A 193,085-nucleotide genomic window follows, 5' to 3' on the forward strand; every position below is an offset into this window, starting at 1 on the left:
CCACCATCTTTCGCATAGGCGGAGTTCATGATGGACAGGTCAGCAGGGAGTAATGGGGCGGCTGCCAGCATCAGGGCGCAGGTCATTACAGCAATGAGACTCTTATTTTTTAAAAGCATGATGGCTTCCATAGGGTTGATATCGCGATTGTTATGACGCTTTAAGCCCCAGACAGTTCAAGTCCTGCGACCGACGGATGTAACGCGTTCGGGATCGTCGCGGCACAGGTCTGCCACGCCCTGTTCAACCACGAGCCACCCTGCTTGCTCGCCGGGTCGAGCGGAACTTGAAGTGGATGACCACCGGCCGAGAGGGAAATGTCTCGATGCTCACGAATCGGCGCACGTCCCACATGAGCAGGCCTGCGTCGAGTTCGTCATCGCGAAGGCGACTGCCGCGAAGTGTGCGAGGCCGCCAGAGCTCACGCCGTGACGATTGTGTGCGGCATCAATGAATGCGACCGGCAAAAAGGAGGCGGCACGCTCTACAACAGCGTAGTCGTTATCGGGCCGAACGGCGAAATGCTCAACCGCCACCGCAAGCTGATGAAGCCAATCCCAAGCGCATGATGCATGGATGGATTACCCAAGTTGAAGGATGTCCCCAACGAATTAGGCGGATCGGGCATCAGCATGGATGAATAGCGCCGGTTGCCACCTGTTCGGCGGCAACTCGGCAATTTCATGGGCAGCCGTTTCAGAACAGCCTTCAAATGGGCATATGGATCATGCCCATTAATCAAAAGCACCGTTGAGCACTTCATAGATGAGCCCGGTTGCCAGCGCGACCAATATCAAGTCGGTGCCAACTTGCTGCCATTCATACCCATCATAATGAGGCAGCCTGCCGATCAACCGACCGTCCAGTTTTTTGGCAATCCCGGGGGGAAGCGGCTTGCCTCGCGCGAGGTTCTTTTGGATGCCGGGGGGCAATGCAGGGCCGGGGCTCCAGTAGTCCCGATACCCGCCAATAACCCCAAGAACGCTTGCGTGATTGATGCTTGGGCCATTCTCCCAATCGCCGCCCCCGGAGTTTTTACCTTTGCCTCCCTGGTTGCCATGAACCTGGCTGTTTTGCGGATGCCCCTTGCCGTTTCCCTGGCCCTTTCCATTACCAGGATCGGCCAATGCAGTCACTGAACCGGAAACCAGCGCAAGGCATGTAATAGCTGCAATCAACGAGCGAGATTTGAGCATGAGTCGTTCCTTCAATGGCGGGACATCTCTCTGCAATTTAGACGCTATCGACGATGTGGGTTCCATTTCTTCACATCGACACCCAAGCACTACTGCGCGTCACTTCAGCATTATTTGCCTCTATTTCTGACATTGTTTCCCGTGTTCACCGTCGAACACGGGAGGCGTGATGGCAAACAGCTACTCTCTTCACGGATTCTCATGTAGGCCCCGACGTGCCGGAATAACCTGGTTTTTCCGGCTCAATTACATCGAGTAAAAGTGAATGCCTTTGCCCCCTCGTTTTCTTGCCCACTACCGCAAGGCCGACCGAATCATGCTGGGTGCCAGCAATGGCTGTACTTAGCCAGGCTGCGTGTACGGGAGATAGCTGGCGGGGGAACGTGTAACAAATTAAGTCACGAACGTTTACCTACAGCGCAGATCCTTATACGATGAAGTCCGCATATACTGCTCTCCATCAGGCAGAGTAAACCATGGTTGTATTTGACAAATCGGGCTTAACAAATTGTGTTTTTATGGTCAAGCAAATCTTGTGCAGACACCTTAGCGAAAGCTGTAGGCATGTTCAATTATCCCTACAATAAAATGCAATATCATTGGGCGTCTGAACGATGAATAACACTAACTTTCTGGCTGACGACTCTAAAACTTTCAGCATAGTTATTGTCAATTACAAAACACCAGAAATCACCAAGATATGCTTGGACTTATTGCACCAGCATGTGGCCAGCCACAACATCCCAGTATGGGTAGTTGACAACTACTCCGCCGATGAAAGCACTGAGTATTTACGTACGCTTGACTGGATCAATTTAATCGAACGTTCTGTTTCCGAACCAGAACCCGGGCATGTCGCGCATGGCAAAGCACTTGACCTGGTTTTGGAGCGAGTTGAAACTGATTATTTATTTCTAATGCACACCGATACATTTGTTTTCGATAAAAATGTTTTTCCGATGATGCTGAATAAATGCTTAAAAAACCAAAAAGTCGTAGCCGTCGGCTGTGTTGAGCAATTAAACCGCGGCACCACGAGAACGCTTTGGCGCTTTAGCTCACGCCTGTTCAAACACCATTTCAGGCACCTGAAAATCTCCATGGGATTACGTTCCAAAGAACCAAAACCGTACAGAGAAGTCTACTTGAAAAGTTTCTGTACATTGTGGAACTGCAAACTTATCAAACAGCACAACATGCATTTTTCGATGGATGATCGCGTGCCAGGCTACACCCTCCAGGACCGCATGACAGAACTTGGCTATGTCGTTGAAATGTTATCCCCGCGAAAAATCTTCAGTTATCTGGATCACATCCAGGCCGGCACAGTCGCCGCGGCTGGCGGCTATGAAAAAACTCATAGACGAACCAAAATGTACAACGACATCCTTAAGCGCCTGAAAAAAGAAGACAGCAAAAGTTAAGCGATGAAGAGACACAACGAGCAGTGCGCTGGACGCTGTTTGAAGTCACTCAAACGTCTTTATATCAAGTTATTGGAGCGGTAATGGCACCCAACACTCAAGCACTACCCATGACCCTCTCCCCGGAGCTTGATTTCGACCAGAACGCCGCCAGCGCCTTGGGTTCGTCATTGGCCAGTGGCTATGTTCAGGCGACGCCATTTCCGCACATCGTCATCGATAATTTCCTGGATGAAGCGCTGATTGCAAGTATCTGCTCGCACTTCCCAACTGAACCCACCAACAACGAAATGCTGTATGAGCGCGGCTATAAAGGTCAACTAAAACGTCAAATCAGCCCCAACGAATGCACCCCCTATTTGAAGACTATCTTCAATGCCTTCAACTCAGCCCCCATGCTGCAGTTTCTTGAGAAGCTCACAGGTATTGAAGGCTTGATACCCGACCCCTACTTTACTGGTGGCGGCCTGCATGAAACGAAAAGTGGTGGCTTCCTGGGGGTACACTCGGACTTCAGACTCAACAAAAAGCTTAATGTTGAACGCCGACTGAATATCATCATTTATCTAAATGAAGACTGGCGAGAGGAATACGGCGGCAACCTTGAACTTTGGGATGTCGGGATGAAGACCTGCCTTAAAAAAGTCCTGCCCATTTACAATCGCTGTGTCATTTTCAACACAGACAAAGACAGCAATCATGGGCATCCAGAGCCTTTAACAACTCCAGAGCACATCACCCGTAGGTCCATTGCGCTTTACTACTACACCGCAGGAACCATGGTGATCGATCCTGCACAAAGAAATAAAACCCACTACAAACCAAGGCCCAAAGATCGTTTAAGCCTAAAGTACTACCTGGCTAAACTGATCAAGAAAAAAAACTAGACTACGAAAGCAGCCATTGCGCGCCATTCAGGGAAGATCATGGACATTCGATTGACGGAAGCCAAAGACTGGATGTTTTTGAAGCAAGTCCGTCTCGCTGCGCTGTTGGACACGCCGACAGCGTTTGGTGTGAGTTACCAAGAGGCCGCTCAATACAGTGACGAGCAGTGGAAAGAACGCGCCTCGTCAGCGGCCGGACCGGAATTCTGGCTGGCCATCAAGGACAGCAAACCGGTGGGAATGATCGGTGCCGGGGTCAGTCAAGCGAATCGCTACAACCTGATCGGAATGTGGGTAGAACCCGCTTCACGGGGTTCTGGCGTGGCAGCTCAGCTTGTAGAGGCGGTAAAATCTCGCGCGATCGGCAAAGGGCATGATCGCGTTTTTCTGGATGTCTCCCCGGACAATGCAAGAGCCTCCCACTTCTACCTAAAGCAGGGTTTCTCTTTCATCGACGAATGGGAACCTTTGGCCAGTCATCCGCATATCAGGGTTCAGACCATGCTGTGGACTGTACGGAACTGATTAATCAGACGTGGCTGACCTCTCAGCACGCCCATGTTTGCCCGAGCGTCTCCAGACCGGACTTTTGCAGATCCTGTGGGCTCATCACAATACGGAACTTGCAGGTGGCGTTGAAGTTGAGAAAAAAGGGCTCCGCCAATGCGGGGATGTCGGAGGGGTCTTGTACGTCGACCACAAAAATCCCACCACGCTTGCCATCTTGCTCGGTAAAGTACGCCGCCTCCGGTTTGATGCTGGCCAGGATGCGTTCAACAACCTCGCCCACCTTCCCGGCTTTGACAAGGGTATTGAAGGGTTCATTAGGGCACTCGACCATCAGTAACATCCTCATCATTCAATCCTCTGTTCAACGTGCAACGCTGCAGTGTCATAGAAGAATAGCCAAGGGTGAGCCAGCCCTCCTGCCGGGTTACGAGCGGTTATGAAACATAGCGATTTCGGGCTGCTAAAAGCGCTAAACCACGTATCATCCTGGCCGGATCGACTTCAGGCTTGTCGCACTGACAAGTGGGCCAAAGCGGTCAATTACGCTCCATTTCGTCTACCCTCACAAAGCGCCATGCAGCAACCAGCTTGCGCTTGGCGTATCGACATTTTTGCCTTAATGCACCGGAGAATTTTCATGCTCAACCGTACCCTGGCATTGGCTGTCGGCGTAACGCTGTCTTTTTGCACCCTGTTGGTGCAGGCCGCCGACACCCTGAAAGTCAGTGCTATTCCCGATGAAGCCCCGACCGAACTGCTGCGCAAGTTCAAGCCGCTGGGCGCCTACCTGGAACAACAATTGGGCATGAAGGTCGAGTTCGTTCCCGTGAGCGACTATCCGGCCGTGGTCGAGGCGCTGGCCACCGACCGAATCGATATGGCTTGGCTGGGCGGCTTCACGTTCGTGCAGGCGCGCCTGAAAACCGGCAATGCCATTCCGCTTGTACAGCGCGAACAGGACGCCCAGTTCACCAGCAAATTCATCACCGCCGACCCGGCCGTCAAGTCCCTCGCCGATCTCAAGGGCAAGACCTTCGCCTTCGGCTCGGTATCCTCCACGTCGGGCAGTCTCATGCCGCGCTATTTCATGCTGAAGGACGGCATCAAACCAGAAACCTACTTCAGTCGCGTGGGCTATTCCGGCGCGCATGACGCCACTGTCGCCTGGGTCCAGGCCGGCAAGGTCGACGCCGGGGTATTGAACGCCAGCGTGTGGGAAAAACTGGTCGCTGCCGGCAAGGTCGACACCACCAAGGTCAGAGTGTTTGAGACCACCCCGGCCTACTTCGACTACAACTGGACCGTGCGCGGGACCCTCGACCCGGCACTGGCAGCCAAGATCAAGGCAGCCTTCCTGGCGCTCGATCCGGCGAACCCGAAGGACAAGGAGATTCTGGATCTGCAGGCCGCCAGCCGATTCATCGAAACCAAACCCGAGAACTACAAGGGTATCGAGGAAGCCGCACGCGCTGCCGACCTGCTCAAATGACGTTGCATCTGACCCAGGTCAACCTTACCCACGCCAACGGCGTCCAGGCGTTGCGTGGGGTGGACTTGCACATCGGTGCCAGCGAACAGGTCGCCATCATCGGTCCGTCCGGCGCGGGCAAGTCGAGCCTGCTCAACCTGCTGGCCACCGCCCTGCGACCGGACAACGGTGAGCTGCAGGTGCTCGGCGAGCGCGCCTGGCAGCTGTCTGCCCGTCAGCGTCAGCGTCTTCGCGCGCGCATCGGCCTGATCCATCAAGCGCCCCCGCTGCCACCGCGCCAGCGCGTGGTCACTGCGGTTCTGGCTGGAAAGCTGGGTCAGTGGGGACTGGGCAAAAGCCTGCTGAACTTGCTGCGTCCGGTGGATGTTCCGGGCGCACGTGCGGCGTTGGCCAGGCTGGACCTCAGCGACAAGTTGTTCGCGCATTGTCAGCAACTGTCCGGTGGACAGCTACAGCGCGTGGGCATTGCCCGCGTGTTGTATCAAGCGCCTGAGGTGTTGCTGGCCGATGAGCCGGTATCGGCCATGGACCCCGTGTTGGCCCAGCACACGCTTTCAGTACTCTGTCGCCATGCCCGGCAACACAACGTCACCCTGGTCGCCAGCCTGCATGCAGTGGAGCTGGCCCTGGCGCACTTTTCGCGGATCATCGGCTTGCGTGATGGACAGATCCTGTTCGACCTTGCGGCCAGCGAAGTCGACCGCGAGTTGCTCGATAAGCTTTACGCCAACGAGCAGCTGCAATCCCCACCGATTACTCCGGCGCCCTTGAGTGTGCAGATCCCCCGATGCTGACCCGTGATACCCGAGATCCGGCCACCCGGCCCCGCCTGCTGCTCACCTTGCTGGCCCTTGCTTTGCTGTGGCCAGGCATCCACTTCAGCGAGCTGGACCTCAGTGTGCTGGTGGCGAGTGACAGCCAGAGCGAGATGGGCCGGTTTGTCTCAGCCTTCTGGCCACCGGCCCATGGCGAGGAATTCATTGAGCTGTTAGTGCAAGCCACCTTGCAGACCCTGGCCATCGCCACGGCCGGCATGGCCCTGGCGTTGCTGTTGGCCATCCCCGCCAGCCTGCTGGCCAGTCGGGCTCTGTCGTTGTCTGCTGCCTCCCGCGCCGGCCACCCGAGTTATTGGGGCCAACTGCTGCGGTGGCCGGTCCGCGGTTTACTGATCTTCCTGCGCAGCGTGCCGGAAATCGTCTGGGCGCTTTTGTTCGTGCGCGCCGTCGGCCTCGGCCCGACGGCCGGGGTGCTGGCCATTGCCATTACCTACAGCGGCATGTTGGGCAAGGTCTACGCGGAAATTTTCGAGTCGATCGACCAGCGTCCGGCTCACGCATTGCTGCAGGCTGGCAGCGGTCGGCTCGCCGCCTTTTTCTACGGGATCCTGCCCAATGTCGCTGCCGAGCTGCTGTCGTACACGGTGTACCGCTGGGAATGCGCAATCCGCGCCTCGGTGGTGATGGGCTTCGTCGGTGCCGGCGGTCTGGGCCAGCAAATGGATTTGTCGTTGCGCATGTTCGCCGGCGGTGAAGTAGCCAGTTTGTTACTGACGTTTCTCGTACTGGTACTGCTCGCCGATCAACTCAGCCGTCTGCTGCGCTGGAGGCTGGCATGAATCGCCTGATCAACCTGGTGCTGCTCCTGTGTATTGGCGCAGCGGTGGTCGCCTCATTCATCTATTTGGGCATCGACCTCGGCGAGCTCGGTGGCAGCAGTAACCTGAAGCAGATGGGCGCTTATGCGCAGCGTTTTCTCAGCCCGGACCTGAGCGCGAGCCATCTGCAAGCCATCGGCCACGGTGCCTTGGAAACCATCGCCATGTCCGCCCTTGGCACCCTGCTTGCGGCGGTATTCGGTCTGCTGTTGGCATTGCCCGCGGCCGGGCGCTTCGGCTGGCCTCTGCAAAGCGCGTCGCGCCTTGTGCTCAACGCCTTGCGTGCGGTTCCGGAACTGGTGTGGGCTGCGCTGATGGTCCTGGCCGCCGGGTTAGGCCCCAATGCCGGCACCCTGGCCCTGGCCTTGCACACCACCGGCGTACTCGGTCGGCTGTTCGCCGAAGCGCTGGAAAACACCCCACCCGAACCGGCCGAAGCCATCCGCCTACAGGGCGGCAATGCCGTATCGGCGTTCTGCTACGGATCACTGCCCAACCTGTTGCCACAACTATTGGCCTACATCCTGTACCGCTGGGAAAACAATATCCGCATGGCCAGTGTGCTCGGCTTCGTCGGCGCCGGTGGTTTGGGGCAAATGCTCTATGTCAGCCTCAGCCTGTTCCAGGAAGCTCAAGCCAGCACGGTCATTCTGGCGATGTTGTTGCTGGTATTAGCCGTCGACACCTTGAGCAGCTGGAGCCGTCAACGCTGGGTCAAGGCCTGACGGCTATGCCAACGATTGGTGACTGGTCACACAGTGGATACCGCCGCCACCGGCAGAGATCGCGTCGATGTTGAGCTGCACTACTTCACGGTCCGGGTAGAGTTCGGACAGCAAATCAAAGGCGTTGGAGTCTGCCGCCCTGTCACCAAACTCGGGCGCAATGACCGCCCCGTTGATCACGAAATAGTTGATGTAGCCAGCGGCAAAGTCCGGGTTGTTGCGGCTGAACTTGCTCTTTCGTGGGTTGAGCGGTGGCGACACGGAATGCACCTGCAGCTTGTGGCCATCGGCATCCGTGGCATTGTTGAGAATGTCCAAATGGGCACGCGTGACGCTGTAATCGTATGACTGGGGGTCGTTGTCGAGGTTGGCGATCACCACGCCTGGCTTGACGAAACGGGCGTAGAAATCGACGTGGGCATCTGTGATGTCCTTACCTTTGATCCCCGGCAGCCAGATGATCTTGCGCAAACCCAAGCGCGCTTTCAGCTCTTGCTCGATCTCGGCCTTGCTCCAATCGGGGTTGCGGTTGGCATTGATCCAGCTGCTTTCGGTCATGATCCCCGTGCCGTGACCATCCACTTCGATACCACCGCCCTCGCCCACCAACTCGCTGCGGATATGACGGGCTTCAACAGTGCTCGCAACCAAAGCGGCCAGTTGCGCATCCTCGCCGTGCTGCTGTTTGTTGCCCCAGCCGTTGAAGTTGAAATCCACGGCGCCGAGCCCGCCTTGCCCATCAATGACGAAGTTGGCGCCGGTATCGCGCATCCAGATGTCGTCGAGTTCGCTGGCGACGTAGGTGATGTTTTCCGTGCCGCAGTGTTCTTCGGCCAGCCCCCGTTCACGCTCACGACAGAACACGGTCACCGGTTCATATCGCGCGAGAGTGCGAGCGATCAGGCCAATGGCGGCTTGTACGTCGGGGGTGAAATCCTCCCAGATCGCTTCCTGTGCGCCAAAGGCGATGAAAGCCCGCTGATGCTTATCGCCCTCATCCGGCATACGCCAACTGCCGGGGGTAGCCGCTTGCACGCACAGCGGTGTCAGGCCAAGCCCGATAGACGCTGCCGCGCCCAAACCGGCGACGACCGATACCTGTTTGATGAACTCACGACGCGTCGACATCTGTTGATCCCTGGAATGTGTGCCTGAAGTCATTTTGCGGTGGCCGTCTTGAACTTGGTCCAGGTGCGCATGCGCGCCCGCATATCGGGCTGAGGAATGTCCTTGCCCGGAATCAACCGTGCGTAAGTGGCCTCATCGAGGTAAATATCCGGGTTGTTGCGCATGGTCTCATCGACGCTCGCACGTGCCTTGGCATTGGAGGTGGGGTAGCCGGTGAAGTTACTGATGGCGGCCATGTTGTCCGGGCGCATGACGAAGTTGATGAATGCATAGGCGTACTCCGGATGTCTGGCGTCGACCGGAATCGCCATGGTGTCCATCCACACCGTGGTGCCTTCACGGGGGATGCGGTACTGGAACATGGCGTGCTTGCCGGCGGAATCCGCCGTCCGTTGCGCCTGTGTCATGTCGCCGCTGTAACCGAGCGACAGGCACAGGTTGCCGTTCACCAGATCGGTGACCGGCTGCGACTGGAACTTGCGGATATACGGACGAAGTTTCAGCAGCAGATCACTCGCTGCGGCCAGGTCTTCGGGTTTGGCGCTGCGTGGCTCGCGGCCCAGGTAGTTGAGCACCACCGCCAGCACTTCGTCCGGCGAATCGATCATTGAAATGCCGCAGTCGGCAAATTTGCCAGCCAGTTCCGGTTTGAACAACATGTCGAGACTGTTGACCGGAGCATCCGGCACACGCTGTTTGACCTGCTCGGCATTGTAGGTCAGGCCGATGGTGCCCCAGGTGTAAGGGACGGTGGCCTGGCGCGAATACTCGTAGTGCGTTCGCAGCTTCTGCAAGCCGGGTTCGATGTCATCCAGGGCCGTGAGTTTTGAATGATCCAGCGGTTGCAGGCTGCCGGCGCGCATCAAGCGTTCGGCAACGGTGTCGCCCGGGAAGATCAGGTCATAACCGCTGCCCCCAGCGAGCATTTTGGCTTCCAGCGTTTCACTGCCATCCATGACGTCGTAGATCACTTTGATCCCGGTTTCGGCGGTGAATTTGGCCAGCGTGTCCTCGGCAAAATAGTCGGCCCAGTTGTACAGCCTGAGGGTTTTTTCTTCCGCATGCAGCGCCGGCAAGGCACAGCCCAGCGCCAGGCCCAAGGTGCCGCTCAACAGCTTTTTGATCGTGTGCATATCAAACCTCTTGAGTCTTCCAGCGTGCGTGGGTGTGGCGACCGTCCTGAGTCAACAGCGCGCCGTACATGTCCGGACGGCGATCGCGGTAAATGCCCCAGCTCAAGCGCTCTTCGCGCATGGCGGCGAGGTCCAGGCTTTGCACCAGCACGCCGGTGCTGTCGCGGTCGGCTTCGGCGAGCAACTTGCCCTTGTGATTGCAGATAAACGACGAGCCGTAGAAGCTCATCTGCAAGGTCGGATCGGTGGTCGCCGCCTCTCGGCCGACGCGATTGGCCGCCACCACCGGCAGCAGGTTGGCGGCGGCGTGGCCGCGCATGGTCATCTGCCAGTGATCACGGGAATCCAGCGTCGCGCAGCCAGGCTCAGAACCGATGGCGGTGGGAAACAGCAAGACTTCAGCGCCCATCAACGCCAGGCAGCGCGCGGTCTCGGGGAACCACTGATCCCAGCAGATCCCCACCCCCAGGCGCCCGAACGCCGTGTCCCAGACCCGAAAACCGGTATCGCCGGGGCTGAAGTATTCCTTCTCCTGATAGCCGATGGCGTTGGGAATGTGGGTCTTGCGATACACGCCCAGCAAGCGCCCGTCGGCATCGGCCACGCTCAATGAATTGAAGTAAGCATTACCGGCCTTCTCGAACCAGCTCAGCGGCAGCACGACCCCCAACTCTTTGGCCAATGCGGCAAAGCGCTTGAGCACAGGGCTGTATCGATATTCTTCAGCCAGCTCCAGGTGCTTGTGGCTTTGCTCGATGCAGAAATACGGCGTGGCAAACAGCTCCTGCAACAGGATGACCTGGGCGCCTTTGGCCGCGGCCTCGCGCACCAATTGCTCGGCCTGATCGAGGTTTTCTTTCAAGTCCCAGGTGCAAGGCATCTGGGTGGTGGCGATGGTCAGAAGCGTCATGGCATCAACCCTCCACCGGCCAGGCGGGCTGCTGCTGGGTGATGCAATGCACACCGCCACCGCCATGGGCCAGGTGATTGATCCGCACCGGCACCACTTCGCGCCCGGGGAACGCCTGAGCCAACACTTCGGCCGCAACGTTGTCGGCATCAATGCCGTAGGCCGGCATGATGATGGCGCCGTTGGCGATGTAGAAATTGGTGTAGGAGGCGCAGAACACTTCAGCTTCGGTGTCCACGGCATCGCTGGCTTCATACAAGTCGATCAGCTCGAACTTCCGACCTTGCGCATCGGTGGCCAGCTCCAGGGCACGACGGTTTTCCCGGGCCACTTCGGCATACACCGAGTGCTGGTCGTGGGTGGCGTCCACCAGCAACACGCCAGGGTGGGCGAATGCGCACACGCCATCGACATGGCCGTCAGTCATGTCGCCGGTCACGTAGTCCGGATCGCCGGGCAGCCAGATCGTTTTTTTCACACCCAGCAGACGCGTGAAGATTTCCTCCATCTCCGCCTTGTTCATGCCCGGGTTGCGATTGGGGTTGAGCAACACCGACTCGGTGGTGATCAACGTGCCCTCGCCGTCCACATGGATGGCCCCGCCTTCATTGCTCAGTGCGGTACCAAAACACGCCACACCCAAATGATTGAGTGCGCGACGAGCCAGGCTTTCGTCCAGATCATGAGCCGACTTGCCGCCCCACGCATTGAAGCGCCAGCTCACCCCGGCCAGGCCTTGTTGCGGATGGCAGACGAAGCTCGGACCGGAATCCCGGCACCAGCTGTCGTTCACCGCCAGCTCGATCAATTCGATGTTCGGCCCGCATAACGCTTTGGCACTGGCGACAGCAGAAGGGTCGACGACCAGTTTTACCGGTTCGAAACGGGCGATGGCGTTGGCGACGCGAGCGAAGTCCTCTTGCACTTGCGGCAATGTCACGCCCCAGCCGGACTCCCAGAGTGCCGTGTTGTGTGGCCAGACCATCCAGGTGGCGGCGTGCCTGACCCACTCGGCCGGCATCATCCAACCGCTGTTTCGAATTTCATTCTGCTGCATGACATGCTGCATGATAAAAAGCCCTTTTAGTTAAGCCATTGTGTTCAACAAAACTGCTTGGGTGTTCCTGGCATGCATGCTACGGCCGTAAAATCAGGCAAACAAACGATGGATTTAGCGGACAAATGATTAGAGGAACTTATCAATATGCTCAAACACTGGCCGCCACTCAGCACCCTTCGCGGCTTTGAAGCCGCTGCCCGGCTGGGCAGTTTCCACAAGGCGGCCGCCGAATTGCACCTCACCCAATCGGCGATCAGTCAGCAGATCCGCAGCCTTGAGGCGTACCTCGAACAACCCTTGTTCTTTCGCAATGGACGCAGCGTCAGCCTGACCGATGCCGGGCACGACCTGCTCAGCACCACCCAGGCGTTGCTGCAACAACTGGCCGTCGGCATTCGCCGCTTGGGGCAGTACCAGAAACCCAATCAACTGGTGCTCAACACCACCCCGGCGTTCGCCCGTCACTGGTTGCTGCCACGCTTGGGGGATTTTCGCCGCGAGCACCCGGACGTTGATCTGTGGATTTTCAGTACCGATGAAGTCCCGGACATGACCACCCAAACCATCGACCTCGCCGTGCGCGATGACATCAGTTCCCAGGCCGAGTGCAGCTTCAAGGTGCTGCACGCCGACCGCCTCTACCCGGCGTGTCACCCGAGCCTGTTGGCATTGCCACAGGAACAGCGCACCACCCTGCATGGCGAGCGGGAAATGGATTGGAGTCACTGGGCGGTGGAGGCTGGCATCGATGTCGGCCAGAAAGATCAGGGGCTGAATTTCTCCGAGCCCGGCCTGCTGCTGGACGCCGCGTGCGCGGGGCTCGGTATCGCCCTGGTCAGCCAGTTATTGAGTCGGCAGGCGCGTACCCAAGGATTGTTGCAACCCTTGGTGGAGCAAACCATTCGCGGCCCGAACTGGGCCATGCTGACCCATCGTGACAGTGAGAATAATGCGCTGGCACGAATCTTCAGCGAGTGGCTGCTGGGTAACCTGGACTGAGTGAAACCTCACGCTACGGTTCGCGCTGCGGGTACTTTCGCGTATTTCGAGAGACCGATCTTGATGCCAACCAGGATGGGCGCGGCGACTACAAAAAGCAGGGCAACAGCGATGAACGCGGTGTCGAAGGCAATCACAGTCGCCTGACCTGACACGACCCGGCCCAGGAGGCTCACCGCTGCCCGACCGGCGGCCGCTGCATCCATCCCTTTCACCGACAGCATGGCTGTCGTGGTCGTCAGCCGTTCGATGACCGCAGTTCCTCCCAGGGGAACGTTGGCGCCGAGGACCACGTCATTGGCGAAGACGTTATGGTCGATCAATGTCTGGAGTCCTGCGACGCCCATCAGACCACCCAACTGGCGCCCCGTATTGAACAGGCCAATACCGAAGGCAAGATTTCGGCTGTTGAGGTCACTGAAAGCGATCAGCGTGATCGATAGAAACAGGAAGCCAAGGCCCAGACCGCGCAGCAGGATGGCGGCCATCATGTCGTCCGTGCCGCTTTCGCTGGTCGAACCGGACAGCATCCACATCGCACCCATGATCATCAGGATTCCAAAGGGCACTGTGGCGACCGGCGGAACGCGGCGGACCTGCATGAGATAAGCCGATATGAGCAGCCCGCCGATAAAAAACCCGCCACTGGGCAACAGGAGCAGGCCAGCGTCGGTAGGCGTGAACGCGAGGACCGACAGGGCAAACGCCGGGATCAAAAATGCGCTGCCGAACAAGGCGGCGCCGGCAACAAAACTGACGATAAAGGCGAAGCAAAAATCGCTCGATTTGAACAGGGTGAAGTCGAACAGACCTTGGCCTTTGGCCAACACTTGATGGCCGAAAAAACCCAGTAGCGCAGCTGTGCCGATCACGCTCAGCCAGAGGATGCGTGGCTCTTCGAGCCAGTCCCATCGGCTGCCTTGGCTGAGAACGTAAGTGAAGCAGAACAGCGTGGCAGCGATCAGCGCGAAGCCGACCCAGTCAAATGGACGGTGCCGGACCTTGGCTGGCATCGGGCCGTCTGCGATCAGCAGAAATCCGCTCGCCGCCAAAGCCACCGGAACAACGCTGAAGAAAATCCACGTCCAGGACTGGCTATCGATCAACCACCCTTGAAGGGCCGGGGCGAGCGTCGCGGACGCGACAACGGCGCCCATGGCAAACAGAGCTTGAAGGATGGGTTGGCGAGATCGCGCAAAGGCGCGAAATATGATCGCCTGCCCCCCGACCAGCAGGGTGCCGCCAGCGAAGCCCTGAACAACTCGAAGCGCGATCAGCAGGTCCAGCCGTGCCGTGATGGCGGCAATGCCGCATGCCATGCCCATGGCCAGGGTTGAGCCGATGATCACATGACGTGGATTAAAACGCTTCAGCAGCCAAGGCGCGGTCATGAACCCGATCAGCTTGAGCGCGGTGTAGCCGATATCCAGCCAGGCGAATTCATCAGGCGTTGCATAGGTGTCGCCGATGATGTCGCTACGTCCGAGTGACAGAACGGTGCTGGCGATCGCCTCCGTCAGCGTGGCAAGCACGATGCCGATCATGAGCAATACACCGGTCATAACGCTGGTGTTGCACCGCGTAGCGCTGGCATCCGCGTTCATGATCCCTCCCCGTGCGCAACTTCGACGCGGGCGGACAGGCCCGGCACGATGCGGCCCGGCAACGGGTTGTGGACAAGCCGGATCTTCACCGGAACGCGCTGCACGACACGCACAAAGTTGCCGGTCGCGTTGTCGGTGGGGAGCAGACTGAACGCCGACCCGCTACCCGGTGCAAAGCTGTCGACCACGCCTTCCAGTGCCCCGCTGGGGTAGCCGTCGACCGTGATGCGCACGCGCTGACCGGGGCGGATTTGTTCGAGCTGGGTTTCCTTGAAATTCGCCACGACCCATACGTCGTTGACCGGCACGATATCGAGCAAGGCAACGCCTGCCGTAACGAAACGGCCGATGCGAACCTGACGGTTACCGACCACGCCATCAACCGGCGCGCGTACCACGGTGCTGTCAAGATCGATCTGGGCGAGATCGCGTGCGGCCTGCGCCTGCGTCACCGCAGCAACGGCAGCTTCGCGCTCCGCCACGAAGACGGCGATGCGTTGCTGTTGCGCCTCGACCGTTGCGGAAGCGCCGGATACCGTCGCCTCGGCCCTCAATCGCGCCGCATCGCTTTCATCGACGAGGGCTTGGCTGACCGCGTTGCTGAGAATCAGTTTGCGGCTGCGATCATTGGTTTTGTTCGCCAGATTCATCTCGGCCACGCCCGAGCGTTTCTGGGCTTCGGCCTGGCGAATCAGGGCACGCTGAAGCTGGGTTTCTGCATCGACATGGGTCAGGCGCGCCTGGGCAGCACTGACGTTGGCCACGGCTTGCGCCAGCCGTGCGCGATAGTCTCGATCATCGATACGGAACAGGACGTCACCGGCCCGGACGGTTTGGTTGTCCTCGACCTCGACCGCAGTGACATAACCGGCAACCTTTGCCGCGAGCGAGGTGACATCGCCGCGCACATAAGCGTTATCGGTGGAGGTCGCACCGCTCGAAAGCACTATGGCCCATCCGCCAGCCAGGACCACCACGGCACCGATGCACAGCAGGATGCCGATCTTCTTTCTCTTGCCTTGTCGTGCCACCACGACAGGGGGCTCGGCACTTGCGCCGGTGGCAATGGCGGCCTTGTCCTGAAGCGCGTTCATGTTGTCTTTTCCTGTTCAATGCCTGGGACTACCGCAGCCACGGGCGGCAGTGACCTGCCGCCCGGCTGTCGAGCTTTCATGAGTGTGATCGGCTCACTTTTTGATCGGTGTCACGAGCGTTGTTTCATCGCTGTCGAGGACAAACACGGCCAACAGGCGTGCGGGTTGGGTGTCGCTGGCGTTGGCGCTGACTTCGTGCACGGAGCCCGGCTCCTCTACGAAGTTTTCGCCGACCTTGTAGATCTTTTCCGGCTGGCCTTTGACTTTGATGCGAAACGAGCCCTCCAGGACCGTTGCATAGATGAAGGCCGTTTTCGGATGGGTGTGGGACGGCGACGCGGCGCCCGGCCCGTACTCGACGACGACGCCCTTCATGCTCTTGCCAGGGATGTTGGGAATGGGACGGTCAAACACGACCGTCACCTTGCCGGGGGGCGGCTCAGCGGCCGACACTGCGCTGATCGACAGCACTGCAAAGGCAGCGGCCAAGAGGTATCGGGCAAACATGACAAATCTCCTTCGTGGGTGTGTGATGTGACGACGAGCCCCGTTACCCGGCCGTCGACTGAGCGAGCCAGTCTTCGAAGCGGATCGCGCCAAGGCGCGCGTTCTTGCCGGCGGTCAGCGATTGATCGTCGAGCACATCGCCGAAGTAGCGCGCGTTCACGTCCGGCACGACCTTACGGTTGTCCTGGTTTACCCGCAGAAAGCGCCTGGCCAGATCGTCGAGGGGCATGGCTTCAGGACCTGCGACTTCGACCGTGCCATTGACCGGCGCTGCCAACGCGACATCGGTCAGCGCTGCCACCACGTCGACGGCCGCTATCGGCTGGATCAGCGCTGGCGAAACACGAATCTCCTCGCCAACGGCGAACGACTGGACAATGCCGCCAACAAATTCGAAGAACTGCGTGGCACGCAGGAGGGTGTAAGGAATGCCGGACGCCTTGATGAGGTTTTCCTGCGCGACCTTGGCCCGGAAATAGCCATTCTCGGGAAGCCGTTCGCTACCGACGATCGACAGGGCAACGTGATGACGAACACCGGCGGCAGCTTCCGCAGCCAGCAGGTTACGGCTCGACGTTTCGAAGAAATCGAGGACGGCCTGGTCTTCCCACGACGGCGCGTTCGCCACGTCGACGACCACCTCAGCGCCATCCATTGCTTGGGCCAGGCCCTCGCGGGTGATGCTGTTCACGCCCGTACTGGGGGAGGCGGCGAGCACGTCATGGCCGCGCTCGCGGAGGTTCTGCACAAGTTTCGATCCAATGAGGCCGGTGCCTCCGATGACGACGATCTTCATGGGGTCTCTCCCTACGCTTCTCGACAGCAACCATTGCTGTCGATGTAGAAAGAGAGTGCCTGCGCGCGTGAGGGAAGTCCTTGTGTCGGCCTTGAGTTTGTCTTCAGGCAAGCTTGGTTTTTCATCCAGGGAACAGGCAGACGACGGGCATCCCCTGCGGACGGTGCAGCGGATCAAACGCTGCCGTATTATCGACACCTCGTACTAATCGCCAGCTCGGACACGGAGTCGAGGGCGCTCGACCAGGGGATATCCGCCTTGCCATTCGTGTTTGAAGACTACGTGCTCGATCAGGAGCGCCGGGAACTGACCTTGCGCGGTCAAGTCGTGGCCGTCGGGCCACAGGCCTTCGATCTATTGCTGCAGCTCGTCAACAACCGCGATCGCGTCGTCAGCAAGGACGACCTGCTCAAGGCAGTGTGGAACGGTCGGATCGTCTCGGAATCGACGATCACCAGCCACATCAATGCGGTACGCAAGGCCATCGGCGATAGCGGCGAGGAACAGCGACTGGTGCGCACAGTCGCTCGCAAGGGCTACCGCTTTGTAGGCGAGATCAAGGTCGACGAGATCGACGGAGCACAACAGCCTGACGGGCCTGGCACCAGCGAAGTTGCGCCCGTGGACCCGAAGCAAACACCGCCCTCCTCGCTTGTCCTCCCGGACAAACCCTCCATTACCGTCCTGCCCTTCCACAACCTGAGCGGCGACCCGGAGCAGGAGTATTTCGCCGACGGCATGGTCGAGGACATCATCGCCGCCCTGTCGCGAATCCGCTGGCTGTTCGTCATCGCCCGCAATTCGAGTTTCACCTACAAGGGCCGTGCGGTGGACGTCAAAGGCGTCGGCCAGGAACTCGGCGTGCGCTACGTGCTGGAAGGCAGCGTGCGCAAGTCCGGAAACAAGGTACGCATCACCGGGCAGCTCATCGACGCAACAAACGGGACGCACATCTGGGCGGAGCGCTTTGAAGGCCAGCTCGACGACATCTTTGAACTGCAGGATCAAATCGCCGAAAGCGTCGTCGGCGCCATCTCGCCGCAGCTGGAACGGGCGGAAATCGAACGCGCCAAGCGCAAGCCGACGGAAAGCCTGGACGCCTACGATTATTACCTGCGCGGCATGGCGAAACTGCACAGCGGCACCCGGGAAGCCGTCGATATAGCACTGCCGTTGTTCTACAAGGCCATCGAGCTCGACCCGGAATTTGCATCGGCCTATGGCATGGCGGCCTGGTGTCACTTCTGGCGCAAGTTGAATGGCTGGATGAGTGATCGGACTCGAGAGATCGCCGAAGGCATACGGCTTGCGCGGCTGGCGGTGTCGCTCGGCCGGGATGATGCGGTGGCGCTGACGCGAGGCGGACATGCGCTGGCCCATCTTGCCGGCGATGTCGATGGCGGCATTGCCCTGCTCGACAGGGCACGCCTGCTCAATCCCAACCTCGCCCCCGCCTGGTACCTGGGCGGTGTCCTGCGTGCACTGCGCGGTGAAACAGACGAAGCGATCGAGCATTTGAGCCATGCCGTTCGCTTGAGTCCGCTGGATCCGGAAATGTTCAGGATGCAGGTGGGAATGGCGCTCGCGTACTTCTTCGCCGGGCGCTTTGACGTCGCTTCGGCCTGGGCGGAGAAAGCGCTGGGGAACCTGCCCACCCTCCTGCCCTCGGTTGCCCTGATGGCGGCCAGTCATGCGTTCACCGGGCATATGGACAAAGCGAAGCAGGCGATACAGCGCCTGCACGAGCTGGAACCCTCGTTGCACGTCTCCAACCTGAAGGACTGGCTGCCCATCCAACGGCCCGAGGATCTCGCGCGGCTCGCGGAGGGACTGCGGCTGGCCGGCTTGCCCGAGTGACCGCGTCCGATTGCAGCGTTAAGATCCGACGGTTTGGTTCACATTTCTGAGGATGACCACGGTATGTCCAGGCTCGACACCTCCCTGCAAGACACCGCCGCACCTGAAGGCGTTTGTTACGGCTGCGGCAGCAGTAATCCGCACGGGCTTCACATCAAGAGCGTCTGGCATGAAGACGGCGTGCATGTCATGGCCGAACACGTGCCCGATGCCAAGTATTGCGGCTGGCCGGATCTGGTTTACGGCGGGCTGATAGCGATGCTGGTTGACTGCCATTCAAACTGGACGGCGATGGCTTATCACTACCGCACGGAACACCGCGAAGTCGGAAGCCTCCCCCACATCAATTGCGTCACCGGCAACCTCGGCATCAAGTTCATCAAACCGACCCCGATGGGTGTCCCGCTGACCCTGCGCGCGAAAGTCGAAGGTGAGGTCGGACGCAAAACTCGCGTCATCTGTGAGGTCTATGCGGGGGATGTGCTGACGGCTATTGGAGACTCCGTTTTTGTTCGTGTGGATACTGAGCAACTGGCTGCGGTTGCTCATAGCCGGTAGGTTGCTTCCGTCCAGACACCGCCCATCGGCGGTTGCACGTTCATAGAAATCTCTTCAGATCGCGACGTAATGGACCTGACGGTATCGGGGATTCAGCCGATATCGACGTTCAAGGCGATGTCCCAAGTGCCGGCGCCGTTTTTCGCCAGGCCGATCATCATCAGGCCGAGCGCCTCGAGCGTCTGGGCCATGTGCAGGCCGCCGACATCCAACGGGCGCAGCCCGAGACTCTCGATGAACGTCGAGACGCGCGCCTTGGCCTCTGGATCGTCGGCGGCGATGAACGCGTCGAGGCGCCCACCCTTAGCAAGGACGTGGCCGAAGAGGGTGTTGAATGCTTTCACGATATGCGCGCTGGCGGGGGCGATCTTGGCGATCTCCTGCGCACCAGAACTGCCGGCGGGAGAGACGAGGCCCGTGAGGTCCGGGGAGGCCGTGTTGGTGATGTCGATGATCACCTTGCCGTCGAGCGCGTCCCCGTAATCGGCCACCACCGACGCCGCACCGGTGTACGGCACGGCGAGGATGACGATGTCGCCGGCCGGAGTGGCCCCGTACGTCCCGGTGGTCGCTCCGGCTGCGAGCTTGTCGGCCAGTGCCTGCGCCTTGGCGGGGTCGCGGCTGACCACCTCAACGGTGTATCCAGCTTTGGCAGTACGACCGGCGATCGCCGCGGCCATGCCTCCTGAACCGATGATGCTGATAGTGCTCATGTGCAGTTTCCTCGTGAATTGGAGTATTGCTCGTTGTCTCAACGGCATCCCACGATTGATATCCCGTGTGCGCCGAGCTGCGTGCGTCATTCCTCATGCCCCCCCCGGGTCGACAGAATCGTTACCCGAACGGATCACGCATCGCGACATGCTGTCCGCCGGGCCCGTTGCGCCCGGCGCCCTCCTCAACTCAGGCGGCCGGGAAGTAGTGGCCGTTGTCCAGGTCCTCGAACAGGCCGGGCTGAACAGGCTCCCAACCGAGGGTCTGGCGGGTGATCAGGTTGGACGCCGGGAGGTCCAGCGTGACCAGATTCGCGAGGAACCCAAAGTATCCCGGCAGCATCAGGACGTCCGCGGGAATACTTACGGCCGGCACGCCCAGACGGCTGCCAATGGCTTCGGCGATCTCACGGAACCGGATGCCCTCACTCTCGACCCCGTGCCAATATTTGCCAGCCTCACCCTTCTCCAGCGCCAGGCGGAACAAGATGGCGAGGTCACGGGCGTGCACGGCCGGCCACAGGTTCGCGCCTGCTCCCGGGTAACCGATCACGCCCTTTTCCTTCGCCAGCCCGATCAACAATGGAAGGAAGGCGACGTCGGTCGTGCTGTGCGCGATCGTAGGAATCCGCACGATCGATGACCGCACGCCGCGTTCTGCGAGGCCGATCACGGTGGTTTCGACGACGTTGCGAACCCGCAAGGTCCCCTTGTACGCATCGCCGCCGGGAAGTGACGGGTCTTCCTCGGTGGCTGGTCGGCCCAGGTTTTCCCAACCCGGCGCGCCGATGCTCCCCGACACGACCAGCGGCTTGCCGCTTCCAGCCAGCGCTTCGCCGTACGCAAGCATGATCTGGAGTTCCGCAGCGGCCACGGCGTCGATCCCGCCAGTGGGAAGCAGGTCTTGCCGGTGCGCAACGTGGATAACGCCGTCTGACTCCGACGCTGCCGCCTTAAGCCCCTCGAGGTCGGAAATATCCCCGCGACGCACCTTGGCGCCGAGTGCGGTCAGCGCAGCCGCGGACTTGTCGGACCGGGCCAGGCCGGTGACCTCGTGGCCGGCGGCGATGAGCTCGGGGATGATGTACGAACCGATATGGCCGGTTCCGCCAGTGACTAAAACGTGCATGTTATGACTCCATAGGCGTGATGTGATGCGAGAAATGGTGATACGGGAACGCTCAGCCGAGATGGCTGACGCCGATCGAGAAGTTGGTGTGCTTGACGAAGTGTGCAATGAGGCCCAGCGAAAGCAGACAGGCATGATCCAGCGTTCGCGCCTTGAGCAGCGGCCCGGTGTCCATCGGGCACAGTCCGAGGCGATCCGGCGAACTCATTCAACGTACGATCCATGCTGGTCGCTTTACTTGCAAAAAGCAAGTGATCAACTGAGTTTTACTTGCGACATGCAAGCGATGCTAAGATCTCGCCATGAAAACACCATCTAAAGAAGACGTTCGGTCCCATTGCGCGGTGAACTACGGCGTGGAGATTTTCGGCGACCGATGGTCGCTCTTGATCATTCGCGACATCGTTTTTGTGGGTAAGAAGACGTATGGCCAGTTCCTGAAATCGGAAGAGGGAATCGCGACCAATGTTCTTGCTTCCCGACTGGCCTTTCTTGAGGCGCAAGGGATTCTCTCGAAAGCGCCCAGCCCCGATGACAGGCGCAAGGACTTTTACACGTTGACCGAGAAGGGCCTGGACCTCATTCCGATTGTGATCAGCATTGTGCTCTGGAGCGCAAAGCATGATTCGAAGTCGTACGTGCGGCGCCGCGAGGAGTTTGTTGCTCGATTAAGTCAAAACCCCATGCAGGTGAGTGAAGAAGTGAAGGCGCTGGTCCGCAATGGCGGGTGCATCTTTCCTGAGAGCGGGGGATGAACAAGGCGACAAACGCGCCCTGTCACGGCGCACAAATCAGATGCACACACCACCGCCTGCAGGACGCTTGAGAGAGGACAAGCCTCTGCATCAGCGCAGCCAAGGCAACGTCGAGTGGCGCCAGGCCCAAGATCAATGCATCAACCTTTTTGTGGGCCGTCTCGGTACTTAGCGCCTGGCGTTCGCGACCATCCTTGAGGCCCGCGCCAGTGCTTGCGTGTCCATCAGTCGAACTTGACCAAGTCCTTGAAGATCAGTTGACCCCAACTATTTCCACGCGCCTGCACAAGCAGTCCACCTTCCGAAAGCCCGCCCAGTTTGATCGGCGAAAAACCGAGATTTTCTGCAAGCGCACCCATCTCCGTTGCGGCGCCGTCATCGTCGCTCGCCAGGAACACGACTCTCCTGCCACCCTGTACAGCCGGATCCTGGCCAAGGACGGCGGCGCCCAAATGGTTGAAGCCTTTGACCAGTCGTGCACCAGTAAAGGCCTGCGCGACGACCCTGGAAGAAGGCTCTCCTCCCAGTTCCTCAGGGGACACGCCGTAGGCATTGGTCACGTCGATGATGGTCTTTCCCTTCCAGGTCGGCAGCACCTTCGCGACATCAAGGTGCGACTCGAAACGGACAGCCAGAAAGACGATGTCCGCCTTGACCGCGTCCGCCAGTTTCTTGGGAATAATCTGGGGGCCGATGGCGGCCGCGGCGGATGCAAAGCTTTGCGGGTCGCGCGTGGTTGCGACGGATACTTCGATGCCATTGCGGGCAAACGCCTTGGCCAGGGCCTGGCCGATATTGCCGAAGCCGATAATTGCGTAGCTCATATATTCTCCTGAGGTTTACCGAGTTCTACGGCGCTCCGAATAATCCAATGGAGCGCCTGGGCGCAGGGCGTCAGAGTTGCGCAAGACCGCCGTCAACGGCGACTTCGCTGGCGGTCATGAAGCTACTGTCCGGCGACGCGAGAAAGGCGGCCACGGCCCCGATCTCCGCCGGATCAGCCATGCGCTGAAGCGGGGTCATCGCGGCGTAGGCCTTCTGGCCCTCCTCGCCCAGCGCTTCCTTCGCGAGTTCGGTCGCCGTCGCCCCGGGCGACAGCACGTTTACCCGGATGCCCGTGCCTTTCAGGTCCTCCGCCCAGGTCCGCGCAAGGTTGCGCACTGCCGCCTTACTCGCGCTGTAGGCGCTCATTCCCGGGGCGCCCGTGGTGCCGGCGCTCGACCCGGTCAGGATGATCGAACCGCCCTGCCCCATCAGCGGCAGCGCCTTCTGGACTGTGAAGATCGTCCCCTTCACGTTGGTGTCGAAGGTTTCGTCAATGTGCTCGGCGGTGAGCTTGCCGAGCGCAAGCTGACTTCCCGCCCCGGCATTGGCGAAGACGATGTCGAGGGTTCCGCGCTCGGCCTTCACCGCCGCGTAAAGTCGGTCGAGGTCTGCCAGATCGGAGACAGAGCCCTTCACCGCGCGGGCATTGGGCCCGAGTTCGGCTACAGCGGCATCGAGCGCTTCCTGCCGGCGACCGAAGATGAAGACGAAGGCGCCCTCCTCGATGAAGCGTTTTGCGGCGGCGCGGCCGATGCCGGTAGCGCCACCGGTAATGACAGCGGTCTTTCCATTCAGTCGGGTCATGTCGTGCATCCTTCGTTGGAGTTGTACCCAAGCAGGGAATTGCTTGCTTGAGACGAGGATGCATCGCTGATAACCTAAGGACAAGTATGCACCTTTTGGTAAGTATCAAAAAATGACGACGACTTCTGAAATCTGTGACACCGGTTGCGGGCTCAACGCCACGCTGCGCATCATCTCGGGCAAGTGGAAACCGCTGGTCTTGTTTTTCCTGCGCGGCAGCCCGAAGCGCTACGGCGAACTCAAGCGTTTGATCCCGGGCGTCAGCGACAAAGTGCTGATCCAGCAATTGAAGGATCTGGAAGCCGATCACGTGCTGACGCGGACCGACTACAAGGAAGTGCCACCTCGCGTGGACTACGCGCTGACCCCGCTCGGTCGCAGCCTGGCTGAAGCGATTGTGCCGCTGTGCACCTGGGGAACCGAGAACGCGGCGGAAATGGCAAGCATCTTCGCCAAGCGGGACGCTTTGCCCTAGCAGAATGCTGAAGAATCGCTGAGTTGGACGACTGCGCATTCGTGGGTGGGCGGCAGGTCGAATTCCTCCGGGTCAGACCTTCAGGATGCGCGGTTTGGGCGCTCTGGCCATGTTTGGGTTGAAGCGATAGCCGAAGGTTTGCTTCTGGCCGTTTTCTGCCCTTCGCAACAGACTGCAATCGGCCAGAAGCAGTCACTCGAACGAGGTTTTTACCCGACCGGTAGGAGGCATTAAAGACAGCTATGATACTTTCCAAAGGCGACTTCATAAAACTAACCCACGTCGATTCTACGAAGGCTGTGTATGTTGATTGGATAAATGCTCGTGATGCGGCGCCTGGGGATATCGCAGTCGTCAAAGAAACTTTTAGTACGGAGTCCGGACTCATCATCCGTCTATTGTGCGAGCCCCGGTCGGGCTTTCAAGAATGGTGCACCACATTTTATGAAGCCGATTTGACCTACGAACTGTTGCTCGTAAAACCAATTCACGATGACTGAGCTTGAAAGTCCGCTTCGGGTTATGGATTCCTGCCTCTCGCGAAAGGCAGGAGTCTGCCAGGAGCGGACGTACGCGACACGAGCTTGGTTGCCCCTTAATCTTTCTTGTGAGAGGTTGAGGGACGCTGATTCATCAAGGAAGATCATGGACATTCGATCGACAGAAACAGAGGATTGGATGCTACTAAAGCAAGTCCGACTCGCCGCGCTTTTGGACACGCCAACGGCATTTGGTGTCAGTTATCAAACTGCTGCCGCATACACTGATGAACAGTGGAAAGTTAGAGCCTCATCAACCGGAACAGTATTTTGGCTGGCACTCGACAAAGGTAGACCTGTCGGAATGATCGGTGCCGCAGTCAATAGTGCACATCGCTTTAACTTGATAGGAATGTGGGTTGATCCTGCTGCCCGGGGCTCAGGAGTAGCAACTCAGTTGGTAGAAGTTGTGAAAGCTCGCGCTACCGCGGAAGGCTTTGATCGCGTTTTTCTCGACGTATCGCCCGACAATGCGAGAGCCTCGAACTTCTATCTCAAGCAAGGTTTTATTTTCATGGATGAATGGGAGCCGTTAGAAAGTCATCCGTATATTACGGTTCAGACGATGCTCTGGATCGGAAGCTGATTCACGAGTTCGCTCTTAGCCGGATGTCCCTTAGAGGTCGGCTCCTGCCCGTCACAACGGAAAGAAACCGGCCAATTTCTATCGACGCTGACCGGCTGCTTTGGGTCGTTTTCTGCCCTTCGCAACAGACTGAAATCGGCCAAAAGCGGACATGGAGCGCCAACGAAAGCTCAGTATCACTATCCGTTGTATAGGCACTTTCCTGAAGAATAGGAAAGCGGGCCTCCTGCAAATTCGCAAAGGTGACCCAGCTCCACGATCGCACCAGGCTAAGTCCCGCCATACGAGACACTGGACTGATATTTATGACTCATCTGACTAAAATGGCCTTCACCTCCAGCAGATGTTTGCGTAACCGGTCTGCATAATCCTCGGCGACAGCAGCCTGAACGCTAGCGCGATTGGCCAGTGCATGACGCCACTCTGCAATGCGAACAAGTCCATCGAACAATGGATGACCTGGTTCGAACCCTAGTATGTCGAAGTAGCGGAAAACTGGAGCAACGGCTATATCCACCATGCTGAGCTTCGCACCAGCGAAGTAATTACCGTCCGATTTTTCAAGTTCGAATCGCTCTAGTTTGCCTCTCAACGCTGCTGATTTGCTAAGCGCTGTCTGCTGATCCGCTGCATTCGAATATCCCCACGCATCCGCGAGCATGGCAGTGGCGAATTCGATCCAGGCACGGTGTTGAGCACGGGTGATTGCATATTCCGGGTGCAAAGCAGGCTCCGGATACACCTGTTCGATGTATTCACAGATAGCCACGCTCTCGAAAAGTACGGTCGCTTCCTCATCGCCTTTTTGCACCATTAGAAGCGGGACTTTGCCCGTTGGCGACATGACCCGAAACCAGTTGGGCCTGTCCTTCAAATCCACATCAATGCGCTGAAATGGAACCTGCTTTTCGAGGAGTAAAATTGCCACTCGCTGAACAAACGGACAAAGCCCGTGGCTAACAAGCGTGAGCCGTGATTGCGACATTTGAATACCCACTGTTATTTCGACAACTCCCGCTTCCGGGTAGGAAGCGGGATGTACAGACTCGAAGGCGTGCCTATCTCGTTAAAGCGAGCGACCACCATCAACAATAATTTCTGTTCCCAACGTCCAACGAGACTCGTCCGACGCGAGGTACAGCACCGCCTTAGCTACTTCTTCAGGCGTGCCAAAACGGCCAAATGGGATAGTCGCAGCAATATCTTTGTTGACCTGCTCGCGGTAGGCATCGGGAATACCCGCCTTGTCGTACAGCGGCGTGTCGATCGGCCCAGGGCTGACCGCATTTACTCGAACACCACGCGGTAGAAGCTCGCTAGAGAGCGTTTTCGACATGTTCAGAAAGGCAGCCTTTGTTGCGGCATAAATGGATGAACGCGCGGCGCCCAGGTGCGCACTGATCGAGGTGTTAAGAACCACCGATGCAGGGTTGGAGAAGACCGGCAGCAGTGCTTGCAGGAGGAAGTAAGGGCCTTTGACATTGATGTCAAAGGAGCGGTCAAACATCTCCTCGTTCCAGTCTTCGATTGGCTTCCAGACGGATACGCCAGCATTGAGGAAGGCAACGTCGAGCTGCCCGTAATGGGACTGAACAGCCTGCGCCAGCTCCTTCTGGGCTGCGACACTAGCTGAGTCGGCTCGCAGCACCAGGACTTCGCTACCTAAAATAGCTTGAGCATTTGCCATGGACTCAGGATTAACACCTGTGACGATCACGCGTGCGCCTTCGGCGAGAAATTGCTTGGCGGTTTCCAGACCGATGCCGCTTGTACCGCCAGTGATGAGGGTACGCTTGCCTTGTAAACGAGACATGTAAATTTTCTCTCTTTTGGGGCGGCCAGCCGGACGACTGACCTTCTGAGAGCAACTATGTATTCATGCCAGCACGCTGATAAGATGGGCAAATAGAATAGATCTCATGCAAAATCTGCATGAAAAGGGGCGTGATGGACCGGTTGTTACTGATGAGCTGTTTTGTACGCGCTGTCGAGACAGGTAGTTTTTCTGCTGCGGGACGTGATCTAGGACTAGGGCAACCGAGCGTCAGTCGTTACGTCGCTGCTCTTGAAGACCATTTGCAAACCAGGCTGCTTCACCGATCCACACGAAAGCTGATGCTCACGCCCGAGGGTGAACGGTACTACGCAGATGCGCGGCGTATTCTGGACTCAGTGGAACAGTCAGAGTCCTCACTGAGAGGGAACGTAGCGCCGTCTGGGTTACTGCGCGTCGCTTGCCCGACCGCATTGGCTCACACCTTCATCGTACCGCACGTCGCGAGCTTTCTAGGGCGCTATCCCGAACTGTCGCTCGATCTTCAAATCAATGATCGCTACGTCAATTTAGTCGACGAGGGGGCAGAACTCGCGATTCGTATTGGGCACCTGGAGGACAGTGCAATGCGAGCCCGGCCACTAGCGTGGTTCGAGCGTGTGTGCGTTGCCAGCCGTGCGTACCTAGAGAAACGTGGCTCTCCCTCTTCGCCTGATGACCTGAAGGAACACGACTGCCTCATTTATACCCTCCTATCCACTGGAACCAACTGGCGGTTTAAGGATACTGATGTCCCGATCTCCGGACGACTGCGTGTCAACTCGCCTGAGGCGATACGTGAGTACGTCAATGCAGGATTGGGAATCGCGCAAGGGCCTCAATGGCTTTATGAGGAAGGGCTGAGAAGTGGCAATCTTCAATTGCTGCTTAACGAATACGTGGCGCCACCCGTCCCGATCCAAATCGTATACTTAGCGAATCGGCTGCTGCCCCAGCGAGCCATCGTTTTCATGGATTTTATGGCGGATGTTTTTGCTGCATTCCATGAGCGCCCTGAATAGCCTCCTGGCCCACGGCCAGGGGCGAGCGGAGAACCATCAGCATGGCGGCCCCTTGGGCGAAAATCGCTGCACACTCACCATTCTTGCTCGTCAACGGGGCTTTAAGTAGTCACACCGGACTGCGGTCTTTACAAATGAACGACCAACCTGAACTTTCCCTTCGTTAATCTCCGCGCCAGATGGCACTTTTAAACACCGCTATATTGATACACCGTCGCACTCCAATACTGGCTGCCGTTACGTTTTTGGCGAACCCATCCATCGGCCATCAGTTGTTTGGCGATCATTCGATTCATAAAGCCATGACCGAGCAGCAGAACCGGTCCTTCGTTGGCAAGGGACTGAAGTCGTCGAGCTGCCGTGCTGGCGCGCATCCTCGCAGTTCCGGCGGATTCGACGTTACGTGAGTAACCGCACAACCATAAGACTCGAAGGATAAATGCCCAGGTAAACGACGATAGCCGTGGCAGTTTCCAGCGACCATAAGGCAGTTGCGCTTCACAGAAAAGCGCGTCGACAAGGGCGGGCTTCAGGCCAAGAGCCTGGACGGAGGTCAGCGCACGAGGCGCGCTGCTTGAGACAATCACCTTGGCGGTTGCGGCGAGCTGCATGCTGGCATCCGGCACGGGTTGGTTGGTAATTTCGGACCGGTTGTATTGCTCGATCCAGTCTTTCATATCGAGCGCTGACATTTTGGCGGTTGCGACCAGTTTTGGCTGGCCGTGACGCATCAGGATTATTTCCCTACTCACTGTATGTTTACGTCCTTGTTCGTGTGTGCGGTCAATGTGGAAGGAGTGCGGTTCCGGGAACTTAAGGTGTGACTCTCAAACCAATCGTGATCGCGGTACCACGCCACCGTGTCGGTGATTGTCAGCTCTAGTGGCCGGAAACTCAGGCCAAGCTCCTGTTCACTCTTGCTGTGGTTGAAACAGGTGCGGTCCTTCTCTCGTACCAACAGGCGCAACGTGGCCATGCTCAGCAGAATGGGCTTGCTGGTAATACGCGCATACATCTCCTGCACAGCCGCCAACGTGTATAGAAAAGGGAGCGGTAGTTGTCGAACGGGGGTCTTGACGCCCGCTATACGTCCAAGCATAGGCACCAGCTCACGCATTGTCATATGCCGGCCCGCCGCGAGATAGCGCTCACCTCGCCGCCCATGTTTGGCTGCGGCAATCTGCGCCAATGCCACATCGCGGGCATCGACAACGGAGAAACTACCGGGGATCAGTCCGGGCAGTTTGCCGAGCACAACATCGTTAACCAACTGTCCCGAGGAGGTAGGGCCCAAGTCGGCTGGGCCCCACATCCAGCCAGGCAGGACCATGCAGGCATGCATCTCGGGATGGACCTCCAGGAACGACAAGACGGCACGGTCGGCGAGAATCTTGCTACGGTAGTAGTCATCCGCATCGGCATCGGCCCGCAGACATGTCTCGTCGATGGACGTGCCAGGTGCGCCGTCGAGTACGGCAATGGAAGACGTATGGATGAACCGTCGTATACCGGCGCGGTAGGCCTGGTTTAGCAGGCGCCGCGTACCAGACACATTAATCTTTTCGAGTTCCTTCCAGTGGCTGCCGCCCTTGTAGTTGTCGCGAAAGAACGCCGCGGTGTGAAACACCGTATCGCAGCCTTGCAGCGACGCTGCGAATGCGTCGACATCGGCCATGTCCCCAACGACCAGTTCCACACCCGGCAAATTGTTGAACTGCTGTTCACCTTTGGCTCTTGAACGGACCAGGGCTTTGACCGCGTAGCCACGAGCGACCAATTCACGCACCAGGTTGTTGCCCAACAAGCCGGTTGCGCCAGTAACGAATGCGCTGTGCATGGCTCAACCCTCCGCTGGATAGGCTAACGGCATCAGCACCGCACTGTCGAAGAAGGCCTCTTCACGGATGGCCAGCCCGTCTCTGAAGGTGAAGTGTGCGGCGTAGTACGCGGTAATATGGCGTCCATGAGGTGGAATCACCCGGCCTGGCAGCACCAAGGGTGCGGCGAATGTGCCGGTCAGGAAGGCAGTCAGCGCCAAACGATCGTTACCGACGGCGAATGGGCTGAAAATCACGTGGGCATCGGGGAGCGCTTCGAGCAATGCGATCTCTCGTTTGCGCATGGCTTCACGACCGGTTTGTATCCCCATGCTGTCGAGGTAGGTGAAGTCTTCGCAAACCAGCGCAAGCATCGCCTCCACATCACGGCGATTGAAGGCACTGGCGGCGCGTTCCGCATAGTCGTTGGGGCCAATAGTCATACAGTCCATTCCATTCGTCTTCGAGGGCTTGTAGATATACCTTTGAGGTCTCTCCCGAAAAACAGCGACTACTGCATAATGGATTTGCACATATGCAGACCAGGGAGGATATGACGCATGGCGTTGCAAGCAAATTGGGACGATCTTCGTCTGTTGTTGGCAGTCTCGCGGCGTGGCAGCTTTCTTCAAGCTGGCCAGATGCTGGGTATTGCGGCGTCTACTGTGTCCCGCCGGTTGACCCAACTTGAGAGCGCCCTGGGCGAGCTACTCGTCGAGCGGGGCGTTGAAGGATGCTGGTTGACCTCGCGCGGCCAATCCCTCGTGGAAGTTGCCCTAGCGGCGGAGGCGGGCTTGAGGCGTCAAACCGTTACTGACATGTCCGGGCTACACACGGAGTTATTTGGCAGTGTCCTAGTCAGTGCAGGAGAGGGATTTTCGTCTTGCGTGCTGGAGGCTGCGAGTCGCTTCACCTCTCTTCACCCGCGTTGCTCGGTGGAGTTGATGGCAACAGCCGACTTTCACAAGATTGTCCGCGGTGTGGCAGACATTGCTGTACGCACAGCTCATCTAGGCGAACCGTCGCTGATTTATCGACCAATAGGCAGGCTCGCTTACGGTGTCTTCGCCGATGCAGGTTATCTGAAACGGTATCCAGGGGTGACTCCGGCCACTGCGGTTAATATTGCCTTGCTTCCTCCGCTGGACATGTTGCCGCAAATGCGTGCGGCAAAGGCCGCGGGTCTGGAACGCGCGCAGATCAGCGTGAATTCGTTCGCGGTTCAACTCGAATCGGTGAGGCGAGGAATGGGTGTGGCAGTACTGCCCCGTATTCTGGCGAAGGACCTGATCGAGCTGTTCCCGGATCTCCAACTTCCAGATATGGAAGTCTATCTGGTGACCCGGCCTCAGGCATTGAAACAGGCTCACATTAAATGTTTTTTTGCCATCCTGGAGCAGGTGCTGCTCGAAGCCCTTTCCATAGAAAATGTGGAAGGTTGCCTCTTGGGGGGGCGACCTGAAATGGGTGCATGGGGGCGCTAGACAAAAACAGAAATCGGGATGAGGGTGTGAGTTTTTTATGAGCGCGAACCACGTCGTAGCGAGATGTGACCAGGCACGGACACCCACAGTGTTCGTGCCGTTGGCCAATGCGGGGTTATGACGCCTTAAGCAACGCTGCGTATTCAACAGCATTGGTTTCGTGCGAACGTGGCGCTACCCCAGTGAGAGTATGTGCGTCGTCGGTTGCGGCAGCTGTCCAGTTTGATCGACAGCTCTACTACCCTGACAACCATGCCAGATCGCCTCACTCACCTGCTGGGTTCCTGGCTGCTGGAGGACATAGGAAGTTAGTAACCTAACGTCGGGCTTAGTTAAACGTGGTGAATGTAGTGTTGGGGAGCGGCTGACCGCTTCTGGCCGAGGCTGTGTAAAAACGTTTTTCAGCGCGACAGGTACTCAAAACCGGACTGGAAATCGCGCTTCTACGCAAACCCCTGGAGAGCCTCGACAGTTCAAGAGGTCCAGCATACCCCCGCTGTTCTGGCTGAGCGCTAGAACCGACGACAAGAGGATCATTGCCGGCGTCGATAGTCACCATCACCTCAATGAAGTTCTCATAAAAAATCCGCGGCGTAACATCAGCTCCAGACCCAACAACTACACCCCGGAGCACACCATCATGAAACGCCAAATCTTCCTCAGCATCGCTTTCTCGGTTTTTGCAGTTAACGCTTTCGCCGCTACCTCTGTTCACCCGGTTGTCGCTGAAGGCGGCTCGGATCGTCTGATTGAAAGTCGTGTGGCAGAAGGTGGTTCCGACCGTCTGATCGAAAACCGCGCGGCATAAATGGATAGCTTTACCGAAGCACTCAACGAAGAGCCCGGCCTGACAAGCCGGGCTTTTTCGTGCACAAAATAAATCGATCCCTGCTTAATGCCTCCGCCGCACCTGTGATACATAACACCTGATTGTGAGTCCCGTTCCCAATGAGGTTTGCCGATGCCCCGTTCCCCACATTTACCGCAACTGCTGATCTGCGCCGTCCTCGGTTTATTCGCCAGCAGCGCACAGGCCAGTGCGCCCTCCCCGGCGCCCGATAGCTTGCAACCGCTGCTGGTGACGTTGAACGAGCGCCTGAGCATTGCTGATCTTGTGGCGCTGACCAAGTGGGACAGTGGCAAACCGATCCAGGACAGTGCCCGGGAAGCGCAGGTCATCGCCAACGCCAGGAAGCTGGCCGTCGAGCACAAACTGAACCCGGACGAAGTAGCCGAATTGATCGCCGCACAGATTGAAGCCAACAAGCTGGTGCAGTACGGGCTGGTGGCCCAATGGCGAGCGGCTGGCAAGGCGCCTGACACGCCGCGGCCGGACCTCGCCAATCAAATCCGGCCACAGCTCGATGAGCTGCAAAACCGCCTGTTGCAGCAATACGCCGCCTTCGCGCCCTATCGCAAAGACCCGCAATGCGCGGACTGGCTAGCCAAAGAACGATCCCGCCTGGTCAAGGACGGTCTGCATGGTCAGGCACTGATACGCGCCACCGGGGAGCTGTGTGTCGCTGGTCAGTGACTGAGCAGCTTTAAAGCGGTCTCTAAAAAGAAGCCCAGCCTGATCAGCCGGGCTTCTTCTTTTTTGTGAGCTACTTTTAGTGCATCCGCAGGGTCGCAAGTCGGCCTTGGCGGCACTCTTGAATGTCTCACGGCCAACCATCGGAGCTGAAATGTCTGAACTGAAACTGCACCCCAAAGCCGCAGAATCCCTGAACCAGTGGCACGACATGATCAGCAAGGGTGATTTGAGTGCCTTGCCCGGCTTGCTGGACCCACAGGCGATATTCCGCTCCCCGATGGCTCACACGCCTTACCCGGGTGCAGCCGTGGTGTCGATGATCCTCAACACGGTCATCGAGGTATTTGAGGATTTTGTCTACCACCGGGAACTGTCGACCGCAGACGGCTTGAGCGTCGTCCTGGAGTTCAGCGCCAACGTCAGCGGGAAAGCGTTAAAGGGCATCGACATGATCCGGTTCAACGAACAAGGAAAAATCGTTGAGTTTGAGGTGATGGTCCGTCCCTTGAGTGGCCTGCAAGCCTTGGGCGAGCAAATGGGGCAACGCCTTGGCGCTTACCTGGCGGCCAGCAAAGCCTGAAGACGTTGCATCGCCTTGGACGATGCCTCTGTTCCCCGCTTGGTGTTAAATAGAGCGCGAAAAGCAGCGCAACGAGAACACCGATGAACACCCATTTTGAGATTAGTGATGTCCCTGAGCCCAACATTCATCGCGTCGCCCATCAGCAGACGGTGGTAACAGCATGATCGAGGTCACCGAAGTTTCCATTGCCGAACTGCGGGCTGCGCTCGAATCGGGCCAAACCACTGCGGTTGAGCTGGTGCAGGCCTATCTCGCCAGGATCGATGCCTACGACGGACCCGACACGCCCACCGCCCTCAACGCGGTAGTGGTTCGAAACCCCGAGGCGCTGAACGAGGCGCAGGCGTCCGATGCCCGTCGGGCCAAGGGCGAGACGCTGGGTCCGCTCGATGGCATTCCCTATACGGCCAAGGACAGTTACCTGGTGAAGGGGCTCACCGCCGCCTCCGGCAGTCCCGCCTTCGCCAACCTGATTGCCTATCGCGATGCGTTCACGATCGAACGGCTTCGCGCTGCCGGCGCGATTTGCCTGGGCAAAACCAACATGCCGCCGATGGCAAACGGCGGCATGCAGCGCGGGGTCTATGGCCGTGCGGAAAGCCCGTACAACGCTGACTATCTCACCGCCCCCTTTGCCTCGGGCTCATCGAACGGTGCCGGTACGGCAACGGCCGCCAGCTTCGCGGCATTCGGTCTCGCGGAAGAAACCTGGTCGAGTGGACGCGGTCCTGCCTCGAACAATGGTCTGTGTGCCTATACGCCTTCACGCGGGGTCATTTCGGTGCGCGGCAACTGGCCCTTGACGCCGACGATGGACGTTGTGGTGCCGTTTGCCAGAACCATGGCCGACCTGCTCGAGGTCCTTGACGTGGTGGTGGCGGATGATCCCGACACCCGTGGCGATCTGTGGCGGATGCAACCTTGGGTGCCGATTCCAAGTGTCGCCTCGGTGCGCCCCGCTTCCTATGCCGAGTTGGCCGTGAAGTCCGATGCACTGGCAGGAAAGCGCTTCGGCGTGCCGCGCATGTACATCAACGCGGATCCCGAAGCGGGTACCAGCGATGCGCCTGGCATCGGTGGTCCGACGGGGCAGCGAATCATCACCCGCCCATCCGTGATCGGGCTCTGGGAAGAGGCTCGCAAAGCACTCGAAGCCGCTGGCGCCGAAGTCATCGAGGTCGATTTCCCGCTGGTCTCCAATTGCGAAGGTGATCGCCCGGGTGCGCCGACCGTATTTACGCGGGGCCTGGTGTCCAAGGCGTTCCTGCATCATGAATTGTGGGATCTGTCGGCGTGGGCGTTCGATGATTTTCTGAGGGCCAATGGCGATCCCAAGTTGAACCGCCTGGCCGATGTCGACGGTCCACTGATTTTCCCCCACGACCCAGGCACGCTCCCCAACCGGGAGGACGAGCTTGCCGCAGGCATGGACGAGTACGTGAAGATGGCCGAACGCGGCATTACCCCGTGGGATCAGATCACCACCCTGCCCGACGGACTGCGCGGACTTGAACAGACGCGTCGGATCGATCTTGAGATTTGGATGGATCGGTTGAGGCTCGATGCGGTGCTGTTTCCGACGGTGGCCGACGTGGGGCCGGCGAATGCCGATGTCGATCCGAAGTCTGCGGATATCGCGTGGAGCAATGGCATCTGGGTCGCCAACGGCAACCTCGCCATCCGGCACCTGGGCGTCCCCACAGTCACAGTGCCGATGGGGGTCATGCCAGACATCGGCATGCCCGTCGGGCTGACATTTGCCGGTCGTGCCTATGACGATTCGACGCTGCTGCGCCTGGCTTCGGCGTTCGAGTCGATCGGCACGAAACGATTGATCCCGCCTCGCACCCCTCCCTTGCCGGTTGGTAAACAATAGAACGGCCGGGATTGGCGTGTTACACGCGCCAATCCCGTCCACTGGTTGACCGTCGTCCCCCGGGATTCAGCGCCGCTGAAACGTCTGAAGGTACGCCAACAGGTTTTCGATCTTTTCCGGGTCGCTGAGGCCCCAGAAAATCATGCGGGTGCCGGGCACCACTTTTTTTGGCGCTTCGAGGTACGCGGTCAGCGTTTCGCGGGTCCAGACAATGCCGGCTGATTTCATCGCATCAGAGTATTGGTAATCCGTGGTGCTGCCCGAAGGGCGTCCAAAAATGCCATTGAGTTGCGGCCCAAAAGAGCCGCGCGCCGACTCCCCGACCTGATGGCAGCCACCGCATATCCGCTTGAACAATGTTGCACCCGCCTCAGCATCGCCGGCCGCGTGTGCGTGTGCGCTGAACACCCCTGCATTGAGCATCAGGGCGAAGGTGAGTACGGCGGTTTTCTGCATGTCCTGCTCCCAATCATCTGTGGCTTGGCGCCAGCGAATCAACTCGCACCCGCTTGAAACTTCTTCCTGTAAGCCGCCGGCAGCAAACCCACTCGCTGGCGGAACAGTCTACGGAACGAATTGCCGTCTTCGTAGCCCACGGCGTAAGTGATGCTGTCGAGTGTCATGCGGGTGGACTCAAGCAGCTGCTTGGCCTTCTCCAGACGCAGGGTTTGCAGGTAGGTAATGGGCGTGTAACCGGTGGCCTCCTTGAAACGCCTTTTGAAGTTCCTGACGCCGAACCCGAATCGCTGGGCGACGTCATCAATCAACAGCGGCTGTTCGAAGTGTTCCTCCAGCCAGTGTTGAACCCGCAGGATGTCGCCATCCCCATGGTTCTTCGGCAATGACCACATCACGTACACCGATTGCTCGCTGCGCACAGCGTCGACCAACAAGTATTTGCCGCACTTTTGCGCCAGTTCCAGTGAAGCGAACCGGCGCACGAGGTGCAGTAAAAGATCCATGGAGGCGCTCGCGCCCCCGCAAGTGATCACGCGATTGTCCTCGCAGAGGATCTGCGTCTCCTCCAGACAGACCTCGGCATACCGACGACGAAACAGGTCTGCAAAGGCCCAGTGCGTGGTGGCACGAATGCCCTCCAGCAAGCCCGTTTCGGCCAGCAGGAATGCCGCCGTGCACATCGACGCCACCACGGCACCCTGCGCATGCTGTTGACGCAGCCATGGTCCATACGCTGAAAAGGCCGGCAAGGCGTCCTTCAGGGTGAAGAGGAATCCGGGGATCAGCACCAGATCGGTTCGCGGGATCTCGGCGGTGGACAGGTCCACGCGCAACGCCTGCCCTCCCCACGCAGCGACATCGTCGCCATCAAGCGAGGCGATGACCACTTCAAAAGGCGCGCCGGCCGTGTCGGCGAACAGGTTGGCGGCGCTGAGTACTTCCAGGGCCATCGTGGCGCTGGCGGCGGAACATTGATCCGCCAGTAAAAGCGTGACGTGCATAAATGATCCTATTGCGCTTTTCGCATGAAAAAAGTCATTTGCGCACCTACCTTACCCGATCCTTCCGCCCTAAAGTGCACCGGTCATTCAATCATCGGCGTACTTATGAATCTCTGGTTCCGACTTTTCCTCATGCTGTTTCGTCGTCCGTGGCGCAAGCCGGTTGACGCCTTGGCCACCACCGTCGTCCACATGCGCGTCTGGCCACTTGATCTCGACCTCAACCGGCACGTTACCAATGGCCGCTATTTCACCCTGGCCGATATAGGACGCATGGACTACGTGTTGCGCAGCGGTGCATTCCGGGTGGCGTTGCGCAATAAGGCCGTGCCGATCGTTGGGGACACCTGGGGCAAGTTTCGTCGTGAGCTGAAACTGTTCGAAGCATTCGAGATTCACACCAGGATGCTCGGCTGGGACAACAAGTGGAGCTTTATGGAGCACCGCTTCGTGAGCAAGGGACGCGTGGTCGGCGTCGTGGTGATGCGGGGTCTGTTCCGCTCTGCCAAAGGCACGGTTGCACCCGGCGAGTACGCCCGGGAGCTGGGATTGGCAGAACAGTCGCCGCCAATGCCGACGTGGCTGACAGACTGGTCGCAAAGCTGCAACGACATGAGCCGTGAGCTTCGAGAGGAAGAAGGCCAGCCTGCCCGGCGCCCGCAGACCGTCGCGTAATGCTGTTCACTTAAGACATTCTTCAGTCGAGCTAGAACCTGTGGTGAGGGGATTTATCGGAATGCCGCACCACCCCGTTCGGCTGCGAAGCAGTCGTAATCCAGACAACTTAGTCTGTCTGAAAAGACGCTGGGGCCGCTTCGCAGCCCAACGGGGCGGTGCGACGTTTCGCTAAATCCCCTCGCCACAAATGTGGACGCCGCGCTTAAGTGAACAGTATTACGGACAGTCGCGAAGGCGCGCTCGACCATTGGCAACGTTACGGCACCGCCCCGGTCAGTTTGCTCAGCACCTGGGAGCTGGCGCAGATCGAGCGTTTGCTGACGGAACTCAAAACCGCGGTTTGACCGCCTTCCACTCCGGCTTGTAACGCTGCATCTGTTTCACGTCATCGCGCTGACGAATGCCGCACGTCAGGTACTGGTCGTGCAGCTTGCCCAGTTGATCGTGATCCAGCTCCAGGCCCAACCCGGGCGCGCGGGTGATCTTCACGCAGCCATCGATGATGGGGATTTTGCCGCCCTTGATCACTTCTTCATCCGGTTCCTGCCAAGGATAATGCGTGTCGCAGGCGTAATCCAGATTGGGCACCGCGGCGGCGACATGCGCCATCGCCATCAGGCTGATGCCCAAGTGCGAGTTGGAATGCATCGATACGCCAAGGCCAAAGGTGTCGCACATTTTCGCCAGCGCCTGGGTGTCGCGCAGACCGCCCCAGTAGTGGTGGTCGGCGAGGACGATCTGCACGCTGTTCAACGCGACACTGCGGCGGAACTCATCGAAGTCGGTAACCACCATGTTGGTCGCCAGCGGCAGGCCGGTGCGCTTGTGCAGTTCGGACATGCCGTCGAGGCCCGGCGTCGGGTCTTCGTAATATTGCAGGTCATCGCCCAGCAGTTCGGCCATGCGAATCGAAGTTTCCAGCGACCAGTTGCCGTTCGGGTCGATGCGTAACGGGTAACCGGGGAACGCCTTTTTCAGCGCCTTGATGCACGACACTTCGTGCTCCGGTGGCAGCGTGCCGGCCTTGAGCTTGATGCTCTTGAAACCGTTGGCCTCAATCATGCGCCGCGCCTGGGCGACGATCTGTTCTTCGTTCAGGGCTTCGCCCCAACTGTCGGGTTTGTAGGGTGAGTCGACGTGCTGGGCGTACTTGAAGAACAGGTAGGCGCTGAACGGAATCTCGTCGCGAATCGCACCGCCCAGCAAGTCCACCAACGGCACGTTCAACGAGTGCGCCTGCAAATCCAGGAACGCCACTTCGAACGCCGAATACGCGTTGCTCACCGCTTTGCTGGCATGGGAGCCCGGCGCCAGTTCCGCACCGGCAATACTCGCCGGTTTGTTCGCCGCCACGGTGGCCTGCACGATGCGACGCAGTTGATTGAGGTTGAACGGATCGAGGCCGATCAGTTGATCTTGCAGTTGCTGCTGGATCAACAGCGCCGGGGCGTCACCGTAGCTTTCACCCAGGCCAATGTAGCCGTTGTCGCTTTCAATCTCGATGATCGAGCGCAGCGCAAAAGGTTCGTGGATACCACTGGCATTCAGCAGCGGCGGATCACGGAAGGCGATGGGGGTGACGGTGACTCGTTTGATTTTCAAGAGGCTGCTCCCTTTGAACCTGAACTCAAGGCTTGATGACTGATGGATTTTTCAGGCGTCGCGACGTCGCCGCGCGGTGCCGTGCGGGCGAAAAAGATCACCACGGCCGCGACCAGTGACGTGGCCGCCAAACCGTAGAGGCCGCCTTCGATGGAGCCGGTTTTTTGCTCCAGGAAACCGAACGCTGTCGGGGCAACGAAACCGCCGAGGTTGCCAATGGAATTGATCAGGGCGATCACGGCAGCGGCGATGCGAGCATCCAGATAGCCTTGCGGAATCGGCCAGAACAATGCCGAGGCGGCCTTGAAACCAATGGCGGCAAAACAGATGGCGACGAAGGCAAAGATTGGCCCGCCGGTGGTGGACATGAACATGCCGAACGCGGCGATCACGAGGGTCAAGGCCACCCAGGCTTGCTGGTGTTTCCATTTGCTGGCCATGGCGGCGAAGCCATACATCGCGATGATCGAAATGATCCACGGAATCGAGTTGAACAGGCCCACCTGAAAGTCGCCGAGGTTGCCCATTTTCTTGATCATGCTCGGCAGCCAGAACGTGGCGCCGTAGATGGTCAGGGCGATGGAAAAGTAGATGAAGCAGAACAGCGCGATTTGCTTGTCGGCCAGCAGCTTGAACATCGACGGCTTGACGCTCTGTGTGGCTTCGCGGGCCTGTTGTTCTAGGGCGATGGCGTCAACCAGTGCGTCCTTTTCTTCGGCGCTCAGCCATTTCGCCTCGCGCGGATGGGATTGCAGCCAGAACCAGACAAATCCGCAAAGCACGATCGAGGCAAAGCCTTCAATCAGGAACATCCACTGCCAGCCATGCAGGCTGAAACCGCTGACGTTCAACAGCGCGCCGGAGACGGGACCGGAGATCACCGAAGCAATGGCCGAACCGCTGAGGAATATCGCCATGGCCTTGCCGCGCTCGGTCGACGGCAGCCATTGGGTGAAGTAGTAAATGATGCCGGGGAAGAAGCCTGCTTCGGCGGCACCGAGGACAAAACGCAGGACATAGAAGCTGGTTTCACCGCGCACAAACGCCATCGCCATTGCCGCCGCGCCCCAGGTGAACATGATGCGTGTCAGCCAGGCGCGAGCGCCGTAGCGTTGCAGCAGCATGTTGGAGGGGACTTCGAAGATCGCGTAACCGATAAAGAACAACCCTGCACCCAGGCCGTAGGCGGCTGCGCCGATGCCGAGGTCGGTTTCCATGTGGCTGCGCACGAAGCCGATGTTGACCCGGTCGATGTAGTTGACGATGAACATCACCACGAACAGCGGCAGCACATGATGCTTCACCTTGGCCGCAGCGCGGGCGAGTACATTCGGGTCCGGCGGACTCTGGACGGTATTCAAGGGGCAACTCCCAATCATTGTTTTTTTAGGGACAGGCCGATGATGGACGCAGGTATTGATCCCGTCTAATCTAACTTGGCATTCGATTGATACCTGGATTAGATCAATGTTCGAACTGACTCAACTGCGCTGTTTCACTACGGTGGCGACTGAACTTAATTTCCGCCGTGCCGCCGAACGGTTGAACATGACCCAACCGCCCCTCAGTCGACAGATTCAACTGCTGGAACATCACCTGGGTGTCGAACTGCTCACCCGCACCACCCGCAGCGTCGCCCTGACCGCCGCCGGCCGCGCCTTCTTCATCGAAGCGCAGAACCTGCTGGAGCGCGCCCAGCAAGCCGCCGTCACCGCCCGCCGTTTTGCCGAGGGCGACATCGGCTCGGTCAACATCAGCTTCGTCGGCAGCGCGGTGTATGAATTCCTGCCCAAGGTCATCGCCGAGGCGAGGCTCAAACAGCCGCATGTGAAAATCGACCTGATGGAGATGAACACCTACCAGCAGCATGAAGCACTGCGTGCGCGGCGTATCGATTTGGGCATCGTTCGCGCGCCGTTGCTGGAGCCGGGATACGCCACCGAATGCCTGGTGCGTGAACCGTTTGTATTGGCGGTGCCGAGCAGTCATCGGCTGGCGAGCGCCGAAACCGTGTCGGTCAAAGACCTCGATGCGCAGCCTTTCCTGATGTACTCCCACGCCGCCTACCCGCCGTTCAACGAACTGCTGACCGGCATGCTCCGCTCTGCCCGCGTCGCCCCGGAATACGTGCAATGGCTCGGCTCATCGTTGACCATCCTGGCCCTGGTCAACGCCGGCATGGGCCTGGCCCTGGTGCCTCGTTGCGCCACCAGCGTGGTGTTCAAGAACGTGGTATTTCGCGATATCGATTTGAGCGAAGGTGTGCAGAGCGAGCTGCATTTGATCTGGCGCGAGAACAATGACAACCCGGCATTTGCGATGTTGCTGGAGGGCATTCGAAGGGCTGTGCGAGAGGGATGGGGCGTTTGAGTTTGTCCGGTCGGATCTGCCCATCAAGTGAAGTGGTCGGGAAGGAACCGGGTGGCGCAAAACGCCAGCGTGACGCAAGGCCACTGACCGCGCGACTTACGCAATTCTTGTAGCAGCAGGCTTCGCCAGCTGCTACAGATTTGAGCGTCGCGATTATCCAAACTCCAGCAACGAAAAAGCCCGGCTAAACCGTAATGCTGTTCACTTAAGCCCCAGCCCAACATTTGTGGCGAGGGGATTTAGCGAAACGTCGCACCGCCCCGTTCGGCTGCGAAGCAGTCGTAAATCCGCGAGACTCAGTCTGCTTGAATGGACGCTGGGGGCCGCTTCGCGACCCAACGGGGATAAATCCCCTCGCCACAGGTTTCTCCGATTCAAGACTCTCTTAAGTGAACAGCATGCGGCCAAACCGGGCTTTTTCGCGTCAACAGGCAGAGCTCTGCGCTTACTGAACGTTCTTCAGCTTGACCACATCACCAGAGATTTTAGTGGTGTAACCGGTCAGGACCCAGGCCCAGAACCAGTTTTCCTGCACCTGGGTGTTGATCATCGCGTCACCGCCCTTGGCTTTGATCGCCGCGTTCTGAGCGCGAACAAAACGGTTGTTCTGCTGGATCGGGATCACGCCGAACAGCAGCAGGCCAGTGGCGCTCGCTTCGCTGTGGCCCAGGACGGTGTATTGGCTGCTTTCATAATGCTGGGTGTTCATCGGCGTGCCGGTGCAACCCGCCAAAACCAGACCGAACAGGGCAACGGCGACAACTTTACTGAGGTACTTCGCTGAAAAACTCCACGAGATGTTGCCCGGGATCCATCTCTCGGGCGGCGCACACTTTAACGGATATGATGGCTAATTGGTATCGCATCCGAGCACGGGCAACTATCGGCCAAAAGCAGCTTCAGACGACGAACCCGGCCGTTGCACAGTGGTCAAACCAACTGACGGCATCGCTGCGGATCAAAGGCCTTGGGCCTGGTTCATTCAAAAGCGAAGCTTTGTAATTCACACACATCAGGGTGCGCCGGATAACGTTCAGTAGGTTCGGATCCTGTCTGGTGCAGGCGCTGACTGCTGCTCCCATCCCCTGCTCCCTTACCGGAGTACGAAAATGACTCAGTCAATGCGCTTCTTCCTCTCAATCTTCCTCGCGACAGCATCGTTAGCATCAGCGAGCCTCCTCAACTATGCAGGTGCGGCAACCGCCGAGGACCTGAATGCCGACTCCAAGCAAGCGTTGCAAACGCTTTACAAGGCCTCACCCGTTGCCAAAGACATTTCGCAGAAAGCCAAAGCAGTGCTGGTCTTCCCGAAAATCATCAAGGCCGGCCTGGTGTTTGGTGGCAGCTATGGCGAAGGCGTGCTGATGAAGGGTTCGCAAGTAGAGAATTATTACAACTCCGTAACCGGGTCCTGGGGACTGCAGGCAGGCGCCCAGTCGTATGGCTATGCGGTGTTCCTGATGACCGACAAAGCCGTGGACTATCTACGTAAAACCAAGGGTTGGGAAGTCGGCGTAGGGCCCACCGTTGTATTGGTTGATGAAGGGGTGGCGAAGAATCTGTCCAGCACGACAGTGAAGCACGATGCCTACGCGTTCATTTTCGACCAGCAGGGGTTAATGGCCGGGATCAGCATTGAAGGAACCAAGATTTCCCTGATCAAGCGCTGAAAGCCTGCCCTTCAAGGGGGTGAGGTGAATCTTCTAACCAGATTAAAGGTGCAGTACCTTGTGTTTGTAACACCCACGTTTCGCAATCCATTCAGGTTGAGAGGTGGAACTCATGAACAACATCATCTACATCGTCGGGGCAGTTGTGATTGTCTTGGTGATCCTGTCGTTTCTCGGGCTTACATAGAATCGATGACCGTCTCGTATTGGCAAGGCTGTGCCCCGCATCGCGAGGCACAGCCTGCTCTCGCTTGACCTGTTTGGCCTTTGGAAACTCAACCGTTTGCGCCGTGATCCACAGGGCGACTTGGCGGACACAGGTCCAGAGGGCAGGATCGTATTCAGGGCAAAGGCTTATTAAGCCGCCCATCAAGGGCAAAAGGTTCTTGCAGCACCAACTCGTACAACCCACTAGCCAATTGCGGGTTCATCAACAAATTCCAGCTATGCCGCGAGACACTAGAAGGGACCAGCACAAAAGGATGCTGACTCAACAGCTCGGCGCCGAACTGTTGCTGGCTGCGACTTGGAGTACCCGGTACCAGCCAATTAGGGTTGGCAATGCTATCGGGCTGCACCACATAAATCCTGGACGGGTCCAACACCCGGGCCTGCGTAAGACAATGGGGCTTGCAATCCAGCGCATCGAAATCTTTATGCACCGCCACCTCAAGGATGGCCGTAGAGGCGTCCAGCGCTGCATAAACCGTGGCCATACCTTTAGGGTTCCAGCGCCCACCCACCTTTTCAGCCCCCACGCCCAAATGCCAGGTGGGAGCATACTCAGCAGGATCAAGGCGCCAGAAATGAATCTCACTGCTCAAAGGGTCTTTGGCCATCAATAGACCCCATACTCAATACGCGTCAGAAAGTCAGTCACCAACTCATACCCGACCGAATTTGAAATCAGGTCGATCGGTATCTCACCATCCAGGCCCCGTGCAGGTTTGACTATCCACTGCTCGGCGAGCTCACGCGAACCCAGCACATCCGTTGCCTTTTCCAACACCTCGGCATAGTTGAGTGCTCGCGTGCTTTGCTCAGCGGTCAAAGCCTCATTGGGCGTTTTCAATCGCCGCGCCAGCGTACGATCAGACGCGCCAACGATTTTCGACAACACGCCGCATTGCTTATACACCGTGCTGTTTTCGATCATATCCAGCACCGACTGCAGCGGAAAACCGTGTTTAACGGCCCTGTAAATCTCCATACGATCATCGCTGGTTTTTCCAGAAAGCAAGACCGCAACCATCGGTGGCACGCGACTCGAACCCGGCGTTGTCACCATCGCCGTATGCTCGCCATGACTTAAGACGGTGACTGCAGCCTTAGGGGCGCGTGGCTTGACCTTGCCTTTTTGGCTGGCATCTTTAACAACCTCATCGACTGCAACATCTTTCTTCTTGGCGCTCATGGCAGCCTCCGCCGCTCTGTCATCTGGCATCAACTATAGTGCCAAATGGCAGAAAGACCTAATCCAACAACGCTTGCCTAAAACACACCGCTGTAGGAGCAAAGCTTGCTCGCGATGAACGATTACGCCGTATCCCGGGCCTGACACAAAACCCAATCACCGGCTAGCAGCGGCAACAAACACCGCGAACCTGTGGCGAGGGAGCTTGCTCCCGCTGGGCCGCGCAGCGGCCCCCAAAAGGGAACGACTGCCCAACCCAACGTCAGTTACCCACTCACCACAGCGATCTGCAGTTACGCAGGCGGTTCAATTTTATCCAGCAATCGGTTTGCCGTGATTTCAGCCACCATGACGCTGTTGGAAATGCCCAACAGGGAATAGCGCGAGCAACCCTCCAGGAGGTCCACCAACTCGTGGACCATCACATCGATCGAGGCCAGGGTTTCGACCAGAAAAACCGCCAGGGTTTCGGTCGTGGCCTCTGGGTCGACGGAAAACAGGGTGCTGCAGGTTCGCGGGGTGGCTTTGATGTCGGCAATCGACGGGAAGTGGAAGTTGAGGGCGCGCTCGGCGGCTTCGTTGAGTTTTTTTGAATCGGATTCGTACGGGGAGACCGGATCGGTGTCCGGTGGGTTGGGTGTGACCTTGAACATAGTGAAACTCCTAGAGAAATGGAGCTGCCACCATTCGCTGCGAAACGAAAAAAAGGTGGCAACTGTACGCGGGTTCGCAGACCAGGACTCTAGGAACCCGGCAGACCCTAAGGTCTCCCACGCACAGCCGCCATGACACGAATGACAGACCTGATGAAGCGTCTGCTCACGGACGGTAGACGTTGTGCGTCTAGAGTTTGCCCGGGCTGCGAAACCCGATCACTGATGGGCAGTGACACGAATCAAGTTACCGAGCGGCCCCGAGGCGCACAAGCCGGCGGATTCTGGCGCAGCCGTAGGCAACGGCGCAAGGTCTTGTGGCTTTCAGGAAGTAACCTTGATCGCACTTAAACACGCATCCTGTGGCGATGTTTAAAACATCTGACACACGCTTGAAGTCAGGCCCCGCGATAAAAAATCAACCCTGTAAGTAAGGCTCTGCAGCGTCCTGCCGATAACGACAAAGCGTCGCGCTCGATTGCCGGCGTTTTATGGACCGCAAAGCATTAGCAGGGACTTTACATGCGTCACCTCAGACACCTTACTTCGCCTCTGAATCAGCAAAAGATTGCCGACGTCACGTTCCATTTCGATCCGTCTGATCAGAACGAACTGGTGACGGTGCTTCAGCGTTTTTTTGCCGCACCGGATCAACATGCCTTGCTGGATATTCCCGAGGAAACCCGCAGCGTGTTCCTGCTCGAAGGTGAGCGCAAATGGGTGTTGAAACACAATCGCCTGACCCACTGGAAAAAGCAGCTGCAGAACTTCCTGGGCCTCAAGCGTGTGTTCGGGTTGCATGACCTGACCAACGAGTTCATCAACCTGTCGGTTGTGTCCGCCAAGTCAGAATCGTCGCCCAGAGTGGCTGCATTCGGCCACGTCGGCCGTTTTCCGTTTCTCAAGGAAGAGTATTTGCTGGTCAGTTTTTTCGACAATCATTGCAGCGTCGATGAACGGATGATCGCCCAACCCGAGCAGGCGCAAACGCTGCTGTCGGACATTTTCCAACTGTTCGGGCAGACGCTGGTCGAGGGGTTTGTGCACATGGACCCGCACCCCAAAAACATCCTGATCGGCCCCGATGGCAGGCTGCGCCTGATCGATTTCGAATGCTGCGCGCATACGGTGCTGGATCACGACTTCAGCCTGGGTTTTCTGCTGGGTTACTTCTATCGCTTCTGGTTCAACACGTTCATATCGGTGGAAGACTACAACGCCTGCTGTGAACGCTACTTGAAGCATCAGCACCCAGCGTTGAACCGTGAAGTTTTCCAGGCGGTGTATGAACGTTTTCGCGACCGTGATGTTTCCCGGAGCACCCGTTACCGCATCCTCACGAGCCCCAAGGCCCACGCTGCATTCCTGCGCGAGTTGAGGTAACCGGCAGCGGTTGGCTCAGCCTTGTTTCAAATCGAGGCAGTAGGTGTAGTAACCCGTATCGCGCACATAGCCCAGGGATTCATACAACCGTTGCGCGCCGACATTGTCCGTGGCTGTTTCCAGCACCATGCCTTTGGCGCCGGTCAACAATGCAAAGGCTCGCGCCGTGTTCATCAGCAACGTGCCTACGCCCTGCCCTCGGGCGGCAGGTGCTGTGAAGAGGTCGCCGAGCAGCCAGGTGCGGTGCGCGTCGATGGAGGAGAACGTCGGGAACAACTGGACGAAACCCAGCGCTTCGCCGCTGGGAGCCTGGGCGAAGAAAATCGCGGATTCATCCCGGGCAATGCGCTCGGCGATGAAGTCGCGAGACTGCGGCAGGTTCGACGGCTGGCCGTAGAAGCCTCGATAGGCATCGAACAGGCTGGCGATTTTATCGAGGTGGGATGCGTCGGCGCGCAGGGCCTGGATGTCCATGTTGATCGTTTCCTTGCGGATTGACTTGATGAGCGGGAAAAGGGAAATGTAGATCAAAAGATCGCAGCCTGCGGCAGCTGCCGCAGGCTGCGATCTTTTGGCCTTAAGGCTTTTCAGTTCTGCGCAGGGGCCACCGCTGGCATTGATGTCCTGGCCAGCCCGTAATAAACAATCCCCGGCACCACCAGACCGACGATCCAGGAAATATCGACACCGCCGAGCTGCGCGACCATCGGCCCGGAGTAGAAGTGCGTATCGACGAAGGGCAACTGGATCAATACACCGATGACATACACGCTGATCCCCCGCATGTTCCAGCGACCATAACGGCCCGCCGGGTCGGACAACGCCGGGATGTCATAGCGCTCTTTGTTGATGAAGTAGTAATCCACCAGATTGATCGCGCTCCACGGTGTGAAGAAGGTCAGCAAAAACAGGATGAAGTACTTGAAGGTGTTGAGAAACGAGTACTGCCCCAGCAGCGCGAGCGTGGTGGACGCCGCGACAATCAGCAGCACAAACACCATCCGCTGTCGGGCGGAGATCTCCAGACGACTGCGAAAACCACTGATGATGGTGGCCACGCACATGAAGCTGCCATAAGCGTTGAGCGTGGACACCGTGACCTTGCCGAACACCACGCTCAGGTAAAGCAGGGACGCCATCACACCGGTACTGCCCAACCCGACGATGGTCGCCACCTCGTGACCACGGAAATTCGCACCGGCCAACGCCGCGGCGAACACCCCCAGCACCATGGACGCCTGGGCGCCCAGCACCGTGCCAAGCCCGACGGCAGCAAACGTCTTCCACGACGAGGTTTTGCTCGGCAGGTAGCGTGAGTAGTCAGCCACATAAGGGCCAAAAGCGATCTGCCAGGACGCGGACAACGACACCGCCAGCAGGAAAGTACTCCAGCCGAAGTGACGGTTTTCCAGCAACAGGCCGATATCGTTGAGGGTCATCAACCGGGTAAACAAATAGACGAAGGCAATGATGCCCAACACGCTGGCCACCCGGCCGACCAGGTGAATGACCCGGTAACCGAAGATCGTCAGAAACGCGATGCACGAGGCGAAAATCAGGATGCCGGCGCTGTCGCTGACATGGATCAACTGGGCAATCGCCTGCCCCGAAAGTACCGCGCCGGTGGCGCTGAAACCGAGGTACATCAGGCACACCAGCACAATCGGAATGGCCGCCCCATAGACCCCGAACTGCACGCGACTGGAGATCATCTGCGGCAATCCAAGCTTCGGCCCTTGCGCCGCGTGCAGCGCCACCACGGCACCGCCGAGCACCTGGCCGATCAGCAAGCCGATGAGCGACCAGAACACATCGCCGCCCAGCACCACGGCCAGGGCGCCGGTGACGATCGCGGTGATTTGCAGGTTGGCGCCGAGCCACAGGGTGAACTGGCTGTAGAGGCTGCCATGACGCTCAGCCTCGGGAATGTAATCGATCGAACGTGTCTCGATCAGGGGACTTCGCTGCTGACTATCGCTGGCCTTGGTCATTACGCTGTTTTCCTTTGAGGCGCTTGTTTTCAGGGGGTGGACTCGAACGTTTAGAACGCCTTGCTGGCGCTCGCAACCACCGTGGCGGAGCACAAATCACCATAGCCGTACCAGCTCGTGCATTCGCTTTTCGACAGGTTGGTATCAATGTAGCTAAGGCCCCAGGTCACACCCACGAAGTCACGGGTCAACTTGGCTTCCCACTCGGTGTAGGCATCGCGGCTTTCGCCGCTGGCGGACCAGAAAGCCGGGTCTTTGACATCGTTGCGACCTACGCGCAGGTCCAGGCCGATGTCGGCCGGCAATGCGATTTTGTAGCTGAGGTAGGTGTAAAGGGTGTCCTGGTCCTCGCCAAAAAAGTTAGGCGTATCGTTTGAGTAGTTGGCGCCGAGCTTCACGCCATATACGTCAAGGATGGCGTAGACCTCGCTCATGTTGAATTGGCCTTCCTTTGGATAGTCGTACTTGATGTACCCCAGGTCGAGGCTGATGGCCTCGGTCGCCTGCCAGTAGTAGCCCGCGTAATACTCGAGTTCCTGCCGGGTCTTGAACTCGCCGCCGAAATCGACGTTCGAGGTCCAGGCGCCCACGTACAGGCCGCTGCTGTGCACCAGCGTGGCGCCGGCCTGAGCCGCCGGGTCACCCAGGGTTTGCGAAATGCCACGGGAGCGGTAATCGCTGAAGACTCCCAGGGTCATGTCCAGATTGAAGTCATCGTTGAGTGTCAGTGCCTGGCTGGTCAGGGGTGCCAATACAAGTGTGGCAAGGGTCAAAACTGAGCGTGCGTTCATACAAGTCTCTTATTGTTATGGAGGTGCGGGTTATTTCAGGCATGGCGATGCCGAGCCCCTCGTCATGCGAGGAGCCAGGCGTCTGTTGCGGGGTGCGGGTGAGCGGAGGGTCAGGACGCGGGCGCGTACACCTCTTTGCCGGCAAAGAAGGTCTTCAGGACCTTGGTGTCGAACAGTTCGTCGTCGCTGACTTTGAAGACATCACGGTCGAGGATGATCAGGTCGGCCTGTTTGCCGGGGGTCAGCGAACCAATCTGCTGCTCCAGGCGCAGGGCCTTGGCGGCATTGAGCGTGTAGGCGTAGAACATGGTCTGGCGATCGATGCTTTCCTTGGCATTCAACACGCCCAGCGGCCCTTTGCGCGTGCTGGCCTGAGCGATGGCGTTCCATGGATTGGGGCTGGACACCGGCCAGTCACTGCCACCGGCGATGACCGCACCGGCGTTATGCAGGGACTTGGCGGGATACTGATAACCGTAAGCAAACGCGCTGATATAGGGTTTGACGAGCTCGACGGTGTAACTCTCGCCGGTGGCCCACAGCAATTGCATGGAGGCGATCACGCCAAGTTGCTTGAAGCGCGCAAACTCTTTGGGGTTGACCAGTTGCAGGTGGCTGATGCTATGGGCCACCGGTGTCGGGTTGAGTTTGCGCGCGTAGGCAAAACCATTGAGCGATTCACGCACCGCACGGTCGCCGACCGCATGCATGTGCACAATCCAGTCGCGCTTCTCCGCTGCCACCACCAACTCACCGAAGTGCGCAGGGTCGATCAGCAGTTGACCGTTTTTATGGCTGTTCTTGAAGGGAACGATGACCGCGGCGGTCTGCCCCGGAAACTCCAGAACGCCGTCGGCGAATACCTTGATCCCAGGGAAACTCAGGTTAGGCACACCCTCGAATTTCTTCATCACCTTGGCCAGCACTTCCAGGTCGGCCGGCCGACTTTTCGGGTTGGTCAACAGCAGCGCGGCGACGTGGGCATTGAGCTCGCCCTTCTCTGCCAGTTCGCGGTAAAGCGGCAACACGCCGTAACTCTGCTCGGTTGCCTTGAAATCGAACAGCGAATCGCCGCTGCCGGCATTCGCCGCCGCGTCCATCCAGGCAGTGACGCCGTATTGATTGTTGACCTTCACCGCCTCGCGGGCAGCTTTCAACATGATCTCGTCGCTGGGCGCGGGGATCTGGCTGCGTATCAGGTCCCAGCGCGACTCGGCAAAATAGCCGTTGGGAGTGAAGTCCGCGTCATGACCCACATAGCTGCGATCCTGTTCCGAGAGGCCTTTTACCAGCGCCGCGTCGATCTTCAGGCGCTTGAGCATGGTGTTGTTGGCCCAGCCGGTGTGCCCGTCGATCCCGCTGAGGACCACCGGTTGATCCGCCCAGCGTCCCTGATTGAAGCGCTGGCCCAGCTCCCGGCTCTTGTCCCAATACGCCGAACTGACCCCGGCGATGCTGATCACGTCACCGGCACGGGCGATGCCCGCCTGATCCTGTTCGATGATCCACTGTTCAAGCTCCGGCAGCGGTTTGACTTCATCCAGCAGGTTGGCGCCCATGCTGTCCAAGGCTGCAACCACCGGGTGGCTGTGGGTATCAATCATTCCCGGCATCAGCACCTTGCCCGCCAGATCGATCCGTTGCGTGTGGGTGTCGGCCAGGGCGTTGATTTGGGCATTACTGCCCACTTTGAGGATCTTGCCGTCTTGCACGGCCACTGCCTGGACCAGTCCCTGACCGGGCTCGGCGGTGAAGACCTTGCCGTTGAACAACACAAGGTCAGCGGCGGCCATGGCCTGCACCGAAGAAAAAGCCAGGGCTGCGGCCAACAGGTTTGGAATAAATCGCTGCATCGGAACACTCTCTTTTTTTATTGGGCTGGGCGGGAGGCTGATGCCTGGGACAATGCCTTCGGATCAAGGCCAACGAATGGCGCCTTGGCCCACACGACCCGGCCGCCCACGATCGTCAGCAGCACGTTATTGCGGGCCAACGCCTCCTCGGGCACCTGCATGAAGTTCTTGTCCAGAACGATCAGGTCCGCAAACTTGCCCACCTCGACCGAACCGACGACAGCGTCCAGCTTCAGTTGCTCGGCAGCGTTGATGGTGATGGTGCGCAGCACTTCAGTGCGCGACAGCGCCGGGTCGGCATTCAGCCTGCCCGCATACTTGGGGCCGTAGCTGTGCGGGTTCAGCGGATCGCCTGAGCGGGTGACACCGATCTTCAGCGCCAGGAACTCGTCGAGCGGGTCGACCGGCCAGTCGCTGCCATACGCCACGCGGCCGCCGGCACGGGCGATGCTGCCGGAGGGCTCCATGCGGGCAAATCGCGCTGCCCCTAAATGCTCGTTGGTACCGTCGACCGTGGACGGTGCCTGCTGGGCCCACTGGAAGGACATGTTGGCGGTCACGTCGAGCGCCTTGAAGCGCGCATAGTCGGCAGGGTCCACCGACTCGTTGTGAGTAATGGCTGGGCGGAAACCATTGCCGGGTAGTTGCTGGCGCACATATTCGATGCCGTTCAGTGAGTCACGCACCGCGCGGTCTCCGGTGGCGTGAAGGTGCGGATCGAGGCCGGCCTGAACGGCCTTCAGCAGCAGCGGATTGAGCACTTGCGGCGGGAAGTAAAGCTCGCCGGTGTTCTTGCCGGGTGTCCACTTCGGCGCTGTATCGGTGCCGGCATTGCGCAGGTACGGCGTCAACATGGCACCGGTGTCCGCCGGCGCGTTGATGATGCCGTCCATGAACAGTTTGACGTGGCGCATGCTCACGCCCGGCGCCGGTTTCGCTTCGCCCTGGTCGTAGGTGGTGGCCAGTGCCTTGGCCTCGGCGATGGTTTTGTCCGGGTCGGCAGCGGCGGCGGCCGGGTCGAGTTTGATCGCCAACAACGCCCGGGCCGTCAGCTCACCCGACTGTTGCAGGGTGGTAAACGCTTTGCCGTTTTCCGGCCCCGACAAGGCATCGAAGAAACTGGTGATGCCTTGCTGGCGCATGGCGTCGAGCGCTGCGCGGGTCTGATTGAGTTTCTCAGCATCGGTGGCGGGCGGCACCACAGCGGCCATGGCCTCGGCGGCTCCGTCTTCGCAGATGCCGTTCGGGTTGCCGGCGCTGTCGCGCATGTACTTGCCATCACCGGGATTGGCCGTGTGCTTGTTGATGCCGGCGACCGCCAGGCCGCGGGAGTTGGTCAGCACCGTATGGAAGTCGGTGGAGCGGACTCGAATTGGGCGATTGGTCTTGAGCGCGTCCAGTGTCGACTTGTCGGCGTCGCCGTCCAGTCCGGTCATGCCAATGCGGTCCCAGCTGCCCACTTCGAGCCAGACATCGGGGCCTTTGCCCTTGTCGGCATCCAGGCACGCCTGGATGGTTTCCTGGAAAACCTTGCGGGTCATCGTCTGGTATTTCAGGTCGCACAAGGTCATGGCGCGGCCGCCATCCCCCGGATGCATGTGCGCATCAATGAAGCCCGGCATCAGCATGCGCCCCGCCAGATCGATCAGCTGTGTCTGCGTGCCAATGTACGAGGCAACCCCGGCATCGCTGCCGACATAAACAATCTTCCCGCCCGTGACGGCGATCGCCTGCTGCACGGAATTCTTGCCGTCGACGGTGTAGACATAGCCGTTGCGCATGACCATGTCGGCGCCTGTCGAAGCGTGTGTCTGACACCCCACCAGCGCCACACTGGAAAATGCCGTTGTCGCGGCAACGGCGATAAATAGCCTGGAAAATTTCAACTGCCTCACCTCTATTTTTATAGTTTTGGAAGTGGCCCGAACGGACGGTCGCAAGCCCCTGATATGCAGGGCATACCCTATAGAGCGCGGCGGTCGGATGGACCTCCACAAATGAGGAGGGGTAAGGCAAATACCGGTCAGCGAAGCAGCAACACAGGCCTTGTGGCAGCGGCCCTGTGGCGAGGGGATTTATCCCCGTTCGGCTGCGAAGCAGTCGTGAATTCAGACGACGCGGTGCATCAAATAGACCGTGCGTTCAGGTTTTACGACTGCTTCGCAGCCGAACGGGGCGGTGCGACGTTTCGCTAAATCCCCTCGCCACAGGGCCGCGGCTACAAGGACTGTTATAGCTGAAGGGGCAGCTGCTTAATTACGACGTGCAGTTTGCGCAAGCGAGGTCGATGAGCGCAGGACAGAACCCAGCTCCACTTTGCTCTTCACGCCGAGCTGCAAGTAGCAGTTGCGCAGATAGGTGCGCACTGTGGCCGGACTCAGTGCAAGGATTTTGGCAATTTCCTTATAGGAGTGGCCGGCAGCGAACAGCATCGCCGCCGTGCGCTCGCGTGGCGCCAACACCACTCCGCGCGCCTGCATTTCGAGTGACAGAATGACGTGCTCGGCGTTGGGGCTAAGTGTCATCGCAGTACGACCCAGGCGAATCACGCAGGGCGCCTTTTGCAGTTGTGCGATGACATCAACGGGAAGCATTGAACCGCTCCACCCAGGCAATTCGCGCTGAATCGCGGCGCACAGACTTGCGCCCACATACAACAGACTGCCGTCCATCCGGGCGACCCCGAAGTCACTCGCCCCGTTGCCCGTGTCGCAGCGGATCATGTCCTGCACCTGAAAGCGCCACAACTGCAACAGATGGTCGCAGAACGCCGAAAACAATCCGTCCTCGCTGTCATTGAAAGCCTGTGCGTGAAGGCCACGGTAGAGACAAACGAAGAACACTAAGCCGCTTTCAGGGAGTTCGAACGTGATGCACATCAGGTAGTAGAGATCGTGCCGCCGTGCGAAGTCGTTCACCTCCTCGCAGGGATCGGTGAACCCACTGTCACGCACCACTTCCCCGGGTTGACTCAAGGTCTCCTGGGAAAATCGGTCGCTGACCGCCACTTTGTGCCATTCGACGGCAAACGACTCAGGCAGATTGATCCGCCCGTGCATCCAGCTTTGAGGAGTACTGGCGTCTGACGTCGACATCTCGCCCCACCATGCCGAAGCGAAGGGCACCAGTTGGCGGAAGGCCTGCAAGCCGTCGGCGATGAATTGGGAGGCGCCGCGATCTCGAGCAAGCCGCCCCAGGTGCAACACGCAACGATTGAACGCCTTTAGCGTTGCCAGCGACGTGTTGGCGCCGACCTCATCACCCTCCTCCATTGTTTTTATCCTGTTTACTACATGGCGTATTTTTTCGACGATGCCATAGGCGCGGTTATGGCGTCCAGCGAGTGAACGGATCACCCCTCACTGTCGTACGGTTTACTCCGGCTGTCAGCAAGATGACTCAAAAACGCTAATTGCGCTAAACCGACCCTAGGGCCGGCACAACACCATCTAATCTGAATAGAGTACGACCACAAACAAGCCTCTAGCCTCTTGATACAGGGGAGTTGGGATGACCGGAAAAACAGCACACCGATGCTCGTCATGGATCCTGCCCTCCCTGCTCGCCATCAACCTGGCGCTGACAGCGGGATGTTCAGGCAAAGCGACGACGGCTCGCTATTCGGTCTCAAGCCTGGGCGACAGCTGCTATGCAAAAGCACTTCCCACCGTCGGCGAGGGCGGCCTGGCCTGGGGCTCCACCTTGAACATGGCTCGCAAAAAATCCGTGGATAATTGCATACGCTACGCCGGGCGATCCGGTGGCACGCCGGATACCTGCAAAGTGGTGTTGGCGGAATGCAAAAATTAATAGAGCCGCAGAACCTGTGGGAGTCTGCTCGCGATAGCGGTCTTACATTCAACACATACATTGTCTGCCAGTCCGCCATCGTCGGATCGCCGCCCGGAGACAAGCTCGCTCCCACAAGGACAGGTCGTCTTCCTGACGTCGATCTGATTGGGTTTGCTCAATACATATGGATAGCCGTATATTCGGACAACCACATGTATTGAAGACGCTTCCATGCTGAACCCTGCCGCCGTATTCAAATGCCTGTCCGACGAAACTCGCACGCGGGCCACCTTGCTGATCACCCGTGAGGGAGAGTTATGCGTCTGCGAACTGGTCTGCGCCCTGAACGACAGTCAGCCGAAAATCTCCCGCCACCTCGCGCAGCTCCGGGCATGTGGCCTGCTGCTGGACCGCCGTCAGGGTCAGTGGGTGTATTACCGGCTCAACCCCGAACTGCCCAAGTGGGTTCGCACCATTCTTGAGACAACCCTGGAAGCCAACGCCGACTGGCTTGAGGAAAACAGCGCCCGACTCGAAGCGATGGGCGACCGCCCCCTCAACACTGCCGCCTGCTGCTGATCCACCACTTTATCTACCCTGGCCTTGCGCCTGCCCGCCTGAAAAGAGGAGTCGCCATGCGCGTTCTGTTCATGTGTACCGCCAATAGCTGTCGCAGCATTCTGTCCGAAGCGATGTTCAATCATCTCGCCCCGCAAGGCTTCCAGGCGATCAGCGCCGGCAGCTTCCCCAAAGGACAGGTGCTGCCGCGCAGCCTGACCACGTTGCAAGAGGCCGGGATTGCGATCGACGGGTTAAGCAGCAAAGGTAACGACGCCTTCGAGGCCAACCCGCCGGACATTGTCATCACCGTCTGCGACAAGGCCGCCGGTGAGGCGTGCCCGGTCTATTTCGGGCCGGCGTTGAAAGCCCATTGGGGATTGGAGGATCCATCAGAGGTGAAGGGGGACGAAACGGTCGCCGCCGCTGCATTCCACTCGACGCTTGCGCGCATCGAAACACGCTGCCGGGCGTTCCTCGCCCTGCCCTTCGCCCAACTTGATCGCGATGCACTGAAGCGCGAACTCGACCGCATCAGCACACTGTAACGGGAGCCCTCATGACCCACTCACTGCCTAATCTCGACGCCTCATTGATTCAGCCCATTGCCGGTGACGACGACCAACACAAACCACGAATCCTGTTGCTGTACGGGTCGACCCGCGCACGGTCATTCAGTCGGCTGCTGGTCGAAGAAGCCGCCCGTCTGCTCGAACACTTCGGTGCACAGACGCGGATCTTCAATCCATCGGGACTACCGCTACCGGATGACGCCCCCAGCGATCACCCGAAAGTTCAGGAATTGCTTGAGCTGATGCAATGGTCTGAAGGACAGGTCTGGTGTTCACCCGAGCGCCACGGCGCCATGTCTGCCGTATTCAAGGCCCAGATTGACTGGGTGCCGCTGGCCCTGGGCGCCGTTCGCCCGACCCAAGGGAAAACCCTCGCCGTCATGCAGGTCAGCGGCGGTTCCCAATCCTTTAACGTGGTGAATCAGCTTCGCGTGCTGGGACGCTGGATGCGGATGTTCACGATCCCTAATCAATCTTCCGTGCCGAAGGCTTTTCTGGAGTTTGACGAAGGCAACCGCATGAAACCGTCCGCGCTGTATGACCGGGTGGTAGACGTCATGGAAGAACTGGTGAAGTTCACGTTGTTGCTGCGCGAACGCCCGGATCTGGTTGACCGCTATTCCGAACGCAAGGAGTCGGCGGAAGTACTGACTCAGCGTGTTAATCAACGCTCGATTTGAATTCTGCGTCGTCCGAAGCCTCTACTACAGCCTGGGCTTTCTGACGCTGGCTGCCCGATATGAGCGGAGTAAAAGGCTGGTAAGGATTTTTCGATCCACCCGCACGTGTCCTATCCTTTTATCCAACCCACAACGCCGGTCACCGACATGCCCACCCCCGAATCCACCCTCCTCGACAGCTGGCACCACAACGCCCAGTCCTGGATCGACGCCATCCGCACCGGCGCCATCGAAAGCCGCCTCAAGGTCACCGACCAGGCCATCCTGCTGGCGGTGTTGGGCCGTCAGCCCGAGCACGTGCTCGACCTGGGCTGCGGCGAGGGCTGGCTGTTGCGCGCGCTGGCTGAACGGGGCATCAAAGCGGTCGGTGTGGATGGCGATGCGACGCTGGTCGAGGCGGCGCGGGCGGCGGGCTCTTCGCCGGTGCATGTGGCGAGCTATGAAGCATTGGTGGAAGCGAAGGTGGAGATCGGCCGCGACTACGACCTGATCTGCGCCAACTTCGCCCTGCTGCACCAGGACATCATCCCTCTGCTCACGGCCATGAACGCCCTGCTCGCCCCTGGCGGCGCGCTGGTGATCCAGACGCTGCATCCATGGACCGCAGCGGCGGGCGACTATCAGGATGGCTGGCGGGAAGAGACCTTTGCCGGGTTCAAGGGCCAGTGGCAAACCATGCCGTGGTACTTTCGCACCTTGTCCAGTTGGCTCAATGCGCTGGACATGGCCGGTTTTCAGCTGGCCGCCCTGCAGGAGCCGCAGCACCCGCAAAGTCCTGTGCCGCAGTCATTGCTGCTGGTGGCCGAGCAGCGGGGGTAAGTGCAATCGATCTCTTCAGTAATTCCCTTCCCGCCCCCACCGCCTGACCTCAGCCTGTATGGCATAGGCCGGCGCCTCCACAGCATTGAAATCCTGTGTATAGCGCTGGGCAAATACTTCTACCCCCCATTCCTGATACTGCTGCACATGCTTTAGTTCGTGAGCCCAAAGCGCAATGTCCTGCTCTGCAGTTTGAGCGTCCCGGAAGAGGATGATGTCGATCAGCGTCACGGCACCGACATCGGGGTTTTGCAGCATGGCCGTGGCGGCGTTGAATTGGCCGTTGTCGCTCACTTTGTAGCGCGCAGCATCGAGGACGCTGGGGTCGTACCAGCGCAGCAGTCGCTCCCGGATGTGCGGCGGAATGGGTTGGATGCCGGTGCCGGCTGCGTCAGCGCGGGCTTGGGTCAGCCACATCGCCAGGGCCGGGGCAGCGATCTGGTAGAGGTCATCAGGCACCCGGCCTGGCAGGCAGATGCAGCCGTCCAGGCACACTTGTGTCTCGCCGGCCGGGCAGGCGTTGGTCTGGGCTGGCACTTCAAGCGTCAGGCAAAGAACAAACAGCGCCACCAGGCGCGTGATGATGAACGGCATTGGGCGCTCCAGGGACGGACGCAGCGCGAACAGTGGGTCCCGATTGATCGACGATCCGCATGGCTTTAGCGTAGTCCCAAACCAAGCGCCCCCAAAATGCACGATTCAAGACCATCGTGGCACGCCCGTGCTCGTGCGCCAGTCAGAATCCAGCTGACGGACAATCGCTTCGACGTCTTCGAGGTATGGAGAAGCGATACAACGCTTATCACGCTCATCGGTATTACTCATTTCATCCCCCTTTTTGCCGGACTTGAATTTCTAGCGCCAATCCAGATAACGAAACAGTTCCTCCTCCTGATCAAAGTGCAGTCGCACGAGGGTATCCAGACGAATCAGCTGATGCTGAATCTCATCAGCAGATGCCGTTGCGGGGTCGGAACTGAAGTCGCTACTCATGCGCGCCAGTAAATGGATAAGACGAAAAATCTCCCGGTGAGCATGGCTCATAGCCGACATCGGGTCCTCGCCCGGCATGCTTCGCGTCAGCAGCGGGTACAGTGTGTTTTCATCTTCGTGTTCATGCTGCGCCAGTGATGTTTGCAGCTTGTCGACCAGTTCCTGCAAGTCGGTCTGTGCTTGCGCAAGTGGGCGCTGGGCAAAGTCGCTGGCCAGTTGGTGCAGATCGCTCAATACGGTGGAGAGTTGCTGGTGTTCGTCCTGCAGGCGATCGATATGCTCTGCGGCAAGCTTTCGTTTTTTCTGCCCCCACAACGGCCCCAGAGCCCGCAACGCGTTAAGGATAATCACCACGTCGATGCCCTCCTGCACCACGGCGCCAATCAGCGGCGGCAAGTAACCGATGGCCGCCACCGCCATGGCCAGCAACGACATCCCCATGCCGACCAACACACCCTGGCGAGCGATGTAGTGGGTGCGTCGGGCAATGTCCAGCGCCTCGACCAGACGGTCCAGACGATCCACCAACAGCACAACTCCAGCGGCTTGTGCAGAAGCAGTGGCACCGCTGGCCCCCATGGCCACGCCGACATTCGCCGCCGCCAGCGCGGGGGCGTCGTTAATGCCATCGCCGACCATCAATGTGCTCGTGCGCAGGCAACCTTGCTGTACAGCACGCACTTTATCCTCAGGGGTCAACCCGGCACGCAGCTCGTCAATCCCGGCAGACAGCGCAATCATCTCGGCGGTTTCCAGGCGATCGCCTGTGAGCATGACGATCTTTTCGATGCCCCTATTGCGCAGTCGACGCAGAGTCTGTGGAGTTTCGCGCCGAACCTTGTCCGAGAAAACCAGCAGGCCCGCGAGTTTGCCATCCACGTCAATGAAGCTTCCACTGCACGCCAGGTAATCCATGTGGCGCAGCATGGCGGCGGCCCAGTCAGTTTCAGGGGTGTCTTTGTGAGCAAAAGACAACGTGCCGAAACGCACCTGCACGCCATCGACCTGCCCACAAAGTCCAGAGCCTGGGTTTTCTTCTACGTCCTGTGGGACGCTGAGAGGCAATTGACGCTGATGCGCCGCTTCAACAATTGCCTGGGAGACAGGATGCGTCGAGGCCTGCGCGAGTGAAGCCGCCAGGCCAAGCAAATATTGCGGATCGGCCAGCCCATTCACCTCAACCGACTGCAGACGGGCGTGGCCGCTGGTCAGCGTGCCGGTCTTGTCGAGGAACACCTGCTTGACTCCGGCCAACGCTTCCAGGGTCACGCCGTCCTTGATCAGGATCCCGCGCCGCGCGGCTCTCGAAATACCCGACATGAAGGAGATCGGTACCGCCAGAATCAAAGGACAAGGTGTGGCCACCACCAGAACCGCCAGCGCTCGCAAAGGATCACCACTCAAATGCCAAGCGAATCCGGCAAGCAACAACGTCAATGGGATGAAGAACAATGCATAGCGGTCGGCCAGGCGCACGAAAGGTGCGCGCGAACGACGTGCCTCCTCGGCCAGCCGCACGATGCCGGCATAGGTACTCTGCGCGGCCGTTCGCGTAGCGATTAGCAGGATGGGCGCACCGACATTGGAAACGCCGCTGGGCAGTTGCTCGCCCTCTCGACGGGTGACGGGCAACGACTCACCGCTGAGCGCCGATTCGTCGAGAATGGCCGCAGGACTCAGCAGGCGACCATCGACCGGTATCACCTCTCCCAACCGCACCAGCAATGTTTGATTTAGCTGGACCTGCTCAATGGGGATCTGGCGCAAGCCGCCCTCCTCCTGCAGCCAGGCAAAACGTGGCGCCCGGTCGATGAGCGCACGAAGCTCGCGGTCGGCGCGTTGCTTGGTGAAAAACTCCAGGGTGCGTCCGGTCGCCAGCATCAAGGCAATCACCGCCGCCACCAGTGTCTGCTCAAAGACCAGGGCGGCAGTGATCGACAGCAGCGCGATCAGGTCGACACCGGCCTCGCGCCGGGCCAGGCGCCTGACGATTTCAACGAGCAGTACTGCGGACATCACCAGACTTCCCGCGGCCCAGCACCTCGAGGCCCAATCAGGTGCTTGCGCAACATACGCAATGCCGCCGGCCAGCAGCGTCAGTGCGGTGAGCAGCAACAGAACGGGGTCCAGCCACTTACTGAGCATCGAAGTGAGTTCCTTAAAAAAGCGATTTGCAGGCCTCGCCGTACAAACATCTGTCGCTCATCGAAGTAGAGCTTAGGACTCGAATGTCTTTTGTGTCCGCCGGGGGCCGCAATTGAGGCGTTGGACACAACGCAGGTCATGGCTGTGCCCGGACAAACCCGGTGTTTGCCTTCTTTCTGATCTAAATCAATCAGGCGTTGGACGGACATGTAGAAATTAGAGTCAGCATTCGCACCATCGCCTTCGATGAGTGCAGAAACTTTCGTTTCGTGGAGGCTCCCATGGCTACGCACCTGCAAGGCACCCAGCCGGTCATCCCGCCGACTGCCCACCCACTTGCAGGCAGTTTGCGAAAGGTGGAACCCAAACGCTTGTCCTTGAGCCTGCTGATTGCCCTGGTGGTCGGTTCGATGATTGGCAGCGGCATTTTCAGCCTGCCGCAAAACATGGCGGCCAGCGCGGGTGCCGGGGCGATCCTGATTGGTTGGCTGATCACCGGCGTCGGCATGCTGTCGCTGGCACTGGTCTATCAGACCTTGTCCAACCGCCAACCAGCACTGGATAACGGGGTGTTTGCCTATGCACGCGCCTTGGGTGGCGAATTCCTCGGGTTCAATTCAGCCTGGGGCTACTGGATCAGCGCCTGGATCGGCAACGTCAGCTACCTGGTGATTTTGTTCGCGGCCCTGAGTTATTTCTTCCCGCTGTTCGGTGAAGGCAATAACAAAGCAGCGATTGCCGGCGCGTCCGTGGTGTTGTGGTCGTTGCACTGGATGATCCTCAGAGGGATGCGCACCGCGGCCCGGGCCAACGCGTTGACCACGGTAGCCAAGATCGTACCGTTGCTGCTGTTTATCGGTCTGGTGATCGCGGCCTTCCAGCGTGAAACCTTCACTGTCGATTTCTGGGGCTCGCCCGCGCTGGGCAGCACCCTCGATCAAGTCAAAAGCACCATGCTGGTCACCGTTTGGGTGTTCATCGGGATCGAAGGCGCCAACGTGTTCTCCGCCCGCGCCGCAGAACGCGCCAATGTCGGCCGCGCCACGGTCATCGGCTTTGTCATCACCCTGTTGCTGTTGATTGCAGTGTCGTTGCTCTCGCTGGGCATTCTCAGACAACCTGAACTGGCCGCCCTGAAAAACCCTTCGATGGCCGGCGTGCTTCAGGCTGCCGCCGGGCCGTGGGGCGCGGTGCTGATCAGCATCGGCTTGATCATTTCGGTGGGTGGCGCCCTGCTCGCCTGGACGCTGCTGGCGGCGGAATCGGTGTTCACACCGGCCAAGGAAAAGGTCATGCCGGGATCGCTTGCTGTGGAAAACACCCAAGGTGTACCGGCCAATGCGCTGTGGATCACCAACGGCTGCATTCAACTGTTCCTGTTACTGACGTTGTATTCGAGCGCCAGTTACCTCGCGCTGATTTCCCTGGCCACCTCAATGATTCTGCTGCCGTACCTGTTCAGCGGTCTGTATGCGCTGAAACTGACCTGGCAGGGCCAGACCTATGCCGGCCACCGCGCCCTGCAACTACGCGATATGGCCATCGCCTCGGTCGCCACGCTGTATTGCCTGTGGCTGCTGTATGCCGCCGGGCCTAAATACATGTTGCTCAGCGCTTTGCTCTACGCCCCCGGTTCATTGATTTACCTGGTCACTATGAAGACTCGTCAGGGGCAACCGCTCAGCGGCCCCGAGACGGGACTGTTGATCATCATCTGGGTGGCGGCGGCCTTCGCCGGCTGGATGTTGTGGTCCGGGACACTGTCCTTGTAGGGGCCAGTGTGGCGTGTTTGTTCTGTCGTGGTGGGCCGCCAAACGGGTGTTTGCGATCCATCTCTATTACCCAAGAGGAGGAATCAAAATGAGCAACAGCGAAAAAAAAGTGCCGGTTCATAGCGACGACAAAGCCAGTCAGCATCCAGTGGTAACAGACCTCTGGCGCCCCTTGGAAAAACTTCGGCAACAGGTCGATCACCTGTTCGAAGACTTCAATCGCGGCTCTGGGCTGTCGCCATTCGGTCGCGGGCTGTTCGATGTCGAGCCGCTCTGGCGTCGGGAACTGATCGCTCACAGCCTGCCTGCCGTGGACATCACCGAGAAAGACAAAAGCTTCGAAATCACTGCCGAACTGCCCGGTATGGATCAGAAAAACATTGAGATCAAACTGTCCAACGGCAGCCTGATCATCAAAGGCGAAAAGAAAGAGGACAAGGAAGAAAAAAGGAAGGGTTATCACCTCAGCGAGCGTCACTACGGTTCCTTCGAGCGGGTGTTCAACCTGCCCAAAGGGGTCGATGCCGATAAGATCGACGCGAGTTTCAGCAAAGGCGTGCTGAGCATCTCGCTGCCGAAAAAGCCCGAAGCCATGAAAGCGGATAAGGTCGTGCCGATCAAAGGCGAGTGAACCCCAGACCGCCCTGCCCCTTGCCGGGAAACCGGCGGGGGCTTTTTTTTCATTGAATCAGCCGATCTTGCGACCTTGTCATTGGTTTCAGTTCAAGCTCATTACAGTCACCTCGGAGACCACTATTTTTTGGCCCCGAGTGTCGCCATGTAATGAGCGACAGATTCGGCATCCGCATCAGACAGTGCGTGAGCAATCTGCTTCGTCAGGTCACCCCGGGGACGCTGGTTGGCTTGTTGAAAAACCTTGATCTGGCGAATCATATAATCGGCATGTTGACCCGCCAGGCGGGGAATCTCGCCACTGCCCTGACCGTCAGCACCATGGCACGAACTGCACTGCGCGATGCCCGCACCAGGCGAGCCCTGGCGAAAGATCAATTCACCGCGGGCATCAGGCGTGTCGGCATCCGCCTTCATGGGGCTCTGACTTGAAAAATAGTCGGCCAGCTCGGCAATCTGGGTCTCTGTCAGATGGGTAAAACCCCACATGTACTGAGTCCCGGCTTTATCGTTGCGTGCATGGCTCTTGAAGTCAGCCAGCTGCAACTTCAGGTACTCTTTTTGCTGCCCGGCCAACTTGGGAAACGTTGGCGAGATGGATTCCCCTGTCAGCCCATGGCATTGGGCGCAAACCTGGTCCGCCATGGCGATACCGGACATGGGCGACGTTGTTTGCGATGTCTCTTCGCTCGTACGGGTACAGCCCATGAGCGCTGCTACGCAGAGGGCAAGAGTAAGATGTGATCGGTTGAAAGAACTCTTCATGCCAAATGCTTCCATGATCTACGCCCCTGTGTTCAGCGGATCAATACGCGTCCTTCACTTACCGTTCAATGCCCTGCCCTGATGACCGCCCTAGGCTGGAGCCTAGCTAGACGCAGACCATTTACAAGGTCAAAGGAAAATGAGCCTTCCAAGCCTGCATTCGGAATAACGCCCATCGCGTCAGGTCATATTCAGCAGCCAACGAATACTGGATCCCGGTACCTACGCTTAAGGCATCGCGCTCTTTATTGACGAATCTCAATTGTTCGTCTGGTTCAAGGTGTAGGAATAATCAAACAGGTGACGAAGCAACACAAAGGCTTGCGCTTAAACACAATGTGTCGAGCCCCTGCCGATTGATTTCGGGCGGTTGAGCGCAAGCGCAATACCGCTGGCGGTAACCCACCCTTATGGGGATGACGGTCATGAACACACCCTCCCAAGACATGCTGGATAAACTGTATGGCTCACCTCGGCACATTGACCAGGCCGCCATCGCACCTCTTCTGCGCCAATACGCTGAGCCTCTGCCGGCGCTGGATTCATCCGCGTTTGGTGAAATGTTCGATCGCTACGCGGATGCGCGCGTGGTGATGATCGGTGAGGCCAGTCATGGCACCAGTGATTTTTATCGAACCCGGGCGGCGATTACCCAAAGGCTGATCGAGCGGCACGGGTTCAATATCGTGGCGGTTGAAGCAGACTGGCCGGACGCCGGCCACGTCGACCAGTACGTCCGGGGGTTGGCGCATTCCGCGTGGAAGCGCCACATTTTCAGCCGGTTCCCGACCTGGATGTGGCGCAACAGCGAGGTAAAGGCTTTCACCCACTGGCTGCATCAGTACAATCACCAGCACGCCGCTGACCGTCGCGTTGAGTTTCGCGGCCTGGATGTCTATAGCTTGCGCAACTCCATTCATGAAGTGCTGGCCTATTTGGACCGGGTCGACCCGCCTCTGGCCCATGAAGCCCGGCGGCGCTATGGCTGCTTGACCCCGTGGCAGGATGATCCCGCGCTGTATGGCCACTTCGTCGAACGTGGCGGTGTGATGCCCTGTGAACAAGCGGTGATCGAACAGCTCAACGCCATGCTGGCCGAACAACTGGCGGGGCTCATCCAGAACGACGAGGCGTTCTTCAATGCGGCGCAAAACGCCCGCGTGGTGCAGGCGGCGGAGCAGTATTACCGGGCGATTTATCGAGGGTCCACCGCCTCGTGGAACCTGCGTGACCGGCACATGTTCGACACACTACGGGCCCTCCTTGAGCACCGGGGCCCGCAAGCCAAAGCTGTGGTCTGGGCGCACAATTCTCATATCGGCAACGCGGCCGCCACGGAAATGGGCTGGAAGGGCCAATTCAACATCGGTCAGCTGTGCCGCAGCGCCTATGGACGCGATGTCGTTCTGATCGGTATGAGCACCGACCGTGGCCAGGTGGCTGCGGCCGATGACTGGGACGGTGACATGCTGATCAAGGACATCCGGCCCTCTCGCCCGGACAGTTGGGAGCATCAGTTCCTCAAGGCGGGTGTGCCGGCGTCATTGACCGACTGGCGAGACCCAACGCGCAAAGAGTTGCGCCGGGTGTTGTCCAAACCGTTGCTGGAACGGGCCATCGGGGTGATTTACCGCCCCAAAACCGAGCGTGGCAGTCACTACTTCGAAGCGATGCTGGCCGAACAGTTCGATGCCATGATCTGGATTGAACAGACCCAACCCGTAACAGCACTGGCGCTGCCGAAAAGCCAGAAACTCGAACCGGAAGACGAAACCTATCCGTTTGGCGTGTGAGGCCGATCAAGCGTTTTCAGTCGGGGCCGTGCAGATGCTTCTCGAACCAGTCGCCAGCGAGTCTGGCGACTTCCTCAAGGGCCCCCGGTTCTTCAAAAAGATGGGTAGCGCCCGCCACGATCTCCAGATGCTGCTCACACCGCAAGGCATGACAGCTTTGGTCATTCAGTTCGAGTACCACCGGGTCCTGGGCGCCAACGATCTGCAGAGTGGGCGCCCTCACCTGCGACAATGCCGCACCCGCCAGGTCGGTACGCCCTCCTCGGCTAACCACCGCATGCACCACCTCCGGGCGCACGGCCGCCGCCAACAACGCCGCCGCCGCACCGGTGCTGGCGCCGAACAGACCGATTCGTAGCGAGTGCAATTCCACGTCGCGACCGACCCAGTCGATGACCTCCACCAGTCGCCTGGCGAGCAAGGCGATATCGAAACGTAGCTCCCGGGTGAGGTTGTCCAGGCGTTGCTCTGGCTCCGTGAGCAGGTCGAACAGCAGCGACGCCAGCCCCCTGCTGGCCAGCGACTCTGCAACATACTGATTGCGCGGGCTTGTATGACCACTGCCGCTGCCATGCACGAAGACCACCAGAGCGCTGGCGTTGGTCGGCAGACGCAAATCGGCTGATAACTCAACGTCCCTCAGGTCCAGCTGTCGATATTGCGACTCAGTCATCGACGTTCCCCTGAGTCGAGGCGCTGGTGGCAGACTCTCGCTGCCAGGCCCGCATTAACAAATCTATGACCTCTTCGTCTGAAGTCTGGGGAAATCTCAAGTACCAATAACCGATCGACATCATCCACTCGGGAATCAGCGGGCAGATCACCTCGTTGACTTCACTGCGCAGTGCCTCCACCGTTTCCAGCGGCGCAACCGGCACGGCGACGACGATGCGAGACGGTGCTTGTATTCGCACGGCGTGGATTGCCGCCATCATCGAGGCCCCGGTTGCCAGGCCATCGTCGATCAGGATCACCACCTGATCCTTCAGTCGCACGGGGGGGCGGGTTCCGCGGTACACCTGCTCACGACGCAACAGCTCCTGTGTTTCGCGCGCGAGCACGGCATCGAACGCGGCCGGGGTAATGGGGTGCGCCCGCAAGGCGTCTTCATTAATGATTTGTATACCGCCACTGGCAATGGCGCCCATGGCGAACTCCGGCTGGGACGGAACGCCCAGCTTTCGGACCAGCATCAGGTCCAGGCGCACGTCCAGGGCCTTGGCCACTTCATAGGCGACCGGAACGCCGCCACGGGGCAAGGCGAGGACGATGACATCGGGTCGATGGGCGTATTTGAGCAACGGTTCCACCAGACGTCGACCGGCTTCTGCCCGGTCCTCCAATGTGGTTTGCAATGAGGGGCTTTGACTCATGAAAAACCTCCTCAGGCAATGACGCCTGTCGTTTCGTTACAACATGGCCTTGTCCGTTCTAGACCGCCAGAACACTACAAGGCACCTGGTACAGAATATGTTCGGTCGTACTGCCCAGCAGCTTCTCCAGGCCGTGGTACTGGACTCTGCCCATCACGATCACATCCACCTGCTGCTCGTTGGCAAAATCGCTCAACGCCGAGACCGGGTGTCCGAGAACGAAATGCCGGCGGTCAGAGGGTACGCCGTACAGACCGGCCAGTTTGATGAACGATTGTTCCTCGGTTGTGCGCAACTCTTTGGTGATGTCTGAAAGCGCGAGACCACCCATGTCCGCCAGATACACCCCCGAAAGATCGCAGGCATACAGCAGGTGCAACTCGGCATCACACTGCAACGCCAGGTTGGTGGCTTGTTGAATGATCCGCTCATTCAGTTCGCTGTTTGCAGGCTCGGTGTCCGAAACGTCAACCGCCGCCACGACCTTGCGTGGCAAGGCATGACCGCCGCCCACCAGATAGACCGGTATCGGGCAGTGGCGCAGCAAGTGCCAGTCCAGCGGGGTGAAAAACGCGCGCTTGAGCGCTGATTCTTGCTGGATTTCCTTAATCAACAGGTCGGGCTGCAGTTCCTTGACGTGATCCAGGATGTCTTGCTCCATGTCATCAGCCCAAGCCACCTCGGTGGTCACCTCGATCCCTCTGCCACGCAGAAGTTTGGACTGGTCCTCCAGCCAATCGCGATGGTCCTGCAGGTAACGCGCCCGAGCCTTTTCCCGGTCGCCTTCTTCGAGCAGCGACAACAGTTTCAACGCAGGAATCAACGTCGCAATATGCAAACGTGCACCGCTGGCCTTGGCGAGCGCTGCTGCATGGTCGATTGCCGGAGAATGGCGCAGGGCCAGGTGGATGATGAGTAACAACTGTTGATACTGGCTCATGGTCTGACTCCAGGCAGAGGGCTTCAACGCCTGCCGTTGGCCTCGTAGGGCTCAGCCGGTGCGTCCACGCCGGACCAAGCACCAGCGTTGATTCAGGTTGCTCCTCTGGAAAGTGCCTGACGTTGATAAATATCAACTACCGGCGTGAGCCCCCGTAAGAGGAGCAGCCTTTCATTCCACCGTACTTGATCACTATCAATCGGAGCGCGCCTTCCCTTCTTCACACTGCCGAAAAGTCCGCAGATGGCGTGGAGGCGAGAGTGAACAACCTGCACGGCGAAAACCCGCAGCTCAGTCACCTGGCGTTGATCGAGACGTCCTCGTATACGTGAGCGTTACCCCTTTCACAGCCATCACTCAGGGAACGGTGGCTGGCCAGGTGATTCCTTTTCCGGAATATCAGTCATGGTCGCCTCGGTCAGCAGCAAGATACTGGCGACTGAAACAGCATTTTCGAGGGCAATACGCACCACCTTGGTCGGATCAATGATGCCGGCTTCATACATGTCGACATAGCAATTGGCGGACGCATCGAAGCCAATGTTCCCAGGTTCCGCAAGCATCCGTGCAACCACGACGCCGGCATCCACTGCCGAATTTTCAGCGATGAGTCTGGCCGGCGCTTCCAGCGCCCGGCGAAGAATCTGCAAGCCGGTCCTGGCATCACCCTCATAGCGGGCCTCTTCGGCCGCGATAATCGGGACGGCCTTGAGCAGCGCAAGACCACCCCCCGGAACAATGCCTTCGGCGATCGCCGCCCGGGTCGCTGAGATAGCATCATCCAGTGCATCCTTGCGTGCCTTCATTTCGGCTTCGGAAGGCGCTCCGACCCGGATCACCGCGACACCACCAGACAGCCTGGCCAGTCGTTCCTGAAGCTTTTCACGGTCGTAGTCGCTGGTGGTGCTGTCTATTTGCGCACGGATCTGCTGCAAACGCGCCTCAATGGCCTCGTGTGTACCGGCGCCCCCGATCAGCGCTGTGCTGTCTTTTTGCACCACGACTCGATGTGCACGTCCCAACTGGTTCAGTTCCACCTGTTCGAGGGTGACGCCCAGTTCGTTGGAAACCACCGTTGCCCCGGTCAGAACGGCCATGTCCTGAAGCATTTCCTTGCGCCGATCCCCAAAGCCTGGCGCCTTGATTGCCACCGCTCGCAGAACACCTCTTATCTGGTTGACGACCAGTGTGGTCAACGCCTCACCTTCGATGTCGTCTGCGATCAACACCAGCGGTTGCCCGCTTTTGGCAACGAGTTCGAGCAAGGGCAGTAAGTCTTTGAGTGCACCGATCTTATGGTCACAGAGCAACAAGTAGGCGTCATCGAGTTCGACCTGCATCTTCTCGGCATCGGTGACGAAATAGGGTGAGACATAACCCCGGTCAAACCGCATGCCTTCCATGACTTCGACCACTGTTTCGGTGGTCTTGGACTCCTCGACACTGACGACGCCTTCAACGCCGACCTTTTCCAGGGCGTCTGCCACCAGCTGACCGATGACGGCATCGTTATGCGCCGACAGCGTGGCGACCTGGGCCTTTTCCTTGGGCGTGCTGACCGGGCGCGACTGGGCGGCGAGGGATTCCACGACCAACAACAGCCCACGATCCAGGCCGCGCTTGAGGTCGATCGCACTGGCACCCGCAACGACGTTGCGGATGCCATCGGCCAGGATTGCATGGGCCAGCACCGTTGACGTACTGGTCCCGTCCCCTACCGCATCGCCTGTGCGCTCGGCCGCCTGACGCAGCATTTGCGCACCCAGGTTTTCCTCGGGGTCGAGCAGGTCAATGCGTTTGGCGATCGTGACACCATCATTGCAAACCGTCGGATTGCTCCACTTATTCTGGATCAATACCGATTTTGATTTCGGCCCCAGCGTCACGCGCACGGCATCCGCCAACTGTGTGGCGCCACTCAGGATTTTCTCGCGAGCTGCAGCACGAAACACGATTTTAGTGTGAGCCATCAGGGTGCTCTCCTGGCCAGTTTTACAACAAGTACGTTTTCTCAGCTTCTATGAACTGGCCCGTGCGACGTTGACTTTTATCAACAAACTCACAACGCCACCGCGCCCCAAATCGCCCAAAGAATGCGCGCACCCTCGGGATGACCGACTGTCAGTTCACGTCCCGGAATTGACAACGATCAATTCGCGCAGCAAGAAACCGAGTCCAAATGACGGTGTGTGTTCAGCAGGCTGAAAGGAGAAGGGATCTGTTTTTCGGTCACGGTTTCACGGTTATAGGTGAGTTTTTTTCCCATTTGATGCGCGAGGAAAAAAGCCATGGACAAGTTTCAGCAAAGTCAAAAAAGCAAGCTGTTCAAAACATCCACTCATGATCCGTATTGCTTGCAGCGGGTTGCGGGTTGAGGGTTGAGGGTTGAGGGTTGAGGGTTGAGGGTTGAGGGTTCAGCCATCTGCCCGCAGTGTGACGCGGTCTATCAAGCCGGGAACCGGGCTTGGAAACACCCTGAAAAACGACTGGACACGTGACGAATAGAACCGGGCGCGGTTGTCTCAATATGGAAAGTTGAGGGGGACCAGGACACCCAGCTCACCTTCTTGTGCTTCCAGAAGGAGTACGACCATGGTCATCAATGAATCAGCCATGCCGCATTCAGCCAACCTTGAATCGAGCAGCCGCAGCAGGGCGTTGTTTTTTGAAGCCGACCGTTTGAACGATCAAGCCTACGCACTGTTGAACGAGCCCGTTTCGACGCAAACCATCCATAAGTTTTCTGACGCGAAAAAACGGGCGGATGAAAAATACCGACAAGCCTGGCAGGAATGGTTGCATACCAGGGACAAGAACAACCGATGACAGCGCGTGAATGCTTGTGCCACGCCCTCCCCATCATCCAGAGACAGGCGTGACGGATCTGCGATGGCGCTTCGAACGCTGACGACGGTAGAAAATACGCTACACACATTCAGCTGACACCATGTACACCAGGCTGATCGTCAACACCGGCAAAGTGGCGGCCATCGGCTCATTGGCCGACATTGAAGGCCTCGTCAACGGCACCGCTGGCACTCAGGTCAGTACAGCCGAGGAAGGTATCCGTTTTCACTCACCTCAAGACGGCTTCCATCCCCGCTCGCCAGGACCGGTTTACTGGGTCAGCTCAACACTGTCGCGATACTCCGGCACCGAGACCGACCACCCCAGCTCCAGGCTGATACGTCGACGCAGCACATCCGAGGCATTGGGTTCGCCGTGCACCACGTAAGTGTGTTTCGGCGGCCGCTTGAACCCGCGCAACCACTGCATGATTTCATCGGCGTCGGCGTGCGCGGACAGGGTTTCCATCGGCACCACCTCGGCCCTGATCGGCACATCCTTGCCGTGAATGCGCACCGAAGGCGCACCTGCGACAATTTGCGCGCCACGGGTACCGCCGGCCTGGAAACCAGGTACGAGTAACGTATTGATCGGGTTGGGGGCCAGCGCCTTGAGGTGGTGGATTACCCGCCCCCCCGTGGCCATGCCGCTGGCAGCGATAATCACCGCCGGGGTGCGCTGCTGATCCAGCTTGATCGAATCTGCGGTGGTGCGCACGAACTGCGCGACGTGACACATGCCTTCGCATTCTTCGGGGGACAAACGGTGCTCGCTGCGAAAACGCTGGTACAAACTCGTGACGTCGGTGGCCATCGGGCTGTTGAGATAGATCGGCACATCGGGAATCGCGTGTCGTTGTTTCAGCCGATACAGGTGGTACATCAACAGTTGGGCGCGCCCTACTGCGAACGACGGAACCAAGGTGATGCCATGACGCAGCGTGGTGCGGGTGATGACTTCAGCCAATTGCGCCTCCGGCGACTCGACTGGATGCTTGCGATCACCATAGGTCGATTCCACGAGCAGATAATCAGCCTGCTCGACGATTTCTGGAGCGAACATCAATGGATCATCCGGCCGCCCCAGATCCCCTGAACAGACCAGCGTGATGCCATCGGCGATCACCTCCACCGTCGCTGCACCCAAAATATGCCCGGCACAACGAAGCTGGATGGTCATGCCTGGGACAATTTCGACCTTGTGGTGCAACTCCACGGGCCGTAACAGTTTCAGTGCCCGCTCGGCATCTTGCTCGGTATAAAGCGGCAACGCCGGGTTGTGTCGGGAGAAACCATGCCGATTGGCGAACTCGGCGGCCTCTTCCTGCAAGCGGCCGCTGTCCAATAGCAGGATCCTCGCCAGTTCACAGGTGGCGGGCGTGGCATACACCGGCCCACGGTAACCGCTGCGCACCAAGACGGGCAGGTAGCCGCTGTGATCCAGATGGGCATGGGTCAGGACGATAGCGTCGAGGTTCTCAACCGGAAGCTGGAACGGGTCCCAGTTATGCAACCGCAGTTGTTTATAGCCCTGGAACAGGCCGCAATCGATCAGTACGTGTTGGTCGCGGTGTTCCAGCAGGTATTTGCTGCCGGTGACCGTGCCTGCTGCACCGAGAAATGTCATTCGCATGGCCGCCTCCTTGAACATTCATGGGAGCGCTATTGATCGCTCCTTTTGGCGCAAGAGCCGTTGATTTTTATCAACGACGGGTGCGACCGGGTCGTCGTTTCAGTCAACCCAAGGCAATGGCTTGACGATCGTCAAGCTGCACGGGGCCCTGTTCAGTACGCTCTCGGCAGTACTGCCGATCAACCTGTCGATCCCGTGGTGATAGACCGTACCCAGCACCACCATGTCGAATGCATTCTGTTGGGCGAAAAGTCCGATCACCTTGTGGGGAATGCCGGTCAGTAGATGCTGGCATTTTTTTTTAATGCCATAGCGTTCGACAAGTACCTCAAAAGCTTCCTCCTGGGCATCGTTGACCGCGTCTCTCAAACTGTTATCCAGACTCGGTGTCGGCACACTCCTCGTCGCGTCGCCCATCACCGACCAGTTGTTGACATTCAACACGTGCAAGGCGGCGTCACAGGAGGCCGCCAACGTTGAGGCGAGGTCGAGAATCCGGTCATTGAGCCCTTGGGTCAGCTCCTCCAGATGGGACAGATCGATGGTCGCGAGAATCTTCAACGGTTTGGGATTTTTAGCTTCAGTAACCAGATGCAAGGGGGCCGGACAGTTGCGCAGCAACAGCCAGTCCAGAGGACGATGGAATGCGCGATCGAGTGCCGGTACGTGCTGGGTGTCCTTGATCACCAGATCCGCATGGAAGTCATTGACGTACTCAAGGATATTCGCCGGGGTGGACTTGGCCCAGACAACCTCGGTGGTGACCGGCAACCCGATGCATCGTTGAAACCGGGCTTGTTGCTCCAGCCAGTGTCGATGCACCTGCAAGTAGCCCTCCCGTGCCTGGGCCATCGCATCGTGATCAAACAGCCCGGCCACCGCCAGCGCCTGCACATAGTCGAACGCGACGATGTGCAACAAGGCTCCGGTGGCACAGGCCAGTGCATGCGCCCGGTCAAACGCCGGGGTGCGGGTCATTTCGGTGGGGGCAATCAATAGGATACGTTTAAGTTTCAACATCATAGACCTCGTCCTTGGAACGCGTTACCTGGCGGACTGCAAACCCGACTTCCTGTCAGGAATTCGTACAATCGCTCATTACTTGCGAGTCGCCTTATTGGTCATCCGACTGGCACGCACCTTCTCTTCATCGGCCGTGCGTAGCGCCTGACTGGCCGTTGCCTGCGCCTGTTCCGCCTTCATATAGGCCTCATCGGCCCTGAGCCTCGCCGTTGCGGCATTGTTTTCGGCGGCCTCCAATCGGGCGTCGAATTCCTGAGTGCGCTGATGACTGCAACCGGCAGTCGCGGCCAACAGAACGCTCAGCAATACAAAGGGCAAGCGCTTATTCATGACTTTTTCCTCTTGGTCTATCTCAACTGGAAAAGCTTCAGATCGTTGCCCCAAGTATCTGACTCCATCACCTGCACACTCTGATTTTTGTCAACTAATGGCCCGCTGGCGATTAATGAAGAACTCACTGAAGCCTTGTTGATTTAACTCAATGTCTTGGCGCCGTTCGGGCGTAAAAAAAACCAACCGGGCGCGTGCGACCCATCAATTGCGCATCAAACAGAGGACACCGTCATGAGCGACTTGAGTCTGCGTAAGACCATTTTGGAAGAGCTTGAATTCAAGCCTGAAATCGACGCTGCCCACATTGGCGTTGCCGTGGACAATGGCGTTGTCACCCTCTCCGGTCACGTCAACAGCTATGCACAGAAAGTCAGTGCAGAGCGCGCGGTAAAAGGCATCAAAGGGGTGCGCGCTGTGGCCGAAGAAATCCAGGTCAGGCTGGAGAAAGGGGCCGGCACAGCGGACGACACCATCGCGAGCCGCGCCTTGAACATCATCAAATGGAGTGCCGACGTTCCCGACGGTGAGATAAAAGTTATCGTGCAGAACGGGCGGATCACCCTTGAAGGCGAAGTGGACTGGCAGTACCAGAAAGAAGCCGCCGAGCGCGCTGTGCGCAAGTTGTCCGGCGTGGTCTGTGTGGACAATCGACTCACCCTCGTCCCCCGAGTGGATGTGGTCGATATCCAGCATCGCATTGAAGAAGCCCTCAAGCGCAACGCCGAAGTCGACGCCAAGGAGATTCACGTCAGGGTCGATGGGGATGTGGTGAGGCTGGAAGGCAAAGTTCATTTGTGGCGCGAGCGCCGAATAGCGGAACGGGCGGCCTGGTCGGTGCCCGGGGTGAGGGAGGTGGAGGATCGTTTGCTGCTTGCTTGAGCCGATCACCCGGGAACCTGCGATCTGCCTGTTCGACCCATGCCTCCTTTCTGAGCGAAGGTCATGAAAAAAAATCACCAATGGAACCTGTCTTACTTCGCGATCGCGTTTGTCGTGCTCACCCTCGTTCAATTTCTGTTTATTGATCGTCGTGTCGTGCAGAGCATTCCATACAGTCAGTTTCTGCAATTGCTGAACGAGCAAAAGGTCAGCGATTTACGGGTCGAGAAGGATCAGATCAGCGGCAAACTGCAGGAACCCATTGACGGGCACAACCTGTTCTCCACCGTGCGGGTCGATCCGGCGCTGGCGACGGATCTCGCGCAATCGGGTGTCGGCTTTACCGGGGTTAACGAAAACACCTTTTTGAATGGACTGCTGGGCTGGCTGCTGCCGTTTTTCCTGATCATGGTGATCTGGCATTTTCTGTTTCGCGCCATGGCGGAAAAACAAGGCATAGGCGGGTTGATGAACATCGGCAAGTCTCGGGCCAAGGTGTTCGTCCAGCGCGATACCGGGGTGACCTTCGCCGATGTCGCGGGTATCGATGAAGCCAAGGCCGAATTGGTAGAAATCGTCTCTTTTCTCAAGGACAAGGCCAAATACGCACGCTTGGGGGCGCACATTCCCAAGGGTACGTTGTTGGTCGGTCCGCCGGGAACCGGCAAAACCCTGGTGGCCAAAGCCATCGCGGGTGAAGCCGGTGTGCCGTTTTTCTCGATCTCTGGATCAGAATTTGTCGAAATGTTCGTTGGCGTGGGTGCCGCCCGTGTGCACGACTTGTTCGAGCAAGCGCGGCAGGCGGCGCCCTGCATCATCTTCATCGACGAACTGGATGCGCTGGGCAAAATGCGAGGCGTTGGCGCATTTGGCGGCAATGACGAAAAGGAGCAAACCCTCAACCAGTTACTGGCAGAACTGGACGGATTCGATCCCCGTGAGGGCGTTGTATTACTGGCCGCGACCAATCGGCCAGAGATCCTGGACCCGGCGCTGCTGCGAGCCGGCCGGATCGACCGCCAGGTGCTGATTGATCGCCCGGACCGTAAAGGCCGGCAAGCGATCCTCAAGGTCCATCTTCAAAAAATCACTGTGGAGCCGCGGCTGGATGGCGAGCGTATTGCCGACATCACCACGGGCTTCACGGGCGCTGATCTGGCAAACCTGGTCAACGAAGCGGCAATCGTGGCCACTCGTCGTGGCGCCGAAGCGGTCAGCCTGAATGACTTCACGGCGGCAGTGGAACGTATCGTCGCGGGGGTTGAACGCAAGAGCAGCGTGCTACATCCCGACGAGCGCCAGGTGGTGGCGTATCACGAAATGGGGCATGCCCTGGCCGCCAGTAGCCTGCCCGCCATGGACCCCGTCCATAAAGTCTCAATTGTGCCCCGCTCCATTGGCTCTCTGGGCTATACGCTGCAGCGACCGACCGAAGATCACTTCCTCATCAGTTGCCAAATGCTCAAGGACCGGATCGTGGTCCTGATGGCCGGACGCGCCGCCGAATACCTTGCTTATGGCCAGATTTCTACCGGGGCTGCCGATGACCTGGCCCGCGCCACTGATATCGCCCGACAATTGATCACCCGGTTTGGCATGAGTACCGAACTCGGACAGTCGGTGCTGGAGCGGCAAAGCGCGACCTATCTGGGCGATCGTATGCAGGGCGTTGGCGAGAAAGACTATTCGGAACAAACGGCCAGGGAAGTTGACCTGGGTATTCGTGCCCTGCTCGATGAAGCCTTTGGGCGGGCAAAAGCCCTGCTCGCCAGTCGCCGGGGAGATCTGGACGCTGGTGCACACCTGTTGGTGGAGAAAGAAACCCTGACGCCGGAAGAGTTTTCACCGCTCATGCCGATCAAACCCGCCCCGCTATCCACCCCACTGACCGTGACGCCACCCTGAGGAGCGTGTCTTGTTGTCACCCCTTAGTGCGGAACACCGCGCATCCGCTACCGCCGGAGGTTCGCCATGCTGGCAGTCACCTTGATCAACACACTGGTGGTCATCATCGCCGTGGTGATCCACTACGAATGCCTGTTACGTCTGAACGATTGGCTGCCGCGGCTCAAGCTTTGGAGCCGTTTCAGGATTGTCGTCGGGGTATTCGGCGCCCTGCTGGCCCACGCGTTAGAAGTCTGGTGCTTCGCGCTGGTCTATTACCTGATGGTGCGCTCCGGCGAATGGGGCGGCCTGACCGGCAACTTCGATGGTTCGCTGCTGGACTGCGTGTACTTTTCCTTCACGACCTACACGACAATCGGTTTCGGCGATATTTCACCCGTCGGCAATCTCAAGTACCTGACCGGCCTGGAAGCGCTGACGGGTCTGGTGCTCATAACCTGGACGGCCTCGTTTCTATTTCTCGAAATGCAGAAATACTGGAAGAGCAAATAGCACGCGCAGGCATCGGACGCTCTCTGCCAGATCCGCCTGGCGGTCTGGCATAAACGGCCTGAGTCTCTTCAGACTCAGACCGCCAGGACGCTGCAAGGCACCTGATACAAAATATGCTCGGTTGTGCTGCCCAGAAGCTTGTCCACTCCATGGGACTGGACTTTGCCCATCACAATCACATCCACTTGATGATCGTGGGCGAACTCGCTCAGCGCCGTGACGGGGTTTCCTAAAATGAAATGTCGATGATCAGAGGCCACACCATACCGGCCGGCCAACTTGAGGAAAGACTTCTCCAGGTCTCGGCGCAGCGCTTTGGTGAGGTCAGCCAGCGTCAGCCCTCCCATGTCCGCCAGAAAGGCGGCGGAAATGTCGCAGGCGTACAGCAAATGCAACTCGGCATTACATTGCATGGCCAAAGCGGTAGCTTGCTGGATAATCCGCTCGTTCAACTCGTTGTCTGGCGCTTCGGTGTCCGACACTTCGACCGCCGCCACAATTTTACGCGGCAACACGAAGCCGCTTCCGCTCACCAGATAAACCGGTACCGGACAGTGGCGCAACAAATGCCAATCCAGAGGCGTGAAAAAGGCGCGCTTGAGCGCTGATTCATGCTGAACTTCCTTGATCAACAGATCGGGTTGCATTTCCAAGACGTGATCAAGAATGTCCTGCCGCAGGTCATCAGCCCAATCCACCTCTGCGGTCACGTCCAGCCCCCTGCCACGTAGATTAGTTGTCTGAGCGCTCAGCCAATCGCGATGGTCCTGCAGGTAACGCTCCCGAGCCTTTTCCCGTTCGCCCTGTTCGAGCAGCGACAACATTTTCAACGAAGGAATCCAGGCAGCAATGTGCAAACTCGCGCCGCTGGCCTTGGCCAGAGCGGCAGCATGGTTGATTGCCTGGGAATGGCGCAGGGCCGGGTTGATAATCAGTAACAACCGCTGATACTGGCTCATGATCTGTCTCCAGTCAGGTGGGTATTCGGCGCCGCGCGGCCCTGTCGGACCTCAGCGACCCGCCACTGGCGTCCATTGCCAGTTCAGTACTTCGGGCATGTCCTGCCCGTGCTCAATGAGGTAAAGCTTGTGTTTCTCCATGGTCGACCAATAGCGCGCCCTAGCGGTTTGCAATTGATCGTGCAACCGGGGCACGCGCTCGATGACGTCCAGCGCCAATTGATAGCGATCCAGGTTGTTGATCACCGCCATGTCGAACGGTGTTGTGGTCGCGCCCTCCTCCTTGAAGCCACGGACGTGGAAATTCTCGTGATTGTTGCGTTTGTACAACAGTCGGTGGATCAGCGCAGGGTAGCCATGGAAGGCGAAGATCACCGGTTTGTCGACGGTAAACAATTCATCGAACGCACTGTCCGGTAAGCCATGGGGATGCTGGTAAGAGGGCTGCAGCACCATCAAGTCCATGACATTGACCACCCTCACCCGCAGATCCGGCACGTACTCACGCAACAGGGTCACGGCGGCCAGGGTTTCCAGGGTCGGGACGTCACCGGCGCAGGCCATGACCACGTCCGGGTCTTGATCATCCTGGCACGCCCAGTCCCATCGACCGATGCCCGTCTGGCAATGACCGATGGCGGCATCGATATCCAGCCACTGCCATTCCGGTTGCTTGCCGGCGACGATGACATTGATGTAGTTGCGGCTGCGCAAGCAGTGATCGGCGACCGATAGCAGGCAATTGGCATCGGGCGGCAGGTAGATCCGCACCACGTCCGACTTTTTATTCGCCACCAGATCGATGAACCCCGGGTCCTGGTGGGAGAAACCGTTATGGTCCTGGCGCCAGACATGGGACGTCAGCAAATAATTGAGCGAAGCAACGGGTTTTCGCCACGGCACCTCGGCAGCGGTTTTCAGCCATTTGGCATGCTGATTGACCATCGAATCGACGATATGAATGAACGCCTCGTAACAGGACAGCAAACCATGGCGGCCTGTCAGCAAATAGCCTTCGAGCCAACCCTCGCACACCTGTTCACTGAGGATTTCCATCACTCGGCCATCGGCTGCCAGGTTGAGATCATCGGGCTCCAGCGGTTCCATCCATGCCTTGGCACTGACCTCATAGACTGCATCCAGTCGGTTTGAAGCGGTTTCATCCGGGCCGAACAGACGAAAGTTGCTGGCACCCAGACTGTTTTTCATCACGTCGCGCAAAAACGTACCCAACACCCGTGTGGCCTCGGCGCGCAGGCTGCCAGGCACCTCGAGTTTCACCGCATAGTCGGTGAATCGCGGCAGGCCCAGCGGCTGCAATAACAACCCTCCGTTAGCATGGGGATTGGCGCTCATGCGCCGGTGCCCGGTGGGGGCCAACGCGGCGATCTCTGGCAGCAAGGCGCCATTGGCATCAAACAGTTCGTCGGGACGATAGCTTTTGAGCCATTCCTCCAATTGCCGCAGATGAATCGGCTGCTGGAAATCGGCCAGCGGCACTTGATGCGCGCGCCAGGTGCCTTCGACGCGATGACCATCGACGAATTTCGGGCCGGTCCAGCCTTTGGGCGTGCGCAATATCAGCATTGGCCAAAGCGGCCGTTCTGGCGCTCCGGACTGCCGAGACTGGCGCGCTTCGCGCTGAATCTCGCGGATTTTCAGCACCATCGTATCCAGAGTCCGGGCCAGGGCCTGGTGCACCTGCGCCGGATCATCGCCTTCAACAAAATACGGATCGTAACCATAGCCATACATCAGCGCTGACAGTTCATCCTCACTGATTCTGGACAGCACCGTGGGGTTGGCGATTTTGTAGCCGTTGAGGTGCAGGATCGGCAATACCGCCCCGTCACGCGCCGGGTTGAGGAATTTGTTGGAATGCCAACTGGCGGCCAGCGTCCCCGTTTCGGCCTCACCGTCACCGATCACACAGGCGACGATCAGGTCAGGATTATCAAACGCGGCCCCGTAGGCATGGGCCAGGCAATAGCCCAGTTCGCCGCCTTCATGGATCGAGCCCGGAATCTGCGCCGACACATGGCTGGAGATCCCGTAAGGCCAGGAAAACTGCCGAAACAGGCGAACCAGACCGTTGGTATTGCACTCCACCGATGGACAAAATTCGGTATAGGTGCCTTCCAGGTAGGTCTGCGCGACAACCGCTGGCCCACCATGACCGGGGCCGGCGACGAAGAGCATGTTCAAGTCGTACTGGTTGATCAGTCGATTGAGGTGCGTGTAGATCAGGTTAAGCCCCGGCGTCGTGCCCCAATGACCCAGCAACCGCGGTTTGATGTGCGCCAGGGTTAGCGGTTGCTTCAGCAGCGGGTTGTCCTTGAGGTAAATCTGCCCGACGGCCAGATAATTGGAGGCCCGCCAATAGGCATCCAGCCCTTCCAGTTGCTCATCACTCAGAAAATCGCTCATGAAGTTCTCCCCAACGGTCCGACCTACCGATAGTCATTCGTGGATTCTGGGAGTCTGAAACGCTCAAGACTTGATTTACATCAAGTCTCACCGCCGGCGATCAAGTTGAATGGCGTGGGACGCTATGAACATCGACCCACAGGATGCGGGTTTTCCCCGTTCGTCGATTACCCCGGCAAACGCCCGAATGAGGTGCGCGCCCCAAAGCCCCCCATCTATGCTTAGAACATCCCTAGATGGCGTCCCCTCTCATGCCTGAAACTCGCCCACTTCAAGTTCATTACCTCAAGGCCGCGTGCTCCAACTGCAGCGTGTTGGAGTTGTGCCTGCCGATTGGCTTGAGCGGCGCGGAAGTCGAGCGACTGGATACGCTGATCGTGCAGCGCTTCAAGGTTAAAAAGGGGGCCGCGTTGTACCGCACAGGTGATCCATTGCGCTCGCTGTACGCCGTGCGTATCGGCTCGTTCAAAACCAGTGTGCTCTCGGTGGATGGTCGTGAACAGGTCACGGGTTTTCACATACCCGGCGAGATGCTCGGTCTGGACGCCATCAGCGCCGATGAGCATGCCTGCAATGCGTTTGCCCTTGAGGACAGCGAAGTCTGCCCCATCCACTTTGCGCAACTGGAGAAACTCGCGCAAAGCCTGCCGTCGCTGCAACACAACCTTAACAGGCTCCTGAGCCGTGAAATCGTGCGTGATCACAGCATGTTGATGCTCATGGGCAATATGAACTCGGATGAGCGGCTGGCGGCTTTTCTGCTGAACCTGTCGCAACGTTTCAGTATCCGTGGCTATTCCTCCAAGGAATTCGTGCTGAAAATGCGTCGTGAAGAAATCGGCTCCTACCTGGGGCTGCGACTGGAAACCATCTGCCGTGGTATTGCGCACCTGCGGGATCAGGGACTGGTAGAAATATCGGGCCGAGACGTCAAAATCCAGAACATGGAAGGGCTCAAGCAGCTGGTCGCGGGCTGTCATCGCGCCCCACGCTGACACCCGCACGTCTGGAGAATCCTCATGCGTGCCATGGTTCTGCATATTCCCGGCCAGCCGTTGCAACGGGAAGAGCGCCCCATCCCGACACCCGGCCCATACCAACTGCTAATCAAAGTCCTGGCTTGCGGCGTGTGCCGCACCGACCTGCACCTGGTGGACGGTGAGTTACCACAAGCGGTACTGCCGCGGGTGCCGGGACATGAAATCATCGGTGAAGTCACCGCAGTGGGCGCCGAAGTTACACCCGGCTGGATCGGCCAGCGGGTGGGCGTTCCCTGGCTTGGCTGGACCTGCGGCCAGTGCGTGTTCTGCCGCTCGGGCCGGGAGAATCTGTGTGATCAAGCGCAGTTCACCGGTTGTCATCTGGACGGTGGTTACGCCGAATACACCGTTGCCGACAGGCGTTTCTGTTTCCCTATTCCCGAGGTGCTCTCGGACATTCAAGCGGCACCGCTGCTGTGTGCCGGGCTGATCGGCTTTCGGGCCCTGCAAATGGCCAAAGACGCACGCCACCTGGGCCTTTATGGTTTCGGGGCAGCGGCACATTTGGCCATTCAGGTGGCGCGGGGCCGGGGGCAGCAGGTGTATGCCTTCACCCGACCGGATGACAACGAAGGCCAGGCCTATGCCCGCTCACTGGGCGCCGAATGGGCCGGCCCTTCGGATCAGCCTCCGCCACACCTGCTCGATGCCAGCCTGATTTTCGCCCCCGTAGGCGCGCTGGTGCCGGCGGCGCTGGCCGTCACAGTCAAGGGCGGCTGTGTGATTTGCGCCGGTATTCATATGAGCGATATCCCCGCTTTTCCTTACCGCCTGCTGTGGGGCGAGCGCAGCGTCCGTTCGGTGGCCAACCTGACCCGCGAAGACGGCACGAGGTTTTTTGAAGAGTTGCAGCGCACTCCCGTGCACTGCGACATCACCCGTTTTGCTCTGGACGACGCCAATCAGGCACTGGCGTACTTGAGGGCAGGTCGGTTCAATGGCGCGATCGTGCTCACTCCCTGATGCGCGACCTGACCGCCAGAATACTGCCCGGCACCGAATACAGCGCCCGTTCGGTATTGCTGCCGATCAAGCGGTCGATCCCCACCCGGTGCACCGTGCCCATCACCACCACATCGGCCAGGTATTGCTCGACAAACTCACTGATCACCGGCACCGGCAGGCCCATGACGAAATGCCGACGCTCCGGTGGAACGCCGTAACGATCGGCCAGGGTGACGAAGGCCAGATGCAGGGATTCACGCAGCTCCTCAACGTAGTCCACGCTCCAGCCACCGCCGACCAGCGGCGCATCGCCATTGAAGGCTGGCGACAAGTCATAGGCGTAAAGCAGGTGCAGCGGCGCGTCGCATTGCAAGGCCAGTGCGTTGGCGGTCTGAATGATCGTGTCGTTCAGGCCACTGATCTGGGTTGAGGGGTCGAACGGGTCCACCGCGGCGACGACCCGGTGCGGCAAACCGTAACGGGCCTGATTGACCAGGTGCACGGGGATCGGGCATTCGCGCAGCAAGTGGCAATCGAGCGGAGTGATGAACACCCGCTTGAGCGCTGGCTCCAGGGTGACATCCTTGATCAGCAGGTCGGGCTTGAGGTCTTCGACCGCGTTCAATATATCCAGCAGCGGATGGGTCGTGAACACGACTTTGACCGTCACCTCCAGCCCCAGGCCACTGAGTCGCTCGAGCTCTTCGGCCTCCCAGCGGCGATAGCGGCGCAGATAGCGCTCATACCCTGCGTCGTCGATTTTCTCTTCCCACACATGCACGATCGGCGCGGGTTCGACAAAAGCACGCACCTCCAGCACGGCGCCACTCGCCTTGGCCAGCGCGACGGCACGCAGCATGGCTGGGGACTGATGCAGGGTTTGGTCGGCGATCAGCAACAAACGTTGATATTGACCCATCACACACCTCAGCTCGACACCGGTCATTAAGCGCCGGAGGTTCCAAGATGCGCTCGTTGCCCCCTCCCCCAGGTTGATTTACATCAAACACGCGTAAATGAATGCCACGTTACGTCTCTCTGATCCAGATCAGATTCTGACGCCGGCGGCAGCGTAGAAAGGAACGAACCGCGGAATTTGTCACCGCGCGCCAATCTTTCAAACCGGATGGAGGACCACCCCATGCTCACTGTCAAAGACCACAATGATCGGGCCGCTGCCGCCTACGCCGCGGTGACCGGACAATACTGGATTGAAGCGCTCAAGGATGGTCGTCACGTGCTGATCCGGCCGCTGGCGGAAAAAGACCGCGAGCGTGAATACGCTTTTATCAAACGGCTGTCACCCGAGTCCCGGCACATGCGTTTTCTTGCGCAAATCAACGAGCCCGGCGCCGCCATGCTCAATCAGTTGATGGACACCGACAACAAACAGCGCATGGCCTACATCGCGCTGGTCCACGAAAACGGCCAGTTGATCGAGATCGGCGTCAGCCGCTACGCCGCCACAGCCGAGCATGAATGTGAATGCGCCGTAACGGTCGCCGATGAATGGAAGCACCTGGGGCTTGGCACGTTACTGATGGAGCATCTGATCAAGTCCGCCCGCAAGAACGGTTTTCGTCAGATGTATTCGGTGGACGCCTCCAGCAACGCGCAGATGCGCGACCTGGCCAAGGCCTTGGGTTTCGAGAGGCATAATGATCCTGATGACAGCCGTCAGGTCATTCATCGTCTTTACCTGTAAAAAAATCGCCCCGCGATGTTCCGGCCAACGGTTCATTGCGGGGCGATTCAAGCGCTCAGGATTGCAGCATCTTGCCCGGTTTTATCGCCAGCACACTGCATGGCGCCCGATGCAGGAGTTGTTCGGCGGTGGTCCCCAGTAGCTTGTTCAACCCCTTGTGCTGCACCGTTCCCATTACGATGACATCGGTGCGGTGGTCGGTGGCGAAATCACAAATACTCGACACTGGTGCGCCCTCAATGAAGTGCCGACATTCCGGTGGCACGCCGTGACGCTCTGCCAGGGCCGCAAATGCCTCGGCCTGAGCCACGCCCAACGCTTCATAAACCCCGACGGCCAGCGGCAGCGCACCGAATCCCATGTCCTGCGCATACACGGCCGTCCAGTCAAAGGCATGCAGCAGTTCCAGCCGGGCATCGCACTGTTCAGCCAGCTTGGTCGCAGCGTCGATAATCTGGTCGTTGAACACATGGTCCTGGTCTTCGCTGCGCAACACATCGACGATGGCCAGCACGTTGCGGGGGCGTGGGTTGAGGGCATTGGTCACCAGATGCACCGGCACCGGACAATCGCGCAGCAACTGCCAGTCCAGCGGCGTAAAAAACACCCGTTTCAATGCCGATTCTTCCTGGGCATCCTTGACGATCAGCGCCAGCGGCATCTCGTTGACGAAGTGCAGGATTTCCTCATAAGGATGTTGTACCCACACCACCTCACTGGTGACCTCGACCCCGTGTTTGTTCATCAGGCCGGCTTGCTCCGCGAGCCATTGCCGATGGGTTTGCAAATACCCGTCCCGGGCCAGGCTGATTTGTTCAGGGGCGAACAGGCCAGCCACCGCCAGGGCCTGCAAATAATCGAACGCCACAATATGCAACGGCAGTTGCATGGCGAGCGCCAACGCGGCGGCCCGGTCGAACGCGGGCGTGCGAGTCATGGCTGAGGGGGCTATTAACAGTAAACGCTGAATCTGCGACATGGGGCACCTCGGCACGCGGCCATCTGGATGAAGTGAACAGGCATCCAGATTGAGCGTTCCTGTCTGGGACGACTTGATCTTTATCAGGAACTAACCGCATGTCGGACGGTTTTTTCCGTTCCCCGCCTGTTTGACAAAAATCAATCCTGCCTCCCCGGCCAGCGGCAGGATGAGCCTAAGGTTTCACTGCCCAAACGCACCGTTGCCATTGAGCGCAAGCGTTTCTGGATTACCCACGGGAGATTTGTCATGTCTGAGCAATTACGTTTGATGCTGGTCGTCTCGCCCTTGATGGAAAACAGCCCCGCGTTCGACCGGGCCGCAGCGTTGGCCAAGGCTTCGGGTGCGGCACTGCATATTGTGGCGTTCGACTACCTGGAAGGGCTGGCAACGGCCGGCATGGTCAACGAACAAGCGCTGGAGCAGATGCGACTCGGGTATGTCGAGCGCCATCGCCAATGGCTGGAAGAGCAGGCCCGTCCCTTACGCAAAATCGGAGTGCACGTCACCACTGAAGTGATCTGGGTGGAAAGACCCTTGCAGGAAATCCTCATTCACCTCAAAGAACAGCCGATGACCGCACTGATCAAGGCACTCGAATACGAATCGCTGCTATCACGCCTGATGTTCACGCCCCTCGATATCCATTTACTGCGCGAATGCCCCGTGCCTTTGCATTTTGTCAGTCACGTGCGGCACCCCCTGCCACGCAAGATTGTCGCCGCAGTTGACCCTTTCCATCGCGATAACCAATACGAAGGTTTCAACGACCGGATTCTGCGCGAGGCCGCAAAACTGGCGAGCGCCTGTAACGCGACGCTGGATGTGATCTATGCCCATGACCTGTCTTCCATCAGCACCGACGAATTCGGCTTCGACAACGCCTCTGCATTCTTTTCCTCAGGTACCGCCAAGACGCTGTTCGATGCACAAAGCGATGCCTTCCGCGAGCTGGCCGAGCGCAATGGTATTCCTCCGGAGAACCAGCACATGATCATGGGCAATCCGGCCAAGGTTCTCTCCAGTTACGCGGATGCCTATGACATCGACGTCATCGTCATGGGCCGGGTCGGCCATCGGGGCATTGGTCGATTGGTCGGCAGTACGGTGGAACACCTGCTGTACAAAATGCCGTGCAGCGTATGGGTGATTTCACCGGAAGAATTGGCTGAGTGAAAGAAGCCCACGAATCAGAAAGAACGAGATGCGGGGCCGCAAACGGATGGTTGAGCATCCCTTAGGGACGCTCAACCAATGGATGGGTGCGAGGTATTTTCTGACGCGAAAGCTGGCCGGGTTAAGTTCAACCGAAGGCGTAATGCTGTTCACTTAAGCGCGCTCTTGGATCGTGCGTACCTCTGTGGCGAGCGAGCTTGCTCGCGCTGGGCTGCGTAGCGGCCCCAAAAATCTGACAATCATTGCCGATTTTTGTGAGTGCTACGCACTCAAGCGCGAGCAAGCTCGCTCGCCACAGGTTTCTCCGATTCCAGACTCTCTTAAGTGAACAGCATTGAACCGAAGGCGGGGCTTTTGATCGGGCTGGCGCCACTTCATATCGGTTACATCGCGGTATGGAAAATCTGCTCGATCTCGTCCTGATTGGCAGGACGCGGATTGGTAAAGCCGCAGGCATCCTTCATGGCATTGGTTGCCAGGATCGGGATGTCGTCGGCCTTGGCACCCAGTTCGGCGAGGCCGCTCGGAATACCGACATCCGAAGACAGTTTACGGATGGCGGTGATGGCCGCGGCGGCGCCTTTTTCCGCATCCAGATGCTGGGTGTCGACACCCATTGCATTGGCGATGTCTTTAAACCGGGCCGGGCATACGCTGGCGTTGAAGCTGGCGACATGGGGCAGCAGGATCGCATTACAGACGCCGTGAGGCAGGTCGTAGAAACCACCCAGTTGGTGCGCCATGGCGTGGACATAACCCAGCGAAGCATTGTTGAAGGCCATGCCGGCAAGAAATTGCGCGTAGGCCATGTTTTCCCGGGCGGTCATGTCGTCACCCTGGGCAACGGCAGTGCGCAGGTTGGCCGAGATCAATTCCACGGCCTTGAGTGCGCAGGCATCAGTGATCGGCGTTGCCGCAGTCGACACGTAAGCTTCGATAGCGTGGGTCAGCGCGTCCATGCCGGTGGCGGCGGTCAGGCCTTTGGGCATGCCTGCCATCAGCGAAGGATCGTTGACCGACAACAGTGGGGTGACGTTACGGTCGACGATGGCCATTTTCACGTGCCGGACTTCGTCGGTAATGATGCAGAAACGGGTCATTTCACTCGCCGTGCCAGCGGTGGTATTGATCGCGATCAACGGCATCTGTGGCTTGGCGGATTGATCCACGCCTTCGTAATCACTGATGTGCCCGCCGTTGGTGGCGCACAGGGCAATGCCCTTGGCGCAGTCATGGGGTGAACCGCCGCCCAGGGAAATAATGAAATCACAGTCGCTGCGCCCCAGCAGCTCAAGACCTTTCTCGACATTGCTGACCGTCGGATTCGGCTTGGCGCCATCAAACAAGGTGGAGTTGATGTCCTGCTGGGCCAGAAGGCTGGCGACCTTGGCGGCCACGCCGGCTTTGGCCAGGCCTGCATCAGTGACGATCAAGGCTTTACGAAAACCATATTTGCGGATGGCGAGCATCGCTTCGTCGAGACTGCCAATGCCCATCATGTTCACGGATGGAATGAAGAAAGTGCTGCTCATGATAAATCCTCTTTTACTCTGGAAACCCGGAAATCAGGTGAGGTCTTCTACTCATATCGCAGGCTGTGAGGCGGGTCTGATTGTCGTCATTGACGAGCTCAGCGGGAGACGTGCTGCATCAAGTGTTCAGGCGAACAGTGTTTTAAGATGCAGAGGTGGATGGGCCATCGCAGCCGGTATCTTTTGATCATGGGATTGAGCCTAAACCTGTGACGCCAGACTGGAATGGTCCTTTAGCTTTCATTGGCACCTCCTTTAGTACTGGGAGGTCATGCGCACCGCCAAGTCCGGTGCGAGATCTGTGGGAGCCGGGCTTGCCCCAATGTCAGTCAGTTAAGGATGTTCAGGTGAACTTCACACCTGTGGCGAGGAAGCTTGCTCCCGCTGGGGCGCGCAGCGGCGTTTCTTGGCTTTGCGAGATTGGGTAGATGACTTGGTCGGATGCATGCGGATCAATCGACAGGCTGAAATCGGCCAAGAGCAGACTGTGGACAGGTAGCCGCTGATGTCTCTACGCTGGTCGATCCAGTGACAGCACAGCGGTAAAAAGGAGTAGGCATGTTGGAAGTTGTCATTGATCGAGATAGCGTGCATGCAGGAGACGATATGCACAGTCATGAAACGTCAATTAACGTCGAAGCCACCGCAACGCTAAGTGTGTTGTTAGATAAGGTGCAAACCTTGGGCTACTTGCCAGGCATCAGGGGTGGCGAGGCTACCTGGATAATTTGTACGTCTGAAAACCCAATAGGCGTTTTAGCTCAGCAATGGTCAGAGCCAAAACTGACGGTGCCCGCCGACAGTATGGTAAGTGAATATTTCGCAGGCATCGAACCTCGCCTTTTGTTCAGATATTGGTGCCAGAAAAATCCAGATCAGGTTTTCGACCATATCAAGGTCGGTAATGAGCCACCTCCAGTTTATTAGTGGTCAATGGCAACCCTAGCTGTAGTCCTGGACTCGAGGTCCGCTTGGGGTCGTTTTCAGTCGGTCACGACAGGCAGAAAACGGCCAAGAGCCGCCAGTCGACTTCCCTTAAATAAGCGCTAAGCAAGGTAAATTTCGCGATGAAAAGCTGGATAGCTAATACGAAAATTAATGCCCTGTTAGGGGCTAGCTCTCAAAAAATTGATGGCGTGAAGGTTAGGCGGACCCTTATAGAGTACTGCGACAGGTATCAAAAGATTTATCCTTTTGCAATTCTGGAAGAGCCACTTGAACTCCTGAAAAACAATGTAAATTCAGATGATAAATATAGGGAAATGCGAGCACTGCTTAGGGTTGCGACTGAAGAATACTGCATTAGTTTAAACGAGATAGCCGATGCTCTTCTTGACCTGATAGACACTCGTGTCCTTACTACGGACCAAGCAAAAAAAATTATCAATCACGTTTTCGAAGCATTTTCCTGCAATGAAAGCCCCGAAGATTTCATTCCAAGAGAGGATGCCTATTTGTGCAAAAATCTGTTTGCGATTACCTCCAACTAGCAAATGGTTGAAACCGCTCGCCTTGCTCGCTAGGACGGGCCCGATTGGGGTGACTAGTTACTCGCCTCGGGACATTTTTGGGCCTTTGATGACCGGCCGCTTCTGGCCGTAAACACCCTTTCGCGAAGGGCTGCTATGGGTCGATTTCGGCAAGAATCATATGCGCTTCAGGACAGCTTACAGTCACTTGCACTCATCACGACTGATGTAACCGGCATCATGTCTCGGCCTACATAGTTATAGCGGTAGGTTCCGCCAAGTCTCATAACGCGCAAAATCTGCGGTTGGGTACAAATTGCGGCCAGTGTCGACCTGAAATACTGGTAGGTTTTAAGCGTGTTGAATTCAGCCGCATCCGCTTTTACCAATCGCACCCAATAGGTGAACTGTCTCCCGGAGCCGGAAACGTCGTACAGTTCCATCCCATCATTCAGCTTTTCCGGGAGCTTGGCCTTCATCGGTCCAATAGCCTTGTAAAAGATCTGCGCAAACAGATCATCCAGCGTCATGCCCGAGGCCGCTAACTCGTCCAGCAGGGGCTGAGTACTAGCATCCGCGGCAGCGCCTTCTGGCATTTTTGTCTTAACAGACTCGACTTTCGGCACCACAGCGGCACATCCCGTAACCATCAATGACATGGCAACTGCCACGATGCGAATTATCCTGGGCAATTTTTTCACAATCCTTGAAATTCAAAGTGCATGATCTTATCGCAAACGGCCATTAGCCATCACGCTGAGCGAGTATGAAAGCGGGATGGGCTTTCTGTTTTTGCGTCAGCTCAGCCTTGGGCGACCGGCAGAAATGGGTCGATTTCGGTCGGTCGTGACAGACAGAAAACGGCCAAAAGCTGAAGTAGCCTGTTTGGGGGGCAGACATTCAAGATCTAGCCTAACCCGGCGCTACGCGGCTTTTTAGTCCGGCGCCCATATCGATCAATACGTTAAGACCCGGGCTTTAGATGCGTCTAAGTGTCAGCGAAACATCTTCCCTCGTTTCCGCGACCCCAAATACTCCAACGGTAGCGTGGCGTCTTAAGCGCAAGAGCCAGCGATCCGTCGCGATGGAATTTGTGCGACTTCGCACATTACTCGGTTTTCTGATCTGGCTCAAAGTATCTACCGTCCCTGGGCGTAGTGTTTGCAATAACGTTTCGTAAACACGCCGGAAATGGGGTGCTCATCCTTCACGTTTTTCAGTGTGTTTTTGAGATGTTTTTGCCTTTTTCATACTCAAAGGGTGTCCGATGAAAACCTCATATTTCGTAGCAACGACAATCCTCGCCGCAGGCTTGTCTGCCGTTGCATCTCCTGCCAACTCGCAGACACTCGAAAAAGTTGCCGATAATAACAAAATCACCGTGTCTTACCGGGAGGCATCGGTACCTTTCAGCTACTTGATCAGTCCTACCGAAGCCGTGGGTTTCTCAGTCGATTTAACCGATGCCATCGTTGATGATGTGCGCAGGAAGCTCGACAAACCGAACTTAGAAGTGGCTTACATTCCTGTGTCTTCGCAAACCCGCATTCCGTTGCTTGTCAACGGCACATACGATCTGGAGTGCGGTTCGACCACCAACAACGCTGCGCGTGGCAAGGACGTGGCTTTTGCAATTAGCCATTTCTACACCGGCACGCGCCTGTTGACCAAGAAGACCTCAGGCATAAAGAACTACGCCGATCTCGCAAAAAAGACTGTCGCCAGCACGGTCGGCAGCACGAACGAGAAGGTCCTCCGCCAATACAGTACCGACAACAATTTAGATGTACAGGTCGTCTTGGGTAAAGACTATGACGACTCCTTGGCGCTGGTTGAAAATGATCGTGCCGTAGCGTTTGCCATGGACGATATCCTGCTTTATGGCCTCATGGCGAACTCCAAAAATCCCGGTTCGCTCGAAGTCGTGGGTGATGCGCTGCAAGTCGAACCCTATGGCTGCATGCTTCGCAAAGATGATCCCGAGTTCAAGCAATTGGTCGATGGCACCATAACCCGTCTCATGGAGTCGGGCGAATTCGCAAGGCTATACACCAAGTGGTTTGAATCACCGATTCCTCCAAAAGGAATGAATCTGAATATGCCGATGAGCGAGCAGCTCAAAGCCAATCTCAAGGCGCGCAGTGACAAACCAGTGCTGTAAAGCTTAACGAGTAACTGAGCAAATGACATATAGAAGAAAAAGAACTCCGCCAGGAGGTATGGATCACGATTGATTACTCCGCCGGAGTACGTACATGGATTGCCTGATATGTGGAAACAAGCTTGCTCGTATTGCGTCTTCTGGCGTCTGGACGGAGTTTCATTGTCCTGAGTGTGGTTCCGGTCGCGTAACCATGGAGCTTCTTAGCTTAATGATGCTGATGCGAGCTCGGTTTGATGTGTCGCTGAGCCGAAAATGGCTTGCAGAACAACGGAAGTTCGACCCGCTCCCTATTATGCAAACCTCAGATCTCCCATTTTTGACAATCCACTGACTTACTGACTCATTCACTGAGTGCTGTTGGCCGTATTCCGCTTGTGACCAAGGCCGCTGTCGGCCATGAGCGGACATTGACCTGGGACTGCTACCGGCCAGAGCAGTCATTCGTGTTGGCGTTCAATAACGATGCTTTTATCTATGACGCCGCAAAACCGAATAGATTTATCCAGCTGGCGAGACGCTCATTTTCACTATGAGTGCCAAACGAATGCAGATGAGCTACTACAATCCTTAGAACTCCGGGGCCTGACAGAAAGCGAACGAATGTGGATGAAACACAAACTCTACCTCGTCTGGCTGATTCGGTTCGCATCCGCTTCGCTCATCATCGTAACCTGCGGTGCAGGCGCAGAAGATCTCGAACCAAGGTCCTACGCCAATACGCCGGTCGGTATCAATTTCCTGCTCATGGGCTATAGCGATCTGCATGGCAACGTAACGGCCAACCCCTCAATCCCGCTTCAGGACGCCAAGCTCAACATCAAGACGGTCGTGTTTGCCTTTGCCAGGTCCCTGGACGTCTGGGGCCGCTCCGGGAAGTTCGATATTGTCGTGCCTGAGGCAAAATTGACCGGCTCCGCCCTGTTCAACGGTGAACTCAAGGAGCGTAATGTGACCGGGTTGATCGATCCGAGATTCCGCTTCTCGGTCAACCTGTATGGCGCCCCGGCGCTGTCCCTGGCTGAATTCCCCGGCTATCAACAGGATGTGATTATCGGCACCAGCCTGGCGATCACGCCCCCCCTCGGGCAGTACGACGAGAACAAGCTGGTAAATCTGGGTAACAATCGCTGGTCATTCAAACCCGAGCTCGGGATTTCCAAGCGCCTGGGGCCAGTGACCCTGGAGTTATCCGGCGCGGGCACCTTTTACACCGACAATAATGAGTTCCTCGGCAACCACACACTCTCCCAGAACCCGATTTACCAGGTACAGGGGCATCTAATCTATGCCTTTAACAATGGAGTTTGGGTTGCGCTGGATACGACCTACTTCACTGGCGGAAGTAGTTCAGTCGATGGAGTCGGTAATCACGACTACCAGGAAAACACACGTTACGGATGCACTCTGACGCTGCCATTGGACCGAAACCATTCACTAAAGCTGAGTGCGAGTAATGGCGGACATACCCGCACGGGCAGCGAATACGACTCCATTGGAATAGTCTGGCAGTATCGCTTCGGCGGCGGGTTGTGAAACTTGGGACTTGCTTTAAATACCCTTCATTGATCCGAGCTTTCCCAACGTCATAAGTCGTTGACGGCAGGGGTAGCCACCCAGCCGGCCTCCAAGCCTCCGGGCAGCATTTGCCCAACTTCTTCTCCAACCTCCGAGTCAATCAGCTTGTTTAGCTTGGCGTTCATGGTCATGAGGAGGTCGGCGTTATTTGTCGGATCCAGCGCGAGGATTAGCTCGGTAGCATTACCGAATGTGGCATTGAGTAGCCCACCCACGCTCTCGCCCAGATGTGCGGCCAATTGCTCGGTGGCGCATCCAAGCCAGCCTGCCAGCGGCAAGATGGCGAGCGCACGTCAAGTAACCGACCTGATGATGCCAGCCACTCGACAGAAGTCGAAAATCAATCCCGAGCAATCTTGTCATTTGCCAAGGCTTAGGGCAGGGTCGATACCACTGAGTCTCTGTCAAAGGAGTCACCCCATGTCAAAGCTATATCCCAGTATCGATCCCGAGGGGCTGGTCGAGTACTCAGTGGTCTACACCGACCGCTCGCTCAACCACATGTCGCAGTCATTTCAAGACGTGATGAAGAACATTTCCAGGACTCTGAAACAGGTCTACAACGCCCAGGCTGTTGCGGTGGTCCCGGGCAGCGGCACATTCGGCATGGAAGCGGTGGCGCGACAGTTTGCCACCGACCAGCAATGCCTTGTGATTCGCAACGGCTGGTTCAGTTATCGCTGGAGCCAGATCCTTGAGATGGGCAACATCCCGGCGGCCACCACGGTGCTGAAAGCCCGACCGGTCGACACGGGTCGCCAGACTGCCTACGCCCCACCCCCTCTGGACGAAGTGCTGGCAGCCATTGCGGCGCAGAAGCCGCAGATTGTCTTCGCTCCCCACGTTGAAACCTCATCAGGGATTATCCTGCCCGACGAGTACCTGCGGGCCGTCGGCGACGCCGTGCATGCGGTAGGTGGCCTGTTCGTGCTGGACTGCATCGCCTCAGGCACGCTTTGGGTTGATATGCACAAATGCGCAGTCGACTTGCTGATCAGCGCACCGCAGAAAGGCTGGAGCGCCTCCCCTTGCTGCGCCCTGGTGATGCTCAGTTCTTTGGCCCTCGAGCGCATCGAACACACGCATAGCAGCAGTTTCGCCTGCGACCTGAAAAAGTGGCTTCAGATCATGCAGGCTTACGAACAGGGCGGACATGCCTACCATGCGACCATGCCCAGCGATTCCCTCGCGCGATTCAACGAAGTGATGAAAGAGACGCAAGCCTACGGTTTCGACAAGGTCCGCGACGAACAACAGGCTCTGGGCGATCGGGTGCGCGCAATGTTGACCGGCAAAGGCATCAAAAGCGTGGCCGCAGCCGGCTTTCAGGCCCCTGGTGTGGTGGTGAGCTACACCGATGATGCCGACATCAAAAGCGGTAAGAAATTTGCCAACCACGGCCTACAGATCGCCGCCGGAGTGCCGTTACAATGCGACGAGCCGGCCGACTTCCAGACCTTCCGCATCGGTCTGTTCGGGCTCGAAAAGCTGCACAATATCGAGCGCACGGTCAGCACCCTCGAACAGGCACTGGACGAGGTGATGGTTAACTAAGCCCTCATCTTGCCCGCAGCACGTGCGCCCTTCAGCGCTATCAGAAAAGGTTTCCAACGAAGCCTTTCACGGGGCGGATGATTGGCGGCTGTATGACTTGGATCGACCCAAAGCTGACGATGGCGACAGGCAGAAATCGGCCACGCCCCTGCCTCCCTCAACGTGGAGCACAAACCCTGAACACCATTGCGACTTAACCGGCCAAAAGGACACTCAGAAACTCAACCGTGCACCAGGTAGGCTCCTGACGGAACCCGATATCGCAGCTTCTTGCATTTGCCGGGTTTGGGCTGATGCCCGGGCGGGCGATCAGGAAACCAGATACGGCATTTACCCGGAGGCGGCCAATGGCCGCGGGGAATCTCAACCTCATCGTACGCAGGCCGCTCTGGCTCGACGAAAGCCACTGGCAATTCTCCTTCGGGCCCTGGCCCGCCAGCCGTCGGTGAATCCGATACCCTTTCCGCCTGTGCGCTAGCGAAGTTGCCAGCGTCGGCTTGTTCAGCAGCGGCCATTTCTGCCTCGCGGCGCTTTTGGACCTCCTCTTTGAGCCCCTCCTGGACTGCGACCAGGTCCTCTTTGGCGTTGGGTGAAGTACTTGAAGCCTTGGCCTGCTGCGCCGCCTGGATCAATTGGAAGTTGCGGTTGCGTAACTCGACGTTGCGACCAACCCGCATGTTCGAGCGCGCCGCCAACGTTTCAGCCTGCTCGTACTGCCCCTGCTGAAGACGCAATACACCAAGGTAATGCAGCGTCGCGGGATTGTTCGGCTGGATATGCAGGGCACGTTCCAGCGTGGCAGCGGCTTGGTCCAACTGGCCATTTTCATACTGCCCAGAGGCGGTTTCGATTAGCGTGGTTGATGCGCTGTTACTTTGCGAGGGCGCCTTTCGCTCGGCAGCAACCGAGCAAAGCGACACGACGGCGCAGAACGCCAGGATAAGACCCGGCAGAAAACTCTTGGTTGGCATCAAGGGGCGGACTCGGCGGATCGAGGACGGCACTGCCGCAAAGCAGGCCACCAGCGCTGCTCGGCGTCGCCGATACAGGGCCCCTGTTGACCTGGCCATTACCCCGAAGTTCCCGCTGCATCGGGCACATCGGCACCGGACCTTCTCATGCGGATTGTCTACGCCAGGTGCCGGGTGATGTGCCGAACTGGCGTTTAAATGCGCGGCTGAACGCTGCTTCGGATTCGTAGCCCACTGCAAAGCCGATTTGCGCCACATTCCCGCGACCTTCGCGCAGGTGTTGAGCCGCCACGTGCATACGCCAAAGCGTCAGGTATTGCATCGGTGGCTGTCCGACCAATGCCGTGAATCGCTCCGCGAATACCGAGCGCGACATGCCCACTTCAAGCGCCAGGGCTTCTGCCGTCCAGCCCTCGGTTGGACGAGCATGGAGCAGCGCCAATGCGCGCCCGATATGCGGATCTCGCAAACCCGCCAGCCACCCGCGCCGTTCAGCGGGGAGGTTCGCGACATACTGGCTGACGGCTTCGACGAACAGCAGTTCGGATAGCTTGGCGATGACCGTTGCCGAGCCGACGCGCCCCGCCGCGATCTCACTGACAGCGAAACGGAATGAGCTTTCAATCCAGGCCCCCGAAGCCGTCGTGCGGACATCTAGCTTCAATAAGGATGGCAGCGACGAAAGCAACGGACTGAACGGTGTTTCAGAGCCGAGGAATCCGCACAATAACTGTGTGATCTCGCCGCCCCCGCCGTACTTGATTCGTGAAATGCCGCCGACTTCCGGCGGCTGAATAACTTCGCGCGCCGACATGGGCGCAATGCTCAGATCACTGCCAAAAGTATGAACGTCATTGCGAGGCAGCAGAATGAGTTCGCCTGCCCGCACGTCGAGGGTGGCGCCATCGTCGATTCGCAACTGCATGTGCCCCGCCGCGACAAAATGCGACGCAATGACATGTCGAGGTGCCGCCAGGAACGGTTTGCAATCGTCTGCAGAGATTCTTCCGCTGATGCACCAGGGCGCAGTGAGCTCCGCCTCGAGGAAGACCCCTCCAGACAGCCGAATCACACGCAAGACATCAGAAAGCGCATCCAACAATTGCCAGCCCTCCTTTCCGGAGTCCGGAGCATGTAATCAGGCGCACTGGTCATTCGCCGCCTGAACTGCGAGGCCTAGATTAGCACCAACGTAGACTCAGTGATCGAGACGCTCCCCAGACACTTCACCAATGGTCATTGCCCCCGCGTTAACCGTAATTGGCCCATTCCAACTCGACCACGCAAGCCGGAGATCAATATGAACACCGCAGCTACCCTACCCCGCTCAGATTCAGGCAACGCCGACCGTTATGCTCAAATCGTCAGATCATCGAAGAAAGCGGAATGGCAGATCGATCGTGATTTGCTACAGGACCGTAGCTTCGACTTCTCGCGAAAATTCTTGCCCGACGGACTATCGCGGATCGACCGCCTGACCTTTCTCACCGCGGACGAGGCGCGCCTGCTCAGCCAGATTCAGGGCCGAACCTATGCGTATATCTTTGGCCTGGTCGAGCGTTTTATCAGTGCCAAAATGCTCGATCAAGGCCGGGCCCATGTGTTTGACGATCAGCTCGCACTCGAAGCGCTGGTGCGCTTTTCCAACGACGAGATCAAGCATCAGGAACTGTTCCGGCGCATTGAGACGATGATTAGTACGCACTTGCCGGCGGGATATCGTCAGGTTGCCGATCCAAACGATGTGGCGCGCGCGGTACTGGCGGCCAGCACCTGGTCGGTGCTGGCGCTGACCTGTCATATCGAGCTGTTTGTTCAGACGCACTACGTGCAAAGCATCGCCCCGCGCGAGGAGTTGTGCCCACTCTTCAAGGATGTCTTCAAATTTCACTGGAAGGATGAAAGCCGGCACGTCGTACTCGATGAACTGGAGTGGGAGGCGGAGCACGCGAAACTGTCCCCGGCCGACCGCGACCAGGCAGTGACCGATCTGATTGCGCTGGTGGCCGCCGTCGACGCCATCCTGCAGGCACAATCGGCATCCGATGCCGACTACTTCATTCGAATTGCTTCGCGATCGTTCAGTGTCGATGAGACAGCGCAAATCAACACCTGCGTGCTGAGCGCCTACCGCTGGCAATACATCATCTCGGGTGTGCAGCACCCACACTTTGGCCAGCTGCTTGCGCGCATGACAACACCTGCACAGATGTCCAGGATTCAGACCGCACTGGCACCCATCATGAGCAATTGATCGACAGGGGGCGACCGACCGCGCGTCGGTCGCACGACGCTGGGATGACGTACTGAAAATGATTGATTGAGGATGGCAGCCATGACGATTCCGATGTGGATGCTGCTTGGATTTGCAACCTGGACTTTACTGTTGTTGATGGCAACCGTCGGGGTGTATCGCTGGGTCAGAATCTTGTTCTCGAGTGTTCCGATTGCTTCCTTCCGAAGCGATCAGCTCGAAGGCGAGGATTGGTATCGCCGCGGGACAAGAGCACACGCGAACTGTGTGGAGAATCTGCCTGTCTTTGGCGTCATCGTGTTGGTGATTTCAGCCCTGGGTGTCGACGGCCTTGCGGTGAACTACTTGTCCATAATCGTTCTGATCGCTCGTGTGTGCCAGTCGCTGGTTCACGTATCCCATGTGCAAACCGATACGTTCGTGGCGGTTCGATTTACCTTCTTTTGCGTGCAGTTGGTCTGTTTTCTCGCACTCATTGTGATAGCCGCTTGTTACGGCACCTGAATACTCAAATAGAGGGATGAATTCAGGCCTGTCCTGCCAATCAACATTTCGTTCGGACGCGCCCCTGGCAAGTCAGAGGTTAGATTCGATCCAGACTATCTTCGGCGCGACCGGTTGAAAACGGCTGTCGATTCACGCCCCGCCGGCAACAAGTCTCACTCTGTGGCAGTCAGACGGTCCAAGTTTTTGACCGCTTGATGAGCGAACATCAATTGGCATCAGAGACTGTCCGGATTCGTTGTCCAACAGCACAGAACGTGTCTCTTGCGGCTTGAACAGGAAGCGTTCGCCCCACTGTCTCATACTGACCACAACCGGAAAGATCTCCCGTCCTTTGTCCGTTAGGACGTACTCCTTGTAGGCGCTTCCATCCGACGCCGGTCGAACGTCGAATACACCGACTTCAACCAACGTTTTTAGTCGCGATGCCAGAATATTTTTGGCCACGCCCAAGCTCTTTTGAAACTCGCTGAATCGGCGAATGTCGTCAAATGCGTCGCGGATAATCATGAGCGACCAGCGATCCCCAATTGCCTCCAGTGTTCTTGCTACCGGGCATTCGCTGCTTTGCGGTGAAGCGCCTTTGACCATCGTATTTACCTTTTGAATAAGGGTGCCAAGTCTGTCGATAAATCTGGATCAATGTGGTTGCAAATTGAAACCTGGCTCAGCAATAATTAAAACCAGTTCTCAATTGAAACCAGTTTAACGCCATGGAGGCGTGCATGACAGCAGATGCAGACTCAACCACCGAACGTTTCTCCAGGCGGCCTTCGGGATTGCCGCATACGGATATCGGAGAAAGCAGCAGGATCGACCGGTCTCCGGGGCTTTCTTCCTCGCTCACGTTATTGTTTTCCGTCACCTGCGCACTTGCAGTAGCCAACGTTTATTTTGCCCAACCCTTGCTCGCCTCAATGGCTGAGAGCCTGGGCGTCACCTCAGGATTGATCGGGGTCGTGGTGACGGCCACTCAGGTTGGATACGCGCTGGGGTTGCTGTTCATCGTACCGCTGGGCGATATGGTCAACCGTAAACGGCTGATTTTGACTCAAGTGACGCTGTCTGCAATTGCGCTGGCGGCAGTCGGCGCATCACAGCAATGGCTGGCCCTGCTGGGAGCCATGAGCATGATGGGCTTACTGGCAGTGGTCGTTCAGGTGCTTGTGGCATATGCCGCCGTGTTGGCAACGCCATCACAACGTGGACAGGCAGTGGGAACCGTAACCAGCGGAGTTGTCCTGGGCATTCTTCTGGCGCGGTTTACCTCTGGGCTGATCGCAGATCTAGCGGGCTGGCGCGCCGTTTATTTCGTTTCATCAGGATTGATGCTGACCATCGCGGCGGTGCTCTGGAAAGTGCTTCCTGCCGCAGTGTCGCCACGCAATCAACACGCCTACCAAGCTCTCATCCGGTCGTTCTTCAAGCTGTTCATGACCGAACCGGTTTTGCGTATCAGGGGCCTGTTGGCCTTACTGATCTTTGCCGCTTTTTCCGTGCTATGGACATCCATGGTGCTGCCGTTGAGCGCTCCGCCGCTGTCGCTTTCACACACTGCCATCGGCATGTTCGGCTTGGCTGGCGTCGCCGGTGCCCTTGCTGCCAGAAGAGCCGGTCGCTGGGCCGATCAAGGTTTGGGACAAAGAGTCACCGGCATTTCGCTGGGGCTCCTGACGCTTTCCTGGTTGCCCATCACTTTTGCCGAGACGTCCCTGATAGCACTGCTCTGCGGAGTGGTCTTGCTCGACTTCGCGGTGCAAGCAGTACACGTCACCAACCAGAGTCTCATTTTTGCTGCTCGACCCGACGCCCAAAGTCGCATGGTCGGCGCATACATGTGCTTCTACTCGGTCGGTAGCGCGCTGGGGGCGGCAGCCGCGACCCAGGTTTATGCGCTCTGGGGCTGGATGGCAGTAAGCCTGCTGGGCGCCTTGATCAGCGCTACAGCTTTGGCGCTGTGGGTTCTTACAAGACATTTCTCAACGACCATTCAAGGACGATCAGTATGAAAGCCGGGCACCTGCTACTCGCAATCTTGATTACTGCCATATGGGGCGTGAATTTCTCGGTTATCAAACTGGGCCTCACCACCGTTGACCCGCTCATTCTTGCTGGCATTCGCTTCACGCTTTGCGCACTTCCAGCGATCTTTTTCATTCCGAAACCTGATGTGCAGTGGCGCTACATCATTGGTTACGGTCTGGTCTTCGGTATCGGACTTTGGGGCATCGTTAACCTTGGCATCAAGTCTGGTCTTTCAGCAGGCATCGCTTCGCTGGTGCTTCAGTTCAGCGCGTTTTTCACCATCCTGCTGGGCTCATGGATATTCAAGGAAGCGATTTCCCGCTACCAACTTGCAGGCATAGGTATCGCCTCCTGTGGCTTGTTGAGCATCATCTCGATTGTTGATGGGACAGTAACGACGGCCGGGCTGATCCTGGTGCTGCTGGGAGCGGTCGCCTGGAGTGTGGCCAACGTGATCAACAAAAAGGCCAAGACCACCCAGGTCTTCGCTTTCATGGTGTGGTCCAGCGCGTTTTCGCCCATCCCTCTTTTCGCGCTTGATTACGCTGTTAACGGCTCGGCGGGTTACAGCGCATTGGTGAATCAACTCGACTACCGCGCCGTCCTATCGATCCTGTTCCAGGTATACCCCAATACACTGTTCGGCTACTGGGTGTGGAATTCACTTCTGAAACGATATCCAGTGTCTACCGTCGCGCCATTGTCGTTATTGGTGCCGGTATTCGGCCTGCTCGGTTCAGTCATGATTTTTAATGAGCCCCTGTCACTTAACAAAATCGTTGCAGTCGTTTTCATCGTGTCGGGTCTTGGCGTCGGCTTATACGGACAGCGCGTCCTCAGTGCGTTGCTCAAGCGATCTGGCCGATGCCCATCGTGATGTAACAGCACGGGCTGGAGACCTTCTGAACACTGCAGAAGGGACATCGAGATAGCAAACCTCAAAGGGGGCCGAACACTGAGGCCATTGGCTATTTAAGCAGCGGCTCCCTAGAACTTTTCCCTATTAATCTGTCTATGTGGATAGGCACATTCGTTCGGTAAGCGCGAACCCGCAAGTTTCCCGCAGCCAGATGGCCACACGTCCAATTGTCAATCAGAGGTTGCCTTCTCTCATGAAATTCCATGACCCACGGATGGTGCTCTTCGCCCTGTTCGCGTTCGCGGCAGTTGGCTCGGCATCAGCAACACAGATGAAGACCTCAACCCCTGTTTTCCCTACTGAAGTCGCAGCCGTTCAGGCTCCTGTCCAGGCCGCCGGCAACCCTTGGCCGACCTTGGCCAGTATGACCGGCAAGCAGCCAGGGCCGTTGCTTGCCCATGACGACCGATACTGGCATGACGGCCGCTGGCACAATCGCCGAGACGATTGGCGCCGAGACGACTGGCGCAGAGATAATTGGCGTAGAGAGCAAGCCCGCCGAGAAGCTGAACGTCGCGATTGGGAGCGCCACCAGGATCGGGCCATGCGGCACCGCTACGAGGACGATCACCGCTACTATCGTCGCTAGTGCGAAGCCACGGGAATCCAGACTCGCTCATCCCGCCGCCCTGCCATACTGTTCAACATGACTCGTGCAACCTTCCGCTTCTACGAGGAGCTCAACGATTTCCTGCCGGCCGAACGGCGGCGGCAGTCCTTCACCTGCGAGTGCGCGCGAGGGGCGACGGTCAAGCACATGATCGAGGCGCTCGGGATCCCGCACACGGAGGTCGAGCTGGTGCTGCTCAACGGCGAGTCGGTGGGCCTTGAGCGGATGATCTTCGACGGTGACCGGCTGGCGGTGTATCCCAAGTTCGAAGCGCTGGACATCAGCCCGCTGCTCAAGGTTCGTGCGCAACCTTTACGGGTGCTGCGCTTCGTCGCTGATGCGCACCTGGGCGGGCTGGCCAGCCTGCTGCGCATGAGCGGCTTCGACACCCTCTACGACAATGGCTTCGAGGATGGCGAGATCGCCGAGATCGCTGCGCAGCAAGGACGCATCGTGCTGACCCGCGACCGCGAACTGCTCAAGCGGCGGATCATCAGCCACGGCTGTTACGTGCATGCCCTGAAACCGTCGCTGCAGCTGCGCGAATTGTACGAACGCCTCGACCTGGCGCGTAGCGCGCGGCCATTCAGCCTGTGCCTTCATTGCAACCTGCCGCTGCACGAGATCAGCCCGGAACTGGCCCGGTTGCAGGTGCCGCCACGCGTGGGCGCCCTCTATTCGCACTTCCTGCGCTGCGACGCCTGCCAACGGATTTACTGGGAGGGTTCGCACTGGCGCGGCATGTGTGCCCTGCTGGCACCTCTGCTGAACCGATAGCCGAGCGCATCGGATCGGACCGGCTGCGGGAAAAGCGCCTCACAAACCCTGGACCTGGCTCAAGCCAGCAGATCGGTGATCCACCGGGCCTGCCGGGCGATCTCTTGCACTTTCTCCTCGGGCACGGCCTGCCGCGCATGGGCGAAGTGGGTCAGGGTCTTCTGCTTCTCGCGCAGGATGCGCTGCCACTTGATCAGGAACGCCGGGCTGCGTGCCTGCATCTGCAGCGGGCCGAAGTAAAGTTCCTCGGCGGTGTACATCACCGGCCCGGCACGCTCGGCGACGATGATTTCGTAGTCGAAGCGATTTTCCCGCAGCAGTTCCTCGCAGAGGATGCGGTAGCCATTCTCCATCAGCCATTGGCGCAGTGGCTGCTCGCCGCCGTTGGGCTGCAGAATCAGGCGTTCCTGGCCGCTCAGGCGCGCCTTGCCGCTGTCGAGGATGTCGCGGATCGTCTCGCCGCCCATGCCGCAGATACTGATCGCGGTGATCCCGTCTCCCGGCTCGATCGCCGCCAGGCCACTGGCCAGGCGCACGCTGATCCGCTGGTCCAGGCCGTTTTCGCGCACGGTGCGTTCGGCCGAGTGGAACGGCGTCAAGGCCACCTCGCCGGCCACCGCCGCCGCGATGGCGCCACGGCGCATCAACGCCACCGGCAGGTAGCCGTGATCCGAGCCGATATCGGCCAGGCGCGCATCTGCGGGCACATGCGCCGCCACGCGCTCCAGGCGCTGGGACAATGTCTGTTCGTTCAACTGCAGTTCCTTTTCACCACGAACGTCCGGCACCGTTGGCCAGATCGGGACGCGATTCTGTCGAGCAACGCCGTGCATTTCAAATTTATATGACCAGGGCCATGACTCGCATCAGCCAGCACAAAAAAAGCCCCGCCACCGAAAGCGGTGCGGGGCAAAAAATTGGTTGGTTGCGGCCAACCAAAGGAGCTCGATGAAAAGCGTCTACGGGCGGAGTCAGATGCAATCCTGTGCGGCGCGCTCAAAACTCGAAGGCAGGAAGTTCGAGGCCAGCAAATGCCGCTCGTAGATGAACACCTTGCCGCCGCTCCCGGCCTTGTAGGCTTCCAGCACGTTGTCCGCCGAGACTTTGCTCGGCACCACGATCCGGTAGCTGCGCTGGGTCTGCGAGACAGTCGGGTTCAACGCTTTGCCCTGCAACTTCGGTACGACGCAGTCGGCGAATTGCGCAGGGGTCTTGTTGGTCTGCAAGGTCAGGGTCGGATCGTTCGGCGCGGAGGCACAACCGGCGAGCAACAAAGAGGCAAACGCTATGGCGGGCGCGAATAAAGGACGCATCGGTCTCATCCCGAGAGTAAAGTTCGATGGAGGCGATTTTCCGCCGATTGCCGACAAAGAAGAACTTGCGTTTCGTAATGGTCACTATTACTTCTAGCGATAGTTGCGCGCCGTGTAGACGGATTCACACTCAATCACGACTGGAAATAATTAATGAGGATCTCTACTTGAGAACTTTTGACCTGATCCGCGACGCCGTTTTGCCCGACTTCCGTGAGCGGGTGGCCGAGTACCTGATCCAGTACGAAACCGTACTGTTGTGCGAAAACGCACCCGACCCGGAGCTTGCGCGGGCCACTGCCAATCAGTTGCGGGGGTATCTGCGAGGATTGAACACCACACGGGTGTTGGGCATGGCGGATTGGGAGGAGCTGGATCGGCGAGTGGTTAATACGTGGCTTTAGCGCCCGACCAGCGAAGTTTCCAACAACGCCTCCAAACCCATCGGCTTGGCAAAATAATAACCCTGGGCCTGCCCTGCACCCATCTCGCGCAGCAAGACCAGTGTCGCTTCATCCTCGACCCCTTCGGCCACCACACTGAGGTCCAGCGATTCGGCCATCCGCACAATCGCCCGGACAATGGCGCGACTGCGTGGACTGGTGGTCAGTTCGAGGATGAACGACTTGTCGATCTTCAAGCCGCTGAAGCGGTATTGATGCACATAGCTCAGGGATGAAAATCCTGCACCGAAGTCATCGAGCACCACCGACATGCCGTTATCGGCCAATTGCTGCATGGTCAGTCGGGCAATGGCTGGCTCAGCCACCAGCGCACCTTCGGTCAACTCCAGGCAGATCCGTGATGGCGCGACCCGGTGCCGGGCCAACAGTGCGAGCACATCGTCGGCGAAGTCCGGACGCGCCATGCTGTAACTGGAGCAATTGACGTGCACCGCAGGCCAATTGGCGTGTTGGGGCTGTGCGAGGATCACTGCAATGCTGTTGAGCATGTACAGGTCCAGTCGACCGATCAGACGCAAACCTTCGACATCCGGCAAAAACTCGCCCGGCGCGATCACCCGGCCACCCGGTTGATGCCAGCGGATCAGCGCTTCAAGGGCCAACAGTTCGCCGCTTTCGACGCTGACAATCGGCTGGAAATACGGCAGCAGTTCGTCGGTACGTTTGAGCGCGTTGCGCAATGCCCCTTCCCGCTCAACCTGGTCCGAGACCTCACGGCGCACTTCCTGATTGAACACTGCGTAGCTGTCACGCCCGGCACTCTTGACCCGGTACATCGCCGCATCGGCGTCGCGCAGCAAGTCGGCTGGTTCGTGATGGAACTGACTGTCAGCACTGACAATACCGATACTGCAAGACGAAAACACTTCATGACCATTGATGGAAAACGGCAGGTCGAACGCCACCAGGATCCGTTCGGCGATTTCGATCACCACGTCCAGCGGCGCCTCGGGGACCAGCACTGAAAACTCATCGCCGCCCAGGCGCGCCAGCATGTCAGTGTCGCGCAGACACCCGCGTAAACGGTGGGCGGCCTGCATCAGCAGCAGGTCGCCAAAATGATGGCCGAGGCTGTCGTTCACCATTTTGAAACGGTCGAGGTCAATGAACATCACCGCCAGGTGCCCGCCTTCGCTGCCGAACCGCGACCAGGCCAGATTGAGGCGCTGTTGCAGGTAGGTACGATTCGGTAGCCCGGTCAGCGCATCGTGGGAGTTTTCGTGTTGCAACTTGGCATTGGCGTGATCGAGCTCGCGAGTGCGGTTCTGCACCCGGGCTTCCAGCATGAGGTTGGCAGCATGGATCGCTTCGGCGGCGGTGCGTCGCGACAACGCGGTGTCGATGTGCCGCGACACGAACGTCAGCAGTTCCTGGTCCCGCAGGGTATAGCGCACCTGCGAGGTATAACTTTGCACCGCCAGCACGCCACGCACCACATCGCCATCGAACAATGGAATGCCCAGCCAGGAATAGGCTTTGACAGACTCATGGGCCATTGCGATTTCACCGTGCGCAGCCAATCGGTCAGCTTCGCCTGCATCAATCAGGCAAGGTCGGCGCTGACGGATAACGTACTCGGTCAAGCCCCGGCGCCCACGCCGCGCCTCCGGGCAGGTTGTCTGCCGTTCATCGACGTAATACGGAAAGGTCACTTCACTGGTCGCGTCGTCGAACAGTGCAATGTAGAAGTTCCGCGCGAACAGCAGATCACCGACGATGCCATGCAACGTTTGAAACAACTCAGCCATGTCGCCAGGCTGGCTCGACAGTTCAGCGATCTGGAACAGCGCGCTCTGCAGATGTTCGGCGCGCTGTCGTTCTGCCACTTCCTGCCTCAATGCATCGTTGACGGCTGAAAGCTCCAGGGTGCGACGCATCACCGTCTCTTCCAGATCCTCGCGGTGCAGAATCCGGTCCAGCGCCATGGCCACGTGGCGGGCCACCACCAGAAACAACGCGCGGTCTTCAGCGCTGTAAGTACGAGAAACGTCGTAGACCTGCATCGCAAGCATGCCAAACACGTCATCCGAGGCATTTTTCAACGGTGCGCCCATCCAGAACTCGGGACGATCACCCACGCAGTAGAAACGATTCTCGGCCTGAGCCGCGAGAATGCCGGCGGCGTCGATCAGCAACGGCTGGCCACTGGTCAATACCTGGCCGGTCAACGACAAGTGCGAAGGGTCAAGGTATTCGTAATGCTGGGACTCCACGGCATCAACGTCGATGATGTCGACGTAATACGGGTAGTCAATCTTGCCACTGTGCGGGTCATACAGCGCGAGATAGAAGTTCTCGGCGTCGATCAGGCTAGCCAGCAGCTGGTGAACCCCCACCAGAAACACTGACCGGTCGCGGGTCGAACTGGCCAGGTAGGTAATTTCATACAGCACACGCTGAGTAATCTGCGCACGGGCCAGAGTATTGGTCTGTACCTCAATGCCCAGGCGCTGGGCAAACTCGGCGAGCGCCGGCTCCGCGGCATCGTTGGCTGGCGCGAGTAGCCAACCCAGCACCGTTTCGCCTCTGCCGGTCGGCCAGCGCTGCAGGTGCCGGGTCAGGCAAAAGGCTTCAAATTCTTCATTCGCAACGATTGACGGCCACTGCACCCTCGGGTCGCCCTGCCCGACCAAATGCATTTGTTCGCCAGCGCGGTAAACCACCCACGCGGTGGTATGGGCCCAATTACGCGCTGAATCCAGTAAATGTTCGAGGGTGTTCTCGTTACCAGCGCAGGCCATTGCGACCGTATCCCACTTCCCGTCTGGTTGAGATGCGACAACGTCGCAATCGTTCGATTGCCGCGGGGAGTGTGTCAATGGACAAAAACTCATCAGCGCTCCCAGAGCCAGAACTGGCGATACTCACCTACTGAACGCAAACAATGTGCCAGTGATCCTCCCGTTTAAAGCGTATAGAGGTTTTTTTCAATAGTTTTATTCGCTAAGTGCCAACAAGGGACGGACAACGAGTGACTCGCTACTTGTTGTCCTGGTCGCTGATCGCCGTGCAGTTTCAGACGCGGATTTCACTGGTCGGGATAACGTCGATCCGCGCCACGGGTCCCGTCAAGTGCGCCAGGTCTGCGTTGTGCTCGGTGATGATGTCTTCGGCGGCGAGGTTGCCGTTGTCGACAGTGGAATGCGCGTCGGCGGCGAGCACGACGTCATAGCCCAGCTTCAGGGCCTGGCGGACAGTGGCGTTGACGCAATAGTCGGTTTGCAGCCCGCAGATGATCAGGCGGTCGACGCCCAAATCCTGCAATTGGGCTTGCAAGTGGGTCCGGTAGAACGAGTCTCGATTGGTTTTTCGCACGCGAAGGTCTTGCGGTGACGTCTTCAGGCTTTCGGCCAGTTGCCAGCCTTCGGAACCGTATTGCAGCTGGTCGCCCTGTTCTTCGTGCTGGATGAGGATGACCGGGATGCCTGCTTCGCGAGCCTTGGCACTGAGGCCGTTGATGTTCTCGATAACGCGCTTGATCTCAAAACATTCGTATTCGCCAGTGCACAAGGCACGCTGGACATCGATGATCAGCAGTGCGGTAGCCATGAGCTTCCTTCCTTGATAGGTCGGTGAATCGGCAACGGATATCGAATCCGTTCCCCTTTTAACGTCTAGGGATCGGGGGCCACCCTCAAGAATTGGGGTGGCCTCGGATCTGCCTCAATAACCGAGCGACAACCCGGTGTTTCGACGTGGATCGTTCGCACCATAGAAGCGGTTTTTGCCCACCGGTTTGCCTTCCAGCGAAGGCGCGCCGACCAGAATCGCCGCCACATGGTTGGCGTCCTGTGGCCCGGTAAACTTGTGCCCCCAACTTTCGAGCATCTTCACCGTATCAGGGCTGGTAGTGAAGGTCTCAAGGTTGGTCTCTTCCGGCAACCACTGCTGGTGGAAACGCGGTGCATCGACCGCTTCCTGGATGTTCATCCCGTAGTCGATCACGTTGAGCATAGTCAGTAAGGTCGCGGTGATGATGCGACTGCCGCCGGGGGTGCCGACGACCATCACCACTTTGCCGTCCTTGGTGACGATGGTCGGGCTCATGGACGACAGCGGTGCCTTGCCGGGAGCGATGGCGTTGGCTTCCCCTTGCACCAGACCGTACATGTTCGGCACGCCGATTTTCGAGGTGAAGTCATCCATTTCGTCGTTGAGGATGACCCCGGTTTTGCTGGCCATGACGCCGGCGCCGAACCAGTCGTTCAAGGTGTAGGTCACCGAGACCGCGTTGCCCCATTTGTCGACGATGGAGTAATGGGTGGTGTTGCTGCCTTCGTGTGGCGCTACGCCGGGTTTGAGCTCGCGGGACACACCGGCCTTTTGCGGATCGATGGCGGTGCGGATTCTGGTGGCGTAGTTTTTATCCAGCAGATGGGCGATCGGGTTCTTCACGAAATCCGGGTCGCCCAGGTAACTGTTGCGGTCTACGTAGGCGTGACGCATCGCTTCGATCTGGTAGTGCATGCCCTGGGCCGAGTGATAGCCCAGGTCTTTCATCGGATAGCCTTCGAGAATGTTCATGATCTCGCAAATCACCACGCCGCCAGAGCTGGGCGGCGGTGCCGAGACCACATGGTAGCCGCGGTAATCGCATTCAATCGGGGCCAGTTCGCGGGTCTTGTATTTGTCGAGGTCGGCCTGAGTGATGATGCCTTTGTTGGCCTGACTGGAGGTAACGATGGCATCGGCCACCCAGCCTTTATAGAAGCCGTCGGCGCCGTTCTCGGAGATTTCCCGCAGGGTCTTGCCGAGGTCTTTTTGCACCAGTTTCTGACCGACTTGCATCGGCTCGCCGTTGCTCAGGAAGATCGCACCGGAATCCTTGATATCCTTCTTGAACACGTCAGTGGCGTATTCCAGCAATTCGACATCGCCCTGCTCCAGCACAAAACCGTCTTCGGCGAGCTTGATGGCCGGGGCGATCACTTCCTTGCGCGGTTTGGTGCCGTACTTCTTCAGCGCCAGTTCCATGCCCGACACGGTGCCCGGCACGCCAACGGCCAGATGCCCACGGGTGCTCAGGTCAGGGACGACGTTGCCCTCCTTGTCGAGGTACATGTTTGCAGTAGCGGCCAGCGGGGCTTTTTCGCGGAAGTCGAGGAAGGTCTTGCGCCCGTCCGCCAACTGAATGGTCATGAAACCGCCGCCACCCAGGTTGCCCGCCGCGGGATAAACCACCGCCAGCGCATAACCGACCGCTACCGCGGCGTCGACGGCGTTGCCGCCATTCTTGAGCACATCGACGCCCACGTGACTGGCCAGATGCTGGGCGGTAACAACCATGCCGTTTTCGGCCGCGACCGGCGCCACGGAGGCCGCGTAAGCACTGAGGCAGCTGAGCGCCAATGAGGTCGCAATCAGCGATTTGGCAAAAGGTTCGAACTTCATGAGTCGGTCTCTTTTTGTTTTTAGGCTCTGTACAAAAAACAGAGGGAAGGCTTCAAGAGCAGAGGCAAGTATGGCTGGGATTGCGTATTGCGCCTCCCCGTCGAGGCAGTATGCTTGGCCTCTGCTCAGCACCTTTACGGAGTCCACCGGCATGAGTTACACCTTCATCACTCTCGCATCTCCGGTGGGCGAGTTGAAGCTGGTCGCGAATGGCTCACGTCTGGCAGCCATCCTCTGGGAAAACGACAAGCCCGGCCGGGTGCGGCTTGGGCCGATGAGTGAGGCGCCGGATAATCCGATCCTGATGCGCACCGCTCAACAGTTGCAGGAATACTTTGCGGGCACGCGCAATCGTTTCGACCTGGATCTGGATTTTGCCGGGACGGAATTTCAGAAGAAGGTCTGGGCAGCGCTGCTGACCATTCCATTTGGCGAGACCCGCAGTTATAGCGAAATAGCCCGGCAGATCGGCAACCCCAGTGCGGTTCGGGCAGTGGGCGCCGCGAATGGCAAGAACCCGATTTCGATTGTTGCGCCGTGTCATCGGGTGATTGGCGCTTCGGGGAAACTCACCGGATTCGCCGGTGGGCTTGAGGCGAAGGAGCAGCTGCTGACGCTGGAAGGATGCGAATGGTCAGGGGCCGGCAGGACAGGCGATTTGTTCTGACGTGACGAGCCCCGCATTTGTGGCGAGGGGGACACAGCTTAAGCGGTGAAGATGTTTTTCATCGCCGCATACTGCAGCAACATGATGGTCTTCGCATCGCAGATTTCCCCGCGATAAAACGCCTCAAGCGCGTCGTCGAATTTCCATTCCAGCACTTCCAGCTCCTCGGTCTCCTCCTCCAGTCCGCCGCCCTCGCTGACCTTGGAAGCGGCATCGTACTCAGCGATGAAGAAGTGCAGCTTTTCGGTCACCGAGCCGGGGCTCATGTAGGCCTCAAACACCTTGTGCACATGGTGCACGCGATAACCGGTTTCTTCCTCGGCTTCTTCGCGGATGCGTTCTTCAGGCGCCGCACCTTCGAGCAGCCCCGCCGCCACTTCGATCAGCAACCCATCGTGGCCATTGACGAACACCGGCAATCGGAATTGCCGGGTCAACACCACGGTTTTCTTTTCGCGGTTGAACAGCAGGATCGCCGCGCCGTTGCCACGGTCGTAGACCTCGCGGGTCTGGCGTTGCCATTCGCCGTTGTTGCGCAGGTAATCGAAGGTGATTTTCTTGAGCAGATACCAGTCGTGGGACAACACCTGAGACTCGATGAGGTTGACCCGCTCGGCTGTGTTCGACATGGCAATGCATCCCTTTTTTCGTCAGAAGGCGCACATCTTAGGCGAAAACGAAAGCCTGGCGCTAAGACAGCTGAGCCTTGTATTCCTTCTCATACTGACCCGCCAGCGTCTCTTTCTGTTTGTCGTCGAGTAACTTGCCGGCCATCTGGAAGAACTTCTGCTCTTCCTCTTCCAGGTGGTGATTGACCTTCTCGGCGAGCTTCTTCGCGGCGACCAGCCAGGCCGGGCTGGACATCTCGGTCTCGTCCAGTTCTTCCATCATTTCGTCCATCTCGTGATGTTCTGAAATGGCATGACGGCTGAGGTCGACGCCGTTATCGAACTCCATCAGCGGGATGTAGAAATGCCGCTCTTCAGCGGTTGCGTGGGCCTGAAGTTCGGACTTGAGCTGCTTGTAAGCCTCGACCCGCTCGGGAGTGTCGCCGCTGGTCTGAATCAGTGCATCGGCGTAGGTGCGTTGGCGGTCATGGCTTTCGCGCAAGGCTTCGAAAATATTCACGGATTGTCCTCATAGGGCGCGTTCAGGAATGACGCTGTTTAGGCTAGACATCTGCGCGATAACGACGGTTCCACTTGTTCTCAGGGGATGGAACCAGGCTCGCGATCGAGATAGGCTGCCATTTCACCGCCATGCCATAAGGATATAGCCATGACCCTGCGAATCGAGTTGTCGCAAAACCCCACGAATGAAGACCGCGAAGCGATCCTCACGCCGTTGCGCGCCTATAACGCCTCGCAGGCGGGAGAGGCGAACTCGCAGCCGATTGCCTTGCTGGTGCGCGATGACAACGACGAAATCCTCGGCGGGCTCTATGGCAGGTTCTTTTACCGATGGTTATTCATCGAGTTGCTGTCGGTGCCTGAACAGGCCCGAGGACAGGGCCTGGGCACGCAGCTGATGCAGATGGCCGAAGACCTGGCACGGGAAAAGGAATGCATCGGAATCTGGCTCGACACCTTCGACTTCCAGGCGCCGGAGTTCTACAGGAAGCTCGGCTACAGCGAGCTAGGCCAGATCGCCGACTACCCGCCAGGTCACAAGCGCTTCTTTTTCCAGAAGCGCCTGATGAACAACACCTGACCCGGCGGGAGCAAACCCCATTTTCATAATCAACACAGAACAACTGTGGGAGCGGGCTTGCTCGCGAAGGCGGTGTGTCAGTCAACAGAGATGTTGAATGTACCGGCCTCTTCGCGAGCAAGCCCGCTCCCACAGGGGGATGCGTCAATCCAAAGAATCAGAGGCAGGTCGCCAACGCCGCCAGTCGGCGCTTGGCCACAAAGTCGTCATGCTGCGCGTAATAATTCAGCACGGTAGCGGAAGCGTCAGTCTTCACGTCCACAAAGGACTCCGCCGAGCGCGTGTAAACGGTAGTGCCGCCCTTCTCGCCAGGCTGCAAATATGCGCCAGCATCGACACCGAACACCGCCTCATCCTGCCAGGAAAACTGCACACACTGGGCGACGACTTTTTCCGGTTTGTCCGACGTCAGGGTTTTGTACGGGGTTCCAGTGCGGGCGTCGTTCATCGCCGAGCCCGCGCATCCCGCCAGCAACGTTACGGCCAGCGCCACCATCAGAATTCGCATTGCGTTCGCTCATCAAGAAAAAGCGGACTGTATCACCGCGGCACGGCGTATCGTTCTGCTTTACTTCATTTATACCGCGACACCGAGTGACGATTCGCGCACCCTGTCGCGCCATTAACACTGCATCGCCCGTTTTTCCGGGCTCATTTTCTGGAAAGGTCATGACACCCAACGCCGAATACTACAAACCGACCGCTGAATATGCCGACAAACTGATCAGCCAGATCGGTCAGACGCCGTCCTGGATTGCCAAGCGAATTGGCGTTACCGACAAGCGGATTCGTTACATCCTCGACGGCGAAAGAACCGTCAAAGGTGAAACCACGCCAATTCAAATGACGTACCCCGAGCAGTTTGCCCTCGAGTGCCTGGCAGCAGCGGCCAAGGCCAGCAAGAAGCAGTCTTCGTAATCCAGCCTCAAGGAGCGACCATGGCGGCAACCGAACAACAACAACACGAGCAAGCGCTGAAGAAGTTTCTCGATGAGCGCCCTGAACTGCGCGTCGAACTCGACAACCTCAACCCGCTGTTGGCTCAGGCCAAGGGCGAGACCGCTGCGCAGTACCGCGACGAACGCTTGCATGAAGCCTTCGAAGCCGAGGCCGAGCGCCTGGGATTGTTTGCCTGGGAGCTGACGCTGCAACTGACCGCAGCGACGTCCGAGGACTATCAGACACAGCGCCTGGAAGTGCACAAGGAAGTGGCCGAGATGGCCGGTATGGACTGGCTGGAGTATTGCGAGTTATATGGATTGAGTAAGTGACCCTTTCGGTCGCTGCCTGAGGACGACCTTCGCTGATGTTGCCATCCCTCTCAACTGACCGCGCCAGCCCGGGCCATCTGCATACCCGCAAATGGCGCGGTCGCATCGGTATGTCGCTGGTGGCCAGCCTCTCGGTGCTCGCCGGCATGACCGACGCCATCGGCTTCATGGCCAGCGGCGACTTCGTCTCGTTCATGAGCGGCAACACCACCCGCCTCGCCGTCGCTATCAGCGACGGCGACCTGGGCCTGACCTTGCGCCTGATGATCCTCGTCGGCACCTTCGTCGTCGGCAACGCCTTGGGGATTGTCGTCAGCCGCCTCGGCGGCCGTCGGGCGCTGCCCTTGCTGCTGTGCATCGCCACGCTGCTCTGCGGCGCTGCTGCCTGGCCCTACGACGAACAATTGCCAGCGCTACTGGCGACGATCATCGCCATGGGCATGCTCAATGCCGCCGTGGAAGAAGTGAACGGCCTGCCGGTCGGCCTGACCTACGTCACCGGCGCCCTGTCGCGCTTCGGCCGTGGTCTGGGGCGCTGGATGCTCGGCGAACGGCGCAACGGTTGGCGCGTGCAATTGATTCCCTGGACCGGGATGTTTGCCGGCGCGGTACTCGGCGCCTTGCTGGAACATCACTTGGGGCTCAGGGCCTTGTTTGTCAGCGGCCTGCTGGCCGGCGTGGTCGGGTTGATGTCGCTGAAAATCCCTCAGCGCTGGCAGTTGGGCTACATGCCGCGCTGAATTGGTGGTGTCTGTCAGGCCCCCTTCGCGAGCAAGCCCGCTCCCACATTTGACCGTGTTCTTCAGTTAGAACTCGGTCAAATGTGGGAGCGGGCTTGCTCGCGAAGGGGGCGACTCGGTCCCAAGGGAAAACCCATTTAGCCGCCCCGGCGATAAAGCTTTATCATGGCCGCAGTTTTGCTGATCGAGTCCGTCATGAAGTTCGCCATCGCGCTGTTTTCCGCTGCCCATGCGCCCTCCTCGCGCCGCGCCCTGCTGTTTGCTCAGGCTGCGCTGGCCGGTGGGCATGAGATTGTCCGGCTGTTTTTCTATCAGGACGGCGTCTACAACGCCTCCGGCAGCGTAATCACGCCGCAGGATGAACAGGATTTGCCCAAGCAATGGCGCAACTTCGTCACCGAGCATCAACTGGACGGTGTCGTGTGTATCGCAGCCGCCCTGCGTCGTGGCGTGTTGAACGAAGAAGAAGCCGGGCGCTATCAGCGTCAAGCGGTGGCGGTGGGCGCGCCGTGGGAATTGTCTGGCCTGGGCCAGCTGCATGACGCGGTGCAGGACGCCGACCGACTGATCTGTTTCGGAGGCGCGTGAAATGGCTAAATCCTTGCTGATTATCAGCCGTCAGGCGCCCTGGTCCGGGCCGAGTGCGCGGGAAGCGCTGGATATCGTGCTGGCCGGCGGTGCCTTTGATCTGCCGATCGGCCTGCTGTTTCTCGATGACGGGGTGTTCCAGCTCGCCGCGAAACAGGACGCCAAGGCCCTCCAGCAGAAGGACCTGAGCGCCAACCTGCAAGCCTTGCCGATGTTCGGTGTCGACGAGCTGTTTGTCTGTGGCGACAGCGTTGCGGAACGGGGTCTGAACCCGGCCGGCTTGTCGCTGGAAGAAGCGCAGGTGCTGGCCGCTCACGAAATCACCGCACTTATTGACCGTTACGACCAGGTGATCACCCTCTGATGTCGACTTTGCATGTGTTGTCTCATTCCCCGTTCGGCGACGATCGCCTGACCAGTTGTCTGCGCTTGATGGGCGCTGACGATGCGCTGCTGCTGACGGGCGACGCGGTTTATGCGCTGCAACCCGGCACCGCGCCGTTCAATGCACTGAACGCCCGCCACCTGAAACTGTTCGTACTGGCCGAAGACGCCCAGGCTCGCGCGCTGGAGATTCCTGACACGGCCAAGGCTATCGATTACCCGGCCTTCGTCGAGCTGTCGATTCACTACGACAAGGTCAACAGTTGGCTATGAAATCCCTGACGGTCGGCGCACGCGCCATCGAGTTGGACAAGGACGGCTTCCTGGTCGAACTGAGCGACTGGTCCTGCGAAGTGGCCAGCGCCCTCGCAGCCGCCGAAGACATCGAGTTGAGCCCCGAACACTGGGAAATCCTCGAACTGCTGCGCAGCTTCTACGCCGAATTCCAGCTGTCGCCGGCCACCCGTCCGCTGATCAAGTACACAGCAATGAAGCTGGGCCCGGACAAGGGCAACAGCCTGCACCTGAACCGACTGTTCAAAGGCACCCCTGCCAAACTCGCCGCGAAACTGGCGGGCCTGCCCAAACCGACGAATTGCTTATGACCGACTACCCAGCGCTGACCCTCGAAACACCCGCCGAACATCCGTTCGCCCAGTTCGTGCGCATTCTCGGCAAGGGCAAACGCGGCGCCCGCGACTTGACCCGCGAAGAAGCCCGCGAAGCCATGGGCATGGTGCTCGACCACAAGGTCGAGGACACCCAGCTCGGCGCGTTCCTGATGCTGTTGCGGCACAAGGAAGAAAGCGCTGAGGAAATGGCGGGCTTTACCGAAGCGTTGCGTGAACGGTTGAATCCGCCGGCACTGGCCGTCGATCTGGACTGGCCGACGTATGCCGGCAAGAAACGCCATCTGCCTTGGTACCTGTTGGCCGCCAAGTGTCTGGCGCAGAACGGTGTGCGGATTTTCATGCATGGCGGCGGCGCACACACGGCCGGTCGGCTGTACAGCGAGCAACTGCTGGATGAGTTGAAGATTCCGTTGTGCCGCGACTGGCAGCAGGTCGGCCACGCACTGGATAACGGCGGTCTGGCCTTCATGCCGCTGGTGGATTGGGCACCGCAGCTGCAACGAATGATCGACCTGCGCAACACCTTGGGCCTGCGCTCGCCGATCCATTCCCTGACGCGGATTCTCAACCCGTTGAGTGCCCGCTGTGGCCTGCAAAGCATTTTCCACCCCGGTTACCAGGCGGTGCATCGCGATGCCAGCGGTTTACTCGGCGATACCGCGATCGTGGTGAAAGGCGACGGCGGCGAAATCGAGATCAACCCGGACGCCGACAGTCACTTGTACGGCACCACTGGCGGCGAAAGCTGGGACGAGGAATGGCCGCAGTTGTCGGCACAACGCCACGTCAAACCGGCCACCCTCGATCCCGAGCATCTCAAAGCCGTGTGGCGTGGCGACGTGGTCGACAGCTATCCGCAAATGGCGCTGATCTCGACCATGGCCCTGGCCTTGCGCGGCCTGGGTCAAACCCGCGAACACGCCTTCGAAACCGCCCAGCAGTATTGGGATGCGCGGGACAAATCGATTTAACCGATCATAAGCGCCCAACCTTTGCGCTTTTTTATCGAACCTATGCGAATAGACTCTTCTCCAACGCTTATTGGTTGAGGAGTCTTGAACATGGGTTTGTTAGTTGAAGGTCGCTGGCATGACCAGTGGTACGAAAGCGGCAAGGACGGTACGTTCCAGCGTGAACAAGCGCAGCGTCGCAACTGGCTGACCGCCGACGGCAAACCTGGCCCGACCGGTGTTGGTGGCTTTGCGGCCGAGGCCGGTCGTTATCACCTCTACGTGTCCCTCGCCTGTCCATGGGCTCACCGCACGCTGATCCTGCGCAAACTCAAAGGCCTCGAAAGCCTCATCGACGTCTCGGTGGTCAGTTGGTTGATGCTGGAAAACGGCTGGACCTTCGACCAGAACCTCGGATCGACCGGGGACAAGCTCGATCATTTCAATTTCATGCATCAGCGCTACACCGCCGATACCGCCGACTACACCGGCCGCGTCACCGTGCCGGTGCTTTGGGACAAACAGCAGAATCGCATCGTCAACAATGAATCGGCGGAGATCATCCGCATGTTCAATGGCGCCTTCGATGATTTGACGGGTAATGACCTGGATTTCTACCCGGCGCCGTTGCGGGGCGAGATCGACGCGCTGAACGAACGGATTTATCCGGCGGTGAACAATGGCGTGTATCGCGCAGGGTTTGCTACGGCGCAGAAGGCTTATGAAGAGGCGTTCGATGATGTGTTTAACGAACTGGATCGCCTGGAACAGCTGTTGGGCGCCAATCGCTACCTGACCGGCGAATACCTGACTGAAGCTGATATTCGGCTGTTCACCACGTTGATTCGCTTTGACGCGGTGTATCACGGGCACTTCAAGTGCAACCTGCGGCGGATTGCCGATTATCCGAATCTGTCGAACTGGCTGCGGGAGATTTATCAGTGGCCGGGGATTGCCGAGACGGTGGATTTCGAGCACATCAAGAATCACTACTACGGCAGCCACAAGACCATCAATCCGACGGGGATCGTGCCTAAAGGGCCGGCGCAGGCATTCACAGCGCCGCATGATCGCGAGCGGTTGAGTGGGAAAGGGGTTTGGCGCAGAGCCGAGGTCTGATCTGAAGTATGCGGTGGTTTTGAGGGCCCCTTCGCGAGCAAGCCCGCTCCCACATTTGATTTGTGTCGTTCACAAATCCTCTGTGGGAGCGGGCTTGCTCGCGAAGGGGGCGACGCGGTTTTTAGACTTGCGCCTGAGCGCCCTCGAACCACGCCAGTTTCTCGCGTAATTGCACCACTTCCCCAACGATCACCAGCGTCGGCGCATGCACTTCATGCTCCGCCACCAGACTTGGCAAATCGGCCAAGGTGCCGGTAAACACCCGCTGATTGACCGTGGTGCCCTGCTGGATCAACGCCGCTGGCGTATCCGCCGCGCGACCATGCTTGATCAACTGCTCGCAGATGATCGGCAAACCCACCAACCCCATGTAAAACACCAGGGTTTGCGCCGGCGCGACCAGGTCGGCCCAGGGCAAATCGGTGGAGCCGTCCTTCAGGTGCCCGGTGACAAAACGCACAGACTGCGCGTAATCACGGTGAGTCAGCGGAATCCCGGCATACGCCGCGCAACCGCTGGCCGCGGTGATACCCGGCACCACCTGGAACGGAATGCCATGGGCCGCCAGTTCTTCGATCTCTTCACCGCCGCGACCGAAGATGAACGGATCACCGCCCTTCAATCGCACGACTCGCTTGCCTTGCTTGGCCAAATCCACCAATTGCTGGTTGATCTGATCCTGAGGCACGGCGTGATCGGCGCGACGCTTGCCGACGTAAACCCGCTCGGCATCGCGACGGCACAAATCCAGAATCGCCGGCGCCACCAGGCGGTCATACAGCACCACATCGGCTTGCTGCATCAGACGCAAGGCACGGAAGGTCAGCAGGTCGGGATCACCCGGGCCGGCGCCCACCAAATAGACTTCGCCCGTTGCATTCGGTGCTTCACCGGCAATTTTCGCCAGCATCAAGCGCTCGGCTTCGGCGCCCTGCCCGGCCAGTTGTCGGTCGGCAATCGGGCCCTGGAACACATCTTCCCAGAACGCCCGACGCTGCTGCACATCCGGGAACAGGTGTTTGACCTGGCTGCGAAAACGCGCGGCCAGGCCGGCCAATTGACCGTAGGTGGAAGGAATCCAGGTTTCCAGTTTGGCGCGGATCAACCGCGCCAGCACCGGCGCGTCGCCGCCGCTGGAGACCGCTACGATCAAAGGAGAACGGTCGACGATCGCCGGGAAGATCACGCTGCACAAGGCTGGCGCGTCCACCACATTGACCGGCACGCAACGCCGATGGGCATCGGCGGAGACTTGCGCGTTCAGCGGTTCGTCGTCGGTGGCGGCGATGATCAGCCCGCAACCGTCCAGGTCCGACTCAACGTAGCCTCGCACCAGACACTCGCCACCGCTGCCGGCAACCAGTTCGCGCAATTGCGGTTCGATTTCAGGTGCGACCACCCGCAGCAGCGCACCGGCTTCGGCCAGCAGGCGGGATTTGCGCAAGGCAATCTCCCCCCCGCCGACGACCAAGACACGACTGCCGCGAAGGTTATGGAACAGCGGCAGATAGTCCATTTAGCCGATGACCTCAAGGCCACCCATGTACGGTTTCAGCACGTCCGGCACACGGATCGAACCGTCGGCCTGCTGGTAGTTTTCCAGCACCGCCACCAGCGTACGACCGACCGCCAGGCCGGAACCGTTCAGGGTGTGAACCAGTTCAGGCTTGCCGGTTTCCGGGTTGCGGAAACGCGCTTGCATACGGCGGGCCTGGAAATCACCGCAGTTGGAGCACGACGAAATCTCGCGGTATTTGTCCTGGCTCGGGATCCACACTTCCAGGTCGTAAGTCTTGACCGCGCTGAAGCCCATGTCGCCGGTGCACAGCGCAATAGTGCGATAAGGCAGTTCGAGCAATTGCAGGACTTTTTCGGCGTTGGCCGTCAGGCCTTCCAGCGCTTCCATCGAGGTCGACGGCTCAACGATCTGGACCATTTCAACTTTGTCGAACTGGTGCTGGCGGATCATCCCGCGCGTATCGCGACCCGACGCACCGGCTTCACTGCGAAAGCATGGCGTGTGGGCGACGAACTTGATCGGCAGCAGTTTCGAATCGACGATTTCGCCAGCGACGATGTTGGTCAGCGACACTTCGGCGGTCGGAATCAGGTACAGATCGGCTTCGCCTTCGCGAGCAATCTTGAACAGGTCTTCTTCGAACTTCGGCAGCTGACCCGTGCCTTGCAACGCCGGCGCTTGAACCAGATAAGGCGTGTAGGCCTCTTCGTAACCGTGTTCGCTGGTGTGCAGGTTGATCATGAACTGCGCCAGGGCGCGGTGCATGCGAGCAATCGGGCCGCGCAACAGAGCGAAACGGGCGCCGGACAGCTTGGCGGCGGTTTCGAAGTCCAGCCAGCCGAATTTCTCGCCCAGGGCGACGTGGTCCTGAACCGGGAAATCGAACGCGGTCGGGGTGCCCCAGCGGCGCACTTCGACGTTGCCGTCTTCGTCATCACCGATCGGCACGGATTCGTGCGGCAGGTTCGGGATGCCGAGCAGGATCGAATCCAGATCGGTCTGGATCGCGTCCAGCTCGACTTTACCGGCGCTCAATTCGTTCGCCATGCGCTCGACGTCGGCCATCAGCGGCGCGATGTCTTCGCCGCGCTGCTTGGCCTGGCCGATGGATTTGGAGCGCGCATTACGGTCAGCCTGCAGTGCTTCGGTGCGGGTCTGGACGGTCTTGCGCTGTTCTTCCAGCGCTTCGATGCGCGCGACATCCAGCGTGTAGCCACGGGATGCCAGGCGGTCCGCTACGTCCTGAAGGTTGCTACGTAACAGTTTGGAATCGAGCATGTCGGTCTCTCGTTATCAAAGTTTGGTCAAGGACAGGCCAGCCCAGGTAGCGAGCAGTCCGCCGAATACGCTGATGGCAGCATAGACAAAAGCCAGCGGTATTTGCCCGGTTTCCAGCAGACGCACCGTATCCAGTGAAAAAGATGAAAAAGTCGTCAGCCCCCCGAGGAAGCCGACCATCAACCCGGCGCGCACCTCAAACGGCACCTCCGGGCGTATTAAAAACAGACCGTATAGAACGCCGATCAGCAAACAGCCGACGATATTAACGGCCAGCGTCGCGGTATAGAAGTGCCGCGGCCAATTAGCGTTGATCCAGTTACCCGTGGCAAAGCGCAAAAGCGTTCCGGCGATACCGCCCACAGAAACGGCAACGATCAATGGGATCACTATTTTCTCCGCTGCCGGGGGCTTAGACGGTCAAGTTGCGCGAGGTGATTGAGCTTCTCGCCGATCTTCAGCTCCAGGCCACGCGGCACCGGCTGATAGAACGGTTGTGGCTCGAGTTCTTCCGGGAAATAGTCTTCGCCAGCGGCGTAAGCGTCCGGCTCATCGTGGGCGTAACGGTATTCGTCGCCATAACCCAGTTGCTTCATCAGCTTCGTCGGCGCGTTGCGCAGGTGCAGCGGCACTTCCAGCGAACCGTGTTCGGTGGCGCTGCGCATGGCAGCTTTGAAACCCATGTACACCGCGTTGCTTTTCGGCGCGCAAGCCAGATAGGTGATGGCCTGGGCGACCGCCAACTCGCCTTCGGGACTGCCGAGGCGCTCCTGCACTTCCCACGCCGCCAGACACAGGCTCAGGGCGCGGGGATCGGCGTTGCCGATGTCTTCGCTGGCCATGCGCACCACGCGCCGGGCCAGGTACAGCGGATCGCAACCGCCGTCGATCATTCGGGCGAACCAGTACAGTGCACCGTCGGGATTGGAGCCGCGCACGGATTTATGCAGCGCGGAAATCTGGTCGTAAAACGCTTCGCCGCCCTTGTCGAAACGTCGACGGGTATCACCGAGCAGGCTTTGCAGCAGGTCGACGCCAATCTCGCTGTTGTCTTCAGCCAGGTCCGAGGCGTTTTCCAGCAGGTTGAGCAGACGCCGGCCATCGCCATCGGCGGCCGACAGCAGCATCTGGAAGCCTTCATCGCTGAGAGTCAATTGCCGCTTGCCCAGGCCACGCTCTTCAGTCAGCGCGCGATGCACCAGTTTGCGCAGGGCCGCTTCGTCGAGGCTTTTGAGCACGTAGACGCGGGCTCGGGAGAGCAGCGCGTTGTTGAGTTCGAAGGAGGGATTTTCAGTGGTTGCGCCAATGAAAATCAGCGTGCCGTCTTCAACGTACGGCAGGAACGCGTCCTGCTGAGACTTGTTGAAGCGATGCACTTCATCGACGAACAGGATGGTCCGCCGGCCGTACTGCCCGGCCTGCTGCTTGGCGATTTCCACCGCCTGACGGATTTCCTTCACGCCGGCCAGTACCGCCGAAACCGTTTCGAAGTGCGCATCCGAGACTTCCGCCAGCAGCCGCGCCAGCGTGGTCTTGCCCACACCCGGCGGGCCCCAGAAAATCATCGAGTGCAAGGCACCCTGCTCCAGCGCTTCGCGCAAAGGCTTGCCGCGAGCGAGCAGGTGTTCCTGACCGACGTACTCGTCCAGATTGGCCGCACGCAAACGGGCGGCCAAGGGCTGAGCTATCGGGGCACTGCGAAACAGGTCCATCACTTAGCGTTGAAACCTCACTGGTTCCTGATGCCGATCAATTGAGTATTGAACACATCGGTTCCTGTGGGAGCGGGCTTGCTCGCGAATGCGGTGTGCCAGACAACATTGATGGTGACTGACACGCCCTCTTCGCGAGCAAGCCCGCTCCCACAGTAGGGCGGGTTATTCCTGGATCACATCGGCACCCTTGGGGATGTCGAACTTGAACTTGGACGCCGGAATCGGCTCGTTGGCTTTCACGCCGGTGAACAGGATGTTGGTACGCTGACCGACGCTGTCGATCATCTGCATGTCATTGACCAGGCCATTGCGGAACGAGAGGCGCAGGCTGTCGAACAGGGTGTCCTTGGTTTTCGGCTTCAAGGTGAAGTCGATCACGCCACCGGCTTCCTTGGCGCTGATGTCGAAGCTCTGGCTGATCTTGGACACGTCACCGGACAGCAGCAACGCCGGGGTCTGGGTCAGGCGCTGATCGAGGTTCTTGATGGTGGCCTGCTCAAGGTCCGGATCCCACAACGTTACCTTCTTGCCGTCGGAGACCATCGTTTGTTCGGCCGGCGCATTGGTGTGCCAGTAAAACAAGCCAGGACGCTGCAAGGACATTTCACCCGCGGTTTCCTGCAATTGGGTGCCGCTGCCGTCGAGGGTCAACTGGGAGAACCGCGCGGTCAGGGTCTGGGATTTTTCCAGCAATTGGGTCAGACGCGCCACGTCCTTGTCATCGGCGTGGGCCGAGAGCGTGGTCAAAGCCAAAACCGGCAGCAACAGCATGCGGATAAGACGCATGGGAGTCCTCATAACATTCGTGGGGGTGCGATGGCGCGTCATTACGCCACCGCGTTTCAATCAATTCAGTCGCGTACCGGGCCCGGAGCCAGGACTTCACGCGAACCGTTGGTGTTCATGGACGTCACGACCCCGGCCATCTCCATGGCTTCGATCATGCGCGCGGCGCGGTTGTAGCCAATTTTCAGCTTGCGTTGAACCGCAGAGATGGACGCTCGACGGCTTTCCAGTACGAACTGCACCGCTTCGTCGTAGAGCGCGTCGGATTCACTGTCGTCGTCGCCACTGCTGCCGCCTTCAAAGCCACTACCGGGCTCTTCGACACCGGCGAGAATCTCGTCGTTGTATTCCGGTGCGCCGCGCAGTTTCCAGGCCTCAACCACCCGGTGAACCTCGTCATCGGAGACAAAAGCACCGTGAACACGGATCGGCAGGCTGGTGCCCGGCGGCATGTAGAGCATGTCACCGTGGCCCAACAGTTGTTCGGCGCCGCCCTGGTCGATGATGGTGCGCGAATCGATCTTGCTCGAAACCTGGAACGCCATACGGGTCGGAATGTTGGCCTTGATCAGACCGGTGATCACGTCAACCGACGGACGCTGGGTCGCGAGGATCAAGTGGATACCGGCGGCACGGGCCTTCTGGGCGATACGGGCGATCAGTTCTTCAACCTTCTTGCCGACGATCATCATCATGTCGGCGAATTCGTCCACCACCACAACGATGGTCGGCAGCTTGGTCAACAGCGGCGCTTCGTCGTGAATGCTTTCGCGCTTGTACAACGGATCGGTCAATGGCGTACCGGCGTCCTGGGCTTCCTTGACCTTGGCGTTGAAGCCCGACAGGTTACGCACGCCCATCTTCGCCATCAGCTTGTAGCGACGTTCCATCTCGGCCACGCTCCAGCGCAGGGCGTTGGCGGCGTCCTTCATGTCGGTCACGACCGGGCACAACAGGTGCGGAATGCCTTCGTAGATCGACAGCTCAAGCATTTTCGGGTCGATCATGATCAGCTTGGCGTCTTCCGGGCCGGACTTGAACAGGATCGACAGGATCATCGCGTTCACGCCCACCGATTTACCGGAACCGGTCGTACCGGCTACCAGCAAGTGAGGCATTTTCGCCAGGTCGGTGATGACCGGCTTGCCGCCGATGTCGTGGCCCAGAGCCAAAGTAACCGGCGACTTGAAGTTGTCGTACTCGGGGGTCGACAGCACTTCGGAGAAGCGCACGATCTGGCGGTCTTCGTTAGGAATCTCGATACCGACGGTGGTCTTGCCCGGAATCACTTCCACCACGCGCACGCTGGTCACGGCCAGGGAACGTGCCAGGTCTTTCGCCAGGTTGGAGATGCGACTGACCTTGACGCCGGCCGCTGGCTGGATTTCGTAACGGGTAATCACCGGGCCCGGGTGAATCGAATCCACCGACACTTCGACGCCGAATTCCTTGAGCTTGATTTCCAGCAAATGGCCGACCGCCGCCAGGGATTCAGGCGAGTAATTGAGTTGTTTCTTTTCTGCCGGGTCGAGAATCGAGATCGGCGGCAAGGTGCCTTCGACGGCGCTGTCGACGAACAACGGCGCCTGTTTCTCTTTTTCCACCCGTTTGCTGGGCGCCGCTGGCTTGGGTGGCGCAGGGGCAATCACCGGCGGCACCTGCTTCTCGCGGTCCGACATGTGTTTGCTCAGGGCCTGCTCACGTTCGATCAGGCGTTCCTTGACCTTGGCTTGCTCACGCTTGTCCGTGACGGTCGGCGCGACCACGTTATGCACGCGATCATCGACTTCACGCAACTGCGCAACCAGTTGTTTACGCTCGACACGGGCCGCCCACCAGCGATTGGCTGCGCCCTGGAACAATTCGAACAGGTCGAGGGTGATTTTGCCGGTGAGGTCCATCACTTTGAACCACGAGAGGTCGGTGAACACCGTCAGGCCAAACAGGAACAGCGCGATGAACACCAGCGTACTGCCCTGGATGTTCAGGGCATTCCTGGCCAGATCACCGAGGCTTTCGCCCAAAGCGCCGCCAGCGCCAGCCGGCAGACCGGTCGCGGCGTGGAAATGGATATGGGCCAGGGCCGCGCCCGACAGCACCAGAAACACCAGGCCGATCAGGCGCCAGGAGAACAGCCAGCCGCTCCACTCCCACTGCTCGTGGCGTTGACGGAAGATTTGATAGGCCTTGATCGCCAGCAACAACGGGAAGATATAGGCGAAGTAACCCAACACCATGAACAGGATATCGGCGCTGTAGGAGCCGACCGGCCCGCCGAAGTTCTGCACATCGTCGATCTTGCTGTTATGGCTCCAGCCCGGATCGTCCTTGCCGTAGGTCAACAAGGCCATCATCAGGAACAGGCACAAGCCCCCGATGGCGATCAATGCACCTTCCTTGAGCCGGTAGTGCAATTGCTGGCGCCAGAGCGGAACGACTGTTTTTGGTGCTGCGGTGGATTTCTTCAAAACGCTTCTTTTCCTGCGCCTATGGCGCGTCCATCTGTTGAATGACTATAAAAAACTGCCCAATCCAGGCAGGCAAAAAAGTTAACAGGCGCAACTGGGACTACTTTTAACACTACACCCCGGTTTTTATAAACACGGCGCGCAACGCTTATTTTATTACAAACGCTGTTACAGGCAGGCATTGTACGGGTTTGTTCGTTCGATGCCATGCTTGAAACCCAAGGTGTAGCATAGCCAACAGCACATGACGCGCGTTTCAATTTGAGCATGCATTCTCTTTTGTGACAAAGGCTTATGAGGTGTTTTTATGAGCGAAGCGAAGCATTCCCGCCTGATCATTCTGGGTTCCGGCCCCGCCGGTTACAGCGCTGCCGTTTATGCCGCCCGCGCCAACCTCAACCCCGTTGTGATTACCGGCATACAGGCAGGTGGCCAGCTCACCACCACCGTCGAAGTCGACAACTGGCCCGGTGATGTCGAAGGCCTCACCGGCCCGGTGCTGATGGAACGCATGCAACAACACGCAGAGCGTTTTCATACAGAGATCGTCTACGACCACATCCACACTGCCAAGTTGCAAGAGCGCCCGTTCGAACTCATCGGCGACAGCGGTACTTACACCTGTGATGCTCTGATTATCGCCACCGGCGCCTCGGCGCAATACCTGGGGCTGCCATCGGAAGAGACATTTGCCGGCAAAGGCGTGTCGGCCTGCGCGACGTGCGACGGTTTCTTCTACCGCAATCAGGTGGTCGCCGTCGTTGGCGGCGGCAACACGGCAGTTGAAGAAGCGCTGTACCTGTCAAACATCGCCAAGGAAGTTCACCTGATTCACCGCCGCGACAAGTTGCGCTCGGAGAAGATTCTTCAGGACAAACTCTTCGAAAAAGCCGCTAAAGGCAATATCCGCCTGCACTGGAACCAGAATCTGGATGAAGTGCTGGGTGATGCCAGCGGTGTGACCGGCGCCCGCCTGCGGGACAGCCACACTGACGAAACCAGTGAATTGCCGCTGACCGGCGTGTTCATCGCTATTGGCCACAAGCCCAACACCGACCTGTTCGAAGGCCAGCTGAAAATGCGTAACGGCTACCTGCTGGTCAAGGGCGGCAGCGAAGGCGATGCTACCAGCACCGAAATCCCGGGCGTATTTGCCGCCGGGGACGTGGCCGATCACGTTTATCGCCAGGCCGTCACGTCTGCCGGGGCCGGTTGCATGGCCGCGCTGGACGCCGAGAAGTATCTCGACGACATTCCAGTCATTTGACGGCACACTTCACGGTGGGCCCACCCGCCCACCATCGCCCTCCCCTTCTGCAAGCCCGGATGCCATGCTGACTTGGTTACAACGCAACACCCTGACCTTCCCGCCCCTGGAAAAAGCCATGCGCGATCCCAACGGGCTGTTGGCTGCGGGCGGGGATCTGTCCGCCGATCGTCTGATTCAGGCCTATCGCCACGGCTGTTTTCCGTGGTTCTCGGAAGGCCAGCCGATTCTCTGGTGGTCGCCGGATCCGCGCACCGTGCTGTTTCCCGACGAACTGCATGTCTCGCGCAGCCTGAACAAATTGCTGCGCCAGCAACGCTATCAAGTGACCTTTGATCAGGATTTTACCGCGGTCATCCGCGCTTGCGCCGCGCCTCGGGATTACGCCGACGGCACCTGGATCACAGAAGCCATGCAGAACGCCTACCTGGAGCTGCACAGGCGTGGCTACGCCCATTCGGTGGAAGTCTGGGACCAGGGTGAACTGGTCGGCGGGCTCTACGGCCTGGCGATGGGTCAGCTGTTTTTCGGCGAGTCCATGTTCAGCCGCGCCGACAACGCCTCGAAATATGGCTTTGCCACGCTGGTCCGACATCTGAAAGACTCAGGCTTTGTGCTGATCGACTGCCAGATGCCGACCGACCATCTGCACAGCCTCGGCGCCCGAGCGATTCCCCGCCGCGAGTTTGCCGACTACCTTGCGCAGCATCTGGACCAACCCAGCCGCGCAACCTGGGTTTGCTGAGCGACTTTTGCGCGCGTGGCTTACACTTAATTCAAAGCTTATCCCGAGGGTTGATCATGACCGAGTTGGCGCGTTTGAAGTTTTATGCCACTCAGCCCCACTCTTGCAGTTATCTGCCCGAGGAGCAGGCCACGACCTTGTTCCTCGACCCTAGTCAGCCCATGGATGTGCATGTCTATGCAGACCTGTCTGAAATGGGTTTCCGTCGTAGCGGCGATCATCTTTACCGGCCTCATTGCCAGAATTGCAATGCGTGCGTACCGGCGCGTATCCCTGTGGCGCAATTTTCGCCCAACCGCCAGCAGAAACGCATCTTCAAACGCAACGTCGACCTGCAGGTGCGCCCTGCCAGGCCGCAATTCAGCGAAGAGTATTTCGACCTTTATCAGCGGTATATCGAACAGCGTCACGCCGATGGCGATATGTACCCGCCGAGCCGCGATCAGTTTGCGACGTTCCTGGTACGTGACCTGCCGTTTTCCCGATTCTACGAATTCCGCCTCGAAGGGCGACTGGTGGCGGTGGCCGTCACCGACTTGCTGCCGAACGGTATGTCGGCCGTTTACACCTTCTACGAGCCCGCTGAAGAACGCCGCAGCCTGGGGCGTTATGCGATCCTCTGGCAAATCGCCGAGGCTCAGCGTCTGGGACTGGAGGCCGTCTATCTGGGCTATTGGATCAAAAACTGCAAAAAGATGAGTTACAAGACTCAATATCGCCCTATCGAACTGCTGATTAATCAGCGCTGGGTCATCCTGAACTAGAGCAAGCCGTAAACCCCTTGGCTTAAACCCCATTTTTCGGGCACAATGCACGCCGCTTTTGCCTGGCGCAGTTGCACCGGGCCATTCATTGGACACCGAGGGCTTTACTGCATGTCGAAAGAAGACAGCTTCGAAATGGAAGGCACTGTCGTCGACACCCTGCCCAACACCATGTTTCGTGTGGAGTTGGAAAATGGGCACGTCGTAACCGCGCATATCTCCGGCAAGATGCGCAAGAATTACATTCGTATTCTTACCGGCGACAAAGTGCGCGTCGAGCTGACGCCCTATGACTTGAGCAAAGGGCGCATCACTTACCGCGCTCGCTAATCAAGTCAATACAAAACGCCCGGTTTATGCCGGGCGTTTTTGTTTGCGGATTTTGATGCCCCCTCCAATCCCACAGGGGTTTGAGGCACATCCAGCAGACAGCAAAAAGGCGCCTTTCGGCGCCTTTTGCTTTCTTGCGAAACTGTCAGGCCATTTCAGCCGTGGTCTCGAAGTCGAAGGTCAGCTCGCCGTCCTTGAGATCGATGTGAACCACACCACCATGGTCGGCCAGTTCGCCAAAGAGGATCTCTTCCGCCAGCGGACGCTTGATCTTGTCCTGAATCAAACGCGCCATTGGTCGAGCACCCATCGCCGAGTCGTAGCCGCCTGCTGCCAGCCAGCTGCGCGCCGCGTCCGTCACTTCCAGCTGCACGCGCTTGTCTTCCAGCTGCGCCTGAAGCTCGGTAAGGAACTTGTCCACCACGCTTTTGATGACCTCATGACTGAGGCGACCAAACTGGATAATGGTGTCCAGACGGTTACGGAACTCTGGCGTGAAGCTCTTCTTGATCACTTCCATCGCATCGGACGAGTGGTCCTGATGGGTGAAACCGATCGAAGCACGAGCTGCCGTTTCGGCACCGGCGTTGGTCGTCATGATGACGATCACGTTACGGAAGTCCGCCTTGCGCCCGTTGTTATCGGTCAGCGTACCGTGGTCCATGACCTGCAGCAGCAGGTTGAAGACTTCCGGATGCGCCTTCTCGATCTCATCGAGCAACAGCACGCAGTGAGGCTGCTTGGTGATGGCTTCGGTCAGCAGGCCACCCTGATCGAACCCGACATAGCCTGGAGGCGCACCGATCAGACGCGAAACGGTGTGGCGCTCCATGTACTCGGACATGTCGAAACGAACCAGTTCGATGCCCAACGCCTTGGCCAGCTGACGTGCCGCTTCGGTTTTACCGACACCGGTAGGCCCTGCGAACAGGAACGAACCGACTGGCTTGTCAGGAGACTTGAGGCCGGCACGGGACAGTTTGATCGCGGTCGACAGCGAGTCGATTGCGGCATCCTGACCAAATACTGTCAGCTTCAGGTCACGCTCAAGGTTACGCAGCAGCTCTTTGTCGGAGCTGGTGACGTGCTTAGGCGGAATCCGCGCGATTTTCGCGACGATGTCCTCGACTTGAGGTACTTCGATGCGTTTCACGCGTTTCTCGATTGGCTGCAGACGCTGGTAGGCGCCCGCCTCGTCGATAACGTCGATGGCTTTGTCCGGCATGTGCCGGTCATTGATGTAGCGCGAGGCCAGTTCAGCAGCGGCGCGCAGGGCTTCATCGCTGTATTCGATGTTGTGGTGCGCTTCGAAACGACCTTTCAGGCCGCGCAGGATGCCAATGGTGTCTTCCACCGAAGGTTCCGACACATCGACCTTCTGGAAGCGCCGGGCCAGAGCACGGTCCTTCTCGAAAATCCCGCGGAATTCCTGGAACGTGGTCGAACCGATGCAACGGATATCACCCGACGACAGCAGCGGCTTGAGCAGGTTCGAGGCATCCATGACCCCACCGGACGCGGCACCCGCACCAATGATGGTGTGGATTTCGTCGATGAACAGGATCGCCTGCGGACGTTTTTTCAGCTCATTGAGCAACGCCTTGAAGCGTTTCTCGAAATCGCCGCGGTATTTGGTCCCGGCCAGCAAGGCCCCCAGATCGAGGGAATACACCACGCTGTTGGCCAGCAGGTCTGGTACCTGGTTGTCGACAATGCGCTTGGCCAGGCCTTCGGCAATCGCGGTTTTACCCACGCCCGCCTCGCCCACCAGCAACGGATTGTTTTTGCGACGACGCGCCAGGATCTGCGCGACGCGCTCAACCTCCAGCTCACGGCCTACCAATGGATCGATTCGACCCTGGCGCGCGAGTTCGTTGAGGTTGCTGGCATAAGCATCCAGAGGATTGCCTGAAGAAGAAGACTCACCGCCCTCGTCGTCCTGCATATCTTGCTCACCTTCAGAGTGATCGCCATGCCCCGGCACTTTGGAAATGCCGTGTGCGATGTAGTTGACGACATCAATGCGCGCAACGCTCTGCTGTTTCAGCAGGAACACTGCCTGACTCTCTTGCTCACTGAAGATCGCGACCAGTACGTTGGCGCCAGTCACTTCGCGTTTGCCCGAGCTCTGTACGTGAAAGACAGCACGTTGCAGAACACGCTGGAAGCCCAGGGTTGGCTGGGTCTCACGATCCTCGTCATGAACGGGGATCAATGGCGTGGTGGAGTCGATGAACTCCTGCAGGTCGTGCTTGAGTTTGTCGAGGTTTGCGCCGCAGGCACGCAAAACGGTGGCGGCAGCCTCATTGTCCAATAGGGCCAGCAGGAGGTGCTCGACGGTCATGAATTCATGACGCTTCGAACGGGCCTCCTTGAAGGCAAGATTGAGGGTGACTTCGAGCTCGCGGTTTAACATAGCTTCACCTCATACCCAAGTGGTCGGCGATTAACCGTCCTTCTCGATTTCACAGAGTAGCGGATGCTGGCTTTCCCTGGCGTACTGGTTGACCTGCATGGCCTTAGTCTCGGCGATGTCACGGGTAAACACTCCACATACTGCCCGTCCTTCTGTGTGGACGGCCAGCATGACCTTGGTCGCCAGCTCGCGATTCAGGTTAAAAAACACCTCGAGCACTTCGACGACGAAATCCATCGGTGTGTAGTCATCATTGAACAAAACCACCTTGTACATCGGCGGCGCCTGTAAAGCAGGCTTTGCCTCCTGAACAGCAATGCCTGCGGAATCGTCGTCGTGTGAATCAGGGTGATCCTGATTGAATGTTAGTCGAATCTGGCTGATTGCATGCATGGAAAGAAAGGTTCGTCAGTTGTGCAAATACAGTGGTGGGGGCGGCTATGGACGATTTCAACTCCGACTGCCCGGTCACCTTGACTATCGGGAAAACGGTGTTACAACCAATAGAGCCCACAGTGGGTAAAAAAGGTCCGCGGAGTCAATCTTATTTCCAGGAAATGACTGCGGATGAACTGGATGATACTCCAGTGATGGAGTCTGTTGCAGAGGGATATGGGTATGTCAGTCGGCAAGGTGAAATGGTTCAACAATGCCAAGGGGTTCGGTTTCATTAACACCGATGCCAGAGAAGGTCGTGACGAAGACGGTCATCTTATTGATTTCTTTGCGCACTACTCGGCCATTGAGATGAACGGGTACAAGACTCTCAAGGCTGGGCAAGCTGTAAATTTCGAGATTGTTCAGGGCCCCAAAGGGTTGCATGCCGTGAAGATTATGTCCGTCACGACCGAGAACGAGCAGGCCGCCCCTGCCATCCAGCAAGAAACTGTATCGAGTTAATACAACCCGCCATCCAGTCATAAAAAAACCGCCAGAAGGCGGTTTTTTTATACCTATTCGCTTACATATGCGAAATCAGCGCATCACCAAACGCGGACGAAGACAGCAGTTTCGCGCCTTCCATCAAACGGTGGAAGTCATAGGTCACGGTCTTGGCGGAAATCGCGCCGTTGGTGCCCTTGATGATCAGATCAGCCGCTTCGGTCCAGCCCATGTGACGCAGCATCATCTCTGCGGACAGGATCAGGGAACCCGGGTTGACCTGGTCCTTGCCAGCGTACTTCGGCGCAGTACCGTGGGTCGCTTCGAACATCGCAATGGTGTCAGACAGGTTGGCACCCGGTGCGATACCGATACCGCCCACTTCCGCCGCCAGGGCATCGGAGAGGTAGTCGCCGTTCAGGTTCAGGGTCGCGATCACATCGTATTCGGCCGGGCGCAGCAGGATCTGCTGGAGCATGGCGTCGGCGATAGCATCTTTGACGATAACGTTCTTGCCGGTTTTCGGGTTTTTGAACTGCATCCACGGACCGCCGTCGAGCAGGGTCGCGCCGAACTCTTCAGCCGCCACTTCGTAGGCCCACTCCTTGAAGGCACCTTCGGTGAACTTCATGATGTTGCCTTTGTGCACGATGGTCAGCGAGTCGCGGTCGTTGTCGACCACATACTGCAGCGCTTTTCGCGCCAGACGCTTGGTGCCTTGCAGGGAAACCGGCTTGATGCCGATACCGCAGTTTTCGTCGAAACGGATCTTGGTGACGCCCATTTCATCTTTAAGGAACTTGATGACTTTGGTCGCTTCCGGCGAACCGGCTTTCCACTCGATACCCGCGTAGATGTCTTCCGAGTTCTCACGGAAGATCGTCATGTCGACGTCGCCTGGCTTCTTGACCGGGCTAGGCACGCCTTCGAACCAGCGCACAGGGCGCAGGCAGACATAAAGGTCGAGTTGCTGACGCAGGGCCACGTTCAGGGAACGGATGCCGCCACCGACCGGGGTGGTCAGAGGGCCCTTGATGGAAACCACGTAATCTCTAACTGCGTCCAGGGTTTCCTGGGGTAGCCAGGTGTCCTGATCGTAAACCTGAGTCGCTTTCTCCCCGGCATAGACTTCCATCCAGGAAATTTTGCGCTCGCCGCCGTAAGCCTTCTTAACAGCAGCATCGACAACCTTGATCATGACCGGGCTGATATCAACGCCAATACCGTCACCTTCGATGAAGGGGATGATCGGGTTGTTAGGAACATTGAGAGAATGGTCCGCGTTGACGGTGATTTTGTCGCCGACTGCTGGAACCTGAATCTTCTTGTATCCCATGCTGAACTCCATTGTTTGGATTGAACATCTGGCTTCGTTCGAGCGTACCCCAGTTAAATCGGCACGCAAACCCTCTGTTCCAACCATCTGCCGCAAAGCTACACAGTTCGCGACGTACAAGCCTGAAAGCAAAGGGAAAAGCGCCAAACTCAAGCACGGTGCAAGACTCTACGCCCCACTCGCCCCTGCGACCTTTAGACCAATGGACGACAATCGTTGCATATGAACCATCGGCAGATTGCCAGCTTCCTATGTATAATGCCGCCCGCTGACCACAGAGTCACGACGGCCGATCTCTCTACTACGAGACTTTGAGCCCGAAAAAGCAGGGCTGTTACCGCAGTCCACCCGCTTGACGCTCGACTGATGCACCCAACATCACCGCGAAGAAATCTCGACATTCGGCTCATGGATGACTTTGAACGAACGCGCTTACCCGGCGCCCCTCGAGTTTTTCTGCGCACGCTTTAGCAAAGAAGAGAGAGTTAATCCGAATATGCCCACCCGCTCGAAGATCATCTATACCTTCACCGACGAAGCTCCCGCCCTCGCCACCTATTCACTGTTGCCTATCGTAGAGGCCTTCACCGCCTCCGCTGATATCGCCGTGGAAACCCGCGATATCTCTCTTGCAGGGCGCATCCTGGCCAGCTTCCCCGAGCAACTGGGTGACAAAGCCGTAGCCGACCACCTCGCCGAACTGGGCGACCTGGCCGTTACGCCTGAAGCCAACATCATCAAGTTGCCGAACATCAGCGCCTCGGTTCCGCAACTGCAAGCCGCGATCAAGGAACTGCAAGCCCAGGGCTTCGCACTGCCTGACTACCCGGAAACCGTGACCAGCGACGCCGACAAACTCGCCAAGTCGCGCTACGACAAGATCAAGGGCAGCGCCGTAAACCCGGTTCTGCGCGAAGGCAACTCCGATCGTCGTGCACCGCTGTCGGTCAAGAATTACGCTCGCAAGCACCCGCACAAAATGGGCGCCTGGGCTGCGGACTCCAAGTCCCACGTCGCGCACATGAGCACTGGCGATTTCTACGGCAGCGAGAAAGCTGCCCTGATCGACGCCGCTGACGCCGTCAAAATCGAACTGATCGCTCAAGACGGCACCACCACCGTCCTGAAAGAAAAAACCACCGTGCAAGCCGGTGAGATCCTCGATTGCGCGGTACTGAGCAAAAACGCGCTGCGCAGCTTCATCGCCGCCGAGATCGAAGACGCCAAAGCCAAAGGCGTGCTGCTGTCGGTTCACCTCAAAGCCACCATGATGAAGGTCTCCGACCCGATCATGTTTGGCCAGATCGTTGCCGAGTTCTATAAAGACGCACTGGCCAAGCACGCTGATGTGCTGGCGCAGATCGGCTTCAACCTGAACAACGGCATCGGCGACCTGTACGCTCGCATCAAAGCCCTGCCGGCCGAGCAACAAGCGCAGATCGAAGCGGACATTCAGGCGGTTTACGCCGCTCGTCCGTCGTTGGCCATGGTCAACTCCGACAAAGGCATCACCAACCTGCACGTGCCGAGCGACGTGATCGTCGACGCCTCGATGCCGGCGATGATCCGTGACTCCGGCAAAATGTGGGGCACTGACGGTCAACTGCACGACACCAAGGCTGTGATTCCGGATCGCTGCTACGCAACCATCTACCAGGCGGTGATCGAAGACTGCAAGCTGCACGGCGCTTTCGATCCGACCACCATGGGCAGCGTGCCAAACGTTGGCCTGATGGCGAAAAAAGCCGAAGAGTACGGCTCGCACGACAAGACTTTCCAGATCAAGGCCAACGGCGTGGTTCGGGTTTCCGATGGCGCTGGCCGCACCCTGCTGGAGCAGTCGGTTGAAGCCGGCGACATCTTCCGCATGTGCCAGACCAAAGACGCGCCGATCCAGGACTGGGTCAAACTGGCCGTCAACCGTGCTCGCGCAAGCGCCACTCCAGCGATTTTCTGGCTGGACCCAATGCGCGCCCACGACGGCGTAGTGATCGAGAAAGTTCAGGCTTACCTGAAGGATCACGACACGTCCGGCCTGGACATTCGCATCATGTCGCCAGTCGACGCGATGGCCTTCACCCTGGGCCGCACCCGCGAAGGCAAGGACACCATCTCGGTGACCGGCAACGTACTGCGCGACTACCTGACTGACCTGTTCCCGATCATGGAACTGGGCACCAGCGCCAAGATGCTGTCGATCGTTCCGCTGATGAACGGCGGTGGTCTGTTCGAAACCGGCGCCGGCGGTTCGGCACCGAAGCATGTTCAACAACTTTTGGAAGAAAACTTCCTGCGCTGGGATTCCCTGGGTGAGTTCCTGGCCCTGGCCGCTTCCCTTGAGCACCTGGGTGTTACCTACAACAACCCTAAAGCGCTGGTGTTGGCCAAGACCCTGGATCAGGCCACCGGCCAGTTCCTGGACAACAACAAGTCGCCATCGCGCAAAGTCGGCAACATCGACAACCGCGGCAGCCACTTCTACCTGGCGCTGTACTGGGCTCAAGCCCTGGCTGCCCAGACCGAAGACACTGCGCTGCAAGCGCAGTTCGGCGAACTGGCCAAGACCCTGAGCGAGAACGAAGCAACCATCGTTGCCGAGCTCAACGCCGTTCAGGGCAAGCCAGTGGACATCGGCGGTTACTACCACGCCAATGCCGAGCTGATCAGCAAGGCCATGCGCCCGAGCAACACCTTCAACGCCGCGATCGCTGCGCTGGTTTAAGGTTGTAAGGGAACACCACAAACCCCGGCCTCGTGCCGGGGTTTGTGTTTTTGAAGACAACGCAAACCCTGTGGGAGCTGGCCTGCCAGCGATAGCGATTTATCATCCAACATTGATGGTGACTGACTCACCGCAATCGCTGGCGGGCCAGCTCCCACAGTAATAGTGTTGCAACTATTGAAATTTGAGGAATCCTCATGGAGTGGAACCCCCACATCACCGTCGCGACCATCGTCGAAGACAACGGCCGCTTCCTGATAGTCGAAGAATCCAAAGGCGGACGAACGGTGCTCAACCAGCCCGCCGGCCATCTGGACCCGGACGAAACCCTGATCGAAGCCGCCGTGCGTGAAACCCTCGAAGAAACCGGCTGGGACGTCGAGCCGACTGGCGTGGTGGGTATTTACCTCTACACCGCTCCGAGCAACGGCGTGACCTATCAGCGGGTCTGCTTCACCGCAAAACCGCTCAAACATCACCCCGACTATCAGCTGGACGACGGCATCGTCGGCGCAAAATGGCTGACGCGTGACGAACTCATGGCACAGCGCGCAAACTGGCGCAGTGAGCTGATCATCCGCTGTATTGATGATTATCTGGACGGCAAACTCTTCGGCCTCGAACTGATCCGCCCTTCTCTTTAGCCTTGCGGGCTTCGGCCTGTTAGAATCGCGTCCTTTTTAAAGACACTCATTGAATCCCTATGCGTGATCCAGCCCCTTCTGACACACAAAAGAAGCGCGTCATTGTCGGCATGTCCGGCGGCGTGGACTCTTCCGTTTCCGCTCTCCTGCTGATCGAGCAGGGTTATGAGGTGGAAGGCCTGTTCATGAAGAACTGGGAAGAAGACGATGGAACGGAATACTGTACCGCCATGGATGACCTGGCGGACGCTCAGGCCGTGTGCGACAAGATTGGCATCAAGCTGCACACCGCCAACTTCGCCGCCGAGTACTGGGACAACGTATTCGAGCACTTCCTGGCCGAATACAAGGCCGGTCGCACGCCGAACCCGGACATCCTGTGTAACCGTGAGATCAAGTTCAAGGCGTTCCTCGACTACGCCATGATGCTCGGCGCCGACCTGATCGCCACCGGTCACTACGTGCGACGCCGCGACATCGATGGCCGTACCGAGCTGCTCAAGGGCCTGGACCCGAACAAGGACCAGAGCTACTTCCTGCACGCCGTCGGTGGTGAACAGATCGCCAAGACCCTGTTCCCGGTCGGCGAGCTGGAAAAACCCGAAGTGCGCGCGATTGCCGAGAAACACGAACTCGCCACCGCGAAGAAAAAGGACTCCACCGGAATCTGCTTTATCGGCGAGCGCCGCTTCAGCGACTTCCTCAAGCAATACCTGCCGGCCCAACCCGGCGAGATCAAGACCACCGAAGGTGAAGTTATCGGCCGTCATCACGGCTTGATGTATCACACCATCGGCCAGCGTCAGGGCCTGGGCATTGGCGGCTTGAAAGACGCCAGTGACGAGCCGTGGTACGTGCTGATCAAGGACCTGGAACACAACGAGCTGATCGTTGGCCAGGGCAATGACCATCCGTATCTATTCTCCCGCGCCCTGCTCGCCTCGGACATCTATTGGGTCAACCCGATCGACTTGAGCGAACCGCGCCGGTTGACCGCCAAAGTCCGCTATCGCCAAAGCGACCAGCCCTGCACGCTGGAAAGAACCGCCAACGGCTACCGCGCGACCTTCGATGACCCGCAACGCGCGGTCACCCCAGGCCAGTCCGTGGTGTTCTACGACGGTGAAATCTGCCTCGGCGGCGGCGTGATCGAAGTCGCGGAGCCGTGGACCAGCAAAGGCACTCCTCAAGGCGAGCAGCAATGAGCCCGACTCAGGAGCAACTGACGGCACTGGGCGGCGTGTTCCTCGCCGCCGTGCTGGTCGACAAGATCGCCAAGACCGGCCAGACCGCCGAAGCCGGCCTGACATGCATGCTCGGCAGCCTGCTGATTCGCGACCCCAAGGACACCCTGGAAGTGTACGGCGGCGACGACATCAATCTGCGTGAAGGTTACCGCGCATTGATCGGCGCCCTGGAACGCGACCCAAGCACCCTTCAGCGCGAGCCGCTGCGCTATGCGCTGGCAATGCTCGGCCTGGAGCGTCAGCTGGCCAAGCGCAACGACATGCTCGACGTGATCGGCAAGCGTTTGCCGCAGATTCAATCCCAGGTCGAGCACTTCGGCCCGGCGCACGAAAACGTCATTGCAGCGTGCGGCGCCCTGTATCAGGACACCCTGAGCACCTTGCGCCAACGCATTCAGGTCCACGGCGACATGCGTAACCTGCAGCAACCGAGCAACGCTTCGAAAATCCGCGCCCTGTTGCTGGCCGGGATTCGATCGGCGCGCCTGTGGCGGCAGTTGGGCGGTCATCGCTGGCAGCTGGTGATCAGCCGTCGCAAGTTGCTCAAAGAGCTTTACCCGCTGATGCGCAGCAGCTGAACCGCGCCCGCAAGACCCTTGGTAATTTGTAACGCGTAAGACGCTGGTCAGTTGGCAACGGACCGGCGGATTTTTTCATGTATGATACGCGCCCCATTTCGTTGCCCGACTGTCCGAGAACACCCCATGCAGCTTTCTTCGCTCACTGCGGTTTCCCCTGTTGACGGCCGCTACGCCGGCAAAACCCAGGCCCTGCGCCCAATTTTCAGCGAATACGGCCTGATCCGTGCTCGTGTTCTGGTTGAAGTGCGCTGGCTCCAGCGCCTGGCCGCTCACCCTGGCATCAGCGAAGTGCCGGCGTTCTCCGCCGAAGCCAACGCTGTGCTGAACACCCTGGCGGAAAACTTCGCTCTGGAGCACGCCGAGCGTGTCAAAGAGATCGAGCGCACCACCAACCACGACGTCAAAGCCATTGAGTACCTGCTCAAAGAGCAAGCGGCCAAGCTGCCGGAACTGGCCAAGGTCAGCGAATTCATCCACTTTGCCTGCACCAGCGAGGACATCAACAACCTGTCCCACGCCCTGATGCTGCGCGAAGGCCGTGATGACGTGATGCTGCCGCTGATGCGCCAGACCGCCGAAGCCATCCGCGAACTGGCCATCCGTTTCGCCGACGTGCCAATGCTGTCGCGCACCCACGGTCAACCGGCTTCGCCGACCACCCTGGGCAAAGAGCTGGCGAACGTGGTTTACCGTCTGGAGCGTCAAATCGCTCAGGTCGCGGCGGTTCCACTGCTGGGCAAGATCAACGGCGCTGTCGGCAACTACAACGCCCACCTGTCGGCCTACCCTGAGATCGACTGGGAAGAGAACGCCCGCGCCTTCATCGAAGACGAGCTGGGCCTGGGCTTCAACCCGTACACCACGCAGATCGAACCGCACGACTACATTGCCGAACTGTTCGACGCGATCGCGCGCTTCAACACCATCCTGATCGACTTCGACCGCGACATCTGGGGCTACATCTCCCTGGGTTATTTCAAACAGCGCACCATCGCTGGCGAAATCGGCTCGTCGACCATGCCGCACAAGGTCAACCCGATCGACTTCGAGAACTCCGAAGGCAACCTGGGCATCGCCAACGCACTGTTCCAGCACCTGGCGAGCAAGCTGCCGATCTCCCGCTGGCAGCGCGACCTGACCGACTCCACCGTATTGCGCAACCTCGGTGTCGGCTTCGCCCACAGCGTGATCGCGTACGAAGCCAGCCTCAAAGGCATCAGCAAACTCGAGCTCAACGCTCAGAAGATTGCTGCCGACCTGGACGCGTGCTGGGAAGTATTGGCCGAGCCAATCCAGACCGTGATGCGTCGCTACAACATCGAAAACCCGTACGAAAAACTGAAAGAGTTGACCCGTGGCAAGGGCATCAGCCCTGAAGCACTGCAAACTTTCATCGACGGCCTGGACATGCCAGCCGCGGCCAAGGCCGAGCTGAAATTGCTCACCCCGGCGAACTACATCGGTAACGCTGTAGAGCAAGCCAAACGCATCTGATCGACCGCTTTACCCTTTTGAGACGCCCGGCAGCGCCGGGCGTTTTTATTCCCGTCTGAAAAGTGCTTTTTTTCAATAGGTTACACATGAATCCTGATATTCCTCTTCAACTTCTGGGTGGCATCACGGCGCGCGAATTCCTGCGTGACTACTGGCAGAAAAAACCGCTGCTGATCCGCCAGGCGATCCCTGACTTCGAAAGCCCGATCGACCCGGACGAACTGGCCGGCCTGGCGCTGGAAGAAGAAGTTGAATCGCGCCTGGTGATCGAACACGGTGAGCGTCCTTGGGAAATGCGTCGCGGCCCGTTCGCCGAAGACGAATTCAGCAAGTTGCCGGAAACCGAATGGACCCTGCTGGTGCAAGCGGTCGACCAATTCGTGCCGGAAGTCAGCGAGCTGCTGGAAAACTTTCGCTTCCTGCCGAGCTGGCGCGTCGACGACGTGATGATCAGCTTCGCCGCCCCGGGTGGCAGCGTCGGTCCGCATTTCGATAACTACGATGTGTTCCTGCTGCAAGGTCACGGCAAGCGCAACTGGAAGATCGGCCAGATGTGCGACTCCGAGAGCAAACTGCTGCCACACGCAGACCTGCGCATCCTCGCCGACTTCGAAGCCACCGATGAGTGGGTTCTGGAACCGGGCGACATGCTCTACCTGCCGCCGCGCCTGGCCCATTGCGGCGTTGCGGTGGATGACTGCATGACTTACTCGGTCGGCTTCCGCGCCCCGAGCGCCTCTGAAGTCCTGACTCACTTCACCGACTTCCTCAGCCAGTTCCTGACCGATGAAGAGCGCTACACCGATGCCGACGCCCTGCCGGCGGTCGATCCACACCAGATTCAGCACGACGCCCTTGATCGCCTGAAAGCTTTGCTGGCCGAGCACATGAGCGACGAGCGCCTGCTGCTGACCTGGTTCGGCCAGTACATGACCGAGCCGCGCTACCCGGAACTGATCGTCGGCCCGGAAGAAGTCGAAGAAGAAGACTTTCTCGCCAGCCTGGAACAAGGGGCTGTGCTGATCCGTAACCCGAGCGCGCGCATGGCCTGGTCCGAAGTCGATGACGACCTGCTGCTGTTCGCCAGCGGCCAGAGCCGTTACCTGCCGGGCAAACTGCGCGAGCTGCTGAAGTTGATCTGCGCTGCCGACGCCCTGCACACCGATAACCTCGGTGACTGGCTGGACGACGAAGACGGTCGCGGCCTGCTGTGCGAGCTGGTCAAGCAAGGCAGCTTGGGGTTTGCTGATGAATAAAATCCACGTTCGTGTCGCAGACTGGCAGAAGGACATCGCCGAGATCCGGCGCATTCGTGAGACGGTGTTCATCGCCGAGCAATCCGTTCCGCCTGAGCTGGAATGGGACGCTGATGACGCAACGGCGGTGCATTTCCTGGCCTTCGAAGGCGACTTTCCGATTGGCACCGCCCGCCTGCTGCCCGACGGCCACGTCGGCCGGGTGTCGGTGCTGAAAGACTGGCGCGGCTTGAAAGTCGGCGATGCGCTGATGCAAGCGGTGATCGGTGAAGCCGAGAAGCGCGGGCTGAAGCAGCAGATGCTGAGCGCACAGGTACAAGCCACGGCGTTCTATGAGCGCCTGGGCTTCAGCCTGGTCAGTGAGGAATTCCTGGAAGCAGGCATTCCGCATGTGGACATGGTGCGGCACTCCGTTTGAGACCCTGTGGTGAGGGGATTTATCCCCGTTCGGCTGCGAAGCAGCCGTCAAACCATTGCATGCGGAAAACCTGATACACCGTGGTTATTTTGGGGCCGCTTCGCGACCCAACGGGGATAAATCCCCTCGCCACAGAGAACACCACAAAACGCCCCGTCATTCTCGGATGCCGGGGCGTTTTGCTGTCTACGATTCAACTTGCCCCACGCCGGGCCGACAAACTGGCAATATCAACACTTCAAGATGTCGGAGATAACGGATATGTCCCTACGCACCCTGCTCACCACGCTGCTGCTGACCTGCAGTTTTTCGGTCATGGCCGCCACCGAGATCGTGCCTTTGAACTACCACACCAGTGCCGACATGCTGCCGATGGCCCAGGATTTCATCGGCAAGGAAGGCCAGGTCAGCGCCTATGGCAACCAACTGATCGTCAATGCCGATCAGCGCAAGATCGACGAACTTAAAGCCCTGATTGCGCAACTCGACACCCAACCCAAGCGCCTGCTGATCACTGTCGACACCAACGAAAACAACTTCCAGGGCGATCAGGGTTACTCGGTAAATGGCGCCAAACCGAGCCAGACTCGCATCATCAATCGCAGTACCGACAGCCGTGACGGCGGGATTCAGCAGATCCAGGCCAGCGAAGGGGCGCCGGCACTGATCCAGGTCGGCCAGAGCGTTCCGCTCACCAGCACACAGACCGATTCCTACGGCGATCTGCGAAGCCAGACCGAATACCGCAACGTCACACAGGGTTTCTACGTCACCGCCAGCGTTACCGGCGACATCGTTCACCTCGCAATCAGCACCAATCGTGACCGTATGAGCCAGGAACGTCCCGATGTAGTGAATGTGCAAAGTACCGACACAACTGTCACGGGACGACTGGGTGAATGGATCACCCTGGCCGGCGTAAACCGCCAGACTCAAGCCGACAAACAGGACCAGACCCGCAGCTACTCGACTCAGGGCCGAGATGACATGACCCTGCGGGTGAAAGTCGATACTTTGGACTAAACCACCGAAAACTGACTGATTAGTCGTATTAGACCAAAGATGTAGTGCCATAAAAAAAGCACTACAAAACGTTTGACGATACAAAAAAGCAAAGGCATGATGGCCTCGCTCCCGCTAATCAGGGGCCCTGGCAAGGGCCTTCGAGGCGCCGTTCGCACCTACCCCGCGAGCCGCTTCGTGTCTGTACCGCCCACAAGGTGTGTTTGACGAGGTTGCCGACTGGAACGAAGTTGTCCCGAGGGACGGAAGCGTAATTAGGTAACCCGGCTCCACACTGAAGTTCGTACCAAGGCCCACGACGCCCGAATGCGCTCGACAGTTCGCCCTTACCTGCTCACTTCCCCTCGAGCCCATCGTTCATCCCGTCGCCACCCCCGCCGAATCCGACTTGACCACCTAAGCTTCTGGTCAGCGAGCAGCCTTTTACGCCCCTCTAATTGCGTACTTGGCAGGAGCAGGAATTTTCCACCCAGACCTATGCGACGAGGTTTATCTCCATGGCACTGACACGCGAACAGCAAATTGCAGCCCTCGAAAAAGATTGGGCTGAAAACCCACGCTGGAAAGGCGTGACACGCGCTTACTCCGCTGCTGACGTCGTCCGCCTGCGTGGCTCGGTTCAACCTGAGCACACCTTTGCAAAATTGGGCGCCGAGAAGCTGTGGAACCTGGTAACCCAGGGCGCCAAACCGTCCTTCCGTCCTGAGAAAGATTTCGTCAACTGCATGGGCGCCCTGACCGGCGGCCAGGCTGTACAACAAGTTAAAGCCGGTATCCAGGCGATCTACCTGTCGGGCTGGCAAGTCGCTGCGGACAACAACTCCGCCGAATCGATGTACCCGGATCAGTCGCTGTACCCGGTGGATTCGGTTCCAACCGTGGTCAAGCGCATCAACAACTCGTTCCGTCGTGCTGACCAGATCCAGTGGAAAGCCGGTAAAGGTCCGGGCGACGAAGGCTACATCGACTACTTCGCTCCAATCGTGGCGGACGCTGAAGCCGGTTTCGGCGGCGTACTGAACGCTTACGAGCTGATGAAAAGCATGATCGAAGCAGGCGCTGCCGGCGTTCACTTCGAAGACCAACTGGCTTCCGTGAAAAAATGCGGCCACATGGGCGGCAAGGTACTGGTTCCTACCCAGGAAGCTGTACAGAAGCTGACCGCTGCCCGTCTGGCGGCTGACGTTGCCGGTACTCCGACCATCATTCTGGCCCGTACCGACGCTAACGCGGCTGACCTGCTGACTTCCGATTGCGACCCGTACGACCAGCCATTCGTGACTGGCGAACGTACTCAGGAAGGCTTCTACAAAGTGCGCGCCGGTCTCGACCAGGCCATCGCTCGCGGCCTGGCTTACGCTCCGTACGCCGACCTGATCTGGTGCGAAACCGCCAAGCCGGATCTGGACGAGGCTCGTCGCTTCGCTGAAGCGATCAAAAAGGAATACCCGGACCAACTGCTGTCGTACAACTGCTCGCCTTCCTTCAACTGGAAGAAAAACCTGGACGACGCGACCATCGCCAAGTTCCAGCGCGAATTGTCTGCCATGGGTTACAAGCACCAGTTCATCACCCTGGCCGGCATTCACAACATGTGGCACAGCATGTTCAACCTGGCGCACGACTACGCCCGTAACGACATGACTGCCTACGTGAAGCTGCAAGAGCAAGAGTTCGCTGACGCTGCCAAGGGTTACACCTTCGTGGCTCACCAGCAGGAAGTGGGCACCGGCTACTTCGACGACATGACCACTGTGATTCAAGGTGGCACGTCTTCGGTAACCGCGCTGACCGGTTCGACTGAAGAAGAACAGTTCCACTGATCCGATTCGCCAGAGCAAACGGCCGTTGCGGACCGAATAGAAAGCTAACTGCAACGCCGCACATCTGACGCCCCGACTGGTTCGGGGCGTTTTTTTGCGCGTGATTTAACCAACAACGCAAAACCTTGTGGGAGCGGGCTTGCTCGCGAAAGCGGTCCAACATTCAGCATCTACGACGACCCAGGGTGACACCTCCTCGGCAACCGCGCTTTGTTTCCTGTGCGCCAGCTCGAAAGTTCAGACGATGAAGTTCACCAGGCGGTTGGGCACCACAATCATCCTGCCCGCCCCTTTCAAGTGGTTGCGCAGCCCTGCGTCGGATGACGCCCTGCACCGAATGGCGTCATGCTCGGCATCAGCCTCGATCATAATGTGCCCGCGCAACTTGCCATTTATCTGCACCATCATTTTTACTTCGTCCTGTTCCAAGGCTTCGCTGTCCGGCATGGGCCACGAACTGTCGTAAATATCGCCTTCGAACCCACCCCCCGTCCAAAGGACCTGAGTGATGTGCGGCGTCACAGGGTGCAGAACCTGCAACAGGATCGCCATGCCTTCGCGGGCCACTTGTGGGCCGGCACCCCTGCCCCCCTCCAGCACCTTGAGCATCTTCATCGCACCCGAAACGACCGTGTTGTATTGCAGCCGTTCGTAATCGTTGTTGATCTGCTGCAGCAAACGATGCATCTCAAAGCGCACGCGTTTCGATTCAGCAATGTCTCCAACCCGATCATCTGCACAGCGCCGAGCCTGATCGTCGTGGAAGAAGCTCCAGAGCCGGCGCAGAAAGCGATAGGCACCTTCAACGCCGCTATCGCTCCAGATCGTGCTCTGATCAGGAGGACCTGCAAAGATTGTGAAAAGTCGGGCGGTGTCAGCGCCGAACTTGTTAATGATGTCTTTCGGCTCGACGACGTTATTCTTCGACTTGGACATTTTTTCCACGCCACCGATGATGACGGGTAAACCGTCCTCAAGCGCCGTAGCCCTCAGAGGACGGCTTTTTTCGTCATACTCGACCACCACCTGCGCGGGGTAAAACCACTGCAGGCTACCGTCATCGGCTTTTCGGTAATAGCTTTCACGCAATAGCATGCCTTGGGTAAACAGGTTCTTGAACGGCTCGCTGAAATCCACCAGCCCTTCGTCACGCATTGCTCGTGTCCAGAACCTCGCATAGAGCAAATGCAACACCGCATGCTCGATACCACCGATGTATTGATCGATTGGCAACCAGTAACGACTGCCGGGCCCCACCATCAAGGTATCGCTATCAGGATCGCAATAACGCATGAAATACCAGCTCGAATCGACGAAGGTATCCATGGTGTCTGTTTCCCTCTGCGCTGCCGCTCCGCAGCGTGGGCAATCCACATCGCGAAACGACTTATGCGCCAGCAACGGGTTGCCGCTGCCATCCGGCACGCAATCAGTAGGCAATACGACCGGCAAGTCCGAATAAGGCACCGGCACGTCACCACATTGCTCACACTGGATGACAGGAATCGGCGTCCCCCAGTAACGCTGCCGTGAGATCCCCCAGTCGCGCAGGCGCCAAGTCGTAGTCTTCTCACCCATTCGGCGACCAATCAGCGCAGCGGTTATCGCCTGGGCCGCCTCTGTAACAGTGAGGCCATCGTAGACACCAGAGTTGATGAGATGCCCCTCTCGACAAGTGTAATTGTCGGACCAGAACGTCGGGTCGAATACGTGATCACTCCGGGCAATGACTTGGCGGACGGCCAAGCCATATTGATTGGCAAATTCGAAGTCACGCTCATCGTGCGCAGGCACCCCCATCAGGGCTCCGTCACCATACTCGCCAAGCACATAATTGGTTATCCACAGCTCGACAGGCTCACCGGTTAACGGATGCTCCACATGCAAGCCACAGGGGACGCCCAACTTACTCTGGCTGCTGGATGGGCCGGAATTCGCCGTTTGTCGACAGGTGTGCACCTGCGGCTCCAGCCCAGGGTTGAGCTCCAGGGCATGTTTGGCCAGTGCATGTTCAGGGGATACGGCACAGAAGGTTACCCCCATGAGCGTATCGATACGGGTGGTAAATACCCAGAGCTTGCCTTCGTCGATCACTTGTCCGGCAGCGTCCTGGATTCGGTGGGCAAAAGCCAAACGTACCCCTGCGACCTTCCCTATCCAGTTCCGCTGCATGGCGCGGACCCTGTCCGGCCAACCATCCAGAGTGTCGATTGCCGAGAGCAATTCCTCGGCATACTGGGTTATACGCAGGTAGTAACCTGGAATCTGCCGCCTCTCGACGAGAGCCCCCGAACGCCAACCTCGACCGTCGATTACCTGTTCATTGGCCAGCACCGTTTGATCGACAGGGTCCCAATTGACTATCTGGGTCTTCTTGTAGGCCACACCCTTTTCCAGCAATTTGAGGAAAAACCACTGACTCCACTTGTAGTATTCAGGGTCGCAAGTGGCAATCTCCCGAGACCAGTCGAAGGCAAGCCCCAAAGGCAGCATTTGCGACTTCATGTCCGCGATATTCAATAGTGTCCACTGCGCTGGCGAAACACCCGACTTCATAGCCGCGTTCTCCGCGGGCAAGCCAAAGGCATCCCACCCCATAGGCATCAGGACATTGAATCCTTTCATGCGCATATGGCGAGCCAGCATGTCGTTGATCGTATAGTTGCGTACATGCCCCATGTGCAACTTTCCCGATGGATAGGGAAGCATCGAGCAGGCATGGAATTTAGGCCGGCAAGCATCTTCAACCGCCCTGAATACATCATTTTCAAGCCATTGGGCCTGAGCCGTACGTTCAACAAAGGCCGCGTCATACTGTGCTCGCATAGAAGCTCCTTAACTGTGCTGGAGCTGAGCGACAAGACTCGATCAACCCACAATTCCTTTGTTAGTTCCTGTCCCGCGATGTGACGCGGGGCAATGCAATTGTCCTGTGGCCGACCCAAAAACAGATGCCTCCAAATACGATGCCCAGCCCCCCATAGAGGCTCCAGCTCAACTGGAAACCAACACCAGCGATCAGCAAGGCTCCCAGCCCCACGGACACCATCCTCGCCCCCGCCAGCACGACCGGAACAAGAGAAAAGAGCGTAGGTTGCGTTTGCAATGGCGTTTTTTGCGAGATAAGCGCGGTGACGTAGGTAACGCTGAGAATCTCACCCAGCGTCCAGAAGAAAACAAACAACAGAATCAGTACCGTATGTTCGAACAAGGCATAGGCGCCAAAACCGACACTGTAGAAAATAGCGGCAAAAGCCAAATTGGTGAGCGGCTCGAAACGCGACGTCAACGCAATCAGTGACTGCGTCAACAGGATCACCAGCAGCGCATTGACGATTCCTACCGCACCGAACAGGCTGGCAGCCTTCCCCGCCGTTACCACATCAAGCCACAAAGGCAGATGGTACTCACGCTGCGCATCCAGCACCGCCAACGCAAAGAACATGACACCCGCGACAATTACGATATGCGGTATACCAGCCATTATGCCAATTGAAGTATCCCTTGTTGCAGGCGTGCTGCCGTGGCTTTCCGGCAGTGACAGACAGGCACTTGAAAACAGGCACAACACACTGGTGACCAGCGCAAAAAGCATTAGATAGACGCTATCGAGAGCCAGTAAATATCCGCCAATGACAAACAGCAGAGCCCCTCCCAGATTGCTGGCCAGATGCAAATAGCCAAAAGAGGCGACGCGGTTACTATCGTTAGCCGTCAAGGACGTCAAGATACTGAACACAGGTGTGACCAGCCCCGCGCAGAACATGAACAGCAAAACCATGGCAATGGATGCGACCGGCGCGCTGAACAAAATCCCGCACAGCAAGCATACAAATGAACAAAAAGAAGAGCAGACCAGCAGCGTCCTGAACGCATAGCGTCCGACCAACACTCCTCCCAACAAGTTACCCACCAGGAAAAACGCCGACATCAATGTAATCACCAACGCCACCCCGGAACTATCGAGCCGGTAATGACGCTGGAAAAACAAAGCGGCAAAGGGACCCAAGGCATTCGCCATGACGAACAGCAAACGGAGCAGCACGATATTGCGCATCCCGGTGCCCAAGCCGGTCACTATCAGCAATGGCTTCACTACTGAACTGCTTCCGTCACATCACTCCTGCCGCCCTCATTGTCGCTTCCCTGCATTATCGCCATCAGGAATGCTTTGAGATCCGAAGACGCCGGCACGACCACACGCAGAATGTTTTCAAGTAACCCGAAACTGTGGGGATATTGGGAACAGTCGCTTACGCGAATGTTTGCCTGAGCGAACGCCTTGGCCAAACGGCCGTCGCTATGGTCTTCCAATAGCAGAAAGTTCGTTTGGCTATCGAAAACGACGATTCCGTAAACCCGGCAGAACTCGATTATCTCGTTTTTGACATGCGCTAGCTCATGGTGGGCTTGCTCTAGTGCTTTACGGTTATTCAAACAGAACAGGGCAGCTTTCACCGCTACGTGGTTGACGTCCCAAGGCCCTCGCACCTTCAACAACTCGCGAACTGATTCCGGATGCGTGACGACATAACCCAAACGCAATCCGGCAAGGCCGAAATACTTGGAGAATGAACGAATGACGAACAGTTGCCTGACTGTGCTGAACGCATCCAGGCAGGTCTGCTGCAAATATTCAAAGTAGCTCTCGTCAACAATGACTGGCTTGTTCAGCCTCACACAAGCCTCGACCAGAACCTTCAATTGTTCAGTGTCGATTCGCGCGCCCAGCGGATTATTGGGATTGCATAGAATCAGCCCCTGGCTCGTCTGCAAGGCTTCCAGGATTGCCTTGGTCGGGAGAATGAAGCGCTGCGCTTGCTTCTCGAATCCCACAATCACTGGCTCCACACCATTCACACTAAGCATCTGGTAATAGAAGGAAAAGACCGGAGAAGGAATGACCACCCGATCCCCTGGCGAAAACAGCAGGCGCACCACCAAGTCGATTGCCTGATCCGCACCATTGGCCAGCAACAAGCTGTCGGTCGAAACCTTGCAGTAGTTTGCCAGCTCGGCCAGCAGAGGCTGATAGTTCGGGTAGGTAAACAGATCCCGGGCCTGTAACTCGGTGGCAATGAATCTCACCAGGAAATCGTTTAAAAACTGATTTTCGTTTAAATCCAGCAACACCGACGAGAGGTCGCGTTCTGGCACCTTCCATAACCCGGAACGCTTGATATGCTCATGAACCTTCATCTGTGCACACCCCCGTAGATCACCTCCTCACCCAACTCGTACATGTGCCTCACCTGGTCGTCGTTTGCGTACACGACTGGCTTACCCGTGGCGGCCGACAAACACTGGCTGGTGATCAGCCGACTGATTTCCGCAGTGAATGCCACAGCACGATGAAACGCCTCAGACAGGTCACGGCCGAAACTGGTGATGCCATGACCGGGCATGACAATACAGTTGGTGTCCTGCGCGCAACGTCCGATGGCGCTGACGTCCAGTTCGATGTTCACACCTTCGCGAAGAATGCACGGTGGCTTGCCCATCACCAGCGCGGTGTCATTGGACACATACGCCATCTCACGCCATTGCATGACAGCAAAAAAAGAAATGACTTCATTGGGATGAAGATGCACTGTGGCGTTAACGTCAGAGCGACACCGCATGATTTCCCGGTGCATTTGATGTCCTGCGCTAGGGCGAAAACGACCATGCAGCAGTTCATTGGACTGCATATCCAGCACAGCCAGATGCTCAAGACCGCACTCTTCCAGCGACACGCCTCGGTGCTTGGTGTAGATCACTTCTCGCCGCCAGTACGGGCAATGGTTGCGTATCGCAATATTACCCAAGGTATTGACCAGTAATTGCCGCGCCGCCAGCCGCTGACCGTATTGAAGAATGCTGTTGCCGATCACCTGGTCGAACCATGCCGGCAATCCAGGCTTCGAAGTCTCAGGGCCTGCAAGTTTCAACTCAGGCATATCCCTTCGCCTCCATCCGTGCGCAGTCAGGATTGACGACGGTATCCACCCTTTCTCCTCGCAGCAAACTCAACATCGTTCCCAAAGCACTGGCCTTCAACTGACCCAGCGATCGCTCGCTGTAAAACGCCGCATGGGGTGTCAGCAATACACGTTCATGATCGATTAACGCCTGTGGGGGAGTCGGCTCTTCCTGCAGCACGTCCAGGAATGCCATGGACACAAGCCCAGACTGCAAGGCCCGCAGCAGCGCGTCGGTATCGACAATTGCGCCCCGCGCGGTATTGACCAGAGTCACACCCCGCTTGATGCGTGAAAAATACCGGTCGTTCAGCAGGTGTCGGGTATCGGGGGTGAGGGGCAGATGCAGCGATATGACATCTGCCTTGGCGAGCAAAGACTCCAGTGACCCGCCCTCTGCAATGCCCTCGACACAGACCTCAACGCAAGGATCGTAATAGCAGATCTGATAGCCCATCGCAGACGCCCTGCGCGCCAATGCCTGCCCCGTTGCCCCATAGCCGATCAGCCCCAGAACCGTGTCGCTGCACGCTTTGACTTCACCGCAATGCGCTCTCCAACTCCAACCGCCTAGCCTGGTATGCGCGGCGTAATCGAGTAGCTTTCGCTGGGCTGACAAGATGAGGGCCATGGCGTGCTCCGCCACTTCCTCTACTCCCACCGAACCGATATTTGAGAGCAGAATGCCCTTCGCGCTCAACGCCTCGACATCCACATCATCAAGACCGATGGTCGCCTTCACCAACGCACGGCAACGATGCATTTTGGCGACTAATGGCTCATCGATGACGACCGAATGAAAGGCAATAATGCCGTCGGCCCGAGCCAGTTGCTCATCCGATGGATTGGACGTCACTTCAACGGCATACGGCTGTTGCTCTGGCCCTGAGGAGTACTCCCCCGGGTCGATATAATTCACTCGCAGTGAATCGATCATCAGAATATTCATGAATGCTCCTCTTTCCCTGTCGGCAACATTGATTGCTGTTTTAAACGTCCCGTTTAACTACCCTCAAGTACTTAGATAGTCGCAGCTCATGCCGATGTGCTTTTCCTTGGCCAAGGCATAGATGCAGGAAGCAGTCACCATATCTTGACTGGCATGCCCGACGCTGCGGAAGTAACTCAGACCACGCTTCAGCATTGCCAGCGGAGAATGATCGGCAACCAATGCACTCATCTCACGGATGTCCTTTTCGCCGATCATCGATAACGCTAAAGCCTGCGCAATTTCTCCCGACTCACATCGAGCGCAACCCAGATGGTCAACATGAACCTGAGCATCAGCCAATATTGCAGGGTCGATCTCACACGCCAGCAGCGAACTGCCGCCAATGGCGTTTATATGGGCGGATGGTTTCAGTTGGTGCGCCATAATCAGCGGTTGCGCACTATCATGGGACGTTGTCGTGCAGACGATGTCAGCATCGGCCAGCGCCTCATCCATACTTCGGACCGCAGTGATCGGCAGCGACAGTTCTTTGGAAAGGCGTTCGGCCAAAGCGACACTTTGGTTAAAACGGCGCGAAAACACCTTGATCCACCCCAACTCCCTGACGGCGGCCATTGCCCTTATATGCGCCGCGGCTTGGGCACCGGCACCGATGACGGCCAAATTAAGCCGCTCAAGCGGGCAAAGCTTGTCCGTCGCCAAGGCACTCATGGCACTGGTACGGATGGCGGTAAGGGTCGCGCCGTCGAGTATCGCCAGTAACTGCCCGGTTTCGACATCCATCAACAAAACCGCGCCATTGACTGACGACAACCCCCGCGCTGCGTTGCCTGGATGAAATGACGACACCTTGATCCCCAGTGTCTGGCTCTCGGGTATAAATGCCGGCATGAACAGCGAGAAAGCTTTTTGTCGCTCATGAGTAATGATCAAACGTTGCGGGACCACCGGGGTCGCCAACGCAAACCCTCTATGAGCCTCCTCCAGTGCCTGGACAAGCCTTGGAAAATTAATACAACGTCCAATGTCTTCACTGTTCAAAAGCAGCATGGCAATTCCTTATTCCATTGATGCTGTTCGAAGGGACCTGTCAGCCTGGTCCGCGAGCAGAAACCTCTGAATGGCGATGCCTTATCCGACGGGGTAGTCCTGCGAAGCACCTTCCTTGGGAACTAGAAATGTGCGCAAGTAAGTGATCACCGGTGTTCCACCCTGCTTGCGCCCAATGACCTTGATGGTGACGATGCCTTGCCCTTGACGCGATCGGGATTCGCGCTTGGAAACGACCTCACTCTCGGCGTACAAGGTGTCACCCACATAGACTGGGTTCGGCAATCGAATCTCGTCCCAGCCCAGATTTGCGATCGCGCGGGCACTCATGGTTGCCACCGTCATTCCGCTGACAATGGACAGTGTCACCGAACTGTTGACCAACAACTTTTTGAATTCGGTTTGCTGTGCATAAGCAAGATCGATATGCGCAGGGTGGTTATTCATATTTATTAATGACTGCCAGATATTATCCAACTCCGTTACGGTACGGCCGGGTCGGTGCTCGAAGATGTCACCCACCACAAACTGTTCGTAGTGCAGGCCATAAGACTCGCGGTATCGATTTTCACCGATCCGCTCGTGGGCCAGAATCATCGGTTCCATTGCCTTCTCCTCACCGACCCAACTCTTGAGCGCGCTGGATCAATTTTCTTGCTTGTTTTACAAACGGAGGCCCCACCATCAGGTTCTTCAATCTCGTAATTTTTTCGCCGCTGTTTTCCGAAGCCTGCACGACTGCCAATGCATGCTCATATTCAGCGACGGACGGAGTGAAGACTTCATTGATAGTGGATATTTGCTTTGGATGAATGGCCGTCTTGCCACTGAAACCCAACTCCCGGACATCACGGCACTCTTGAAGAAGTCCCGTCTCATCATCGAGTTTGAAGTAGGCGGTGTCGAACACAGGGATCCTCGCCGCACTGCCAGCCGAGACGATGCTCGCCCGTGCATGCAGCATATTGGCCCAACCTCCGATGGTGACACCCAGGCTGGCCGCATAGTCGGCGGAGCCGAAGATCAGTCCGTCAGCACTGGACGCGATGGTGTGAATATCACGTAGACAGGCTGGCGTCTCAACCGTAACCAGTATCTTTGGGCTCTCTCCGTCGCGGCTCAAATTGGCCCGAACAATATCTATTTCAGCCGCCGCCTCGGTCATCGCCATGACGATGAACTCGGGACGCTGCTCAAGCGACTGCACCAGCAGCAGATCGAGCAACCCCTGATTATCGCGCAGAGGATTAATTCGCAGCGCCGTGCGCTGCGAGACAGGGGCACGGTAGAACTGCTCGACACACAAACGTGCCTGAACCTTCTGAGGGAGTGGAACACCATCCTCCAGGTCAATCACCATTACATCACTCAGGTTATTCTTAGCGTATTGCTCGGGGTGCAAAGCGGAGCAATACAGTAAGCTTCTTGGTGTGGGATTGATCATCATGGCCTCTCAATACCGGGCTGGTTTCAAGTTCAGACGAGCCCTTTCGATCTCCGCCTTAACTGCGGAGCAGAATCCCAGAACATCGCTTTGGGACATGTCTGCACGCATCATCACGCGCAAACCGGATTTGTTCCTGGCCACAATCGGGAAGAAGACTGCTGAAGTGTAATACCCACGCTTGAATACCCCCTCGGAAACGCCGATCGCCATATCCGGACTGTCCAATGGAATAACCCGAATCGGCAAACCCGATCCCGCGTGTTCCGTCACAAACATGCTGTCGAACAGACGAATATTGGAACTGAGCTTTTCCTGCAAAACGGCCAGTTCACTGGTCTTGTGAATATCCAGGGAAGCCATGGCCGCGCCTACAGTGGCGGGATTTACATATTGCGAGTAGGACATCGGTCCGCCAAAACGGCGAAAAACCTCCTGATAATTGGCCTTTTCCGACATAAATATACCGCCACCATTGGCGCCAAAAGCCTTGGCCAATGAATAAACCAACAGGGTTCGTGGATTAAGCTCAGGCATGAAAGTACGAATATAGCCCTCACCCCGCTCGCCATAGGCACTTAATGAATGAGAGTCATCGAAGTAGAGAAACATCCCATACTTGTCCTGCAACGCCAACAACCGCTCAATAGGCGCACTCCCTCCCATACTGTAAGCACCGTCAGCAACATACGCGACCAAAGGATGGCGCTTGCACATATCTTCAATAAAGTCGACATCATTATGATTACAAGTGACAACCTGCGTTTCATCACCACAGATGGCCTTGACCTGATTCAGTGCAAAGTGCGCATGCTTATCAAAAATCAAAACGGGACGTTGGCCATCTGTAAACATACCGGCTGCCAGCAGGGGCAGAGACGCGACGATGCCCGCACTGCAGGAAGTCGCTGTGAATGCTCGACAATTAAAATGTGCCGATAAGGCGTCTTCAAGTTCATCGAGTTCTTTCAACCTTATTCTGATACGTGAGGTAGGCAAATTCACGGTACCGCAACTCAACACATAATCTGCGGCACGTCGCGCCAGACGCTGATCGACCTCGAGACCCAAATATGAACAAGAGCACATATTCATGAACAAATGACCATTCTGGTCCTGCATACGCCCCTGCTGAGCGTGCTTGATACTCAAATCGGTCAGCCCCGAATTTTGCGCAAGCGCCCAGGATGGATTACCAATCTCTACGGACCTGGCCGTATTTATATACTTGTTTTTTTGTTCAGTCATACACGACCTCTCTCTATAGACTTAAGAGTTAGACCCATACTGATTTCAATGCCACCTATCCAGCCACCGAATTTACCTAACGGCAGCCTACGATCAATCTCATAAAATCAATGTTCACCAACGCTTAGGAAAGTTCGCACATTGGTAGATGAATGATCCGTAGGACCTTTCTGAAAAATTACTTCACGCCAGCAAAAAGTGAAGCACCTTCTATATTCAAGTATTACGTCACATTCATACTTTGCGCATGCGACCAGCAAACTCTCACCACGGAGTATTAACCCATCATGAATGGAAGACTCAAAGGGAAGCGAGCGCTTATAACAGGCGCATCGGCTGGTATTGGAAGAGCTATTGCCGAAGCTTTCATTGTCCAGGGCGCCGATGTTTTCATTACCGCCCGCACTGATGAAGCTGGGGCTCGTGCAGTCATTGCATTAGCTGAACACTTTGGCCAACAGGCCGGTTTCACCCTTATGGATGCTGCAAGCACTAGCACTGATGCACTCTTCGAAGAAGCGCAAGCAGCCATTGGCCCCGTGGATATACTCGTCAATAACCCGGCATTCATAACCCGTACTCCATTTCTGGAGCTGAGCGAAGAAGAATACGAACAAACCCTTGCGGTCAACCTCCGCTTTCCATTCTTCATGGCTCAACGCTTTGCAAGAGAGTGCATCGCTCGCAAACAGGGCGGCAGCATCATTAACATCTCATCGGTCAGTGCCTTCAAGGCGGTCAGCCGAATGTCAGCTTATCAGGCGAGCAAAGCAGCGCTGTCCATGCTTACACGAAGCTGCGCCGTAGAACTGGCACCCTATGGCATCAGAGTCAACACGATTTCACCTGGGCTGACCGCGACCAGTGGTAACGCCAATCAGTGGCGGGATTCCCCAGAGGTATGGCAGAACAGAAAAAAGGAGATTCCCATGCAGCGCGCTGGCATGCCTGCAGATATGGCAGGCGCTGCCATCCTGCTCGCATCTGATGAGTCATCCTGGATGACCGGTGCCGATCTGGTAATCGACGGGGGTCACAGCTGCATTTAGAGAACCCGGAAAGTCGCGGCAGTCTTACGCATTGCGTGCCTATTGGCGTTTTCCATGAACGCCACCTACCCCGGCTCCCACGGGGAATGCGACAAGCGCAAAACTGTGCGAAAAACCTTGATCCAGAGCATTTTCTCGACCAGGAAAAGAAGGTAAAACGACCCCGCCCACTACTTGCAGTAACGTGCATATAAGGCAACTTTCCGACGCTCACCGGGTTAAACAGTTTAAAAACCGCCGCAAACAATATTGATTATCATTTAGCGAGCGCTATGTTCGTTACATTTCCTACAAAACAATATTGATGAAATGCCGGCTAATGCCCGAACGGCATGGGCTACAGGGTTTTGGAGGTGCGCTATGTCCTTATTCCTGTAAATAATTTCGCTATAGGAATTTTACTTGCACGGTGTTGTGCCATAAAATCAGCGCGATTGATTGCTGCGACATATCGTCACTGCTTTGTTTCTTTTCAAGCTCAGAGACCTTTGCTCTCTGTTAAGGATTACCAGCATGCCCGAAGCGACAGGACTCATGGCCCACAACTGGGGCTTTGCCATTTTCCTTCTGGGCGTCGTCGGCCTTTGTGCCTTCATGCTCGGCGTCTCCAGCCTCCTCGGGTCAAAAGCCTGGGGCCGCAGCAAAAACGAACCGTTCGAATCCGGCATGCTGCCTACAGGTGGCGCCCGTTTGCGGCTCTCAGCAAAATTCTATCTGGTCGCGATGCTCTTCGTGATCTTCGATATCGAAGCCCTTTTTCTCTTTGCCTGGTCTGTGTCCGTCCGCGAAAGCGGCTGGACCGGATTCGTCGAAGCTCTCGTTTTCATAGCAATTCTGTTGGCAGGTCTTGTCTACCTATTTCGAGTGGGCGCCCTTGACTGGGCTCCGGCAGCTCGTCTGAAGCGGCAAGCGAAGCTGAAACAATGAGGCTTTGGCAATGCAATACAATCTCACCAGGATCGACCCCGATGCTCCTAACGAGCAGTATCCGATTGGCGAACGGGAAACCGTTTCCGATCCGTTAGAAGATCAAGTCCACAAAAACATCTTCATGGGCAAGCTCGAAGACGTGCTTAACGGCACGATCAACTGGGGGCGCAAGAACTCCCTGTGGCCGTACAACTTCGGTCTTTCGTGCTGTTACGTGGAAATGACCACCGCCTTCACGGCGCCCCACGACATCGCGCGCTTTGGCGCCGAGGTTATCCGGGCATCGCCGCGTCAGGCGGATTTCATGGTTATCGCCGGTACCTGCTTCATCAAGATGGCGCCGATCATTCAGCGTCTCTACGAGCAAATGCTCGAACCTAAATGGGTTATCTCCATGGGTTCGTGCGCCAACTCCGGTGGCATGTACGACATCTACTCTGTCGTTCAAGGGGTGGACAAGTTCCTGCCCGTGGACGTCTACGTGCCTGGCTGCCCGCCCCGCCCAGAAGCTTTTCTGCAAGGCTTGATGCTCTTGCAAGAGTCGATTGGACAGGAGCGTCGTCCGCTTTCCTGGGTCGTCGGCGATCAAGGCGTGTACCGCGCCGAGATGCCTTCGCAAAAGGAACAGCGCCGCGAACAGCGAATCGCAGTCACCAACCTGCGCAGCCCCGACGAAGTCTGATCCAGACCTGCTTCTTTTATAGAACGAGAACCTGGCTTCATTCTTTACGTTGACCGAAAGCGATAAATAACCATGACTACAGGCAGTGCTCTGTACATCCCGCCTTATAAGGCAGACGACCAGGATGTGGTCGTTGAACTGAACAACCGTTTTGGCCCCGAGGCGTTCACCGCCCAGCCTACCCGCACCGGCATGCCGGTGCTTTGGGTTGCCCGTGCCAAACTCGTCGAAGTCCTGACCTTCCTGCGCAACCTGCCCAAGCCGTACGTCATGCTCTATGACCTGCACGGCGTGGACGAGCGTCTGCGCACCAAGCGTCAAGGGCTGCCAAGCGGCGCCGACTTCACAGTGTTCTATCACTTGATGTCGATCGAACGTAATAGTGACGTAATGATCAAGGTCGCCTTGTCCGAGAGCGACCTCAGCGTGCCGACCGTGACCGGCATCTGGCCGAACGCCAACTGGTACGAGCGTGAAGTGTGGGACATGTACGGCATCAACTTTGCCGGTCACCCGCACCTGACCCGCATCATGATGCCGCCGACCTGGGAAGGTCACCCGCTGCGCAAGGACTTCCCGGCCCGTGCCACCGAGTTCGACCCGTTCAGCCTGACCCTGGCCAAGCAACAGCTTGAGGAAGAAGCCGCGCGCTTCAAGCCTGAAGACTGGGGCATGAAGCGTTCCGGTGCGAACGAGGACTACATGTTCCTCAACCTCGGTCCTAACCACCCTTCCGCGCACGGTGCGTTCCGCATCATCCTGCAGCTGGACGGTGAAGAGATCGTCGACTGCGTTCCGGACGTCGGTTACCACCACCGTGGTGCCGAGAAGATGGCCGAGCGTCAGTCCTGGCACAGTTTCATTCCGTACACCGACCGTATCGACTACCTCGGCGGCGTGATGAACAACCTGCCGTACGTGCTCTCGGTCGAGAAGCTGGCCGGCATCAAGGTGCCCGAGAAGGTCGACGTCATCCGCATCATGATGGCCGAGTTCTTCCGGATCACCAGCCACCTGCTGTTCCTGGGGACTTACATCCAGGACGTCGGCGCCATGACCCCGGTGTTCTTCACGTTCACCGACCGTCAGAAGGCGTACACGGTGATCGAAGCCATTACCGGCTTCCGTCTGCACCCGGCCTGGTACCGCATCGGTGGTGTCGCTCACGACCTGCCGCGCGGCTGGGAAAAACTGGTGAAAGATTTCATCGAGTGGATGCCAAAGCGTCTGGACGAGTACCAGAAAGCCGCACTGGACAACAGCATCCTGCGTGGCCGGACCATCGGCGTCGCCGCCTACAACACCAAGGAAGCCCTGGAATGGGGCGTCACCGGTTCCGGCCTGCGTTCGACCGGTTGCGACTTCGACCTGCGTAAGGCGCGCCCGTACTCCGGTTACGAGAACTTCGAATTCGAAGTGCCGCTGGCGGCCAATGGCGATGCCTACGACCGTTGCATCGTGCGTGTCGAAGAAATGCGCCAGAGCCTGAAGATCATCGAGCAGTGCATGCGCAACATGCCGGAAGGCCCGTACAAGGCGGATCACCCGCTGACCACGCCGCCACCGAAAGAGCGCACCCTGCAGCACATCGAGACCCTGATCACGCACTTCCTGCAAGTTTCGTGGGGCCCGGTCATGCCGGCCAACGAATCCTTCCAGATGATCGAAGCGACCAAGGGCATCAACAGTTATTACCTGACGAGCGATGGCGGCACCATGAGCTACCGCACCCGGATTCGCACCCCAAGCTTCCCGCACCTGCAGCAGATCCCTTCGGTGATCAAAGGCAGCATGGTCGCGGACTTGATCGCGTACCTGGGTAGTATCGATTTCGTTATGGCCGACGTGGACCGCTAAGCATGAACAGCACGCTTATCCAGACAGACCGTTTCGCCCTGAGCGAAACCGAGCGCTCGGCCATCGAGCACGAGCTGCATCACTACGAAGACCCGCGCGCGGCGTCGATCGAAGCCCTGAAGATCGTCCAGAAGGAACGTGGCTGGGTGCCTGATGGCGCGCTTTACGCCATCGGCGAGATCCTCGGCATCCCGGCCAGCGACGTTGAAGGGGTGGCGACGTTCTATAGCCAGATCTTCCGTCAGCCGGTCGGCCGTCACATCATTCGCGTTTGCGACAGCATGGTCTGCTACATCGGTGGTCACGAATCCGTGGTCAGCGAAATCCAGAGCAAGCTGGGCATCGGCCTGGGTCAGACCACCGCCGACGGTCGTTTCACCCTGCTGCCGGTCTGCTGCCTCGGCAACTGCGACAAAGCGCCGGCGTTGATGATCGACGACGACACTTTCGGTGATGTGCAGCCTGCCGGCGTTGCCAAATTGCTCGAGGGCTACGTATGACCCTGACTTCCTTCGGTCCAGCCAACCGCATCAAGCGGTCGGCCGAGACTCACCCGCTCACCTGGCGTCTGCGTGACGACGGTGAAGCTGTCTGGCTCGACGAGTACCAGGCCAAGAACGGTTACGCGGCTGCGCGCAAAGCCTTCGCCGACATGGCTCAGGACGACATCGTCCAGACCGTGAAGGACTCCGGCCTTAAAGGTCGCGGCGGTGCAGGCTTCCCCACTGGCGTTAAGTGGGGCCTGATGCCCAAGGACGAATCCATCAACATCCGCTACCTGCTGTGCAACGCGGACGAGATGGAACCGAACACCTGGAAAGACCGCATGCTGATGGAGCAACTGCCCCATCTGCTGATCGAAGGCATGCTGATCAGTGCTCGCGCGCTGAAAACCTACCGTGGCTACATCTTCCTGCGTGGCGAATACACCACCGCCGCCAAGCACCTGAACCGTGCCGTGGAAGAAGCCAAGGCAGCGGGCCTGCTGGGTAAAAACATTCTGGGCAGCGGCTTCGATTTCGAGCTGTTCGTCCACACCGGCGCCGGGCGTTACATCTGCGGTGAAGAAACCGCACTGATCAACTCCCTCGAAGGCCGCCGCGCCAACCCTCGCTCCAAGCCGCCCTTCCCTGCCGCCGTGGGCGTGTGGGGCAAGCCGACTTGCGTGAACAACGTTGAAACCCTGTGCAACGTGCCGGCGATCATTGCCGACGGCGTGGACTGGTACAAATCGTTGGCGCGCGAAGGCAGTGAAGACATGGGCACCAAGCTCATGGGCTTCTCCGGCAAGGTCAAGAACCCGGGCCTGTGGGAACTGCCATTCGGCGTTACCGGTCGCGAGTTGTTCGAAGACTACGCCGGCGGCATGCGCGACGGTTACAAGCTCAAGTGCTGGCAGCCTGGCGGCGCCGGTACCGGTTTCCTGTTGCCGGAACACCTGGACGCACAAATGTACGCCGGCGGCATCGCCAAAGTGGGCACCCGTATGGGTACCGGCCTGGCCATGGCGGTGGACGACAGCGTCAACATGGTTTCCCTGCTGCGCAACATGGAAGAGTTCTTCTCCCGCGAATCCTGCGGCTTCTGCACCCCGTGCCGTGACGGTTTGCCGTGGAGCGTCAAGCTTCTGCGCGCGATCGAGAACGGTGAGGGGCAAGCCGGCGATATCGAGACCCTGCTGGGTCTGGTCGGTTTCCTCGGCCCAGGCAAGACCTTCTGTGCTCACGCACCGGGCGCCGTGGAGCCGTTGGGCAGCGCAATCAAATACTTCCGCCATGAGTTCGAAGCCGGCATCGCGCCTACCAGCGCCGTCGTCCCGCCTCTGGCAAGGCCGATCGTAGTCGGCGCGTAAACGCTTAAAGAAGCGAAGGGTCCGTGCCCTTCGCTTTGTCGTGTGATGACGCCTTGAACGGCTGTGTTGATTCACGCGAATAACAAGATTCCATTAGCCACGCCCGCTGACACCGGGCCAACGAAGAACTTTGAACCATGGCCACTATCCACGTAGACGGCAAAGAGCTCGAAGTCGATGGGGCAGACAACCTGTTACAGGCATGTCTGTCGCTAGGCCTCGATATCCCTTATTTCTGCTGGCACCCAGCCCTTGGCAGCGTTGGCGCTTGCCGCCAGTGCGCGGTCAAGCAGTACACCGACGAAAACGACAAGCGTGGTCGGATCGTCATGTCGTGCATGACGCCAGCTACCGACGGCAGCTGGATCTCCATCGACGACGAAGAAGCGAAAGTGTTTCGCGCCAGCGTCGTTGAATGGCTGATGACCAACCACCCTCACGACTGCCCGGTCTGTGAAGAAGGCGGTCACTGCCACCTGCAAGACATGACGGTGATGACCGGCCACAACGAGCGCCGTTATCGCTTCACCAAGCGTACTCACCAGAACCAGCAACTGGGCCCGTTCATTTCCCACGAAATGAACCGCTGCATCGCTTGCTACCGCTGCGTGCGCTTCTACAAGGACTACGCCGGCGGCACCGACCTCGGTGTGTTCGGCGCCCACGACAACGTGTACTTCGGTCGCGTTGAAGACGGCACCCTGGAAAGCGAGTTCTCCGGCAACCTCACCGAGGTCTGCCCGACCGGTGTGTTCACCGACAAGACTCACTCCGAGCGCTACAACCGCAAGTGGGACATGCAGTTCTCGCCGAGCATCTGCCATGGCTGCTCCAGCGGTTGCAACATCTCCCCGGGCGAGCGTTACGGTGAACTGCGTCGCATCGAAAACCGTTTCAACGGTTCGGTAAACCAGTACTTCCTGTGCGACCGTGGCCGTTTCGGCTATGGCTACGTCAACCGCAAGGATCGCCCGCGTCAGGCACTGCTGGCCAACGGCGCCAAGCTGACCCTCGACGAAGCGCTGGATAAAGCCGCCGACCTGCTGCGCGGTCGCAACATCGTCGGTATCGGTTCGCCGCGTGCCAGCCTCGAAAGCAACTACGCGTTGCGCGAACTAGTCGGCGCCGAGCACTTCTATTCCGGTATCGAAGCCGGCGAGCTGGAACGCATTCGTCTGGTCATGCAGGTGCTCAAAGACAGCCCACTGCCGATCCCGAACATGCGCGACATCGAAGACCACGACGCGATCTTCGTCCTCGGCGAAGACCTGACCCAGACTGCTGCGCGCATGGCCCTGTCCCTGCGTCAATCGGTCAAAGGCAAAGCCGAAGACATGGCCGACGCCATGCGCGTTCAGCCGTGGCTCGACGCCGCTGTGAAGAACATCGGTCAGAACGCGCTGAACCCGCTGTTCATCGCCAGCCTGGCTGAAACCAAGCTCGACGACATCGCCGAAGAATGCGTACACGCTGCACCAGACGACCTGGCCCGCATCGGTTTCGCCGTGGCTCACGCCCTCGACGCCAGCGCGCCTGCCGTTGAAGGCCTGGACGCTGAAGCTCTTGAGCTGGCCAAGCGCATTGCCGACGCCCTGCTCGCCGCCAAGCGTCCGCTGATCATTGCCGGCACCTCGTTGGGTTCCAAGGCGCTGATCGAAGCGGCGGCAAACATCGCCAAAGCCCTGAAGCTGCGCGAGAAGAACGGTTCCATCAGCCTGATCGTGCCAGAGGCCAACAGCCTCGGCCTGGCCATGCTCGGTGGCGACTCGCTCGATGCCGCGCTGCAAGCCGTGATCGACGGTAAAGCTGACGCCATCGTCGTGCTGGAAAACGATCTGTACACCCGTACCGACAAAACCCGTGTCGATGCTGCCCTGAATGCTGCGAAAGTGCTGATCGTGGCGGACCATCAGAAGACTGCCACCAGCGATCGCGCGCACCTGGTTCTGCCAGCCGCCAGCTTCGCTGAAGGCGACGGTACGCTGGTCAGCCAGGAAGGTCGCGCCCAGCGCTTCTTCCAGGTCTTCGACCCGACTTACCTCGACGCAAGCATCATGGTTCACGAAGGCTGGCGCTGGCTGCATGCCCTGCGCGCCACCCTGTTGAACCAGCCGATCGACTGGACCCAACTGGACCACGTCACCGCTGCCTGTGCCGCAAGCACTCCGCAACTGGCCGGCATCGTCAGCGCTGCACCGTCCGCCGCGTTCCGCATCAAAGGCCTGAAACTGGCTCGCGAACCGCTGCGTTACTCCGGTCGTACCGCCATGCGCGCCGACATCAGCGTGCACGAACCGCGTACTTCCCAGGATAACGACACCGCGTTCTCGTTCTCCATGGAAGGTTACTCGGGCTCGGTCGAACCGCGTCAGCAAGTGCCATTCGCCTGGTCTCCGGGCTGGAACTCGCCGCAAGCCTGGAACAAGTTCCAGGACGAAGTCGGTGGTCACATCCGCGCTGGCGACCCAGGCACCCGCCTGATCGAAAGCACCGGTGACTCGCTGAACTGGTTCGCCAGTGTTCCGCGTGCGTTCAACCCGGCGCCGGGCACCTGGCAGGTCGTGCCGTTCTTCCACCTGTTCGGCAGCGAAGAGAACTCTTCCAAAGCCGCACCGGTTCAGGAACGCATCCCCGCCGCTTACGTGTCGCTGGCCAAATCCGAAGCCGACCGTCTGGGTGTCAATGACGGCGCCCTGCTGAGCTTGAGCGTGGCTGGCCAGACCCTGCGTCTGCCGCTGCGCATCAACGAAGAGCTGGGTGCCGGTCTGGTCGCATTGCCGGCCGGTTTCGCCGGCATCCCGCCAGCGATCTTTGGCAAATCCGTTGACGGTCTGCAGGAGGCAGCTCAATGACCTGGTTCACGCCTGAAGTGATTGACGTGATCATCGCGGTCCTCAAGGCCATCGTGATTCTGCTCGCCGTCGTGGTGTGCGGCGCGCTGCTGAGCTGGGTCGAGCGACGTTTGCTCGCCCTCTGGCAGGACCGTTACGGTCCGAACCGCGTCGGCCCGTTCGGCGCGTTCCAGATCGCAGCCGACATGATCAAGATGTTCTTCAAGGAAGACTGGACCCCGCCGTTCGCCGACAAGGTGATCTTCACCTTGGCGCCGGTCGTGGCCATGAGCGCCTTGCTGATTGCCTTCGCGATCATCCCGATCACCCCGACCTGGGGTGTGGCGGACATCAACATCGGCATCCTGTTCTTCTTTGCCATGGCTGGTCTGTCGGTCTACGCGGTGCTGTTCGCCGGCTGGTCGAGTAACAACAAGTTCGCCCTGTTGGGCAGCTTGCGGGCCTCGGCACAAACCGTGTCGTACGAAGTGTTCATGGGCCTGTCGCTGATGGGCATCGTGATCCAGGTCGGCTCGTTCAACATGCGCGACATCGTTGAATACCAGGCGCAGAACCTGTGGTTCGTCATTCCGCAGATCTTCGGTTTCCTGACTTTCTTCATTGCTGGCGTCGCCGTGACTCACCGTCACCCGTTCGACCAGCCGGAAGCGGAGCAGGAACTGGCCGACGGTTACCACATTGAATACGCCGGCATGAAATGGGGCATGTTCTTCGTCGGTGAGTACATCGGCATCGTGTTGATTTCGGCGCTGCTGGTGACGTTGTTCTTTGGTGGCTGGCACGGTCCGTTCGGCATTCTGCCGCAGATCCCGTTCATCTGGTTCGCACTGAAAACCGCGTTCTTCATCATGTTCTTCATCCTGCTGCGCGCCTCGATTCCGCGCCCACGGTATGACCAAGTGATGGATTTCAGCTGGAAGTTCTGCCTGCCGCTGACCCTCGTCAACATGCTGGTGACCGCTGCGATCGTGTTGCTCAACACGCCCGCCGTCGCGGCTCAGTGAGGATAGAGAATCATGAAGTACATATTTGACATCGTGCATGGCTTCTTCACCCAGCTTCGCAGCCTGGTGATGATCTTCGGCCATGCCTTCCGCAAGCGCGACACGCTGCAATACCCGGAAGAGGCGGTGTACCTGCCGCCGCGCTTCCGTGGCCGTATCGTGCTGACCCGCGACCCTGATGGCGAAGAGCGTTGCGTAGCCTGCAACCTGTGCGCCGTGGCGTGCCCGGTCGGTTGCATCTCGTTGCAGAAAGCTGAAACCGAAGACGGTCGCTGGTACCCGGACTTCTTCCGCATCAACTTCTCGCGCTGCATTTTCTGCGGCCTCTGCGAGGAAGCCTGCCCGACCACCGCGATCCAGCTGACACCGGATTTCGAGATGGCCGAGTTCAAACGTCAGGACCTGGTGTACGAGAAAGAAGATCTTTTGATCTCCGGCCCCGGCAAAAACCCTGATTACAACTTCTATCGTGTTGCAGGTATGGCGATTGCCGGTAAGCCCAAAGGCTCCGCGCAGAATGAAGCCCAGCCGATCAACGTGAAGAGCTTGCTGCCTTAAGGAAGAAAGATGGAATTCGCTTTCTATTTCGCATCGGGTATCGCGGTTGTGTCCACGCTTCGCGTGATCACCAACACCAACCCTGTGCACGCCCTGCTCTACCTGATCATTTCGCTGATCGCCGTGGCGATGACGTTTTTCGCCCTCGGCGCACCGTTTGCCGGTGTGCTGGAAGTGATCGCCTACGCTGGCGCCATCATGGTGCTGTTCGTGTTCGTGGTGATGATGCTGAACCTGGGCCCGGCCTCGGTTCAGCAAGAGCGCGTCTGGCTCAAGCCCGGTATCTGGCTCGGCCCGGTCGCGCTCGGCACCCTGCTGCTGGTTGAACTGCTGTACGTGCTGTTCAGCCACGACAGCGGCCAGGCCATCGGCCACACCACCGTAGACGCCAAGGCCGTGGGCATCAGCCTGTTCGGTCCTTATCTGCTGGTGGTCGAACTCGCCTCGATGCTGCTGCTCGCCGCAGCGGTCACGGCGTTCCACTTGGGCCGCAACGAAGCCAAGGAGCAATGACGATGCCTGCTATCCCTATGGAGCATGGTCTGGCGGTCGCCGGCATCCTGTTCTGCCTCGGTCTGGTCGGCCTGATGGTCCGGCGCAACATTCTTTTCGTGCTGATGAGCCTGGAGGTCATGATGAATGCCTCTGCACTGGCCTTCATCGTTGCCGGTAGCCGCTGGGCGCAGCCGGATGGACAGATCATGTTCATCCTGGTGATCAGCCTGGCAGCCGCCGAGGCCAGTATTGGCCTGGCGATTCTGTTGCAGCTGTATCGCCGCTTCCACACTCTCGATATCGACGCTGCCAGCGAGATGCGCGGATGAATCTTCTCTATCTGACTTTCGTATTCCCTCTCATAGGTTTCCTGCTGCTGGCGTTCTCACGCGGCCGCCTCTCGGAAAACCTGTCGGCGCTGATCGGCGTCGGTTCCATCGGCTTGTCGGCCATCGTCACGGCTTATGTGATCTGGCAATTCAACGTCGCGCCACCTGAAGGTGGTCACTACACCATGGTGTTGTGGCAGTGGATGGCGGTGGAAGGCTTTACGCCTAACTTCGCGCTGTACCTGGATGGTCTGTCCCTGACCATGCTCGGTGTGGTGGTCGGCGTCGGCTTCCTTATCCACCTGTTCGCGTCCTGGTACATGCGCGGTGAAGCCGGTTACTCGCGCTTCTTCGCCTACACCAATCTGTTTATCGCCAGCATGCTGTTCCTGGTCCTGGGCGATAACCTGTTGTTCCTGTACTTCGGTTGGGAAGGCGTGGGCCTGTGCTCGTACCTGTTGATCGGTTTCTACTACAGCAACCGCAACAACGGTAACGCGGCACTCAAAGCCTTTATCGTCACCCGGATCGGCGACGTGTTCATGGCCATCGGCCTGTTCATCCTGTTCGCGCAACTGGGCACGCTGAACATCCAGGAACTGCTGGTGCTGGCGCCACAGAAATTCCAGGCCGGCGACTTCTGGATGGTCATGGCGACCCTGATGCTGCTGGGCGGCGCTGTCGGTAAATCGGCGCAACTGCCGCTGCAAACCTGGCTGGCGGACGCAATGGCCGGTCCTACTCCGGTTTCGGCACTGATCCACGCCGCAACCATGGTGACCGCCGGTGTCTACCTGATCGCCCGTACTCACGGCCTGTTTGCCCTGGCGCCGGATATCCTGCACCTGGTTGGCGTCGTCGGCGGTGTGACCCTGGTGCTCGCCGGTTTTGCCGCACTGGTCCAGACCGACATCAAACGCATCCTCGCCTACTCGACCATGAGCCAGATCGGCTACATGTTCCTGGCGCTGGGCGTGGGTGCCTGGGATGGCGCGATCTTCCACCTGATGACCCACGCCTTCTTCAAGGCGCTGCTGTTCCTTGCATCCGGCTCGGTGATCGTTGCCTGCCACCACGAGCAGAACATCTTCAAGATGGGCGGCCTGTGGAAGAAACTGCCACTGGCCTACGCCAGCTTCATCGTCGGTGGTGCCGCTCTGGCAGCCCTGCCACTGGTGACCGCAGGCTTCTACTCCAAGGACGAAATCCTCTGGGAAGCGTTCGCCAGCGGCAACCACGGTCTGCTGTACGCCGGTCTGGTCGGTGCGTTCATGACTTCGCTGTACACCTTCCGCCTGATCTTCATCGCGTTCCACGGTGAAGTGAAGACCGAAGCGCACGCCGGTCACGGCATCGCTCATTGGCTGCCACTGTCGGTGCTGATCGTATTGTCTACCGCCATTGGCGCGATGATCGTTCCACCGCTGCACGGCGTGCTGCCGGAAAGCGTCGGCCATGCCGGCGGCGAAGCCAAGCACAGTCTGGAAATCGCCTCGGGCGCCATCGCCCTGTCCGGTATCCTGCTGGCCGCGCTGCTGTTCCTCGGCAAGCGTCGTTTCGTCACTGCAATCGCCAACAGCGGCATCGGCCGCTTCCTTTCGGCCTGGTGGTTCGCTGCCTGGGGCTTCGACTGGATCTACGACAAACTGTTCGTCAAGCCATACCTTGCGCTCAGCCACGCACTGCGCAAAGACCCGCTCGACCAGACCATCGGTCTGATCCCGCGTATGGCCAAAGGCGGTCACACCGCCCTGAGCCGTACCGAAACCGGTCAACTGCGTTGGTACGCGGCATCGATGGCAGCCGGCTCCGTGCTGGTCATCGGCGCCATCGTGCTGGTAGCGGTCTGAATATGAACCTTGCGAACTTGCGAAAGGAATTGAGCCCGTCATGATTCTGCCTTGGCTAATCCTGATCCCCTTCATCGGCGGCCTGCTGTGCTGGATGGGTGAGCGCTTCGGCGCTACCCTCCCCCGCTGGATTGCGCTGTTGACCATGACCCTGGAACTCGCGCTCGGCCTCTGGCTGTGGGCCCACGGTAATTATTCATTTGCTCCGGCGCCTGGCGCCGATCCGACCTGGGCGCTTGAGTTCAAGCACATCTGGATCGAGCGCTTCGGCATCAGCGTGCACCTGGCCCTCGACGGTCTGTCGCTGTTGATGATCCTGCTGACCGGTCTGCTGGGTATCCTCTCGGTACTCTGCTCGTGGAAAGAGATCCAGCGTCACGTTGGCTTCTTCCACTTGAACCTGATGTGGATCCTGGGCGGTGTCGTCGGCGTGTTCCTCGCCCTCGACCTGTTCATGTTCTTCTTCTTCTGGGAAATGATGCTGGTGCCGATGTACTTCCTCATCGCGCTCTGGGGTCACAGTTCTTCGGACGGCAAGAAAACCCGGATCTACGCGGCGACCAAGTTCTTCATCTTCACTCAGGCGTCCGGCCTGATCATGTTGGTGGCGATCCTGGGTCTGGTCCTGGTCAACTTCAACGACACCGGCGTGATTACCTTCAACTACGCCGACCTGTTGAAAACCAAGATGTCGCTGACCACCGAGTACATCCTGATGCTCGGCTTCTTCATCGCCTTCGCGGTGAAGCTGCCAGTGGTGCCGTTCCACTCCTGGTTGCCTGACGCTCACGCCCAGGCGCCGACAGCGGGTTCGGTCGACCTGGCCGGTATCTTGCTGAAAACCGCTGCTTACGGTCTGCTGCGTTTCGCCCTGCCGCTGTTCCCGAATGCCTCGGCCGAGTTCGCGCCGATCGCCATGACCCTGGGTCTGGTGGGGATCTTCTACGGTGCGTTCCTGGCCTTCGCCCAAACCGACATCAAGCGTCTGATCGCCTACTCTTCCGTTTCCCACATGGGCTTCGTGTTGATCGGCATCTACTCCGGCAGCCAACTGGCGCTGCAGGGCGCGGTGATGCAGATGCTGGCTCACGGTCTGTCGGCCGCGGCACTCTTTATCCTCAGTGGTCAACTGTACGAGCGCACTCACACCCGTGACATGCGTGAGATGGGCGGCCTGTGGTCGAAGATCGCTTACCTGCCGGCCGTCAGCCTGTTCTTCGCTGCTGCGTCCCTGGGCTTGCCGGCGACCGGTAACTTTGTGGGTGAGTTCCTGATCCTGATCGGCACGTTCCCGAGCGCTCCACTGATCACTATCCTCGCGACGTCCGGTCTGGTGTTCGGGTCGGTCTACTCGCTGATCATGATCCACCGTGCCTACTTCGGCCCGTCCAAATCGGACGCGGTGCTGCATGGCATGGATGGTCGCGAACTGATCATGGTGGTCGGTCTGGCTGCGTTGCTGATTTTCATCGGCGTGTACCCGCAACCGTTCCTCGATACCTCTGCTGCGACGATGCATGGCGTGCAGCAATGGCTCGGCACCGCCTTCACTCAACTCGCTTCGGCCCGGTAAGAGCGCTATGGAATTCACGACTCAACACTTTATTGCGCTTGCGCCGTTGTTGATCACCAGCGCCACGATCATCGTGGTGATGCTGGCAATCGCCTGGCGCCGCAACCACTCGCAGACCTTCCTGATTTCCGTGGCGGGTCTGAACCTGGCGTTGCTGTCGATCCTGCCAGCCCTGAAAGTCGCGCCTCTGGCCGTGACTCCATTGCTGCAAATCGACACCTTCGCTTGCTTGTACATGGCGCTGATCCTGGTCGCCACCCTCGCTTGTGTGACCCTCGCCCACGCCTACCTCGGCGATGGCGGTTCGGGTTACCCGGGCAACCGTGAAGAACTTTACCTGCTGATCCTGATGGCCGCCGCCGGTGGCCTGGTACTGGTCAGCGCGCAGCACCTGGCCGGGTTGTTCATCGGTCTGGAACTGCTCTCGGTACCGGTCTACGGTCTGGTGGCTTATGCCTTCTTCAACAAGCGTTCGCTGGAAGCCGGTATCAAGTACATGGTGCTGTCGGCGGCTGGTTCCGCGTTCCTGTTGTTCGGTATGGCCCTGCTCTACGCCGACTCCGGCAGCCTGAGCTTCGTCGGCATCGGCCAGGCCCTCGCGGCCACCGGCCTGCCAAGCTCGCTGGCGCAACTGGGTCTGGGCATGATGCTGATCGGTCTGGCGTTCAAGCTGTCGCTGGTACCGTTCCACCTCTGGACCCCGGACGTTTACGAAGGTGCTCCGGCACCGGTGGCTGCGTTCCTGGCCACCGCTTCGAAAGTGGCTGTGTTTGCGGTAATGGTGCGGCTGTTCCAGATCTCTCCGGCTGCAAGCAGCGGTGTCCTGAGCGACGTGCTGACCATCATCGCCATCGCGTCGATCCTGTTCGGTAACCTGCTGGCACTGACCCAGAGCAACCTCAAGCGTCTGCTGGGTTACTCGTCCATCGCTCACTTCGGGTACCTGCTGATCGCCCTGGTGGCGAGCAAGGGTCTGGCCGTGGAAGCCATCGGCGTGTACCTGGTCACCTACGTGATCACCAGCCTCGGCGCGTTCGGCGTGATCACCCTGATGTCCTCGCCGTACAACGGCCGCGACGCGGATGCCCTGTACGAATACCGCGGCCTGTTCTGGCGCCGTCCGTACCTGACCGCCGTCCTGACCGTGATGATGCTGTCCCTGGCCGGCATCCCGCTTACCGCGGGCTTCATCGGCAAGTTCTACATCATCGCTACCGGCGTCGAGTCGCACCAATGGTGGCTGGTCGGTTCCCTGGTACTGGGCAGCGCCATCGGCGTCTTCTACTACCTGCGCGTCATGGTCACCCTGTACCTGATCGAGCCGAACCTGCGTCGCCACGATGCGCAACTGCACTGGGAACAACGTGCAGGCGGCGTGATGCTGCTGGCGATCGCCGCACTGGCGTTCTTCCTCGGTCTGTATCCGCAACCGTTGCTGGTGCTGGTTCAGCAGGCAGGGTTGGCGGGTTGATCGCTTGAGCGACACTCGGTAGAAAACAGAAACGGCACCTTCGGGTGCCGTTTCTGCGTTCAGGCCTTCACAGTTTCTTCACCATATGTGGGAGCGAGCCTGCTCGCGATGGCGTCGGCATGTTCAACATCGTCATTGCCTGACATTGCGCTATCGCGAGCAGGCTCACTCCTACAGGTTGTGTGCCGTTCGCTAATTCTGTGCCCCCCCCCCCGGATCACTGTGGGGTGCACCCGCAGGGCTTGGCGTTCCACCCACATGACGAAATTGTAATTCCCCCATCACCTTGGCGTTATCCGCAGCTTGCAACGATGTCACCCGGCGACCATGCCGGCGGGCCTTCTCCGCCGAACAATAAAACCCACGCCGAAGCACGTTCCCGTTCTGCCGAACCCAAGGAGTGATTGATGGTTAACAATTCAAAAATGTCGATGGCCGCTTTAGCAGTGGTGGTCGGCTCCGGGCCGTCCATGGTGTTTGCAGAAGACAAGCCCGAGGGCTTTATCGAAGGCAGCAGCCTGACGGTGCTCAACCGAAACTTCTACTTCAACCGTGATCACCGCAACGGCCAGTCCAGCCCCACCGGCAATGGTTATTCCGAGGCTTGGGCCCACGCGGTGATCAGCAAGTTCGAATCCGGGTTTACCCAAGGCACCGTCGGCGTCGGTGTCGATGCGTTTGCGATGATCGGCTTGAAGCTCGACACCGGTGACGGGCGCAACGGTGGCCGTAGTTCGTTCGATGTGCTGCCAGTCAACAGTGATGGCGAGGCGCGGGATGAGTACACCAAGATGGGTGGCGCCGCCAAAGTGCGAGCCTTCGATACGGTGGTCAAGGTCGGTGACGTGTTCCCGGCCAACCCGGTGGTGGCGGCCGGTGACTCGCGCTTGCTGCCGGAGAGCTTTCGCGGCGTGACGGCGACCAACACCAGCATCGAAGGCCTGTCGATTCAGGGCGGTCGGTTGCATGCGATGAGCCAACCCGTGTCCAGCGACATGCGCGAGAACTTCGCCACGTTTTATGCCGGCCCGGTCAATTCGCCGTGGATCGCTTACGGCGGCGGCGACTATGTACTGAACAAGAACCTCAGTTTCAGCCTGTACTCCAGCCGCCTCAAGGATGCCTGGAATCAGTACTACGCCGGCACGGCCTGGACCTATCCGCTATCGGAAGACCTGTCGCTGTTTGGCGGCCTGAACTATTACAAGGCGGTCGACGAAGGCAAACAATTGCTCGGCAAGTTCGACAACAACATCTGGAGCGGCCGGGTCGGCGTGAAACTCGGCGCGCACTCCGTCGCTCTTTCGCACCAGCGCAACAACGGCAATGACGACTTCGACTACCTGCGTCAATCCGACTCGATCTTCCTCGACAACTCCATCCAGTACAGCGACTTCAACTCGCCCAAGGAACGTTCGTGGATGGTGCGCTACGACCTCGACATGACCACTTACGGCGTGCCGGGGCTATCGTTCATGACTCGTTACGCCCGAGGCACCGACGCCGATTACTCCAACGCCAACGCCGTGTACATGCGCCGCGATGCTGACGGCAATCCGCTGACCGACCAGAAGCGCTGGGAGCGTGATGTCGAAGTCAAATACGTGGTGCAGAGCGGTTCGATGAAAGACCTGTCGCTGCGTTTGCGCCAGGCCACGACTCGCGCCACGGCGTTTGAATCGGATCTGGATGAAGTGCGGGTGATTGTCGAGTACCCGTTGGCGATTCTCTGATTGAGCGGTTGCTACACATTCACCTTTAGAAGCTCCTTGCTCCTTTGGTAAGAGGTGAATCTTTGGCGTCCTTCGGGGCGCCTTTTTTATGTGCGCCTGAATAAAACCCATAGGAGCTGCCGAATATTCGGTAGCTCCTATGGGGGAATCCGGTCCTGGCCATCAAGACGGTGTCAGCCGCCGCGATTGCGGCAATCCCCCGCCACCGTGTATTTGATGGTGTTGAGCTGGCCCTTGGAGTCTTCATAGGTCATGGCCGTGGGGACTACGGCGCAGGCAGCTGGCGGGCGCACAACGCTCACTACTTTCACCACGTCCAGCTTCATTCCGTATTCGTAGTCCTTGACCACCGGCGCCGGTTTGCCCTGGTTGGCCGCGTACTGCTCCATGGCTTTGGTATTGGCACTCAGCGCCCGCTCGAACGTCCGGTCACCACCCCCCTCGGCGAACACATTCAGGGACATCGTCAGCACGCTGGCGAACGTCATTGACTTAAGCACTTTCATATCCATTTCCTTCCAATCCTGGCTCATAAAAAAACCCGGCATCGAGACTCGATGACGGGCTTGTTCAAGTGCGATGCGCTTACAAGTCTTTGGTGTTGCCGTCTTTCTTTTCATTGACGACGACGGGGTCGCGAGCTTGTTCCTTGGCGACGAACAGCTCTACAGAGCGGTCATTGGCGGTCATCATTTTTTCGAAGGTCCGATCACCGCCGCCTTCGGCCAAGACCAGAGAAGACATCGCCAACGCTGCTGTAAAGGCACTGATTTGTACGAATTTCATGTTTGATTCCTCGTTTAAGTAGCTGACGGGATCAAGGTAACAATCCGAACCTTTCCTAACGGTGGCGCGCAAATTACATATCCGTTATGTGCCAAAAAACCGTGGGAGCGGGCCTGCTCGCGAAAGCGGTGGGTCAGTCAACATCAGTGTCGGCTGACAGATTTGCTATCGCTAGCAGGCTAGCTCCCACAGGGGGATTACCTATTTGGTCGGGATTTGGTCTTCGTCCCGGCGATGGGCGAGCTGATACAGCGCCGGCAAGATCAGCAGCGTCAGGAGGGTCGAGGACAGGATCCCGCCAATCACCACCGTCGCCAATGGTCGCTGCACTTCCGCGCCAGTACCGGTCGCCAGCGCCATCGGAATAAAGCCCAGGGACGCCACCAGCGCCGTCATCAACACCGGGCGCAGACGTGTCAGCGCGCCTACGTTGATCGCATCAGACAGCGAACGCCCCTCCTCCCGCAGGTTGCGGATGAACGCGATCATCACCAGCCCGTTGAGCACCGCTACCCCCGACAGCGCGATGAAGCCCACGCCTGCCGAGATCGACAGCGGAATGTCGCGCAACCACAGCGCCATGACCCCGCCGGTCAACGCAAACGGAATCCCGGTGAACACCAGCAAGCCGTCCTTGAGGTTGTTGAACATCATGAACAGCAACCCGAACACCAGTAGCAAGGCCACCGGCACCACGATCTGCAGGCGCTTGGCCGCCGATTGCAGTTGCTCGAACTGCCCGCCCCAACTTATCCAGTAACCCGCAGGCACCTGCACCTCTCGCTCGATTACCTCGCCCGCGTCTTCGACGAACGAACCGATATCGCGCCCGCGCACGTTGGCGCTGACGATCACCAGGCGCTTGCCATTTTCGCGGCTGACCTGATTCGGCCCCAGCACCAGATCAAGGCTGGCGACTTCTTTCAAGGCAATAAAACCGATCTGATCAGCCGCGCCATTGAGCAGTGCTGGCACCGGAATCAACAGCGCCGACAGACCTTCGATGTCCTTGCGCATGGCATCGGACAACCGCACCACCATGTCGAAACGTCGGTCGCCTTCATACAACGTGCCGGCCTGACGCCCACCCACCGCGACGGCAATGGTGTCCTGCACATCGCCGACGTTGAGCCCGTAACGCGCCGCCTTGTCGCGGTCGATGTTGATGGTCAGTACCGGCAGGCCGGTGGTTTGTTCGACTTTGACTTCAGAGGCGCCATTGACCTTCTGCAGGGCGGCGGCAATCTTCGCCGCGGTGGCGTTGAGCACGGCCATGTCATCGCCGAACACCTTGACCGCGACGTCGCTGCGCACGCCGGAGATCAGTTCGTTGAAGCGCAACTGAATCGGCTGCGACAGTTCATAGTTGCTGCCCGGCAACGTCGCGGCGGCCTGTTGCAGTTCCGCCATCAGGGTTTCGCGAGACTTGCCCGGGTCCGGCCATTGCTCTTTTGGCTTGAGCATCACGTAGCTGTCGGAGATGTTCGGCGGCATCGGGTCGGAGGCGATTTCCGCAGTGCCTGTGCGGGCGAACACGCGCTCGACTTCCGGTACTTTGCCCAGGATCTGGGTTTCCAGACGCTGCTGCATGTCCACCGATTGCGTGAGGCTGGTGCCCGGCACGCGCAAGGCTTGCAGGGCAAAATCGCCCTCGCTGAGGCTCGGCACGAACTCGCTGCCCATGCGGCTGGTCAGCACGCCGCTGAGCACAATCACGCCCAACGCCGCGCCCACCGCCACGGCGCGATGGCTCATCACCCACGCCAGCGCCGGCGCATACACCCGACGCGCACCGCGCATCACCATGCCCTCTTCTTCCTTGACCTTGCCGGTGACGAACAGCGCAATCGCGGCAGGAACAAAGGTCACCGACAGCAGCATGGCGCCGAGCAAGGCGATGACCACGGTGAACGCCATCGGATGGAACATTTTTCCTTCGACGCCGCTCAGGGCAAAGATCGGCAGGTACACGACCATGATGATCAACTGGCCGAAAATCAGCGGTCGCCGAGCCTCTTTGGCCGCCGCAAACACTTCACGCAAACGCTCGGAGCGGGTCAGCAAACGCCCGTGATGCTGCTGTGCATGGGCCAGCCGTCGCAGGGTGTTTTCGACAATCACCACCGCGCCGTCGACGATAATGCCGAAGTCGAGGGCGCCCAGGCTCATCAGGTTGGCGCTGACCCTGTTGCTGTACATGCCGGTGAAGGTGAACAGCATCGACAGCGGAATCACCATCGCGGTAATCAGTGCCGCGCGGATGTTGCCGAGGAACAGGAACAGAATCGCGATCACCAGAATTGCGCCTTCGATCAGGTTCTTTTTCACCGTGGCAATGGCCTTGTCCACCAGGTGCGTACGGTCGTACACCGGCACCGCGATCACACCTTTGGGCAGCGAACGGTTGATCTGTTCCAGCTTGCTGGCGACGGCCTGGGACACGGTGCGGCTGTTTTCGCCGATCAGCATGAACACGGTGCCGAGCACCACTTCACGGCCGTTTTCCGTGGCCGCGCCGCTGCGCAGTTCGCGGCCGATGTCCACGGTGGCGACGTTCTTCACCCGGATCGGCGTGCCATCGACGTTGGCCATGACGATATTGGCAATGTCCTCGATGCTCGCCACCTGTCCCGGCGCCCGAATCAGCAACTGTTCGCCGCTGCGCTCGATGTACCCGGCGCCGACGTTGGCGTTGTTGCGCTCAAGCGCCGTGATCAGGTCGGTGAGGGTCAACTTGTAGGCTGCCAGCCGTTTCGGATCGGGGGCGATCTGGTATTCCTTGGCAAAACCGCCAATGGTGTTGATCTCGGCCACACCAGGGACGTTGCGCAGTTGCGGCTTGATGATCCAGTCCTGAATCACCCGCAAATCCGTCGGCGTGTACGCGCTTCCATCGTCCTTGAGCGCGCCTTCCCTGGCTTCCACGGTCCACAGGAATATTTCGCCGAGGCCAGTGGAAATCAGCCCCATCACCGCTTTGGTGCCGTCGGGCAATTGCTCCTTGGCGATCTGTAACCGCTCGTTGACCAATTGCCGGGCGAAGAACAGGTCGGTGCCGTCCTTGAAAATCACCGTAACCTGCGACAGCCCCGAACGCGACAGCGAACGGGTCTGCTCCAGCGCCGGCAGACCGGCCATGGCGGTTTCAATCGGGAAGGTGATGCGCTGCTCGGTTTCCAGCGGCGAGAACCCGGCGGCACCGGTGTTGATTTGCACCTGGACGTTGGTGATGTCGGGCACGGCGTCGATCGGCAGTTTTTGATAACTGGCGATCCCGAGGCCGGCCATGAGCAGAACGGCGAGCAGCACGATGATGCGCTGCTCGATGGCAAACTGGATCAGGCGTTCGAACATGAGAACCTTCTCGTCGATGGGGCGAATCGATGGGCGTCTTTAGTGGGAGTCTTCAATGAGCTTCTTCAATGAGAGTGCTCGGCCGAGGCCTTGCCCAGTTCCGATTTGAGAACGAAGCTGCCGGCCGCAGCGACTTGCGCACCGGCCTCCAGCCCCTGCGTAACTTCCACCTGCCCCGCTGCGCGACTGCCCAGCTCCACGGCCCGCGCCTCGAAGCCGCCGTCGGTGCGCACGAACACCGTGGGTTTGTCCTCGACGGTCTGGATCGCAGTTTCCGGCACCGCCACGTTGGCCTGGCGGCTGTCGGTAGCGACCCGTGCGGTGACGAACAATCCGGGACGCCACGAACCTTGAGGGTTTTCCAAGGTGACGCGAACGGTGGCGGTGCGGGTCTGTTCGCCGAGTAAACTGCCGACGTAAGCCACCGTGCCGGCGACTTGCGCATTGAGTTCCGGGGCGCTGACGGTGACCGCTTTGCCCACTTGCACCTTGTTCAGATCCTTGGGCGAAACGCCGAAGGTCACCCACACTCGCGACAAGTCCGAGAGTGTGAACGCCGCCGTGGTTTCGTCGACCACCTCCCCCGGCGTCAGGTGCTTTTCCACCACCATGCCGTCGAACGGCGCGCGCAGTTCATAGCGATTGCCGCCGGTGGCAACCACGCTGCCACTGAGTACGCTGATCTTTTGCCGGGCGTTGTTCACGGCGATTTCGGCTTCTTGCAGCGCCTGGCGCGCCTGCAACACATCCTGCTCGGCGGAAATCCTGTCCTGCCACAACTGCTTCTCGCGCTCGTAGGTGGTGCGCGCCAAGACCAGCCGCCGTTGCGCCGCAGCCTGTTCGCTGCGCTGATCGGAGATCTGCTGACTGGCGATCACCGCCAGCAGCTGGCCCTTCTTCACCCACTGCCCGAGATTGACCGACACCGACTCGACGACCCCAGGCACCCGCGGTACGACGTGGGCGGTGCGGTCTTCGTCGAAGCGCACTTCGCCGGGGAACGACAAACCGAGGCTGATGCTTTGCGCCCGTGCTTGGGCCAGTTGAATGCCCGCCGCCGCGATCTGCTCGGCACTCAACGTCAGATGCCCCTCTTCGCCTTCGGTATGTTCGCCTTCGGCTGCAGCGCCTTTTTCGGCATGGTCCGCATGCTCCGCCGCTTCATCGGCGTGGGCCTCGATGGACCCGTTACCCGCCCACATTGAGCCAATACCAATGCCCAGCGCCAACGTCGCCACCGCGGCAACGATCAGTTTTTTATCCATGGAAACTCCTCTGCGCCATGCCATCGCGCAGTGATCTGAAAGGTGAAATTCAAGGGCTGACGGCGAGTGCGCCGAGGTCGCCGAAAATGCGTTCGATGCGCACCCGCGCGTCCGTCGCCTCGGCAACGGCCTGGAGGTATTGAGTACGGGCGCTGATCAGGGTGCGCTGGGCGTCGAGCACGTCGAGGAAACCGAACTTGCCCATTTCGAAGCCGCGCGTGGCGCTGTCCACTGCACGTTGTGCGGCGGGCAGGATGGTCTGGTTGAACGCCTGGACTTCGCCGTTGGCGGTCTGCCATTGCTCAAGGGTGGTCTGGATTTCGCTGCGCAAGCGCAGTTCGGTGGCGTTGCGCAGATCCCGCGCCTGATCGGTACGCCGCGCCGCCGCCAGCACGTTGCCCTGATTGCGGTTGAACAGCGGAATCGGCATCGATAGCCCGACCACGTTGACCCGCTCGCGCTCCAGTTCGCTGTACTGACTGCCGATGCTCACGGTCAGGTCGGGAATCCGTTGCGCCTTCTCCAGTCCCAACGATGCCTCGCGTTGATCGATCTGCAACGTGGCCAGCCGCAGCTCGGCGGTCTCGTTCAGGCGCTCCAGCAAGCGGGTCGGTGGCGGCACGGCGGGCATGCTTTGCGTGGCCGTCTGCACGGTGGTCGAGGTCGGTATCGGTGCGCCCATGACCTGCGCCAGTTGCTGATAGGCGTTGGCCTGATCGCGTTCGGCGCGGCTCAGTTCCAGTCGCACTTCGGAGCGTTGCACTTGCGCCCGTGTGCCTTCGACCGGCGACGACTTGCCCGCCTCGATCCGCCCCAGCGCCACGCGCAATCCGTGCTCGGCCAGTTGCAGCGACTGGCGAGACAACTGCAAGCGTTGCTGTGCAGTCTGGGCGCTGGTGAACGCCTGAATCACATCGGCGCGCAAGGCGTTACGCTTGCGCTGCAGTTCGATCCCGGCGGCGTCCTGAGCGCGGCTGGCGACATCGATCCGCGCGCCGCGCTTGCCGCCCAGTTCAATCGGCTGGCTGAGCATCACTGTGGTGGTGCGCGAATCGCGGCGGGTGTCCTCGGCTTCCCACGACACTTCGGGGTTGGGGATCAGACCGGCCTGCTGGCGGTCCCCCTCGGCGATGCCGATTTCCCATTGCGCCGCTGCCAGATCCGGGTTGCGGGCGAATGCGGTTTGCAGGGCCTGATCGAGGGTCAGGGTCGATGCATTGGCAAAAGGCGCGCCGACCAGCAACAAACCGCCGCTGACCATGACCACCCACGCCGTTTTTTTCAGGCGTGACCGCGCCGTCAGTTCTCTTAAACCGGGCAATGGAGTACTTCCTTTAATCAAGAATCTTCGATGCCGCCACGGTAGGGTTTTGAACTTATCGACAAGGTGACTGAAACATTACAAATCCGTTATCCACGGTTGCACCAAGTTGTTTTGCTTTAGCATGCAAAGTGCAAATACCTAACTAGCAATACATAGAAACAAATGATGTACCGTCATCCGCCGAACAGCACTTGTCTCAATCCAGCGCTCATGAGGCAGATGGTTTTTTGTTCCCGCCTGCTGCGACAGGCTGTCGCAGACTGCGGTTTTAAAGCCTCAACACCGAGTAATCGGTTGACTCTGTAGTCACTACAGCCTTTACCGTGCACGCCTGCAAACGGAGAAAGTACTGTAGAAAATTAGTGAGTCGTTATTCAAACCCGTCCGGAAGCCCTTACAAAAACAACAACTTTCCCGGCCACCTTAATTAAATATTCATTCAATGAAAGTGGTGATTGATCATGCGAATCCTTGTCGTCGAGGACGAGCTTAAAGCTGCCGAATACTTACATCAGGGACTGACGGAAAGTGGTTATATCGTTGACCACGCCGCCAACGGCGCCGATGGATTGCATCTGGCGCAACAACAGGTTTATGACCTGATCATTCTGGATGTGAATCTGCCGGAACTGGACGGCTGGGGCGTGCTGGAACAACTGCGTCGCACCCACTCCACGCGGGTGATGATGCTCACCGCGCGCGGTCGCCTGGCTGACAAGATTCGTGGCCTCGATCTGGGCGCCGACGATTATCTGCTCAAGCCGTTCGAGTTTCCGGAATTGCTGGCACGGGTGCGCTCTCTGATGCGTCGCAGCGAGAACATCCCGGTGCCGCAGGTACTGAAAGTCGCCGACCTGGAACTCGACCCTGGCCGTCATCGTGCGTTTCGTGGCGAACAGCGTATCGACCTGACCACCAAGGAGTTCGCCCTGCTGCATCTGTTGATGCGCCAGTCCGGCGAAGTGCTGACCCGTACCCAGATCATTTCCCTGGTGTGGGACATGAACTTCGACTGCGACACCAACGTGGTCGAAGTGTCGATCAGGCGTTTGCGGGCGAAGATCGATGACCCGTTCGACAACAAATTGATCCACACCCTGCGCGGTGTCGGCTACGTGCTGGAGTCGCGGGAATGAAGCCGGCCAGCCTGTCGATGCGGCTGGGGCTGACGGTCAGTATTCTCGGCGCGCTGCTCGTGGTGTTCCTGGCGATCCTGGCGTATTTCGCCCTGACCCATGAGCTGAACGAGTTATCCAGGGACAGTCTGGAAAAGAAGATGGAACAGGTTGAACACAGCCTGTCGCTGTACACCGACCCTGGCGAAATCAGGGCGAAACCGCACATCCTGCTTGATCAGGTCATGGGCCATGACAACCTCACGCTAACCATTTACGACCGCAACAACCTGCGCACGCAACTGCTCAAATCCGGCACCGGCATGGCCGATCCGCGACTTGAATTGAAGGCGGTGCGGGCCGTCAGCGACGAGTTGGCCTACACCACCAACACCGACGCCAAGGGGGCGAAATTCCTCACGGCGTCCAGGCTGATCAGCCTCAAGGACGGCACCCGCGTCCCGGTGCTGTTGTCGATGGACAACGCCCACGATGAGGCCTTGCTCAGCGCCTACCTGCGCTCGACCCTGATTGCCTTGCCGTTGCTGCTGATCTTTATCGGACTGAGTGCCTGGGGCGCGGTGCAGCGCGGTCTGGCGCCGATGCGTGAATTTCGCAAAGTGGCGGCGATGGTCTCGACCCAGGATCTGGATCATCGGCTGTCGGTGGTGAACATGCCCCAGGAGCTGAGCGAACTGGCGCAGGGCATCAACTTTATGCTGCATCGCCTCGATGCCGGTGTGCAGCAGCTGTCGCAGTTCTCTGATGATTTGGCGCATGAGCTGCGTACGCCGATCAACAATTTAATGGGCAAGGCGCAGGTGACGTTGTCCCGCGAACGCAGCGTGGATGAGTACAAGGATGTGCTGGTTTGCTGCACTGAAGAGCTGGAGCGCGTGGCGCGGATTGTCTCGGACATGCTGTTTCTGGCACAGGTCAGTCATCCGTCGGCGCTCGCGCCGTTCGAGTCGGTTGCCCTGGAAGAAGAAGCCTGGAAACTCGCCGAGATGTTTTCCCTGTCGGCGCAGGACAAGCAGATCCATCTGAACGTGGTCGGCAGTGCGCGGGTGATGGGTGACCGGTTGATGATTCAACGGGCGATCTCGAATTTGCTGTCCAACGCGCTGCGCCACTGCCCGGTCGGGAAAACCGTGACGCTTCTGATCGAGCGCGGCGCGACCCAGGTTTCGTTGCTGGTCAGCAACCCTGGCGCGGGGATTGAGGCACAGCATCTGCCGCACCTGTTTGATCGGTTCTACCGGGTCGACAGCAGCCGCTCGCGTTCACAGGGCAGCACCGGGCTGGGGTTGGCGATTGTGCGGTCGATCATGAGCCTGCATCAGGGGGTGGCCGAGGTGAAGAGCTTGCCGGGGGCGATGACGGTGTTTCGGTTGGGATTTCCTGCGGTTGAGGGGGGGGCGCGCTGAGGTGTCCGGCTCCAGGCCTCCAATGTCCGGGCCGGCCCCTTCGCGGGCAAGCCCGGCTCCCACAGTGATCGGGGGTGGCCAAAGAATCTGTAGACATCACTGGAACCTGTGTGGGCTTGCTCGCGATCGCAATGGAACAGGCGCCAAAGAAAACGGCACCTGATCAGACGGTGTGAAACCACCTTCAGTGCGTTTTCACACCGTCTGTTCGGGTGCCGTTTTGCATTTGTGGGTCCGAACGCAGATTCGGCGGTAAAAAGCCGCTGACTCAACACGCCGTTTTGTTTGAAACGTCTTTGTGCGTTATAGGCAAAGTCGTTGCGCACAGCATCCAAAGGATCACAAATCGCAGTCACCACGATTTAACCCCCCCATGCAGCTGAAATTTCAGACAAATGCGTACGCCAAAATCGTTGGGCGAGTATGTTTTTAAATACTGTCCTATTCAGCGACCACCCATTAATCACGAAAAAATCGTCAATCCGACAAATGATGTGTACGTATTTCATCCACCCTTGAAAAGCCACATTGAAACTTCCAGTCATTTTTGACCGACCCAACATCTGACTTATACATTTACTCCGTGCTCGATAAGGCACATCAAACTTCTAACAAAGAGAGTTCAATCATGGGTTACATGAGTAGCTGGAACGCCAACAAAGTTATCGATCTTGAACAACAGGAAGCCCCTACGGAAGAGCAAATCGAAGAACTGCAACTGACTGAGGCCGAGCAGGCCGAACTGGAAGCTGTATAAAAAACGGGGGGCCACGGCCCCCCGTTTCTCAAGGGAACGGACAATGAACAGGTTCACAAATGCTGAACGAGAGCTCAGCCTGGAGCAGGCAGAGCAGAGGATTGGTGCCGAACTGGATGGCCTGGGACTCAGCGTCGACACCCGCACACTTGGCCGGCAGATCGTCGCTGTGCATGTTTCTGTCAGCGCCACCGATCCACATCGTACCGCCAGAGGATCGGGTAAAGGTTACCCACAACACGCCCGTGTCGGTGCGCTTTATGAAACGCTGGAACATTATTTAAGTGACTCGTTCAACACTTCCGATATTCACTATATAGCCCCGCGGTATTTTTCCGAAACGCCACTATTTGCCGACGACACTGTCCTTGCACATATCGTCAAACAACCCAATGCCTTAACAGGCTGCCGAACGTATACCAGCGTTTTAAATAACACTACATTTTTTTATCCGGTCGCCCTGAGCACTCCCGGCTATTCACGGCAGGCGCCGGTTCAAGACACAACGAACTATGGCGCACTGCAGCGTTATGCCAGTAATAGTGGAACGGCTATTGGCGCAAGTTATAACGAGGCGGTTTTGCATGCAGCCAATGAATGCATAGAGCGTGATGCACTTTCGTTGTTTCTACTGAAACACTTTTACTACGAAGTCCACCCGCCCTTGCGCCGCATCGCGCGCCTGTCCGCTCAAGACGCTCTGGGTCGGCTATGGCTGGACGCCGAAACGGAGATCGGCGCCGAGATTGTCCTTGTCGACATCAGCACTGAATTTCTTGCACGAACCTTTTTGGCCTTTTCAACCGCTGCTTGCGCCCAGCCACGAGTCTTCGGCACCGGTTGCTCGATCAGTGCCAGACACGGCGCGTGGCGAGCGCTGACCGAGCTGGTGCAGTTGCATCACTCGGCCTCGGAACCTGAGTTCAGGGACTACTTGAACAACGCCCAACGTCATTTGACTAAATTCCCTCGCCTATTGCGCTGCCTACGATTCGATCTGTATCCACTGTTGAACCTGTGCGAGCAGCAAACGGTGAACTTGCCCGTCGCCTACGATGAGCGGTCATTGGCCGAGCAAATCGACTCGCTGGCCGAAAACCTGCACCGGCATGGGCGCACGTTGGGCATTGCACAGCTTCATCAGACCGAACTCGGGACCACGCTAGTCAATGTCGTCATTCCGGGGCTGGAGCGTTTTTTCGTTGTTTCCAGCGGCAATGTGGTGATCCCGCAGGCTCGGGGGCAGCGCCTGGAAAACAGGCTGGGAGTGCCGGCATGAACCTTCGATTCGATACGAACGCCCCCCTTCGAGAACAACGGCTGGCTGACACCTTCGTCCATTCCCTTGCCCCCCCGGGCGAACTCAATCGCTACATCGAACCCTTGGGGCCAGGACTGCACCATCTCTTCGTTTTACGTATCAATGAGCGCGACTGGGTAGGCCGAAAAGTCCTGCAATATACCGAGCCTGACGGCTGGCACATCAACAGCCTGCTAAGGCCCTGGATGTTGCTCGGCCCACTGGCTCAACTGCATTGGGGTAATGAAGGTGCAGTGATCACTTTTCGAGGGGTTACTCCGCAAGAAAAGGAAACGGCTTTCCACATCGCGCAGACTCAGCCGGACAGCGAAGTCTATTTCCCGTTTGCTGCCACTGATGACACCGGGCAGGAGTTTGTATGCCCGCCCGAATACTGGCAGTGCACTGAGTCGCTCGTCTCGCAACTGGATGCCGACGAAAGTCACTTTCGCCAGCATTGTGCTGCCTTGCTCAAAACGATATCGAGCGCCGGCACAGTGATCCATGATCCGGCGTGTTCGACTGGCGAGTTCATTGCGCACCTGGCCCGCGAGCTCCCGGATCGTCGTTGTCTGGGCTCTGATCGATCAGTTTCGATGATCGAGCACGCAAAATTTCGTCATGGCACCTCATCCGCCGAGTTTTACCTGGCCGACGCCCGCAACGTCGCCTCAACCGGCGTTAAATGTGATGTGCTGATACTGCGCTTTCTCAATGCCGAAGTGATGACTCGCACCGACGCGCAGCAAACATTGCACGATATGGCACCGTGTGTGAACCCGGGTGGCACCCTTATCATTTTCGGCCATACGCCCGTATTGATCGCTGTTCCCTACATGGCCCAGGTATTGAAACTGGAGCTGGTTTCCAGCGTAGCGGCCCGCCCTGGACACAAGGAATTGTTTCAGTTCTATCGGCTGAGGGCTCCCCTCTGATGGCTGCCTTCCTGAACAAAAGCTACTACCCAACCGGCGACGGCCACCATCTTTACTGGGAGCGGCACGGTACACCGGGCAGCGAACCGATATTTTTCCTGCACGGTGGCCCGGGTGGTCGCTGTACTTCCCATCACCTTGAGTTCTTTGATCTGCGATGTTTCGACATCATTGTGTTCGACCAGCGTGGCTGCGGGCGCTCCCGCCCTCTCGGCGAGCTGCGACACAACAACACCGGGCTATCCGTTGAAGACATTGATGCCCTGCGTCGGCATTTTGGTTTCGACAAAATCAGCTTGTTGGGCGTTTCATGGGGAAGCTGGCTGGCCATTCAATACCAGCAGCGCTATCCCGAGGCCGTTCTGAAAACCACACTGGTCTCGGTGTTTGTGCCGTTCTCGGCGAATGTCAGTGCCTACGATAAAACCTTGAGCGAACGCTTATCTGAAATAACCAATGGCTCCAGTGGCGCCAGTGCGCGAGGTATCTACCAGATATTGAGCCATGGTTGCGAGGTACAACAGCGTCAGGCAGCCATCCATTGGCTGCAGACCATTTTGCAATTGAATGGGCAATCAATGCGCCTGTGCGCACTCGAAGACTTCGTCAATGAAGAAGCCGTGCGCGCCATCCGGCTGGAGTTGCATTACCACGTTAATCATTACTACTTCACACGAGCGGACGAGAGTCTTTCGCTCGACGCCAATACCCTGGTGATACAAGGCATCAGGGACACCTTCGGCATGTCCAGTGTGCGTTGGCTTCGTCAGCGCCAGAACATTCGTTGTCGTCTGCTCCACGCCGGACACAACGCCTTCGACCTCCCGATACTGAAGGCCGTGCAACAGTCACTGAAACGTAAAAGTGACCGTTAACAAAAACGGCACCCGAAGGTGCCGTCCAACACGGCTAATGGTCTGTTACTTACGCGCCGACTCCCACGATTTCAGCAGTTCGTTGTAGCTCACGGTTTCACCTTTAGGCTTCTCGTTCGCCAGTTTTGGCTTCGGTGCACCCGGTTGATCCAACCAGTACTGCGCGTCGCGCTCGGGGTTCATTTTCGGGGCGCAGGTGGCTTGCGCCTTCGAGCGTTCCAGACGGGTCATGATCGCGTCTTGATCCTTGGCCAGACCATCGAGCGCCTGTTGCGGGGTTTTATCGCCACTGGCGGCTTCGGCGATATGGCTCCACCACAGTTGTGCCAGACGCGGATAGTCCGGCACGTTGGTCCCGGTCGGGGTCCATTGCACGCGGGCCGGGCTGCGATAGAACTCGACCAGACCACCGAGTTTCGGTGCCAGGTCGGTCATGGCTTGCGAGTTGATGTCCGACTCGCGGATCGGCGTCAGGCCGACGATGGTTTTCTTCAGGGAGACGGTTTTCGAGGTCACGAACTGCGCATACAGCCAGGCCGCGAGTTTTTGCTTCTCAGGCGTGGACTTCATGAACGTCCAGGAACCCACGTCTTGATACCCCAGTTTCATGCCCTGCTCCCAGTACGGCCCGCGCGGCGATGGCGCCATGCGCCATTTCGGCGTGCCATCGGCATTCACCACTGGCAGACCGGGCTTGGTCATGTCGGCGGTGAACGCGGTGTACCAGAAGATCTGCTGGGCGATGTTGCCCTGGGACGGTACCGGACCGGATTCGGAGAAGGTCATGCCTGCCGCTTCCGGTGGCGCGTACTTCTTCAGCCAGTCGACGTATTTGGTGGTGGCAAACACCGCGGCCGGGCCGTTGGTATCGCCGCCACGGGTCACGCTGGAACCCACCGGATGGCAGTCTTCGACACGAATGCCCCACTCGTCCACCGGCAAACCGTTGGGCAAACCCTTGTCGCCGCCACCGGCCATTGAGAACCAGGCATCGGTGAAGCGCCAGCCCAGGGACGGATCTTTCTTGCCATAGTCCATGTGCCCGAAGACCCGCTTGCCGTCGATTTCCTTGACGTCTTCGCTGAAGAATTTGGCGATGTCTTCATAGGCCGACCAGTTCACTGGCACGCCCAATTCGTAGCCGTATTTTTCCTTGAACTTGGCTTTCAGGTCCGCACGTTCGAACCAGTCGGCGCGGAACCAGTACAGGTTGGCGAACTGCTGGTCAGGCAGCTGATAGATCTTGCCGTCCGGAGCCGTGGTGAAGGAAATGCCGATGAAGTCCTTGATGTCCAGGGTTGGCGAGGTATACGCCTTGCCTTCATTGGCCATCAGGTCAGTGATTGCTTCGGTCTTGCCGTAACGGAAGTGCGTACCGATCAGGTCCGAGTCGTTGACCCAGCCGTCATAGATGCTCTTGTCCGACTGCATCACGGTCTGCAGCTTTTCCACCACGTCGCCTTCTTGCAGCAGGTCGTGGGTCACCTTGATCCCGGTGATCTCGGTAAAGGCCTTGGCCAGCACCTTGGACTCGTATTCGTGAGTGGTCAGGGTTTCGGAGACGACTTTGATGTCCATCCCGCGAAACGGCTCGGCCGCCTTGATAAACCACTTCAATTCCGCGAGCTGCTGGTCGGCCGTCAGGGTGGACGGTTTGAACTCGGCGCCAATCCATTTCTTCGCAGCGTCTTCATAGGCATCGGCCCAGGCTGCAGCGCTCAGCCCGCTGAGTGCCAGCATGGCTGCCAATGAAACGCTATGTCGCAGCTTATTGTTTTTGTCGAACATAGAGACCTCCTTTTAGGGTTTCGGAGCAACTTTGCCGAGCGATTCGACTAGCCCCAACGCATCACAGCCAACAGCCACACCAGGGACAACGCGAACGCAACCCAGATGCTCCAGTCGGTGACGCCGATTACCAGCAAATGCAGGTAGGCGCTGCCGAGAAGACCGATAAACAACCGATCGCCACGGGTGGTGGCAATCGGCAACAAACCACGGCGAAGAATGCTCGGCGAACGCAGTTCCCAGGTCGTCATGCCCACCAGGATCAAGGCAATGACGCTGAAGAATGCCGCCGTAGGGCCGGTCCAACTCATCCATTCCATCATCAGCTCCTCAGACCCGGCCCAGGGCAAAGCCCTTGGCCACGTGGTTGCGAACAAACCAGATCACCAGCATGCCTGGCAGGATAGTCAACACCCCCGCCGCCGCCAGCACGCCCCAGTCGATGCCGGATGCCGAGACTGTGCGCGTCATCACCGCCGCAATCGGTTTGGCGTTGACCGACGTCAGCGTCCGTGCCAGCAGCAGTTCGACCCAGGAAAACATGAAGCAGAAAAACGCCGTCACGCCGATCCCGGAACCAATCAGCGGAACGAAAATCTTCACGAAGAACTTGGGGAAACTGTAGCCGTCGATGTAGGCGGTTTCGTCGATCTCCTTCGGCACGCCAGACATGAAGCCCTCAAGAATCCACACCGCCAACGGCACGTTAAACAGGCAGTGAGCCAGTGCCACCGCGATGTGGGTGTCGAACAAACCAATCGAGGAATACAGCTGGAAGAACGGCAGCAAAAACACCGCCGGCGGCGCCATGCGATTGGTCAAGAGCCAGAAGAACAGGTGCTTGTCACCGAGGAACCGATAGCGCGAGAACGCATACGCGGCCGGCAATGCCACGCTCAGCGAAATCACCGTGTTCAGGCTCACGTAGTACAGCGAGTTGAGGTAGCCGGTGTACCAGCTCGGGTCGGTGAAGATCACCTTGTAGTTGGCGAAGGTGAAATCCTGGGGAAACAGCGTCAGGCCGCTGAGGATTTCGGTGTTGCTCTTGAAGGACATGTTCAGCAACCAGTAGATCGGCACCAGCAGGAACAGGATGTAGATCAGCAGTGGAATCAGCTTTCTCTTGCTCATGGCGGGCCTCACCGATTGGCGTCAGAGTGAGTCATGGCGGTGTAGAACAGCCACGACACCAACAGGATGATCAGGAAATACACCAGCGAGAAAGCCGCCGCCGGGCCGAGGTCGAATTGCCCTACGGCCATTTGGGTCAAGGTCTGACTCAAGAAGGTCGTGGCATTGCCCGGACCACCACCGGTCAGCACGAACGGCTCGGTGTAGATCATGAAACTGTCCATGAACCGCAGCATCACCGCGATCAGCAATACGCTCTTGAGCTTGGGCAACTGGATGTGTCGGAACACCGCCCAGGCCGAGGCCCGATCAATCCGTGCCGCCTGGTAATACACGTCCGGAATCGCCCGCAGACCCGAGAAACACAACAGCGCCACCAACGACGTCCAGTGCCAGACGTCCATCACCAGCACCGTGACCCAGGCGTCCATGGTGTTGGCCGCATAGTTGTAGCTGATGCCCATGGCATTGAGGCTCGACCCCAGCAGGCCGATGTCCGCCCGACCGAAGATCTGCCAGATCGTCCCCACCACGTTCCACGGAATCAGCAACGGAATCGCCAGGATGATCAGCACCAGCGATGACCAGCGGCCCTTGATCGGCATGGTCAGGGCGATGGCGATGCCCAGCGGGATTTCGATCAGCAGCACACAGCCGGAGTAAATGAACTGACGCAGCAATGAGTCATGCAGGCGCGGATCGAGCAGCACTTGCTTGTACCAGTCGGCGCCGACGAAGTAGCGGCTGGACTGGTCGAAAATGTCCTGCACCGAGTAGTTGACCACCGTCATCATCGGGACCACCGCACTGAACGCCACCAGCAAAAACACCGGCAACACCAGCCACCAGGCCTTATTGTTCTGCACCTTGTTCATGGCTACGTCTCCAAGAGATATTCGTCGGCATACACCATCAACCATTGAGCCGGGAAGCTGATGTAGGCGGTTCCCTCAGGCACTGGCTTGTCTTCGGCCAGGCGCACTTTCAAAGGCGCGCCGTCGAGGTTCAGGGTCATGATCTTGTAGGTGCCAAGGTCTTCGACGTGTACGACCTGTGCCTGCATCGCCTCATCAAACGGCTCATCCCATACATGCACGAATTCCGGACGAATGCCGGCCTTCAGGGTTTTCCACTCGGACTCGGCAACGCGTTTCTGTTGAGCATCGGAAAGCGGCAAATGAGTCGAGGCGAAACCGACACCACCTGGCTGCGGCTGAACCTCGATCAGGTTCATCCCCGGACTGCCGATGAAATAGCCGACAAAGGTGTGGCTCGGTCGCTCGAACAGTTCTCTCGGCGTACCGAATTGCACAATCTGCCCGCCATACATCACCGCGATCTTGTCGGCGAAGGTCGAGGCTTCGAGCTGATCGTGGGTGACGTAGACCATGGTGATGTTGAATTGCTCGTGGATCTGCTTGAGCTTGCGTCGCAATTTCCACTTCAGGTGCGGGTCGATCACGGTCAGCGGTTCATCGAACAGGATCGCCGACACGTCATCGCGCACCAACCCACGGCCCATGGAGACTTTCTGTTTTTCATCGGCGGTGAGATTGCGTGCCTTCTTGTACAGCAATGCCTGAAGGTCGAGGACGTCGGCAATTTCCTGCACCTTGCTGTGAATTTTCGCCTCGCCCATGCCCTGATTACGCAGCGGGAAGGCCAGGTTATCGAACACCGTCATGGTGTCGTAGACCACCGGAAACTGGAAAACCTGGGCGATGTTGCGCTTCTCCGGGGTTAGCTCGTTGACCACTTTGCTGTCGAACAGCACCTGGCCCTGGGACGGGCTGAGCAATCCGGAAATGATGTTGAGCAAGGTCGACTTGCCGCAGCCCGAAGGCCCGAGCAAGGCATAGGCACCGCCCTGCTCCCAGACGTGGTCCATCTCGCGAATCGCATAATCCTCGGGCCCGGTCGGCGTACGGGTGTAACTGTGGGCAAGGTGCTGCAAACGGATTTCGGCCATCAGGCAACCCTCGCGATACGGCGACCGGGCGCCTGGACCAGCCGCCCCTGCGTATCGAAGACAAACAGTTTATGGGTCGGGATATAGATCCGAATCGGCGCATCGACGTCGTATTCGTGAACGCCGGGCAAGTGCAGCACCAGCAGGAAATGTTCGTTGCGCACGTGCAGGAAAGTTTCCGAACCGCTGATCTCCGCCACCTCAACGGTCACCGCCAGTTCCAGGTCATCATCGTTGCTCGGCACCAGCGAAATATGGCTGGGCCGAACGCCAAAGCGGAACTCCCCCTCACCCACCGGCCGCAGATCGACGTTGAGCGGGAAGTGTACGAAATTGGCGAAGCTGACTTCGTTGCCGGCGATACGCCCCGGCATCAGGTTGATCGGTGGCTCGGAGAACAGCTCTGCCGCCAGCACGGTTTGCGGCTGGTGATACACCTCGGAAGACTTGCCGCTCTGAATCACCCGGCCTTCGTGAAGAATCGTGGTGGTGCCGCCCAGCGCCAGGGCTTCGTTGGGTTCGGTGGTGGCGTAGATGGCGATGGTGTGGCGAGCCTTGAACAGTTCGCGCATTTCCTGACGCAGTTCTTCGCGCAGCTTGTAGTCGAGGTTCACCAGCGGTTCGTCGAACAGAATCAGCTCGGCGTCCTTGACCAGCGCCCGGGCCATCGCCGTGCGCTGTTGCTGACCGCCGGAGAGTTCAAGCGGATGGCGCTGGAGAAATTTCTCGATGCGCAACATCTTCGCGGTTTCCAGCACTTTGCTCTGGATCAGCTCATTGGAAACGCCGCCCTGGCGCAAGGGCGAGGCGATGTTCTCGAACACCGTCATGGTCGGGTAGTTAATGAATTGCTGATAGACCATCGACACATTGCGCAAACGCACCGGGCGCTGGGTGACGTCGACGCCGTTCATCAGGATGCGGCCGCTGTCGGGCTTGTCCAGACCGGCCATCAGGCGCATGAGACTGGTTTTGCCGGACAGCGTGCGCCCGAGCAAAACGTTGAAGGATCCGGCTTCGAAATTAAGGCACGCATCGTCGATCCAGGTCTGGCCCTCGACGGTGCGGCTGACGTGCTCCAGGGTTAATGACATGGCTCGGCCTTTTTATTATTGGAGTCAAGCGACCGGAGCTACAGAGCGACATTCGTGCCAGAAATTGCAAGCCGTTGATCCGGCTTGAGAATCCTGCAAATGGAAGAAAAACCGCGTTCGTTGCTGAACAGAAATGAACAACCGCGACTGAACAATTGAACAATCCGGTGGTTGACAATGAACAATAGTGAACAACACTCTGTGGGAGCGGGCTTGCTCGCGAATGCGGACTGTCAGACACATTATTGGTG

The 193,085-nt window shown here is 58.5% G+C and carries 191 protein-coding genes and 2 pseudogenes; 100 read left to right on the forward strand and 93 right to left on the reverse strand.

From position 1 onward, the window contains the following. Nucleotides 1-203: 203 nt before the first annotated feature. Nucleotides 204-396 (reverse strand): annotated as a pseudogene (locus KGB03_RS16830) (transcriptional regulator); the annotation flags it as partial. A gap of 41 nt (nucleotides 397-437) precedes the next feature. On the opposite strand from KGB03_RS16830, the gene KGB03_RS31205 reads away from it, so the two are divergent. Continuing rightward, a complete protein-coding gene (locus KGB03_RS31205; RefSeq protein WP_317851235.1) occupies nucleotides 438-569 on the forward strand; it encodes a hypothetical protein in 132 nt (43 codons plus the stop codon). Between the two features lie 165 nt (nucleotides 570-734). Here KGB03_RS31205 and KGB03_RS16840 read toward each other — a convergent pair whose 3' ends face one another. Then, nucleotides 735-1,196, reverse strand: a complete 462-nt coding sequence (locus tag KGB03_RS16840; protein WP_192410636.1) for an anti-virulence regulator CigR family protein — start codon at nucleotides 1,194-1,196, stop codon at nucleotides 735-737. Between the two features lie 614 nt (nucleotides 1,197-1,810). On the opposite strand from KGB03_RS16840, the gene KGB03_RS16845 reads away from it, so the two are divergent. The 3 genes from KGB03_RS16845 (at nucleotide 1,811) to KGB03_RS16855 (ending at nucleotide 4,032) form a co-directional block, all read left to right on the forward strand. Next, the gene (locus KGB03_RS16845; RefSeq protein WP_218536072.1) at nucleotides 1,811-2,620 is read left to right on the forward strand and encodes a glycosyltransferase; all 810 of its coding nucleotides are present in this window, start codon (nucleotides 1,811-1,813) and stop codon (nucleotides 2,618-2,620) included. Nucleotides 2,621-2,703: 83 nt separating this feature from the next. After that, nucleotides 2,704-3,507, forward strand: coding sequence for a 2OG-Fe(II) oxygenase (locus tag KGB03_RS16850; protein ID WP_218536267.1), 804 nt, complete (start codon nucleotides 2,704-2,706; stop codon nucleotides 3,505-3,507). Nucleotides 3,508-3,546: 39 nt separating this feature from the next. After that, nucleotides 3,547-4,032 carry a GNAT family N-acetyltransferase gene (locus KGB03_RS16855; RefSeq protein WP_223527718.1) on the forward strand — a complete coding sequence of 162 codons (486 nt, stop codon included), beginning with the start codon at nucleotides 3,547-3,549 and terminating at the stop codon, nucleotides 4,030-4,032. A 22-nt stretch (nucleotides 4,033-4,054) separates the two neighbouring features. Here KGB03_RS16855 and KGB03_RS16860 read toward each other — a convergent pair whose 3' ends face one another. Next, the gene (locus KGB03_RS16860) at nucleotides 4,055-4,363 is read right to left on the reverse strand and encodes a panthothenate synthetase (RefSeq protein ID WP_192410756.1); all 309 of its coding nucleotides are present in this window, start codon (nucleotides 4,361-4,363) and stop codon (nucleotides 4,055-4,057) included. A 291-nt stretch (nucleotides 4,364-4,654) separates the two neighbouring features. Here KGB03_RS16860 and KGB03_RS16865 point away from each other — a divergent pair, with 291 nt between their 5' ends. The 4 genes from KGB03_RS16865 to phnE are packed head-to-tail and all read left to right on the forward strand — an operon-like array spanning nucleotide 4,655 to nucleotide 7,885. Further along, entirely contained in the window at nucleotides 4,655-5,506 is an 852-nt protein-coding gene (locus KGB03_RS16865; RefSeq protein ID WP_223527720.1) for a putative selenate ABC transporter substrate-binding protein, read from the forward strand. Then, nucleotides 5,503-6,300, forward strand: coding sequence for a phosphonate ABC transporter ATP-binding protein (locus tag KGB03_RS16870; protein WP_223527722.1), 798 nt, complete (start codon nucleotides 5,503-5,505; stop codon nucleotides 6,298-6,300). The genes KGB03_RS16865 and KGB03_RS16870 overlap by 4 nt, the downstream gene beginning before the upstream one ends. After that, nucleotides 6,294-7,121 carry a PhnE/PtxC family ABC transporter permease gene (locus KGB03_RS16875; protein WP_218536066.1) on the forward strand — a complete coding sequence of 276 codons (828 nt, stop codon included), beginning with the start codon at nucleotides 6,294-6,296 and terminating at the stop codon, nucleotides 7,119-7,121. The genes KGB03_RS16870 and KGB03_RS16875 overlap by 7 nt, the downstream gene beginning before the upstream one ends. Further along, the gene (phnE, locus tag KGB03_RS16880) at nucleotides 7,118-7,885 is read left to right on the forward strand and encodes a phosphonate ABC transporter, permease protein PhnE (RefSeq protein WP_218536064.1); all 768 of its coding nucleotides are present in this window, start codon (nucleotides 7,118-7,120) and stop codon (nucleotides 7,883-7,885) included. Before KGB03_RS16875 ends, phnE begins: the two co-directional genes overlap by 4 nt. Nucleotides 7,886-7,888: 3 nt before the next feature. Here the strand turns inward: phnE and KGB03_RS16885 are convergent, their stop codons facing one another. From KGB03_RS16885 to KGB03_RS16900, 4 genes are read right to left on the reverse strand one after another with little or no spacing between them, the layout of a single operon-like run. Then, entirely contained in the window at nucleotides 7,889-9,013 is a 1,125-nt protein-coding gene (locus KGB03_RS16885; protein WP_223527724.1) for an agmatine/peptidylarginine deiminase, read from the reverse strand. A gap of 29 nt (nucleotides 9,014-9,042) precedes the next feature. Then, on the reverse strand, nucleotides 9,043-10,146 hold the full coding sequence (locus KGB03_RS16890) for an extracellular solute-binding protein (RefSeq protein ID WP_218536061.1): 1,104 nt from the start codon (nucleotides 10,144-10,146) through the stop codon (nucleotides 9,043-9,045). Nucleotide 10,147: 1 nt separating this feature from the next. Continuing rightward, entirely contained in the window at nucleotides 10,148-11,056 is a 909-nt protein-coding gene (gene aguB, locus KGB03_RS16895; protein WP_008154715.1) for an N-carbamoylputrescine amidase, read from the reverse strand. A gap of 4 nt (nucleotides 11,057-11,060) precedes the next feature. After that, complete coding sequence (locus tag KGB03_RS16900) at nucleotides 11,061-12,113, reverse strand: agmatine/peptidylarginine deiminase (protein WP_223527726.1); 1,053 nt, start codon at nucleotides 12,111-12,113, stop codon at nucleotides 11,061-11,063. A gap of 147 nt (nucleotides 12,114-12,260) precedes the next feature. Here KGB03_RS16900 and KGB03_RS16905 point away from each other — a divergent pair, with 147 nt between their 5' ends. Next, a complete protein-coding gene (locus KGB03_RS16905; RefSeq protein WP_223527728.1) occupies nucleotides 12,261-13,115 on the forward strand; it encodes a LysR substrate-binding domain-containing protein in 855 nt (284 codons plus the stop codon). A gap of 8 nt (nucleotides 13,116-13,123) precedes the next feature. Here the strand turns inward: KGB03_RS16905 and KGB03_RS16910 are convergent, their stop codons facing one another. The 4 genes from KGB03_RS16910 to KGB03_RS16925 all read right to left on the reverse strand — a co-directional run bounded on the left by KGB03_RS16910 (nucleotide 13,124) and on the right by KGB03_RS16925 (nucleotide 17,116). Further along, nucleotides 13,124-14,719 (reverse strand): MFS transporter, encoded by a 1,596-nt coding sequence (locus KGB03_RS16910; protein ID WP_223527730.1) that lies wholly within the window; start codon nucleotides 14,717-14,719, stop codon nucleotides 13,124-13,126. Further along, entirely contained in the window at nucleotides 14,716-15,813 is a 1,098-nt protein-coding gene (locus tag KGB03_RS16915; RefSeq protein ID WP_223527732.1) for an HlyD family secretion protein, read from the reverse strand. Before KGB03_RS16915 ends, KGB03_RS16910 begins: the two co-directional genes overlap by 4 nt. A gap of 93 nt (nucleotides 15,814-15,906) precedes the next feature. Continuing rightward, entirely contained in the window at nucleotides 15,907-16,320 is a 414-nt protein-coding gene (locus tag KGB03_RS16920) for a cupin domain-containing protein (protein ID WP_111448860.1), read from the reverse strand. 43 nt (nucleotides 16,321-16,363) lie between these two features. Then, a complete protein-coding gene (locus KGB03_RS16925; RefSeq protein ID WP_223527734.1) occupies nucleotides 16,364-17,116 on the reverse strand; it encodes an SDR family oxidoreductase in 753 nt (250 codons plus the stop codon). 258 nt (nucleotides 17,117-17,374) lie between these two features. Here KGB03_RS16925 and KGB03_RS16930 point away from each other — a divergent pair, with 258 nt between their 5' ends. Both KGB03_RS16930 and KGB03_RS16935 read left to right on the forward strand, forming a co-directional pair. Next, nucleotides 17,375-18,973: a winged helix-turn-helix domain-containing protein gene (locus tag KGB03_RS16930; protein WP_223527736.1), complete on the forward strand. Its 1,599-nt coding sequence runs from the start codon at nucleotides 17,375-17,377 to the stop codon at nucleotides 18,971-18,973. 63 nt (nucleotides 18,974-19,036) lie between these two features. Next, nucleotides 19,037-19,531, forward strand: a complete 495-nt coding sequence (locus tag KGB03_RS16935) for a PaaI family thioesterase (protein ID WP_223527738.1) — start codon at nucleotides 19,037-19,039, stop codon at nucleotides 19,529-19,531. A 92-nt stretch (nucleotides 19,532-19,623) separates the two neighbouring features. Here KGB03_RS16935 and KGB03_RS16940 read toward each other — a convergent pair whose 3' ends face one another. The 3 genes from KGB03_RS16940 to KGB03_RS16950 all read right to left on the reverse strand — a co-directional run bounded on the left by KGB03_RS16940 (nucleotide 19,624) and on the right by KGB03_RS16950 (nucleotide 21,581). Further along, on the reverse strand, nucleotides 19,624-20,244 hold the full coding sequence (locus KGB03_RS16940; protein WP_218536038.1) for an NADPH-dependent F420 reductase: 621 nt from the start codon (nucleotides 20,242-20,244) through the stop codon (nucleotides 19,624-19,626). A 190-nt stretch (nucleotides 20,245-20,434) separates the two neighbouring features. Beyond that, the gene (locus KGB03_RS16945) at nucleotides 20,435-21,373 is read right to left on the reverse strand and encodes an SDR family oxidoreductase (RefSeq protein ID WP_218536035.1); all 939 of its coding nucleotides are present in this window, start codon (nucleotides 21,371-21,373) and stop codon (nucleotides 20,435-20,437) included. Nucleotides 21,374-21,425: 52 nt separating this feature from the next. Further along, complete coding sequence (locus KGB03_RS16950; RefSeq protein ID WP_223527741.1) at nucleotides 21,426-21,581, reverse strand: hypothetical protein; 156 nt, start codon at nucleotides 21,579-21,581, stop codon at nucleotides 21,426-21,428. 94 nt (nucleotides 21,582-21,675) lie between these two features. Between KGB03_RS16950 and KGB03_RS16955 the strand changes: the two genes are divergently transcribed. Next, entirely contained in the window at nucleotides 21,676-22,128 is a 453-nt protein-coding gene (locus KGB03_RS16955; protein ID WP_218536033.1) for a winged helix-turn-helix transcriptional regulator, read from the forward strand. Nucleotides 22,129-22,352: 224 nt separating this feature from the next. Here KGB03_RS16955 and KGB03_RS16960 read toward each other — a convergent pair whose 3' ends face one another. After that, entirely contained in the window at nucleotides 22,353-22,952 is a 600-nt protein-coding gene (locus KGB03_RS16960) for an NADPH-dependent F420 reductase (RefSeq protein ID WP_218536031.1), read from the reverse strand. A 70-nt stretch (nucleotides 22,953-23,022) separates the two neighbouring features. Beyond that, nucleotides 23,023-23,757: an SDR family NAD(P)-dependent oxidoreductase gene (locus tag KGB03_RS16965; RefSeq protein ID WP_218536029.1), complete on the reverse strand. Its 735-nt coding sequence runs from the start codon at nucleotides 23,755-23,757 to the stop codon at nucleotides 23,023-23,025. 112 nt (nucleotides 23,758-23,869) lie between these two features. Between KGB03_RS16965 and KGB03_RS16970 the strand changes: the two genes are divergently transcribed. Then, nucleotides 23,870-24,232, forward strand: coding sequence for a winged helix-turn-helix transcriptional regulator (locus KGB03_RS16970; RefSeq protein WP_218536027.1), 363 nt, complete (start codon nucleotides 23,870-23,872; stop codon nucleotides 24,230-24,232). 645 nt (nucleotides 24,233-24,877) lie between these two features. After that, nucleotides 24,878-25,357 carry a GNAT family N-acetyltransferase gene (locus KGB03_RS16975; protein WP_051018071.1) on the forward strand — a complete coding sequence of 160 codons (480 nt, stop codon included), beginning with the start codon at nucleotides 24,878-24,880 and terminating at the stop codon, nucleotides 25,355-25,357. A gap of 310 nt (nucleotides 25,358-25,667) precedes the next feature. On the opposite strand, the gene KGB03_RS16980 is transcribed toward KGB03_RS16975, so the two are convergent. Together KGB03_RS16980 and KGB03_RS16985 are read right to left on the reverse strand one after the other, a co-directional pair. Beyond that, nucleotides 25,668-26,354, reverse strand: a complete 687-nt coding sequence (locus KGB03_RS16980) for a glutathione S-transferase family protein (RefSeq protein ID WP_223527742.1) — start codon at nucleotides 26,352-26,354, stop codon at nucleotides 25,668-25,670. A 69-nt stretch (nucleotides 26,355-26,423) separates the two neighbouring features. Beyond that, nucleotides 26,424-27,170, reverse strand: coding sequence for an SDR family oxidoreductase (locus KGB03_RS16985; RefSeq protein ID WP_111448873.1), 747 nt, complete (start codon nucleotides 27,168-27,170; stop codon nucleotides 26,424-26,426). Nucleotides 27,171-27,304: 134 nt separating this feature from the next. Between KGB03_RS16985 and KGB03_RS16990 the strand changes: the two genes are divergently transcribed. After that, on the forward strand, nucleotides 27,305-28,192 hold the full coding sequence (locus tag KGB03_RS16990; protein ID WP_165933967.1) for a LysR family transcriptional regulator: 888 nt from the start codon (nucleotides 27,305-27,307) through the stop codon (nucleotides 28,190-28,192). A gap of 188 nt (nucleotides 28,193-28,380) precedes the next feature. On the opposite strand, the gene KGB03_RS16995 is transcribed toward KGB03_RS16990, so the two are convergent. Genes KGB03_RS16995 through KGB03_RS17005 form a run of 3 tightly spaced genes read right to left on the reverse strand, consistent with a single transcriptional unit; the run spans nucleotide 28,381 to nucleotide 30,452 of the window. Beyond that, complete coding sequence (locus KGB03_RS16995; RefSeq protein ID WP_223527744.1) at nucleotides 28,381-28,923, reverse strand: histidine phosphatase family protein; 543 nt, start codon at nucleotides 28,921-28,923, stop codon at nucleotides 28,381-28,383. A gap of 17 nt (nucleotides 28,924-28,940) precedes the next feature. Then, nucleotides 28,941-30,029 carry an SDR family oxidoreductase gene (locus KGB03_RS17000; RefSeq protein ID WP_218536022.1) on the reverse strand — a complete coding sequence of 363 codons (1,089 nt, stop codon included), beginning with the start codon at nucleotides 30,027-30,029 and terminating at the stop codon, nucleotides 28,941-28,943. 3 nt (nucleotides 30,030-30,032) lie between these two features. Beyond that, entirely contained in the window at nucleotides 30,033-30,452 is a 420-nt protein-coding gene (locus KGB03_RS17005) for an ester cyclase (RefSeq protein ID WP_218536020.1), read from the reverse strand. Between the two features lie 117 nt (nucleotides 30,453-30,569). Between KGB03_RS17005 and KGB03_RS17010 the strand changes: the two genes are divergently transcribed. The 5 genes from KGB03_RS17010 (at nucleotide 30,570) to KGB03_RS17030 (ending at nucleotide 35,486) form a co-directional block, all read left to right on the forward strand. Further along, entirely contained in the window at nucleotides 30,570-31,493 is a 924-nt protein-coding gene (locus tag KGB03_RS17010; protein ID WP_218536018.1) for a LysR family transcriptional regulator, read from the forward strand. A gap of 640 nt (nucleotides 31,494-32,133) precedes the next feature. Continuing rightward, nucleotides 32,134-32,301: a hypothetical protein gene (locus tag KGB03_RS17015; protein ID WP_223527747.1), complete on the forward strand. Its 168-nt coding sequence runs from the start codon at nucleotides 32,134-32,136 to the stop codon at nucleotides 32,299-32,301. Nucleotides 32,302-32,454: 153 nt separating this feature from the next. Then, nucleotides 32,455-33,027 carry a chorismate mutase gene (locus tag KGB03_RS17020; RefSeq protein WP_223527750.1) on the forward strand — a complete coding sequence of 191 codons (573 nt, stop codon included), beginning with the start codon at nucleotides 32,455-32,457 and terminating at the stop codon, nucleotides 33,025-33,027. A gap of 151 nt (nucleotides 33,028-33,178) precedes the next feature. Beyond that, nucleotides 33,179-33,607 carry a nuclear transport factor 2 family protein gene (locus KGB03_RS17025; RefSeq protein WP_223527753.1) on the forward strand — a complete coding sequence of 143 codons (429 nt, stop codon included), beginning with the start codon at nucleotides 33,179-33,181 and terminating at the stop codon, nucleotides 33,605-33,607. 163 nt (nucleotides 33,608-33,770) lie between these two features. Further along, the gene (locus tag KGB03_RS17030; RefSeq protein ID WP_223527757.1) at nucleotides 33,771-35,486 is read left to right on the forward strand and encodes an amidase; all 1,716 of its coding nucleotides are present in this window, start codon (nucleotides 33,771-33,773) and stop codon (nucleotides 35,484-35,486) included. Nucleotides 35,487-35,552: 66 nt separating this feature from the next. Here KGB03_RS17030 and KGB03_RS17035 read toward each other — a convergent pair whose 3' ends face one another. Next, a complete protein-coding gene (locus KGB03_RS17035) occupies nucleotides 35,553-35,942 on the reverse strand; it encodes a c-type cytochrome (protein WP_223527760.1) in 390 nt (129 codons plus the stop codon). Nucleotides 35,943-35,980: 38 nt separating this feature from the next. Next, on the reverse strand, nucleotides 35,981-36,946 hold the full coding sequence (locus tag KGB03_RS17040) for a GlxA family transcriptional regulator (protein WP_218536009.1): 966 nt from the start codon (nucleotides 36,944-36,946) through the stop codon (nucleotides 35,981-35,983). A gap of 105 nt (nucleotides 36,947-37,051) precedes the next feature. Here KGB03_RS17040 and KGB03_RS17045 point away from each other — a divergent pair, with 105 nt between their 5' ends. Next, the gene (locus KGB03_RS17045) at nucleotides 37,052-37,621 is read left to right on the forward strand and encodes an acyl-CoA thioesterase (protein ID WP_111448884.1); all 570 of its coding nucleotides are present in this window, start codon (nucleotides 37,052-37,054) and stop codon (nucleotides 37,619-37,621) included. A gap of 209 nt (nucleotides 37,622-37,830) precedes the next feature. After that, nucleotides 37,831-37,968 (forward strand): hypothetical protein, encoded by a 138-nt coding sequence (locus tag KGB03_RS17050; RefSeq protein ID WP_223527933.1) that lies wholly within the window; start codon nucleotides 37,831-37,833, stop codon nucleotides 37,966-37,968. Here the strand turns inward: KGB03_RS17050 and KGB03_RS17055 are convergent. Both KGB03_RS17055 and KGB03_RS17060 read right to left on the reverse strand, forming a co-directional pair. Continuing rightward, nucleotides 37,952-39,226, reverse strand: a complete 1,275-nt coding sequence (locus KGB03_RS17055) for a glucarate dehydratase family protein (RefSeq protein ID WP_223527763.1) — start codon at nucleotides 39,224-39,226, stop codon at nucleotides 37,952-37,954. The two genes, KGB03_RS17050 and KGB03_RS17055, sit on opposite strands and share 17 nt — an antisense overlap. Then, entirely contained in the window at nucleotides 39,223-40,587 is a 1,365-nt protein-coding gene (locus KGB03_RS17060; protein ID WP_223527766.1) for an MFS transporter, read from the reverse strand. Before KGB03_RS17060 ends, KGB03_RS17055 begins: the two co-directional genes overlap by 4 nt. 106 nt (nucleotides 40,588-40,693) lie before the next feature. Here KGB03_RS17060 and KGB03_RS17065 point away from each other — a divergent pair, with 106 nt between their 5' ends. After that, nucleotides 40,694-41,596: a LysR substrate-binding domain-containing protein gene (locus KGB03_RS17065; RefSeq protein ID WP_223527769.1), complete on the forward strand. Its 903-nt coding sequence runs from the start codon at nucleotides 40,694-40,696 to the stop codon at nucleotides 41,594-41,596. Nucleotides 41,597-42,041: 445 nt separating this feature from the next. On the opposite strand, the gene KGB03_RS17070 is transcribed toward KGB03_RS17065, so the two are convergent. Then, nucleotides 42,042-42,395 carry a hypothetical protein gene (locus KGB03_RS17070; RefSeq protein WP_223527924.1) on the reverse strand — a complete coding sequence of 118 codons (354 nt, stop codon included), beginning with the start codon at nucleotides 42,393-42,395 and terminating at the stop codon, nucleotides 42,042-42,044. Nucleotides 42,396-42,705: 310 nt separating this feature from the next. On the opposite strand from KGB03_RS17070, the gene KGB03_RS17075 reads away from it, so the two are divergent. Continuing rightward, the gene (locus KGB03_RS17075) at nucleotides 42,706-43,266 is read left to right on the forward strand and encodes a YSC84-related protein (protein WP_111448888.1); all 561 of its coding nucleotides are present in this window, start codon (nucleotides 42,706-42,708) and stop codon (nucleotides 43,264-43,266) included. 341 nt (nucleotides 43,267-43,607) lie between these two features. Here the strand turns inward: KGB03_RS17075 and KGB03_RS17080 are convergent, their stop codons facing one another. The 3 genes from KGB03_RS17080 to KGB03_RS17090 all read right to left on the reverse strand — a co-directional run bounded on the left by KGB03_RS17080 (nucleotide 43,608) and on the right by KGB03_RS17090 (nucleotide 45,333). Further along, complete coding sequence (locus KGB03_RS17080) at nucleotides 43,608-44,105, reverse strand: RES family NAD+ phosphorylase (RefSeq protein ID WP_192410606.1); 498 nt, start codon at nucleotides 44,103-44,105, stop codon at nucleotides 43,608-43,610. Further along, nucleotides 44,105-44,680 (reverse strand): antitoxin Xre/MbcA/ParS toxin-binding domain-containing protein, encoded by a 576-nt coding sequence (locus tag KGB03_RS17085; RefSeq protein WP_223527773.1) that lies wholly within the window; start codon nucleotides 44,678-44,680, stop codon nucleotides 44,105-44,107. Before KGB03_RS17085 ends, KGB03_RS17080 begins: the two co-directional genes overlap by 1 nt. 293 nt (nucleotides 44,681-44,973) lie before the next feature. Then, nucleotides 44,974-45,333, reverse strand: a complete 360-nt coding sequence (locus tag KGB03_RS17090; RefSeq protein WP_074878081.1) for a DUF6124 family protein — start codon at nucleotides 45,331-45,333, stop codon at nucleotides 44,974-44,976. A 522-nt stretch (nucleotides 45,334-45,855) separates the two neighbouring features. On the opposite strand from KGB03_RS17090, the gene KGB03_RS17095 reads away from it, so the two are divergent. Further along, on the forward strand, nucleotides 45,856-46,716 hold the full coding sequence (locus KGB03_RS17095; RefSeq protein WP_223527777.1) for a phosphotransferase: 861 nt from the start codon (nucleotides 45,856-45,858) through the stop codon (nucleotides 46,714-46,716). Between the two features lie 15 nt (nucleotides 46,717-46,731). On the opposite strand, the gene KGB03_RS17100 is transcribed toward KGB03_RS17095, so the two are convergent. The 6 genes from KGB03_RS17100 to KGB03_RS17125 all read right to left on the reverse strand — a co-directional run bounded on the left by KGB03_RS17100 (nucleotide 46,732) and on the right by KGB03_RS17125 (nucleotide 54,623). Next, nucleotides 46,732-47,190: a GNAT family N-acetyltransferase gene (locus tag KGB03_RS17100; protein WP_218535994.1), complete on the reverse strand. Its 459-nt coding sequence runs from the start codon at nucleotides 47,188-47,190 to the stop codon at nucleotides 46,732-46,734. A gap of 113 nt (nucleotides 47,191-47,303) precedes the next feature. Then, the gene (locus KGB03_RS17105) at nucleotides 47,304-48,707 is read right to left on the reverse strand and encodes a purine-cytosine permease family protein (protein WP_223527780.1); all 1,404 of its coding nucleotides are present in this window, start codon (nucleotides 48,705-48,707) and stop codon (nucleotides 47,304-47,306) included. Nucleotides 48,708-48,757: 50 nt separating this feature from the next. After that, nucleotides 48,758-49,498, reverse strand: coding sequence for a TorF family putative porin (locus KGB03_RS17110; protein ID WP_223527783.1), 741 nt, complete (start codon nucleotides 49,496-49,498; stop codon nucleotides 48,758-48,760). 110 nt (nucleotides 49,499-49,608) lie between these two features. Further along, nucleotides 49,609-51,351: an amidohydrolase gene (locus KGB03_RS17115; protein WP_223527786.1), complete on the reverse strand. Its 1,743-nt coding sequence runs from the start codon at nucleotides 51,349-51,351 to the stop codon at nucleotides 49,609-49,611. 17 nt (nucleotides 51,352-51,368) lie between these two features. Beyond that, complete coding sequence (locus KGB03_RS17120) at nucleotides 51,369-53,237, reverse strand: amidohydrolase (protein WP_223527789.1); 1,869 nt, start codon at nucleotides 53,235-53,237, stop codon at nucleotides 51,369-51,371. Nucleotides 53,238-53,603: 366 nt separating this feature from the next. Beyond that, nucleotides 53,604-54,623, reverse strand: a complete 1,020-nt coding sequence (locus KGB03_RS17125; protein WP_223527927.1) for a helix-turn-helix transcriptional regulator — start codon at nucleotides 54,621-54,623, stop codon at nucleotides 53,604-53,606. 238 nt (nucleotides 54,624-54,861) lie between these two features. On the opposite strand from KGB03_RS17125, the gene KGB03_RS17130 reads away from it, so the two are divergent. The 5 genes from KGB03_RS17130 (at nucleotide 54,862) to KGB03_RS17150 (ending at nucleotide 57,772) form a co-directional block, all read left to right on the forward strand. Next, nucleotides 54,862-55,161 (forward strand): hypothetical protein, encoded by a 300-nt coding sequence (locus tag KGB03_RS17130; protein WP_218535985.1) that lies wholly within the window; start codon nucleotides 54,862-54,864, stop codon nucleotides 55,159-55,161. A gap of 213 nt (nucleotides 55,162-55,374) precedes the next feature. Then, nucleotides 55,375-55,722 carry a metalloregulator ArsR/SmtB family transcription factor gene (locus KGB03_RS17135; RefSeq protein WP_111448898.1) on the forward strand — a complete coding sequence of 116 codons (348 nt, stop codon included), beginning with the start codon at nucleotides 55,375-55,377 and terminating at the stop codon, nucleotides 55,720-55,722. Between the two features lie 56 nt (nucleotides 55,723-55,778). After that, nucleotides 55,779-56,249 (forward strand): arsenate reductase ArsC, encoded by a 471-nt coding sequence (locus KGB03_RS17140; protein ID WP_095129038.1) that lies wholly within the window; start codon nucleotides 55,779-55,781, stop codon nucleotides 56,247-56,249. 11 nt (nucleotides 56,250-56,260) lie between these two features. Continuing rightward, a complete protein-coding gene (gene arsH / locus KGB03_RS17145) occupies nucleotides 56,261-56,953 on the forward strand; it encodes an arsenical resistance protein ArsH (protein ID WP_218535982.1) in 693 nt (230 codons plus the stop codon). Between the two features lie 147 nt (nucleotides 56,954-57,100). Next, the gene (locus KGB03_RS17150) at nucleotides 57,101-57,772 is read left to right on the forward strand and encodes a class I SAM-dependent methyltransferase (RefSeq protein ID WP_218535980.1); all 672 of its coding nucleotides are present in this window, start codon (nucleotides 57,101-57,103) and stop codon (nucleotides 57,770-57,772) included. A gap of 15 nt (nucleotides 57,773-57,787) precedes the next feature. Here KGB03_RS17150 and KGB03_RS17155 read toward each other — a convergent pair whose 3' ends face one another. Both KGB03_RS17155 and KGB03_RS17160 read right to left on the reverse strand, forming a co-directional pair. After that, on the reverse strand, nucleotides 57,788-58,366 hold the full coding sequence (locus KGB03_RS17155; protein ID WP_218535978.1) for a DUF4157 domain-containing protein: 579 nt from the start codon (nucleotides 58,364-58,366) through the stop codon (nucleotides 57,788-57,790). Nucleotides 58,367-58,627: 261 nt separating this feature from the next. Then, complete coding sequence (locus KGB03_RS17160) at nucleotides 58,628-60,910, reverse strand: heavy metal translocating P-type ATPase (RefSeq protein WP_218535976.1); 2,283 nt, start codon at nucleotides 60,908-60,910, stop codon at nucleotides 58,628-58,630. Nucleotides 60,911-61,191: 281 nt separating this feature from the next. Here KGB03_RS17160 and arcD point away from each other — a divergent pair, with 281 nt between their 5' ends. After that, nucleotides 61,192-62,682: an arginine-ornithine antiporter gene (gene arcD / locus KGB03_RS17165; protein WP_218535974.1), complete on the forward strand. Its 1,491-nt coding sequence runs from the start codon at nucleotides 61,192-61,194 to the stop codon at nucleotides 62,680-62,682. Between the two features lie 88 nt (nucleotides 62,683-62,770). Beyond that, on the forward strand, nucleotides 62,771-63,313 hold the full coding sequence (locus KGB03_RS17170) for an Hsp20/alpha crystallin family protein (RefSeq protein ID WP_192410593.1): 543 nt from the start codon (nucleotides 62,771-62,773) through the stop codon (nucleotides 63,311-63,313). Nucleotides 63,314-63,435: 122 nt separating this feature from the next. Here the strand turns inward: KGB03_RS17170 and KGB03_RS17175 are convergent, their stop codons facing one another. Continuing rightward, nucleotides 63,436-64,095, reverse strand: a complete 660-nt coding sequence (locus tag KGB03_RS17175; RefSeq protein ID WP_192410592.1) for a c-type cytochrome — start codon at nucleotides 64,093-64,095, stop codon at nucleotides 63,436-63,438. 410 nt (nucleotides 64,096-64,505) lie between these two features. On the opposite strand from KGB03_RS17175, the gene KGB03_RS17180 reads away from it, so the two are divergent. After that, nucleotides 64,506-65,873 carry an erythromycin esterase family protein gene (locus KGB03_RS17180; protein ID WP_218535972.1) on the forward strand — a complete coding sequence of 456 codons (1,368 nt, stop codon included), beginning with the start codon at nucleotides 64,506-64,508 and terminating at the stop codon, nucleotides 65,871-65,873. A gap of 16 nt (nucleotides 65,874-65,889) precedes the next feature. Here KGB03_RS17180 and KGB03_RS17185 read toward each other — a convergent pair whose 3' ends face one another. The 4 genes from KGB03_RS17185 to groL all read right to left on the reverse strand — a co-directional run bounded on the left by KGB03_RS17185 (nucleotide 65,890) and on the right by groL (nucleotide 70,156). Beyond that, entirely contained in the window at nucleotides 65,890-66,546 is a 657-nt protein-coding gene (locus KGB03_RS17185; protein ID WP_218535970.1) for a dienelactone hydrolase family protein, read from the reverse strand. Then, the gene (locus tag KGB03_RS17190; RefSeq protein ID WP_218535968.1) at nucleotides 66,539-67,246 is read right to left on the reverse strand and encodes a phosphoribosyltransferase; all 708 of its coding nucleotides are present in this window, start codon (nucleotides 67,244-67,246) and stop codon (nucleotides 66,539-66,541) included. The genes KGB03_RS17185 and KGB03_RS17190 overlap by 8 nt, the downstream gene beginning before the upstream one ends. A 58-nt stretch (nucleotides 67,247-67,304) precedes the next feature. After that, a complete protein-coding gene (locus KGB03_RS17195) occupies nucleotides 67,305-68,186 on the reverse strand; it encodes a universal stress protein (RefSeq protein WP_218535966.1) in 882 nt (293 codons plus the stop codon). A gap of 353 nt (nucleotides 68,187-68,539) precedes the next feature. Next, entirely contained in the window at nucleotides 68,540-70,156 is a 1,617-nt protein-coding gene (groL, locus tag KGB03_RS17200; protein ID WP_223527791.1) for a chaperonin GroEL, read from the reverse strand. Between the two features lie 622 nt (nucleotides 70,157-70,778). Between groL and KGB03_RS17205 the strand changes: the two genes are divergently transcribed. Both KGB03_RS17205 and KGB03_RS17210 read left to right on the forward strand, forming a co-directional pair. Next, the gene (locus KGB03_RS17205; RefSeq protein WP_111448910.1) at nucleotides 70,779-71,012 is read left to right on the forward strand and encodes a hypothetical protein; all 234 of its coding nucleotides are present in this window, start codon (nucleotides 70,779-70,781) and stop codon (nucleotides 71,010-71,012) included. A 142-nt stretch (nucleotides 71,013-71,154) separates the two neighbouring features. After that, nucleotides 71,155-71,259, forward strand: a pseudogene (locus tag KGB03_RS17210) (carbamate kinase); the annotation flags it as partial. Between the two features lie 44 nt (nucleotides 71,260-71,303). Here KGB03_RS17210 and KGB03_RS17215 read toward each other — a convergent pair. From KGB03_RS17215 to KGB03_RS17225, 3 genes are all read right to left on the reverse strand, one after another. Next, on the reverse strand, nucleotides 71,304-72,665 hold the full coding sequence (locus KGB03_RS17215) for an MBL fold metallo-hydrolase RNA specificity domain-containing protein (RefSeq protein ID WP_223527794.1): 1,362 nt from the start codon (nucleotides 72,663-72,665) through the stop codon (nucleotides 71,304-71,306). Between the two features lie 99 nt (nucleotides 72,666-72,764). Further along, nucleotides 72,765-73,685: a universal stress protein gene (locus tag KGB03_RS17220; protein ID WP_223527930.1), complete on the reverse strand. Its 921-nt coding sequence runs from the start codon at nucleotides 73,683-73,685 to the stop codon at nucleotides 72,765-72,767. Between the two features lie 78 nt (nucleotides 73,686-73,763). Next, nucleotides 73,764-74,018, reverse strand: a complete 255-nt coding sequence (locus tag KGB03_RS17225; protein WP_192410586.1) for an Lpp/OprI family alanine-zipper lipoprotein — start codon at nucleotides 74,016-74,018, stop codon at nucleotides 73,764-73,766. 234 nt (nucleotides 74,019-74,252) lie between these two features. Here KGB03_RS17225 and KGB03_RS17230 point away from each other — a divergent pair, with 234 nt between their 5' ends. From KGB03_RS17230 to KGB03_RS17240, 3 genes are all read left to right on the forward strand, one after another. Next, on the forward strand, nucleotides 74,253-74,900 hold the full coding sequence (locus KGB03_RS17230; RefSeq protein ID WP_111448912.1) for a BON domain-containing protein: 648 nt from the start codon (nucleotides 74,253-74,255) through the stop codon (nucleotides 74,898-74,900). A gap of 63 nt (nucleotides 74,901-74,963) precedes the next feature. Then, complete coding sequence (gene ftsH, locus KGB03_RS17235) at nucleotides 74,964-76,805, forward strand: ATP-dependent zinc metalloprotease FtsH (protein WP_223527797.1); 1,842 nt, start codon at nucleotides 74,964-74,966, stop codon at nucleotides 76,803-76,805. A gap of 66 nt (nucleotides 76,806-76,871) precedes the next feature. Next, nucleotides 76,872-77,297: a potassium channel family protein gene (locus KGB03_RS17240; protein WP_111448914.1), complete on the forward strand. Its 426-nt coding sequence runs from the start codon at nucleotides 76,872-76,874 to the stop codon at nucleotides 77,295-77,297. A 74-nt stretch (nucleotides 77,298-77,371) separates the two neighbouring features. Here the strand turns inward: KGB03_RS17240 and KGB03_RS17245 are convergent, their stop codons facing one another. Together KGB03_RS17245 and KGB03_RS17250 are read right to left on the reverse strand one after the other, a co-directional pair. Next, nucleotides 77,372-78,256 (reverse strand): universal stress protein, encoded by an 885-nt coding sequence (locus tag KGB03_RS17245; protein ID WP_218535957.1) that lies wholly within the window; start codon nucleotides 78,254-78,256, stop codon nucleotides 77,372-77,374. Nucleotides 78,257-78,307: 51 nt separating this feature from the next. Further along, nucleotides 78,308-80,683 (reverse strand): phosphoketolase, encoded by a 2,376-nt coding sequence (locus KGB03_RS17250; RefSeq protein WP_223527800.1) that lies wholly within the window; start codon nucleotides 80,681-80,683, stop codon nucleotides 78,308-78,310. A gap of 251 nt (nucleotides 80,684-80,934) precedes the next feature. Here KGB03_RS17250 and fnr point away from each other — a divergent pair, with 251 nt between their 5' ends. Further along, nucleotides 80,935-81,678 (forward strand): fumarate/nitrate reduction transcriptional regulator Fnr, encoded by a 744-nt coding sequence (gene fnr / locus KGB03_RS17255; protein ID WP_223527803.1) that lies wholly within the window; start codon nucleotides 80,935-80,937, stop codon nucleotides 81,676-81,678. Between the two features lie 24 nt (nucleotides 81,679-81,702). Further along, complete coding sequence (locus tag KGB03_RS17260) at nucleotides 81,703-82,686, forward strand: zinc-dependent alcohol dehydrogenase family protein (protein WP_223527806.1); 984 nt, start codon at nucleotides 81,703-81,705, stop codon at nucleotides 82,684-82,686. Here KGB03_RS17260 and KGB03_RS17265 read toward each other — a convergent pair. Continuing rightward, nucleotides 82,676-83,587, reverse strand: a complete 912-nt coding sequence (locus KGB03_RS17265; protein ID WP_223527807.1) for a universal stress protein — start codon at nucleotides 83,585-83,587, stop codon at nucleotides 82,676-82,678. The two genes, KGB03_RS17260 and KGB03_RS17265, sit on opposite strands and share 11 nt — an antisense overlap. A 222-nt stretch (nucleotides 83,588-83,809) precedes the next feature. On the opposite strand from KGB03_RS17265, the gene KGB03_RS17270 reads away from it, so the two are divergent. Beyond that, nucleotides 83,810-84,373, forward strand: coding sequence for a GNAT family N-acetyltransferase (locus KGB03_RS17270; RefSeq protein ID WP_218535950.1), 564 nt, complete (start codon nucleotides 83,810-83,812; stop codon nucleotides 84,371-84,373). A gap of 55 nt (nucleotides 84,374-84,428) precedes the next feature. Here KGB03_RS17270 and KGB03_RS17275 read toward each other — a convergent pair whose 3' ends face one another. Beyond that, nucleotides 84,429-85,352 (reverse strand): universal stress protein, encoded by a 924-nt coding sequence (locus KGB03_RS17275; protein WP_192410577.1) that lies wholly within the window; start codon nucleotides 85,350-85,352, stop codon nucleotides 84,429-84,431. Nucleotides 85,353-85,601: 249 nt separating this feature from the next. On the opposite strand from KGB03_RS17275, the gene KGB03_RS17280 reads away from it, so the two are divergent. Further along, nucleotides 85,602-86,528 carry a universal stress protein gene (locus tag KGB03_RS17280; protein WP_111448922.1) on the forward strand — a complete coding sequence of 309 codons (927 nt, stop codon included), beginning with the start codon at nucleotides 85,602-85,604 and terminating at the stop codon, nucleotides 86,526-86,528. Between the two features lie 383 nt (nucleotides 86,529-86,911). Here KGB03_RS17280 and yiaY read toward each other — a convergent pair whose 3' ends face one another. Beyond that, on the reverse strand, nucleotides 86,912-88,060 hold the full coding sequence (yiaY, locus tag KGB03_RS17285; RefSeq protein ID WP_046046748.1) for an L-threonine dehydrogenase: 1,149 nt from the start codon (nucleotides 88,058-88,060) through the stop codon (nucleotides 86,912-86,914). Nucleotides 88,061-88,618: 558 nt separating this feature from the next. Between yiaY and KGB03_RS17290 the strand changes: the two genes are divergently transcribed. After that, nucleotides 88,619-88,987, forward strand: coding sequence for a hypothetical protein (locus tag KGB03_RS17290; RefSeq protein WP_223527808.1), 369 nt, complete (start codon nucleotides 88,619-88,621; stop codon nucleotides 88,985-88,987). Nucleotides 88,988-89,127: 140 nt separating this feature from the next. Then, nucleotides 89,128-89,550: a hypothetical protein gene (locus KGB03_RS17295; RefSeq protein ID WP_192410574.1), complete on the forward strand. Its 423-nt coding sequence runs from the start codon at nucleotides 89,128-89,130 to the stop codon at nucleotides 89,548-89,550. A 167-nt stretch (nucleotides 89,551-89,717) separates the two neighbouring features. Here the strand turns inward: KGB03_RS17295 and KGB03_RS17300 are convergent, their stop codons facing one another. Beyond that, the gene (locus tag KGB03_RS17300) at nucleotides 89,718-90,200 is read right to left on the reverse strand and encodes a hypothetical protein (protein ID WP_223527809.1); all 483 of its coding nucleotides are present in this window, start codon (nucleotides 90,198-90,200) and stop codon (nucleotides 89,718-89,720) included. A 596-nt stretch (nucleotides 90,201-90,796) separates the two neighbouring features. Between KGB03_RS17300 and KGB03_RS17305 the strand changes: the two genes are divergently transcribed. Together KGB03_RS17305 and KGB03_RS17310 are read left to right on the forward strand one after the other, a co-directional pair. Further along, the gene (locus tag KGB03_RS17305) at nucleotides 90,797-91,690 is read left to right on the forward strand and encodes a transporter substrate-binding domain-containing protein (protein ID WP_223527810.1); all 894 of its coding nucleotides are present in this window, start codon (nucleotides 90,797-90,799) and stop codon (nucleotides 91,688-91,690) included. Between the two features lie 609 nt (nucleotides 91,691-92,299). Next, complete coding sequence (locus KGB03_RS17310; protein ID WP_223527812.1) at nucleotides 92,300-93,226, forward strand: transporter; 927 nt, start codon at nucleotides 92,300-92,302, stop codon at nucleotides 93,224-93,226. Between the two features lie 50 nt (nucleotides 93,227-93,276). Here the strand turns inward: KGB03_RS17310 and KGB03_RS17315 are convergent, their stop codons facing one another. Continuing rightward, nucleotides 93,277-93,546, reverse strand: coding sequence for a hypothetical protein (locus tag KGB03_RS17315; RefSeq protein ID WP_223527815.1), 270 nt, complete (start codon nucleotides 93,544-93,546; stop codon nucleotides 93,277-93,279). A gap of 142 nt (nucleotides 93,547-93,688) precedes the next feature. On the opposite strand from KGB03_RS17315, the gene KGB03_RS17320 reads away from it, so the two are divergent. Beyond that, nucleotides 93,689-94,822, forward strand: coding sequence for an aminotransferase class V-fold PLP-dependent enzyme (locus KGB03_RS17320; RefSeq protein ID WP_223527818.1), 1,134 nt, complete (start codon nucleotides 93,689-93,691; stop codon nucleotides 94,820-94,822). Between the two features lie 221 nt (nucleotides 94,823-95,043). Here KGB03_RS17320 and KGB03_RS17325 read toward each other — a convergent pair whose 3' ends face one another. Next, nucleotides 95,044-95,793: a tetratricopeptide repeat protein gene (locus tag KGB03_RS17325; RefSeq protein ID WP_218536264.1), complete on the reverse strand. Its 750-nt coding sequence runs from the start codon at nucleotides 95,791-95,793 to the stop codon at nucleotides 95,044-95,046. A 145-nt stretch (nucleotides 95,794-95,938) separates the two neighbouring features. Further along, nucleotides 95,939-96,895, reverse strand: coding sequence for an AraC family transcriptional regulator (locus KGB03_RS17330; RefSeq protein WP_192410568.1), 957 nt, complete (start codon nucleotides 96,893-96,895; stop codon nucleotides 95,939-95,941). Nucleotides 96,896-97,093: 198 nt separating this feature from the next. Between KGB03_RS17330 and KGB03_RS17335 the strand changes: the two genes are divergently transcribed. Together KGB03_RS17335 and KGB03_RS17340 are read left to right on the forward strand one after the other, a co-directional pair. Further along, nucleotides 97,094-98,047, forward strand: coding sequence for a diiron oxygenase (locus tag KGB03_RS17335; protein ID WP_223527821.1), 954 nt, complete (start codon nucleotides 97,094-97,096; stop codon nucleotides 98,045-98,047). Between the two features lie 81 nt (nucleotides 98,048-98,128). Beyond that, nucleotides 98,129-98,551 (forward strand): MAPEG family protein, encoded by a 423-nt coding sequence (locus KGB03_RS17340; protein ID WP_223527825.1) that lies wholly within the window; start codon nucleotides 98,129-98,131, stop codon nucleotides 98,549-98,551. Between the two features lie 132 nt (nucleotides 98,552-98,683). Here KGB03_RS17340 and KGB03_RS17345 read toward each other — a convergent pair whose 3' ends face one another. Next, nucleotides 98,684-99,142 (reverse strand): winged helix-turn-helix transcriptional regulator, encoded by a 459-nt coding sequence (locus KGB03_RS17345; RefSeq protein WP_111448932.1) that lies wholly within the window; start codon nucleotides 99,140-99,142, stop codon nucleotides 98,684-98,686. Nucleotides 99,143-99,276: 134 nt separating this feature from the next. Here KGB03_RS17345 and KGB03_RS17350 point away from each other — a divergent pair, with 134 nt between their 5' ends. The 4 genes from KGB03_RS17350 (at nucleotide 99,277) to KGB03_RS17365 (ending at nucleotide 102,882) form a co-directional block, all read left to right on the forward strand. Further along, nucleotides 99,277-100,560 carry an MFS transporter gene (locus KGB03_RS17350; RefSeq protein ID WP_223527828.1) on the forward strand — a complete coding sequence of 428 codons (1,284 nt, stop codon included), beginning with the start codon at nucleotides 99,277-99,279 and terminating at the stop codon, nucleotides 100,558-100,560. Next, nucleotides 100,557-101,453: an EamA family transporter gene (locus KGB03_RS17355; RefSeq protein ID WP_223527832.1), complete on the forward strand. Its 897-nt coding sequence runs from the start codon at nucleotides 100,557-100,559 to the stop codon at nucleotides 101,451-101,453. The genes KGB03_RS17350 and KGB03_RS17355 overlap by 4 nt, the downstream gene beginning before the upstream one ends. 235 nt (nucleotides 101,454-101,688) lie before the next feature. Continuing rightward, complete coding sequence (locus KGB03_RS17360) at nucleotides 101,689-102,084, forward strand: hypothetical protein (protein ID WP_223527847.1); 396 nt, start codon at nucleotides 101,689-101,691, stop codon at nucleotides 102,082-102,084. Nucleotides 102,085-102,141: 57 nt separating this feature from the next. Then, nucleotides 102,142-102,882 carry a Mut7-C RNAse domain-containing protein gene (locus tag KGB03_RS17365; protein ID WP_192410563.1) on the forward strand — a complete coding sequence of 247 codons (741 nt, stop codon included), beginning with the start codon at nucleotides 102,142-102,144 and terminating at the stop codon, nucleotides 102,880-102,882. A 59-nt stretch (nucleotides 102,883-102,941) separates the two neighbouring features. Here the strand turns inward: KGB03_RS17365 and KGB03_RS17370 are convergent, their stop codons facing one another. Further along, nucleotides 102,942-103,637 (reverse strand): tRNA (adenine(22)-N(1))-methyltransferase, encoded by a 696-nt coding sequence (locus KGB03_RS17370; RefSeq protein ID WP_317851234.1) that lies wholly within the window; start codon nucleotides 103,635-103,637, stop codon nucleotides 102,942-102,944. Nucleotides 103,638-103,853: 216 nt separating this feature from the next. Next, the gene (locus KGB03_RS17375; RefSeq protein ID WP_223527853.1) at nucleotides 103,854-104,195 is read right to left on the reverse strand and encodes a hypothetical protein; all 342 of its coding nucleotides are present in this window, start codon (nucleotides 104,193-104,195) and stop codon (nucleotides 103,854-103,856) included. A gap of 167 nt (nucleotides 104,196-104,362) precedes the next feature. Between KGB03_RS17375 and KGB03_RS17380 the strand changes: the two genes are divergently transcribed. Next, nucleotides 104,363-104,599 carry a hypothetical protein gene (locus KGB03_RS17380; protein WP_008154805.1) on the forward strand — a complete coding sequence of 79 codons (237 nt, stop codon included), beginning with the start codon at nucleotides 104,363-104,365 and terminating at the stop codon, nucleotides 104,597-104,599. On the opposite strand, the gene KGB03_RS17385 is transcribed toward KGB03_RS17380, so the two are convergent. The 3 genes from KGB03_RS17385 to ggt all read right to left on the reverse strand — a co-directional run bounded on the left by KGB03_RS17385 (nucleotide 104,596) and on the right by ggt (nucleotide 110,050). Further along, on the reverse strand, nucleotides 104,596-107,493 hold the full coding sequence (locus KGB03_RS17385) for an EAL domain-containing protein (protein ID WP_218535927.1): 2,898 nt from the start codon (nucleotides 107,491-107,493) through the stop codon (nucleotides 104,596-104,598). The two genes, KGB03_RS17380 and KGB03_RS17385, sit on opposite strands and share 4 nt — an antisense overlap. A gap of 181 nt (nucleotides 107,494-107,674) precedes the next feature. Next, nucleotides 107,675-108,208: a cysteine hydrolase family protein gene (locus tag KGB03_RS17390; protein WP_223527856.1), complete on the reverse strand. Its 534-nt coding sequence runs from the start codon at nucleotides 108,206-108,208 to the stop codon at nucleotides 107,675-107,677. A 114-nt stretch (nucleotides 108,209-108,322) separates the two neighbouring features. Further along, a complete protein-coding gene (ggt, locus tag KGB03_RS17395) occupies nucleotides 108,323-110,050 on the reverse strand; it encodes a gamma-glutamyltransferase (RefSeq protein WP_223527859.1) in 1,728 nt (575 codons plus the stop codon). Between the two features lie 151 nt (nucleotides 110,051-110,201). Between ggt and KGB03_RS17400 the strand changes: the two genes are divergently transcribed. Then, the gene (locus KGB03_RS17400; protein WP_223527863.1) at nucleotides 110,202-110,717 is read left to right on the forward strand and encodes a methylated-DNA--[protein]-cysteine S-methyltransferase; all 516 of its coding nucleotides are present in this window, start codon (nucleotides 110,202-110,204) and stop codon (nucleotides 110,715-110,717) included. A gap of 38 nt (nucleotides 110,718-110,755) precedes the next feature. Here KGB03_RS17400 and KGB03_RS17405 read toward each other — a convergent pair whose 3' ends face one another. After that, nucleotides 110,756-111,346, reverse strand: coding sequence for an NUDIX domain-containing protein (locus KGB03_RS17405; RefSeq protein ID WP_111448943.1), 591 nt, complete (start codon nucleotides 111,344-111,346; stop codon nucleotides 110,756-110,758). Nucleotides 111,347-111,407: 61 nt separating this feature from the next. Further along, the gene (locus tag KGB03_RS17410) at nucleotides 111,408-111,845 is read right to left on the reverse strand and encodes a hemerythrin domain-containing protein (RefSeq protein ID WP_111448944.1); all 438 of its coding nucleotides are present in this window, start codon (nucleotides 111,843-111,845) and stop codon (nucleotides 111,408-111,410) included. Between the two features lie 150 nt (nucleotides 111,846-111,995). Between KGB03_RS17410 and KGB03_RS17415 the strand changes: the two genes are divergently transcribed. Then, a complete protein-coding gene (locus KGB03_RS17415; RefSeq protein WP_223527865.1) occupies nucleotides 111,996-112,427 on the forward strand; it encodes a GNAT family N-acetyltransferase in 432 nt (143 codons plus the stop codon). A 157-nt stretch (nucleotides 112,428-112,584) separates the two neighbouring features. Here the strand turns inward: KGB03_RS17415 and KGB03_RS17420 are convergent, their stop codons facing one another. Beyond that, nucleotides 112,585-112,935 carry a hypothetical protein gene (locus KGB03_RS17420; RefSeq protein ID WP_008154821.1) on the reverse strand — a complete coding sequence of 117 codons (351 nt, stop codon included), beginning with the start codon at nucleotides 112,933-112,935 and terminating at the stop codon, nucleotides 112,585-112,587. 161 nt (nucleotides 112,936-113,096) lie between these two features. Between KGB03_RS17420 and KGB03_RS17425 the strand changes: the two genes are divergently transcribed. The 9 genes from KGB03_RS17425 to KGB03_RS17465 all read left to right on the forward strand — a co-directional run bounded on the left by KGB03_RS17425 (nucleotide 113,097) and on the right by KGB03_RS17465 (nucleotide 118,111). After that, nucleotides 113,097-113,345 carry a hypothetical protein gene (locus KGB03_RS17425; RefSeq protein ID WP_008154823.1) on the forward strand — a complete coding sequence of 83 codons (249 nt, stop codon included), beginning with the start codon at nucleotides 113,097-113,099 and terminating at the stop codon, nucleotides 113,343-113,345. A 20-nt stretch (nucleotides 113,346-113,365) separates the two neighbouring features. Next, entirely contained in the window at nucleotides 113,366-113,698 is a 333-nt protein-coding gene (locus KGB03_RS17430; RefSeq protein ID WP_223527868.1) for a DUF6388 family protein, read from the forward strand. Between the two features lie 35 nt (nucleotides 113,699-113,733). Further along, nucleotides 113,734-114,438: a YoaK family protein gene (locus KGB03_RS17435; protein ID WP_192410555.1), complete on the forward strand. Its 705-nt coding sequence runs from the start codon at nucleotides 113,734-113,736 to the stop codon at nucleotides 114,436-114,438. 195 nt (nucleotides 114,439-114,633) lie between these two features. Further along, on the forward strand, nucleotides 114,634-115,026 hold the full coding sequence (gene tusD / locus KGB03_RS17440; RefSeq protein ID WP_218536263.1) for a sulfurtransferase complex subunit TusD: 393 nt from the start codon (nucleotides 114,634-114,636) through the stop codon (nucleotides 115,024-115,026). A 1-nt stretch (nucleotide 115,027) separates the two neighbouring features. Beyond that, on the forward strand, nucleotides 115,028-115,390 hold the full coding sequence (tusC, locus tag KGB03_RS17445) for a sulfurtransferase complex subunit TusC (protein WP_111448948.1): 363 nt from the start codon (nucleotides 115,028-115,030) through the stop codon (nucleotides 115,388-115,390). Continuing rightward, nucleotides 115,390-115,683 carry a sulfurtransferase complex subunit TusB gene (tusB, locus tag KGB03_RS17450; protein WP_056743895.1) on the forward strand — a complete coding sequence of 98 codons (294 nt, stop codon included), beginning with the start codon at nucleotides 115,390-115,392 and terminating at the stop codon, nucleotides 115,681-115,683. The genes tusC and tusB overlap by 1 nt, the downstream gene beginning before the upstream one ends. Beyond that, nucleotides 115,680-116,015 carry a TusE/DsrC/DsvC family sulfur relay protein gene (locus tag KGB03_RS17455; RefSeq protein ID WP_111448950.1) on the forward strand — a complete coding sequence of 112 codons (336 nt, stop codon included), beginning with the start codon at nucleotides 115,680-115,682 and terminating at the stop codon, nucleotides 116,013-116,015. The genes tusB and KGB03_RS17455 overlap by 4 nt, the downstream gene beginning before the upstream one ends. After that, the gene (locus KGB03_RS17460) at nucleotides 116,012-117,013 is read left to right on the forward strand and encodes a glycosyl transferase family protein (protein WP_218535912.1); all 1,002 of its coding nucleotides are present in this window, start codon (nucleotides 116,012-116,014) and stop codon (nucleotides 117,011-117,013) included. The genes KGB03_RS17455 and KGB03_RS17460 overlap by 4 nt, the downstream gene beginning before the upstream one ends. Before the next feature lie 90 nt (nucleotides 117,014-117,103). Then, nucleotides 117,104-118,111, forward strand: a complete 1,008-nt coding sequence (locus tag KGB03_RS17465) for a glutathione S-transferase family protein (RefSeq protein WP_008154838.1) — start codon at nucleotides 117,104-117,106, stop codon at nucleotides 118,109-118,111. A gap of 121 nt (nucleotides 118,112-118,232) precedes the next feature. On the opposite strand, the gene cysG is transcribed toward KGB03_RS17465, so the two are convergent. The 7 genes from cysG to KGB03_RS17500 all read right to left on the reverse strand — a co-directional run bounded on the left by cysG (nucleotide 118,233) and on the right by KGB03_RS17500 (nucleotide 126,146). Beyond that, nucleotides 118,233-119,627: a siroheme synthase CysG gene (gene cysG / locus KGB03_RS17470; RefSeq protein ID WP_192410550.1), complete on the reverse strand. Its 1,395-nt coding sequence runs from the start codon at nucleotides 119,625-119,627 to the stop codon at nucleotides 118,233-118,235. Continuing rightward, nucleotides 119,628-120,908, reverse strand: a complete 1,281-nt coding sequence (gene serS, locus KGB03_RS17475) for a serine--tRNA ligase (RefSeq protein ID WP_008154844.1) — start codon at nucleotides 120,906-120,908, stop codon at nucleotides 119,628-119,630. It abuts the gene before it with no gap. Nucleotides 120,909-120,923: 15 nt separating this feature from the next. Continuing rightward, on the reverse strand, nucleotides 120,924-121,298 hold the full coding sequence (gene crcB, locus KGB03_RS17480; protein WP_192410549.1) for a fluoride efflux transporter CrcB: 375 nt from the start codon (nucleotides 121,296-121,298) through the stop codon (nucleotides 120,924-120,926). Then, nucleotides 121,298-122,620, reverse strand: coding sequence for a replication-associated recombination protein A (locus tag KGB03_RS17485; RefSeq protein WP_111448954.1), 1,323 nt, complete (start codon nucleotides 122,618-122,620; stop codon nucleotides 121,298-121,300). Before KGB03_RS17485 ends, crcB begins: the two co-directional genes overlap by 1 nt. Nucleotides 122,621-122,785: 165 nt before the next feature. Then, nucleotides 122,786-123,409 carry an outer membrane lipoprotein chaperone LolA gene (gene lolA, locus KGB03_RS17490; RefSeq protein ID WP_008154853.1) on the reverse strand — a complete coding sequence of 208 codons (624 nt, stop codon included), beginning with the start codon at nucleotides 123,407-123,409 and terminating at the stop codon, nucleotides 122,786-122,788. 65 nt (nucleotides 123,410-123,474) lie between these two features. Next, the gene (locus KGB03_RS17495; RefSeq protein WP_111448955.1) at nucleotides 123,475-125,877 is read right to left on the reverse strand and encodes a DNA translocase FtsK; all 2,403 of its coding nucleotides are present in this window, start codon (nucleotides 125,875-125,877) and stop codon (nucleotides 123,475-123,477) included. Further along, on the reverse strand, nucleotides 125,874-126,146 hold the full coding sequence (locus tag KGB03_RS17500) for a hypothetical protein (RefSeq protein WP_132834031.1): 273 nt from the start codon (nucleotides 126,144-126,146) through the stop codon (nucleotides 125,874-125,876). The genes KGB03_RS17495 and KGB03_RS17500 overlap by 4 nt, the downstream gene beginning before the upstream one ends. A gap of 38 nt (nucleotides 126,147-126,184) precedes the next feature. Here KGB03_RS17500 and trxB point away from each other — a divergent pair, with 38 nt between their 5' ends. From trxB to infA, 4 genes are all read left to right on the forward strand, one after another. Then, on the forward strand, nucleotides 126,185-127,144 hold the full coding sequence (trxB, locus tag KGB03_RS17505) for a thioredoxin-disulfide reductase (RefSeq protein ID WP_192410548.1): 960 nt from the start codon (nucleotides 126,185-126,187) through the stop codon (nucleotides 127,142-127,144). Between the two features lie 64 nt (nucleotides 127,145-127,208). Next, entirely contained in the window at nucleotides 127,209-127,889 is a 681-nt protein-coding gene (gene aat, locus KGB03_RS17510) for a leucyl/phenylalanyl-tRNA--protein transferase (protein ID WP_223527871.1), read from the forward strand. Nucleotides 127,890-127,945: 56 nt separating this feature from the next. Then, nucleotides 127,946-128,653, forward strand: coding sequence for an arginyltransferase (locus KGB03_RS17515; protein WP_223527875.1), 708 nt, complete (start codon nucleotides 127,946-127,948; stop codon nucleotides 128,651-128,653). 111 nt (nucleotides 128,654-128,764) lie between these two features. After that, nucleotides 128,765-128,983: a translation initiation factor IF-1 gene (infA, locus tag KGB03_RS17520; RefSeq protein ID WP_002553999.1), complete on the forward strand. Its 219-nt coding sequence runs from the start codon at nucleotides 128,765-128,767 to the stop codon at nucleotides 128,981-128,983. A 145-nt stretch (nucleotides 128,984-129,128) separates the two neighbouring features. Here the strand turns inward: infA and clpA are convergent, their stop codons facing one another. Beyond that, nucleotides 129,129-131,399 (reverse strand): ATP-dependent Clp protease ATP-binding subunit ClpA, encoded by a 2,271-nt coding sequence (gene clpA / locus KGB03_RS17525; RefSeq protein WP_008146900.1) that lies wholly within the window; start codon nucleotides 131,397-131,399, stop codon nucleotides 129,129-129,131. A 30-nt stretch (nucleotides 131,400-131,429) separates the two neighbouring features. Further along, entirely contained in the window at nucleotides 131,430-131,792 is a 363-nt protein-coding gene (clpS, locus tag KGB03_RS17530; protein ID WP_027925124.1) for an ATP-dependent Clp protease adapter ClpS, read from the reverse strand. 225 nt (nucleotides 131,793-132,017) lie between these two features. Between clpS and KGB03_RS17535 the strand changes: the two genes are divergently transcribed. Further along, entirely contained in the window at nucleotides 132,018-132,299 is a 282-nt protein-coding gene (locus KGB03_RS17535) for a cold shock domain-containing protein (RefSeq protein WP_111449128.1), read from the forward strand. 61 nt (nucleotides 132,300-132,360) lie between these two features. Here KGB03_RS17535 and icd read toward each other — a convergent pair whose 3' ends face one another. Then, nucleotides 132,361-133,617: an NADP-dependent isocitrate dehydrogenase gene (icd, locus tag KGB03_RS17540; protein ID WP_218535904.1), complete on the reverse strand. Its 1,257-nt coding sequence runs from the start codon at nucleotides 133,615-133,617 to the stop codon at nucleotides 132,361-132,363. Between the two features lie 496 nt (nucleotides 133,618-134,113). Here icd and KGB03_RS17545 point away from each other — a divergent pair, with 496 nt between their 5' ends. The 9 genes from KGB03_RS17545 (at nucleotide 134,114) to aceA (ending at nucleotide 144,825) form a co-directional block, all read left to right on the forward strand. Further along, nucleotides 134,114-136,339, forward strand: a complete 2,226-nt coding sequence (locus tag KGB03_RS17545) for an NADP-dependent isocitrate dehydrogenase (protein WP_192410547.1) — start codon at nucleotides 134,114-134,116, stop codon at nucleotides 136,337-136,339. 197 nt (nucleotides 136,340-136,536) lie between these two features. After that, nucleotides 136,537-136,983 (forward strand): NUDIX hydrolase, encoded by a 447-nt coding sequence (locus tag KGB03_RS17550; protein ID WP_223527878.1) that lies wholly within the window; start codon nucleotides 136,537-136,539, stop codon nucleotides 136,981-136,983. Nucleotides 136,984-137,042: 59 nt separating this feature from the next. Continuing rightward, the gene (mnmA, locus tag KGB03_RS17555; RefSeq protein WP_218535897.1) at nucleotides 137,043-138,188 is read left to right on the forward strand and encodes a tRNA 2-thiouridine(34) synthase MnmA; all 1,146 of its coding nucleotides are present in this window, start codon (nucleotides 137,043-137,045) and stop codon (nucleotides 138,186-138,188) included. After that, nucleotides 138,185-138,808 (forward strand): high frequency lysogenization protein HflD, encoded by a 624-nt coding sequence (hflD, locus tag KGB03_RS17560; protein WP_033057057.1) that lies wholly within the window; start codon nucleotides 138,185-138,187, stop codon nucleotides 138,806-138,808. Before mnmA ends, hflD begins: the two co-directional genes overlap by 4 nt. Before the next feature lie 126 nt (nucleotides 138,809-138,934). Continuing rightward, nucleotides 138,935-140,305 carry an adenylosuccinate lyase gene (gene purB / locus KGB03_RS17565; protein ID WP_074878189.1) on the forward strand — a complete coding sequence of 457 codons (1,371 nt, stop codon included), beginning with the start codon at nucleotides 138,935-138,937 and terminating at the stop codon, nucleotides 140,303-140,305. A gap of 86 nt (nucleotides 140,306-140,391) precedes the next feature. Next, on the forward strand, nucleotides 140,392-141,561 hold the full coding sequence (locus tag KGB03_RS17570) for a cupin domain-containing protein (protein ID WP_223527881.1): 1,170 nt from the start codon (nucleotides 140,392-140,394) through the stop codon (nucleotides 141,559-141,561). Continuing rightward, nucleotides 141,554-141,979, forward strand: a complete 426-nt coding sequence (locus tag KGB03_RS17575; RefSeq protein WP_111448963.1) for a GNAT family N-acetyltransferase — start codon at nucleotides 141,554-141,556, stop codon at nucleotides 141,977-141,979. The genes KGB03_RS17570 and KGB03_RS17575 overlap by 8 nt, the downstream gene beginning before the upstream one ends. Nucleotides 141,980-142,240: 261 nt before the next feature. Next, nucleotides 142,241-143,002, forward strand: a complete 762-nt coding sequence (locus KGB03_RS17580) for a secretin N-terminal domain-containing protein (RefSeq protein WP_223527882.1) — start codon at nucleotides 142,241-142,243, stop codon at nucleotides 143,000-143,002. A gap of 497 nt (nucleotides 143,003-143,499) precedes the next feature. Next, a complete protein-coding gene (gene aceA / locus KGB03_RS17585; RefSeq protein WP_053121621.1) occupies nucleotides 143,500-144,825 on the forward strand; it encodes an isocitrate lyase in 1,326 nt (441 codons plus the stop codon). A gap of 237 nt (nucleotides 144,826-145,062) precedes the next feature. On the opposite strand, the gene leuS is transcribed toward aceA, so the two are convergent. From leuS to KGB03_RS17630, 9 genes are all read right to left on the reverse strand, one after another. Continuing rightward, nucleotides 145,063-147,651, reverse strand: coding sequence for a leucine--tRNA ligase (gene leuS / locus KGB03_RS17590; RefSeq protein ID WP_223527883.1), 2,589 nt, complete (start codon nucleotides 147,649-147,651; stop codon nucleotides 145,063-145,065). Between the two features lie 61 nt (nucleotides 147,652-147,712). Further along, the gene (locus KGB03_RS17595; RefSeq protein ID WP_223527885.1) at nucleotides 147,713-148,921 is read right to left on the reverse strand and encodes an MFS transporter; all 1,209 of its coding nucleotides are present in this window, start codon (nucleotides 148,919-148,921) and stop codon (nucleotides 147,713-147,715) included. Continuing rightward, nucleotides 148,921-150,024 carry a pyridoxal phosphate-dependent aminotransferase gene (locus tag KGB03_RS17600; protein ID WP_223527886.1) on the reverse strand — a complete coding sequence of 368 codons (1,104 nt, stop codon included), beginning with the start codon at nucleotides 150,022-150,024 and terminating at the stop codon, nucleotides 148,921-148,923. The genes KGB03_RS17595 and KGB03_RS17600 overlap by 1 nt, the downstream gene beginning before the upstream one ends. Further along, on the reverse strand, nucleotides 150,021-150,764 hold the full coding sequence (locus tag KGB03_RS17605) for a class II aldolase/adducin family protein (RefSeq protein WP_218535885.1): 744 nt from the start codon (nucleotides 150,762-150,764) through the stop codon (nucleotides 150,021-150,023). Before KGB03_RS17605 ends, KGB03_RS17600 begins: the two co-directional genes overlap by 4 nt. After that, complete coding sequence (locus tag KGB03_RS17610) at nucleotides 150,757-151,734, reverse strand: C-terminal binding protein (RefSeq protein WP_223527889.1); 978 nt, start codon at nucleotides 151,732-151,734, stop codon at nucleotides 150,757-150,759. The genes KGB03_RS17605 and KGB03_RS17610 overlap by 8 nt, the downstream gene beginning before the upstream one ends. A 63-nt stretch (nucleotides 151,735-151,797) precedes the next feature. Then, complete coding sequence (locus tag KGB03_RS17615; protein ID WP_223527891.1) at nucleotides 151,798-152,787, reverse strand: ornithine cyclodeaminase family protein; 990 nt, start codon at nucleotides 152,785-152,787, stop codon at nucleotides 151,798-151,800. A gap of 81 nt (nucleotides 152,788-152,868) precedes the next feature. Next, entirely contained in the window at nucleotides 152,869-153,393 is a 525-nt protein-coding gene (locus KGB03_RS17620; protein WP_218535878.1) for a MaoC family dehydratase, read from the reverse strand. A gap of 10 nt (nucleotides 153,394-153,403) precedes the next feature. Continuing rightward, nucleotides 153,404-154,234 carry an HpcH/HpaI aldolase/citrate lyase family protein gene (locus KGB03_RS17625; RefSeq protein ID WP_223527894.1) on the reverse strand — a complete coding sequence of 277 codons (831 nt, stop codon included), beginning with the start codon at nucleotides 154,232-154,234 and terminating at the stop codon, nucleotides 153,404-153,406. 6 nt (nucleotides 154,235-154,240) lie between these two features. Continuing rightward, nucleotides 154,241-155,479 (reverse strand): aminotransferase class I/II-fold pyridoxal phosphate-dependent enzyme, encoded by a 1,239-nt coding sequence (locus KGB03_RS17630; protein WP_218535875.1) that lies wholly within the window; start codon nucleotides 155,477-155,479, stop codon nucleotides 154,241-154,243. A 287-nt stretch (nucleotides 155,480-155,766) separates the two neighbouring features. Here KGB03_RS17630 and KGB03_RS17635 point away from each other — a divergent pair, with 287 nt between their 5' ends. From KGB03_RS17635 to KGB03_RS17705, 15 genes are all read left to right on the forward strand, one after another. Next, on the forward strand, nucleotides 155,767-156,528 hold the full coding sequence (locus tag KGB03_RS17635) for an SDR family NAD(P)-dependent oxidoreductase (protein ID WP_218535872.1): 762 nt from the start codon (nucleotides 155,767-155,769) through the stop codon (nucleotides 156,526-156,528). A gap of 513 nt (nucleotides 156,529-157,041) precedes the next feature. Then, nucleotides 157,042-157,455 (forward strand): NADH-quinone oxidoreductase subunit A, encoded by a 414-nt coding sequence (locus tag KGB03_RS17640; protein ID WP_008146033.1) that lies wholly within the window; start codon nucleotides 157,042-157,044, stop codon nucleotides 157,453-157,455. A 10-nt stretch (nucleotides 157,456-157,465) separates the two neighbouring features. Then, nucleotides 157,466-158,140: a NuoB/complex I 20 kDa subunit family protein gene (locus tag KGB03_RS17645; protein ID WP_008146035.1), complete on the forward strand. Its 675-nt coding sequence runs from the start codon at nucleotides 157,466-157,468 to the stop codon at nucleotides 158,138-158,140. Between the two features lie 72 nt (nucleotides 158,141-158,212). Next, the gene (gene nuoC, locus KGB03_RS17650; protein ID WP_008146037.1) at nucleotides 158,213-159,997 is read left to right on the forward strand and encodes an NADH-quinone oxidoreductase subunit C/D; all 1,785 of its coding nucleotides are present in this window, start codon (nucleotides 158,213-158,215) and stop codon (nucleotides 159,995-159,997) included. A 2-nt stretch (nucleotides 159,998-159,999) separates the two neighbouring features. Continuing rightward, nucleotides 160,000-160,497: an NADH-quinone oxidoreductase subunit NuoE gene (gene nuoE / locus KGB03_RS17655; protein WP_007970445.1), complete on the forward strand. Its 498-nt coding sequence runs from the start codon at nucleotides 160,000-160,002 to the stop codon at nucleotides 160,495-160,497. Next, nucleotides 160,494-161,849, forward strand: coding sequence for an NADH-quinone oxidoreductase subunit NuoF (gene nuoF / locus KGB03_RS17660; protein WP_008146041.1), 1,356 nt, complete (start codon nucleotides 160,494-160,496; stop codon nucleotides 161,847-161,849). Before nuoE ends, nuoF begins: the two co-directional genes overlap by 4 nt. Before the next feature lie 137 nt (nucleotides 161,850-161,986). Next, nucleotides 161,987-164,701 carry an NADH-quinone oxidoreductase subunit NuoG gene (gene nuoG / locus KGB03_RS17665; RefSeq protein WP_218535870.1) on the forward strand — a complete coding sequence of 905 codons (2,715 nt, stop codon included), beginning with the start codon at nucleotides 161,987-161,989 and terminating at the stop codon, nucleotides 164,699-164,701. After that, entirely contained in the window at nucleotides 164,698-165,705 is a 1,008-nt protein-coding gene (gene nuoH / locus KGB03_RS17670) for an NADH-quinone oxidoreductase subunit NuoH (protein ID WP_008146046.1), read from the forward strand. Before nuoG ends, nuoH begins: the two co-directional genes overlap by 4 nt. 12 nt (nucleotides 165,706-165,717) lie before the next feature. Then, nucleotides 165,718-166,263 (forward strand): NADH-quinone oxidoreductase subunit NuoI, encoded by a 546-nt coding sequence (gene nuoI, locus KGB03_RS17675; RefSeq protein ID WP_007905075.1) that lies wholly within the window; start codon nucleotides 165,718-165,720, stop codon nucleotides 166,261-166,263. Nucleotides 166,264-166,272: 9 nt separating this feature from the next. Then, nucleotides 166,273-166,776, forward strand: coding sequence for an NADH-quinone oxidoreductase subunit J (gene nuoJ / locus KGB03_RS17680; protein WP_008146049.1), 504 nt, complete (start codon nucleotides 166,273-166,275; stop codon nucleotides 166,774-166,776). A 2-nt stretch (nucleotides 166,777-166,778) separates the two neighbouring features. Then, a complete protein-coding gene (gene nuoK, locus KGB03_RS17685) occupies nucleotides 166,779-167,087 on the forward strand; it encodes an NADH-quinone oxidoreductase subunit NuoK (RefSeq protein ID WP_007946416.1) in 309 nt (102 codons plus the stop codon). Further along, complete coding sequence (gene nuoL / locus KGB03_RS17690; protein WP_218535867.1) at nucleotides 167,084-168,937, forward strand: NADH-quinone oxidoreductase subunit L; 1,854 nt, start codon at nucleotides 167,084-167,086, stop codon at nucleotides 168,935-168,937. Before nuoK ends, nuoL begins: the two co-directional genes overlap by 4 nt. A 40-nt stretch (nucleotides 168,938-168,977) precedes the next feature. Further along, the gene (nuoM, locus tag KGB03_RS17695) at nucleotides 168,978-170,510 is read left to right on the forward strand and encodes an NADH-quinone oxidoreductase subunit M (protein WP_111448969.1); all 1,533 of its coding nucleotides are present in this window, start codon (nucleotides 168,978-168,980) and stop codon (nucleotides 170,508-170,510) included. 7 nt (nucleotides 170,511-170,517) lie between these two features. Beyond that, on the forward strand, nucleotides 170,518-171,981 hold the full coding sequence (gene nuoN, locus KGB03_RS17700; protein WP_033057078.1) for an NADH-quinone oxidoreductase subunit NuoN: 1,464 nt from the start codon (nucleotides 170,518-170,520) through the stop codon (nucleotides 171,979-171,981). A 407-nt stretch (nucleotides 171,982-172,388) separates the two neighbouring features. Further along, the gene (locus KGB03_RS17705) at nucleotides 172,389-173,714 is read left to right on the forward strand and encodes an OprD family porin (protein ID WP_218535864.1); all 1,326 of its coding nucleotides are present in this window, start codon (nucleotides 172,389-172,391) and stop codon (nucleotides 173,712-173,714) included. Nucleotides 173,715-173,887: 173 nt separating this feature from the next. Here KGB03_RS17705 and KGB03_RS17710 read toward each other — a convergent pair whose 3' ends face one another. The 5 genes from KGB03_RS17710 to KGB03_RS17730 form a co-directional block, all read right to left on the reverse strand. Next, the gene (locus KGB03_RS17710; RefSeq protein WP_223527897.1) at nucleotides 173,888-174,220 is read right to left on the reverse strand and encodes a DUF2790 domain-containing protein; all 333 of its coding nucleotides are present in this window, start codon (nucleotides 174,218-174,220) and stop codon (nucleotides 173,888-173,890) included. A 79-nt stretch (nucleotides 174,221-174,299) separates the two neighbouring features. Further along, entirely contained in the window at nucleotides 174,300-174,500 is a 201-nt protein-coding gene (locus KGB03_RS17715; RefSeq protein ID WP_223527900.1) for a co-regulatory protein PtrA N-terminal domain-containing protein, read from the reverse strand. A 201-nt stretch (nucleotides 174,501-174,701) separates the two neighbouring features. Beyond that, nucleotides 174,702-177,854: a CusA/CzcA family heavy metal efflux RND transporter gene (locus KGB03_RS17720; RefSeq protein ID WP_223527904.1), complete on the reverse strand. Its 3,153-nt coding sequence runs from the start codon at nucleotides 177,852-177,854 to the stop codon at nucleotides 174,702-174,704. A 65-nt stretch (nucleotides 177,855-177,919) separates the two neighbouring features. Further along, nucleotides 177,920-179,119 carry an efflux RND transporter periplasmic adaptor subunit gene (locus tag KGB03_RS17725; protein ID WP_223527906.1) on the reverse strand — a complete coding sequence of 400 codons (1,200 nt, stop codon included), beginning with the start codon at nucleotides 179,117-179,119 and terminating at the stop codon, nucleotides 177,920-177,922. Between the two features lie 49 nt (nucleotides 179,120-179,168). Further along, entirely contained in the window at nucleotides 179,169-180,440 is a 1,272-nt protein-coding gene (locus KGB03_RS17730) for a TolC family protein (protein WP_223527909.1), read from the reverse strand. A gap of 464 nt (nucleotides 180,441-180,904) precedes the next feature. Between KGB03_RS17730 and KGB03_RS17735 the strand changes: the two genes are divergently transcribed. The 6 genes from KGB03_RS17735 (at nucleotide 180,905) to KGB03_RS17755 (ending at nucleotide 186,852) form a co-directional block, all read left to right on the forward strand. Next, complete coding sequence (locus KGB03_RS17735) at nucleotides 180,905-181,579, forward strand: heavy metal response regulator transcription factor (RefSeq protein ID WP_074880806.1); 675 nt, start codon at nucleotides 180,905-180,907, stop codon at nucleotides 181,577-181,579. Beyond that, the gene (locus KGB03_RS17740) at nucleotides 181,576-182,985 is read left to right on the forward strand and encodes a heavy metal sensor histidine kinase (RefSeq protein WP_223527912.1); all 1,410 of its coding nucleotides are present in this window, start codon (nucleotides 181,576-181,578) and stop codon (nucleotides 182,983-182,985) included. Before KGB03_RS17735 ends, KGB03_RS17740 begins: the two co-directional genes overlap by 4 nt. 628 nt (nucleotides 182,986-183,613) lie before the next feature. Next, nucleotides 183,614-183,742 carry a hypothetical protein gene (locus KGB03_RS31110; protein WP_256365022.1) on the forward strand — a complete coding sequence of 43 codons (129 nt, stop codon included), beginning with the start codon at nucleotides 183,614-183,616 and terminating at the stop codon, nucleotides 183,740-183,742. A gap of 43 nt (nucleotides 183,743-183,785) precedes the next feature. Then, nucleotides 183,786-185,021, forward strand: a complete 1,236-nt coding sequence (locus KGB03_RS17745) for a YcaO-like family protein (RefSeq protein ID WP_223527915.1) — start codon at nucleotides 183,786-183,788, stop codon at nucleotides 185,019-185,021. Further along, nucleotides 185,018-185,977 (forward strand): class I SAM-dependent methyltransferase, encoded by a 960-nt coding sequence (locus tag KGB03_RS17750; RefSeq protein WP_218535846.1) that lies wholly within the window; start codon nucleotides 185,018-185,020, stop codon nucleotides 185,975-185,977. Before KGB03_RS17745 ends, KGB03_RS17750 begins: the two co-directional genes overlap by 4 nt. Further along, the gene (locus tag KGB03_RS17755) at nucleotides 185,977-186,852 is read left to right on the forward strand and encodes an alpha/beta fold hydrolase (RefSeq protein ID WP_218535844.1); all 876 of its coding nucleotides are present in this window, start codon (nucleotides 185,977-185,979) and stop codon (nucleotides 186,850-186,852) included. Before KGB03_RS17750 ends, KGB03_RS17755 begins: the two co-directional genes overlap by 1 nt. A gap of 45 nt (nucleotides 186,853-186,897) precedes the next feature. Here the strand turns inward: KGB03_RS17755 and KGB03_RS17760 are convergent, their stop codons facing one another. From KGB03_RS17760 to KGB03_RS17785, 6 genes are read right to left on the reverse strand one after another with little or no spacing between them, the layout of a single operon-like run. Continuing rightward, nucleotides 186,898-188,640: an extracellular solute-binding protein gene (locus KGB03_RS17760; protein ID WP_223527919.1), complete on the reverse strand. Its 1,743-nt coding sequence runs from the start codon at nucleotides 188,638-188,640 to the stop codon at nucleotides 186,898-186,900. Nucleotides 188,641-188,687: 47 nt separating this feature from the next. Further along, nucleotides 188,688-188,960, reverse strand: coding sequence for a DUF2160 domain-containing protein (locus KGB03_RS17765; RefSeq protein ID WP_008146061.1), 273 nt, complete (start codon nucleotides 188,958-188,960; stop codon nucleotides 188,688-188,690). Between the two features lie 10 nt (nucleotides 188,961-188,970). Then, on the reverse strand, nucleotides 188,971-189,771 hold the full coding sequence (locus KGB03_RS17770; protein WP_046047472.1) for a carbohydrate ABC transporter permease: 801 nt from the start codon (nucleotides 189,769-189,771) through the stop codon (nucleotides 188,971-188,973). 8 nt (nucleotides 189,772-189,779) lie between these two features. After that, nucleotides 189,780-190,646, reverse strand: coding sequence for a carbohydrate ABC transporter permease (locus tag KGB03_RS17775; protein ID WP_111448973.1), 867 nt, complete (start codon nucleotides 190,644-190,646; stop codon nucleotides 189,780-189,782). A gap of 2 nt (nucleotides 190,647-190,648) precedes the next feature. Further along, entirely contained in the window at nucleotides 190,649-191,740 is a 1,092-nt protein-coding gene (locus KGB03_RS17780; protein WP_223527921.1) for an ABC transporter ATP-binding protein, read from the reverse strand. Next, nucleotides 191,740-192,834, reverse strand: a complete 1,095-nt coding sequence (locus tag KGB03_RS17785; RefSeq protein ID WP_192410536.1) for an ABC transporter ATP-binding protein — start codon at nucleotides 192,832-192,834, stop codon at nucleotides 191,740-191,742. The genes KGB03_RS17780 and KGB03_RS17785 overlap by 1 nt, the downstream gene beginning before the upstream one ends. Between the last annotated feature and the right edge of the window lie 251 nt (nucleotides 192,835-193,085).

Origin of the sequence: Pseudomonas sp. BF-B-26 (genome assembly GCF_019956495.1) — a bacterium.
Classification (GTDB): domain Bacteria; phylum Pseudomonadota; class Gammaproteobacteria; order Pseudomonadales; family Pseudomonadaceae; genus Aquipseudomonas.

Bases quoted from the DNA above. Each gene is read 5' to 3' on its own strand.
- KGB03_RS16840 (WP_192410636.1), bottom strand. From the start codon at position 1,196: ATGCTCAAATCTCGCTCGTTGATTGCAGCTATTACATGCCTTGCGCTG.
- KGB03_RS16845 (WP_218536072.1), top strand. From the start codon at position 1,811: ATGAATAACACTAACTTTCTGGCTGACGACTCTAAAACTTTCAGCATA.
- KGB03_RS16850 (WP_218536267.1), top strand. From the start codon at position 2,704: ATGGCACCCAACACTCAAGCACTACCCATGACCCTCTCCCCGGAGCTT.
- KGB03_RS16855 (WP_223527718.1), top strand. From the start codon at position 3,547: ATGGACATTCGATTGACGGAAGCCAAAGACTGGATGTTTTTGAAGCAA.
- KGB03_RS16860 (WP_192410756.1), bottom strand. From the start codon at position 4,363: ATGAGGATGTTACTGATGGTCGAGTGCCCTAATGAACCCTTCAATACC.
- KGB03_RS16865 (WP_223527720.1), top strand. From the start codon at position 4,655: ATGCTCAACCGTACCCTGGCATTGGCTGTCGGCGTAACGCTGTCTTTT.
- KGB03_RS16870 (WP_223527722.1), top strand. From the start codon at position 5,503: ATGACGTTGCATCTGACCCAGGTCAACCTTACCCACGCCAACGGCGTC.
- KGB03_RS16875 (WP_218536066.1), top strand. From the start codon at position 6,294: ATGCTGACCCGTGATACCCGAGATCCGGCCACCCGGCCCCGCCTGCTG.
- phnE (WP_218536064.1), top strand. From the start codon at position 7,118: ATGAATCGCCTGATCAACCTGGTGCTGCTCCTGTGTATTGGCGCAGCG.
- KGB03_RS16885 (WP_223527724.1), bottom strand. From the start codon at position 9,013: ATGTCGACGCGTCGTGAGTTCATCAAACAGGTATCGGTCGTCGCCGGT.
- KGB03_RS16890 (WP_218536061.1), bottom strand. From the start codon at position 10,146: ATGCACACGATCAAAAAGCTGTTGAGCGGCACCTTGGGCCTGGCGCTG.
- aguB (WP_008154715.1), bottom strand. From the start codon at position 11,056: ATGACGCTTCTGACCATCGCCACCACCCAGATGCCTTGCACCTGGGAC.
- KGB03_RS16900 (WP_223527726.1), bottom strand. From the start codon at position 12,113: ATGCAGCAGAATGAAATTCGAAACAGCGGTTGGATGATGCCGGCCGAG.
- KGB03_RS16905 (WP_223527728.1), top strand. From the start codon at position 12,261: ATGCTCAAACACTGGCCGCCACTCAGCACCCTTCGCGGCTTTGAAGCC.
- KGB03_RS16910 (WP_223527730.1), bottom strand. From the start codon at position 14,719: ATGAACGCGGATGCCAGCGCTACGCGGTGCAACACCAGCGTTATGACC.
- KGB03_RS16915 (WP_223527732.1), bottom strand. From the start codon at position 15,813: ATGAACGCGCTTCAGGACAAGGCCGCCATTGCCACCGGCGCAAGTGCC.
- KGB03_RS16920 (WP_111448860.1), bottom strand. From the start codon at position 16,320: ATGTTTGCCCGATACCTCTTGGCCGCTGCCTTTGCAGTGCTGTCGATC.
- KGB03_RS16925 (WP_223527734.1), bottom strand. From the start codon at position 17,116: ATGAAGATCGTCGTCATCGGAGGCACCGGCCTCATTGGATCGAAACTT.
- KGB03_RS16935 (WP_223527738.1), top strand. From the start codon at position 19,037: ATGTCCAGGCTCGACACCTCCCTGCAAGACACCGCCGCACCTGAAGGC.
- KGB03_RS16940 (WP_218536038.1), bottom strand. From the start codon at position 20,244: ATGAGCACTATCAGCATCATCGGTTCAGGAGGCATGGCCGCGGCGATC.
- KGB03_RS16945 (WP_218536035.1), bottom strand. From the start codon at position 21,373: ATGCACGTTTTAGTCACTGGCGGAACCGGCCATATCGGTTCGTACATC.
- KGB03_RS16950 (WP_223527741.1), bottom strand. From the start codon at position 21,581: ATGAGTTCGCCGGATCGCCTCGGACTGTGCCCGATGGACACCGGGCCG.
- KGB03_RS16955 (WP_218536033.1), top strand. From the start codon at position 21,676: ATGAAAACACCATCTAAAGAAGACGTTCGGTCCCATTGCGCGGTGAAC.
- KGB03_RS16960 (WP_218536031.1), bottom strand. From the start codon at position 22,952: ATGAGCTACGCAATTATCGGCTTCGGCAATATCGGCCAGGCCCTGGCC.
- KGB03_RS16965 (WP_218536029.1), bottom strand. From the start codon at position 23,757: ATGACCCGACTGAATGGAAAGACCGCTGTCATTACCGGTGGCGCTACC.
- KGB03_RS16970 (WP_218536027.1), top strand. From the start codon at position 23,870: ATGACGACGACTTCTGAAATCTGTGACACCGGTTGCGGGCTCAACGCC.
- KGB03_RS16975 (WP_051018071.1), top strand. From the start codon at position 24,878: ATGGACATTCGATCGACAGAAACAGAGGATTGGATGCTACTAAAGCAA.
- KGB03_RS16985 (WP_111448873.1), bottom strand. From the start codon at position 27,170: ATGTCTCGTTTACAAGGCAAGCGTACCCTCATCACTGGCGGTACAAGC.
- KGB03_RS16990 (WP_165933967.1), top strand. From the start codon at position 27,305: ATGGACCGGTTGTTACTGATGAGCTGTTTTGTACGCGCTGTCGAGACA.
- KGB03_RS16995 (WP_223527744.1), bottom strand. From the start codon at position 28,923: ATGCGTCACGGCCAGCCAAAACTGGTCGCAACCGCCAAAATGTCAGCG.
- KGB03_RS17000 (WP_218536022.1), bottom strand. From the start codon at position 30,029: ATGCACAGCGCATTCGTTACTGGCGCAACCGGCTTGTTGGGCAACAAC.
- KGB03_RS17005 (WP_218536020.1), bottom strand. From the start codon at position 30,452: ATGACTATTGGCCCCAACGACTATGCGGAACGCGCCGCCAGTGCCTTC.
- KGB03_RS17010 (WP_218536018.1), top strand. From the start codon at position 30,570: ATGGCGTTGCAAGCAAATTGGGACGATCTTCGTCTGTTGTTGGCAGTC.
- KGB03_RS17015 (WP_223527747.1), top strand. From the start codon at position 32,134: ATGAAACGCCAAATCTTCCTCAGCATCGCTTTCTCGGTTTTTGCAGTT.
- KGB03_RS17020 (WP_223527750.1), top strand. From the start codon at position 32,455: ATGCCCCGTTCCCCACATTTACCGCAACTGCTGATCTGCGCCGTCCTC.
- KGB03_RS17025 (WP_223527753.1), top strand. From the start codon at position 33,179: ATGTCTGAACTGAAACTGCACCCCAAAGCCGCAGAATCCCTGAACCAG.
- KGB03_RS17030 (WP_223527757.1), top strand. From the start codon at position 33,771: ATGATCGAGGTCACCGAAGTTTCCATTGCCGAACTGCGGGCTGCGCTC.
- KGB03_RS17035 (WP_223527760.1), bottom strand. From the start codon at position 35,942: ATGCAGAAAACCGCCGTACTCACCTTCGCCCTGATGCTCAATGCAGGG.
- KGB03_RS17040 (WP_218536009.1), bottom strand. From the start codon at position 36,946: ATGCACGTCACGCTTTTACTGGCGGATCAATGTTCCGCCGCCAGCGCC.
- KGB03_RS17045 (WP_111448884.1), top strand. From the start codon at position 37,052: ATGAATCTCTGGTTCCGACTTTTCCTCATGCTGTTTCGTCGTCCGTGG.
- KGB03_RS17065 (WP_223527769.1), top strand. From the start codon at position 40,694: ATGTTCGAACTGACTCAACTGCGCTGTTTCACTACGGTGGCGACTGAA.
- KGB03_RS17075 (WP_111448888.1), top strand. From the start codon at position 42,706: ATGACTCAGTCAATGCGCTTCTTCCTCTCAATCTTCCTCGCGACAGCA.
- KGB03_RS17080 (WP_192410606.1), bottom strand. From the start codon at position 44,105: ATGGCCAAAGACCCTTTGAGCAGTGAGATTCATTTCTGGCGCCTTGAT.
- KGB03_RS17085 (WP_223527773.1), bottom strand. From the start codon at position 44,680: ATGAGCGCCAAGAAGAAAGATGTTGCAGTCGATGAGGTTGTTAAAGAT.
- KGB03_RS17090 (WP_074878081.1), bottom strand. From the start codon at position 45,333: ATGTTCAAGGTCACACCCAACCCACCGGACACCGATCCGGTCTCCCCG.
- KGB03_RS17095 (WP_223527777.1), top strand. From the start codon at position 45,856: ATGCGTCACCTCAGACACCTTACTTCGCCTCTGAATCAGCAAAAGATT.
- KGB03_RS17100 (WP_218535994.1), bottom strand. From the start codon at position 47,190: ATGGACATCCAGGCCCTGCGCGCCGACGCATCCCACCTCGATAAAATC.
- KGB03_RS17105 (WP_223527780.1), bottom strand. From the start codon at position 48,707: ATGACCAAGGCCAGCGATAGTCAGCAGCGAAGTCCCCTGATCGAGACA.
- KGB03_RS17110 (WP_223527783.1), bottom strand. From the start codon at position 49,498: ATGAACGCACGCTCAGTTTTGACCCTTGCCACACTTGTATTGGCACCC.
- KGB03_RS17115 (WP_223527786.1), bottom strand. From the start codon at position 51,351: ATGCAGCGATTTATTCCAAACCTGTTGGCCGCAGCCCTGGCTTTTTCT.
- KGB03_RS17125 (WP_223527927.1), bottom strand. From the start codon at position 54,623: ATGGAGGAGGGTGATGAGGTCGGCGCCAACACGTCGCTGGCAACGCTA.
- KGB03_RS17130 (WP_218535985.1), top strand. From the start codon at position 54,862: ATGACCGGAAAAACAGCACACCGATGCTCGTCATGGATCCTGCCCTCC.
- KGB03_RS17135 (WP_111448898.1), top strand. From the start codon at position 55,375: ATGCTGAACCCTGCCGCCGTATTCAAATGCCTGTCCGACGAAACTCGC.
- KGB03_RS17140 (WP_095129038.1), top strand. From the start codon at position 55,779: ATGCGCGTTCTGTTCATGTGTACCGCCAATAGCTGTCGCAGCATTCTG.
- arsH (WP_218535982.1), top strand. From the start codon at position 56,261: ATGACCCACTCACTGCCTAATCTCGACGCCTCATTGATTCAGCCCATT.
- KGB03_RS17150 (WP_218535980.1), top strand. From the start codon at position 57,101: ATGCCCACCCCCGAATCCACCCTCCTCGACAGCTGGCACCACAACGCC.
- KGB03_RS17155 (WP_218535978.1), bottom strand. From the start codon at position 58,366: ATGCCGTTCATCATCACGCGCCTGGTGGCGCTGTTTGTTCTTTGCCTG.
- KGB03_RS17160 (WP_218535976.1), bottom strand. From the start codon at position 60,910: ATGCTCAGTAAGTGGCTGGACCCCGTTCTGTTGCTGCTCACCGCACTG.
- arcD (WP_218535974.1), top strand. From the start codon at position 61,192: ATGGCTACGCACCTGCAAGGCACCCAGCCGGTCATCCCGCCGACTGCC.
- KGB03_RS17170 (WP_192410593.1), top strand. From the start codon at position 62,771: ATGAGCAACAGCGAAAAAAAAGTGCCGGTTCATAGCGACGACAAAGCC.
- KGB03_RS17175 (WP_192410592.1), bottom strand. From the start codon at position 64,095: ATGGAAGCATTTGGCATGAAGAGTTCTTTCAACCGATCACATCTTACT.
- KGB03_RS17180 (WP_218535972.1), top strand. From the start codon at position 64,506: ATGAACACACCCTCCCAAGACATGCTGGATAAACTGTATGGCTCACCT.
- KGB03_RS17185 (WP_218535970.1), bottom strand. From the start codon at position 66,546: ATGACTGAGTCGCAATATCGACAGCTGGACCTGAGGGACGTTGAGTTA.
- KGB03_RS17190 (WP_218535968.1), bottom strand. From the start codon at position 67,246: ATGAGTCAAAGCCCCTCATTGCAAACCACATTGGAGGACCGGGCAGAA.
- KGB03_RS17195 (WP_218535966.1), bottom strand. From the start codon at position 68,186: ATGAGCCAGTATCAACAGTTGTTACTCATCATCCACCTGGCCCTGCGC.
- groL (WP_223527791.1), bottom strand. From the start codon at position 70,156: ATGGCTCACACTAAAATCGTGTTTCGTGCTGCAGCTCGCGAGAAAATC.
- KGB03_RS17205 (WP_111448910.1), top strand. From the start codon at position 70,779: ATGGTCATCAATGAATCAGCCATGCCGCATTCAGCCAACCTTGAATCG.
- KGB03_RS17215 (WP_223527794.1), bottom strand. From the start codon at position 72,665: ATGCGAATGACATTTCTCGGTGCAGCAGGCACGGTCACCGGCAGCAAA.
- KGB03_RS17220 (WP_223527930.1), bottom strand. From the start codon at position 73,685: ATGTTGAAACTTAAACGTATCCTATTGATTGCCCCCACCGAAATGACC.
- KGB03_RS17225 (WP_192410586.1), bottom strand. From the start codon at position 74,018: ATGAATAAGCGCTTGCCCTTTGTATTGCTGAGCGTTCTGTTGGCCGCG.
- KGB03_RS17230 (WP_111448912.1), top strand. From the start codon at position 74,253: ATGAGCGACTTGAGTCTGCGTAAGACCATTTTGGAAGAGCTTGAATTC.
- ftsH (WP_223527797.1), top strand. From the start codon at position 74,964: ATGAAAAAAAATCACCAATGGAACCTGTCTTACTTCGCGATCGCGTTT.
- KGB03_RS17240 (WP_111448914.1), top strand. From the start codon at position 76,872: ATGCTGGCAGTCACCTTGATCAACACACTGGTGGTCATCATCGCCGTG.
- KGB03_RS17245 (WP_218535957.1), bottom strand. From the start codon at position 78,256: ATGAGCCAGTATCAGCGGTTGTTACTGATTATCAACCCGGCCCTGCGC.
- KGB03_RS17250 (WP_223527800.1), bottom strand. From the start codon at position 80,683: ATGAGCGATTTTCTGAGTGATGAGCAACTGGAAGGGCTGGATGCCTAT.
- fnr (WP_223527803.1), top strand. From the start codon at position 80,935: ATGCCTGAAACTCGCCCACTTCAAGTTCATTACCTCAAGGCCGCGTGC.
- KGB03_RS17260 (WP_223527806.1), top strand. From the start codon at position 81,703: ATGCGTGCCATGGTTCTGCATATTCCCGGCCAGCCGTTGCAACGGGAA.
- KGB03_RS17265 (WP_223527807.1), bottom strand. From the start codon at position 83,587: ATGGGTCAATATCAACGTTTGTTGCTGATCGCCGACCAAACCCTGCAT.
- KGB03_RS17270 (WP_218535950.1), top strand. From the start codon at position 83,810: ATGCTCACTGTCAAAGACCACAATGATCGGGCCGCTGCCGCCTACGCC.
- KGB03_RS17275 (WP_192410577.1), bottom strand. From the start codon at position 85,352: ATGTCGCAGATTCAGCGTTTACTGTTAATAGCCCCCTCAGCCATGACT.
- KGB03_RS17280 (WP_111448922.1), top strand. From the start codon at position 85,602: ATGTCTGAGCAATTACGTTTGATGCTGGTCGTCTCGCCCTTGATGGAA.
- yiaY (WP_046046748.1), bottom strand. From the start codon at position 88,060: ATGAGCAGCACTTTCTTCATTCCATCCGTGAACATGATGGGCATTGGC.
- KGB03_RS17290 (WP_223527808.1), top strand. From the start codon at position 88,619: ATGTTGGAAGTTGTCATTGATCGAGATAGCGTGCATGCAGGAGACGAT.
- KGB03_RS17295 (WP_192410574.1), top strand. From the start codon at position 89,128: ATGAAAAGCTGGATAGCTAATACGAAAATTAATGCCCTGTTAGGGGCT.
- KGB03_RS17305 (WP_223527810.1), top strand. From the start codon at position 90,797: ATGAAAACCTCATATTTCGTAGCAACGACAATCCTCGCCGCAGGCTTG.
- KGB03_RS17310 (WP_223527812.1), top strand. From the start codon at position 92,300: ATGAAACACAAACTCTACCTCGTCTGGCTGATTCGGTTCGCATCCGCT.
- KGB03_RS17320 (WP_223527818.1), top strand. From the start codon at position 93,689: ATGTCAAAGCTATATCCCAGTATCGATCCCGAGGGGCTGGTCGAGTAC.
- KGB03_RS17325 (WP_218536264.1), bottom strand. From the start codon at position 95,793: ATGCCAACCAAGAGTTTTCTGCCGGGTCTTATCCTGGCGTTCTGCGCC.
- KGB03_RS17335 (WP_223527821.1), top strand. From the start codon at position 97,094: ATGAACACCGCAGCTACCCTACCCCGCTCAGATTCAGGCAACGCCGAC.
- KGB03_RS17340 (WP_223527825.1), top strand. From the start codon at position 98,129: ATGACGATTCCGATGTGGATGCTGCTTGGATTTGCAACCTGGACTTTA.
- KGB03_RS17345 (WP_111448932.1), bottom strand. From the start codon at position 99,142: ATGGTCAAAGGCGCTTCACCGCAAAGCAGCGAATGCCCGGTAGCAAGA.
- KGB03_RS17350 (WP_223527828.1), top strand. From the start codon at position 99,277: ATGACAGCAGATGCAGACTCAACCACCGAACGTTTCTCCAGGCGGCCT.
- KGB03_RS17355 (WP_223527832.1), top strand. From the start codon at position 100,557: ATGAAAGCCGGGCACCTGCTACTCGCAATCTTGATTACTGCCATATGG.
- KGB03_RS17360 (WP_223527847.1), top strand. From the start codon at position 101,689: ATGAAATTCCATGACCCACGGATGGTGCTCTTCGCCCTGTTCGCGTTC.
- KGB03_RS17365 (WP_192410563.1), top strand. From the start codon at position 102,142: ATGACTCGTGCAACCTTCCGCTTCTACGAGGAGCTCAACGATTTCCTG.
- KGB03_RS17375 (WP_223527853.1), bottom strand. From the start codon at position 104,195: ATGCGTCCTTTATTCGCGCCCGCCATAGCGTTTGCCTCTTTGTTGCTC.
- KGB03_RS17385 (WP_218535927.1), bottom strand. From the start codon at position 107,493: ATGAGTTTTTGTCCATTGACACACTCCCCGCGGCAATCGAACGATTGC.
- KGB03_RS17390 (WP_223527856.1), bottom strand. From the start codon at position 108,208: ATGGCTACCGCACTGCTGATCATCGATGTCCAGCGTGCCTTGTGCACT.
- ggt (WP_223527859.1), bottom strand. From the start codon at position 110,050: ATGAAGTTCGAACCTTTTGCCAAATCGCTGATTGCGACCTCATTGGCG.
- KGB03_RS17400 (WP_223527863.1), top strand. From the start codon at position 110,202: ATGAGTTACACCTTCATCACTCTCGCATCTCCGGTGGGCGAGTTGAAG.
- KGB03_RS17405 (WP_111448943.1), bottom strand. From the start codon at position 111,346: ATGTCGAACACAGCCGAGCGGGTCAACCTCATCGAGTCTCAGGTGTTG.
- KGB03_RS17415 (WP_223527865.1), top strand. From the start codon at position 111,996: ATGACCCTGCGAATCGAGTTGTCGCAAAACCCCACGAATGAAGACCGC.
- KGB03_RS17420 (WP_008154821.1), bottom strand. From the start codon at position 112,935: ATGCGAATTCTGATGGTGGCGCTGGCCGTAACGTTGCTGGCGGGATGC.
- KGB03_RS17425 (WP_008154823.1), top strand. From the start codon at position 113,097: ATGACACCCAACGCCGAATACTACAAACCGACCGCTGAATATGCCGAC.
- KGB03_RS17430 (WP_223527868.1), top strand. From the start codon at position 113,366: ATGGCGGCAACCGAACAACAACAACACGAGCAAGCGCTGAAGAAGTTT.
- KGB03_RS17435 (WP_192410555.1), top strand. From the start codon at position 113,734: ATGTTGCCATCCCTCTCAACTGACCGCGCCAGCCCGGGCCATCTGCAT.
- tusD (WP_218536263.1), top strand. From the start codon at position 114,634: ATGAAGTTCGCCATCGCGCTGTTTTCCGCTGCCCATGCGCCCTCCTCG.
- tusC (WP_111448948.1), top strand. From the start codon at position 115,028: ATGGCTAAATCCTTGCTGATTATCAGCCGTCAGGCGCCCTGGTCCGGG.
- tusB (WP_056743895.1), top strand. From the start codon at position 115,390: ATGTCGACTTTGCATGTGTTGTCTCATTCCCCGTTCGGCGACGATCGC.
- KGB03_RS17455 (WP_111448950.1), top strand. From the start codon at position 115,680: ATGAAATCCCTGACGGTCGGCGCACGCGCCATCGAGTTGGACAAGGAC.
- KGB03_RS17460 (WP_218535912.1), top strand. From the start codon at position 116,012: ATGACCGACTACCCAGCGCTGACCCTCGAAACACCCGCCGAACATCCG.
- KGB03_RS17465 (WP_008154838.1), top strand. From the start codon at position 117,104: ATGGGTTTGTTAGTTGAAGGTCGCTGGCATGACCAGTGGTACGAAAGC.
- cysG (WP_192410550.1), bottom strand. From the start codon at position 119,627: ATGGACTATCTGCCGCTGTTCCATAACCTTCGCGGCAGTCGTGTCTTG.
- serS (WP_008154844.1), bottom strand. From the start codon at position 120,908: ATGCTCGATTCCAAACTGTTACGTAGCAACCTTCAGGACGTAGCGGAC.
- KGB03_RS17485 (WP_111448954.1), bottom strand. From the start codon at position 122,620: ATGGACCTGTTTCGCAGTGCCCCGATAGCTCAGCCCTTGGCCGCCCGT.
- lolA (WP_008154853.1), bottom strand. From the start codon at position 123,409: ATGCGTCTTATCCGCATGCTGTTGCTGCCGGTTTTGGCTTTGACCACG.
- KGB03_RS17500 (WP_132834031.1), bottom strand. From the start codon at position 126,146: ATGCTCAAATTGAAACGCGCGTCATGTGCTGTTGGCTATGCTACACCT.
- trxB (WP_192410548.1), top strand. From the start codon at position 126,185: ATGAGCGAAGCGAAGCATTCCCGCCTGATCATTCTGGGTTCCGGCCCC.
- aat (WP_223527871.1), top strand. From the start codon at position 127,209: ATGCTGACTTGGTTACAACGCAACACCCTGACCTTCCCGCCCCTGGAA.
- KGB03_RS17515 (WP_223527875.1), top strand. From the start codon at position 127,946: ATGACCGAGTTGGCGCGTTTGAAGTTTTATGCCACTCAGCCCCACTCT.
- infA (WP_002553999.1), top strand. From the start codon at position 128,765: ATGTCGAAAGAAGACAGCTTCGAAATGGAAGGCACTGTCGTCGACACC.
- clpA (WP_008146900.1), bottom strand. From the start codon at position 131,399: ATGTTAAACCGCGAGCTCGAAGTCACCCTCAATCTTGCCTTCAAGGAG.
- clpS (WP_027925124.1), bottom strand. From the start codon at position 131,792: ATGCATGCAATCAGCCAGATTCGACTAACATTCAATCAGGATCACCCT.
- KGB03_RS17535 (WP_111449128.1), top strand. From the start codon at position 132,018: ATGTCAGTCGGCAAGGTGAAATGGTTCAACAATGCCAAGGGGTTCGGT.
- icd (WP_218535904.1), bottom strand. From the start codon at position 133,617: ATGGGATACAAGAAGATTCAGGTTCCAGCAGTCGGCGACAAAATCACC.
- KGB03_RS17545 (WP_192410547.1), top strand. From the start codon at position 134,114: ATGCCCACCCGCTCGAAGATCATCTATACCTTCACCGACGAAGCTCCC.
- KGB03_RS17550 (WP_223527878.1), top strand. From the start codon at position 136,537: ATGGAGTGGAACCCCCACATCACCGTCGCGACCATCGTCGAAGACAAC.
- mnmA (WP_218535897.1), top strand. From the start codon at position 137,043: ATGCGTGATCCAGCCCCTTCTGACACACAAAAGAAGCGCGTCATTGTC.
- hflD (WP_033057057.1), top strand. From the start codon at position 138,185: ATGAGCCCGACTCAGGAGCAACTGACGGCACTGGGCGGCGTGTTCCTC.
- purB (WP_074878189.1), top strand. From the start codon at position 138,935: ATGCAGCTTTCTTCGCTCACTGCGGTTTCCCCTGTTGACGGCCGCTAC.
- KGB03_RS17570 (WP_223527881.1), top strand. From the start codon at position 140,392: ATGAATCCTGATATTCCTCTTCAACTTCTGGGTGGCATCACGGCGCGC.
- KGB03_RS17575 (WP_111448963.1), top strand. From the start codon at position 141,554: ATGAATAAAATCCACGTTCGTGTCGCAGACTGGCAGAAGGACATCGCC.
- KGB03_RS17580 (WP_223527882.1), top strand. From the start codon at position 142,241: ATGTCCCTACGCACCCTGCTCACCACGCTGCTGCTGACCTGCAGTTTT.
- aceA (WP_053121621.1), top strand. From the start codon at position 143,500: ATGGCACTGACACGCGAACAGCAAATTGCAGCCCTCGAAAAAGATTGG.
- leuS (WP_223527883.1), bottom strand. From the start codon at position 147,651: ATGCGAGCACAGTATGACGCGGCCTTTGTTGAACGTACGGCTCAGGCC.
- KGB03_RS17600 (WP_223527886.1), bottom strand. From the start codon at position 150,024: ATGAAGGTTCATGAGCATATCAAGCGTTCCGGGTTATGGAAGGTGCCA.
- KGB03_RS17605 (WP_218535885.1), bottom strand. From the start codon at position 150,764: ATGCCTGAGTTGAAACTTGCAGGCCCTGAGACTTCGAAGCCTGGATTG.
- KGB03_RS17610 (WP_223527889.1), bottom strand. From the start codon at position 151,734: ATGAATATTCTGATGATCGATTCACTGCGAGTGAATTATATCGACCCG.
- KGB03_RS17615 (WP_223527891.1), bottom strand. From the start codon at position 152,787: ATGCTGCTTTTGAACAGTGAAGACATTGGACGTTGTATTAATTTTCCA.
- KGB03_RS17620 (WP_218535878.1), bottom strand. From the start codon at position 153,393: ATGGAACCGATGATTCTGGCCCACGAGCGGATCGGTGAAAATCGATAC.
- KGB03_RS17625 (WP_223527894.1), bottom strand. From the start codon at position 154,234: ATGATGATCAATCCCACACCAAGAAGCTTACTGTATTGCTCCGCTTTG.
- KGB03_RS17630 (WP_218535875.1), bottom strand. From the start codon at position 155,479: ATGACTGAACAAAAAAACAAGTATATAAATACGGCCAGGTCCGTAGAG.
- KGB03_RS17635 (WP_218535872.1), top strand. From the start codon at position 155,767: ATGAATGGAAGACTCAAAGGGAAGCGAGCGCTTATAACAGGCGCATCG.
- KGB03_RS17640 (WP_008146033.1), top strand. From the start codon at position 157,042: ATGCCCGAAGCGACAGGACTCATGGCCCACAACTGGGGCTTTGCCATT.
- KGB03_RS17645 (WP_008146035.1), top strand. From the start codon at position 157,466: ATGCAATACAATCTCACCAGGATCGACCCCGATGCTCCTAACGAGCAG.
- nuoC (WP_008146037.1), top strand. From the start codon at position 158,213: ATGACTACAGGCAGTGCTCTGTACATCCCGCCTTATAAGGCAGACGAC.
- nuoE (WP_007970445.1), top strand. From the start codon at position 160,000: ATGAACAGCACGCTTATCCAGACAGACCGTTTCGCCCTGAGCGAAACC.
- nuoF (WP_008146041.1), top strand. From the start codon at position 160,494: ATGACCCTGACTTCCTTCGGTCCAGCCAACCGCATCAAGCGGTCGGCC.
- nuoG (WP_218535870.1), top strand. From the start codon at position 161,987: ATGGCCACTATCCACGTAGACGGCAAAGAGCTCGAAGTCGATGGGGCA.
- nuoH (WP_008146046.1), top strand. From the start codon at position 164,698: ATGACCTGGTTCACGCCTGAAGTGATTGACGTGATCATCGCGGTCCTC.
- nuoI (WP_007905075.1), top strand. From the start codon at position 165,718: ATGAAGTACATATTTGACATCGTGCATGGCTTCTTCACCCAGCTTCGC.
- nuoJ (WP_008146049.1), top strand. From the start codon at position 166,273: ATGGAATTCGCTTTCTATTTCGCATCGGGTATCGCGGTTGTGTCCACG.
- nuoK (WP_007946416.1), top strand. From the start codon at position 166,779: ATGCCTGCTATCCCTATGGAGCATGGTCTGGCGGTCGCCGGCATCCTG.
- nuoL (WP_218535867.1), top strand. From the start codon at position 167,084: ATGAATCTTCTCTATCTGACTTTCGTATTCCCTCTCATAGGTTTCCTG.
- nuoM (WP_111448969.1), top strand. From the start codon at position 168,978: ATGATTCTGCCTTGGCTAATCCTGATCCCCTTCATCGGCGGCCTGCTG.
- nuoN (WP_033057078.1), top strand. From the start codon at position 170,518: ATGGAATTCACGACTCAACACTTTATTGCGCTTGCGCCGTTGTTGATC.
- KGB03_RS17705 (WP_218535864.1), top strand. From the start codon at position 172,389: ATGGTTAACAATTCAAAAATGTCGATGGCCGCTTTAGCAGTGGTGGTC.
- KGB03_RS17710 (WP_223527897.1), bottom strand. From the start codon at position 174,220: ATGAAAGTGCTTAAGTCAATGACGTTCGCCAGCGTGCTGACGATGTCC.
- KGB03_RS17715 (WP_223527900.1), bottom strand. From the start codon at position 174,500: ATGAAATTCGTACAAATCAGTGCCTTTACAGCAGCGTTGGCGATGTCT.
- KGB03_RS17720 (WP_223527904.1), bottom strand. From the start codon at position 177,854: ATGTTCGAACGCCTGATCCAGTTTGCCATCGAGCAGCGCATCATCGTG.
- KGB03_RS17725 (WP_223527906.1), bottom strand. From the start codon at position 179,119: ATGGATAAAAAACTGATCGTTGCCGCGGTGGCGACGTTGGCGCTGGGC.
- KGB03_RS17735 (WP_074880806.1), top strand. From the start codon at position 180,905: ATGCGAATCCTTGTCGTCGAGGACGAGCTTAAAGCTGCCGAATACTTA.
- KGB03_RS17740 (WP_223527912.1), top strand. From the start codon at position 181,576: ATGAAGCCGGCCAGCCTGTCGATGCGGCTGGGGCTGACGGTCAGTATT.
- KGB03_RS31110 (WP_256365022.1), top strand. From the start codon at position 183,614: ATGGGTTACATGAGTAGCTGGAACGCCAACAAAGTTATCGATCTTGAA.
- KGB03_RS17745 (WP_223527915.1), top strand. From the start codon at position 183,786: ATGAACAGGTTCACAAATGCTGAACGAGAGCTCAGCCTGGAGCAGGCA.
- KGB03_RS17750 (WP_218535846.1), top strand. From the start codon at position 185,018: ATGAACCTTCGATTCGATACGAACGCCCCCCTTCGAGAACAACGGCTG.
- KGB03_RS17755 (WP_218535844.1), top strand. From the start codon at position 185,977: ATGGCTGCCTTCCTGAACAAAAGCTACTACCCAACCGGCGACGGCCAC.
- KGB03_RS17760 (WP_223527919.1), bottom strand. From the start codon at position 188,640: ATGTTCGACAAAAACAATAAGCTGCGACATAGCGTTTCATTGGCAGCC.
- KGB03_RS17765 (WP_008146061.1), bottom strand. From the start codon at position 188,960: ATGGAATGGATGAGTTGGACCGGCCCTACGGCGGCATTCTTCAGCGTC.
- KGB03_RS17770 (WP_046047472.1), bottom strand. From the start codon at position 189,771: ATGAGCAAGAGAAAGCTGATTCCACTGCTGATCTACATCCTGTTCCTG.
- KGB03_RS17775 (WP_111448973.1), bottom strand. From the start codon at position 190,646: ATGAACAAGGTGCAGAACAATAAGGCCTGGTGGCTGGTGTTGCCGGTG.
- KGB03_RS17780 (WP_223527921.1), bottom strand. From the start codon at position 191,740: ATGGCCGAAATCCGTTTGCAGCACCTTGCCCACAGTTACACCCGTACG.
- KGB03_RS17785 (WP_192410536.1), bottom strand. From the start codon at position 192,834: ATGTCATTAACCCTGGAGCACGTCAGCCGCACCGTCGAGGGCCAGACC.